Raw genomic sequence first — 230,686 nt, forward strand, 5'->3', positions numbered from 1 at the left:
CTTTCATCATCATTTTGTCTATCTTCTTTTGTACATCCATAATTTAAACTTCTATAAAGGGAAGAAGCTCCAATAAGTATCAGTAAAATAGAAAGAATAATACTTTTCCATAGGCTTATAGTATTCATTTGATAATAGTCTTTAATAATGGCAGTTATAATATACGTTACAGCTAATAGCAAGCTTATGATTCCACTAAAAAATCCTTTTTTATTATATATTTTTTTCTTCATTTTTTAAGTTCTCCTTCAAACAATATAAATCTTCGATAGTTGTATTAAAAATGCAGGCTATTTTATATGTATGGTAAGAAAGTGATTCTTATGTTAAGATGGAAAAGAAACTTAACAGTAAAAGCTTCTACAGTTAAAAGTTTTGAGTTAAGAGTTAAAAGTTAAGGTGAGTTTTCCTCCTTATGTCGCAAAACTAATTTATTTTTTAGGCTATGTTTTGCTGAAGCAAAACATAGCTAACTTATATAATTAAAGATTTTTCGCAGTGTAATGGAGAAAAATTATCCATAACTGTGAACTTTCCACTCACAACTTTCAACTGTAGTTAAAGGTGAGTTTTCCTCCTTACGTCGCAAAACTAATTTATTTTTTAGGCTCGTTTTGCTGAAGCAAAACATAGCTAACTTGTATAAATTAAAGATTTGACCCAGTGTAACGGAGAAGAATCATCCACAACTGTGAACTTTCAACTTGTAACTTTCAACTATAATAATGAGGAGTTTAATTATGAATTACTTAACTATTTTTGGACTTATAGCAGTGGAATTATCATTATGGATAGTAAGTAGTATTAGCCAGATGCGAAGTGATATAACACGAATAAATATAAATTTAGATAAGATTGCTAAGCAGGTTGGAGTACCTGATACAATAACGGATGAACTAAAAAGCCTTATTTTAGAAGGTAAAAAAATTGAAGCAATAAAAAAATATAGAATTGCTACTGGATTGGGATTGAAAGAAGCAAAGGAATATATTGATTCTTTAAGTAAATAAGGTAAGTTTTGCTTTAGCAAGACTTACCTTATTTATATAAATTAAAGATTTTTCGCAGTGTAACGGAGAAAATTCATCCACAACTGTGAACTTTCCACTCATAACTTTCAACTGTAGTTATTGGTTGCTTGCTTCTCTTAGCATTTTAATTTCCCCTGCATATCCAGGAAGTTCATTTGGAGTTTCCAGATAAAATGGCAGATTTCTTAGTTTTGGATGATTGATAATTCTAAATATGGCCTCTTTTCCAAGTGAACCTTGTCCTATTTTTTCATGTCTGTCTTTATGGCTTGAAAATGGATTTTTACTGTCGTTTAAATGAATTGCTTTAAGTCTTTTAAGACCAATAACCCTGTCAAACTCATCCAACACACCATCCAGATTATTAACTATATCATAGCCTGCATCATAAATATGGCAGGTATCAAGGCATACTCCCATTTTATCAGAAAGCTTGACCCCATCCAGAATCTGCTTTATTTCTTCAAAGCTTCTTCCTACTTCTGTTCCCTTGCCTGCCATTGTTTCAAGGAGAACTGTGGTACTTTGATCAGGCTTTAAAATGGCATTCAGCATTTTTACAATGTAGTCTATTCCAGCCTCTACCCCTTGCTTTACATGACTTCCAGGATGAAAGTTGTAAAGATTATTTGGGGTGTATTCCATTCTTCTCAAATCATCCTCCATAACCTGCATGGCAAATTCTCTTATACTCTCATCTGCTGAACATGCATTTAATGTATATGGAGCATGTGCCAGTATTGGAGCAAAATTATTATCCTTTGCTATTTCCATAAGAGCCTTTGCATCCTCAGGGTCCATTTCCTTTGCCTTGCTTCCTCTTGGATTTCTTGAAAAGAACTGAAATGTGTTTGCACCAATATTAAGCGCCGTAAGTCCCATGGCCTTATAACCTTTTGATGCTGATAAATGACAGCCTATATTTAACATAATATATCATCTTCCTTCTAAAAGTTGTAATTATAAATAAGATTATATCATTTTAATGTACAAAAAGTACTACTGAAAAGCCAGCAGTACTTAGAATATTAAAAATCAGCTATATTGCTTTGCATTCTTTTTTTTCAGAATATCTGCATTTATCACAGCTTTCAGTACAGGATTCCAGATGTATCATAACCTCCGTGTTTTTCATGGAATGCTCTATGTTCCCTTCTATTTCATCACATATATTATGTGCAGATTTTACAGACATATTTTCAGGAACAACCAGATGTAGATCAATATACTTTGTACTTCCTGATTTTCTTGTCCTTAAATTGTGAAAATTGCAGTATTCGGACTTATAATCACTTATTGAGTTTTCTATAAATATCTATTTCTTCTTCTGATAAGCTTACATCCAGCAAAGGCTCAAATGCAGATTTAAGCATTCCATAGGCCTCTTTTAATATAAACATTGCTATTAAAATAGCTACAATAGGATCCAGAAAATTAAGCTTTGTAATCCATATCAGCAAAAGTCCGGTGCCAACCCCTAAAGCAGTATATACATCGGTTTTTAAGTGCAGTGCATCTGCCTTAAGGGCCACAGAATCCTCCTCTTTAGCTGTTTTATATATTTTATTTGAAACCACAAAGTTAATACCTGCTGAAATAAACATAACAATGAATCCCATTGCAAAGAAATTGTTTGATGCTGCAGGGTGCATTATTTTTTTAATTGACTGCGTTATTATTATAAAGGATGCTATAAAAATTAAGATGGATTCTATAACACCTGATATATTTTCAAATTTTCCATGACCGTAAGGATGCTTTTCATCAGCAGGTTTATCTGATACCTTTACAGAGAAAAAAGCTATTACAGATGCTATCAAATCCATAATGGAATGTATGGCCTCTGATATTATGCTTACTGAGCCTGTTAATGCTCCTATAAACAATTTAATGGTTATAAGAATTGAATTAGAAATTATTGAAAGTCTTGCAACTTTTGTTTTGCTGTTCATGCTAATTGCCCCCATTAAAATTAACCAAATACAGGTTAACTTAAAAATATATTTTTAAGAGCTCTAAAACACCTCTATATTTCAAAATGAGCATAAAAATACCTGTGGAAAATACGTACTGTCCCACAGGTATTGTTTTACAATTCTATTGCTTCTATCAGCCCGGCCCCATAAACTAAATAATTAGTTCATCGCCTGCTCAGTTTGTACTGTAGTTTTATATGCAGTGCAAAGAGTTATTAAATACTCATATATTAATATATCTTTGTTCAATTGTCAATAAGAATTTTACTTTTTATGTTATTTTAAAGCTGTTATAATAGGCTCAAGGGTTAATATAACCGTTAAAAGTATTAAAACTACAATTGTTGCCCATCCAATTATATTTTTAATACTTCCATTTACGTACCTGCCCATTATATCCTTATTATTCACCATAAGCATCATACAAATTAAAACCACAGGCAGCAATATACCATTTATAATCTGGGACCATAATGTTATCTGAATTAAAGGTGCTCCGGGAATCAATATGACTGAGATACCAATAATGATTATTATAGTAAACAGTGTGAAAAACTCAGGTGCTTCCTTTAGCGTTTTATCTATACCAGCTTCAAAACCAAAAGCTTCACAAATGTAAAATGCTGTGGCCAATGGCAGTATTGCAGCTGAAAAAATAGAAGCTATAAAAAGTCCAAAAGCAAAGATTTGAGAAGCAAAAGCTCCTGCAAGCGGTTTAAGTGCTACAGCAGCATCCTTAGCCTGTTCTATTTTAATTCCGCTTTTATTTAGTGTTGCACCGCAGGCTACAATTATAAAGAAAGCAACTACTACTGTAATAACGCTGCCCACAGCTACATCCCAGAATTCATATTTATAATCTTTAATCTTAAGACCTTTTTCTATAACTGCAGACTGCATATAAAACTGCATCCAGGGAGCGATAGTAGTTCCCACCATACCAATAACCATGCTTATGTAATCAAAGCTGGTTTCAATGGCAGGATGGATTAAGGAATTACCTATTTCATGCCAGTCCGGTTTAGTAAGAAATGCAGAACCAATATATGATAACAAAAACATGCTGAATATTAAAAATATCTTTTCAGTAGATTTATATGTGCCCTTCACAACCAGAATCCATACTGCAATGGCTGCCAATGGCACAGATATATATTTGCTTATTCCAAAAACCTGCATACTCCCTGCAACACCTGCAAACTCAGTAGCTGTATTTCCTATATCAGCAATAATCAAACCTATGAATATAAAAAATGTTACTTTTACTCCAAAATTCTCCCTAATTAAATCTGCCAGGCCTTTTCCAGTTACAATACCCATTCTCGCATTCATTTCCTGAACTACAAGAAGTACTATAAAGCATGGAATTAATGACCAAAGCAGTTTATAGCCATAGGTGGCACCTGCTATAGAATATGTTGTTATGCCTCCTGCATCATTATCTACACTGCCTGTTATAATTCCAGGGCCTACAACGCTAAAAAATATTAATAAATCTTCCCTCCAGTTTTTTCTTTTTGCATTCACCCTTTTCACCCCCTGCTATCTGTATCAGGTTCATATTATTATAGGTTTTTGACAGTAAGATATCCTTTGATGTAAAAGCTGTTTCAACGTTATCCCACAGCATTAATTTACTTGATACCTTAAAGCCTAACTTTTTTAATGGCTTGGCAATTCCAATTCTCCTTAATAAGCCATCCATACCAATATCAACAGCTGCTATGAACATGCCTGTTGATGAAACAGTCAGCCTTATATCATTAGCCCTGTCTACTTTTCTGCCATTAACATCTATAATTTGTTTGTCCAAAATATACTTTTTAAGCAGCATGTTACTGCCTAAGTTTCTTTCCTGAACTTTACTGCATATTAAAACATATTGACCCTTTTCTTTAGAAACAGTAATATTGTTAAAATCTATAAATTTCAATCCCTGTTTTGTTTTAACAGCAGCAATAGCAATTTTGGGGTTTTTATAATTTATATCCACTGCCAGATCTTTTAAAGTTCCAATTACTTTTCCATGAGAAGTATAAATTTTATTTCCTAATATTCTACTGAAATAAAAGCTTTTAAGCTGCATTGCACTCACTTCCTTACACAAATATAATATGCCCTGGCTGCAATATTGCTAATGCTATTTAAATATGAGTTATATTTATGCAAAAAAATCCCAGTGAAAATTTTATTTTACTGGAATTTAAATAGTTGTACTAATTATTTAATTTATCATTTATAAGCTTACACAGATCCATCATTATCTGGTTATCCTTTATGGAACTTTTAATAACCTTTGTCATATTTTCTGCTTTGAACATTTCATTTTCAAGGGCTTTTTCTAATTTATGAAAGTCCTCCAGCTTAATTGAGTCTGTGTAGATTTTACAGTTTTTGATTATTCCATCTGAAACTACTGCATAAATCTCAATAAGACCCCAGCTGAATTTTTCCTCCAGGGTTACATTAAAATCAGGACTTTCTGAATAGTTCCATTCCCATGAGCTGTACTTTTTAATATAATCCGTTACATCTATGGTTCCTTCATTTATATTAATGATTTCAGCATTGGTTTTATAGAAATCATTAAAGCTTTTTATCAAAGCATGTTTTAAACTATTAATAGTTATTTCTTTTGAAATATCCTTAAGGTTAACTACCCTGGATGCAACTGAATCAATGCCCTTTGACTGAAGCTTTAAAGGTGATACATTTAAATATTTTGACATCTTATGAAAATCCACATTTACAAGTAAAGTTCCATGATGACAGTTCATGCCACTTTCGCTAAAAAAGGCATTACCGGAAAATTTACGCTGCTGTATCACTAAATCATTTCTTCCATTAAAGCATCCATGAATACCAAACATGGAAAGTCCCTTTAAAATCACATTCATATTATTTTCTACATTGTAATTTGCATCAGCTGCTATAAAAGTAAAATTCAAATTGCCTTTATCATGAAATACAGCTCCTCCGCCGGATAATCTTCTTACTAACTGCACACCATCATCCCTAATCTTTTTGATGCTGCATTCTTTATATGGGTTCTGATTTCTTCCTATAACAATAGTATTTGCATTCTGCCAGAGAAACATAACAACATCATTTGGCTGGCTGTGTTTCATAAGCCATTCTTCCACAGATAAATTGAATTTTGGATCAAATGACTCTGATAGATATATCTTAAATTGATTATGCAAAATGAATACCCTCTCCGTTTAGCATTAATAGTGCTTCATGTATGGATTCAGATATAGTTGGATGAGCATAAATTACATCTGCAGCTTTATCTATAGTTAATCCAGAAGCCATAATATTACTTATAGTGCTGATCATATCTGTGGCATGAACTCCAACAATTGTTCCACCAATTATTTTTCTAGTTGCTTTATCAGCAATAAGCTTAACAAATCCATCAGTTTCTCCCATAGCCAGTGCTTTACCATTTGCCATTAAAGGAAACTTTGAAGTTATAAAGTCAAGCTTTCTTGAAACAGCCTCTTTTTCAGTTAGTCCAACCTGTCCTATTTCCGGCATAGTAAATATTGCGCTTGGAACTAAATCGTAACACATCTTATTTTCCCTGCCATTAATGTGATCTGCAGCTACTATGCCCTGCTGAGAAGCCACATGAGCCAGTTGAACTTTGTTAGTTACATCACCTATTGCATATACATTAGGATTGCTTGTCCTCATATACTCGTCCACCATGATGCCATTATGTCTTTCATTGAGCTTAACCTGAAGCTTTTCTAAATCAAGAGATCCCAGATTAGCTTTTCTTCCAACAGCCATAACCACTTTTTCACTGGTTAAATATTTTGTTTCATTGTCTTTATTAATTTCAACAATTTTATTTCCATCCAATGATGTTTTAATTGACATGGCTTTGGCACCCTCATAAAGGTTAATACCCATTTTAGAAGCACTATCTTTTATTACATCAGCTGCATCCTCATCCACATTGTTTAAAATCTGCGGTAAGAATTCTACTACATTTACCTTTGAGCCTAAAGCACTGTAAATAAATGCAAATTCCATGCCTATAACGCCGCCGCCAATGATTGTAATAGAATATGGCACTTCCTTTAATTCCAGTAATTCCTGGCTTGTAAGAATGTCATCACTGTCAGCTCCTTCTATAGGAATACTGGCTGTTTTAGATCCTACAGCAATAATTAATTTACTAAAGCAAATGGTTGCATCAATTAATTTATTTTGCACAGTTACTGTTTGTGAATCCTTAATCTGCGCTTTACCATTTATATATTCTATTTTATTAGCCTTCATCAGATGTTCAATTCCTGACACCAATGTATCAACTACTTCATTTTTCCTTTTCATTATTTTTTTAAGAGAAAACTTATAGTCCTGAACTTCTAACCCAAAGCTTTTTGCATTCTTTATTTTCTCAAGAACATCTACGCTGCTGACTAAGGCCTTTGTTGGAATACATCCATGATTAAGGCATGTTCCTCCAAGCCTGCTTTCTTCAATAATGATGACCTTTTTGCCCCCCTGAGCTGCCCTGATGGCAGAAACATAACCTCCTGGGCCTCCTCCAATAACAACTACATCTGCTTCATAGTTTTTAGGCAGTGGCTTGGCTAATCCAAAGCTGTAAGTTGACTTTTTAGCATATTTGGGGGATTTATCCTCCTCAATTAATTCTCCTTCAACTTTACCTATAATCTGGTTCTTTTTTATTGTGTCTCCTTCTGAAATAGATAATTCTTCCACTACACCTTTATATTTTGACACATACTTGGTGGTGCCTTTGCCTGACTCAATAGTAAATATTGTATCTCCGGGATTTATTGTATCCCCTGACCTTTTCTTTATCTTTCCAACCTTTCCCGTAGCAGCATTTCCAGAAAGTTTTTCTATAATCAAATCATATTTCATTTCTAATACCTCCAAAATTATAATGAAAAAAGGGCAAAGCCCTTTTTATTTAAAATCTCCTTCAAATTCGGAAATACATTCTTTAAGTAATGTTACTGAATATGCCATTGATGGTCCTCCGCCAAAGGCTACTGAAACCATAGCAGCTTCCATTATTTCCTCTTTTGTTGCTCCTGCTTCAAAGGCTTTGTATGAGTGATATACAATACAGTATTCACATCTGGTAAAGCATCCAATTGCTACACTTATTAATTCTTTTGTTTTTACGTCAAGTGCATTTGGTTCATATGCTGCGCCAAGTAATCCCATGAAGGCGTTTACTTGATCTGGATTTGTCTTTCCTACTTCATCAAGTCCTCCCACAAATGAATTGAGTAATTCTCTAACATTATAAGCCATTTTTTATTCCTCCTTAAATTACTTGCATATGCAATGTTAAGTATAGCAAGTTTTGATATTATTATATCAAAGTACTTGTTAAATTTCAAACGTTTTCGTTATAAAAATAACATTTTTTATGACAAAAATAAAAAATACCTGCTTTCCAGCGCATTTGGCTGTACAAGCAGGTGAATTCTTTTGTATAATTATTTTGTAACGTTTGAAATCATTTTCTTTAATACCCTGTCATAAATTATAAGATCCTGTTCATCAATACCTTCTACCAAATCCGCATTAAATTCAGTGCCATAATGAATTAATTCCGAAATGAGCTTATCACCTTTATCAGTAAGCTTTATGTATATAACTCTTCTATCATTATTATTTCTTTCTCTTTTAATTAATCCGTCTCTCTCCAAACGATCAATTAGTCTTCCAGCACTTGAATCTTTAACGTTCATTAAATTTGATAAATCCCTTTGAGAAATTGCACCATGAGTTTTTACATAGTAAAGTGCAATCCATTGTATACGTGTTACACCTGTATTTTCAAGCCTTCGACTGAAGGCCTCTGAGACTTGCTTAACGCCATTCTCAGTTATATATCCAACTCAGTTATCAAGATTAAAAGACATGACTACATCCCCTTATACTTTCCTAAGGAAATAAACCCTTGTTCAAAAAATTTTACCATTAAATAATGTTAAGTGCAACACTATTTAACAGTTAAGAGTTAAAAGTTAAGAGTTAAAAGTTAAGAGTTAAAAGTTAAGAGTTAAGAGTTTAAGGTGAGTTTTATTCCCTGCGTCATAAAACTAATTTATTTTCTGGGCTTGTTTTGCTAAAGCAAAACCTCGCTGACTTATATAAATAAAATTACTACAGGAGTTTGTCTCCCATAGTAATTTCTAATTTTAATTATTTAATCCATGCCCCATCTCTGCCTAACTTATATCCGCCTATTGTTGTGTTGGCAGCCATTTCTCCATTAGTCTTTAAAAAATACCATTTCTCTCCGTCTAACTGCCAGCCTATTTTCATCGCCCCACTGTTTTGGAGATAATACCATTTGCCGCCATCCAGCTGCCAGCCTGTTTTCATTGCTCCACTGCCTTGTAGATAATACCAGTCATTTCCATCTAACTGCCATCCTATCTTCATTGCTCCACTGCCTTGAAGATAATACCACTTTTCTCCATCTAACTGCCATCCTGTCTTCATTGCTCCACTGCCTTGCAGATAGTACCAGCTGTCTCCATCTAACTGCCAGCCAGTCTTCATTACTCCATTGCTTTGAAGATAGTACCATTTGCCTCCGTCTCGCTGCCAGCCTATTTTGCTGTTCCATCATCTTTTCCGTAGTACCATTTTCCATTAATACTATTCCAGCCTGGTTTTAAATTTGAAGGAGCAGAAAGTGTTTCAATTAAATCTGCATAGCTAAATGAACTTGATGCATCTAGTTTTAGCATATTAATTGTAATGGGCTGATTAATTTTATCTATTTTAGTATTTGTTGATAAATCTACGGTATATATTCCTGTTAATGTTTGTGTACTTGAATCTGATCCATCTGCCAGCTTGCTTAAAGCAGGTATGTCTATAACAAATTCACAATTTGCATTTTCATTGATTATATATCCTTCATTATTAAGTGTATATTTAATGTCTATACCTTTAGGCCCTATTAAAGTTACATTCTGCAGCTTATCTATTACAACACTTGCATTTTTAAGAACTGCTGGAAGCTCGTCCAAAATCTTATTAAGCTCAGTAGTATCTGCAGCTCCTCCTACTTGAGCAACTGCTTTTATATAATCCTTTATTAAATTAACTGCATCTGCATTTGATGAAAAATTATCCACTGTATACTTTAATAATTGTTTAAATGAGGAATCAGTTAATTTTATTTCATAATTCTGAGAATCTAATTTTGTTACAAGATTTAAGTTTGGATCGTACTGCTTTGCATATTGATCAATAAACGCAATGAGATTACTCTGAAAATCCTTGCTGAAATCCATCTGTGGTTCCCCTGAAGTATTGTTTAAGCTGTTAATATCCATTACCATATATGGCTTTCCCTTATATGGATCAGGTAAACTGCTTGTTGCAATTTCGGGAAGTTTTACAACCTCTGTTATGAGAGGCTTGTCCCCTGTTATATTAGTATCTGCCCAAAAGCTCATGTCCATATCCATAGGTATTCCGCTTATTTTAATATCCCCTTGGGCCCTTCCAATTGTCTTGTCTGCATTCTGGCTTGTTCTAGTTGTCATAGTAATGCCTGAACCATTTATAATATCAATGGTGGGCTGAAATTGTTTTTCCTGATTAGAAAGATTTGTACCTGTTATGTTGAGATTAACAGTTGTTGTTGATTCCATGGAATTTACTGTCTGTGACTTATTAAATGCATTGTAAAGTGCATTTTCTTCAGTGGAACATCCGCTTAAAACCATGGTACTAACAAGTACACCAGAAATCAGTGCCGAAAGTTTTTTTAGCTTCATAATTAATACATACCTCCATTACTATATAATATATACTTTGCATTAAAAGCATTACATTGTGCCTGTGTAGATACTTACTTTCTGTGGAGCAAAATATATATGTTAATATAATTATATAGTATATTTCAGCTTGTGAATAGATTAAAATTGAATATATCGAAGATTTATGATGCAGATTTTCGAATTTTGCGTCTTGCATAAAAGAATATGCCTACTTGTCCAAGTCCAGCCAGTGCCCAGGTAACAGGGTAACAGGCAAATAGCACAATCTCTGTAGGATGCCATTTAAAAATTGTAGCCAGCCAGACTATTCTCATAAGGCATGCACCTACCAGGGTGGAAATCATAGGTGAAATAGAATATCCCATGGCTCGAGTGAGACCAGGATATACATTCATGATTCCGCAGGTGAAGAATGCAGCCATCATAACATTCAGTCGAAGCACTCCAAGCTTAATTACCTCAGGGTCAGAAGTGAATATTCCAAGCAGAGGTCTTTCAAAAAGTACTGTGGCACCGCCAAGAATAATCCATGTGATAAAGACTAATGCTGTACACACCTTTGCAATACTATCAATCCTGTCATACTTCTTTGCCCCCATGTTCTGTCCTGTAAAGGCCAGAGCTGCATTATAATAAGCAATCATTGATGTGCCCACATAGTTTTCAATATTACCTGCTGCTGCACTGGCAGCCACCATGTTGGATCCAAATGAATTGACAGCTGACTGAATCAGTACATTGGAAATAGAAAAAAGCATTCCCTGCATTCCAGCAGGCAGACCTATCTTTACAATATCCTTCAGCTTATCCCTGTCAATATGCATCTTGCTTGGTACAAAGCGTATTGCTCCGTCACATCTTGACAGGCACATCATAATAAGCACCACAGATAAATATTCGGAAATCACCGTTGCAAATGCTACTCCTGCTACGCTCATATGCAGCACTATAACGAAAAATAAGTTGAATATCACATGTATAGTACCTGTTATGATAAGGTAATACATTGGCCTTTTGCTGTCACCTGCCGCACGAAGGATAGCTGCTGCAAATGTGAATACCATATTGGCAGGAGTGCTTATGAAGTAAATTTTCATGTACAATACAGAAAGATCTATAATGTTCTCAGGAGTTCCCATAATTATAAGCAAAGGCTTACAAAGGACTATGCCTAAAACCATAACAATGAGTCCACCTATGATGCTGATGGCTATGGAAGTATGCACGGATTTGCTTACCCCATCAGGACGATTAGCACCAAAATCCCGTGCTACCACTACTGTGGTACCTACTGATAAGCCCATGAACAATGTAATGATAAGATTAATCAGTGAACCTGTTGCACCTACTGCTGCCAGCGCGTTGCTGCCTGAAAAATGCCCCACTACTACCATATCAGCTGTATTGAACATGAGCTGAAGTACATACATTGCCATAATTGGCAGTGAAAATATAAGGATCTTATTTAGCAGAGGACCATTGCACATATCTATATTACGATTTTGAGAACTCATAAGTCACTCACTTCCTTTCCTTCTATAGTCTTTAGTATGGGTAAAATTTACAAAGGTTAGGTACCTAATCACTTCCTGCCCCCTAATTTATAATTATATGCGTCTCACAATGCTATTACAATACATTCCAAAAGCAATTAAAAACAAAAATTGTCAGCCTTGTTTCCAAGTTTTACAAGGGACCATGTACTTTACAAAAACTGGTGAAAACAAATACCTTAACTTTAATACTTTTTCTTAATTGTAAGTTGCTGCTATTTATTATATAATGTAAAGGTATTAAAGAAGCAGGATAAACCTGCTTTACTAACATGTTTTATTTAGTTGTTTCTGTTTTTATGGTTCTCCTGTGTTGTTTAATGTGGGTAGAGGCGTTGTGTCTTTGGTTACACAGGAGGAAGATAAAAGTAAATGAATGACATAAGTATAATTGCATTAGCGGGAGTTATTGGGTTTGTTATAATAGCACTCTGTATTATATGGGGTACTATAATATATAAACAGGAGAACTTTCGTTTAAAATCAGATACAAATATAAAAACAGATTTGCAGGACGGAAAAGTAGACTTCGATTCATCAATTGATATTGAGGGAAATAAAAAAGCAAAAGAAAATAGTGGTTTAGTTTCAGAGGCTCAACCACTATCTTCAAACAACAAATAAAATAAACTAAAAAGACACAACGTCTTTATCTATCCTTATTATATCACAAAACTAAAAAAAATATAGCTTGAAAGATAAATTTCAAATTAAAATAAAAACTAGGTTCAAGGATTAGGAGTTGAGGCTCTTAGTTTCTAAACCTCTTTAATTTTATTAACATTTAATAGTTTGTCTTATAATTCAATCCAATATCTTTGAATTATATTTCCATCTTCCTCAATTAACTCATTTTCAAGAATTCCATTATTAGAAATAATGGTTTTTGCCGAAGCAATATTATTTTTATCACATGTTATTAAAACTTGTTTCATCCCCATATCTTTACACTTTTCAAGAGCCAATTTCAACATTGCAGTTGCATAACCCTTTCTTCTTTCAGTTGGTCTTATTCCATAGCCTATATGTCCACTTAATCGAAGAAGTTGTTCACTTAAATAATGCCTTATGCTAATTGCTCCCAGTAACTTCTTATTCTCATTTATCAAAAAGAAAGTATCAGAAGGTACAAGGTGAGATGGACATGTCTCCCTTTTCCTATATGTTTCTAACAGCTTCAGCCATTTACTATAATCAGTTTCTCCTCGTCTTATTGCTCCTGGATATATGTGTTCTTTTGTTTCTTCCCATTCTGCCATCATGTCCATATATGCATATTTATGTTCCAGTGAAGGAACTGCTAGGTAAATCTTTTCCAACTTAAAACTACACCCCCTCAAAATTTCTTATTAGCATATCTTCATTCAATTATATAAAATTTGTAGATAGATTACAAATATATGTATATTTATATGAAGGCTGCCTTTTCCGATTCAAAATCATTCAATTTTGTATCAATGCTACTTGGGGACAGTTAACAACTTTTAACTTTTGTACAAGTATTAAAGATAATTGTTGTTAACCGTCCCTACTAATTATAATTATGAAAATTCCAGCAGAGTAGAATTAGTTGAACAAGCGTTATTTCAGCTTGGAGCATTATATCCAGCAATAGGAGAAGAAGATAAGGCTATAGAGGCTATAAAAAAGATTCATAAAAGTCAGCTTGATCCTAATGTTTTACTAGCAGGCATATATATAGATAAGAATGAATTAAAAAAGGCAAGAGAGCTACTGCAAAGCAGTTTATATAAAAGCATTAACCATATAAACTTTGCATGTTTAGGATTAGCTAATTCATATATGAAGGATGAAAAAGCTATAGATATGTTAAATAAAATGATAGAGGATATAAGGAGAAATGATATAAATAAACCAGAAAAGTTTAGATCTATATGGTGTTTTAATGAAATTCCAGAGGGAAAACGTACTATAACAATGAATTTATATAAAAATATATTCAAGGTTTTTGAGGCACCAGAATTTGATTTGGTTAGAGAAAGAGAAGAATTTATCCATATAATTAATGAATTAAAAAAATTAGAGAAAAAATCATTGAATATGAAATAAACAGAGTTTAGACTCTGTTTTTATGTTTAAATACTATTATTTATGGGAATATATATGTTAAAGAAAATAAATTAAGAAATAATAAGAATTATCAACTGCAAATTTTAGAAAAGAGGAGAATTAAGCAATGAATAAAATTTTTCAGCCAATCAAAATAGGAAAGCTAGAGATAAAGAATAGAATTGCCATGGTTCCTATGGCTAATTTAGGTCTTATTGAAGAAGATGGGTGTTTTTCTAAAAGGGCTATAGACTATTATGTGGAGAGAGCAAAAGGCGGCACTGGTCTTATTATTACGGGGGCTGTAAAGGTAGAAAATGAAATCGAAAAACTTAAGATGCCGAGCTTTCCATGTATTACATTGAATCCAGTGCATTTCGTACAAACAGCTTCAGAGCTTACAGAAAAGGTTCATTCATATGGAGCAAAAATATTTATTCAAATAACATTAGGACTTGGACGTAGTGCTGCAGGCGCATTTTTAGATTGTCAGCCAGTAGCGCCATCAGCAATACCGAATTATTGGGATCCTACTGCTACCTGCAGGGAACTTAAAACTGAAGAAGTTGAAACTATGGTTAAAAGATTTGGTGAAGCTGCACATATAGCAAAGGCAGCAGGCTTTGACGGAATGGAGATACATGCAGTACATGAAGGGTATCTTCTTGATCAATTTACCCTTGCATTATTTAATAAAAGAACAGATAAATATGGTGGAGATTTAAGGGGAAGGTTAACTCTGCCAATAGAAATAGTTCAGGAGATTAAGAAAACTGTAGGGAAGGACTTCCCTGTGGGATTAAGATATAGTATAAAAAGTTATATAAAGGATTGGAGACAAGGCGGACTTCCAGGAGAAGATTTTAAAGAATTAGGACGTGATGTAGAAGAAGGATTAGAAGCAGCTAAGATATTAGAAAAGGCAGGATATGACGCTTTTGATGCTGACTGTGGAACCTATGATGCCTGGTATTGGGCTCACCCGCCAATTTATTTAGAACATGGATGTTATCTTCCGTTTGCTGAAAAATTAAAACAGGTAGTTAAAGTTCCTGTAATAGTAGCAGGAAGAATGGAAATACCTTCATTGGCAGAACAGGCTTTAAATGATGGCAAGTTAGATATGGTAGGTATAGGAAGAGGATTATTAACTGACCCATACTGGCCGGAAAAAGTAATGAAGGGGCAGGGAAAAAGGATTCGTCCATGTATAGCATGTCATGATGGATGTATGGGTAGAATGTTTATAGGAAGACCTCTTTCCTGTGCTGTAAATCCTGCTACAGGACGTGAAAAGGAATATGCCATAATACCTTCAAACAACAAGAGGAAGGTGTTGGTAGTAGGCGGTGGAATTGCAGGAATGGAGGCAGCAAGAACATCTGCACTTAGAGGACATGAAGTTACATTGTATGAAAAAACAGATAAATTAGGTGGTCATGTTATCCCTGGATCAGTTCCAGACTTTAAAGAAGAAGATAGAAAATTAATGGCATGGTACGAAAATGAATTAAATGAGTTAAAAGTAAAAGTATTAAAAAATAAAGAAGCAGATAAAAAGTTAATCCAAAGTAAAAAGCCAGATGTAGTATTTATTGCAACTGGTTCAAATGCCATTAAGCCTAATATTGAAGGAATAGATAAGAATACAGTAGTTTCAGCAGAAGATGTTCTTTTAGATGTGAATAAAGCTGGAGAGAAAGTTGTAATTATAGGTGGAGGATTAGTAGGCTGCGAAACCGCTTTATGGCTTGCACAAAAAGGAAAGAATGTAACCATAGTGGAGGCCCTGCCTGATATACTTATTTCCGGTGAGACACCTATACCACATATGAATAGAATAATGCTTATAGATCTCTTAAAGTTCAATAATGTAAATATGATTACCCACAGCAGTGCTTTAAAGATTACGGATAATGGAGTGCAGATAATAAATAAAGCATTTAAAAAGGAAAAATTACAAGCAGACACTGCAATTGTTGCAATAGGTTACAAAAATGAAAATAAACTATATGATGAAATTAAAAATGAATCTTATGAAACCTATGTAATAGGTGATGCCAGACATGCTAGTAACATAATGAACGCTATATGGGATGCCTATGAAGTAGCAAAGGATATTTAAATAGAAAAAGGTTCAGGAATTAGGAGCTTAAGCCCTTAGTTCTGAACCTTTTTAATTTTTAGAAACAAAAGTTGTCAACCTTGCTTCCAGTTTATCCCAAGTCACAGTTACCTTACAAAAATAGCCTCAATTGCATACTCTAAAGCCTTTGCGGTAATTTCTACTGGCAGGCTGGCAGTACCATCTGGGCGATCAACAACCTGCTCTGGTGCAAATGGCACATGAATAAAGCCGCCCTTTATTTCAGGATACTTCTTGTTAATCATATACAGCAGATCATACATTACGGAATTGCACACAAATGTCCCTGCAGTATATGATATATTGGCTGGTATTCCATGCTTTCTAATATTATTTACCATTGCTTTTACAGGAATTGTTGCAAAATATGCATTTTCTCCATCTTTCTCTAATGGCTTATCAATTGGCTGATTTCCTTCATTATCCTCTATCCTTGCTTCTGCCAGATTAATTGCAACCCTTTCCACTGTTATAGTTGAGCGTCCACCTGCCTGCCCAATACAAAGGACCACGTCAGGTCTATATTTTTTTATGCCTTCTTCCACTGCCTCACCGCTTTTGCCATAAACTGTTGGAATTTCAATTTTAATAACCTCTGCCCCTGCAATAGTGCCTGGCAGAAGCTTTACTGCTTCAAATGCCGGGTTAACCTTATCACCGCCAAAAGGATCAAAACCTGTAACTAATATTTTCATAAAATTGCCACCTTTCTATATACATATTTACTTTCTAATACACCTCTGGCTCGGGAATAATAATTTTCCCCTTTGCCATAATCTGACGATTATCTGCATAAATATCCTGTTCCATAATTGTATCAGCTCACTTTTATTTGAATACTATCATATAGCCAATTTGGAATACAAGCAAAATTAGTGCTACAACTACCTGGTTTTTGATAACTCCAAAACGATCCTTCATGTCCAGCATAGCTACTGGAACAACGTTGAAGTTTGCAGCCATTGGTGTGCATAGTGTTCCGCAATACCCGCAGGTAAGCGCAACCATGCCTATTATTACTGGATTTGCACCATAAGCTAATACAAATGGTGCTCCAACGCCCACTGTCATTACTGTAATAGCAGCAAATGCATTACCCATAATCATGGTAAACAGCATCATACCAACAGCATAAACTATAATGCCTACATTTACATTTCCCTTAGGGATTATATTTCCTACTAATTTTGCAATTACATTGCCTACTCCTGCTGCTGTAAATATAGCACCTAAGCTTGCAAGAAGCATTGGAAGCATGCTAAGAGGACCAACCATTGAAATTAAACGCTCTGAATCCTTGAGAAATACATTTGGAGTGTTGTCTTTTGAGAAAATCATTAAAATTATTATTGATACAAAAACACCAACTCCCACTCCTACCAGTGCTCCCAATTTTGGAGCCCATATTGCAAAAATAATTGCAAAAATACCCATTGATAATGCTGGGATAAAGATTTTCATACCTATTTTTTCAAATTTCTTCTTTGTATATGAAGGGTCAGGATTTTCCACCTTTCCAATTTTCACTTTTTTGAATATGGCTGGGATGGTCATTATAATAATCAGTATACCATCTGCCCTAACTGGTATCCATCTGCCAAAAGCAAGCACAACACCCAGTGTACACCAAAATAATGCTGTACCAAATCTTGATGGATTTTCCTTATCCATGGTATTTTTAACACCTGTATAAATAGTAATTAGTCCTATAATAATATATATAATCTCTAATAATTTTGCACCCAGTAACACCTTAGGATCCATAAAAAATGACATATGCTGCGCCTCCTTCTATTTTTTATTTGGTGAATTATCATAGTAATATTTTTTAACAAGCTTCTTATCTTTTAAGAAGTAATAGATAATTGCTACTATTACTGCAAAAACACCTACAGGAATTTCTACTTTTGACAGGTCGATTAATTCAACCTTGTAACCTAATGAATTTAATGTTGATTGTACAAGCAGTGCTCCAGGTCCGCCTACAAACAATACCTGACAGAAAAACCAGGCAATGTTTTCCATACCAGATGCCATACCTTTAATCTCATCCTCATACTGCTCATTTAGAACTTTGCCAGAGGCTTTAATTACTCCTGTTGCCATTGGCATAATAATTGGTTTAACGAAGCCTGCTACACCGCCAAAGCTTACATTAAATGCTGCAAAGATACCACGCATAACTCCATAGGCACCTATAACAGCTCCTGCTGTAGCACCTTTAACCTTGCCAATTAATTTTGCGGCTGCCTCCTTTAATCCATTTCTCTCCAATGTACCAGTAGCCAGCATAATCAATATGAAAATTGCCATACTTCTGTTAGCCACAAAACTCTTTCCTAAAGTATCCAGCAATCCATTTACTCCCATCCCTCCAACAAAAGCTGTTACAATGGAAGCACATAAAACAATGAGAATTGGATCCAGCTTAAATGCGAATCCCACTATTACAATTAAGATACCTAATAATTTAATAAGTTCCATAATTCGGCCCCCTTTTTTTATTTTTTTATGAAAGCTGCATTACACAATAATTGGTCTTTGTCTAATGCAGCTAGCGATAACATGTCCTTCATTTGAACTATAGGATTGTTTATACACACATTTGCAGTGCATAAGCATCTTTATTATTGCCAAATCGTGCTGCACATGTGCTCTGGCACAAAGGTTCAAATATTCACCCTGTGCTGTTTCATCAGCAACTTCACTTGTATATGCCACAGTTGTTATCCATGGGAATCGTACAGAAGGATAACGATGTGAAGCATTGTAGGAAAATGGTACCCAATAGTTAATCATATCTTTATAATAATCTGCAGGAAACAATTTAGGCATCCATCCATGTGCAAATTTTTCGAATCTCTCTGCCCATTCCTTATTCCATGATGTGATTTCTTTATTTTTCCCAATTGCTTCGGCAACCACTTCTTCTATTTTTTTATTTACTGCATAATTACTCTTGTAAGCTTCATCTGTAACAGTCCAGTAATATCCATATAGTAATGATCTTGGCAGCCAGAATCCTTTAAATGATGGTGATGTATATCCTGAAAACTGCTGTTCCCATTCATGACTTGGAACTCCATGATTGTCTACGGAAACATCCGGTAAGAATGCTTTCCACAGCCATTTTTGTGCTTTTGCTTCTGAATGTATAGTGTCATTTTTGAACACCTCATGGGAGAATTCCTTACCTATGGCATTAAACCTGGCAACATGAAGTTTCCAGTGAGGATTGTCCTTCTGTAATTCATAATGTATTGCCGCTCCGTCGACATTTTCCATTGGCACAATTACCAAATTTAGTTTATTAGGCAGCTCCTTATATTCATCTGAACTTAAAAGTTTCTTAATCAGCATAAATGCAGCATTGGTGCTGGATACTTCATTTGCATGATGCCTGCAGTTAATAATTTCCGATGGACAATAGGTTATTCTCTTTGTTCTGGACACATATCCGCTTTCCTTAGGTAAAAGTTCAATTGCATATATTTCTTTTCCCATATAGGAATCTGCTGCTTTATAAACAGCAATACCAGGCACTCTTTTAAGCATGCATATAATTTTCATATATTCATCATATCCAATTAATTTATGCTCATATAAATCAATACTATTAATATCCAGATCCTTTATCTGCTCTTTCTGGCTTATTATGTTTGCAGTGTACATGCCATCTTTTGTATCAAATATAATTTTATTGATTCCCTTAAACATTTTGCTGCTGCATAAAACCTTTCTGTTTAATAAATCAGCATAAGCCCTTACTATTTTAGGATCAGCCCCATGTGCTTTTATTTGAACATTAAGCTGCTTATTTTCATAATTTATTTTATTAATGTATATATTCTGCTGCTCTCTTGAAACCATGCTGTGTATTTTTCTTCCATGAGAGCATATGCATGGTTCATTGGCCATTTGATCATATAAGGTTACCTTAAATGTGGGTTTTCCCTGGGCCTTTTTTATTATTGGAAGAATTAACCCTGGCGCATCCAGTATAGCTCCAGTTTCCCTAACTCCATAATTCTTAAAATAGTCTGAACCTACAAAATACATATCCTCGTGAAGTGCATCTAAGGAGGATATCATATCTTCTCTTGAATTAAGCCTGTAATTAGGTTCACTTGCAGTAACCTGCAGCTGCAGCCTGGAGAAGAATGGCTGCTTTTCAATAGTTGGTTTTCCCTTCACCTTGATGTTTATGAATTCTCTGCATTCCGGAAGTACATTACCTTCATAAATATCCCATATATTTTCTAAATCCGTTGCTATTCTCCTTTTAAAAAAGCTTGTTCCATTTCTCACCACATATAAATATCCTGTAGAAGGATGTACTTTTCCCATTTGCGGGTATTCATCCAGATATTGCCTTTCTGTATATGCAGCCTTGTATTCTTCTTCAATAATGCAGTGCTGTGCTTTGTCATATGCCTGAAATAAATAAGTAATATCTTTGTCTCCCTTATATTCCATGAACTCAATGTTCTTCCTATGAATACCTAATTTTTCACTAATAATGTCCTCTATAGGGTATAATTCCTGCAGAAACCTTATTGGCAAGTCATACCAGTAATCAGGATTATCCTGTTTTATGTTGTTATAGGAAGGTACTGCACCATCTTCATCAATCCATTTTCTTTCACCTTTAGGTAAAAATGCTTTAAAGGCAATAATAACTTTTGACACATCCGTGTTTTTAAGCTCCATGAGCCTTGGCAGCACTACTTCTTCTATCCAGGATATTCCCTGTTTATATGCACATATAAGCTGCAGCCTTTCACATACTGCCCCTGTCATAAGAAGTTTATTATTGATTTTTTCTGCTACTGCGGCTCTTACAGCTTTTTCCTCGCTTAATGCACCATATATTTCTACCTTGTCTCCTGATTTTAAATATGGATATATTTCTTTTTCAAGCAATTCTTCAAATACATCCACCTCCCATGGAATGTCATAAGTTCTTTCATATACAGGCTTCATTTCTTTGTAACTATGGAATTCAACTTTAGGAAATTCTTTCTCTATAACTGAAAGCTCCTTCTGAATATCTGGTGCAAAAAATGCTTTTATTTTCCCCTTTAATTCAGGCTCAAAGGCTTTTAAATATGCCAGTTGTCCATCTAGATTTTTCATAGCAAAACTGTCTGTAAAATACTGCAGCTGGTCTATCCATGTTTTTCTATCTGCTAATAAAGGAAAGTTTTCACACAAGAAACTGGAGAAGTCTTCTAATTCCTGTCCTTCACCGGTTACATGTACTACTGTGCATTGCTGCTTTTCTTCTAAATTAATACTGCATTCATTGCCTTTTTCAAATAAAAGTAAATTTCCAATATAGCCTTCTGGAGCCACAATGGGCCCTTCATAGGCAGTTGTCTCCATGCCAAATCTAAAGGCAAAATTGCAGGCCGCAATGATAACAGAAGTGCTGCTTTCCTTTGGAAACGCAATTTTGAATAATAATTTGTCGGGCAATAAATCCAAATCAGTATCCTGTAGAAAACTTCCTTCACTAAATAGTGTTTCCAACCCTTTTTTCTTTCTCCAATCAAAATCCTGTATTGGTTTTGCATTATCTGTGGCTGACACATAATTTTCTGGAATTTCTTCTTTACTTTCATAGCTGTGCTGCAGCTCATCCATTGTCCTTGGCACAATATGCTCCTTTTTTAAAGCTGCAATTGGAAAATGTGCTGAAACAGTATGAAACCCAATAAACAAAGCTGTTTCTACAGTTTTACACTTTTCTTCCCATGTCATATTTTCAGTGATATATATGCTTTTTTCATCAGCTTCCATATTCATCCTCCATTCCGTATTAAATTCTATACTCCGTTCTACTTTTATATCCCTAATTGTATTGAATTATTGTAAAATTGTCAATATTGATTTTCCAGTCATAGTAGCCTGCATTTATACCCATAATGATTATTTTAATGAATTTTATTCTAATTCCGCAGTTTTACATCAGCTTTTAATTTAAATAGCTGCCTGCTGCATTTGGACATGATTCAGTAATATGCTATAATATTGGCATTACTATACAAAGGAAGTTTCAATAATGAATGTGAAAAAAATTAAAACAAAAGATAAAATTATTAAAGCAGCTTGGAAACTTTTCGTTAAACAAGGCTATGAGAAAACTACTATTTCTGAAATAATAGAAGTTTCTCAAACCTCACGTGGTACCTTTTACCATCATTTCCGAGGAAAGGAAGATTTGCTTTTTAGCCTGGCTTATTTTTTTGATAATGACTATACAATATGGGAGAAGACAATTGATCCATATATGAATTCTTTGGACATATTATTATCATTTGATGCCTATGTATTAAAGAATTTAGAGAATTCACCATATAGACCATTCTTGTCTTCACTATATGGTCTTCAGGTCATGACTTCAGGTACAAGGCATATTTTAGATCCCAGTAGAGAGTATTATAAAATAATTGCCGGATTAATGAAAGAAGGAATAGAAAAGAATGAAATTAAAAGCAGTCTTTCATATATGGAATTAACTGAGGCTTTTGCAATTATTGAACGTGGGCTTACTTATGACTGGTGCCTAAATAAAGGGCGTTATTCTCTATTACAGTACGGTCAGCGAATGATGAAAATATTTCTCAATTCTATAAAAGCTTAAAAGGGATATATAAAAAGACACTTCCCAATGAAAAGTTGGTAAGTGTCTTTTTATATGGGGTCAGATGCCTTACAAAAATTATTTATATTTGTCTAAATATCTAAAAAACACATACTCCATTATAGCATTAGCTGTCACTCTGGATCTGAATTTAATATTATTTATTTCATATTCACTTGAGAATATAAACAGGCATTTGTCAGATAAGTTAGCTAACGTATTATACCCTACATTAGTAACACATATGATTTTACAGCCTCGTGTTTTTGCTATATTCACAGCCTTAATTACCTGAGGGGTTTCTCCAGACATTGATATGGCAATAATTAAAGTTTTATTATCAAGATCACTTGCTGTAGAATACATTATGCTTGTATCGTTAAAATATCTGCAATTTTTTCTACAAGATGAAATTTTCTTGAGATATCTATGCACACATCTTTAGATGAACCTTCTCCATAAAAATCTATTTTTTCAGCATTGTAGATTAGATCTATTACTTCGTTAATCACAGAATCATTAATTAAATCTTTAGTTTTAGCAATATCATCAAATAAAAATGTATTGCTTGGTACTATCTTTTGGTTATTTTCTCTGTCTATTGAACTTTTTAAATTTGCTTTAAATTCTGCATATCCTGAGTAAGATAATTTATTACAGAACCTGACTATGGTTGCAGTAGAAATAAAAGTTTCTTTAGATAGGTCTTGAATTCGCATGTTTGACACTTTTTCAGTATTCTCCAATATATACTTAAGTAAATAATTTTCATTTTTATTTAATAATTTACGATTTTTTTCAATAGCATCAAATACTGTCATATATTACCTCCTTAAATGATATCATCGAGGGTAAAAGTGTGGTAAAGCTTAATAGAGTTTTAGTAAATAAAATATGTACTAATGACCTTCTAAATCATTATATCACACAAAATGAAAATATTTTCACAAATGTAAATTGTACTACATGTGAAAATGTTTTCTAAATCCTCTCAAAGCCTTTTATTATTGAAAATATGACACTATACTAAAAATATCATGAATGGTACCACATGTAGGATTATTAAAATTTTATGCCAAGAGATACATTATATAAGGAGATGTTGTTAGATGAAAAAATTCAACGTATCATTAGTTGGTGGAGGTAGTACATGGACTCCTGGACTTCTTTCAAGTTTATGTAAGTTAAAGGATAGATTCCCCATAAATAGATTAGTTATGTTCGATATAGATGAAAAACGACAAGAAGTAATTGGCAATTATGCAAAAGTATTGTTCAAGGAAAAATATCCTGAATTGGATTTTAGATATACTACAAAGGTTGAAGAAGCCTATATAGATGTTGACTTTGTAATTATGCAAATGAGAACCGGCGGTTATAAGATGAGAGAAAAGGATGAAAAAATTCCTTTAAGTTTAGGCGTAATAGGACAGGAAACTTGTGGCGCTGGTGGATTTGCTTATGGTCTTAGATCAATAAGAGACATGATTAAAACAATAAAAGATATAAGAAAGTATTCTAAAGATGCTTGGGTATTAAATTATACAAATCCAGCTGCTATAGTGGCAGAGGCATTAAGAAGAGAGTTCCCAGAAGATAAGAGAATTTTAAATATATGCGATCAGCCAGTTAATTTATTACGTTCTTATGGCAGAGTTTTGGGAAGAGATTCAAAAAACTTTGAACCAGTTTATTTTGGTTTAAATCATTTTGGATGGTTTACTAATTTATATGATGAGAATGGAAATGATTTAGTTCCAGAACTTAGAAAAGTAATAAAAGAAAAGGGATTTATTCCTGTAGATGCAGAGCAAAGAGATAAATCATGGTTAGCCACTTATGCAATGGTACAGGATATGGTTAATGATTTCCCAGAATATCTTCCAAATACTTATTTACAATATTATTATTATCCTGATTATAAAGTTAGTCATTTAAATCCAAATTATACAAGAGCAAATGAAGTCATTGATGGGAGAGAAAAAAGAGTTTTTGAAGAATGCAGAAGAGTGGCTAAAGCCGGTACTGCAGAAGGTTCTGTGATGGTTCATAATGATGCACACAGTGAATTTATGATAGAAGTGGCTGAATCCATTGCTTTTAATCTTAAAAAAATATATATAGTAATTGTAAAAAATAATGGAATAATTTCAAATTTAGATGATGATGTAATGGTTGAAGTTGCTTCTGTAATGACAGCAAATGGGCCAAGACCTCTTGCTGTAGGTAAAATTCCTACATTTTATAAAGGTCTAATTGAATCACAATCAGCTTATGAAAAATTAACAGTAGATGCTTATTTTGAAGGTTCATATGAAAAAGCACTGCAGGCATTAACTCTTAACAGAACTATTGTATCTGCTAAAAAAGCAAGACAGGTTCTTGATAAATTAATAGAAGCTAACAAGGAATATTGGCCTGAACTTAAATAACAAGATTTAAATAGAATATTGGTATATTAAAAAGCAGTGCCAATATTCTATATTTAAACATGAAATAATTATTATTTTAGGAGGAAGAATAAATGACGAAAACAAGCTATTTCGCTAAATTCCAGCAATTAGGAAAAGTATTAATGACCCCCATACTTATATTGCCAATGGCTGGTATATTAATGGGTATTGGGTCTGCGTTTTTAAGTCCGTCTGTAATGAAAACGATGCCCTTCCTGCAAATGCCATTTTTTAAGTTGTTTTTTAGTTTGCTTAAATCATCAGGATCAATTGTATTTAATAATTTGCCGGCAATCTTTGCAATATCCATAGCTATAGGTTATGCAAAAAAGGAGAAAGGTATTGCAGCACTATCTGCCTTTTTAGGATATATGGTTATGAATGTTACAATGAGTACCTTACTTATTAATCTTGGCAAAATAAACCCAGATAAACTGCTTGTAGGACAAGCAAATATATTAGGAGTTCCCACAGTTGATACAGGAGTTTTTGGTGGAATATTAGTAGGATTTCTAATCGTTCATCTGCATAATAAATATTATAATATATCCTTGCCGCCTGTTTTATCAATATTTAGCGGTACAAAATTTGTCCCAATGGTTTCTATTATAGGATCATTAATTTTAGGATTAGCCTTGTCTGCAGTATGGCCTTTTTTTCAAGGCATCTTAAATCAATTAAGTATATTAATTAAAAGCACTGGTGCTTTTGGATCTATGATATACGGTTTAGCTGAAAGAGCCCTTCTTCCTTTTGGACTTCATCATTTTGTATATCTTCCATTTTTCTTTACGAGTCTTGGCGGCAGTATGGAAATAGGTGGTAAAGTAGTTCAAGGTGCTGTTAACATTTATCAGGCTCAGTTAGCTACTCCAGGACAAATGTTTAATATTGATGTCACTAGATTTGCTATGAATGGTAAAGTTATAGAATCTATGTTTGGATTGCCAGGAGCAGCTTTGGCTATGTATATGTGTGCAAAGCCTGAAAGAAAAAAAGCTATAGGGGGATTTTTTCTTGCAGCAGTAATTCCAGCTTTCTTTTCCGGAATTACAGAACCAATTGAATTTTCATTTTTATTTGTGGCACCAGTATTATATGTAATTCATTCTATATTTGCAGGAACTGCCTATCTTGTAACTTATTTGCTGCAAATTAATATACCTGGCAGTGCAGCTTTTGGTGGACCTTTCTTAAGCTTTATATTTAATGGAATTATGCAATCAGATAAAGGTTCTAACTGGGTATTTGTTCCTATAGTAGGAGTAATATATTTCTGCTTATACTATTTCAGCTTTAAGTTTGCAATTACAAAATGGGATTTAAAAACTCCAGGAAGAGAAATTGAAGAAGATTCAAAAGAAAATTCAATGGTTTCATCAGGTAATACAATAATTAATGATATAGTGGAGGCACTTGGCGGAAAAGATAATATTAAAAGTGTTGATGCCTGCTTTACAAGATTGAGGGTTTCTGTCAATGATATGTCTATAGTTAAAGATGATAATACATGGAAGAAACTTGGTGCTAATGGAATTGTTAAGGTTAAAGATGGTGTTCAGGTCATCTATGGAGCTAAAGCTGATGTTTATAAAACTCAAGTAAGAGATTTGCTTGGAATGGAATAGGTGGTTCTATATGTTTAGTAAATTATTTAAGAAAAAAAATGATGTTGAAATATATTCTCCTATAAAGGGAAAGATTGTTGATATTACTAAAGTCCCAGATCCAGTGTTTTCTAATAAAATGATGGGTGAAGGTATTGCAATAATTCCTGAAGATAATATTATATGCTCACCTGTAAATGGGTATGTAGCTCAAATCTTTAAAACCAAGCATGCAATTTTGCTAAAGAGTAATGATGGTTTAGAAATAATAATTCACATTGGATTAGAAACAGTTAGTTTAAATGGCGAAGGTTTTGAGGCTCTAATAAATGAAGGAGAAAACGTAACTATAGGTAAAGAACTTATAAAAGCAGATTTTGAATTCATGAGGAATAAAGGGCTTAATACAATAACTCCAGTTGTCATAATTAATTATGAAGATAAAAATATTATAAAATATTTGGGATATAAGGAAGCTGGCGCTTCTATAATGAAGATTTCTTAATAGTAATCATTTCCGGTTTTTGCAAGAGGCTAGGTGCCTTACAGGAACTATGGCTATTTAAATAGAAATAATAAAAAATAGGTTCAAGGATTAGGAGCTTAGGAGCTTAGGCTCTTAGTCCTTGAACCTTTTTAATTTTTAAAAGCAAAAGTTGTCAACTCTGTTTCCAATCCCTCCCAAGTCACAGGTACCTTAGTTTTTGTTGCTATTTGTATTAATTTGTATTAAAATATTTAAAGTGTTAAATAAAACATTGAACGCCTTATCTTGGAAGGAATGGTATTGTGAAAAAGGATATTCTAATGTATGAATCTGATGAAAGGATACAAAATTTAAATAATAAAATCAATTCAGAATTACTATTTTTATTTAATTTATTTATGGGCATATATTATCTTTACAAACTTTTTGTATTTAATGAGGATTCTTTTGTTATTGTTATTTTTATAGCATCAGAGATATATACGGATTTAAGGCTTGCTTTGCAAGGTGCATACTTACCTAGCAAGTTTTCAAATATAAGTAGTATTGCTTTTAGTTTATGCGGTATGGATTACGTAGTCTCTGTTTTGAATCTTCATACCAATTTTATAATAATAGTAATTTGTTCAATTATTATATCCGTTTTATACTATGTTTTATTAAAATATCTTAATAGATTATTTTATAATAAACTCAACTTTACTGATAAATAAAGTTTTGAGGTTATTCCTTTAATTAAATATAAGTAATATTAAGTAAATTTAAACAGATTGCCAACAACTAAAATATACAAAATGAATAAAGATAAGCACAGGGTAATAACAGTAGTTAAAATGCTCCTTAATAATAAAATCCAGCTGGTTGACGCAGAAAACCCAATTAATCCAAATATAAAAGTAATAAAAGATATACATAATACAATATTTAGCGGATGTACATGCAATAAATTAATTATATCAGGCGATGACACTGATATAAAGAATAATGCCACACAGATAAACGAGAATATAAAAGCCCACAGGTTAATTTTTATTTTCATAAGCCTCACCTAAGTTCTTACCTGTAATTATCTTAAACAACTCTTTGGACTTTTCCTTGTCTAATTGAACATACTTAATTTTGCTATCTATCACAAGTTCTATTTTATCTTTATTAGGACTTATCCATAATGCATAAACTTCCCCACTTGTTTTACTTTTAGTATCCTCAAAATGGAATTTATATTCTGCAGGATGCACCATGTTTACTTGTGCATTTTCCCATTTTATTCTATTAAGAATATTCTTTGCATTTTGAACATCTTTGCTATCCTTGATTTCATTATAAAATTCATATTTGTTTTCCCCATTAATTTGCTTTTCAACTACTATTTTATCTCCCACATTTTTTATACCGTTTGAGCATCCAATTATTAGTGAAATTAAAAGCATTGATATAAAGACAATAAATATTTTATTGAGTTTCAAAGCTAATTACCTCCGTAATTTTTCATTAATATATATCGGTACTGTGAACACCCTTATGGCTCATTTAAACAACTGTGTTGATGAAGTTTGAAAGGTTGTTAGTTTTTACCAAGTACCAGGTACCTTACAAAAATTAAAAAATAAAACGAATTACTTTATAGTCATTCTACTACTATAATTAGCTTTTTTATAATTCTTAAACAATATTAATACTAAAATAGCATCAGATAATAATATAATTCCATTTAGGTAGAATGGAATCACATGTCCAAAAGAATCGTATAACCATCCCCCCACCAATGGTCCAATAACTGCACCCAGACTGGATACAAATAAATACAAACCATATGCTGAACCACGAATATCTCTTCCTGCTATATCTGAAACCAATGCTTCTTCTGCTGGTGAAGCCATAACTATTCCTATGGACTCCAAAACCCAAAGTATAACTAATACTTGAATACTATACATATGTGTAAACCCCAAGGAAACTATACCTGAACCTATTAACCCTATAACCATAGGCATTTTCCTGCCAAATTTATCGCTGATTCCACCCAGTCTTGATGGTAAAAAAGCATATACAAGGGCAGCTGGAATAAATGCAGTTGCTAATGTTCCAATATTAGTGGTAAATCTATCTTGAAGATAAATCATTAAAATAGGACTTAACATTGATGTTGATATAGAACTTATAAAAACTATTAATAATAATTTTGTAAAATTACTATTCAATTTATTATTGTCAGATTTGGTTTGTTCACCACTTACTGCCTTTGTTTCAGGAATATATTTATATGCAATATAACCTGCTGCTATTGATAAAATGGCATAACCCTTAAATAAGATACTCCAGCCCCTCATAAGAGTAAAGTTACTTAATAAAACAAAACCTATTAAAGCACCATATAATGCACCCTTGTTATGTGCACCATCTACCTGTCCAATAGCAATGCCTCTCTTTTCATCATCTGCAATATCTATTGCAATAGAATAAGCCGAAATCCACATAAATGAAGCACCTATTGCCTGAATAAATCTGCTTATATATAAAGAGATCACATTGGTTGAACATGAAAACAAAAACATGGAAATTCCATAAAAGATGAATGCGCTGACAAAAAACATCTTTCTTCCATATTTGTCTATAGCTTTTCCGATAAATGGCCTTAAAATTAAAGTTACAATGCTGAATATTGAAAACAGCCCTCCGATAGTTAATGCATTCCCGCCAATTCTTTTGCTGTAAATAGGTAATATAAACGACATGATTCCAAAGGCAAATGACCCCAGCATTATAGATGTCTTTAAATGAGATCTGATTTTAGATGTATTTTCCACAATATACCTCCCATTAATTATTAAGTTCACATTTTTCCACCACTGTGGCACAGTAGCATAAAATTGCGATGCAAAACTCTTACAGTTAAAAGTTATGAGTGGAAAGTTTATAGTTATTGATGATTTTACTCCGTTACACTACGTAAAATCTTTAATTTATACAAGTTAGCAATGTTTTGCTTCAGCAAAACGAGCCTAAATAATAAATTAGTTTTATGACGCAAGGAAGAAAACTCACCTTAACTATTGACTCTTAACTTTTAACTCTTAACTTTTAACTTTTAACTGTAAAATTGTATCACCATTGATTGCTTAACCGTCATATATTAAAGAGTATTATTCATAAAATTCATCTTTAGTCAGATTATAAAATAATACCCCCAAAAATTAATTATTTTACTTTGCTATTACTACAAATCGCTTCATATAAATATAATACCATATCTTACATAATATTACATAGCTATTTATATTCTAAATAGAAAGTAAATATCTAATCACCTTTAGCAGTCCCAAAAATCCTTGAGGATTGGATATTTTGTGACAGCTACGGTGAAGATATTTATTACTTTCTATATAATTGTAAGCAAAATAAAAAAAGGAGAACCTCCATCACATCTGGAGACTCTCCTTCTTTTTTAGTTTCTTTAGGCTAGTTGTTATTAATTATAGAAATACCATAAATCCTATGTTATAATCTTCTAAATAGATTTCAAAGTAAATCAGCTATTTGAGCTTCTCAAAAAACTGTAGAAGCATCAGTATTTTTGCTTGCTTAAATAGCGATTTACTAAATGAAATTATATAGTATGATTCAATATAGTTGAATGTGGGCTACTGGTATCATCCATCCCTTCTGAAGGGAGGTGATACATATGAGTAACGACGTTTTAATGTTGCTATTTCAAGGTGGTTTGTTCTTAATTGTACTGTTAACATTAATAGTGTTACTTATAGAAAAAACCTCCAAAAAATAGTAGCTCCTTCGCAAATGGATAGCTACTATTTTTAATAAAAATTTAGTGATACCAGTTGCCTAAGCAACTAGAATTGTATACTATAGGGTGTTGGTAGCACCCTATTTTTATTTTCTGTATGTTTATTTATATTATATCAAAATTTATATAAAAATAAACATTTATTTTTATGATTTATTTAACATATAAGAGAATTTCGCATCGCAAAACTCTTACAGTTGAGAGTTATAAGTGAAAAGTTCACAGTTATGGATGATTTTACTCTGTTACACTACGTAAAATCTTTAATTTATACAAGTTAGCAATGTTTTGCTTCAGCAAAACGAGCCTAAATAATAAATTAGTTTTATGACGCAAGGAAGAAAACTCACCTTAACTATTCACTCTAAACTCTTAACTATTCACTCTAAACTCTAAACTTTCAACTCTTAACTTCTAACTGGTTTGAACCATTTCTTAGCAAGTGTATTTCCAAAGATGCCGCCTATAACCATGAAGGCAAGGAATATCCAGCCTGATAAAGAGAAGTTTGCAATAGGTGTATATAATGCACCAACGTTACATCCATTTGCAAGTCTTGTACCAAATCCCATTGTAAGTCCGCCCAGTGCAAATAGCAGAGCTTCTCTAAATGTAAGGTGCATGGCTGAAGTGAATGTCTTAACGAATTCCCCAGCTGTTAAAAAGTATATTAATGTTCCAAGAATAATGCCAATGTTCTGTACGGATACAGCATTCTGGAAGAATGGCTGATTAAAAGCATCTGGAGACATTTTTGCAAAGGAAGCCAGTGACCCAGCTGGGACTCCAAATAACATCAAAACTTTGCCAAACCATATTCCATAAGGAGTTGATGCTCCCCATCCTGCTTTTGTGATACCCATTAACAAGGTGAACAATATGGCAATGATAACAGCGCCCTGCTTTAATGTCCATGGTTTAACAAATAGTCTGTCATAAGTTGTATCGCTTACTAATTTGTAATTCTTATCATCGAAAGGTTCAATCTGGTCCTGATAATTTTCCATAGGCATACCTGTATATGTTTTGTTAGCTTTACGTTTGCTTTCATAAACATGTGATAAAGCTATAACAATTCCGCAGAAAACTGCAGTTAAAAGCAGTGCTCCAAGATAGCCCTGAAGTCCATCCCATTTAAATAAATCTGGAAGGAATACACCTCCTGCCTGTTTTGAACCTACAGGTGTTGTAAACCATGATTTCTTAATCCATGCTGCTGTATTCTGCACTGGATATCCAATAAACACACCTATACCAAAGAATATCAATGTAGTGAAAGCACGTGGAAAACCTGTAACCAAATCAGTCATAGTTCCAGTAGCACAGCAGGATGAAAAGGCCATACCAAATCCAAACAACATTGCACCTAGAAGAAGTCCCAGATTAATTGGATTAACCCAGAGTTTATAGCTGTTAACATCCCCCTTGAAAAGGAAAGCACTTGTCAGCATACATGTTATAAAGAACATAAACATAAGATTCCTCATCAGTTTTGTAGACCCTGTATTGTATGCACGATTAACACTTCCTGCAAATCCTGTATAGGCTCTTGACAAGGCATAGCCAAAGCCCAGACCAACTACTAATCTAAAAAATATATCTGTTTTTAAAAATGAATTGCCTAGAATAAGTATTAAAATAATTGCTGCAAACCCTAAGACTTCCTGAATAGTTTTTAAGCTTTTACCAGTACTTACTTTGGTAGTTACTTCTACTGTTGTATTATTCATATAAAAAACTCCCCCTTAGGTTATATTTATAGAAAGTAATAAATATCTTCACCACAGCTGTCACAAAATATCCAATGATACGGATTCTTGAAACTGCTGCGGCATTAGATATTTACTTTCTATATTTTAATTTTTATATTATAAGAAATTATAATCTGTAACTATCTTTTTTCTTCCAGTTGTTACATCGTCGAAATATTCATAGAAAGATATTCCCATAAATCCTCCTGAAATATTGTAAACATTCTGGAATCCTAATTGCTGAAGTGCCATAACTGCATTATAGCTTCTCTGCGCACTTCTGCAGTGCAGATATACCGGCTGATCTTTAGGTATTTCATTTGTTCTTTGTCTTAACTGGCTAAGTGGAATGTTTTTGGCTCCAATTATATGGCTTAAGTCATACTCATTTTTTTCTCTTACGTCTACTATGAATGCTCCGCTTTCAACTAAACCTCTTACATCTTTTTCACGTACCTGTTTAAAGGAGCCATTTAACAGATTAGTACCAACATATCCTGCAAAATTAACTACATCCTTAGCAGTTCCAAATGGTGGTGCATAGCATAATTCTAAGTCTCTTAAGTCATCCACAGTTGCTCCAAATTTAATAGCTGTTGCAATTACATCCATTCTCTTGTCTACATTTCCTTTGCCGATTGCCTGAGCACCTAATACTTTTCCTGTTGGTATTTCAAATAGCAGCTTAAAATGAAGTGGTTCACATCCTGGCATTAAGCCAACCTTATCACCTGGAATTACTTTAGCTACTTCATAGTTGATATCTAACTTAAGTGCTTCTATCATTTCTTCGTTTAATCCTACTGAAGCTGCATTGTAATCAAAGCATTTTACTACTGATGATCCTATAAAGCCTGTATTTCTTACAACTTTTCCATGAATATGGTCTGCAGCCTGTCTTGCTTGTTTTTGAGCAGGTCCTGCTAATGATATTTTTGTCTTCTTTCCTGATAATGCATTATATACTTCAATGGCATCTCCAACTGCATATATATCTTTATCGCTGGTCATGTAGTTCTGGTCAACCTTTATAGCTCCCGTTTCTCCTATTTCAAGGCCTGCTTTAACTGCAAGTTCAGTATCTGGACGAACACCAATAGCCATAACTACTGCTTCTGCTTCTATCTTTTTACCTGATCCTAAAACAACAGTGTCTTTTTCAAATGACTCTACTTTATCTCCTACAATTAAATTCACACCGTGATCATACATTTCTTTATGAAGGATCTGAGCCATATCATAATCAAATGGTTTCATAATATGAGGCAGAGCTTCAACCAGGGATACATTATTTCCTGCTTCTCTTAAATTTTCAGCAACTTCAACTCCTATAAAGCCTCCTCCTATTACTGATACATTTTTTATTTTATTTTCTTTTACATATCTGTTTAACTTGTCTATATCCACAACATTTCTAACTGTAAATACTTTTACATTCTCAATTCCTTTAATTTTTGGAACTATTGCTTTTGCGCCTGGAGATAATATTAATTTGTCATAGTTTTCAGTGTACTCTTCTCCAGTAATAACATTTTTAACTGTTACTTGTTTTTTCTCTCTGTTAATAGCTGTAACTTCATTATGAACTCTGGCATCTATATTATATTGTGCCTTAAACTTATCAGGGCTCATAAGTACCAGACTGCCAGCATCTTTTACTGTGCCGCTTAAGTGATATGGAAGACAGCAGTTTGAAAATGATACATATGGATCCTTTTCAAACATTATTATTTCATCTTCTTCACCTAATCGTCGAAGTCTTGCTGCTGTGGATGCACCACCTGCAACACCGCCTACAATTAAATATTTTTTGCTCATTTTATGACCCCCCATTTTTATATTAATATTTGTGTTGTTTGTTAATTTTATCTCAAGCACTATGTTAATTATAGTACAATTTCAAAGGTTTTCATAATAACCTTATTTTATGCACTATAACAAATACTTATATCCAATTTGTTATATAACAACACTCATAAGCAAAAATAAAAAGAGTGAATTAGATATATACACTCTTTTATAATTAATTATATTCACAAAAAACTTCCATTATTCATTTTGGCAGTTAATAATTTTTAATATTTCTTCTCTCATACCCATATATTCAGGAGTATATCTTTCATTTTTTTGATTTATATCTGAAATATGATATGTGAATTCTGAATTAAATTCCTTAAGTATTCTGCCAGGCCTGCTTGACATTACAATAATCCTTGTAGCCAGGCCTAATGCTTCATCAACATCATGAGTAATAAGTAAAACTGTATTTTTTGTATTCTTCCAGATATTTCTTATTAAACTCTGCATGTTTTGTCTTGTTAAAGCATCCAGAGCTCCAAAAGGTTCATCCATTAAAATCATTCTGGGGTTATTTATTAAAACCCTTGCCAGAGAAACTCTTTGCTTCATGCCCCCTGAAAGCTCGTATGGTTTTTGCTTTTCAAAACCCTGCAAGCCAACAAGATCTATATATTTATCAGTTAATTTTTTAATATCATCTTTAGGGAACTTCCTCATTTTAGGGCCGAAAGCAACATTATCCTTAACATTTAACCATGGATATAATGTTGGACTTTGGAAAACAACACCTCTGTGCCAGTCAGGCCCATTTATAATTTCATTGTCCATTTTAGCTTCACCTTCTGTGGGTTTTAAAAAGCCTGCAATAATTTTAAGCAATGTGCTTTTACCACAGCCTGATGGGCCAAGTACACATATAAACTCTCCTTCAGTTATATTTAAATTTATGTGCTTTAGGGCATCAACTTCACCTTTTTCACCGGAATATGTTAAATTCACATCATTTAATGTTACAACATAATCTTTTTCATTCTTTATTACCTCGTTCATTACAATTCTCCATTACAATTATTTTAAAGCTTTTTCTATATAAGATGGATTTACAGCCTTTTCAAAGGTTGACAATTTGGGTTCATTTATAACACTTTTTTGTTTATACAGGAAATCAGCAGTATCCTTTAATGAATTTACTAAATTACCCTTTTTTGCACTTGTTCCAAAATAAGCTGGACCCAATTGCTGCTCAGCTGTAAGCCATGTAGAGCCTTTTGTTTCCTTTAGTGCTTCTTCCTGTGATATTTTTAAAGAATCTGCAAGTGTTTTAACTGCCTCAGCCTGATTATCATTATAAAGTTTTACAGCTTTATTCAAAGCTTTAATATACTTTGTTACAATGTCTGGATATTTTTCAGCAAATTCTCTTCTAACAACTTCTACATTTGATGTAGTAACGCCCTTTGCAGCCATATCCTTGCTGGAAATTATAGTTCTGCCATCCTTTGAAAGGTTAGAAAGCGTAGGCTCCCAGGCATAAGCTGCATCAATATCACCTCTTTGCCATGCTGCATATATATCAGGCATTTGCATATCAAGGAGTTTTACGTCTTTTTCATGAACACCATTTAACTCTAAAGCCTTTAATAAACTATAATGTGTTGTAGTTGTAAATGGAGTAGCTATCTTTTTTCCCTTAAGATCCTTTACAGAATTAATGTTGGAATTCTTTTTAACTACCAGCTGCTCTGCATCACCAAGAACTTCATGTATCCAAATGGTTTCTACATCAATGCCGCTTGCAATGCCCTGAGCTGCAGAAGCTGAACCAAGTAATGCAAAATCAATATTTTTTGAAACAAGGGCATTTCTTATATCCCCTGCCTGAAATTCAATAATATTAACCTTAACTCCCATTTCTTTTTCAAAAAAACCTTTTGCTATAGCAATCCTCTCATCATTTGGCATTTGCTGAGTACCTATATTCACTACCTTAGGCATATTTGAGGAGCTTGTACTATTACCTGATTTGCTCTTTGAGCTTCCACAGCCTGAAAGTAATACTCCTGCCATAGTTATTATTAAAACATCTGCTATTATTTTTTTTAGTTTCATGACCTTCACCCCTAAACATATTTTACTCTTTGCCTTCCCATGGAACAACTTTGTGTTCAATAAACAATATACCTCTATCTAATAATATACCAGTTATGCCCATTATGATAATTCCTAAAAATATAATGTCACTTCTTAAATATCGGCTTGCATCTAATACCATCCACCCTATGCCTGAATTGGCTGCAACCATTTCAGCTGATACCAATGTAGTATAGGCAACCCCCAGAGCCGTTCTCAGCCCTATAAATATATCAGGTAGACATGCTGGAAATATTACATGAAAAAATATCTGCATTTTACTGGCACCTATTGTGTAAGCACTATTTATATAATCTTCCTTTATCTTCATAACTGCTGAAACGCAGGAAATATAAATTGGAGCAAAGCTTGCTAAAAATAAAAGTGCAATCTTGGATCCATTTTCAATTCCAAGCCATAGAACTAAAAGTGTGTAATAAGCAAGTGGAGGCAACGGCCTGTAAAAATCTATAATGGGCTCAAAAACTGCTCTTATCTTGGAATTATAACCACTGGCTAGTCCTAATGGAATTGCAGTTACAACAGCCCAAAAAAAGGCAATACCAAGCCTTTCCATACTTGCTCCCAAATGCTGAAGCAATGTGTAATTTTTGTATCCATTTTTCATAATATCAATAAAAGCAGCCCATACTGACTGTGGAGATGGTACTAATTTAAAATCCACCCAGCCTAAGGCTGTTGATACAAACCATAATACTAAAATAATAAGTATTGTTCCAATTGTTAACATTTTTTCACATGTGGTTTTTTTCTTTATCATAGCCATTCTTCCTTAATAAATTTTATGTTAATTATAGTACAATGTCAGGGGTTTTCACAATAAGTAAATATTATGCACTATAAAAAATTCTTATATCTATGGGTACTTCAGATTTTATATAAATACTGAAAACGCCGTTTATATTCACTTTTACCCTCTGTAGTGATACAATAAAATTAAATATTCTTTTACTGAAAGGATGTGAAAATGTGAATTTTGAATATCTCCAATCATTTTATGTAACAGTAAACTGCAATAGTATATCAAAAGCAGCAGCCACTCTTCATCTTACCCAGCCAGGGCTTAGTATGCAGCTTAAAAATCTTGAGCAGGAATTTGGAGCCAGCCTTTTAATACGAAGCAATAAGGGTGTTGAGCTAACAGAAGAAGGTAAAGTTGTATTTAACTACGCAGATACTATTTTGTCAATTAAACAAAATATAAAAAGAGATCTCAAAAGCCTACAACAGGACAACCCAAAATTAATTATCGGGTCCTGCAAAAGTGTAGGAGAATATGCACTTCCTTGCAGTATTTATAATTACAAAAAGCTTTACAGCGAAGTAGCCATTAATATGCAGGTTACAACTTCTTCTGATGTCATTGAAAAATTACGTGATCATAGTATTAATATTGGAATTATTCAAGGTGCCCCGGAAGATAATGATATATCTACCTTGAAAATAATTTCAGATGAACTGATTTTAGTTGGAAATACTTCTAGTAATAAAAAAGTAATTTCTTTAGATGAACTAAGGAAACTTCCTTTAATCTTACGTGAAAAAGGTTCCAGTACAAGATCACTTCTTAAAAAAGCTTTAGAAAAAAAAGGACTTAATTCACAAAATTTAAATATTATATATGATTTAAATTCACCGGAAGCAATTAAATCTTCTATTTCTGCCGGCAAAGGATTTTCATTTTTACCCAGACTAATTGTTAGAAAAGAACTAAAAGAAGGTACTCTTCAAAAACTTCAGGTAAATGATTTTAAAGTCAGATTTAATTATTATATTGCCTATAGAAAAAACTATAAGTTTACTAATTATGAACAGAAATTTGTAGACTTTATCATTTCCAGTAAAAGAGGGTTTTGCTAAAAATGTGGAGGACACGCTCCTCCTACAGCAAAAATTTCATTAAAATCTTAGTTCCTGCCATGGCCCCTAAAACAACAAAAATCCAGAAAACCCATGCATGCAGTGAGAAGGATGGAATCCCATCAAAAAAACTTCCGACAGTACAGCCATTGGTAAGTCTTGATCCATACCCCATCATGATTCCGCCTATAAGTGCAAACACAGCATGTTTTGTACCCTTTATTTTTTTAAATTTAAATTCTGATGCCAGTAGTGTTGCTATTAAAGCCCCTACAATGACACCTATATTTAAAATGCTGAATTGATTAATAAATACATTATGATTTGCAATTATGCTTTTATACTCAGGCATAATGTAATTAAAATAATCCCATTTAAATGGCTGTAAGCCAAACTTCTCCAGGATTCCCCCTGCCCATAATAAAAAACTGCTGGTTATCTGCCATGCTGTGCCTGTTACAGCCAGGAGTATTACATTAAGTATTCCAAGCAGTACTCCTCCAACCCAGTAAGGCCAAGGCTTTCTTAAATATTCAGTTATAGACTTCATACATCCACCCCCTATTTATTATGGCTTTTGAATAAAAATCTGCCATTCCCCATTTTCCATTTCAGTTACTTTTACTTCATAATCGTTTTCCTCGCCCCATTCTTTAACAATAACTCCCACACAACTTTGATCTGAATGTAAAACCAAAATATCTTCTGAATTCATTGTTCTTAATTCCTTAATAGCTTTAATCATAGGAATAGGACAAGCTTCATATAAACAATCAAGATCTCTCACTTCCATAAAAATTCCTCCATATTTTGTTTTAACGTTTTTCTTCATACCAAACTGCCAGTTTATATAAACACATCAATATAATCAGCTGTATTATAACCACAACTTTTAAATCCAGATACTCTGGAAAATAAATTGTGCTTGCTTTTTTAATGATTTTGTCATACCAGAATGGGTAATTTTTAGCGCCAAGTGTAGTTCCAATTAAAAAACCTAAAAGGGCAAACAATGGCAAGGCATGTCCCTCTCCCATTCTCATTAACACTCCTGATGCGCATCCTCCTGCAATAGTCATACCAACTCCAAATATAAAAGCTCCAATCATTGTATGAATGCCCACTGAAGTTACACACCCTGGAATACGGGTATAATCTATAGTATTATTCTTAAGATATCCATGCTGGATTACAGCAAATCCAACAGTGCTTATCATCAAAGCAATCAATAATCCCCTTAATAACCTGGTATTTCCTAAAAGAAAAGGATCTCTAAAAGCTCCTGCAAAACAAAATCTGGAATATCTTAAAGCAATTCCAATTGCAATACCTATAACCCAATATACCGCATAAATATGATTACTTTTCCAAAGAAATAAACATAGTATTGCAGCAGCTATAAGTGCCGCAGCTGCATAAGGTATCTGGCTCCTTTTTTTCTTCTCATCTTTTTGCTGACGCTGCTGTATAAGTGCCTCCATTTCGTTAGATATCATAATTATCATCCTTCTATTTTATGTACATAGCATTTCATCGCTCAATTTCATTATAATCGCACTTTTCATATTGAACAAGTGCATTTTCATTGTACTCTGTAATTTACCCTGGGTGATAAATTAAGCTTTTAGCTTCAACTAATATACAATTATTCAACTTAGTGGTATAATATTCAAAGATATAACATATATAATAAAGATATTATAAACTAATTACAATTATTTATATACTTAAAATTGAAAGTTTTAAATATATAACAAAATAATATTAGGAGATAGTTATTTATGAAAATAAAGAGCTTAGTTTTAGTAATAATTCTATTTGTCGGTACACTTGCCTTTTCAGGCTGCAAAAACAAAAATATATCAAGTATTAATTTAAATCAACCAGATAAAATTAATATGTATGTAAGTGGTAAACAAAAACAACTAACAAGGAATGGTAGTGATCATGATAAAGCCATTTTTGACAGAATAAATGTCTTAGTTAATATCAGAATTCCAGAAGAACTTTCTGCAATGAAAGGAGAAATATCAGACAACGATATTAAAGAATTTAAAGGATATGCAGTTGAATTTGTTTATAAAAATGTGCAAACAGTTGTTATTGATAATAAGAAAGTTCAATTTACAGAAGTGGTTTTCCCATTAAGTGAAAAGTGGCAAAACACAGCATTCATTAAAGCCAAAGATAACTTTTATACGGGCGTAGGATTAAAGGAGAATTTAGATTCCCTTGTGAAGGCATCAGTTAAATAAATTTCAGTTAAAAAGCCAAGTGCACAATCTGCACCAAGGTTAACAGACATATCTAATAAATTTCCAATTGTTAATGCGTTTTTTTATTTTAATTACATAATATCTTTTCTAAAGCTTTCTTTTGCGAAGTTTCCTTTGTAATTCGTGCATATATAATTCCCTATAAAAAACATTTTTTTACACCTTCATTAATCAAAAATTAGCTATATACTTTTAAAAAGGCATACTACATAAAAAGTATAATGATATTATTAACGATCAGCTGGAATATGTAGATTGGATGACTATTATTAGAAATTCATGGCTGAAAATATAGACTTAATCAAAAGTAAAGTATAAAATGTAAATAATACCAAGTCTTAATATAAAGGGGGGTTTTATCATGGGAAAGGTTTTAAAAGAAAGAAAAGATGTGGATCAATCACTTACCTGGGACTTATCTGCTATTTATGCTGATGAACAGCAGTATAATTCAGCTGTAAAGGAGCTTCAGCAGCTTTCATTGGACATAGAAAGAGATTATAAAGGTAAGCTTGTCACATCAGGTAATATTAATGCATGCCTTGATAAAATGAGAAAAGTATATGAATTAATGAACCTTACAGAGTCTTATGCAGGTCTTTCAGTTGAAGTGGATTATACCAATGATGAAAATCAGGACAGAGCTTCCAGATACGAGAATATATCATCTGATATTGAAAGCAGACTAAGCTTTGTAAAAAGCGAAATTATGCAGGCAGATGAAAAAGCAGTTGACACTGCAATAAGTGAATCAAAGGAAAACAGCAATTATTTAAAGGATATAAAAAGAGATAAGGTACATGCACTTCATCCTAAAGTAGAGAAATCACTTGCTGCTTTATCAGGAGTTTTTGATGCACCTTACAATATTTATAACCAGGCTAAGCTTGCTGATATGAATTTCGAGAATTTTACAGTAGATGGAGTAGAATATCCTCTTGGTTATGCACTTTTTGAAAATGAATATGAATATGAAAATAATACAAAGGTCCGCAGAGCTGCATTTAAAGCATTCTCTGATAAATTAAGGCAGTATCAGTACACTACAGCTGCAGCTTATCAGACTCAGGTGAAGACAGAAAAGGCAATGGCAACGCTTAGAGGATTTGATTCCGTTACTGATTATTTGTTATTTCCTCAAAAGGTAGATAGAGATTTATATAACAGACAGATAGATTTAATTACTGAAAAATTGGCTCCACACATGAGAAAATACGCAAGACTGCTTAAGAAAATACATAAGTTAGATGAAATGACTTTTGCAGATTTAAAAATAGCAGTTGACCCTGATTATGATCCTAACGTAACTATAGAGGATTCTAAAAAATACATTGAAGGTGCATTATCTGTTTTAGGTGATGATTACCTGAGCATGGTTAAAGAAGCTTACAATAACAGATGGATTGACTTTGCACAAAATAAAGGAAAATGCACAGGAGGCTTCTGCTCAAGCCCTTATGGAAGTCATTCCTTCATTTTATTGTCATGGAGCGAAAAAATGGCAGAAGTGTTTACATTAGCCCATGAACTTGGACATGCAGGACACTTTAGATTATGTAATGAAAGTCAAAATGTATTTGATGTAGATGTCTCTACATATTTTGTAGAAGCACCATCTACAATGAATGAGCTTCTCATGGCTAATTATCTTTTAAAGACTAATAAGGATAAAAGATTCAGAAGATGGGTTTTATCTTCAATGATAAGCCATACTTATTATCATAATTTTGTAACTCACCTTTTAGAGGCAGCTTATCAAAGAGAAGTATATAAAATAATTGACCAGGGTGGAAGTGTGCAGGCTTCGACTCTTAATAAAATAAAGAAAGACGTACTTACAAAGTTCTGGGGAGATGATGTAAAGATAATTGATGGAGCAGAGCTTACCTGGATGAGGCAGCCTCATTATTACATGGGACTTTACTCCTATACTTACAGTGCAGGACTTACCATAGGCACAGAAGTAAGCAAAAGAATCTTAAAAGAAGGACAGCCAGCTGTAGATGACTGGAGAGCTGTACTTAAAGCAGGTTCAACCAAAACCCCAGTAGAGCTTGCCAAAATGGCTGGTGTAGACATCACTACAGAAAAACCGCTGCTTGACACCATAGATTATATTGGCGGAATAATTGATGAAATTGTTAGGTTGACTGAGGAAATAAATGTTAACTAAGAACTAAGAAGTAAGAAGTAAGAGGTAGAATTTAGCAGTTAAGAGTTTAGAGTGAATAGTTAAGGTGAGTTTTCTTCCTTGCGTCATAAAACTAATTTATTATTTAGGCTCGTTTTGCTGAAGCAAAACATTGCTAATATGTATAAATTAAAGATTTTACGTAGTGTAACGGAGAAAAATCATCCATAACTGTGAACTTTCCACTTATAACTCTCAACTGTAAGAGTTTTGCATGGCAAAATTCTTATTGTTTTATCATATATTAAATAAATTATAAAAATAAATGTTTATTTTTATAAAAATTTTGATATAATATAAATAAGAAATGCTTAGTGTTGATATCACTAAGCATCCTTAGAACATTTATTTTGTTTTAGGGCTATTGGATTTTAACTAAATATACTAGTAAGAAAAAGTGCTAATCTTTCATGGATGGAGCACTTTTTTCTTTGCTTCTAACTTCTATATCAAGACCAAGGAACTTAATCTTAATTTTCAAGTGATTTATGAAAAGATTATGTTTTAAAACTAAATTAATTACATAAACAATTGATATACACTTTATAAAAGTATCAAACATATCCAATACCACCCCCTTAGCTATGATGATATAAATCACCAATAGTCCAAGGAGGATAAAATGTTCAAAACCTCCGCAGCCATCCACACTACGGATAACAATTATACTTGGATATTGTACCATAATTATGAAGATATATATAGGGGTATATATTGGAAATGGTAATGAAACAAAAATTGTTAACTCCGTTTCCAACTTTTTCAGGGTAACAGGTACCTTAAAGGAGGAAAAACGTGATGATAATTAGAAAAATGAACCAGGCAGAAGCCGAGGATATAGCTAATAATTGGAAATATGAAGGTGAATATTCATTTTACGACATGACAGAGGATGTGGAAGATTATGAAGAAATAATATCGCCTGCACTTAGAGGTGATATATATTTTTCAGTTATTGAAGACGAAAATTTAATTGGTTTCTTTTGTGTAGAACAAGATAACAATGACATAGAAATCGGATTGGGGCTAAAACCAGAACTTACTAATAAAGGAAGTGGGCTTGAATTCGTAAAAACTATACTTGAGTTCGTATCCCGTAATTATGAATTTGAATCTGTTATTTTAGATGTTGCGGATTTTAACAAACGTGCAATTATTGTGTATGAACGCGCAGGATTTGCAGCAGTAAAAAAGATAAAAGTTAATACGAACGGTGGAGTTTATGATTTTGTTATAATGGAATTAAAGAAAAGCCACATGAACGATGATTAGAAAACATATTTAACTAATAACTTTTTCCCAAAGAGCTGGGGCAGAGCTGGGAGCCTAAGAAAAATTTCAGCAAAGCTGAATTTTTTCTTACCTCTTAGTTCTTACCTCTTAGTTCTTACCTCTTACCTCTTACCTATAATGTAGTAGATATCCTACAGGTCAATAATAGAATATTCATAACCTAATGTTGTTATAAATTTGTACATATCCTCTGTAGAAATAAAAATAGTTTTAGTGTTGTCATTAGCATGAAAACTCATATATTTTTCTAAAAGCATTTCTTTATCAAGACATACCTTTATGTCATGTTCTGTGTTATTAAGCAATCCAAATAATGATACAACACCAGGAGCCAATGACATTTTTTCCATTAACTTTTCAGGTGAGGCAAGGCTCATACTCTTTTCATTGATAATTTCGCCAAGTTTTTTCATATCCAATCGCTTTTTATCATCCATGATGACTAAATAATATGCAGTCTTTTTTCTATTGCATAAAAAAAGAGTCTTTGTACGGACACCCTCTTTACCTGCAATATAACTGTCTGCTTCTTCTGTTGTTAATGCTGGCGGGTGTTCAACAAGGTCATAAGTAATACCCATTTTTTTCAAAGCTTCATATACAATTTCACATTGTTCCATGATTTTTACTTCCTTTGCAAGATATTATAATACTTATGCTTATTATATAATTTCATTGCTTAAAGTCAACTTTGTTTTCAATTTCCTCAAGGTAACAGGTACCTAACAAATGTTTGCCAATGTGAATTCAAACTTTTGCCAGGGTTCTATATAGTCTAATAAAAATTGTTCCTCTGGAATAACATTACCTATAACATTTGTTCTTCCTGAATTCTCCATATCCTTTAGAGCTATTTGTAATTCTCCTGCATAGTGTTCATATAATGAATTATCCATAAGTATATCTCCCCTTTTTATGGGTTGAGTATTAAATGGTAAAAATTTATGTCCTTTATACTTTACCCTGCTTTGAGTAGATCTTATCATATATTCAGAAACATCACCTCTGTTGAAATGCATCTCCTCCAATACAATTTTTCTTTCTGTATCAGGAATGGAATCTGCAAGTTCAACATTCAAAGCAATTTTATCTCTGTTAATTTCACTAACTGCCTTAAGCTCTTTATCTGAAGCAAAGGCATTGGCTATAATAACATCATCTATAAGACCTGTAGCAAACATATGCTTTACCTGCAGAACTATATTCATATCTCTATGCATTTCCAGTGTGCATAATCCTTCACTTACTGCCCAAGGTCCAAAAGTGGCATCTTTTGAAGATACAAAGGCTGCAGTTCTTATACCTAAATCTTTAAACTGTTTAGTGCATTTTATAAAATGATCATATTTTAATCCAGTATATCTGTGCGGATAAAAGTTATGGCATCCTATAAGCTTATTTAGGTTGGGTTTATAACTCATTATGTTATCTATATATTTTGTACCACTGCTCATGTTAAGTTCTATAAATAATCCTTGTGGATTATATGTCATCATAGCTTCTTCATTGCCTGTAAAGCCTATATCCAGCCTTATTCCAGCTGAACCTAAATCTTTGAAAAAAGAAAGATCATTATAACTAATGCCTAGCTCCTTAAAAACTCCTGGATTTACATCAGCTATAACCTTCATGCCCTTGCTATCTGCAAATTTAATTGTATTCTTAAAATCACTTACAATCTTTTCTTTATCCCCCTTTACAGACAAAAGGCAGGTAAATATCCTGGTAAATCCATACTTACCTGCAAGTTCAATATATCTTAAATTTTCATCTAAAGAAGCATGTCCCGGATAAACTGAAATCCCTAAATTTCTCATTTTAACTTTCTCCTTCTACCGTTGTAATGTTTTACGTATAACCTTTCCTTTTTCACCAGTTTTTAAGCGCTATATAATATCCCCCTTTTGTTGAAGAAATATCATCATCTATAATTTCAGCATCACTAATTGCATTTGCAATATAGAAATCAAAGGACTTTCTTATACATGGTATTTTTGTAATTACACTTCCTTTTAAAGCTATATTTACTTTTTTAGGTTTACCTAGCTTTTTCCATACCCTTTCAGTTATTTTTCCTATTTCTGTACCTGCATCTTTAAGTATCTCTATAGCATTTTCTTCTCCATGTTCTGCTGCCTTTGCAACTACTTTAGCAATAGAAGCAATTTCATCCTTGGTTGAAGAATAAATGAAACCTTTTATACTTTCTATATCTTTCAGTTTCAATTTCTTCAATATCTCATTTGTGAGTACACTATTTTCTAAACCTTCTTCTTCCTCATAAACCATGTTCTTAAATGCTCTTAATGCTATGTAATAGCCGCTGCCTTCATCACCTAAAATATGTCCCCATCCACCTGATCTTTTCTTTATACCATTACTTATTCCGAAACTTATAGAACCTGTCCCTGCTATGGTAAGAATTCCATCATTTCCTTTAAGTAGTGCATACATAGCTATTTCAGCATCATTGTAAATATAAGGAGTTATTTTAAATTTCTTTTCTACTGCTTCTTTGAGAATTTTTCTATTTTCACCTGCTTCTATACCTGCAATTCCAAGATAAATCTTAGTAAGTTTTTCATTATTTTTTACTAGTTTGCATTTTTCTATGGAATCTAAAATATTAGAAACAGCTATTTCCTTATTTAAAGTCATATTTCCATAGCCAGTGTATGCCCTGCTTAATTCTTTTCCATCATGATCATATGCTGCCGATTCAGTCTTAGTTCCGCCGCCATCAACACATATTATATACTCCACAGTATTCACCTCAATTTTACATTTAAATATTAACCAATATTTCTATAATACTTCCAAGACCATCATCTGGTATAATAATACCTAATGATTTTTCTATATCTGATACCCCTTCCTTTAGCATATTAAATAAGTCGCTATATCTGGATAAAATTATCTCCATGTTCTTACACTTGCATATATCTTCTTTATCCTTTAATTTCTCTAAAAGACACCCAAAATGCATAAGTAATCCATTTAATTTTTCTCTATCCAAATATAATCCATAGGAATCTTTCATCTTATTAATAATATCCACAAATTTGTCTACAATAAAATCATAGTCATTTAAATTTAACCAATCCCTATAAACATCTTTCATATCATTTATCATTTGTTCGTCACTTGTGCTGTCTTTTATATCTTCTTCACTAAACTCCTTGAAAAATACATCCATTGGTATATACTTTATGCCATCAACATGTGGATCAAATGCACTTATTATATACTCAACATCATATTCATTTTTCATTTTTAAAACAGTATTTTTAAACTCATCTTTGTCCTTCATACTTAAATTAAATACTTCATACTCATTCTTATTAAACTTGCTGTATATAAGCTGTTTAAGCTTTAGTGCTGTGCCTTCACCAGTAAAACATGCTGTAATTATAACTTTTCTGCTTTTGTTAATACTTTTCTCTAATGAATTTCCTACATATCTGCTTTCTTTAACTACAGACTTTAATATTTCATCCAAACTATCATTTAACATGGCTTTTCTTGCTGCTTCAATTACTACAGCAGTACTTACCATATCAATAGTTTGAACTTCTATACCGGTATTTTCTTTTATTATTTTGCCAAAATACTTTAAAGACCCCATATCTGTAAGTATTAATGTGCCTTTTCCTTCATCTCTTTCTTTTACAAGTTCCTCTATGCTTGAAAGAGCTTCTTCTGGTTTCATATGAAGAGGCATATCAAATGCAGCTACATGATTTGTGTTTAGAAGACTATTAGATACTTCAGCCATAGAGGTTGCTGTGGAATTTCCATGCATAGCTACTATTACTGCAACTTTACTGTTAACCTTTTTTCCGTCTACAGCAAAAAACATAGTTATAAAACCTATTTCCCCTATTGGTACAGTTATGTTGTATTTCTCTTCCAATTTATATGCCAATAATAATGCAATCTTAAATTCTTCAGGGTATTTTTTCTTTATTTCATCTGTTTTAGGATTCTCAATTACCCTGTTTTCTTTAATTCGAGCTAAAAAAGCATCTATATGCATAAGTAATCCAATAAAAATATTTTTAGGTATACTTCTATTCAACTTATGTTCTGCTAATTTCATAAAACTTTTAAGTAAATTATATAATTCATCATCTACTATTACTTTTATATCTTCAGTATCATCTTCATGTATATTATGAATATAATCATTTATAAATTTTTCCACATCATTTATTAATCTATTTTTTATTTCTTCCTGATCTATACCCTTCCTTTTAAGATGTTCATTTCTTTTTTCTATAAATTCATATATATTCCGGGATATACTATACTTGTCTTCTAAATCCTCATTATCATTTGAACTCTGTTCATGAATGTTTAATCTTAATTCTGCAGGATCTATTTTCTTGGAAATAAGAAGTCCATTCCTTACCTCACTTGAAAAATCTTCAAGTTTGATTTTAATATCTTTGTTATCGAACATACTTCTTAAAAATGCTTTAGCTGAGGCTATTTGTATATCACTTTTAAGTTGTCCAATGTTATTGGGGCACCTGTAATTTACAATTGCTGTTATAGCATCCTCATCCATTTTTATTTCTTTAGATACTCGTTTTGATTCTGCATTCAAGAAACTTTCAATAAGTTCTATTCTTTCATTTACAGACCATTCTCTAAGAGGCGGCAGTGATATTGTCACAGGAATTCTTCTGGTAAATGTTTTCAGAAGCACTGAATTAATATTTTCAGTTGTAGCACTTATTATCATTACATCTATGTTTATTTCTTTTGTTCCTCCAAATGGTACATATTTACCTTCATCTATAAGAGTAAATAACATTTCCTGACCCTCAGGAGGAAGCCTGTGAACTTCATCTAAGAAAAGTATCCCATTCCTGCTTTTTTCGATAATTCCTTCTCTATCCTCTGTTGCTCCTGTATAAGTTCCTTTTTTTACACCAAATAAATGAGAAATAAGAAGCTGAGGATTGTTTGCATAGTCAGCACAATTAAATACTGCAAATTTCCCTTTGTCTCTTATTTTTCCAACTTGTAAAGCATAATTAAATATACACTTTGCAAAATATGATTTTCCTACACCAGTTTCACCTAGTATAAGGGTATGCAATCCATGAGGAGGGTAAACAACTGCAGCTTTTGCCAGAGCTATCTGATTCTTTAAACTTCCATCTTTACCTATGCAGACATCAAAAGCAGATAATTTTTCCTCAGCTTCTTTACTAAATTCCACATGGTCTTTATTAATAAAGTAAAGCACAGGCCGCACTGCATTCTTGCTAACCTTGCCAGCTCGAACCAATTTGCTGAGTTCTCTAGCCACATTTGTTCTCTGCATATTCAAACCTCTGCAAAGGTCCTCAGTAGTTACTCCATTTACTTTTCCATTATCTTTAAATTGCTGAATGCATATTCTTTTTAAAGATTCATAAACTGCAGTTTCATTGTTCATATTTTTATTCCACCTCATTATTGTGATTAAATACTTTAATTAGGTTTTGTAAATTATGCAATTTCCCTATATTAGTATCTTTTTTTAAGCTTACTGAATTTTTTCTCTTTTTCATTCATTACTTTCCTTGTTATTTCAAAAAACATTATACTCTCAATGGAGAATATTACAATTAATATGTTCATAACCCATGGACTTATATTCTTGAATAATATAGTTGGTATAAGTATAACCATGGGTGCAGTAAATGCTAATATCCATCTATTTACTTTAAATTTCTGCAGCACCAGATTAGAGATTTTAATTCCTACAAGCAGAAGTGCCACAAGTGAAATAACATTAAACATTCCCACCATAATTTTCATAACCTCACCCTAAACAACTATTTTTTAAAATCCTGATACATTTTAATCATTTGTTCAATTAAACACTTTTCAGATATAGCAGTCATAAGTTGATCTTGAGCATGTACCATTAACAGGGACATCTTTAAAGGCTCTCCATTTACTTCCTGCTGTATAAGTTTTGTTTGTGTATTGTGAGCTAAATCTAACTCATCTTGAGATGTTTTTAACTTTTCTTCTGCCTTTACCATATCTCCAGTTCGTGCTGCCTCTAATGCCTCATAAGCATATGCTCTGGCATCTCCTCCATGAGATATCATTTTAAATATTTCTTCTTCAAGCATTTAAGCTCACCCCTATTTGTCTTTAAATTGTGGTAAGTAGTCTTTGTTTAATTCCAGTAAATCGTGAAGTAAGTGTTTTGCAACATCTACTGATGGAATAAGAGGATGATTTACAAGTGCTAAAAGTGCTTTGTTTTTATCTCCTGTAACTCCAGCCTCTACAGCTAATACTTCATAACTCTTAACTGCCTGTATAAGTCCTAAAATCTCAATAGGCAGGTCCCCATTAAGACTCAATGGTGTTGCTCCTCTGCTTCCAACAAGGCAATTTGTTTCTATAACTGAATTATCTGGAATGCCTTTTATAATTCCATTATTTAATGTATTTACAGTATGAATATCATTTTTATCATTATATATTGCACTTATTAATGATACTGCTGCATCAGAGTAATATGCTCCTCCTCTTTTTTCAAGTTCCTTAGGTTTAGTGTTAAGTTCTGGAGATTTATATAATTCAAATAAACTTTTTTCTATAGCCTGAACCTGTTCAGCTCTTGTTCCTTTTTTAGGATCAGCTGCACTTTCCTGTTCTTCCTGAAGCATCCTGTCTGTCATATAATAATATTTATGATATGGACATGGAAGCATTCCTAATGCTCTTATAAAATCTGGATCCCATTTCAGATCATAAATATTTTTCATATTTAAAACATTGCCATCAAGAAGCTTTTCAAGTACTTCTTTAGTTACATCTTTGTTCTTAACCCATACTTTTTTGCCCCATACAAGATGATTCAAACCTGCAAATTCTATAAATACATCTTTAAATGGAACATCCATCATACTTGCAACATCCATCTGCATATGAATAGGTACATTACAAAGTCCTATACATTTTACATCAGTGTACTTTAATACAGCTTCTGTTACTAATCCTGATGGATTTGTGAAATTAATAAGCCATGCATCTGGACATAATTCCTTTATATCCTTACATATATCAAGAATTACAGGTATTGTCCTCATAGCTTTAGTAAATCCACCTGGGCCTGTAGTTTCTTGTCCTAATACACCATACTTTAATGGAAATCTTTCATCTCTTGCCCTGGCATTAAGTCCTCCTACTCTAAACTGTGTAACTACAAAATCTGCATTCTTTAAAGCTTCTCTTCTATCAAGTGTTAGAACTAATTTGATATTGAGTCCTGCTCTTTCAATCATTCTTTTTGCAAGACTGCCTATTATATCTAATTTTTTCTGGCCTTCCTTAATGTCTACCATATATATTTCACTTACAGGTAATTCTTCTTTTCTTTTAAGGAAACCGTCTATTATCTCTGGAGAGTAACTACTTCCTCCGCCAATAATTGCAATTTTTAATCCTTTCATTTCAATAAATCCCTCCATTATAAATTATATTTAGACTAATTGGAGATTATCTTTTATTAAATAATCCCCAATTAAGCTATTAGCTATTTTGAAACACTAACTGCTTCTGCCTGCATATTTTTTTCTTCGTCTTTAAGCAGATTCTTTTCATATGCTTTAAAGAACGGATAATATATTATTGTGGCAATAGCAAAATTTATACAAACAAGTACTATTGCTTTCCAGTCTCCACCAGTTGCAATATATGCGCCTATTGGTGCTGGAAGTGTCCATGGTGCCAATATACATGGTCTTGCTACAATATTAAAATACATTGCACCGTAAGCTATCAGGCATTCAACAACTGGCCCCAATATAAACGGTATCATAAATAATGGATTCAGCATAATTGGCGCACCGAATATAACTGGCTCATTAATATTACATATACCTGGAAGTAAAGATGCTCTTCCTATATCTTTAAGATATTTTGATTTTGAAAATACCATAAGTATAACAAGTCCTACAGTTGCCCCTGATCCTCCTATCCATATAAACCATTGGAAAAATGGTTCTGGAGCTATATTAGGAAGAACTGCTGCACCTGATGCATAAGCTTTTGTATTAGCATCCAGCAGTGTAAGCCATATTGGTCTTGCAACTGTTCCTACAATAGAATCTCCATGAATACCACAAGACCACAACAATGTTATAAGTATTGTAGGTACTAAAACTCCACCTAAAGTATTTCCAGCATAAACAAGTGGTTTAAATAAATTCATTATAAACTGCTGTATATCAAAATTAGCAACGACTCTTACTAAAAACACAGTGGTTATAATAATTGCTGCAGGTATTAGTGCTGCAAAGGAGCTGGAAACGCATTCAGGTACTCCTTCCGGCATTTTTATCGTAAGATTTTTTTCTTTGGCAAATCTTAAAACCTCTACGGCAAATATTGACATTATAATTGCAACAAACATACCAGATCCACCCAGATTAGCAAGTGGTAAAACATATCCCAAATCCGGTTTACTTACTGCTACTGGTAGGTTGGTTAAAAGAAATGCTACTACTGCCAAGCTTCCTCCAGATAACTCATTGAGCTTATAGGATTTCGCCAAACTATATCCTATTCCAAAGGCAGCATACAATGCCATAATTCCCATTGTAAGTCTATATGGCAATAATATCTTACCTACGTAAGGCTTCATTGCCGCTGCCCAGGAAGGTACTGGTGGAAAAGCAATAATCATAAAGAAACTACCTACAATAATCATAGGAATAGTAGAAATAATACCGTCACGAATAGCCCTTAAATGTCTTTGTTCTGATAATTTAGTCATTGGTGGTAAAAGATACTTCTCTAACCACTCGAAGAATGAATTCATTTGTTTATCCCCCCTATTTACTACTTTTGATATTTTTTAATTTGTTCAAGCGCTTTTGGTGCACCTACTGGTGTATAACCCATAGGGATTATTACTTCAATTGGTACATTTAAACCTTCCGCTTGTTTTTTAAATACATTTAGTCTATGTCTTATCTGTGGTGCTACAAGTACTAAATCATAGCCTAATTTAACTTCATCTTCAAATTCAGATGTTCCTACTGCTTTAATATCTATAGGAAATCCTTGTTTCTCAGCCTCAACCCTTATTGCCTTAACTACAATAGTACTTGACATTCCTCCTGAACATACCATTAAAACCTTCATTATTATTACCTCCTATTTTTATATCTTACACAAATATATTATAAGCAAGTTGCGTGCCAAAATTATAAAATGTAGAGTTTACAAACGTTTTCGGACTTTGTGTATCATGCATTATTATTTGATACACAAATAATGATACATGCAATTAAGAGTAAAAAAGGTCTGCGGCACCAAAATAATTAGTGCCGCAGACCCCTGGGGCAAGGTATTAAGTAAGAACTAAGAAGTAAGAGGTTTTTTGGGGGACGTAAATAGATTTGTTTAAAGTCAAATTATTTACGTTCCTTTTGTAGCAAGCGATAGAGCAATTCTGTTTCCAATTTTTTCAAGGTAACAGGTACCTTAGTTATTGTTTGTAAAAAATAAAAATTTTTCTTCACCTTTATCAGTTTTAGCTATATAAGATATACCTTCTTCTTTCTTTGTTTTTGATATGTCCGATATTTTGTATTCTGTTTTCTTCCTATCCTCTTTACTGCTAAATTTATCTCTTGTGGTATCTTCTATAAGTTTAATGCCTTCACCATCGATAATTAAGTCACATATAATAGCATCGCCCTCGTTAGTATACTTTGTTATTCTTACCATATTTCCTGAACTTGCTTTTTTGTTTTCATAATCTTCAATAAACTTATCAAGTTTTTCTATATTGGAACTTCTTCCCTTTATGTTTACAACATCACCATTTTTTTCAGCTAGTTCATGGCTGTATTTCTGCGGTAATTTATCCAACGCTTCATATGAATTTGTTACAGATTTTTCAGTATTTAGAGTTGGAGTCACTGTTTTTTCTTCTGTTTTATAAGATGTTTTTGAGGAACATGCAGACATTGTAATTAGCACAGCCAAAAGTGAAAGCATAACTATAATTCTTTTCATTCCCATCACTCCTATAAAATATATATTTCATTATCATAGTTGTTCTGTGCAGAAACCTAATTGAAATTTTTATTATTATGAAATTTTTAGCTGCTTTTTGCCTTTTAATATAATGTCTGCCAAAGTATTTGCATTTTTATAATAATAATTAAAACCTTCATCTCTCTCAATGGATTCATCATTTAATTCCCGCTCTATAAATTCAATGCATTCATTTAGGCATGAAAGTATTATATCCCATATAAATTGTTTATAATCAGGTTTATGCTGCAATTTATCATACAGTGTTTTAACAAAAATCTTTCTGTATTCATCAGTCATATAAAATGGAAATGGGAAAAACTTTTCCGAACCATGGGCTATTAATCGCGCTGCATCCAGTGAGTATGGCATAATGCCTGCAAAAGCCCAGTCTATTAAAACAATGCTATGGTTGCTTTTTATTGCATTACACTGAAGAAAATCTCCATTACATAAAGTTCTTGGTCAAACTAACTGTCTGTCCATAAAAATACCATAAGCTGAAGCCAGCTTTGATTCATTTTTAAGGCATTCAGCCCTTTTATTTATTCTTTTCCAATATCTTTCAAAACGGTTATCCAGCTTATTTTCCTCGAAATGATCTTCCTGCCAGTACATGTTAAAAATCCTGGAAAGGCTTTCAGCACATCCATAAGCCATGTGTTTATCAAATATTCGTAAATCCTCTCCAGAAATATATTCAATTAATATCCATTTTGCTTTATCAAAGGAAGTCCAGCCTTCCAGCTTTGGCACAGGCAGGTTTTTGTCTGTAAGAAATTTTTCATAAACCTCTATCTCATAATCATCTGACTTTTTCAGTATGTATGTCTTCTTATCAGATATTACCTTATAAACATTATAAGCCCTGTCCACGCCTTCGCCATTATCATGAAAACGTTTAAAATATATTTGTCCTGCTAAATCCGGTTTCATTACTTCCAGGACAGATCTTAACTTATTTATTTCATCAGAATCATTTATATTTTTCGTATATATACCTTTCATTGAATATCTCCTTATCTATAACTTTATTCTTCAATTAATTTATATAAAAGCTATTAAAGGTTTTTTAATCCTTGAAAAAGCTCATTGTATGATTTCTGCTTTTTACACCTGCCATATGAAAGCTCTTTATTATCACCAAATTCAAGAAGAAAACATTTTGCTAATTCTTCTACAGTTTGTTCCAAGGAAATAAAAAACTGATTATATGCAAAATCATAGGCAGTAGTTCCTTCTTCAAAATTTGCGGTAATTAGAGACTCAGTAACCTGGTCCAAAGGGTACATTTTCAGGTGGAATAACTCATGAACAATAACTTCTTCAAGGTTTTCTTGTTTTGGATTAACCCTATTGATAAGAATAACTGCCTTCCTGTCGTCACAGTCAATTTTTAAATCTCCCGTTTTCCTCCAATTAATATCATCAACAAACTCAAGCCTAGCATCCCAATATGGATATACTCGCAATTTTTTACACCAGAATTCAAATGATTGAAATATTTTATTCTCATCCACTTTCATTTTCCTACCTCACAAATATAAAAATTCTTTAAATAGATTTCAAAGTAAATCATCTATTTAAGCTTCTCAAAAAACTGTAGAAGCATCAGTATTTTTGCTCGCTTAAATAGCGATTTACTAAATGAAATTATATAGTTCACTATAACTGCAAATGTGCAATAGCTTATACTACATTATACCATATATTCCACTTATTTATATGGAAATGTAATTATATGCAGGGGCAAGCCTGTCCTATTAACCATGGTACTTCATCCACATTATTGTTTAACAGAGCCATAGGACTGATAGAGATGGGACTACATTATACAAGGTAAAAAGTAAGAGCTTTTTCTTAACACGTTTCATTCCTAAGGCATTCCTGAGCCTAGTCAGACTTGTCTTGGTGAAGGAATGAGAATCAAAAATGTCAACTCTGATTCCAGTTCTCACCAGGTAACAGGTACCTTATCCTTGAAGTCCATTTGCTTGGCGTTCCATGTTTTCTATAACCACATCATAAATTTCTCCCAAAGAAGCACAATATTCCAATACCTCCCATGGTGTGTTGGTATGAAAATGGATTTTAATCAGCTCATCATCACCAACAGCAAGCAGGCAGTCACCTTTAAAGTTGTTTTTAAAATATTCGTTAATTGCATCCTCTGAAAGATTATGTCCTTCTATTAATAATTGGGTATCAAATTTGTATTCAATCATAATACATCCTCCTTCTGCATTTTTTTATTCTTATACTATCTTTTCATTATACACCCACAGCCTATATTATGGATAATTTTTCTCTGTTACATAACCCCTTCCAGGTAACAGGTACCTTAAATAAGCGGTATGTACTTGTTTTTTTGCTTTGGTACAATACCTTTATACGCAAGAATGGGAAGAAATATCTGCAGCAGTGTGACAAGCATGAAGACTTCTATGGGCAGCATAATTGCGTTTTTTACCAGACTTTTTATGAAAAAATAATAATACCCCTTATTGAATAAAATTTTACTCCAAAGTGCTCCAAGTCCAACATGAATGCCAAAATTGATTATAAATTTTGAAAGAAAAATGCGTAAAACGGATACTTGACACTTGTAAAGGAATATTCCATAAATAAAGAATTCAAGCATGGATGATAACGTATACCCTGGGAAAAAGACAGTAGATGGAACCATTAAGTAACCAATCAGATCATATGCGAATCCAGCAGATAGACCAACAACTGGGCCAAAAACCATGGAACCAAAAGCTATCACTAAAAAAGAGAATGAGATTCGAAGGTTTAACCCCACAGGAATGTAAATCGAACTTAAAACGGCACTAAGCGCAATGGTGAGACCGGCAAAAATAAGTGATTTCAAATTGTGAAATTCTGAAGAAGCTGTAATCCAATATTGGGATGTAAAAATTGGAGAGATGCTGTTTTTAGTCATAAAAAAACCTCCTTTAATATGGCAAAATTCAATGCCACATAGAGGAAGAACAGCTCCAGTATGCAGCAGCGGGATGCGATAATTGTATGGCAACTTAATATAGCCTTACACAGTATTAAAAGTTCCCGTTCCGAAATCAACTCCCCGTTTTTCGGACACATAACCCACAATTATCTACTCTGCCATTTTTTAAAATATAACCTTTGTTTATATAGAAAGTAATAAATATCTTCATCGGAGCTGTCACAAAATATCCAATCCTTAAGGATTTATGGGGCTGCTGCGGTGATTAGATATTTACTTTCTATACATTACATTATATCCAGAGTAAGTTTTTGTCAATACAGGTACCTTATATTAAATCACAGAAGTTAAACCTCTCATCCCTCAGAACCCTTTTGCCAACGGAAAAATTAATTCTCTCTTTAAAAATAGGCCCATCGAATGCAAAGGAATGGAACTCACCATTTTCCCCACAGGAATTAATATTTTCAGGAAGATTAGCTAAGAAATTCTTATCATATAGCCTGCCTGAAAAATCTCCATTCAGTACTTTTGTATCTACACAAGTAATAATTGATTTAAAACCTAGGTTTATGAATGTATCGGCAATTTCTTTAGTATCCCTTCCCCATAATGGGAAAATTGCTTCCATTCCAGCCCTCCTTAAATTTTCCTCCCGATATTTCCTTATATCCTCCAGAAATATGTCCCCAAATGCCACCTTTGCAGCTCCAAGCTTCTTATATCTGTTCATAGTCTCTTCCATCTTTTTTTCATATTCTTCATTTGTGCTTTCGGGAGTTATGTACACCTTTTCAAGATAACATCCTATAGATTTAGCCTGCTTTTCAAGTAAAGCTTTCCTGACTCCATGCATGCTTATCCTCTCATATTTATCTGTAATGGTTGTTAATAGAGTGATATCTGTATAGCCCTGCCTCATTAATTCATAAAGTGCCAAAGCGCTATCCTTACCACCACTCCATGAAAGTATTATTTTCTCATTCATTTTCTTCATCTCCTATTAAAGCCATAATATAATACCGTTCCCCACATTGTTGATTATTGCTCAATGTCAATGCGCATCATAATAAAACTAGTTGTGAATTCCAGGTAACAGGTACCTTAGATTCCAGATTTGATGCATAGAATTTTGATTTGGTCATCAATTCTCAATGTCATCACCAACTAATTCAAAGTTTAAATATATATGTTTAAACTGTCAACTTCATTGTTTACTAAAATCACTGGAAAGTGAGGTTATATATTACAAATAAAATGAACCTACACCTTTACGTTAAGATAGAACATTTATATAACCTATAATTCGCTTTTTCTAACTGATGCAACGCTTTATAAAAATTTAATGAACTAAAGTATACATTTATAACATTTATATTTATCTTTAATCTCAAAGCCTGCATTCAAAGCAGAATTTAATTCACCAGTACAATTTTCCTCAATAAAATATACAATTTCCTCTATTGCACCAAATTCATTATATAATTGCATCAATAATTCATTAATTAAAATACTTTCAATACCCTTATTTTTATATTCTTCATCAACAAATAAGCCAAAAACCTCTGATATGTCTTTGTATGCCTTAGCAAAAATGCTTGCATGAATCGCTTCATCTTGTCTAAAAACAAATATTCGAAAATGTTCTATATCCTTTTGCAAGTTTTTGCTATTATAATACATTTCTAAGGGAATAGCATATTTGTCATGAAACGTAGCATATTCTTCAAAAGAACTTCTATTAACCTTTTCTACCAAATCATGTTTTTGATTTATATTCGATTCTAAATTATATAATCTGGTATCAATACTAGATTCGATACATTTAAAATTTTTTTTCTTAAAATATTGATTTGCATTTTTATTAGTAATAGGAACGCCTATAAGTAGTTCATATCCAGCTAATTTCTTACTTATATAGCCAATCAATTCCTCTGCAATTTGATTATAATCTCCTTCTATTAAAAATTCTGTTGTTTGTGCATATTTTTCATCACAATCCCACTGATAAACACAAACTCCACATAATATATTCTGCCGATAGCAAGCTATTATATTTTTATTATCTAAACTGATAGCTTTTTCAATTTCTTCTTTGATCTCTTTCATTGATTTTTTTCTTGGATAACTAGCATGCAAATTATTCTGACTTAATTTCCATACAAAATCAATTACTTCCTCTAATCTATAAATTGTTTTTATCATTGTTTATACCCCACTTATCATTAATATTTTAAATTCCTATTTAGCTTAAAGTTAGTAACTATTCATATAAAACATAATTTATTTAACATCAAATGTCATACTCATAATATGTATAACAACTCACTTAAGTTTGCAATTTCTTTATCAGGAATGTATTCAATTGTCTTGGGTTTCTGCATTGCACCAAAACCTTGCTTAATCCATATTGTTTTCATTCCAATGGTTTTTGCTGGGAATATATCATTGTCTAAACGATCCCCAACCATTATTGTTTCAGAAGCATTATATCCTGATTGCTTAACAGCTATTTGAAAGAGTTTGGTATCGGGTTTCATAATTTGATAATCCCATGATGAAATTATAAATGAAAAATACTTTAAAATTCCCCATGAGCTTAATCTGGTCGTAAGCCCATCCGTTTGATTGGCAATGATGCCAAGTTTATGCTTGAATAATTTCCTCATATATTTGCTCTGGAGAAAGTCCAAGCATTTTAGCTTCCTCAATTTCTGCCTGCTCCATACATCTTTGTTTCCATACATCATCCTCATTTATCAATGTATATCCAATATCGAAGAATATACATTTTATATTTTTCATTTCTTCACCTCTATTTTTTGTACACTTCAACCCATTTGCCATACTTGAAAATGTAGAAGCAAAAATTGTAACCCCCCCCTATTTCCTTCTCCTGATGTAATCATCATAAGTAATCCTAAATGCTAATTGTGTAGTTCTTTCACCAGTAAAAATGTTTTTTTCCAAAGAATCATCCTTTTCATTTCTAATAAAACATAATTTATTTAACATTTTAAAAGATTTTATATTATCTTCATAGCATCCTGCTGCTATTTCATTTAGATGATAATTTGTAAAGCAAAATTCCATGGCCAAGCTAAATGCTTTAGTACCATAGCCTTTACATCTATATGGCTTATATATCCATATGGCCAAGTCTGGATTTGCCACATCAGAACATAAGCGGACAGTACCTACAGAGCATCTTTTTTCTTTTGAAATAATGCTTGCCCAAAAACGGTATTTATCAATATTAAAATTGCAGAATTCCTCAAAATTTTTATCAAAAATACTATTAAAGCCTTTTTGGGTTTCTATGTCATTCCAGCAGTCATACATATCCTTATCATCTTCATGTCTATACCTTACTAAACTAATTTTATCATCTTTTATATATATCATTTTTACCTCCAAATAAGAAGCAATACTTACTTCTCACTCCTTTGCTGCTGCGGCACAATAGTAAGAATACTCAGTCTTAAAATTCTTTGAAAAGATTGTTAAAGAGAACTTCTATTTGCGAATCGACTTTAAATTCTTTGCAAAATTTATTAAAAATACTCTTAATATCATCTTCAAAGTTATTATTAAAACTTAAATCAGTAATATTCAATGAAATAAGATTCTCTTTAATTTCTTCTAACAAATCATATGCACTGTCAGTTTTATTAGATAGATACTTTATAGTTCCTCTATGCAGTAACCTTAATACCTTATACCATTCTGGTCTATTAGGTATGTAATTAGATTCTACTTGGTTTCTTATAATTTCTTTATTATCAATGATAAAGTTTGCATCATATTTCAAAAGAACTGTACTGTTTATCAAATCTTCTTGTGAAATCGTTTCTCTTATATCTAAATCTACAGCAGTGGTATCTTGATAAACCAAGATTATAATACCTTTGGGATTTTCAGTAAAGTTCGTCATTACTGGAGTACCATAAAGTGCAATTATTTCATCAACTTTAGTGCAATCTAAATCACCTAAAATTATTAAATCAATATCTGAGAATCTTGTTGCTGTACCTTTCGCTAAGGAACCTTTCAAAATCATTGAAAATCCATTATCTTTACAAAATTCATAGATACATTCAATATAAGCTTTATAATTTGGTGAAGGATAATTTATATCAAAATCAAACATAATACTTTCCTTTCTAAAAGTAGTAAATGTTTCGTCATACCTTACCGCTGTGACAGATAACATGAAGATTATGAAATAAATTATTCCTTTGCTTTTATATATTTATCTGCTAAAAAATCTCCAATAAGTAGTAATGGTGCAACTATAACTAAAAACATTGCTAAACCAATATCATATCTAATTCTAACGTAGTTAGCAATGAAAAATGATAAGCAAGTCCACAGAATTTTAAATATCCAAAATACATACTTTATCATATCTTTCCCACCTCTTCTATGATTCGTACTAATTTACCGCTGTGGCACATAAGATAAATTTTGCGATACAAAACTCTTACAGTTAAAAGTTATAAGTGGGAAGTTTATAGTTATTGATGATTTTCCTCCGTTACACTACGTAAAATCTTTAATTTATACAAGTTAGCAAAACAAGCCTAAAAAATGAATTAGTTTTGTGACGTAAGGAGGAAAACTCACCTTCACTCTTAACTCTTAACCTTTAACTTTTAACTGTAAAATTGTATCACCATTGATTGCCACTGCGATACAGTAATTTAAAGGAGATACACATCGTCATTTCATAAATCTATTTTTTTAAGTAAGAACTAAGAAGTAAGAGTTTATACAAAATTCAGCAAAGCTGAATTTTTACCGTAACTATTACCTCTTACCTCTTAGTTATTAGTTATTAATTACACATCCTTACATATTTACTATTATATAATATAATAGTAATATATTCATTAATTTATTGAAACTTTCTATGCAGGTTTTGAATCTTATTGTTGTTGAAAGGAAGTGTGGAGATGGAAGACAAGATGGATGCCTTTATGATACCTAAGAGTATCAAGGAAGGAAACATTCAGGTTCTTTTAGTATGGATAGATATAAATAAACAAAAGTTCTATAGAATGAGCTGGGCATATCTCAAGAATAATACAGATGTTGAAGATGCATTTCATAATACCATAATTAAGGTGTTTGAAAATATTAACAAACTTAAAAATGAGCAAGCCTTTGAAGGATGGTTTATTTCAATACTGTTAAACGAGTGTAGGAAAATATTGAGAGATAAACGGAGGGTTCAGCCATCACAGTATATTGAGTTTGGCAATACAGTTTGCGGCTTAGAAGATTCCGCTGAAAGTCTGGATCTTATGGATGGACTTAATAACATTCATGAGGAATATAGAGAACTTATAATTCTAAAGTATTACAGCGGGTATTCACAAAAGGAGATTGCAGAAATTTTAAACATGCCTCTCGGAACTGTTAAGACAAAGATATATAGAGGATTAAAGATGCTTAGAGATATATTGGGAAGGGAGGATTAGTCATGGAGTGTGATGACATTAGACTAAAATTTATAGATTATTTGGACAACAATTTGACTGCTGAAGATGAAAAAAAGCTTGTTGATCATATTGAAGGCTGTGAGGAATGCAGAAAAGAATTAGAAAGCCTTAAAAAATTAGTAAATGAGATTAATGAAAATGCAGAAAATATAAGTGTACCTGAAGATTTTATGGATAATATCGGGCAAAGGGCTTTAAAAATAGGTCCTCCAGTTATAAAGAAGAAAAAAGCACCTTTTAAAATACTTCTTATTGCTGCAGCTATTTTAATTATGTCTATGGCTACTGTATTTGCAACTAAAAATCCAATGGCTGAACTTATAAAGCTCATGAATCCTGAACCACGAATCACTAATACAGTTAATAATGGAGTAGGCAAAAGACTTAATATATCAAAAACTGATAAGAATATTAAAATTACCATAACTGATGTGGTGGCAGATGATATTCAAACCCTGATATCTTATAAGATAGAGGATTTAAATAATGGGAAAGAATACAACATAAGGTTTGACGACGGAATAATAATTAAGGAAAGATGGGGAAATCAAATTAAGGATACCAATATAGAAATGTATACCTCCTTATTCAACAATGAAGGTAAAGGTATTCTCACCTTATTTCCTATTGATACTGATAATAAAACCATAAACCTTTCTTTTACCAAGCTTGAAGCCAAAACAGGTGACACTACGGAAATAATAGATGGAAACTGGAATTTTCAGATTCCCATTAAAAAGTATCAAGGCAAAAGCTACAATATTAATGCGACCATAAAAGCTGATGACTATGTAATTAATTTCACTAAGATAACTATATCTCCTACTCTTACTAAAATTAACTTTAACTGCAGTAATGGAGGCAAGAAAAATGAAAGAATAAATGATTTGGAAGATATAAGAATAGTTGCTGATGGTAAAGAATATAAGCCCTACAACTTTGGACATGAAAGCTGGATCCCATATTCAACTGTGGGTTATGGGGATAAAGAAATGACCTTTGACTCCATGTACTTTGACAATCCCAAGAATGTAGAAATAAAGGTTAACAGGATAAGCACACAGATTACTGAAGATAAGCCAAAGGAATTTATGGTTAAGCTGGATGAAACCAGCCCACAGGAATTTGAATATCTTGGCACAAAGTTAGTTATAAATGATTTAAAGGTTTCGGACAATATTACCTTTAATCTAAAACAGCCTATTAATAGTAGTAAATTTGAAACCCTTAATATTGTATTTTGGCCTTTCAATGGGCATAGTCAGGAAAAGCACTTCACTGGAGCAGGAAACTATAATGAAGCTTATTATATAGATAAGGATAATAATAAATATGGATATTATGATGCATTGCTTATATGGGATAAAATAAGAACGAAAAATCCTGTACTATATATAGCTAATACCAGCTATAAGCTTCACCCATCAGATGGATTGGATATAAAGCATGAAAAGTTTATTAGAATGATAATTGATGGATATAACAAAACAGTATTTGTTAATGGAAGTGCAAAGGTAAAGCTAAGATAACTTAATTAAGTCTCAATTAATAATGCCCTGGTGCCAATGGTAACAGGGTATTCTATCCCCCTAAATTCAAAATTTCTGTTGAGGAATATCTATATCTTTTTTAGGCTTGATCTTTATGACAAAGGGTAAAAGACACAAAGCACAGGACACAATAGCAACAAGTTCGAGAGAAATCAGATACCATGGCCATGGTCCAAGATAACTCATAATGGAAGTATTCTTAGTTTTCTCGCAAAGGTACATGAAATTGGTCCCAGTAAGCTTGTCATATATTCCTATGAAACCTGCGTAAATGTTAAGAGCTACAACACTTTTTATCAATGATTTAAAGCTTGGCCTGTAGCCATAAACAAATGTCATAAAAAGGCATAGAATAATTATGCTGCCATGGGACAGAAAAAACTGAAAAAATATAAAATGAGGAAAAGTATATACACCTATATCAGGAGTTACGAGAGCTTCTATTGAACCTGCCATGCCCCAAAAATATACTATTTCATACAGGGGGTAGCTCTTAGCTGCGAACATTACGGCGCACATTATCAAAGATATATCGCATAGTTCCAGAGGAAGGGATTCCTTTAATGGAAGTCCTCCATATGTAATGTACCATAGGATTAAGGAAAACTGCTGAACTATAAGAAAAACTGCAATATAAATACGAGTAGACTTTTTTATTGACAAAAGCCTGCGCCTGAATTTATATGTAAGCACTATAATCAATAAAATTATAGCCAGCACAATAATATGAGGAAATGAAAATAATACAAATGGTCCACCTGTAAAATCCGAAGTAAGGTATTTGCTCACATTCTCTTAAGCCCCTTAATTGATTTGGACAATCTACGAACCTTTAGCTAAAATAATATTAGAAGCTTAAGGAGGAAGAATTAATGAAAGGTAGCTGTTATTCAAAAGAGATTAAGGAGCAGGTGTTAAAAGAAGTAGGCGAAACGGGTAACATGACGTTGGTTGCAAGAAATCATAATATACCATCTACAACCATTAATACATGGGTAAAAAAGAAAAAGGATGCTGCTAAAGCTGGCTTTGCCAGGGGCCCAAAATCAAGTAACTTTAATTCAATTAATTCTAATAAAGAAATAGAAAAAGAAAATGATTTATTGAAAAAAACGCTTGGTGAAAAAGACCTTGAAATAGCAATTTTAAAGGACTTATTAAAAAAAAAGAGCTTTCTATAGATGATAGATTTCAGGTAGCCAGGCATTATATAAGGCAAGGTTATAAAATAACGTTAGTGCTGAAATACGCTGGTTTAAGCCGATCTACATATTACTATCATGTCTCAAGTGAAAATAAAGTTAAGGTGAAGCCAGAGAATGTTGGAAGACCTATTGTAGGATATTCTATTACAACAAGTGGTAAAAAGATATGTGATGAAGAGATTAAAGACAACATTATGGAGCTAATCCAGGGTGATGCTTTCTTCTATGGCTATCATAAAATTACCCACGATTTGATGAAAGAATACAACCTGATTATTAATCATAAGAAGGTGTACAGGCTGTGTAAAGAACTCAATATACTCAAGAAACAAAGAGTTATCAAGCCTCATGTTAAAAGCTCAATATCAGTCAATAGGATAGTTAAAAAGTCAAACGAACTCTGGGAGGCAGACATCAAATATGGTTATATTATTGGTGAAGATAAGTTTTTCTTTGTATTGTCAGTAATAGATGTTTTTGATAGATCCATAATCGATTATTACATGGGCTATAGATGTACAGGCTCAGATGCAGCAAGCTTAATAAGACGCTGCCTGATTAGGAGAGATCTGCTTGACAGTGAAGGCAAGCCAGTCATTAGGACTGATAATGGCCCACAGTTTATCAGTAATATATTTGAAGGAAGCTGTAAAGATATAAACATTTATCATGAAAGGATTCCAAGCAGAACTCCCAATAAAAATGCTCATATTGAGTCTTTCCACAGGATCTTTGAAGATGAATGCATAGGTATATATGAATTTGATAGTTACAAGGATGCATATGCAGAAGTAGCAAGGTTTATGAAAAGATACAACACTAGGAGGCTTCACTCAAGCCTTAAATACAAAACTCCAAATGAGTTTTATATACAGAATATGGGGAAAGAAATTGAAAGTATGGCAATTCATTTATAGTTGGATGGGAGTTTTGATAAATAATTTTAAAATATTAAGATATTCGTAGCTTTGGTAAGATTTTGTCCAAAATAAAGGGGCCAATCCGGTATTTGCTCACATTTATCCCCTCCTCATATAATATATAGTTTCCCTTATCAGTGGAAATATTCCAAAGAACTTTTTTAACTAAGAACTAAGAAGTAAGAGGTAAGAACTTTTTCGTAACTATTACCTCTTAGTTCTTACTTATTACTTTTTACTTTAATATGCATTTCAGCAAGTGAACCATCATCAATCTTAAATATTTTGCTTGATACGAATCCATTATTATGAAGTATTTTCTTTGATATCAAATTATTAGGGTCTGTTATTGCTATAACTTTATGTATGCTATTTGTTTCTTCTGCCTTTTTTAGCAAATTTCTTACAATTTCGCTCCCATATCCTTTTCTCCAATAGTCAGGCATCAGCATATATTCAATTTCTGCCTCAGCAGAATCATTGTTTAATGTTATTGCGCCTAATCCTATGAAAACATTTGTATCCTTTTCGAAAACCTTAAAGTACCCAAAGGCTTCATAATTCTTATTATTTTTCAGCATACCTTTATAAGTTAGTTTTGATTCTTCCAATGTAAATACTCTTCCATAATTCATTAACATTACTTCTTCATTTGAAACTAGATCTAAATAATATTGAAAGTCATCTTCAGAAAGAAATTTTTCAAAGTGTATTCTGTTTTGCATTGTCCCACCCCTTAAATATGCATCAGAAAATTCAACGTTTATTTTTCCTTTTTTACTCTTGAACCAATTGCCAATCCCAAACACATTCCAATACTCATACCAAGACCAATATTTTTAAAAAGCAGCTGACCTACAACCATTCCAATACCCAGCCCATAACACATTCCTATTGCCATATAATTATCTTCTTCGTTCTCTTCAGGACTTTCATTGTTTACATCATCAATCTCTGTATTTTTAATTTCCTTATCCTTTTTATCCATGATTTCAATTTCCTCGTCTTTCTATTAATTAATAACTAAACGTAAGAGGTAAGAACTTTTTTTAACTATTAACTATTAACCCTTAACTCTTACCTCTTACTTATAACTATTACCTCTTAACTTTTAACTGTTAGTTATTACCTATTCACTATATCCAGATAATATTCTATCCAAAATAAATACTGCTCCTACAATAACGGCAGCTAATATTAGGGGAATATTTACTACAGTATAATCCAAATAATGCGAACATATAAGCATTATTCCAAAAAGTAAAATGCATACAATCCATGTTTTTATAAAAGAAAATACTTTATTTTTAAAAGCTGTTTTACAAATATAGTTAACAACTATATTAGCTGCAAGAATTATCATTAACATATTAATGATATCGCCTACCGATAGAATAAAGCCCTGGCTTCCATTTCCTGCTATAATGTCATATCTGTGAGTATTTTTTCATTATTCTTGTAAATTTCTTTTTCCCTCTTATTGTTACTTTTAAGCAATTCCTTACAATATTTTTTCATTATCATTATCCCCCTTCAATAATTTATTTACTGCATCATCCAATGCTATCCAATTGCTTTTGAATTGTATTAATGATTCTATACCACCTGAAGTAAGCTTATAATATTTTCTTTTTGGACCACTATTAGAATCTTTTAAAGTAGCACTTATCATTTCATTTTTTTGTAATCTCAATATTATAGGATATATTGTACCTTCTGATATTTCACCAAATCCATACTTACTAAGTTTCTCCGATATCTCATATGCATAGGTTTCCTGTCTACTGATAATCTCCAAAATACAACCTTCCAGCATACCTTTAAGCATTTGTGATGGAATCATTCAATCACCTTCTTCTGTATCTTGTAATACAATATAGCATATATTGTAATGCAAGATACTGTGTTTGTCAATATTAGATTTATCCTTAATATATAGTGTGATACACTTATGGCTCTGTTATATTATAATGTGGATGATACTATAAATGGTGGTGTAAATGTTTACAACAGAATATATGCTAATTCACTTTTATTTTTAAATTTTTTATACAAGTGTACAAGCTATTTCATTCATGTTAAAACATCCACATTATTCGCTAACAGGGCCATATATGCAAACGAGGCTGCCTATTAAGCTAACTCCGTATAATCTATATTGAAATATCCTGTTTTAAATTAAGCTTTAAAACAAATGAAAAAAGCACTCCATCTAACCAAGAATAATAGTGCTTTTTCATGTAATTTTATTTTGTTATAAATGTTATCTCTTAGCTTTTACCTCTTACTTATTACCTATTCACTCTTACTTAATTTATTTTCTTTCTACCCAACCCTTGTACCATTGGGAATAGGTCTTTCAGGCTGAGCCAGAACAGGTATAATGCCATCGGCATATCCAATGTCAAAAAGCATTCCTTCTGAAACTTCACCTGCCATTTTCTTTGGAGCTAAATTAACCACAAACAATGCCTGCTGTCCCTCAATTTCCTTTTGGTTTTTCCTTTCCCCCTTCATACCTACTAATATTGTTCGTGTGAAATCTCCAAAGTCAACTGTAAGTTTGACTAACTTATTGGATTTTTCTATGTCTTCAACAACCTTTATGGTTCCAACCCTGATGTCAACTTTATCAAGAATATCAAGAGTTATGTTTGGTTTAATAGGAGCTGTCATGTTTCTCTCCCCTTTCTTAAAAATATTTGTGGCGGGTTGCACGCCTTTTTTATTATATTTTACATATTATTCACTGAAAAATCCATTACCAAATTTCCTGACAATTCTAAAATTCATTAAAATTACTTCTTCATTTGAATTAAATCTTCACGTACCAGCTCCTGATTTATTTTTAATATATATGCTGTGATGTACTTATGGCTCTGTTATATTATAATGTGGTTGATACTATAAATGGTTATGCAAATGGTTATGCAAATGTTTACAGTAAAATATATGCTGGCTCACTTTTAATTTTAAATTTTTTATATAAGTGTACAAGCTATCCCATTCATATTAAAACATCCACATTATTCGCTAACAGAGCCATATATGCAAACGGGGCTGCCTATTAAGCTAAATCCGTATAATCTATGTTGAAGCATCTTCTTTTGATGTTATTAGGTCTTACATATTTTATTTCTAAGTTAGTTATCGAGATTAAATTTCTTGGTATTCACGTAGAACTTAATAGCAACGAGAAAAAGCACCCATCCCGAAAAGAATAGTGCTTCACTCTTAATTAAATCTTTATTTAATTCATCCAATAGCCCTAAAACAAAACAAACGTTCTGAGGATTGCTTAGTGTTACTAGCACTAAGCTTGTTTATTTATATTATATCAAATTTTTATAAAAAATAAACCTATATGGTTTTTTTTTATTTTTAAAATATTTTGAAAGTGCTTGAGGGATTTTCTTATTTATTGTCTTATCCTCATCTGATGTAACAAGTAAAACTTCTGCCTTGACGTTAGATGCATAGGTTTTGGTATCAATATTGACATTATCATTACCTCTTAGCTTTTACCTCTTACTTATTGCCTATTCACTCTTACTTAATTTACCTCGGTAGCAAATTACACTATATACTTTGTTTATTTTTTTTCTGATTTATTCCACAATATATAGGAGTTTGCAAGAGTAGCTAAAATCATTAAAATATATGGAATAGCAACTAAAAATGCATCACTTGCTGAAGCACTGGAATTTTCATATTTTATATTATTACAATACACAATAGCTACATGCGCACTCATTAGATCAGACATTATAACTGCTAGTATAGTAGAAAATATTGATAATTTTTTATACTTATCCAAAACAAACCTCCATTTTATAATAATAATTTAGTTTCACATGGTCCAATAATCATTATACGTTTTCCAAGTTTAACGCCGCTCATATGATTTCTAACCTTTCTATGGTTAATATTATAAAAGTAATATATTACCAATATGGAATAAAAAAATTATATCATATTTACAGGTACAATAAAGCATAATTATATAAGTAAGAACTTTTTTAACTAAGAACTAAACGTAAGAGGTAAGAACTTTTTAGGTAATAAGTAAAAGCCTATATTAGAAATATTCAGAGCTGAAGCAGATAATTACAGGAAAGTGAAAAAAGATATTCTTAAAAAGTGATAATGAAAAATAGTAGCCCCGTACGCAAATGGATAGCTACTATTTTTTATTTAAACATTAAATAGTGATACCAGTTGCCTAAGCAACTAGAATTGTATACTATAGGATGTTAGCGCACCCTATTTTTATTTTCTGCATTTCTATTTATATTATATCAAACTTTTTATAAAAATGAACATATTTTTTTGCAATTCACCTATGAAAATAAATTTCAACTACCTGTTTTTTACCTCTGTGGTAAATTAAATTTCATTGGTCTTTAAAATTTTCATCTTCAATTAATTTATGATATTTTTCCTCACTATTTTTCCATGAATCTCTTGATATAAGAAATGCAAGTGTAAATGATAGAATGGAGAGCTTAATAGAAGTAGAAACACTATTATTAATAATGTTTCCATCCAAAAAAAAACTAGTAAGAGAAAATGATATCATAAATACTGAAAAAGCAATGATTATTCTTGTTATCATATAATAAAGATGTCCTTTTTCTCTAATACTTCGCCATTTTTTTAAAAAGTTTTTTTCTTTATCTTTCATTTATATAACCACCTGTTTTTTACCCCTGTGGTGAATTTTTCATCTTAACTTTTAGTTCTTACCTCTTAGTTCTTACCTGAGTAATTGATTACCCATAACATAATTACTCCATATTTATCTCATTAATTTTGTTTGTCTTTCAAATAAATGTTTGAATATACTATCCCTTGAGCTCTCATTAATATTTATGAATTTAAATTCATGGTAAACTTTGCATCCAATTTCATAAGATTTTATTATTTTACCTGAAGCTGCTATAGAAGTTTCATCCTCAAAATTGAATTTTATGAAATACACCACATTTTTATTTAATTTTGAAGAATTCTCCTTATCAATATTAAATTTAATGCAGTCTCCTCCAATTTCAGTTATAGCAACATCATAATTATTAGAACTATTAATACCAATCTTTCCAGGTATATTCCACAATAGGCTGAAATATTTATTTAAAGGTTTATGAGTCAAACTGGATATAAATATATGATTTCTTTTAAAAGTTTGTAATTTGGGTATATACTCAAATATCTTTCCTTCTCTTTCAAAATATAAGGTTGAGCTAACAATCTTATTTATGTTAAAATTTCTTAATTTATTTTCATCCCTGCGAAATTGAAATTCATATCCTGATTCCCTTTTTATAAGACTGCCTTGAAAAGCATAATCTTTTGATTTAGTGCTGAATAATAAAGTACTCCATGTAATAGGTCCCATTATATTATTATTATCAGTTACTAAATTGCCTCTTAAAATACCTGCCATTATATCAGCTATTTCAGGGTCGAACTGCTTCCCTTTGTTCTCCAGCAGCTCATTTATTACCTCATCAATTGGCCTTGTTTTTTTATAACTTCTTTCAGACAGCATTGCATCAACAGCATCTGCCACTGCAATTATCCTGCTCATTAAAGGTATTTCTTCACCTTTTAGTCCATCTGGATAGCCTGTACCATCATATCTCTCATGGTGATGCTTCACTATATCAGGCACATTATTCAAATAAACAACTCCATTAATAATTTCTTTAACAATATTGTAACTGTAAGTTGGATGATTTTTCATGATTTCGTACTCTTCAGCAGTTAATCTTCCTTCTTTATTAACAATGGATTGTTTTATGTATATTTTGCCAACGTCATGAAGCACTGAAGCCATGTAAAGATTATGCCTTTCTACCAGATTTAATCCTAATTTCTTTGCAATAGAATCACACCAATATGCTACATTGTATGGATGATTAACCATAAATGGCTCCCTATCTCTTATAATTACAAAAAATATGTGTATAATATTTAACATAGTGGTTCTTTCTCTGTATTTCTCATAAATTGCATTAAAATTATATTGGATACGCTTAATTTTAGCCCTTATTTCGTATTGATTTAACTTTTCAATAATTTCTATTTGATTATTAAACATTCCCAAATACAAACAGCCAATTATTTCATCATGAATTATGGTTTGAGAAAAAATAGGTATGTATACTTCTTGTTCAATATCTTCAATGTAAGGATAGTATCGTTCATTATTATAGGAGTTTTCTCCTTTGCTATAAATGATAATCTGGTGTTCCTTTAAAAGTAAATGAAATAAATTATTTGCTGTGGAATTTTTTAAGTAAACACTATCCCTAAAGTTGTCCATTAATTCATTATTTTTTATATATGAACTTTTTACTTTTGCAAATTGTTCATCATCATCAAACAAAAATATCCTGCATATATCACAATTGAACATGGCAGCTAATTCTGTTATTTGTTTAGTTAAACTTTCATCGAATTTATTTGTTTTATTTATTGCATCGCATAGTGTTATCATTATATAAATCTCCTAACTCTTAACTTTTAACTCTTAACTTTTAACTGTAATCTGTGACACCAGTATCCCTGCAAGTATAAATATGCAGCCAATATATCCCCTGGTGTTCATGGTTTCTCCAAGTATAACTGCTCCGCCGATAGCTCCAAACACCGATTCCATACTTAATATAATAGCTGCTGTGGAAGGCTTGGCATACTTTTGTGCAACCACCTGAAGGGTATAAGCTACTCCAACGGACAATAAGCCTCCGTAAAGTATTGGAATACCAGCGCTGACAATTCCGCTAATGGTGATTTTTTCAAATATAAGTGCGCATATAAGGCTTAATATTGAACAGGTAGCAAATTGAACAAATGATAATTTAAGAGAATCCACCTTTTTTGTAAAATAATCTATGGTTAAAATGTGAAAGGCCCAAAAGAAAGCACCTATAATCTGAAGCATGTCCCCAAAGGCTATAGTAAAATTTTCATTAATACTAAGTAAATAAAGTCCTATAACAGCCAGAAAAACTCCTGCCCAGGCGCTTTTCCCAATTTTATGCTTCATGAAAATGCCTATAACAGGCACCAGCACAATATAGAGTCCTGTAAGGAAGCTTGCCTTTCCTGCAGTGGTATAAATAAGTCCTATCTGCTGAAGTGTGGAGCCTGAAAAAAGAAGTGCCCCCACCAGTATTCCAGGCAGTATGGTATTCTTTGCAGACTGTTTTGTATTATTGCTTTTATTTTTCTTATTAAAATAAATTATTAAAGGAATAAGAGAAATGCTTCCCAGGGCAAATCTTATTCCATTAAAGGTAAATGCCCCTACATATTGGGAGCCAACTCTCTGGGCTGTAAAGGCAAAGCCCCATATTGCAGCTGTCAGCAGAAGTAAAAAATTGGCCCGCAGTCTTTTATTATTCATTTATAGTTCTCCTTTTAATTTATACAGTTACGCATCAGCAGTGCTGTTTCGGCTTTTTTTTGCTTCATAAAGAGCATTGTCCGCAGCTTTTATAAACTTTTGAATTGATGAGTCTTCTGATGGAATCTCAGTATGGACACCGAGACTTATGGTAATGCACTTGGCAACAGATGAATACATATGCGTTATGGCCATTTGTTCCACCTTTTTTCTAAGCTGCTCTGCATATTCCACTACCTTTTCCTTTTCCATATAAGTAATTATAACTGCAAATTCCTCTCCTCCATATCTGGCCAGCATGTCCGAAGAGCGCCTTAAGCATGAAGACAGCGCTGAAGCCACCTTTCTCAGGCACTCATCACCCTGCTGATGTCCATAGTTATCATTAAATGCCTTAAAGAAATCAATATCTATCATAATTAATGACAAAGGTATGTGCTGCCTCTTGCAGATGTTCCACTGTGTTTTTATGGCTTTGTCAAAGGCCATACGGTTGGATATATGTGTCAGGCTGTCCGTTAAGGAAATCTTCTCCAGCATTTGGTTTGCCCTGTTAAGCTTCCTGTTTAACTTGTTAAGCTCAGCATTTTTCTTCTGCAGCAGTTTTCTTATGTTAAAAACATCCACCTGCTTTTTATAATGCATACAGGCTATGACCCAGGCCACTAATAAAAATATAGTGCTGTTCATATAATTCTCCAAAAGAATATCATAGTATCTCTGAAAATGTGGAAGAAGCATAATAAATATTACATGGTTAATTAAATATATAATTAATAAATTTATTGGTTTATAAAATGGAGTTACTGCAATGGCTATTATTGCCAAAGTGTACACAGTAATCTGCCCTGATGATAATTGGTCCAGTAGCGATATTCCCCCGCACCATAATAAAATAGATATTATAAAGCATGTGACTGTTCTGTTAATGGTTGTCTCATACTTTGATATATCATTACCAGCATGGAAGAACATAACAGCATATACGATCATGGCAGTAAGTAAAATTATATGCATAACTCCATAATATATCTGTGGTTTAGCAAAGAGCATGACCCTGTTTATCATGAACCACAGTATGAACTGAAAAGCCTCCAGAACAATTAGTGTTATTGCTGCAAATTTTCCTCTGGTTACATTCAATTCATTTATATCATCTGTAAATTCTTTTCTGTACTTTTGTTCCACAGATGCAAATAAAAAACTCTTTATTAACTTAATTATGTTAACAAGCATTTTTCTACACCTTATTTCTAAAAATTATTAATTATTATAAATTATAACACATTTTTACATAATTTTTTCGTATATCTTTCTTCAAATCTTCCAACCCAGGCTAAAAATAAGCTTGCACAAATTCCAAGGATAAAGCATATGACCCAAAGCGTGGTATTTCCGTATTTTGTCATAAGCATTCCAAATACAGTAGGTGAAATGGCAGAGCCTATGCTCATAATAAGAGGCCATGCAGCATTAAACCTTCCCCTTTGATTTATTGGAGAATGGTTTGCAATGTATACCCCTGAGTTTGTGGCTTCCAATATTTCTCCCAGAGTATATATAACTGCTGCCAATATATAAAATGGAAAGCTTTTTACAAAACCAAGAAGCCCCAGTCCCACTGCAAAAAACAAAGATGCCATGGAAACATTCATAATAGGTTTGATCTTAATTGTAAGTTTTATAATAAATGTAGTTAAAATAATGATTACTATTCCATTGGTGGACATCATATATCCATAATATTTAGAACCTAAATCTGATCCAAACACCTTTGTCATCTGAAGTGGCAGAACAAATTTAATACTTGAATAAATAAAGGAATTTACCATGGCTCCTGCAAAGAAAAGCAAAAGATATGGCCTTTTTAAAAGTGCCTTTATTACATTGGCGTCCTCTGCAGATTCATTGTCATGTCTTGCTTTGCTGCTTTGAATTTCCTCTCTGCTTGGTGTTGTGTCCTCAATGCCGAAGTATAAAAGAATTAATGTAAGTGTTATTGCTATGAAATTTCCAAGGAAAATAAGCCAGGTATAATTTTTATAAAGAAAGGCTGCAATTAATGGTCCAATGGAAAACCCTACATTTATTCCAAGATATAAAAGAGAGTATGCCTGCTTTCTATTATCCTTATTGGTTAAATCCGCCACCATGGCTGAATTGGCAGGCTGTGCAGCATTACCAAGGAACCCTGCAATTATTAAAAGCCATGCAATTACTATGGAATCCCCCAAAAATGCACAGGGCAGATAACATAAAGCTGTAAGCCCCTGAAAGGTTAAATAAAGTTTTTTACGTCCGAATTTATCAGTAAGCTTCCCCCCTGCTACTGATCCAAGAACCTGAGCCACCGCACTTATAGAAAAATATGTACCAGCTCTTACTGTGCTGAATCCAAGATGTTCAGTTAAAAAAAGTGTTAAGAAAGGATAAACAAAATTGCCCATGGCATTAACTACCCTGGCAGAAGCCAACACATACACAGATCTTGGCAGCCCTGAATAAATGTTAAATCCTTTAAAAGTTCTTTTTATAAAATTCAACTTTTCACCCCCCCGAAATCTAAGCATTAATATTAATTGTAGATGATAAGCCAAAAATAAACAATATATTTTTTATTTAAATTTTAAAAGTTTATATACTTTTTGAAATTAAAGGTGTATAATATTAATATTATAAGAAAGAAGGTGATAAATTGAAAAAAGATTCAGTATTATTTACTCCTGATGTTATAGAAGAATGCTTAAGTGAAGCTTTGGATGTTGCTGAAAAAAGCACAAAGTATACAGGAAGAAAAGTTTCTTCAAACAGCAGAATAAAAAAATCATTGAAATAGCCTCCTGGACAAGGGCTTTTTTTATTTTTTGATAAAAAAGGGGCTGTCGCATTAGCATAAAAAAATATGCTAACGCGGCAGCATTTTTTTTGTGTTTTATAGAAAATTTAATGATATTTTAGTCCCCAATGAGCTTGATAATTAAAAAAAGACGCACTTTAATAAGCCTTTCATATTAAGGCTTTTTTTGATTTGCAGAGTTTTTAAAATTTTAAAGTTTGATAATTATGCACCTTTTTTAAGTGGAAAAAGATGCGTTTCAGTTCTATCTAACTGAATTTTATTATGTAGCTTATTTATATTATGTGCCATTGCTAACAAAATACTTTCTGCCAAAACATTCTTTTTACCTTTGCATAGATATCTACGAAATCCCATATCCTGTTTTATCTCTCCAAAAGAGCCTTCGGCTTGAATACTTCGATTCATTCTCAACTCGCAACCATCATCACTTATAATTCTTTCAAGATCCTCTTTGCGAAGCATGTTGAATAGTTTTGAAGTCTCAAGATTTTTAACCCTTTCTTCTAATGGCGTTTTACAGTTATGTCCTCTTATGCATTTACTCTTGTAAACACAGTTACTGCAGTCCTCACAAGTATAGATTGTTTTTTCACTTATATAGCCAGTCTTACTTTTCCTTTTTACTATTTTATTTACTGTTAGTTTCTTATTATTTTTGCAAGTATAATAATCGCCCAATTCAGTATAATCCATGTTTTCTATTCTGCTTATATCATGTTTATATTTTCTTGTTTTTGATATTTCATAATTTGCTGGTTTAATATATGATAGCTGTCCATTTTCTTTGATATAAAGATAATTTTCTTCACTCTCGTAACCTGAATCCGCATCAATTTTAAAATACTTAAAGTACAAGGAATTCTCCATGCTTTTTATAAATGGAATCAATGTTGTTGTGTCCCCAGGCTTATCGCAAACAGTAACCCATACTATATATTGGGAATCTACTCCATTCTGAACATTGTAACCTGGTTTTAACTGACCATTTTTCATAGCATCCTCTTTCATCCTCATAAAGGTTGCATCTTTATCTGTCTTGGAATAGCTATTACGTTTACCGCAGGTATGGATTTTCTGTGTATATTCTTTTAACTTTCTAAGGTATTCCTCAAGTTTTTCAATAGAACGTTGAATAGGAGTTTTCCTTTTACCACATCCATGTACAAATTCAATATTTTCTTCCTTTTTCAAGGCGTAAAGCTTTTTGCGTAGCTTTTTTACATGTTTCATTTTTACTTTGTTTTCGTATACAAGCTTTATTCCATACAATTCCTCACATTCGGCTACAAAATCAGCTAATTTAGAAAGTAATCTCTCCAGGTTTTTTGAAACTGCTTTTTTCCAGACGAAAGTATACTTGTTAGCACATGCCTCTATCTTTGTACCATCAATAAATATAGTATCTCCTGATATTTCTCCAATCTCATAAAGAAAATTTGACATTTCAGCCATTATTGTTTCTGAGCACGGGGCAAAATGAATACTACGAAATCTTGCAAAAGTAGAATGATCTGGTGCTGGTGAACCTTCTAAAAGGTACATGAAATTTACATCTCTTTTGCAGGATAGCTCCATTGCTCTTGATGAATAATTATGATTCATATAGGAGTAAAGTACAATCTTCAGCATCTGACGTGGCGTAGCCTGATTTTCCCTTATTCGGGAATAAGTCGAATATAAATCTGTTAAATCCATCTCCTCTACAAATTGACTTAGCAAACGCACTGAATCATTATTGGGAATCATGTACTCAATATTTAATGGAAGTTTTAATTGATAATTTCCACGATATAAAGTATAATTTTTGTGTGAATTAATGTATTTTCTCATATGTTAATTTTACTATAAATCTTTCACTCTTTCGAGTGGAAGATTTATTTTTATGTAAAAAAGCTGCCGCACCAATTATTTTAGTGCAACAGCCCCTTTTAATTATTTATTTGATCAATTAGTAAACTTTGAATTTTTTCAGCACTATTAACATTCTTGAACTCAGGTATTATATTTTTGTCAAGAATAGCTTTGCCATTTTGAATTTTTATTTGACCTTGATATGGGCTTATTGGCAGGAATTTTTCTGTTTTATAATCTTTAATTTCTTGAGCTGTACTTGGTTTAAAATCTCTCAGGAAAAAAATATAGTTATCCCCTGCAGCATATATCTTAACATCTGGAATATCCACTTCATTATTTTTACCTGAACCGCTTTCCTGCATAACTTCAATAGTATCCCCAGCTTTTAAATCTCCTTTTAATGCCTTATGAACTTTTACTTCTGAAACAGTGTTTACTATGAATACATCTGGAAGTTTTGCTTTTGCATTTTCATTCATATAGTTCTTTTTGTTTACCCTTATAGGCTCATAAACTTTATCTACACTTCCAATTATAATAATATCACTAGCTTTTACAAGGGAACTTATATCATGGTAAGTTCCAAATGATGGATTAGCAGACGGCAATTCTGCTTTATTAGAATTTAATTTTAAAATATTATATAAGCATATTGAAGCAATTATTGCTAATATTACCAGCAGACTTGGCTTTAACAAATTTTTAGATTTTATCATTATATTCACCTATTTTTATATTATTGTTATATAATTATATATTCTTCCAATGATTTTAAATTCCTTTTTATTATATATAAATATTATTTTCTTTTTTTATTTGTGTTTCGCCCATGTCGCTATGCCTTAATTGAGATGCCGCATGTGATGCGACATTTTTATTAAAACAAACAACAAAGAATAAAGATTAAAGATCAAATAAGGATAATTTTTGCTGGCAGCAAAAATTTATAATCAAACCAAATAATTTAGGGAAGCACAAAAAGCACTTCCGTGAAAGTGCTGAAAAATTATAGGATTTTAGATGCTTTACTTCTGCTTTCTCAAAAACCACTGCGGATTCCACATTTACTCGGCCAAAGTATTAATTATGTTTCTTTATTTTCCTGAAATACTCCTTTTCCTCTTCACAGTAAAAGCAGTCTTTAAATTCATCCTCTTCTTCAGTTTCAATAGGATCAGGTGTTACTTTATTTTTTGATTTTGGATTTTTATTTGGAGATTTTCCAAATAAAGAGGCAGCAGTTTGTTTTGCTTTTTTTGCTGCCTTTGTTAAAAGCTGATATAAATTGCTTACAGAACCTCTTCTCTTTATTATAATTATTCCATTTTCTATAAGCTCCTTTAAATACCTTTGAATTGTTCTTATACACTTATTCATCCTCTGTGCCAGTGTGTTTTGTGATGGAAAGCATGTATCCTTGCTGCCATAGCAATAGCTGTTTAAAATGCAGTACAATTTAAATGCCCCATGGCTGATGTTTTTATTAGACATAATTTCATTTGGTATCATTGTAAAATTGTTCATTTTTATACCCCTCTATTCAAATATTTTTTGTGTTGCCTTGTGCCATTTCATCTTTTTGATTCCCACACTGCCATTTCTGTTTTTGCTCACAATGCATTCCATAATGTCCTTATCATCTGTGTCCCTGTTGTAGTATTCATCTCTATACAAAAATAAAACTGCATCTGCATCCTGCTCAATGCTGCCTGAATCCCTTAAATCAGATAACACAGGTCTGTGGTTAAGTCTTGCTTCTGGAGCTCTTGAGAGCTGTGATAAAGCTATAATTGTAATGTCAAGCTCTTTGGCTAAAAGCTTTAGATCCCTGCTTATTTTTGAAATATCCTGATTCCTGTTTTCTGTTCTTGTGGTATTTAAGATAAGTTGAAGATAATCAATAAAAACCACCCTCAGGTTATTTTGTATTTTTAATTTTTTACACTGAGCTCTAATTCCCTGAAGGGTATAAATTTTATCATAAAGAAACAATGCACTATTTGCCAGTGTGCTGGAAAATTGTACAGCTTCCACCCATTGCCTATCATCGAACTGTGCCTTTTTCACAGCTTTAGCAGGTATGTTAGAGCATATGCTTAAAGCTCTTTCTACAATCTGAATCTTTCCCATTTCCAGATTAAAAAATGCCACTGAAGCCTTTCCATTTAGGGCTGCATTTAATGCCAGATTTAAAGCCATGGAGGTTTTTCCCATGGAGGGCCTGGCTGCAAGTATTATAAAATCCTGCTTTAGAAATCCTTCCAGCATATTATCCAGGAATTTATAGCCTGTACTTATTCCCTGCAGGCTGCCCTGATCTTTCCATCTTAATTCCAGTAAATCTATGAATTCTTCCATGATTAATTTAATCTCACCTGATTCAGCACTGCTTTTCTTTTCAATGGCTGAAATTTCACTTTGAATATTATTTATAATATCCATGCTATGTGGAATTTCCTTATACATGTAATTCTGAACTGCCTTAAGCATTTTATCCAGCATTCTTAACCTGGATTTTTCCTTTACTATGTCAGCATAGGATACAATATTATGAGTATTTATAACACTGTTAATTAAAACTGAAATATATGTTAATCCTCCCGCCTCAGGCAAATTATTTCCAAGGTGATTACTGAGATTTATTAAATCTATGGGACTGCTTTTTGAAAAAAGCTGCTGCATGGATTTGTAAATAAGCTTATGCTTGTCAAAATAAAAATCCTCAGGTGAAAGTATATTTACTACCTCCAGATAATTATTGTTGTCAAGTAGTATAAGTCCCAGTATATTTCTTTCCGCCTCCAGGTTATAAAATACATTATTCATATTGTATCCTCACTCGTATAATAAGTTTATAGTCAGTTAAATGACTGCTATAAACTTATTTATTTTTATATTTTAGTATAGATAAGAAAGTATCTATGTTTTTCTGTGGGGATTCCCCCAATTCATTATTGCTATCTATTTTACATTCCTATCTATACAACTTACATTAACTATTTATAAAGGAATTTCCTAATGCTAAAATAGTCCTAACGGACTTTAGCGAAGGTTACTGCTGTATTCTCCTGCAAAACATATTGTTATTGCCTAGAAAGCTTGCAGCCTGACCAGAGTATCAAATTCTGCTTACACAAATGTTGCATCTCCATTCGTAGCCACCAGCAAGGTATTTCGCTTGGTTGAATGCTGATTACGCGAGGTTGCAGTCAGTACTCTGGATTAGGATAATTCCTTTTCTAATTTCCTCATTACTTTCGAAAGGTGGTGATTTCATGAAGAAAGTAGATTACTTATCAACTCTATTTGTTGGTATCGATATTGGTGCGAGACAAAATGTTGTCTCTGCAATTAACTTTGAACAGGAATTTTTTATTAAAATGAAACCTGTTCCTAATACACAATCTGGTGCAGAACAACTAGAATCCATGCTCGTCAAGATACTAGAAAATAATATATTTAAGGTTACTATTATTGGTCTTGAGTCTACTTCATTTTATGGCGTGCATATAGCTAATTTTTTATCTGCAAGTGAAAAACTTGTGCCATATAAACCCTACGTCTACTGTTTGAATCCTAAGGAAGTTGCTAACTACAAAGATTCCTTTAATGCTCTTAACAAAAATGATGGCATTGACTCTTTTGTTATTGCTGATTTTGCAAGAGTCGGCAGGATTCATACTGAGCCTTGGCGTGGTTCTCAATACCTTGCCCTACAAAGGCTTACAAGACACAGGCTTCATATAGTTGAATGCTTAACCAGGGAGAAGACATATATGCTATCAAATGTATTTCTCAAGTTTAGCGAATTTGCTTTGTTAGATGGTGAAGAACATCCTTTTTCTAATAAATATGGTGCCACTGCTTCCTCTATCCTGACGGATTTTTTATCTTCTGAAGACATTGCAAATGCTTCCATAGAAGAACTTGTTGAATTCATCAATACAAAGAGTCGAAAGAGAATTTCTGATCCACAGATGACTGCTAAAATTCTTCAACAAGCTGCTCGTAATTCATATCGCCTTGATAAATGTTTGTATGAGCCATTAACGACTTCAATTGCATGCTCTTTTAACTGTATTCAGGCTTTTGAAAAAGAACTGAGTACTATTAATAAAGCCATTGAGAAAGCGGTTATGGGAATGAATCCTGTGGAATATCAAATTCTCATGTCAATCCCTGGTTTTGGCCCTGTTTATTCCAGTGGTATTCTTGCCGAATTAGGCAGTGTGCATGCATTCCCTAATAATGATGCTATTGCTAAATATGCTGGCATCGTATGGAAAGAAAATCAATCTGGTGATTTCAAGGCTGAAAATACGCCAATGAACAAAGCAGGTAACCGTTATTTACGTTATTATCTGATAGAAGCCGCTGGTAGTGTCATAAGACACGTTCCTGAATATCAAGCTTTCTACCAGAAGAAATTTGCTGAAGTGACTACACATCAGCATAAACGAGCACTCGCGCTAACTTCTCGTAAATTAATCCGTTTGATTTTTGGATTGCTGGCTAAAAATCAACTCTACTCTTCAAATAGAGTAGATTAATTATATAAGACACACGAACATACATTCTGATTTGACTGTATGTTTATTAGGGTTACCCTTTTTTTGAAGAATCATTTCATTTTCTTTTTATTTTGTTCTTGACATATTACCAAATTGCTTTCTATTTCTTTATATTGGTTATTACATTGGACAAATTGTTAATGCTGACAGCCAAAGTGTCCATCTTCCCTTCTATCCTTACCAGCAGATAAACTGATATGGCTATGGGAAATCCCACATTTCCTATAAGATTAACTAAATTTATATCCATAATACTCCCCCATTTCTACAGTTAAAAGTTTTGAGTTAAGAGTTGAAAGTTAATTAAGGTAGAAACTTTTAACTTTCAACTTATAACTTATAACTGGATTAAAAGCCTTAGCCTGAATAATCAAGCTAAAGCTTTCACTTAATAGTTTTATTTTACTGTTAATTCAGTGGTGTTTTTATCCACTACGGAAGCAGAGTCCTTCATTTTTAAATCTCCGCCTGTGGATTCAAATATGTTTTTTGCAATTATCACATCCATGGCAGCCATAACCTCTGCATCTGTTAATGAATCTTTTACATTATTTACCCTTACAGCAGTTTTTCTGCCCTGCTCATTGAGAAAATTCATAACAAGTGTTTTAGACATATAAAATACCTCCTTTCATATTAAATTATGAATAGCTTGTCTACTATTCACTGACAATTGAGCTGTCGTCTGATCTTAGGATTTCATTAACTGGATAAGGTAAAAGTTTTCCTAAAGACTGGGCCACTGCATATATATTGTCATTAGCTGAGTCCACCTTTACATTGGCGAAGCTCTGCTTTTTAATTATGTCCTTTCCCTTCACATCTGTGCCAGCCTTATACCTAAGTGTCATTGAGCTTTGCAGCTTTGCTGCTGTTGTTGCCATAATATCATCTCCCTTCACTTATTATATATGCAATTGGAGTAAAAACAGGGCATGGTAAATTGCAGACATATTTCGGGTGCTGCCTGGTAGCATACGACACATCTCGGGTGCTGCCTGGTAGCATTCGGTAGCATTCGCCTTTTTTCGGGTAGTATTTAGCTTTCATTTGGTTTTTAATGTTGACATTTGTTGTAACTTATTGGTAACATTTTCAAATAACTGCCTCACAAAACTTAATTTTTTACGGATGTATATATTGTGGGAGAAATTATAATTAAGGGGGATAAAAATGGAGAACTTTAAGGAAAATCAAACATTTATGCTAAACAGAGACTTCAGTCATATAAAAAAGCTTATAGAAAGGGTTAACAATAATGATCTTTCAGCATTGCCGTATCTTAATTTATATTTTGATGGTGTAATTAAGAGATACATTAAATTATGGAGTAAACTGCTGGGAAAACATCACAATGAAGATATGGAATCCGTGGCACACTGGGCTGTATATGAGGCCACCCTCCAGTTCCATGGGGACAGCTCCAAGCTATACTTTAACTATGTTAATAAAAGAATTAAAAGCGAAATAATAGATTATAAAAGAATTGAAGAAAAACATCTAAATAAATTTGTAGAGTTTCATAACAATGATGAATACAATAACTGCTTTAATAACATTTTAGACAATTTAAACTATGAGGCTTACTGCATTGTTAAAATCCTGATTGGTCATATATATGATAGCTTAAATACAGATGAAAAAAAGTTATTTCTTCTTTTGCGTGCTGAAGAGTTAAGCTATAAAGAAATGGCAGAGGAATTAGGCATTACCTATGACTGCCTTAGGCAGAGGAAAAAAGCTCTAAAAGATAAAGCAAGAAAACTTATTGAACATTCCAGTTTTTAAGGGGTGTATCATGGATATAAACCAATTAGTAATATCAGCTAAAAATGGGGACAAGCAAGCTTTAAATAAGATAATAGAAATACTCTTCCCTGCTATTTATAAAATATGCTGCAGATATTATATTAAAAATTATGAATTAGATGATTTAATTCAGATAAGCAGAATGTCAGTAATGAAAGCTGTGGAAAAATACAATTTCAATTCAAAAGCAGGATTTAAGACATACGCTTCATCAGCCATAATTAACAACCTGAAGTGTGTTTTAAGAAGCGAATGTAAACATAATTATGATATGAGTTCAAATATTCCTGTGAATGAGGAAACGACTCTTGAAGATACCTTTCTGGATGAATTTAATATAGAAGAGGATTACTGCAAAAATGAATATTATACAGCTCTTTATGACAGCCTTAATCTGCTGAAGCCAATGTACAGAGATGTTTTGTACTGGATTTATTTTCAAAATGGCAAATTAAAGGATTATGCCATTAAGGAGAATATATCCATAGAATGCTGCACAAGAAGAAAAGCAAAGGCTTTAAAGAAGCTTAGAGAAATGATGGAAAATGAGAATCGTTAATTTAGCGATTCTCCCTTATTTCTTTATTGCTTTTCGTTTCCACTTCCTCCCAGGGGTCTGACCCTTGCTAAAAAAGCTCCTTAACTGCAGGATACAAACGATTATACTTATCATATGCTTTAGAATAAGCAGAGTAATTTAAGGGATTGGGGGTTATTTTGTCTTGGCAGTGAAGAATTAAATCACATGCATCTTCAATTGATTTATAAATTCCAGCACCAATGCTTGCTAAAATTGCAGCTCCAAGTGCAGGGCCCTCTGTTGTCCTTAAAGTAAATAAAGGATACTCAAAAATATCAGACAATATCTGCTTCCAAATTATACTTTCAGCGCCGCCGCCGCAAACACGGATTTCCTCTAGCTTAATGTTCATATTTAGCATAATATCCAAACAATTTTTCAGGCTGAAAGAAACTCCCTCTAAAACACTTCGTATAAAATCATCTTTAGTGTTTGCATATGTAAATCCAAAAAACATGCCTTTAGCTTTTGGATTTAAATGAGGTGACCTTTCACCCATAAGATAAGGCAGATATGTGATATCATTTGACCCTGGTTTTGAATGAGAAGCCATATCTGATAATAAATCATATACATTTATATTAGTTTTAGCAGCCTTATAAGCCACATCACTGCAGAAGTTTTCCTTAAACCACTTTAGCGATAATCCTGCACTTTGAGTAACACCCATAACATTCCACATTCCCGGAACAGCATGGCATAACGTATGGACACGCCCTAATTTATCTAAAACAGGTTTGCCCGTGGCAGCAAAAACAACTCCGGATGTTCCAATACTAGTAGAAATCATGCCTTCTTTATAGATACCATTTCCAATGGCTGCTGCAGCCTGATCACCTGCGCCGCCAACTACACTGGTGTCTATATTTAGTCCAATTTCTTTAGCTACATTAGGTTTAAGCGTTCCAGTAACATAAGTTGATTCATACACTGGTGGTAAAATATCCTTTGATATCATAATTTAAACGATTTAACATAGGGCGTACATGCAATAAAAGACTCTTCATAATTATTTCATCATTAGAAATATCTATATGCATAATTTTTTCAATACAATTTGTTACTTTTTCAGTAAAAATCTCTGCTTTAAAATTTAATTTATCTAATACTTCATCGGCATTTGGGGTTGTATTTTTTACCAGCCCAAAAGAAACAAAATATTGATATAAATAATAAACTTCGGATTCACCTAATTTAATATTAAAATCTTCATTCATTTTATTAACCATATTTACAGCTTCTACATAAGCTCTTTCGGATTTCAAATAACTATGATTTTCTTCCAAGGTTTTCTCTTTTATCTGTTTTCCGCTTAATGCTCTGGTCAATGAAATAAGAATATGAGTCAGAAGGTTAATATAATATGTATCATTTAATCTGCAATTATACTTTTTCTCTAATCCAACAAGGTATTGATTGATATAAGAAATCTTATCTTTATCAAAAGTTTCAGACAGTGAATTTAATGTATCTTCATCTATACGGGCTGCTATATCATATAATCCTTCATTCTTATAGTCTTTTTTATGATATTTAACAATAAGAGAATCTAAGGCTTTTCTTATATCCACTTCATTTCCTTTTATTCTAGTTCCTTCTACACTTTTTTCCATTATTAAATTAAAATTTGCTGCCCATTTCTCAATACAGCTTAAATCAACAGATATACTTGTCTTGCTCACATAATACATATCAGAAAGTTTTTGTATTGAAGTTGCAGTGCCTGAATTAATAAGCATATTTCGGGCAATCTCAATTCTGCGTTCATTAACTGAAACCTTTTTGCATTCTTTTTCCTGCCACTTAATGTTGTTATACAAAAGCCATTTGGCATCCTTAACGTTTACAATCTTTATGCCTGTTCCACGCTTTCGTGCAAGGACAATGTTGAATTTGTTTAAATACTTTTCTATTACTCTAAGATCTTTTTGTAATGTTTTACATGAAGTTTTTAAAAAAGTAGAAAAATATTTAATTGTTCTATACTCATTTTCTTCTAACAATAATTTTACAAATTCTATCTGTCGATTATTTAGATTACTCAATTTTTATCTCCTTTCTTTATGTATTAGCTTATTTATAGATTACCATGTTATCTTATTTACTAAAATAACAAAACAGTTCCTTTAATTAGGGAACTTATGTGTTACCTAAAAGTTAGTATGACTCCCGGGGACAATATCATACTGGGCGTACAAAAAAGAACCGCCATTTCTGACGATTCTTCATTTATTTATTTATTGATTTTTAATTAATCTTCGTTTTCATCTTCTATTTCTATTAATCTTAAATCAATCAATGAAATACACAACAAACTTAATAGTTTATAATTTTTATTTATTAAGTAATGTTCCTCCTGATACTCATATATTTTCATATTAGTTTGGCTGAAATCATCTAAATTATAATCCTCTGTACTTATGTTTGTAATAGCTTCAAGCATTTCTTTTACAGCTTTTTCAATTGTACTTTTGTTTATTCTTTGATTAGTACAATTAGAAATACTGTTCAAATATGATTTTAAATTTCTACCAGTATCCATCTTAATGTTAAATGTATCATCTATATAATTTGACGCTGTAAAGCTTTCTATAGATGGATAGCCCAGTAATAATAGTCCTTGTGTATAAGTTACATTATTAGGTTCTCTAGAGTTTTTAAGATTATTTATAAGTTCCCTAAAAATTTTAGAATCTGTATTTGATTTATTATCTCTATCAAAAATATAAAATATTGCAGCTTTATTAACCGGAAATTCATATTCATTTATCAGTACTGTAAACAGATCATCTAAATAACCATCAGCATCTTTTATATCTTTTATATTGGATTCCTTAGTATTAATTACAAAAATTGACGATAAAGGATTCTCCTTTTTGTTATAAGGTCTATATTCATCTAGCCTATTTCTCGTTTCATATTGATAATCAAATACCTTAGTAAATATTTTATGAAGTATATACATTTCATCTCTTGTACCTTCAACAACAAATAAGACTTTACCAATTCGTATATTCTTATTAAAAATAATTTTATTCATGTTTATATGCCGGCTTCCCCCCAAATACACCACTGTTATACATCTTTTCTATATTCTGAGCCTCACGTGGTTTATCATTGGAGAATCTGTTAACTTTACTTCCATCAAAATTCTTAAATTCTACAGAAAATTCCTGATCAGGCCTGAATATAGTATTAGAAAGTAAATTAGTTGAATGTGAAACTAAAAAGATTTGTGATTTATGTGACTTTTCCATAAAATATCTAATTAGCAATTCTTCAAGTTCATTATGAAATGCACTACTAAATTCATCTATAATTAGCATTCCTCCATTTTCTACAACTTGAAAAAATGCTGGCAGCATATTTATAAGGTTTCTATTACCCAATGACTCCCAAAAATATGGTATGGGCTCCCCGATACCCTTTCTTTTAAAAAATACACTTTTTTCCTCAGTGGTGTCAATTGTGTATAAGTTTCCCTTACTTTCATTAGAATATTCAATTGATTGTTCAAAATTATATTCCTTAAAAAAGTTATTTATATCATTTACTCCTTTATCATCTAAATATTCCTTTAATGAAAAATGACTATTCCCATAGTTTTCCCCATGCTTAACAGAAGCATCGAGAAAGAATGAATTTGATAAGTAATCAAACCACTTTCTTAATAAAAGAAATTTATTAAACTTAGTATTAAAATAAATTGTTCTAAGCAATAATGTTTGGCTATCTAAATTTTCATGTAACATATTTTCTGTAAGTTTTGATCTTCCAGTTTGGCCAATCCTATCTATAACAATTTCATCATCTATGAACAATTTTTCCATTAAAACTTTTTTTTGTACATTAAATTCAATTTCATATTTTATAGTAGTTCTTTCTACATCAAATTCATAGTTTAACTTAATATCTGGATTTTCACTAAATAAGCACTTATATATACCAATATTTATTGTTTTCTCCTTAAATAATAAATCCAGCAAAAGCTTTATGGCTAAAATTACATTAGTCTTACCAGCCGCATTGCCTCCAACGAAAATGGCTCCTTTTAATATTCTATCATCATAAACATTCGTTTTTTGTAATATCTTATAGTTCGTACTATGAAAATCTATTGTTGTGCTCTCTTTAAACGATTTGAAATTTTCAATTGTTATTTTCGTTAACATTATAATTACTCTCCTTTCTAATTATATTATATCCAATTTTTAAAGGATTGTATACTTTTTTCATTAAAGTAATTATTAAATGTAGTTTTTTTACCTGATGTGTGCCCTTTTTATAAGATCAGAAATGTTCCTGTCTTTTGTTTGGATTACTCTATATGGACATTGTTAGTCATAAGCACATATGCAATTATTATAAAGATTATCTGGGTCTAAATCTAAGCACTGGCTTACTTCATGATTACCACTAATATCCCATCCTAACGTTCCATTTATAACAGTGCAGGATTCTGTAAATATATCTATATCTTTTAATTTTCTAAATGCACCTTTTTCGACAAGACTTGAAGCATCATATAACTTGATTTTTCCATTAGCAAAATACACGTAAACCTTGTAGTCTTTTGTTGGCAGTACTTGAATCACTTGATTAAACATGTAAAATACCTCCTATCTTATTAATTTTCTCATATATTATTCCATCTAACTGAAGTTTTCACTTTATTTAAATTTATCATATTGTTAATTTTTTAAATAATTTTTTTACAGCTGTATCTTTCTTATCTAGTAACTGTCTTGCAACAGAATTTGTTATAAATTCATTTAATTTAAGATATTCTATAATTTTTATTTCATCAGCAGATAAATTGTTATAATCTATCGGCGTTCTATCAGCATCTATCGGCACTCTATCGGCGTCTATCGTCACTCCATCGGCGTCTATCGGCACTTTTACATTTTTAGTATCTTCTATACTAAAGATTGTTACTTTGAAAAATAAACCTGTTTCTTCGAAAAGAGGTTCTTTCAAACCTTGCTTTTTACATTCATTTATTATTCTTTTTATTCCTGTTCCCCATTGTTCTATATAATTTATATCCTATATATATTATATCCAATTTAAATATAAACTTCACTATACAGAGCTCTGTTTATAAAAACTATGAATTTATTTCTAATCTTGGGGAAACTCTAAATTCTTACCTAGTCACCTTGGTTAAATTGCATGTAGTGATTTTAACAAGCATATTTCCCACTTGTAACTCGAGCTGTTGACATGGCCACATTTGAATGTTATATTTTAAGCTCAGATAGAGAACTATCTCAAATGTTTGTTGCTACTCGATATGCAACTAAAACAAGGTCGAGTTCAAATGTTTAAGAGGGGCTGTCGCATTAACAGTTAAAACTGCTGATGCAAAGCTACCTTTTTATTGAAGGCTGAAACTAAAGAATAAAGAACAAATAACAAATAATGGCTATGGGTAATACTAAAAAGAATTTCTAATTTGATGTACAATGTGATTTTGAATAGTTGCTTCTGGAAAAGAAACCTTCAATGTTCCGAGCAATCCATTTACGTTCTTTATGCTAATTGGCTGCCTACCGGCTCAGCAAACATGCTGGATGTACAAAAAAGAACCGCCATTCCTGACGATTCCCCCTTATTTCTTTGTCGCTTGCTTCCAACTTACTCCAAGTCACAGTTACCCTTTATATTTTTGGTATTTGAGTTATAATCTATTAAAGGGGTGGTGGTTATATGGATGAAAAGCAAAAAAACTTTAACATTGAAGATATAATAAAAAAGCAGCGCGATTTTTTTAAAACGGGAAAAACAAAAGATCCTGACTTTAGGGTAATGCAGCTTCAAAAGCTTAGAAATTCAATTAACAGCAATGAAGCATTGCTGCTTGATGCATTAAAAAAAGATCTTAATAAATCAACCTTTGAAGCTTATACATCAGAAGTTGGTTTTGCACTTAATGATATAGATTTCATGATAAAAAATTTGAAAAACTTTGCAAAACCTTTAAAGGTTAAAACCCCCTCTGCATATTTTGGAGGCAAAAGCTTTATTGTACCTGAACCCTATGGGGAAGCATTGATTATTGGGCCTTGGAACTATCCGTTTCAGCTGATAATAGGCCCTCTTACAGGCTCTATTGCTGGTGGAAACTGCTCTATTTTAAAGCCCTCAAGGTTTGCTCCTGAAACATATAAGGCTATTGAGAAGGTCATAAGTGATGCCTTCGATGAAAATTATATTTATGTTGTAAAAAGTGGTTCAATTGCATCATCAGAACTTTTAAAGCATAGATATGATTTTATTTTCTTTACAGGGGGTTCAACCGTTGGAAAGCTTGTAATGGAATCTGCCAGCAGATTTTTAACTCCTGTAGCTTTAGAGCTTGGGGGAAAAAGCCCCTGCATTGTAGATAAGGATGCTAAAATTGAATATGCTGCAAAGAGAATTGTATGGGGAAAATATTTAAATTCAGGTCAGACCTGTGTGGCTCCGGACTACCTTATGGTTCACAAGGATATTAAGAAAGAGCTGTTAAGCAAAATGAAAGAAGCCATAAAAGAATTCTACGGCAGCAATCCAAAAGAAAGTAACTGCTATGGAAGAATAATAAATAAAAAGCACTTTGACAGGCTTGAAAACCTGCTAAAGCAGGGCAAAATTGTAACTGGCGGAAATACTGATGCAGACAGCTTATATATTGATCCTACTATAATTGAAGATGTATCCCTTGAAGATGAAATAATGACTGAAGAGATATTTGGGCCAATATTTCCTGTTATTGAATTTGAAAATATTGATGAGGTAATAGAATTTGTAAATCATAGAGAAAAACCTCTTGCTCTTTACTTCTTCTCAAATTCAAAAAACAACATTAAAAAGATTGTTACAGAAACTTCTTCTGGTGGAGTTTCAATAAATGATACCATAAGCCATATGACTACATCCTATCTGCCTTTTGGCGGTGTAGGACAAAGCGGCATGGGAAATTATCATGGCAAAGCTTCCTTTGATACATTTTCGCACAAAAAAAGTGTGCTTAAAAACCAAATGAATTTTGATCTTAAACAAAAATATCCTCCATATAATATGGGTCTTAAAAAAATAAGAAAGCTTATGAAATTTGTATAAGTGAGCAGGTAAACTCGGAATAGCTGATTCCGAGTTTTTCCTTTATTAAAACCCTATATGAGGATCTGGCATACTACACTTTTCTCCAGGGGTCTGACCCTTTTCGCTAACTATTTTTCCCAGGGGTCTGACCCCTCTATGGGTGTATTCAATGATCCCTTCAATTTCCATCATTGAGATTGCTTCTATAATGGACCCTTTATCTTCTCTTATGGCAAATATAATTTCTTCAGTAGTCATTATTTTTTCTCTTATTAATGTGAATATTTTATACTGTAATGGTGTCATTTTGCTGTGATCTATATCATTATAAGTATTATCTTTATTATTATTTTTCAGGGATTCTTCCTTCCCTAATAGCTGGCTAGGGCACAAATATATTTTTGCATAACTTTTAATTAAATTATTTGTTCCTATACTTTCTTTAGAATAAATATTATTAGGCGCTGCATATACCTCAGTGCCGTTTTCATTGGCAAATCTGGCAGTTGTGAGTGCTCCGCTTTTTTCAGCTGCTTCAACAACTAATAATTTATCACACCAGGTGCTTAATAAGTAGTTTCTTTTCACAAAATTGCTTTTTGCTATGCCTGTGCCTGGTAAAAATTCTGATATTACTGCACCATTTTCTATTATCTTATTCATTAAATTAGAATGTTCTGGAGGATAGCATGTGTCTACACCATGTCCAAGAAACGCTATGGTATATCCATTATTTTTTAGGCAGGCTGTATGAGCATAACCATCTATTCCTTTAGCCATACCACTCACTATTGTTACATTATTTTCTGTCAGATAATTTACTGTATCAACAGTAACAGACTTTCCATAATCAGTACATCTTCTTGCTCCCACTATTCCAATGCTTAAACTTTCAGGTAAAATAGTGCCTTTGTAAAAAAGCAAAATTGGAGCTTTTGTACATTTTTTAGCCTTTTCTTTGTATAAATCATCATTATAATTAATAATTTTTATATCTTTTCTTCTAAAATAGGCAATTATTTTTTCTGCAGTTTTTAATGATTTCTCTGTAGTTATTTCATTAAGCTGTTTCTTATTTAATATTGCAGCAGATTCAATGTCATCTTTATTTGCCATGTAAATATTGTAAGGATTCTCAAAATGCTTCAATAGTTTTTTTGATGTAACTGGCCCTATTCCGTTTATTTGGCTGAGCCATAACCAATATATTTCCATAAATCCTCCATTTATAATTAAATTAGCCTATGGTAATCATCTTTGAGTGCTCCTTGTCTAAATCTCTGCACATCAAAGCCTTTGCTACATGGGGTATTCTTATGTCCTTTGAATTATCCATATCGGCGAAAGTGCGTGATAGTTTTAAAAATTTATGATAACTCCTTGCACTGAAATTAAATCTGTCAAATGCCTTTTTTAAAAGAGCAATGGCTTCATTATCAAGTGCACAGAATTCTTTAATATGAGAAGTTGTCATTTGTGAATTGCAATTTATCCCATCAATATTTTGAAATCTTTGGTTTTGGATTTTTCGTGCGCTTTCTACTTTTTCCTTCAATTCTTTTGAAGAAACACCATGACAATTATTTGATATATCAATAAAATCCACAGGCTGAATATATTTTTGAATATCTATTCTATCCAATATGGGGCCGGAAATCTTTTCTCTGTATTTAAGCACTTCATAATCAGTACAGCGGCATTTATTTGTTCCCCTATAGCCGCATGGACACGAATTCATTGCAGATATGAGCATAAAATTAGATGGATATGTATGTGTATATCTTACCCTTGAGATTGTTACCTTTCCATCTTCCAAAGGCTGTCTCAGGGAATCAAGGTTTCTCTTGTTAAATTCAGCTATTTCATCTAGAAAAAGTACTCCATTATGTGCTAGGGAAATTTCACCAGGCAAAGCATTATTACCACCGCCTATAAGTGAGTTCATGGATGCATTATGGTGAGGTGCTCTAAATGGTCTTTCTTTTATCAATGCACCTTTGTCTTTTAAAAGACCTGCAACACTATATATTTTTGTTACCTCCAGGGCCTCTTCTTCACTCATACTAGGAAGTATAGTTGGAATCCTCTTTGCAATCATTGATTTCCCGCAGCCTGGTGTACCAGTCATCAGTGTATTATAGTACATAAACAAGGTATTATTTAACCCCAGCTGAATTATTGTCCACTGGGGTTAATTTTATTCACCTAATAACTTATTAAAGTAATTTTCAAGGTCATGCTTTTTAACTAACTGCCTAATATTTGCCGCTACCTTGTAATAAACTTTAACTTTATCATCATTAATTATAATCTTTTCAATACCTGCAATTATTTCATCTCTTGTATATTGCTCTTTTATTTCAAGGCTATCAATATCATTAATAGTATTTTGTATATATGCAATATCGTTCATTATTTCATTGTTTGGCTTTGTTAGTTCCTTAATTTTATATTCAGTTTCTGTAATCTTGTTCTTAAGCTCTGCCGCCGCTTGCTTAAAAATGCTTTCATCTATAATACTTTCTAAATAACTGTTTAAAAGTTTGCTTTGCTGTGCCTTGTACTTGTTTAATTCCTGCCCTAACTGTTGAGCCTGTAAATTACTATCGGTATTTATCCTCTGTTGTAGTTGTAACACCATGTCCTCTAATACAGATTTATACATTACCTTATATTTATAAAGTGCTCGTCTATAATTTTCACTGGTTATATAGGTATTTAATTTATTTTCACTAATATTTTTATTATTACAAGCCCCAGTTCCTTTCAACTTTTTAGTCTTACAATTATAGAATCGCCTTCCCCTGTCGATATTGCTTATATAGGGGTTTCCACACTTACCACATAGTATAATTCCTGCATAATCGGTAATCCCTTTATATATTCCAATTTGGTTTCTATGATTGATTTTACTTTGTAACATTGTTTGAACTGAATAAAATAATTCCTTACTTATAATAGAAGGTATTTTATCACTCTCTTGAATTATCCATTGGTCTTTTGGCTTAACTTGTGGGTAACTATATTTATTAAATACCTTGCCAGTATCATATTTTAGTCGAGCATTAATACCTGCATATTTTTCATTAGTTAAAATTCGCTTTATAGTGCTTTTACAAAATGGTTTCTTCTCTCGTGTCATAATAGTATTGTCATTTAGGTAATTTATAATTCTCCTTATGCCTTGTCCTTGGCTATATAGTTTATATATGGTTTTAATTACAGACGCTTCGCTGGGTATTATTTCAAGTCTGTTTTCTGCCTGTATATAGTTATAACCGTATAGGCGGCTATTTGCATTTATTGTTCCTTTCCTTGCTCCTTCCCTTATCCCGAAACTTACCTTTGAAGACTTATCTCGGCTTTCTTGTTCATCAAATAATTGAAATAATTTTAGTAGAAAATCACTTGATATATCCTTTGTATTAATGTTTTGCTCTATAAATTTAATATGCACACCCTTATTTCTTAAAAGGTTGATAATTTCAAAGGATAAAGTATTTCTTGCAAATCTCGAAGTATTTTTAATCCATATTTCAGTGAATAGGGGAGGTCGCTCTGTAATTTCATAAAGTATGTGTTTTTTCTTAAGTCTTCGGTCTTTGCTTGTAAATTGTTCTATAATATCAATTCCAGCATCTTTGAGCATTTTATTAAATTCTGGTCTATTGCTTAACTTTGTACCTGTTAATCCTTGGTCAGCATATATATTAATTAGTTTACAATCTTTACTATGTTCCAGCACATTTAGAAAATATGTTTGCTGGTTCTCGAATGAATTGGCTTGGTCTTTGCTATCTGTTGAAACTCTACAATAACAAGCTACTTTTATAAGTGTCATAAGTTTTTCACCCCTTTAAAATTTTCCTACCTAATATATAGTAAAAATTATTGAATATTAAAGTTGAGCTTTTTATCCTAAATAAAGTAAAGAGGAAGGCATTATCTACCTTCCTTTTTAGGGCATTCTTTTTCATTTTTCATGTATGCCAGCGGCTTTTCTTTAAACCTGTGGCATGAATTATAATTTATATTATATTTGCACTTTGTGCACTGGGGAACAAATGTTATTTTTATTTCATCTTTTGTTTGCATAAATCTTTTTTTAGTTTTATCCATTTATATCAATTCCTTTATTTCTAAATACAAATCCCTGTTCTAATATTTCAATCGCTTTATCATAGGTTTGCTGGTCGGTTACTTTGTAAATACAATCAAGTGTCCAGCCATAAGTATCGGGTACAACCTTGCATAAATCTATATTTTCAGCGGATAGGCTTTGGCTGTTTACATGAAGCCTTATGCCTTTTTTCTGTAAATATATTTCGGCGATATTATGTCTGCCGCACTTAAGCCCTGTATAAGCTGGAGTTTCTTTTGTACTACAACCCTTGTCCACCATGTAAGCAATCATTTTATCAAACATCTTTTGTATAGATGGTTCAATTTGCTTTTTCTTATTAGTTTCTGGCTTTTTAGTTTCAACTATTTTGCCGCCTGCCGCATTTTCTGGAGCTTGCTCTTGTAATTGTACCTTCTTATTATCTTCCGTTTGCTGTGGGGTTGTCTGTATAATTGCTGGGGTTGTTTCTTGGGTTTGCTCCTGTGTTTGTTGGTTTATAATGTTTAATATTTGCTCCTGTGCCTGTTGCTCTGTTAATGCCTTATTATTCTTTTTTCTCATAATAAAAATCACTCCTTTAAAGTTTTATAAGTTTTATAAATAAAAGTTTTCAATGGTCTTGTCTTTGATGTCATCTGTAATGCCTATATAACGGAGGGTAATACTTGGGGAGCTGTGGTTAAAAATATCCTGCAATATTGCAACATCTTTATATTGCTTGTAATGCCAATATCCGAAGGTCTTTCGCATTGTGTGAGTTCCTATTTCTTGCAGTCCGCATTTTTTAGCCACATTGTTCAGTATGTTATAAGCCTGCACCCTTGTTAATGGTTTATTTATACCTTTCTGACTTGCGAATAAGTAATCATCATCAGCTAATGCCATATCTGAAATATAAGTATTAATTGCAACTCTTAAACTGCTATTAATTAAAAATCGCTTTGCCTTACCTGTTTTCTTTTCCCTTATTAATATATGGGGCTTGTTCTTAACATCTGAAACCTTAAGCCTTAATAGGTCGCTCACCCTTAAGCCTGTATTAATACCTATAACAAACATCATGTAATTTCTAACCCCTGTTTTTAAGAGTTCGTCTTTTACCTGTTGTATTTTTGCTTTATCCCTTATTGGTTGAACTGTATTCAATACATCACCGCCTTTCGTCATGATATTACATATATTCCATTTTATGGATATATTATATAATAATAAAGTTTACAGAGCAAGTGATTATGTTAAATTTTTCTATATTCTTGTCATATATTGTCGGCTTATAAAATGCAGAGATGCCCTCATGCCACTTTCATACTGGTTTATCGCTAAAATGCTAAATTTAACACTATGGGGCTTGTGTTAAATTTATTAATTGTATGGCAAAACTTGACATGGTTCATTTTACCTGATATTTTTATAGTATCAGATAAAGTGAAGGAGAGGATAATGTGCCGATTGATTTAATTAATAATTTTAATACAAAGATTTCTCAAAGGAACATAAACTGGGAGGTGAAGGGGCTTGTTTCTGCCAATGGCAATATTTTTACACTCGGGAGTGATTCTAAATTAATTGGAAGAATATTTGAATTAATTGTAACCCCAGTATTAAATGAAATTGCCGCTGATAACGGATATAACCTTGTTGCTTCTGACCAGCAAACGGTTTACCCAGATTTTACTATGTTAAGAAATGAAAATGATACAGATAAAATTGCTATTGACATAAAAACAACCTATAGAAGATTTAAAAGAAACGGTGAACTTAAAAAATTTGGTTATACACTGGGTTCCTTTGCTTCATTTATGAGGAATAATACTAAAAATATAATGTACCCTTATGATACTTATTCAAAACATTATGTAATAGGTTTCTTATATAGCAGAAATGATTATGCTATTGAAGGACAGATGGTAAATAGTGCCGCCCTTAATACTATTCCGACTCCTTATAGTGATGTGGAATTTTTTGTTCAAGAAAAATATAAAATTGCTGGGGACAAGCCTGGAAGTGGCAATACTGAAAACATGGGCTCTTTTGGTACAACTGATATAAATGAATTAAGGCTTGGAAATGGACCTTTCAGTGTACTTGGTAATGATATTTATGAAGATTATTGGAGAAATTATCCTAAATATAGGGAGAACAATAATTCTTATAATAGTTTGAATACATACTTTAATTGGTTGGCTGAACAGGGTAGGGAAAACGAGCAAGCAAGAACATTATATAACCAATGGTTAAATAGATAAAAAAAGGGCTCTGATTTAATATCAGAACCCTTTTGCTTAGTCATCTTCATCTACTGAAACTTCTTCTGCCTGCACTGGCTGTTCAGTATAATAACCATCTTTAATAATTAATGCCTCAATCATTGCATTTCTTAAATCTTCACTTGAACCTACATGGTAAAAATGATTAAATTCTCTCATTTCTAATCCGCCCCATGCTTCTTCAATATGTGTGTTTACCCTGTATTTATTTTGTTTCCACATTGAAAGAGCGAACCCTGCTGGGGAAGTTCTTGCATATTGTGCTAATTCATTCGCTTCGTCCTGTTCCCAGTCACCTATATAACCAGTACTTCGCCCTATGTATGGGGGGTCTATATAGATAAAATCACCTTCAGCCGCTTGCTGTATTGTTTCTCTCCAATCACAGGCTTGAAATACCCAGTCCCGACCTAACATTGCTCTTGATACTTTATCAATTTGATTAACAATTTTTGTAACATAGGCTGGTCTAAATCTATCAGGTTTTTTGCAAAATGGTACATTAAATTTCCCCTTTTTACTAAACCTCATAACACCATTAAAACAGGCTCGACTTAGAAATAAAAAATGTAACGGATCTTTTGCTTCATTAAATTCATCTCGCATTTGATAATAATAATCCTCACCAATACTGTTAAGCCTTTCGCCATGGTATTCTAAAAATTCTCTGGCTGATATTGGATTTATGTATCCAGACTGTATGCCTTTATAAAAATTAATTATGTGTTCGTTCTTATCACTAATAAGAGCCCTTTCTGGCTGTATGTTAAATAGCACAACTCCAGAGCCTAAAAATGGTTCAATCCAACGACCCTCGCCATCCCATACAACATTATTTGCAATAAAATTAACCAGTTTTGTTTTTATACCTTGACATTTAATTGGTGGAACTATAACATTTTCAATATGTTTTGGTAACAATTTCAATTCACCTCCATTTTTAAGCACAATTAATATAATATCAGATAAATCATATGAATGCCAGCTATACATAAAATATATTGTGCTTGCTAATGGACTATTATAAGGGGTATAACATAATATTGCAATGCTTCAATTTAAATACATTATTAATTTAACACAATACCACATATGTATAATAAATTTATCAGATAAAAAATATGCCCCATTGCTGGGGCTTTTTTAATATAAGGGGTTCTTTGACCTGTATAAAAAAAGGAAACGAAAAATTGAAATAAAATGTTGCTGTATAGGGTTTATTTACCTACATTAGATATATATTTCTTTTTGCCAGATATTAAAGTGTTTTCCGCAACTTTTTTAAATGCTTTTATATTATATCAATTATTTTGGTTTATAAGCCCTTTAAATTGTGGGGAAAGTATAATTACACCTTCTAAATATTATCTTTGGGCTTGGTTGCCGCTGGTTTTGTTCTCTTATGCTATATATGCTCCAGTGCTTACTCCTGTATAAACTTTATTACTTTACTTGGGTTAGTGATTAAGCGATATTTTATAGTCTATTTCTTTACGTCTACAAAATCAAGACTTTAACTTTTAAAGGGACGGTCATAAATTTGTACCAGCTTGGTCATAAATTTGTACCAGCTAAGTCATAAATCTGTACCAGCTTGGTCATAAATTTGTACCAGCTTGCAACCGCTGAAGCCTTGACGTCACTTGTGTTCCCGCCCTGTAAGAGTATATTAAAAGTATTAATAAAAGTATATATAAAAGTAGTCGGGTTTACACCCGACCATATCTTTTAAAATCAATTCATTTTAGCTTTTACTACTAAATAAAGGTTCAGCATTATATAACTTTTTTAGTCCATTACATAATATATTTACTTGGGTTACTTTATTACCCTTTTTTATTTTAGTCATTTTTATAGTAACTCCGAGCTGTTTTTCTAAATCATTAATGCCCCTTTGTATTAGTTTATTTTGGTTTGTTGTTTCAACACTAACAAAATCAAAGTATTTATCGAAATCATTTTTTGTCATTAGTACATTGTAATTATGCCCTTCGTGAACTCTTAAAAGGGTATAAAGTTTTCGTCCTATGCCCGTTTTTAGTTTATTTATTTCATCAAGTTCAAGCAATGTAAAGCACATTTCAACATTTCCAATATTTTGATATATTGCTTCACTAATACATATCTGAACTAAATCATCTTCCTCACAATAGTAAATACCATTAAACAGGTTGCCAACATAAATATAATTTTTAAAGTTCTCTTGAGTTTCATCTAAACCTAAATAATTTACTTGTAAGGTTATTGATTGTAATTTATGCAAATAGTCAATTATTTGATTCTTAGTTACATTTGAGGTGAAGTATTCTTTAAACACTCTTAATTCCATATTGAGGAAATATGATTGTTCAGGATTATATATCATGTTTAAATTGCCTGTACTTTTAAAGCCGTCAACCCCTAATTTAATTTCATAAGTTAAATTATACAATATTTTATACAATAATCGGCTTTCCTGTGTACTTAATTGAGGAATACGAAGTGCCAATTCATTTGATAATTTTATTACTTTATTTTTCATTTCAATGAACCTCCTTTATATTTGCGGGTTGTTGCTCCGCCTATAAAATATATAGTAAGAACCGCCAGTGATTAAAGTTTTCAACTAATAAACACCATGATTTCGCCTGCTGGTTTGCTCATTATCTTTTATAAACTGTTTTACTTCAGCAATTCTTGCCTGTGCTTTTTGGTAATTGCTCAATCTTACAACTGGCTTTCTTGCTTGTTTGACTTTCGAAGATTTTTTCCTGTTTGACTTTCTAATAATAAAGAATACATAATGATTTAATAGCCTAAATTTAATTTGCATTGCTTGCACCGCCTTTTAAAATTAATAATTTGCATATTGTCCGCCGCTGTCGTGCCCCTGTTTACATTTTCTTTAATAGGGTAGGGCAATTATACCTTCTTATAAAAATAGGGGCTTTAAATTAAAGATTTATTGATACAAAATTCTATCAAATTGAAAAGAGCCAGCTATAAATTAGCTGGTTCATTGATAACTAAATAATACTTAATAGGTGTTTTGTAAATTTTATTTATCTTTTACAGTTTGATATAAATGTCATTTACAAGTTACAGTTTTTTTATAATATTGCCTGTAATGAAATTGTAAAAAACTAAATATTTTCATCTTCCCATATATCACCCAGCGATTTAACTGGTAGAATATCAAGCCCATAGCCTGCTTTTTTACATAGCTTTTGAAGTTCCCCCAGTGTTGCCGCATTTTTTAATTCTTTAGGAAGTTCATCTGGTATAAATGGCTCATATTCTAAATTAGCCCATTCTTTAGGTAACTCTTGCTCAACTGGCTTGTCCTCTTGTGTCACAGCAAATACTATTATTGATATACCGTCAACTGGGTCAAGTAAATTAATTAACCTATTTGCCCGCCTTAATAAACTATACATATATTAATACCTCCCTTTAATCTTGGTTTCTAATTCCTCAATTTTCTTTTCAAGTTCAGCCTTTTCTATGCCTTGAAGCTGTACTGAACATAGATACCCCAGTGCCCTTGCTTTGTTGGGGTCGATTTTCCCTTGATTTAATTGATTTATAACATTTGCCATAAACTTTGTTACTTTGCTTGCGGTGTTCAATCTAACTGTATTTATCTTTTTAGGTACTTGTTCATTGCTTGTATTCTCTATATTGCTCATATTCAGCCCCCCTCCCTCTGTATTAGATTTATTGATATTACTTGATTTATCACGATATTTTAATAACATTTTCTATATGATTACATACCTGTATTAGTACATTTACTGTATAGTTTTATAATACTTTCTTATATAAATGGGCTGGGGTTTTTATTTATTTTCCGCCCAGCCCTATATAAATTGAGGTACAAGCTATTTAAAAAATTGTGCTCTCTGTAATTCTATATTATTTCCTGCTTCATTAAATTTCTTAATATCTTCTTCGGTTACTTGAACGGGTTCATAATCAATTCTGTTAGCACTAAAATATTTATCCCTTGCAATCTTCATTTTTAGGTTATTATCTGATATTTCTTGTAGTTGCTTATTTTCCATTATTCGGTCGCCCCCTTTGCTTGCTCAAATAAACCACTTACTAAAATATTTACAGCACTTATATAAATATCAAAATCGGCTGTCTGTGGAAGTTTGCTGGCTATTAATTGAGCGGAACTTGTTGCACTCCGCTTCAATTCTACTAATTTTCTTTTATAATCTTTATCTGCTGGGTTTAATTTATTAGTAGCACTTTTAAAATCTTCAACTACTGTTTGAAACATTGCTAAATACCTTTGTGATACCGCCCTTATTGCCGCTTCCTTATATGCCTCTTGCATTTCGCCACTAACTTCTTGGTTCTTTATTGCTATATCTTGAACCCTGTCAATAAATTGGTCGATTCTACTTATATTTTCATAACTCATATTATTTATCCTCCCCTATAAAAAGCACTGGAGTTTCATTGCCTATAACCCCTATACCTATAACATTCTCGCCATTTGCTTCAATGTCTTTTATTTGTGCATTTATAGCACCTTTAAATTTATCAAGTGCATTACCATATAAAGCCCCAGATATTCCGTATTCTTCAGAACTAAAATTATCTTTATCGGCTTGTATTTCAGTATAAAGTTTTTCCATGTCTACATACTTTTTATTTATAGGTTCAACCCTTGTAATTTGTAACATATTTTATCCCTCCTTTAATTAAACAGTTGTTCCAATTACTATAAATGCACCTATTGCTGGGGCAGTGCCGCCTATAGATACACTTACTATTGTCTTGCCTTGTGCTTTAAGTTCTGTAATCTTTGCATTAACCCTGTTCATTAGTTCATTGTCTGTAATACATGAGCCATCAATAAAATAAATTCCGTTTACACTATTAATTGACATTTAAAATCCCTCCTAAAATAATTTTTTTATTTGTCATAGCTGAAGTAATACCCAGCTAACTCAAACATTGAAATATCGTCTTTTAATTGCCTTTGTACTTGCAACCTTAAATTATGTTCCTTTTCTTTAGCTTTCTTTTCCCAATAGTTATCATTAGTTTTATTCTTCTTACGGTATTCCCTCATATACTCCCGTATATATTTCCTTCTCACTTCTAAAGCTTCGGGCGATAATGCCATTTTTAATCACTTCCTTTATTTACATTTACTTACACTTTTATTATAAAGGAGAATGAAGATTATTTACTTTAACAATTTCGGAACTCTAAAAATGGGTGAAAAAAATCCCCAGCAATGTATGGCAATATACATTACTGGGGATTATTAAGGCTTGACAACAATATTATAAGCCACCCTAAATAATATTTTAGAGTATTTTATAAGAAACGGAAAAACGGTTGTGAGAGTTTATAAGGGTTGCTCCCGCCCTTAACATATGGTTTATAAACCACAGTAAACCCCTACTTTTTAGATGTTAGAAGTTAAGGCAATATGCGAAGTGTAGAATTTAAAGAACCACAACAAAATTCTTGGGTTTTTAAGTTTAGCCCTAACTTTATTATGTGGGTTTTCCCCACGATTTAATTATATAACAGAATCCATATTATGTAAAATGAATCTCAATTTTTTAATATGCCATTTTGTTTATATTGATAGTATTTTTTGTAATAATCATTTATCAGCTTGTCCAGTTCAATGCTTATATTTAAAACTTTACTTGATGATATTCCATTTTGTTCAATTAATTTATACATTATTTTTCTTAATTCCTCCATAATATTTCTCCATTACCTAAATAATAATTATTATTCAACTTCTTTATCCCATGAATCATTTTTATATACATAATCTACTACACCTCCGCCATTGCTTACACCAATTTGTAAATGAATTGTATTCTCTTTATATTTACCGCTTAAATGCTCAACTACTAAATTCCTAATAGCTGTTACAGTACCAACCCTATAGATATCTTTTGACTTAAACATCAAATATACATCTAATGTAGTTTCCTTACTCTTTGTTATTAGCTTGTACTCACCATAGTCATATAAATTACTGTTCTTTGTCATTAGTTCATCAAATGCTTTTGTAGTATCATCATTAATTGTGGTTTCTTTACTGCCACCACCACAACCAACCAGTGTAATAATAAAAATACAACTGATTAATAATAGAAGGATTTTCTTTTTGTTTTTCATTTTACCACCTCAAATCTAAAATTTTACAATATATTATAACACAAATTGTAATATATATTAACTACAAATTGCAATATTTTTTTTATACTATTACATACCATATACTTAATATATGAGGTGAGCACAATGGATAATGATTTTATAATTACCCCTAAAGAAGATAAGTCAGTTACAATATCAATAAGAATAGATAAAGTTATTCAAGATAAATTTGATGAACTGGCTAAACAAAGTAATCGTTCAAGGAATGAACTTATTAATATGGCTTTAAAATATGCCTTAAAAAATGTAAAATTTATTGAAAGTGAAAAGGAGGATTAGTTTGCAATAACTAACCCTCCTTAATTTATATCATGTTTAGAATGATTATACTTGGCAATAATTTTAAACATGAGGTAATTTATAAAATTATAAAAAATAAAAGTTATGTAAGTATAAACATACTAATAAAGCTAACTGCTGCATTTTTAGCTGGCGGTCATAAAATATGTTGTTACTGGCTTTATTATATTATTTAAAAGCCTTGATTTTGCTTGGTTTGTACCTACTTGGTAATGTACTATAAAATAAGCATATTATGCCCCCCTGCTGCAGCAACAAGTATAAATTCTATTATTCCATCTTGTCCTTTAACATCTTCAAAGTCTAATAGATTTGTTCTTCTTATTTTTTCATTTTCATTATTACTTAATTTTGCTGTATACGGATCTACATCTTCCAAAAAATTTATCACTTCTTTTAATGTTTCAAATCCAAATATATTAATATCTTTAACAAGTGACGCTTCTTCAATATTCTGCAGTGGCAGCACTATATTATGTATACCACTGTTTTTTGCTGCAACAACCATAGGTAAAATTCCGCTGCATGGCCTAAGATCTGCATTTAATGAAAGTTCCCCAATAAATCCAAAGCTCTCAATATCATTTACTGTTATCTGATTAGATCTTATTAGTAATCCTATTGCCATACCCAGATCAAAATGAGATCCTCTTTTCTTCATATCACTTGGTGACAAATTTATTACTATCTTCATTTTTGGAAAATCATATTTTGCATTATTTATTGCAGCTTCCAGCCTTTCCTTTGCTTCCTTTACCGCAGTATCTCCAAGCCCTACAATATTTATACTTGGCTGACCATATATGGTATCCGTTTCTATTTTAACCTGGTATGCATCTATACCCGCTAGTGAAAAACTGTTTACTACTGATGCCACATTAACACTCCCTTTTTATTGCACTTTCTACAAATAGTTTATACAAATTTCTTGAATTATCTTTTTTGAAGTAACGTAAAATTATTTTACTATCTATTAGTTTTTCTTTTACAGTTCCAATTATCATACTGTAGCTGCTCCATGAGTATTCTTCAGGCATTTCAACCATATTTGCCCTTATCGGATTTAGATGAACATATCTGCTGGACTCCAGCAGATATTTATCATTTTCAATTAATTCTGACCTGTATCTATCCTGAAATAAATGTCCTATGTATTTATATTTTTTATTGAAATTCCATGCATACCTGCTGTGTACCCTTTTTATAAGATCAGAAATGTCCCTGTCTTTTGTTTGAATTACTATATGAACATGGTTAGTCATAAGCACATATGCAATTATTATATATTTATTGTCATAGTATTCTATTGCTTCTTGTAAATAACTTAAATACAGCTCATAGTCGGAATTATCTTTAAATATATCATTCCTGTGATTTCCTCTGGCTATTACATGTAGTTTTGCACCGGGATACCATTCATGTTTTTTTCTTGGCATTTGTCATCACCTATTTTGAGTATTGACATATATTTTGTTTTTAAACAATAATTTTTGATAAAAAAAGAACCGCCATTTCTGACGATTCTCTCTTACATTTCCTCCCAAGGGTCTGACCCTTGCTGTTGGACATGGGTCTGACCCCTTTGCGAGGAAAGTATGACCGAGTTTGCTAATTAAGGGGCTTAAGAGAAATCTAAATATATAACAATATTATACGCTAAAATAAAGACTAGTTTTTTACACTTCCAATTGCCAGAGCATTACATGCAAACCGCTTACCATAGTTTTGAGCAGTTATTGCTAATATTATATACTCCCCTATAAGAGCAATAGCATATATTAGAACACTGGTAACCTTAATTCCTGAAACGACTAACCCAATTGGGAAAATTATTAGAATCAAGAAACTAATTGTTGTTAAATCCCTAGCTAAAAGAAAATTACGTTGTGAATCAAATATCATTGGATCAAACTCATTAGGCTTATAAATCTTGTACCATAATTTGCTTTGCTCATTTGGCTCAGTCGGTAGAGTTCCATACCTTTTAATAATTACAGATTTATCTATCCTGTTATCTTTATCAATAAATTTCGAAAAAACTCTGTAGCTTGGCAATGGATTTTTTAGCCTCCAAAATACTAATATATACTTTAGAGTCGATGGAAAGATTCCATTCAAAACAAAAGTAATAATGGTTGAAGCAGCAACAACAACTCCATCCTTTAGTGTCAAACCTTTATAAAATATATTGATATTATCAATACTTACAGCCTTACCCACCAAGATGCAAATATATATACTGAAGTTAATAATAAAAAATATCCGTAGGTATTGATTATAATTCTTAATATTTTTCTTTTCATTAAAATTTTTATTAGAATCCAATAAATCCCCCCCGATTCCTTTTATTAATTAATGCACTGCATTTATATTACAATTTAAGTGTTCCAATATAATATTCAAACCTGCTCATACCTTCATCATCCAAATAATCCACTTCATAATTTTCGTTGGAAACATAAATATGTACTTTGCTATCAACGCAATCAAATGTAATGGCACCAGCAGAGTTTTGAGTAATTGTATTATATCCACTATAATAATTCAAATTTTTAGACGGCGCCTCTCCTATAACTATTATTTGGGGGTCAATTATATTTAATATATCTAATGGTATCTTGCCACTATCTCTTCCATGATGAGGTGCAAATAGTATATCTGCTTTAGGTAAGCCCTTTAAGCTCTCCTTAACATTATCCATAAAATCTGTTTCTAAGTCTCCCATCCACATAAAGGTTGCGCCATCTTGTATCCCATATGTTACTATTGGAGAGATGTTATTTGGACTTTCTCCATTTTTCGCTTTTTCTATTGCTTCTTTAAAATATTCATTATTAGTAATCGGCCATTGAATATTAATACCTGCACATCCTCTTACCTCATCACTTCTATTCATCCACTTTCTACTACAGCCTTGATATATATAAAAAGCCTTATCAGAATCCCTCAATTCACAATATTTATCGAAATCCTCTGATTTATCTTTCTTAGTTGCTTCATTTGCTACGCAGTAAAAATTATAAATTCCTATTTTCTCCTGAAAATATTTCAAACCACCTATATGATCTTCATCTGGGTGAGTTGATATAAACCTTGTAATCCCTTTATTTTTCGACTTACCTAAAATCTCACTTATTACACTTTCCTTATCTTCTTCAGAAAGACTTGATAAGTAACAATCAATAACTGTAAAGTTATCTGTATTATGGTCTATATAAAACATATCCCCGTCACCAACAGAAAACGACTTAACTATACTCATTATTAAACATCTCCACCCATATATATTCTTGCTCGTAATAAATCTACTATATAAATTAATAATACTACAAATATTGTGAATATTCTAGCGTCTAACCAAAATAGGATAAAGTCTAATTAAGAATAAATTTATTAATATTCATTTAATTACCTTCCTCAAAAAAACAAAAGGCAGTCTCCTGCCTATTTCTTCTCTAAATATGTTTCTTTTAATACACCTACAAGATCATTATCAATAATGTCCATAAGTAGCTGAGCTATTTCAGAATCCTGAATTTTTGTTCCCAGGGGTCTGACCCTTTGCGAGGAAAGCATGATCGAGCTTGTTTATGTGCTTAGTAAGAAAGCATAATAACAAAAGAACCGCCATTTCTGACGATTCCTTCTTATTTCTTTATTGCTTTTTACTTACATTTCCTCCCAGGGGTCTGACCCCTTTGCGAGGGAAATATGACCGAGCTTAAAAAGCAACTGATTTTTCTTCTTTAGGCAAATCTGGAAGGATGGATTCACAAGCTTGCTTTCGTATCTTACGCAACCAGTAATAATAAGCATGACGGCTTACATTGTTTTGTTCACACCATTTATCCACCTTGAGTCCACTATTTTGGTAGTCAGTAATTAGTTTTTCCCATTGATCTCTGCGAAATTTTGTTTTAACATAAGTAATTTTATCCATGACTTGATAACCCCTTACTCAAGTTTTCCAAGTTGAAAAACTTGAAAAACTTTAAACTCAATATCTATAGTAATTATCTCATGGATGTTCTAATTGGATAAGGCACTCTTTCGTAGAGCGCTTACTTTCCACTTACAGAGCTCTCTTAATATATTCCCTATCTCCAATCTCTTCTCTCCATAAAATACCTTCCTTCGGTATTTTGGTGCAAATACTATATGATACTTACAATTCCATTTTGTATGTGATAAACTGTGTATGTCGTTCACTTTTAACGACCTCCTTTTGATGTTTTCTTGCAGTTGCCAGACCGCAAGTTTATTTTACATCAAAAGGAGTTTTTATGTCATGCCCCACCGCTTAAGCTTTACCGAACCCTACGTCTAACGTGGGGTTTTCTTAAAACAAAAAAGAACCGCCATTTCTGACGATTCTCTCTTATTTCTTTATTGCTTTTTACTTCCACTTACTCCCAGGGGTCTGACCCCTTTGCAAAGATCAGAAATGTCCCTGTCTTTTGTTTGAATTACTATATGAACATGGTTAGTCATAAGCACATATGCAATTATTATATATTTATTATCATAATATTCTATCGCTTCTTGTAAATAACTTAAATACAGCTCATAGTCGGAATTATCTTTAAATATATCATTCCTGTGATTTCCTCTGGCTATTACATGTAGTTTTGCATCAGGATACCATTCATGTTTTTTTCTTGGCATTTGTCATCACCTATTTTAAGTGTTGACATGTATTTTGTTTTTAGACAATAATTTTTGATAAAAAAAGAACCGCCATTTCTGACGATTCTCTTTATTTCTTTATTGTATCTTACTTCCACTTCCTCCCAGGGGTCTGACCCCTTTGCGAGGGAAGTATGACCGAGCTTGCTAATTGCCTCTTGTAAATAGTTTAAATACAGCTCATAGTCAGATTCATCTTTAAATATATCATTTCTGTGATTTCCCCTGGCTATTACATGTAGTTTTGCACCGGGATACCATTCATGTTTTTTTCTTGGCATTTGTCATCACCTATTTTAAGTGTTGACATATATTTTATTTTTAAACAAAAACTTTGATGAAAAAAGAACCGCCATTTCTGACGATTCTTCCTTATTTCTTTATTGCTTTTTACTTACATTTCCTCCCAGGGGTCTGACCCCTTTGCGAGGGAAGTATGACCGAGCTTGCTAATCATAATATTCTATCGCTTCTTGTAAATAACTTAAATACAGCTCATAGTCGGAATTATCTTTAAATATATCATTCCTGTGATTTCCTCTGGCTATTACATGTAGTTTTGCATCAGGATACCATTCATGTTTTTTTCTTGGCATTTGTCATCACCTATTTTAAGTGTTGACATGTATTTTGTTTTTAGACAATAATTTTTGATAAAAAAAGAACCGCCATTTCTGACGATTCTCTTTATTTCTTTATTGTATCTTACTTCCACTTCCTCCCAGGGGTCTGACCCCTTTGCGAGGGAAGTATGACCGAGCTTGCTAATTTATAATCTTTCAATACTTCAGCTTTAATTATATCTGGACTTTGCATTATATCCCTCCTATAATTAATTTCTTCCATATAATTGAATTTTCACTTTATTTAAGTTTATCATATTAGTATTTTTTTATCTATATATTCTTGCCTGGTTACCTTCATTAAATACAAATTTAACGAAAAAAAGAACCGCCATTTCTGACGATTCTCTTTATTTCTTTATTGTATCTTACTTCCACTTCCTCCCAGGGGTCTGACCCCTTTGCGAGGGAAGTATGACCGAGCTTGTTTTCAGATTCCACCTCACGGTGGACACCCTTGTCTTAGGCTAACGGTTAGCACTATCAGCTCCCGTATCAGACTTTCACTGACAAGTAAACGCCCATGCTGGGCGCACAAAAAGAACCGCCATTTCTGACGATTCTCTCTATTTACCCCCGGGGGTCCTTGCGAATGACCTTGGAAGTGAGCATGCTATTGAACTGTTACAAATTGACCAGTTATAGCTAAATTTCCATTAACATCTGCTGTCTTAACATTTACAAGTTTAACTTGTATAGCTTTGCTTAAATCTGTTATTGGATCTTCCAAAGTAATTGTAGCTGTATTAGTTGGAATTGCTGATTCTGATGTACTAACTTTAGCTGCATCTACTTTAACTCCTCCAATGTAAACTTCGAAATCTTCAGCAGTAGTAGCAGCTACATTCTCACTAAATGTTACTGCTATATGTGTAGCATCTACTAATTTAGCTGAAGCAACAGTTGGTGCTACATTTTCATTAAAGTTTAAAATATCGCTGTATGCTGTATTAACATTTCCTGCTTTATCTTTTGCTCCTGTTACAGAAATTAATCTGTCACCTGAATAAGTGATTGTTCCTGGTAATACTGTTAATGTAACTGTGCTGTCATTTCCGTCAAATATTGCATTTGTGAATATTGATTGACCACTCACTTTATAGTTAGCAACATTTAACGCTGTTGCATAATCCATTGATTCAGAGAATTTTACTGTTACAGTTTTATTATCTTTAGAAACAGTTGGTTTTGCATTTACAGTTGGTGCTGTTGTATCATTAACTGTTACAGTACCTTTTGTAAATCTTATAGTTGCTGCATCATTATTATTTAGAGTTGAAGCTTTATCTTGTACAAAACCTGCTGGTACTGAAACTGTGTATGTTCCAACTGGGAATGTTGTATCATCTGATATATCTAACATTACTGATTTAGTATCATCTGCATCTGCTCCATTAGCTTTGGTATATGCTACTGGTGTTACAGCTGAAGTTGTAGTAAATGAATTACTTACATAATCTTTTACTCTTGTTCCTGTAAGTACACCACCTACTGAAGTAACATCTTCTGAATAATGAAGTACTAAATAAGGTTTATTGTTAAATACTTTTACTTCTGAGCTGCTTAATACAGGCTTAGTTGTATCAGCAGTTACCTGCTTAACAAATGTAATAGCATCACCATCATTTGCACTCATATCTGTAAATGCTGATATAGCTACTGGTTGAACATCTTTTATAGAAACAAATGTTCCTGTCCAAGTAATATTGTCAGTTGTAGCATCTGCTGCAAATGTAACGGCCTCTGTACCTACTTTAACTGTTGGCGCTGCTTTTAATTTTTCGCTAAATGTAATTGACACTCTAGTATCAGATAAAACATTTACAGCACTAACTGTTGGTTTTGCTGTATCAGTTTTGCTCTTTGTAAAAGTTAAAGATATTGGATTTGGGTTAATTAAGTTATCACCTGTATCTTTAGCTCCGACAATAACTACTGTAATTGGCTTATCTGCTGCTGCATTTGTTAAATCAAAAGTAACAGCCTTAGCAGGAGTGCCAGATACAAAATCATTAGTTACGCCACTTACTATTGGTGCACCATCTTGAGTAATTGTTACATTTCCAAGAGCACTAATTGGCTCTGAGAAATTAACAGTTGCCTTATCATAAGTTGGGTAAGTAACATTTGATACTACAGGTGCTACAGTATCTGTGTAAGTTTCAACAAAAGTAAATATAGGAGTTTTTACTGTTGCATCAGTAGCAGATTTTATTGGGTTAACTATATAAAGATTTGTTCCACTTATTTTACTATTAGTTGTAAGTATAACAGATTTCTTATCTGCTTGTAATACTGGAGTTACTGCTAAACTTCCAATTTTGTAGTTGGCAGAGTTTTCTGCATCTGTTTTATCAACTTCCTTGTTAAAAGTTACTAGTAACTGAGTAGCATTAATAGCATTTACTGAACTTACTTGAAGGTTAGCATTGATTGCACTTAATCTCTTTGTGAAAGCATCTTTCTCTTTAACATCTGGAAGAGCATCAACTAAAGCTTTTGCTGCATCAACATCAGCCTGTAATTTGCTTACTTCTGCTTTAGCAACTGCAGTTTCTATAGCAGCTAAATCATATTTAGCTTTTCCATCCCAAGCTCCATTAGCATCTACAAAATAATTGTCAGGTGTTAATGTATTAGCTAACATTGCACCGCTAGCTCCTAAGTAGTAATTTCCTACCCATTGGTTAGCAACCATGTCGCCATTTGGATTTGAAAAATACCAAGCTGGTCCAACTTGGTACCAGCCTTTTTGCATTGCTCCATTTGAAGCCATGAAGTACCATTTTCCGCCAATTGATTTCCAGCCAGTTGCCATTGCGCCATTATCATCCATGAAGTACCATACTCCGCCAACTGATCTCCAGCCAGTTGCCATTATGCCATTAGCATCAATGTAATACCATGTGCCATTGTCTTTAACCCAGCCATTTGAAACTTTCTTTCCTGCTTGATAGTATGTCCATCCTGCTGATGTATTAACCCAGCTGTTTGTTGCTGGTGCTGCTATAACTGGTACGGCTGGAATAACCACACCTAGTCCCATAGCCGCAGCCATAGTTGTTGTTAATCCTTTTTTTAACTTATTATTCAAGTTTATTCCCTCCTAGTGATAGTTTATTTTATATTATGTTGTATCTTAAATATTGCAAAGTAATACAACAATAAATAACTACTTTAATACATATGATGTATATGACGTGAATTAGAATAAAATTATCAATAATTTTAAAATTAATTTCATTATACATAAATTTACTGGGCTTGTCCATAAATTATTGAAAATAAAATAACATTTTCCGTCATTGGTAGCCTGTTTACTATATAGTAATATAATACTCCTATTGGTAAGTTATATCAAGAAAATCTTTACAATGCATCATTAGTAAATCCTTCCTATAACTTAAGAATTTTAACATGGATAATTTGTGTACCATTTCCATCTTTATTTATATTCTATATAAATTCCAATATTCCTTCATAAATATGAAAGAACACTAAAAATTTAACAAAAATATTGAATTCTTGTTAAACTTTTAGTGAATACTTTCTAAATTATTATTTAATTGTTTATTTTTACATGGAATATATATTTAACCACTTCTTTTTTTAAATCATAAACCATATCATCAAAAACCTGACTTCCCTCTATTCCATAGGCCACAGCAGGATCTGTCTGCCTGTAAGACTGGAATGTTATATATTTTTTAAGGTTATCCATGGTTTCAATGTGCTCTACCCATTTTCTGTCCACTGACCTTAAAAGTATGGCTTTTTCCGCCATGTTCATTTCTTCTCCAAGTTCTGCTTTTTTATTGTGATATATATTTAAATAAACATCATATAAGCTGTTTTTTATTTCAGTTAAATCAAAACAGGAATATTTGTCAAAGGGTTCTTCATGGCCAAATATATCCTTTAAATATACCAAAAGCCCTGCCACATCCTGCTGATACTTTTCATCCTGGCTGGTGACATGTTTAGTCACCTCTGTATCCAATATACCCTTAATCATGATTTCAATAACATCACTTATGTCCTCTTTGTCAACTACTTCATTTCTCTGCTTGTATATAAGCTCTCTTTGTATGCTTAATACCTTGTCATATTTAACAAGATTTTTTCTTGTTTCAAGATTTGTGGACTCCACATTGTGCTGTGCAATCTCCACAATTTCTCTTAATTTTTTATTTTCTATAGGACCCTTTTCATTAATTTCAACTGATTTCTCCAGGTTTTCCAGCCTGTCCTCTGCAAATCTTTTTACAATGTCATCCTCAAGAGATACATAGAATACTGATTCTCCAGGGTCTCCCTGTCTTCCTGAACGTCCTCTAAGCTGATTGTCTATTCTTCTAGCCTCATGTCTCTCTGTGCCTATTATCTTTAGGCCTCCAAGCTCTTTAACTCCTTCACCAAGCTTTATATCAGTACCTCTTCCTGCCATATTGGTGGCAATGGTTACTGTACCCTTTTGTCCTGCCTTAGCCACAATCTGTGCTTCCTTTGCATGCTGCTTGGCATTTAAAACCTGATGGTGTATTCCCTTTTTCTTTAGCATAAATGATAATATTTCCGACTTTTCCACTGAAGCTGTTCCAGCCAGAACAGGCTGTCCCTTTTTATGAGTGCTTTCTATTTCATCCACTACAGCTTTAAATTTATCATATTCAGTTTTATAAAGCACATCATCTCTGTCATTTCTTATAACAGGTTTATTTGTAGGTATAACCACAACGTCCATGTCATATATGTCCCTGAATTCCTCTTCCTCTGTTTCAGCAGTACCGGACATACCAGAAACCTTATTATAAAGCCTGAAAAAGTTCTGATATGTAATAGTAGCCAGAGTATCATTTTCCTCCTGTACCTTTACACCTTCCTTTGCCTCTAGTGCCTGGTGAAGTCCTTCATTGAACCTTCTTCCATCCATGACTCTTCCAGTAAATTTATCTACAATCATTACCTCTCCATCACGAACAATGTAATCCACTCCATTGTCCATGGTATAATTTGCTCTAAGGGCAATTATGGTGTGATGCTGCAGCTCCATGTTGGAGGCATCTGCAAAGTTCTTCATTCCAAAGCATTTTTCTGCCTTGTCCATACCCTCATCAGTAATCATTATTGCCTTTGTCTTTTCATCTATATTAAAGTCCACTTCCTCTTTCATGGACTTTGCCAGCCTGTCTGCAATTCTGTAGATTTCTGTAGATTTTCCTCCCTGCTGTGCAATTATAAGAGGTGTCCTTGCTTCATCTATAAATATGGAATCCACCTCATCTACAATGGCAAAATTAAGTCCTCTCTGCACTCTTTCTGCAGGAGTTATAACCATATTGTCACGAAGGTAATCAAAGCCGTACTCACTGTTTGTCCCATATGTTATATCACAGTTATAGGCTTTTCTCCTTTCATTAGGATCCATGCTATTTAATATAACCCCTGTGGTAAGTCCCAGAAAGTCATATACCTTTCCCATTTCAGTTTTATCTCTTTCAGCCAGATAATCATTAACTGTTATTATATGTACTCCTTTTCCTGCAAGGGCATTTAAATACGCAGGGCATGTGGCCACAAGCGTCTTACCTTCACCTGTCTTCATCTCTGCCACTCTTCCCTGGTGCAGCACAACACCGCCAATTAGCTGTACCTTAAAGGGTTTCATTTTAAGCACCCTCCATGAAGCCTCTCTCACCACTGCAAAGGCCTCCACTAAAATATCATCCAGTGTTTCTCCCTTTGCAAGTCTTTCCTTAAATTCATATGTTTTATTTTTAAGCTGTTCATCTGAAAGCTTTGTGATTTCATCATCTAAATCCATTATCTTATTTACCATAGGTAAAATTCTTTTTACTTCTCTTTTACTGTAACTGCCAAGTATATTAGAAATGTTCAATTAAATCCCTCCAAAATATGTATTGTAAAATAGCCGTTAGATTTAATTATACAATAAATACTTTATAAACTAAAGATTAAATCTTCAATCTTTTGAAATACTCTTTGTTATGATATACTATAATATGTTTGTATTTTAATGACAATAAAAAATATAATTACACTTAAAATTCAAATTTATGATAAGGAAGGTATGCTTATGTCAAAGATCGCGGTACTCATTCCATGCTATAATGAGGAAAAAACAGTTAAAAAGGTTATAGAGGACTATAGAAAATTTATTCCTGAGTCAGATATTTACGTTTACAATAACAATTCAAAAGATAAAACTGCTGAAATAGTGGAAAACATGGCAAAGAGCGACAAAAAGATATTTCTTAAAAATGAATACAGGCAAGGCAAAGGAAATGTAATAAGAAGCATGTTCAGGGATATCGATGCTGACTGCTACTTAATGATTGATGGTGATGATACATACCCTGCAGAATTTGCACCTGAAATGGTTGAATATGTTTTAAAAGGGCAGGCTGATATGGTTATCGGAGACAGACTGTCATCAACTTACTTTACTGAAAATAAACGCAGATTTCACAACTTTGGAAATGTACTTGTAAGGAAACTCATAAACCTTTTATTTGGTTCAAATATAAATGATATTATGACGGGGTACAGGGCTTTCAGTAAACCATTTGTAAAGGGGTTCCCTGTATTGTCAAAGGGGTTTGAAATCGAAACGGAAATGACTATACATGCAGTTGATAAAAACTTTTTATTAAAAGAAATACCTGTTACTTACAGAGACAGGCCACAAGGATCTGAGTCAAAACTAAACACTTATTCCGACGGTTTTAAGGTACTTAGAACTATTTTCAGATTATTTGAGGATTATAAACCTTTTGCTTTTTTTGGAACTATCTCGCTGATATTTTTAATTATAGCTATTTGTCTCTTTATACCTGTATTATCAGGTTATATGCAAACGGGATTAGTAATGAAATTTCCTACATTAATAGTATGCGGAGTTTTTGGTGTAAGTTCATTATTAACATTTTTAGTAGGTGTAATCCTGAATGTTGAAGTAAAGAAAAGTAAACAGCTATATGAATTGCTAATGAACAATCTTCTGTATAAAACGATTAAATAAAAGTTGAAGAGAGTGATACTTAATGAGTTTTATTTTACCTTTATTATTTATAGTCTGTAGTTCCGGCACAATGATATTTGTAACTAAACGACGCTTTGAAGAAGTGCTGCCTGTTTCGTTAATGCTTAGCGCTCTCATAGTATTTATTTTTGCATTTATGGGGCATATGAGAATTGGATATTATATTATATATTTAATTGCAGTTATCTTTCCTATAATAGCAGCTGTTCTGACAATGAGGCATAAAGGCAGTGATGATTTATATAATAATTTATTTACTCCGTCTTTTTTTATTTTCATAATTATTTACGTTTTTATTTTCATTTTAAATTTTAACAGGGGATTTATGGAATGGGACGAAATATCACACTGGGGACCTATGGTGAAGGAAACCTTTCGTTTAGACAAATTGTACAGTGTACGTGAATCTATGCTTACAGTTCATAAAGATTATCCTCCTATAATTACTATTTTTGAAACTATATGGTGCAAATTATGTGGAGGTTATAAAGAAGCCTATTTATACAGAAGTCTGCAGACATTATCATTATCATTATTTTTACCTGCTCTTTCTAAGATTAATTGGAAGAAAGGTTTTAACTTCCTTATTAAATTAATATTAATTACATTTGCAATTCTTTCTGTTAATGTTGTAATCAGAGTAGGAGAAGCAAGCTTTTATCAGACAATTGATACTGACTGCATACTTGGTTTAACCTTAGCTTATAGTATATTTATTGTGATTTGTGAGAAAAAAACAACAAAATTTAATTTGTTTAGGATATCTGTTGCATTGTCCTTTCTTCTTTTAATAAAACAAATGGGACTTCCATTTTTTTTATTAGTGCTTGGTATATATGCAGTGAATTATATTATTTTGAATAAAACCGAAAAAACTGGTGAATTTAAAGAAAAAAATCTTAAGAAAACATTGATTTCAGTTTTACTTATATTCTTTATTATTGCCATTATCCCATACATGTTCACATTTTCATGGGATAAATATGTAATATCCAATGGTATACCAAGGCAGTTTAGTATATCCAGTATAAAAGCTTCCAGTTTAATAGGTATAGCAAAGGGAACAAGCGGGGAAGCCTGGCAGCATCAGGCTTTAGTGAATTTTGTAAGGTATGTTGGAAACAGTCCGCTGTTTGACAGACCTGTTTCTTTATCATATTGGCAGCTTATGCTTTTAGCAGTGGCAGTATTTTGGATTATTCAGAAATATGGTAAAAAGTATTTTGCGGAGAAACAGATAACAGCATTAAACATAATGTTGTTTTTAGGTGCTATTGGCTATGCTTTTGCCATGCTCCTATTGTATGTATTTAACTTTGGACCATATGAAGGGCCAAAATTAGCTTCTGTTTACAGATATCTTAATACTTACTGGTTTGCTGTTTTTGACCTGGCAATGATGTTGTTTTTATTTATTGAAGGAAAAAAAGAATCTGAAAAACATGAAACTTCATTCACTAAAGTAGGAGCAGTTATTTTATTTATGTGGATAATATTGTTTAATTCCAGTACTATTAAAAACTTTATTCCCGCAATTCATTATAAATCTGCTACAAGTATCTGCAGTGGGGATGCTAATATTATAAATAGCAGAACTAAGGATAGTGATGAGATATTCATTATTGCTCAACATGATAATTGCTACAAAAACTTTATAATTTCTTATTTAACTCTGCCAAGATATTGCAATAGATTTTACTATAGTCTTGGTGAACCATATGATAAAAATGATGTATTCACCAAAAATATAACTCCACAGCAGTTGCAGACTGAACTTGCTAATTGGGATTACTTATATTTACAAAATGTGGATGAACAGTTTATATCTAAATATTCAGCTGCTTTTAAACCACAAGCCAAAATAGAAAATAAGCAATTATATAAAATTGTTAAGAAAAGCGATAATACAATAACTCTTGATTTGGTCAAATAATAAATTAATAACAGAGGTTAATTATGTTAGAATCATTTAGAAAAAACAAATATGGAATTCTTTTAATGTGTATATCCTCCATATGTGTATGTGTAGGACAAATGTTCTGGAAGTTGTCTACGGATAAGGGAATCTTATTTTTGCTGCTTGGCTTCGGTTTTTATGGCATTGGTGCTGTAATAATGCTGGTGGCATATAAATTCGGCAGCCTGTCAGTTCTGCAGCCAATGTTAAGCTTAAATTATATTTTAAGCATTATTCTTGCAAAAACCATATTAAACGAAAATATAACGTTAATGAAGGTTATTGGAGTTTTAATAATTATACTTGGTGTAGTTTTGATTGGAGGCGGCGACGATTAAAATATTATGTTATTTAATATTAATCACTATGACTTTTATTGGAGCTGTTGCTGCTATCTTTTTAAAAAAGGCATCAGCATTCAAGAACTTAAAACAGCTTATTTTCAACAAAAATCTATATATAGGCGGGGGATTGTACCTTTTATCAGCCCTGCTTAATATATTTGTTCTTCATTATCTGGATTATTCAATTGTATTGCCATTAACTTCTATAACATACATTTGGACAATGATTTTTTCTTATTATGTATTTCATGAAAAAATAACCAATAAAAAGATAATGGGATTGTGCTGCATCATTACGGGAGTTTCCTTTATAGCGATTTTTTAGGATTGTTTGTCGAATGCTACCAGGTAGCACCCGGTTTTCGTCGAATGTAACCAGGCAGCACCCGACTTTTGTCAAAGACTAAATAAAGAACAGCTTTGGGTTTTTCCAAAGCTGTTCTTTGTTTTAATTAAGAAAATTGTTTATTACCTCTGCCATCTTTGCTGCAAATCTATCCTGCTCATAAGCATCGGCATTTCTTGCTGCTTCTGTTGGATTGGTTATAAATCCGCATTCCAAAAGAAGTGAAGTCATATTTGTATTTTTTGTTACAAATAAATTGTGATCAAGTGCTCCTCTGTTTACATAGCCTAATGTGGCTAGTGAATCCAGAAGCTGCTGTGCTAAATTTGCACTGTCAATGGCAGCCTTAGAAGGAGTAGCATCATAATAAACACCATCACTATAATATACTCCATTTGGATCTATATTTGGCCTATAGGTGCTGTAATGTGCACTTATGCCATTTGGAGCTGCACTGCCTGCAACATCATGATGTATGCTTATAAACAGTACTGCATCTGAGTTATTTGCAACATTCACCCTGTTTTGAAGGCTGGTGTTCAAATCAACTGTTGGTCTGTCTGATGATTCTCTGGTCATGATTACATTATAGCCTAAGTTCAGAAGCTTGGTTTTTAATTTATCTGCCAGCTGCATATTCAAATCTCTTTCCACATATGTAACTCCATTAATTGTACTATATGCGCCATCATCTCCGCCAAAATTATGGCCTGGATCTATTACGATAGTCTGTCCTATTCCCTTGTAGAAATAAAGTGGCTGCTCTTGAACTGAATCGTCATTTCCCTGTACCCTTATTGCAAGGCTGTGTCTTCCATTCTGGATATTAGCCATGCTTAAAATATAGGAAAATCCGCTCTCAGCTCCTCCTGGATAGCCTGGATGTGCCCTATCTACATCAGGTCTGGATAGTCCTGTTACTGAACTGCCTGAGTACTGTCCATCCACCAGCATATCTATTTTTTTAACTCCTGATGGGTTCAATACCCAGCCAACAACGTTTATGTCATCTTTAAGCACTTGTCCATTTCCTAAATTGTCTACATATATATATGCTTTTGGTTTTTGAACTGTTATAGATACATCTCCTGTGGTAAAAGAGTCATCACTGCCTATGGCTTTCACCGTAACTTTATGAGTTCCTCCAAGGATACCGCTTGTACTTAAAGTGTAGGTATATCCGCTTTGGCTTCCATTAAAATATTCGGGATAGGCTGCTGCTACATCAGGTCTTGATAGTCCAATAGCTGCTGTTCCCATATTCTTTCCATCTACTAATATGTCTACTTCTTTTACTCCTGATGGGTTCAGTGCCCATCCTCTTACTGTTGCACTTGATGTAATAGATTGTCCATAAGCTGGCTCGTCTATGCTCATCAGTGGTACAGGCTTTTGAACTGATATAGACATATCTCTGCTGGTAAATGTGCCATCATTGCCAAATGCCTTAACTACCAGTGAGTGGCTTCCAGCCTGTAAATTAGCTGTGCTCAGTGTATAGATATATCCGCTTTGGCTTCCATTTGTATACCCTGGGTAAGCTGCTGCTACATCAGGCCTTGACAGCCCAATAGCTGCTGTTCCCATATTCTGTCCATCTACTAATATGTCTACTTTTTTTACTCCTGATGGGTTCAGTGCCCATCCTCTTACTGTTGCACTTGATGTAATAGATTGTCCATAAGCTGGTTCATCCATGCTCATAAGCGGCACAGGCTTTTGAACTGATATGGACATATCTTTGCTGATAAAAGAGCCATCATTGCCCATAGCTTTCACCGTAACTTTATGAGTTCCTCCAAGGATACCGCTTGTACTTAAAGTGTAGGTATATCCGCTTTGACTTCCATTAGTATATCCGGGATAAGCTGCTGCCACATCTGGTCTTGATAGTCCAATAGCTGCTGTTCCCATATTCTTTCCATCTACTAATATGTCTACTTCTTTTACTCCTGATGGGTTCAGTGCCCATCCTCTTACTGTTGCACTTGATGTAATAGATTGTCCATAAGCTGGCTCGTCTATGCTCATCAGTGGTACAGGCTTTTGAACTGTTATAGACATACTTCTGCTGGTAAATGTATCATCATTGCCAACTGCCTTAACTACCAGTGAATGGCTGCCAGCCTGTAAATTGGCTGTGCTCAGTGTATAGGTATATCCGCTTTGGCTTCCATTGGTATATCCTGGATAAGCTATTGCTACATCCGGTCTTGATAGTCCAATGGATGCTGTTCCCATATTCTGTCCATCTACTAATATGTCTACTTCTTTTACTCCTGATGGGTTAAGTGCCCATCCCCTTACCGTTGTACTTGATGTAATAGGTTGTCCATAAGCTGGTTCATCTATACACATAAGTGGACTGCTGTAGGCAGAAACCCTGGTCCCGCCTAAAATTAACATTATGAGAAATATAAAACTCATAATATACTTTATTGGTATTTTTTCTTTAGTCTGCACTGGTCCTTCCTGCTACTCAAAATATGGTCAAATGTATCCATACTGAGATAATTCCTGTTTCATTGTACCCTGCCTTGCCTAAGCTACTACAGTTTGTATAGCACTCCACAGGCGTAAATTCCCGAAATAGCCTTCGGTACACATATAAGTGCTTGTTTAATTAAGCTATCTTATATTCTTTAGCATTAGCTAAATTGATTGAAGCATTTAAATCTCTATCAATAGAAGTATTGCAATTATCACATTTATACACCCTATCTGATAGTTTTAAATCCTTTTTAATATTTCCGCAACAACTGCAAGTTTTACTACTTGGATAAAATCTATCAACTACTCTTATTTCTATATTATTTTGTTTTGCTTTTGAAATAAGTTTAATTCTAAATTCATAAAACTTTTGTTGTGCAACTGCCTTTGCTAAATGACGGTTCTTCATCATTCCTTTTATATTTAAATCTTCTATTGTTATAAAGCTTGGTTTTTGCTTTATTAACTCACTTACTGTTTTATTAATATAATCAGTTCTAATATTTGTAAGTTTTTGATGAAGTTTTTGTACCTTGATTATTTGTTTTTGGATATTTTGACGAGCAGCTTCCCCTTTCTCTTTTTTATTTCTTAATTTTAAACTTTCATATTTCCTTGAAAGCTTTCTTTGCTCACGTTTTAGTTTCTTTTCCAATTTTTTAACTCTTGAAGTTTTGTTTATATTTTTTTTAATTATTCCATTACTGCAAATTGCAAAATCTTTGAGTCCCAAATCCACCCCTATTCCTTCAGAACAACGTTTACTGTTTACTTGAATATCTTCTTCAACTAATACAGAAACATAATATCTGTCAGCTTTCTGACTTACTGTTCCACTTATTATTATGCCATTAGCTGGTATATAACCATATTCCTTGAGTCTAACCCAGCCTAAAGTTGGTATCTTAATTCTATGTCTTTCAATAGTCCAATCAGTTTCATTGTTTTTGGGAAAGTAGGCTTTAACGTCTTGATTTTTCTTTTTCTTGAATTTTGGGAAACCAGTTTCACCTTTGAAGAACTTCTTAAAAGCTTTTTCCCCATTCATAATAGCTTGTTTAGTAGCTTTGGAAGATACTTCTTTTATCCAAAGTTTATCTACATTGTTAGGAATATACTCATTGTTAAGCCATTTAGAAAAATCCATGCCGCTAACAAATCTTTTTTCTTTTTCATAAACTTCCTTATTATGTGAAACATAAAAGTTATATATGAACCTGCTTACACCAATTGTTCGATGAATTTTTATTATCTGTTCTTCTGTTGGTTTAATCTCTGTTTTGTATGCTTTTTTCAACTTCTTTATCTTCCTTTATCTTTTTTTATACTTTCTTAAACTATAAATTCTGCAGCTAAAAACATGAAGCATTGAGATTACAGATGTCATTCACTCATCAATAAGTTTATCCCATTTTTGCGATTATAATTCAATCCACTCCCATAATCTTCAATCACTTCATCTACAATAATTCCTTTTACATTAGCATATTGTTTAAGAAATATAACTTGATTTTTTAAATCATCTTTTTGATTAGAAGTTGAAACTCTTGTATATATAACTACTTTTTTCCCAGAAGATGTTATACCCATAAACTCTTTATACTGTTCATAAGTATAAAACCGCCTATTTGTTGGTGTTCCGAATGCTTTTAATTTTCCTGCGTTATCCCATCATTATAGTGTTAAAACTGATACAGCAAATTCTTTAGGCTTATAGTTCTTACTCAAATATAATCACTCCATTTTTGGTGGTTATGTTATATCATGTCTGAATATATTTGCATATAAACTTATAAACTATTATATCTCTCCTCTTAATGTTAATAATACTATTCTAACATATATACGTTTTTAATGGGATATTTAATTCAATTATATTTTAGCAATTGCTGCCAAATCAAAATAAAAAGCAGTATTAATAGCCTTTAGGCTGCATACTGCTTTTTACAATATCTTTACATGTTTTTTAAATATTCCTCTACTGCTTCTTCCCAAGGTCTTGTTATGTCCCCTGTAGTAAGCTCCAGCATATAATTTTCAAGTACAGAATATTTCGGCCTTTTTGCAGGTCTTGGGAATTCATCTGTGGTACATGGTACTACATTAATATCTATATTCTTCAGTTCGAATATTTTCTTTGCAAAATCATACCATGAGCATTTTCCCTTGCAAGTGCAGTGGAATAATCCGTAATTTTTTTCCCGAACAAGCTTTATAATTACTGCTGCAAGATCCACTGTGCTGGTAGGTGTACCAAACTGATCATTTACCACCTTTATGGTGTCATGTGTCTTGCTTAAATTTATCATGGTTTTAACAAAATTATTTCCATCGCCGTACAGCCATGCTGTTCTTACTATATAATGCTTTGGATTAAGAGTTTTAACCAGCTCTTCCCCCTGAAGCTTTGATGCTCCGTAAACTGTCTGAGGATTTGGTGTATCAAACTCTGTTAATGGCTTATTAACCTGTCCATCAAAAACATAATCTGTGGAAATCTGAACAATTTCAGCCCCAATGGAGTAAGCTGCTTCAGCCAGATTCTTTGGTCCTATGGTATTAATTCTATATGCATTATGTACATCTGTCTCGCACTTGTCCACTGCAGTATGAGCTGCACAGTTAATTATAATATCCGGTCTTTTTTCTGATACCATTTTCTGCACACTGTCATAGTCCGTAATATCCAGATTATTTACATCTGTCAGTATAAGTTCTACAGATTTATCACTGCTGTATTGCCTTGTTAATTCTCTTCCCAATTGTCCATTTGATCCTGTTATAAGTATTTTCATTTCATTTACATCTCCTTAATAAATTAAGTAGGAATAATCCTTATTATATCACATACTACATAAAGTATAAATTAATACTTTGTTCACAACTTTGCCATAATAATGTCATTGTATAAATGTATTATTAATATGAATACTAAATGCGAGGATGGCAGGGATGAATAAAACTATTAAAATACTTAAGCAGTCAGGTTATCTAATAATTGCTCTATTTTTACGTTTATTTCCTAAAAAAAGAAACAGGTGGGTATTTGGAGCCTGGTTTGGCACCTCCTTTTCTGACAACAGCAAATATCTTTATTTAAAAGTCATAAAGGATTACAAAGATATTGAAGCTGTGTGGATAACAAAAGATAAGGATGAAATTAAATACATAAACAGCCATGGAGGCAAAGCTCTTTTATATGGTTCATTTACTGCCGATTATTATGCTGCCACTGCTGATGTGGTTTTCATGACCCATAACTATGTGGATTTATCCCCCATGTATTTAATAAAGAAGGCATACAAGGTTCAGCTTTGGCATGGAGTTGCCTTTAAAAAAATAGGCAGAGATGCCATTAAAAATAATGACCAAAATATATTCCAAAGCTTAAAAAGCAAAATAATAAATGTATGGGAGGACTGCGACCTTTACATTGCCCCCTCTGATGAATATAGCAATAAGGTAAAGAGTGCTTTCAATACAACAGATGACAAAATATTAAAAGTTGGACAACCCAGAAATGATATTTTTTTTAATGAAAACACAGCAAGGCATAAATTCCCTGATAAAAAAATAATTACATATATGCCAACCTTCAGGGACAACAAGGATTTTTCCTTTGATTTTAGTAAGTTAAATGATTCTCAGGAGGAAGCACTAAATTCCCTTTTAAATAAATATAATGCAGTTATCATACAAAAGAAGCACTTTGTAAATGCCAGCTATAGCAAATTCAAAAATTCCACTGAGGAGAATGTTATAAATTTAAATAAGGTGGATACACAGGAACTTCTCCATTCATCAGATATACTGATTACGGACTATTCAAGCTGCTATTTTGATTTTTTATTACTAGACAGACCAATTATACACTTTGTATATGATTATAAATACTACAGTGAAAAAGACAGAGGAGTATACTATGACATCAAGGATGTATGCGGAGGAAAAATATGCTTTGACTTTGGTTCTCTTCTTAAAAGCATGGAAGCATATTTAAAAGATCCTTCTCTGGATTCAGACCAGAGGAGTAAGGTCAGGCGGCAATTTGTTACCTATGATGATGGCAACAGTTCAGATAAAATAATAAAATACATTTTGGGGAGGTTTTAATTTGAAAAAGGTAATAACCTATGGCACATTTGATTTATTCCACTATGGCCATGTAAATTTACTCAAGCGTGCAAAAGCTTTAGGTGATTATTTAATTGTAGGACTGTCAACGGATGGGTTTAATCAGATTAAGAACAAAACTGCTCATTTCCCCTATGAGGAGAGGAAAGAAATATTAGAAGCTATAAAATATGTAGATCAGGTAATACCTGAAGAAAACTGGGAACAGAAGATATCAGACATAAAAAAATATGATGTAGACGTATTTGTCATGGGTGATGACTGGAGAGGAAAGTTCGACTTCCTTAAAGAATACTGCCAAGTGGTTTATTTACCAAGAACCAAAGGAATTTCCACAACAAAAATCAAATACGATTTACTACACGCTCGATAAAGCTAAGAACTAAGAAGTAAGAACTTTTTTAGCTAAGAGGTAAGAGTTTTTTATATATTAAATAAATTATAACTTTTGATATGTATTTTTTTTAATAAATGTGATAGAATAAGGTAAAGAGTGAGTTACGAATTTTGTAATCAGCTTAATTGTATATGTGTTTAGGAAATTTTCTTATAACCAGTTGCTCTCGCAAAGCTACTGGTTAGTTTCTTTTTTGTCTTTCTTATTTTTGTTATCTATATCTAAGGCTAATTCAGATGAAACACCTTTCTTATTAGCCTTTGCTTTACCTTTAAGTGAAACGCCCTTATCCTGTTTATAGCAAAATCCAAGCACCATAGCCACAAGAGCCAGAGCGGTTACACATAAAGCAATTAGAGCAAAAAAGGAGTTATTCATTTCTACCACCTCCTTTCCTGCTTTTTACTAGCTCCGTAACCCACCCATGTTGTTGTGGTACTTGGAAAGAAGGTGTCAACACAAATACTTTTGCCCACATAAATCATGTAAAAATATTTTGCTTTTTTAGTATAACATATTTTTAATAGTAATAACATCTGTTTTGCTATTATTTTTCAATTAGAGTAAGTAAAATATTTTTGGGCAAAAAATAAGGAAAGGCCACCAGCAAATACCATGCCGGTAGGCCTTTTATTCATATTAAAGACCTTATATAATTTATTTACCACAACAAATATAGAAGGGAGTTTTAATATGAATGATATAATTTTAGACGAATTGAAGTTGAATTTCAATGATATAGAGAAAGAAATTTTTGGGATAGTCTGCGAAGCAGGTTTAGCAGCTATTAAAAGTATGTTGGAAAAATTAGACGAAGTGTTATCTGAAAGTAGAGATAAGAAAAGATATAGGTATAAATTTAAAACAGAAAAAACAATTCAAACAACAATGGGAGATTTAACTTTTAGTAGAAGATATTATATTGATAGGTATGCTCAAAAGGGAGTTTTTCTTTTGGACAAAGTCTTAGATTTAAATTTAGTAGGAAGGACTAGTGAAAATCTTATTGAAAGAATGATTGATAGTGCAGTTGATAGTTCTTATAGAAAAAGTGCAGCTAAGATTGAGAAATCAACTTTAAGTAAAATAAGCCATCAAACTATTAAGAATAAAGTGGATTATTTAGGTGATTTAATACGTAAGATTGAGAATGAAAGAGTTGCAAAGTATATAAAAGGAAAACTTAAAGGTAAAAAAGAAGTAGATATACTCTTTGAAGAAAAAGACGGAGCCTACTTGAGAATACAGGGAAAGAAGCACAAACAGGAGATTAAAGTAGCTAAGGTTTATGAAGGTTGGGTTAAAGATAGCGGTAGCTATCGAACAACAGGAACTATATACTTTTCAGGATATGAAGAAGGAGAGATCTTCGATAACATAGTTAATAGCGGTATCGCTGAAATCTATAACGAAGATAAAATTCAATACACTATTCTTAACGGTGACGGAGCCTCTTGGATTAGTGCAGAAACGGAAAATAATATACAAAAGATATATCAGCTAGATTTATTTCATATATTTCAGAAGGCAAGTCGCAAGATAAAAAGTGATGAATCTAGAAAAATAATAAAAAAGCTTCTAAGGAAAAAAAGATATGATAAAGTTTTAGAAAAACTTAAAGAATTTATAGCTTCAGAAGAGGATGAAAAGAGGAAAAAAGAATTAGAAGAAGTATATAGTTACTACAATAATAATTTTGATGCACTCACAAGATATGAGGATAGAAAAGAAATTGTTTTGCCAGCGCCCCCTGACGGAGTCGAATATAAAGGATTAGGCACCATGGAAAGCAGCATAAGAAATGTTATAGCTTCAAGGATGAAAGATAATGGAACAGCATGGTCTATACAAGGAGCTAATAATATGAGTAAGATACTTTGTCTAAAGCATTCTGGCGATTTAAGAGCAAAACTTAAAGATATATTGAGAAATAGCAAAGTCGTAGACTTCATAAATATAAATAAAGTTATCAAAGAGCAGTTAAACGAGTCAAAAATAACTATAAATAATGAGGTTAAAGCTCTTCTAAAAGAACAGAAAAAAGCTAGAAAGTATAATGAAAGTATGCAAAGCAGTATAATATATGGACAAGGGAAAAAGACTAGAACAAGTTATATATTAAATGGTCTATCGACCTTTGATTTTTTTGCCGAAATACTGTAGTTATGTAATTATGGAAAATGAATCCAAAAAGTAACGGGCAAGTTTACCCAAAACAAGAAAGGTATAATATTACTAAATAACCAATGGCTGCGCCATATAAATTTTTACTGTGACTTTCAATTAATACTAATTTATATATTATATAAATTTTGATATAATATAAGTAAACATATAGAAATAAAAATAGGGTGCTTCAACACCCTATAGTATACAATACTAGTTGCTTAGGCAACTGGTATCACTATTTAGTATTTAACTAAAAAATAGTAGCTATCCAATTGTGGCTGGGGCTATTATTTTTTTTGACATTTTTTCTATAATTAATATCAATTATAATTGCATAGATGGATGGACTGAAGACATTGAAAACTGCCTTTCCAGAAGCAAATATTCCATATTTAGTAATAGCAAAAAAATAAAAATTACTACAGGAGTTTGCCTCCCATAGTAATTTCCAATTTTAATTAATCATATCTAATTTACGCGACTCTTACTTCTTACTTCTTACTTAAAAAACCTCTTACCTCTTACCTCTTAGTTAAATCTTTCCCTTTTCCCTCAAGTAATCTATCTGTATCTTCACTCCCTGCTCAAATGTCATTGGTGAATATCCAAAGTCCCTTTTAGCAGTTTCATAGTCAAAGGTAAAACTCTTATTTACTCTGTTAATCATGGACATATTAATAATTGTTTTAGGTTTTATAAGTTTATACCCAAGGAAGCCCAATCTTGCCATGGCTACAGGTATATGCATTATAAGTATGGGTCTATTTAAATTTTTCTTTATTTCATATATCATTTTGCTGTATTCTATAGGATCTGCTCCAGGAATATTGTATTCATTTTTATTCAGCTTTTCATTAAACATAGAAGTAATTACTGCATCTGCCACATCATAAACATGAACAGGCTGCTTTAAGCCATTACCCTTTCCTATTATAGGAAAGAATTTATACTTATTCATAAAGTTTATGAGAGTTAAAATATTTTTGTCCTTATCAATGCCGTACAACATGGTAGGTCTTATAATTACTGTGTTCTGTCTGCTGCTGTTAATAATGGCCTCAGCACTTTTCATTCTTTCAACCAGGTTAATTTCCTTTGGATCCTTGCTGTTTATCTTTTGAAATCTGCTGGTAGAGCCTACAAATACAGCTTTCTTAATTAACCTGTTTTGACTGTCAAGAGCATTGAGAAAATACTTTGCATGCCAGATGCCTCCTATATGTATTATATAGTCAACCCCTTCAACTGCATTGTATATAGAGTCTTCATCAGTGAAATCTCCAAAAGCAAACTCCACTCCTGTATCTTTAAGTATGTCAATTTTACTGCTTTTTCTAACAAAGCATCTTACATTTTCATTTCTTTTTACAAGCTTTTTAACTATTACCTCTCCAAGCTGTGATGTAGCTCCTGTAACTAATATCATATGGAATTACCCCTTTAAATGTGTTTTAATTTGTTATATCCTTCTTAAGTAACACATTGACAAATGTATTTATTATAATTTTAAAATCCAGTGCTAAACTTTTATTCCGCACATAGTATTCATCCAGTGCAGTCTTTTCTTCATCTGTTACATTATCTCTTCCGTTTACCTGTGCATATCCTGTTAACCCTGGCACACATTTGTTTACACCTTTTTTGTCTCTCATTTCTATAAGTTCATATTGGTTGTACAGTGCGGGCCTTGGACCTACAAAGCTCATTTCACCCTTAATTATATTTAATATCTGAGGCAGCTCATCCAAGCTGGTTTTTCTTAAAAATGAACCTATCTTTGTTATGTAGCTTGCTGCATTGGTAAACTTATCTGTTGCCAGATTAGGTGTATTAACATACATGGTCCTGAACTTATATATAAGAAACTCCTCTTTGTCTTTTCCAATTCTTCTCTGCCTAAAAAAAACAGGGCCCTTTGAATCCATTTTAATTATTATACTTATTATTATTAAAATAGGACTGAATATTATTAAAAACAAAAGAGAAAAAAGCAAATCTAATATTCTTTTCATAACAGCCCTCCGTTAGTTCTTCTTCCTTTTGTATGTGGGCACCAGATCTTCCATTGCAGCAAATATATGATCATCATTAGTATCTCTGCTCACATCTTCAAGCTTTTTAATTTCATCCTTCAGCTCACGGAAATCAAAATACTGTGGGTTTTCAACAAATATCTTATTGTGTGCAGTTTTGGTGAGAGTATCCTTATTTATAAGAATTTCTTCATATAATTTTTCTCCAGGTCTAAGTCCTGTAAATTTAATTTTAATATCCTTGTCTGGTTCAAGTCCTGAAAGTTTAATTAAATCCCTTGCAAGATCCACAATTTTTACAGGCTTACCCATATCCAGCACAAATATCTCTCCGCCCTTTGCCATAGCTCCTGCCTGGATAACCAGCTGAGAAGCTTCAGGAATGGTCATAAAGAATCTGTTTATATCAGGATGAGTAACAGTTACAGGGCCTCCATTTTCAATCTGCTTTTTAAATAAAGGTATAACTGAACCGCTGCTTCCAAGAACATTTCCAAATCTAACTGCTACAAACTCAGTTTTGCTCACGTTATTAATAGACTGTATTATCATTTCACATACACGTTTGCTGGCACCCATTATACTTGTAGGGTTTACAGCTTTGTCTGTGGAAATTATTACAAACTTCTTAACTCCTGTTTCACTGGCACATTCAGCCACATTAAGTGTACCTACAATATTATTCTTAATTACTTCTGAAGGGTTATCCTCCATGAGAGGCACATGTTTATGTGCTGCAGCATGGAAAACCACATCAGGTTTAAATTTATTAAAAACAGCTTCAATTTTATTTCTGTCTCTTACTGATGCAATGGCTACAAACTTATCCAGCTCTGGGTGGGTGTAATTTAACTCCATCTGAAGATCATAGGCATTGTTTTCATAAATATCTAAAATTATAAGCTTCTTTGGAGAAAATTTAGCTACCTGTCTGCAGATCTCTGATCCTATGGAGCCTCCGCCGCCTGTAACAAGTACAACTTTGCCCTTTATGAATTCATCAATACCTGCTGTATCAAGCTTTACAGATTCCCTTCCAAGTAAGTCCTCAATGTTTACATTCCTTATTTTGCTTATATTAACAGTTCCTTCAACTATTTCGTAAATGCCTGGTATTGTTTTAAGCTTTACATTAAATTCCTTGCATATATCAAATATCTGCTTTTTATTGTCTGTATCTATAGTTGGTATTGCCATTATAACTTCTTCAATATCAAAGTTTTCAATGGCTTCTTTTATCTTTGTCCTGTCTCCTACTATAGGCACACCGTTAATTTTTTTCCCTGCCTTAGACAAGTCATCATCTATAACTGCAACAGGGTATTCCTCTACTTCCTTATGTTTCTTTAATTCCTTAATAAGAAGGCTGCCTGCATCCCCTGCACCTATAATAAGGGTGTTCTTGCTGCTTTTGGGATTGCATTTTTCGTACTTGCCGTTATTGTCCACCATTCTTAAGAAGAATCTGGAGCCTCCAATCATAACTACATTAAGCATCCATGAAATTATTATTATGGAATATGGAAATCTGTATAACGCATATCCAAATAATTTATGTAAAAGGAAATAGCCTACTATGGAATATTCTATAGTAAACAGAGTAACGGATTTTAAAGTTGCAAAGAGTTCATCTATGCTGGCGTATTTCCACAATATTGTGTACAGGTCAAAAGTCCTGTTATTAATATATATAAGGATACACATAGGTATGATCATGCTGTAATAGAATTCCATTTGTATCTGTGGTATGTTCCAGTCGAACCTTAAATATAATGCAAATAAAGTAGTAAAATTTATTATTATCATGTCCAGAATAACAAGCTTAGTATTCCTTACCATCTTATGCACGTTGTTGTTACCTCCTAAACCTTAGTATTTATTAATATCACTTTCCAAATGCCATTTTAATGGTGTTTTTATATGCCTTTAAATTGCTGTGACAGATTTCATTTCTGGTTATTTTATATTTAAAAAAGTCTCTTATGAGTCTGTATGTTAATCCTATTATCAAAATAAATTTAACTGCTAATTTCTGGCCTTTTCCGTGATTTTTTTCAAAATAGTGCAGCATGCTTTCATATCTTGCCATAAATGTTATTAAACTTACCTTTTTGCTTGACTGTCCAATTAAGTGTATTATCTCAGAATAAGGATAAAATACGCAGGGCCATCCATGCTTTGCTGAATTCAGGCAGTAGTCTATTTCCTCATAATACATGAAGTATGACTCATCCAGCCCTCCTATGGCATTTATAACGTCACGTCTTATGAACATGGCTGCTCCCACAAGAACCTCCACCTGCTCAATACTTTTGCTTTCCTTAAAATTCTTCATATACTGATTAACATCGTTTGGCAGTGCCTTATCTGAGAATTTTAATAAAACTTTTCTTATGTATTTATTCTTTAAAAGCTTTTTCATTTCAAATATAGATGCAAATTCCTTAAACACAGTGGGATATGCAAACACAGATGTCTGCTCACTTAAATCAGCATTTAAAAGCTTAGGTCCTAGTATGCCTATGTAAGTGTTTTCTTCCATGTAATTATACATGTTAAGTATGGAATTTTCCAGTACAATAGTATCACTATTAAGCAAAAAAATATACTTTCCCTTTGCAATTTTTATTCCCTTATTATTTGCATATGCAAATCCGCCATTTCTCTCATTTTCCAAAAGGATAACATCTTTAAATTCTTCCTTAAGCATTTCAGAAGATCCATCCGAGGATTTATTATCTGAAACAATGATTTCATATTCCAGATCCTTTGTGGTTTCCTTAATTGACTTAATGCAGTCCCTCAGTAAATCCTTTGTATTGTAATTTACTATTATAATTGAAACGTCCATAGTTACCCTCTCTTCTTAATGGCTTTTCCAAGCTGTATTACATAGCTTAGAAGTATAGAAACAGGGAATAATAATTTTAGTATAATAGTATCAGATTTTTTTCCATTCTTTTGAAAATACCTCAGCAGGCTTTTATTAAATACCTTCTGCTGCTGCACCTTAAGCAGCTGATTAAAGCTTTGAGCCTTATAATGTATAATTTCAGCATCAGGTATATAAACAACTTTATATCCCTTCTTTTTAACATTGTAACAGAAGTCCACCTCTTCAAACCATATCCAGTAATCTTCATCCAGATAGCTTTTTTCTCCAAGTACATTGGTTCTGTACATTAAAGCTGCCCCCATAACCTGATCCACTTCATTAATAGTATTATAGTTCATTTCCTTCATAAAATACCTTCTTAAGCACCTCTTATTAGGAAACACTGTGTGCAGCTTTAAAAGTATGGTGCTGTATGTGCTTAAATCAGGAAATCTTCTGCATGATTCCTGCAGCGAACCGTCAGGATTTAAAAGCTTACAGCCTACTATTCCCACATCCTCATGCTGCTGTAAATAGTGCACCATGTTATCCAGTGCATTTTCGTGAACTATGGTGTCAGGGTTCAAAAGAATTATATATCTGCTGTCTGAAATTTTAATTGCCTGATTATTAGCCTTTGCAAAACCATTATTTGTTTTATTGGCAATAAGTGTCACATCCTTGAATTCATGCTTAACCATTTGAACTGTGCCATCTGATGAATTGTTATCCACCAGGAAAACCTTATAGGATATGCTATGGGTGCATTTTTTTATACTGTTTAAACAATCTCTTACCAGGTCCTTAGTATTCCAGCTTACTATTATTATGGATAAATCACACATTACAGATTTTCCTCTCTATAAACTTTAATTGCAGAAACGCACATAATTAAATAGGTTATTCCAATTGGGTTATTTAAAAATGGATTTATACCACTTGTTATTATTAGTCCTACAAGAGATACCATAAATGCATCAATAATGTAAAGATTACTCTTGTCATAGCAGTGCTTTCTTATGTCCAGCCACTGCTTTAGCATCACAATGAATAAGCCCATATAAAGAGCTAATCCTATAACTCCCTGTTCCATTAATATATCCAGATACATGTATTCACTTCTTGACTGTTCTTGTCCAATTTGCCTTAGGACAACCCCAAATCCATTTCCAGTAACTGGATCATCCTCAATTTCTTTCATCATGGTTGAAGACAGCTTCTGTCTGTAATCTGCGGACAAGTCCTCACCCTCAGTATCAGCTCCAGGAGCTGATACCTTCTTTTCCTGAACAGCTGATGGTACTTTTACATTAATGCCAACTCTTGAAGCTAAGCAGTATGCCACATCGAAGTTGCCATAAACTGCTGCGCTTAATCCCATCATTACAACTATTCCACAGAGTAAAACAGCTATGGTTTTTAAAACATGCTTAACATGTCTGCACATTAGATACATCACTGCAGCTACAGCAGCACCAAGCCAGAATCCTCTTGTGAAGGATATTATTATGGCATAGCTCACCAGTATGAGCCCTATGTATAAAAGTGTTCTCTTTTTTTTGTCACGTTCATGTGAAAGCATTGCTGCAAGGAAAACAAAACCTATCTGTAAATAAACTGAACTCTTGAAAAATATTCTTATTGCTCCGGGATAAACATATGCCAGATGACCTATATAAAGTTCCTGGAGAATGCTGTTCATTGTATCAAAGTAAAGTACACCAAAGCCTAACAAGTAATGAATAGTCAGAATGACTATTGCCTGTATTACAACGGAAACAGCAGTTAATTTCATAATGAAATCAATCTGAAATTTATGGTCAAAGGTATAGCTGAAAAGTATGAGAAGAGCCAGACTTACATAGCCTGTTACATCTCCCACAACCTGAGACAAGCTGTTTTTAGTTATAAAGTAACCATGAGCTGCTGTTAAAATAATCCACAAACCAAACATGATTATTAGTATGGAATTAATATCAGGCTTTTTCAGCCTGGAAAATACATCTCTTCTATCCATTATTAATATTAAACCAAAAACTGCAAATGCAGCTATATATAAAATCATTCTGAAGCTTAATGATTTAACTGCAATTATTCTTCCTGCCCCGCCTAAAATTGCTTCTACAATAATAAAATAAATTAAATATCTTAAAATTTTCTTTAGATTGACTACCATTAGGTTCACTCCCCGTTAAAATTACTTTGATGTATTTTTCATATTATAAACAGCAAGGCACAATATCTTCCTTGCCCATATTGCCAGATAAACCAGCCAATTTGTTAAGAAAAATTTTTCCTTTGAATAATTCTTCTTATAATAATACTTTAAGGAATCATTGAAATCCTCAATTACTTTTTTACTTCTAAGTTTACTGCTCTGGCCTTTTAGATGTATTATTTCAGAATCATGTACATAAAATAATTTATATCCAAGCTTACCAATTCTTAAACAAAAATCCACATCTTCAAAATGCATAAAGAAGTTTTCATCAAGGCCTCCTATTTTTTCAGCAACGCTCTTCCTCACAACCATGGCTGCTCCGGATAAGCATTGAACCTCATGGGATATCTTATCTGAAATATAAGTCATTGCATAACCGCCAAGAGCTTTATTATTGGGGAATACCTTGTATAATTTCGAAAAATATCCAAAGGAATTAACTGCATTAGGAAGCCCTCTCCTGCATGATAACTGCAGCGTTTTATCCTTATTTAATATTCTAGGTCCCACTGCTGCTGCTTCTGGGTTTTTATCTAAAAATTGTACAAGTTTATCTAATGCTTTATCAAGTACCACAGTATCGTTATTTAAAAGCATTATGTATTCACCTTTAGCAATGTTCATGGCCTGATTATTAGCCTTTGCAAATCCAACATTATCTTTATTTTGAACCCATTGAACCTGCGGATATTCACTGGTGATTAAATTTCTGCTGTTATCCTTTGAGTCATTGTCCACAATAATTACTTCAAGGGCAGTGCTGTTATTACTATTATATATAGATTTCACACAATCCAGCAGCAGCTTTTCAGCATTATAATTTACAATTATTATAGAAAGCTTTATAGGATTGACTTCATCACTATTTTGCATAATTATTTGTCCTTTCATAAAACATCTTGTCTATTTTATCATTTTTTATTTCTATATTCAATTTCTACTTGCTTAAGCTGTCATATTCCCTGTCTATGGCACCTTGTGTTATATGCTTTGTTAGTCTTAGGATTACATATATGGGCAGTAAGATACCATATGCAATTATTACATATTTTGTTATGTTACAATTGCTTTGAAAGCCTGCTGCTCTCCCAATATAATCTAAAACCACAGACAATGTGAATACATTCATTATGCCTGGGAAGTGAAGTTTCAAGGCTATAAAGTTCTTTGCATTTTTATGAGGTTTTTTAACAAAAGGTATTTTATTATCAAGTAAATTTTTAAATAAAACCATCATATAAGTATCTGATGCTGATACATCCACAATATGTGCATAGGCTGCTGTTAGTCCAAATATTAGTATATATGTTAAATGTGTCTGCCTATACAGCCCTGCTGCAATTGATACAAAAAATATGGGATGATTTATTAAATGTATTATATGATCATAATACCAGCCTGTTTTGCTGCATTGATTTTTTAATCTGGCTATGGCTCCATCTATCCAGTCAAAAAGGTACCATAGCTGCATTAATATTACTCCAAGCAGCATTTTATCAAAGTAAAATGCCACACCAGATGCAAGACCTATAAGAAGCATTATAAATGTAGCCATATTTGCACTTAGATTTGTCTTTGCAAGCACATATGTACAATATACCGCTAATTTGGTCATTATCCTTGAGTACCAGTCATTTTCATATTCATCAGTTTTTATCATTTCCAGAAATTCAACTAGTGTAACTTTATTTTTCTTATTCTGTTGTTCCATTGAACCACCCAACTCCTCAAATTGTTAGTTTGATTTAATACTTTTCATAAAGCCTTTAAAATCAGGCTTAGCAATAAGTAAATATGCTCCCATTACTATAACATAATTTATTAGTACAAACACTATCATTTTAACTAAAATATTAATGTTTATCATTGGATAAAGTAGTTTATCCACCAGGTAAGCTATTGCTCCCATAAAAATTATTAATAAATTATTTTTGTCGTATGGAAACACCTTTAGTAAAATTCTATTTTGTATTATATTAATAATGTTAATGCTTACCAGCGAAACAGCAGTTGCAATAGCAGCCCCAATTGCTCCCATTCTTGGAACAAGTACTAGATTAAGAGAAATATCAACAACAGCCAGTATAATTGTATCCATTAAATTATATTTAGCATAATCTGTCATGTTAAGCAGTGCCCCCACCGGTCCCGTAAGTGAGTCGCAGCCATAACCTATCAGCAGTATACACAATATAAAAGTTCCCTGGGCAAAGTCCTTTCCAAAGAGCCTTAACAGATCATTTGAGAAAATAATTATAAATACCATTACAGGTACTGCAAGCAGTGAAATCAGTTTCACAGCATAATTAAATATCTTATCCAGCACATCCATCTGTTTTTTCTTGTAAAGTTCAGACATTACCGGCCAAAATACAACAAATGGACTTGCAAAAATTCCAACTAAAGCCATATAATTTTCTGCTACTTTGTAAACTCCAACCTCAGTTGAGCCCATATAAGCATTTATTATGATTTTATCAACACTGCTGACCATTGTTCCAAGACTTAAAATAGCAAATAGTGAAAGAGAGTATTTCATAAATTTTGTATTTTCTTTTTTTGTAAACGTGCTTTCACAGGTTTTTACAATATTACCTTGTTCATTCTTAACATAAAATATTCTTATAATCAGCAGTATTCCTTCACTTACTATAACAGAAATGACTGCTGCTTCTAAATTTCTATTTATCAAAAATGCTGCAATAAAAAACACAGTTAACTTTATCACTGTAAGAAGCAGTGGATTAAAGAATGTGGTGAGAGATGTCTTCTTTTCTCCCTGTAAAAATCCATCAAGAACTTTTGATATGGACATTATCAATAGTATTGCTGGCAGCACTAAATATATTTTTTCGCTTTTTATGTTGAAAAATGCCATAATGGGCCATCTGAATATATACATAAATAAAACTACAATGATAGTCACAGTAAGTACTTTGAAGAGAGATTTTTTAAGCAGTGTCACTCTGAGCCTGTCATCCTGTTTTATCCTTGGTATATATCTTATAAGCGTACTGTCTATTCCAAATACCGTAACTAACAGAAAAATGTTCAGTAAGGTGGTATATATAGTAAACTGTCCATAATAATTAGCTCCCAGTCTATTACCTAAAATAACCTGAAATATAAATAACAGACCTGTTCCTATTATCTTCAGAATAAAAACTGCAGATACATTTTTCATTACAAATTTAATGTTTGATTCAAATTCCTTAAGCATAGTACCTCAACTTTGTTATTGCAACTTAAATTAAAATGAAATTTCATTAATTAATGAAATTTCATTTTTTGCAAAGTTCATGTCTTATTATAAATTATCAAATAATAATTTGCAATATTGACAACCACATTCAAAAAATGGTCTTATTTCGCCTAAAAGCTTATTGCTGTTTCTTTTAAGCTTTTATGAGCCTTATCCTTTTCAGACAGCAGAATATTGTCTATACCCTCAAGAGGCCACTTTATTCCAACTTCAGGGTCATTCCACATAATTCCTCCTTCATCTTCCGGATGATAGAAATCAGTGCATTTGTAACAAAATTCTGCTTCATCTGACAAAACAAGGAACCCATGTGCAAATCCTTCAGGAATATAAAACTGTTTTTTATTTTCCTCTGTTAGTGCTACCCCTACCCATTTTCCATAGGTGCTTGAATTCTTTCTAAGGTCTACAGCCACATCAAAAACTTCTCCACGTACAACTCTAACTAATTTGCCCTGAGGATGGTTTTTCTGAAAATGAAGTCCTCTGAGTACTCCTTTTTTTGACTTTGACTGGTTATCCTGCACAAAATTCATTCCAAGTCCAGCTGCTTTGAATTCTTTCTGATTATATGTTTCCATGAAATATCCCCTGTTATCTCCGAATATTCCTGTTTCAATTATGTATACACCTTGTATTTCAGTATTTGAAAAAATAAATTTTCCCATTTAAATTCATCTCCATTATTTAATAATAACACAGCCTTTTACGGGCTGTGTTTACATTATTCATACATTTTTTTGTAATAACTCTGGTATTGTCCTGAAGTAACATTCTTCATCCAGTCCTCATTGTCCAGATACCACTTTATTGTCTTCTTTATTCCATTTTCAAAAGCAGTTTCGGGCTCCCATCCCAGTTCCTTCTTTATTTTAGCAGGATCTATTCCATATCTTCTGTCATGGCCTTTTCTGTCCTCAACATACTTTATAAGATTTTCAGTAACTGTATTGTCCACATTGCTGCCTATGTAATCAATTATAGTTTTAACTATATGGATATTTGTTCTTTCATTATGACCGCCAATGTTGTACACCTCTCCAAGTCTTCCATTATTAACAACCATATCAATAGCTTTGCAGTGATCTTCCACATAAAGCCAGTCCCTTATGTTCATTCCGTCTCCATAAACAGGAAGGCTTCTCTTATTAAGGCAGTTATTTATTATTAATGGTATCAGCTTTTCAGGAAACTGATATGGGCCATAGTTATTTGAACATCTTGTTATATTAACAGGCATTTTGTATGTATCAAAATATGCCTTTACCATTAAATCTGCACCAGTCTTGCTTGAAGAATAAGGGCTGTGAGGATCTAATGGCGTAGATTCCATAAAGTATCCCGTTTTTCCTAAGGAGCCATAAACTTCATCTGTTGATACCTGAAGATATTTTACTCCTTCTTTAAATCCATCCTCTGTTTCCCATGCATTCTTTGCAGCATTTAATAAAGTTACAGTACCCAGTACATTTGTCTTAACAAATATCTCTGGTTCCTTTATGCTTCTGTCAACATGTGATTCTGCAGCAAAGTTAACCACATAATCAATGCTGTTTTGGTTAAATATCTTTTCCATAAATTCTTTATCGCAGATATCAGCCTGTATGAACTTATAATTTGGATTTTTTTCAACTGATTTTAGATTTTCCAAGTTTCCTGCATAAGTTAATTTGTCTACATTGATAATTTTAATATCATTATATTTGTTCAACATGTAATGTATAAAGTTTGAACCTATAAACCCTGCTCCACCAGTAACCAAATAAGTTTTCATAGTTTTTCTCCTTTAAAATAATTATATTATTCTAATAAACTCAGCAGATACTTTCCATAGTCAGTTTTATTTAATGTCTCTGCTAAATTTCTTAGCTGGTCTGCATTTATGTATCCATTCCTATATGCGATTTCTTCTATACATGCCACATACAATCCCTGTCTTGTCTGAATTGCCTCAACAAAGTTTGCAGCATCCAAAAGTCCTCTGTGAGTTCCTGTATCAAGCCATGCCATACCACGGCCAAACAGCTCAACCTTAAGCTTCTTATTTCTTAAATATTCATTATTGACTGCAGTAATTTCAATTTCTCCTCTTGCAGAAGGCTTTACATTCTTGGCAATCTCAACAACCTCATTATCATAGAAATACAAGCCTGGTACTGCGTAATTTGACTTTGGTTTTACAGGTTTCTCCTCTATGGATACTACGTTGTCGTTTTCATCAAACTCAACAACACCAAAATCCCTTGGATTGCTAACATGATAACCAAAAATTGTAGCACCTGTTTTTCTGTTTGCAGCTCTTTTTAATCTTTCAGTGAATCCATAGCCATAAAATATATTATCCCCTAAAACCAGGGCTACCTTATCATTGCCTATGAACTTTTCACCTACTATAAATGCATCTGCAAGTCCTCTTGGCTGATCCTGAACTGCATACTTTATATTTAATCCTAATTGACTTCCATCTCCAAGCAGCTCTTCAAATGTGCTTATATCTCTTGGTGTGGAAATTATTAATATATCTCTGATTTCAGCTAACATTAAAACGGAAAGCGGATAGTAAATCATGGGTTTATCATAAATTGGTAATATTTGTTTAGATACCGCTTTTGTTATTGGATATAATCTTGTTCCAGAACCCCCAGCTAAAATAATACCTTTCATTATTTAACCCTCCTTTGTAGTAGATGCCAATATTAAAATTAAACATCTAGTTCATTTTATAATAATACTGACCTTTAGTCAATAAACTATGTGGTGTTGTTAGGACAAAGTATATTACAATTACTTTACAATTTAATTACAAAACCCTTTGACCTTTATCCTAAGTATTAAGCTAAGCTCTCTGAATAGTGATTCAATATCAAGGAGCGTCTATTTCTTTAATCAACTTCCTAACCCTTATGGCTCTGTTAGCAAATAATGTGGATGTTTATATAAAGAGATGGCTTGTCCCAAATAAGATAGCTGTAAAGCTTTTCAAGCCGGAGGCTGCAATTTAATCCACATTATAATATAACAGAGCCATATGGCTTCAATACATAATAAATAAAGGAACTGCCTAAATCTAGACAGTTCCTTTATTTAAAGTGATTTCAAAAATGATAAAATTCCTTTGGCAATTGCATCAGCTGCTCTTGCCTGATAAGATGAATTATTTAAATTGCTTTCTTCCGTAGGATTGGTTAAGAATCCCACCTCTGTTAATACTGTAGGCATATTGTTATGATGCGATATGTAAAGCCAATCTCCATCCTTAATTCCCCTATCGCTAGAACTAAGTTCGCCAACTAAAGCATCCTGTATTGCCTGAGCAAGTTTTTTGCTGGCAGAGCTTGAAGTTTGATATAGTGTCTCAGTACCATATGCATTTGGGCTGGTGAATGAATTATTGTGAATGCACACAAAATAATCAGCCTTGGCATTATTAGCTATATCGCTCCTGTGTTTCAAATCCGATGAAGTTCCATTGGACCATGGCACATTATCATCTGTCCTTGTATAAACAACATTGATATTATTTTGTGAAAGCAGCTCACCAACCTTTAAAGCAATTGATAAATTTACATCCTTCTCATTAACTCCAGTGACTCCTATTGCTCCAGGATCAGGACCTCCATGACCTGCATCAATTGCAATGGTATGTCCGGATTTTTTTGATTTTAACGCATTTAAAACTCCATTTGAAATACCTAAAGCAATGGCATCCTGATTATTTAAAAGATAACTTTCATCACTTGGATTGCTTAAAAACGCCATTGGAATTTTAATACATGGAATATTAATACCATTGAGTTCATTAACACTATCTGAAGGTTTTACTCCTCTGTTAATCAGTCCTGTTGCACTTGCCACAGCATTTTGAACATTATTGGCTAAATTAACATCACTGCTGTTGCCATTTAGATAATATGTTTCAACTCCTGTAGAAGTATATCCTGCAGTATTACACTGTATGCTTATATAAGCATTGGCATTAGAACTATTTGCTATATTTCTTCTTGTATTTAAGTCCACATAGCTGTCATCACTTCTTGTATAAATAACCTTTATTCCTTTACCTGTAAGATAATTCCCCACCTTTTTAGCCACTGATAAATTAATGTCCTTTTCCTTGGTTCCCTCTGGGGATACTACCCCAAAATCACTGCCTCCATTGCCAGCATCAATAACTATGGTGCAGTCAGCTGAAGCAGATGAATTAGATGCAGTAGTAAATTTCATAGTTACAGGACTTATGATAGCTCCACCATTTTGTGCTTTTACATTATTATTTATTTCAAGAGAATATGTCTGTCCTGCAGCATAAGGTCTAAGTGGTGAAACTGTAACACTTTTATTGTCCTGCTGCAGCTGAACATTAAAATCATTAAATATGTTTCCATAGCTGTCTTTTATGTATATATTGCTTCTATTTATAGTATTTTTGTCTACAGCCTGATTAAATTTTATTGTCCATACTTTTGTAGTTTCCACATTAGTTTTGTCTGGCACGGAATTTATAGATAATCCTGCAGCCATGCACTTGGGGGTGGAAAACATTAAAATACCGATAAAGGAAGCTACTACCAAAAGTAATTTGTAAAAAAATTTCATTACTCCACCTCTCTTCCTTACTCATTTAAAACTTTTTTTAATTCTTTAACCACCTCATCTTCCGGATCTAATTTTTCTGCTATATCAAGATGTGCCTTAGCCTGTTTTAAATCTCCTGAGTTCAAATAGCACATAACAAGATTTGTACAAATTTCAACTGATCTGGTAGCTTCAAAAGCCTTTCTGAAATATGCTATTGCCTTAGGGAAATCGCCTAAAGAGGCAAAATTAACCCCCAGCTCATTTATTACTTCAACAATGTTATTGTCAATGGCAACAGATTCATTCAAATAATAAATAGCCTTTTCATAGTTTTCCAGATTTCTGTAGGCAACTGCAATATAATAATATAAATTTGCATTATTTCCGTAGTTATCAATTAAAGGCAGAAGCAGCTTCAAGGCTTCTGTAGGATTTTCATCTACACTTTCACTGCCATTTTTAAAATCAAGAGCATCTTTAATAGAATGCTTTAATTCTGAAACCTCGGCAGTTTCTTTGCCGCCTTTGGAAATATATTCATTTATACTTATAAATGCCTTGGTTAAATCTCTCTTTTCATTATAAATAACAGCTTCATAAAGATATGGAAGAGTACATCCATTTATTTTTTTTGACTTGTCTATTTCTTCTAATTCCTCATCTGCAAAAGAACTTTCAATTCCTCTTAAATGTTCTGCAAGTAATAGTAATTTATCGTAATTCCCCTTGTTTTCTTCAACGGCACATAACCCTTTAAGAAGTATATATGCATCTTCATAATTTTTTTTATTAACTTCCTTTGCAATAACTCCTTTTATAAAGGTCTTGCTTTCAGAAATATGGTCAATCATTTTCACATAAATTTTATTGAACTTAAACTTTTCATCTAATCCAAGGACAAAAAAAATGCCTTCAAAAAAATACGATAGTGGAATTGCATCAAGATTTTCCCCTGATTTTATTTTTTCAACTAAAACACTTGACTTTATTGGTAAAGATACATTTTCTTCCACCTTAATATTAAATAATTGCTGTATCTTACTTTTATCTATTTCCAAAAATAGCAGACTAGATAACTTTGATGAAAATTGTGATTTAATATCCATAAATTCTCCCCTTAACTAAATACTTATATATTATTATAATTTATACTTTAATTAAATTCAACATTGCATTTGCAATAAAATATAAAAGAGTGAAATAAAATCCCACTCTTTTTGATAAGTTATTTAAATTTCCAAAGCTTCATTAATAATCTTCATTACTTTTTCTTTAAAGCTTTGAAGTTTCACTTCTGAGTCTTTAATACTGCTGCCTATTACAGAAATATATATTTTTATTTTAGGCTCAGTTCCCGAAGGTCTTACAACAAACCATGAACCATCCTCAAGTACAAACTTTAATACATTTGACTTAGGAAGATCAATAATAGTTTCATCTATTTTGTCTAAATCCTTTTCAATACTTGATTTATAATCCATTTTTTTAACAATTCTCACATTGTCTAAAACATTATTCATGGAATGCCTTAAATACTGAAGGGCATTCTCAATTTTTATCTGTCCTTCTTTTCCCTTAAGTTCAATGGATACTAACCCTTCTTTGAAATATCCATATTGTTCATATAATTTTATAAGTGCATCATATAATGTCATGCCCTTCTGCTTATAGTACAATGCTGCTTCACATACCAGCATGGAGGCAATAATTGCATCCTTATCCCGTACAAAGTCTCCTGCCAGATATCCATAGCTTTCCTCGAATCCAAATAAGAATGTTCCATTTTTATTTTCTTCAAAGCCCTTTATTTTTTCTCCAATATATTTGAAGCCTGTGAGTACATCAATTAATTCCACATTATACTGCTCTGCTATTTTTCTTACCATTTCAGTAGTAACTATGGTCTTAATCACCTTTCCATCTGAAGGCAGTTCATTTAATTCCTTCTTTGATGAAACAATGTAATGTGTAAGAATTACACCCATCTGGTTTCCGGTAAGTACCTGGTACTTTCCAGTGTTGTCCTTAACTACCACACCTAATCTGTCACAGTCCGGATCCGTACCAAAAATTATATCAGGCTTTAATTCCTTTGCCATTTCCAAGGCTATACTGAATACATTTGGATTTTCAGGATTAGGATATGGTGCAGTTTTAAAAGTTCCGTCAGGCAGTTCCTGTTCCTTTACCACATGAAGATTTTTATACCCAAGCTCGCCTAAAACTCTCCTTACAGGAATATTTCCAGATCCATGTATTGGTGTATAAATAATTTTTAAGCTTTCTGCATGATTTTTTACTAAGTCTTTTCTTATGGTGAGAGATTTTACCTTGTCCATATAGACTTTGTCTACATCTTCACCTATTATTTTTAACAAACCTGATTCTTTAGCCTGATTTAACGCCATAGTTTTAATTGTTGAAAAATCTTCAATAGCTTCTATATATGAAAGAATTTCCTTTGCTGCCTCATCTGTTACCTGACCGCCGTCCTCTCCATAAACCTTATAACCATTATACTGCTTTGGATTATGAGAAGCTGTTATTACTATTCCAGCCTTGCTTTTTAAATATCGTACAGTAAATGAAAGCATTGGAGTAGGCCTTAAACTTTCAAATAAATTTACCTTTATGCCATTCCCGCATAATACAGATGCTGAGTATTCAGCAAATTCCTTTGACATTATTCTGGAATCGTATGCTATACTAACGGATTTTTCATCATTGTAGTGGTTTACAAGATACATTGCTAATCCCTGTGTTGCCTTTCCTACAGTATATATGTTCATTCTGTTGCTTCCTGCGCCTATAATCCCCCTGAGTCCGCCGGTTCCAAATTCAAGATCTTTATAAAATCTGTCTTCTATTTCTTTTTCATTTGTAATGTTTCTTAATTCCCTTTTAGTATCTTCATCAATAAATTTACAGTTCAACCAATATTGGTACTTATCTCTATATATCACTGTTGTAATCCTCCCTATTTACAAAATTATAACAATAATATTATACTATAAATTTATTAATATATTAACATGGGAGCATTAAAAAAACATAAACATTATTTTTGTTCTACATTAACGTTTTCAGAAGTTTCTGTTATATTATCTTTTAATATGGAAACTAAAACAGTATTTATGTCATCTACAATACTAATTTCCTTTGACATTTCAATATCTGAAATCCTAAAGGTATCCCCAGCATTGAGATTTGACAAATCCACATTAACTGTTTTTGGAATATCTTCTCCTCTGCACTGTACTTTAACACTGTTTTTTTCCCTTTGAATAATTCCGCCTTTGCTTTTTATAATTCCTTCCCCCATTAGCATTACAGGAATATCAGTAGTAAAATATTTATCACCAGTAAGTTCCTCAAGGTCTATATGTATTATATTGTGGCTTACAGGATCTCTTTGCAGTTCTTTTATTAATGTTTTATGATTGCTTCCATTTATATTAATGTCCAGTTCACCATGCTCACCATTTCTGTTTATTGCACTGTTTAAATCCATGTATGCCAATTCAAATAGTACATTTTTAATATTCTTTCCATACAATATACCAGGTACTTTGCCTTCTCTTCTTTCCTTATTGGCAGAGTGCCTGCAGTTTTTTTCTCTTACATCACATTTTAAAAATTCCATTTTTATCCCTCCTACAATTTTATTATTGACCTAGGCGGGAAAAAATATTCATAGTAATTTTCACAAATGGATAAAATAACATTGCATTTAATAAACATATAACTTATAATAATATTGTTTTGAAAAGAAATCCACGGGAACCTTTGTACTATCACAGTTTCACGGGAATATTATATGAAAGAAGGTGCTATATCAAGGTGTATAAATTAGATCAAAATGAAACACCACTATTTGATGCTTTAATGGAATATGTAAATAGGGGAACCATACCATTTCATGTTCCTGGTCATAAAAAAGGCGTAGGAGCAGACGAAGAATTTAAAAAGTTTATGGGCGAAAATCCCTTTAAAATTGATGTAACAGTTTTTAAACTGGTAGACAGCCTTCATCATCCAACAGGACCCATTAAAAAGGCCCAAGAGCTTGCTGCAGATGCTTATGGTTCTGATGCCGCATTTTTTTCCATTCATGGAACATCAGGTGCCATTCAGGCTATGGTTATGACTGTAGTTAACTCTGGTGAGAAAATAATAATCCCTAGAAACGTGCATAAATCAATTACTGCTGGAATTATATTAAGCGGCGCCATACCAGTATATATGCAGCCTGAGCTGGATAAAAAGGTTGGCATTGCTCATGGTGTAACTCCGGAAACAGTAAGAGCAACTTTAGAGGCAAATCCAGATGCTAAAGCAGTTCTTATAATAAATCCTACTTATTATGGGGTAGCAACTGATATAAGAAAAATAGCAGACATTGTCCATGAGTACAATTTACCACTTATTGTGGATGAAGCTCATGGTCCTCATTTAGGATTTAATAGTAAGCTGCCTGTATCTGCAATGGAAGCAGGCGCTGATATGTGTGCACAAAGCACCCATAAGATAATTGGTGCCTTAACACAAAGTTCCCTTTTACAAGTTCGGTCAGAACGTATAGATATACCTAGAGTTCAGCAGATTTTAAATATTCTTCAGACTACATCACCATCGTATATACTCATGGCTTCACTGGATTGTGCAAGAAGGCAGATTGCTATTCATGGAGAAGAACTTCTTGATAAAGCCATTGCACTTGCAAACCATGCCAGGGAAGAAATAAATAAAATACCCGGATTTTACTGCTTTGGTGAAGAAATACTCGGTCAGCCTGGGGTTTATGCTCTGGATCCAACTAAAATGACAATTACATGCAGAGAATTGGGAATAACAGGATATGACCTTGATATGATTCTTTCAAACAGATATCATATTCAAATGGAACTGTCAGATTTATATAACGTATTAGCCGTGGGCTCATTTGGAGACACAAAGGAAAGCATTGATGCTTTAATTAATGCATTAAAGGAAATAAGCAGTGAATACTATGGAAAAGGCAACAAAAAGGCTGACTTTATTGATATCCCTGCTATTCCAGAACAGGTTCAGATACCAAGGGAAGCATTTAACAGCGCTAAAACACCTGTATTACTTAAAAACAGCGTTGGAGCCATAAGCGGGGAATTTTTAATGGCATACCCGCCTGGAATTCCAATTTTATGCCCTGGTGAGAAGATTACACAGGAAATCATAGATTATATACAAAAGCTGAAAGATACAGGTTTATATGTTCAGGGTACAGAAGATCCTGAAGTTGAATATATAAAAGTTGTAAAAGAAGAAGATGCAGTTTATATAAATGTAGAATAATAATAAAACCAGCAAAGATTTTGCTGGTTTTTTTGACTAAAATTCTAAAAAGTATTGAAAAATAATAAATGTATGCTATAATAATAATTAATGAATAACAATTATTAAATGATTATAAATCTTATACATATTGATTTTTATTTTAATATTGGAGGGATTATTTATGAAAAGCGAAAAAGAATTGAAATTAGGAGAAAGAATTTATGAAGATGTAATTAATAAACAGGAGATATTTGCAACAAATGAAGATGATGTAGTATTAAACTGCGATGGAGAACCATGTAATTTCTGCTACAGCAAAAATAAAGGAAATATATAAAATTAATTATTAACATCAATGAATGGAGTATGGTAAATATGCTGAGTAATAAGCAGTTTATCATACTCCTATATATTTTTTTGTTTGATATGGATGCTGTTTAATACGCATCTATACTGACCCCTATGGCTCTGTTAAATAATAATGTGGATGTTTTTACGTATATGAGTAAGGAAAATGTACAAGCATTGTGCTTTAGGCTGTGTTAAACAATAATGTGGATGATTTGCATTAACTAAGTACTTTACAATGTTAGCGTATATTGTTGATGGAGTTTCGAATATTTAATAAAAAAATACAACTTTATATGAATAATATGGAAACATGTTGGAAACAATATGGATATAAATATTATTTGAATATAAAGGATACAAATATTATGCTTAAATATAAATGTTGTAATATCAGTATAATTTCATATTTTCAATCTAAAAGATTTCATAAAGGCAGATCATGCCCTTACTGCGGCTGCAGCCATACTGTTAAATATGGACTAAACAACGGAAAGCAGAGATATAAATGCCATGACTGCAAAAGAACCTTTAGTGATTTAACCAATACGCCTATTTATAGAACTCACCACCCTGAAAAATGGGATGCCTTTATCAAGTGTACAATTAATGGTTTATCTCTTAGAGCTGCAGCCAGGGAAATTAAGGTTTCCTATGTAACGCTTTTTTATTGGAGGCATAAACTTCTTTCAGCAACAAAAAAAATTGAACAAAACAGAATGAAAGGTTACTTTGAGGTGGAGAACTTCTTTTTAAAATTCTCAAACAAGGGTAAAAAGAACATTGAAGATAATAAAGAAAGGGTCCATGGAAGAAGTTTAAAGTCTTTTCAGCTTGATAAAGATAGTGTTTGTGTAGTAAATGTTATGGATTATCATAAAAATATTTATTCTATGGCAATTGGTACAGGACGCATGAATCCCATGGATATCAATGATTTATTCAGTAAACTTCTTAATGGAAATAGATTTGCATGTTCAAAACCAAAATCCTTTTTCGCATTGTTTTTCAAAAGAGCAAATATTATTGAAGCTAAAAGATTATTGGATGGAAATTCTAAAATCATAAAATATAGGACTGAATGCCTGGACTGGCTAAGTCAATTTAGGGGAGTCGCAACAAAATATCTAAATAATTATTTAAGTTTATTTAAATTTATCAAATCAGTAAACTTCAGCAGAATGGCATGGTATATAAAAAAACTTTATGCCTCTATACTATATGTTAATATTAAGCAGACAAATTTGTCTATAAGAGTCAGTGATAATTGTTTTGACTAAAGATAAACAATATATAAACTATATAATGTATTTAGTAAATCACCATTTAAGTGAGCAAAAATACTGACGCTTTTACAGTTTTTGGGGAAGCTGCATAGATGATTTACTTTACATCTATTTGGTATGTCCCTGTCGGGAATTGTTTTTATAATGATGTTGGACAACCTACCGGTTTTAAGAGCTTTCAGCTCTTTTTTAATTTCAAGAATCAATTTTAAATGAAGTTATTTTTATAAAGTCCCTGATTTGCTGAAATGCCTGGTAAATTATCAACATTATTGAATAACAAACCTATTTTTGACTTAAGTGCAAAATTTCAACTTGATAAATTATCAACATTATTGGATAACAGAGCCATAGGGGCAGGATATAATACAAATAACAAAGATTAAAGAGCAGATAACAAATTATTTAATCTTTGTTCTTTAATCTTTAGTTTTATGGGTTTCTTATGAGATTTAAATTTTTTTCTATTTTATTTTTTTCACTGTTTTCTATAAACTTTTTATATTCAGAGGTGCTCATATTTAGTATGGGTCTGTATGTATTCATAAGCTTGTTAAAATAGCCTATTATATAATCAAGTTTATATAATGGTTCTGAAATATTTTTATTTAAAAGCACTGAAAGGCTCTTCTTCTTTTTGTTAAGGTGTTTTTTTAATTCGCCATAGTAATTCTCACCTGTGCTGATTGCTTTTACATTTTGAAAATTGGTGTCAAGCACTTCCATGTAAATTGGATATAATTCTTTAAATAAATCATCGCTGAATTCTCCGTGCTGTTTTTCAAAATCATCAACCTTGTTTTTTAAGCTGATGAGCTTATTATTATTTCTTTCTCTTAGTTCAGGTATATTCTTCATTATTAATCTTACATTTTCAACATACTGTACTTTGTCCTTTACTAAACTATTCAGACCTTTGTCAGCTATGTTAAAATCCCTTTTTTCTCTTTCAATTATGCCATTATCTCTTATAGCCCTGAATATGCTCTGTTTCTTATCCACTGGGAAAAAAATATTAAAGTAATAAGCAAGCTGCCCTATGTCTTTTTGAATACTTTTATCTGTAACTACTCCTCCCTCATCTGTGATGTATAGTAATGCCTGGGCTTGTTTTTTTACACCGCCAATTGTTTTTTTATTTATCATTACTTCTCTGTATCTTTTTCCTTTTATCTTAATTGCCTCAGATACCAGAGGAACTTCCCCTTTTTTTATATATGGAGCCAGCTTTCCCATAATTTCATTAGATGCTAAAGTATAATCAAACAATGCATAACACCTCGATTATAAATAAATTAAAATTCTAGTACAATAATATTATTATACTAGAATTTTAATTATTTTGCACATTTATATAGATTTATGCTTCCATGCCTTTTACTAATGCCTTTTTGTTTAATTCAATAGCCTTTGCAGGTACTGTCTGCTCTATTATTTTATTCCAGTTTATACTGCTAAGCCCAAGAACTTTTATGAGAGCACCTAAGAGTACAACATTTTGTGCTTTAATATTACCAAGCTTTTTTGCCTCTTCAGCTGCATCTATTATTACAGTATTGCTTACAGTAGCTTTAAGTTTTGCATTTACATCTTCTGGATACTTTTCTGCTCCTATTAGAACTGGAACAGGATATATTTCATAATCATTTATTACTAAATAACCATCCTTTTTTAAATATGGAAGCCATCTGGCAGCTTCACTTTTTTCAAAAGCCACAATTACATCTGCTGTTCCCTTTTCTATGAGAGGTGAATATACCTTCTGTCCAAATCGAACCTGTGTTGATACGCTGCCTCCCCTTTGAGCCATTCCATGAATTTCTGACATTTTAACATCATAGCCGTTATTTAATAATCCCAGTGTAAGTATCTTTGATGCTAATATGGTCCCCTGTCCTCCAACGCCTACAAAAAGTACACTTTTAACCTTATCCATATTATTCACCCACCTTCTCTATAGCATTGAATCTGCAGACCTGCTTACATAATTCGCATCCATTGCACATGTTTTCATCTATACTTACAATGCCGTTTTTATATTGTAATGCCGGGCATCCTGTTTTCAGGCATGCCTTACACTTTTTACAAAGCTCAGGATCTATCTTACACTTTAGGCCTGCCCTTTGCTTTAATACGTCCTTTTTAAGAGCACAGGCCCTCTTTACTATTAATACAAAAGGATCAGTACTTTCATAGGCCTCTTTAACAGCCTCCTCAGTTTCAGATAGATTGTATGGATCTACAACTCTAATATTTTCTTCTTTAATTCCAAGTGCCAGGACAACCTTTTCTATATCTATAATTACAGTAGGTTTTCCCTGCAGTGTTCTGCCTGTTCCTGGGTTTTCCTGATGTCCTGTCATTGCTGTTATTCTGTTATCCAGTATGCAGGTTACTATTGGAATATTATTATAAATTGAATCCATTAACCCTGTTATTCCTGAGTGGAAGAATGTGGAGTCACCAATAAAGGAAAATACCTTCTTTTTTCTTCCAGCAAGTGAATTTGCTTTTTCTATGCCAAGGCCTGCGGTTATTGAAGCTCCCATACATATAACTGTATCTGTAACGTTTAATGGAGCCACCATTCCAAGTGTATAGCACCCTATATCACCTGTGGCAATAATGTCCTTATATTTTGAAACAGCATAAAAAATTCCTCTATGAGGACAGCCGGGGCATAAAACGGGAGGTCTTGATGGTGCTTTAATATCCGTACTATAATTTGCTTCAGCCTGTTTTCCAAAAACAGCTTTTCTTATAACTTCAGGACTGAGTTCATCACAAATTGGAATTATATCCTTTCCTATACATGAAATCCCCATAATCTTAATTGCATTTTCTAAATATGGCTCATTTTCCTCTATAACATATAATTTTTCTACTTTCTTGGAAAATTCCCTAATCATTTTATCCGGCAATGGATAAGACATTCCTATTTTCAAATATGATGCAGTATCACCAAATACTTCTTTAGCGTACTGATAGCTTATCCCGCTTGTAACAATGCCTATTTTGGTGTCACCCATTTCAATTCTGTTAAGATCACTGCTGTTTGAATAATCCTGAAGCTTTTTAAGTCTTTCCTCTACTTCATAATGCTTCTGTTTTGAATGAGCTGGTATCATTATATATTTCTTAATGTTCTTCTCATAATCCTTAATTCCAACATCCTGCTTTTCTCCAAGTTCAACTATGCTTTTTGAATGAGATATTCTTGTGCTGCTCCTGAAAAGTACAACTGTATCAAACATTTCGCTTATTTTATATGCTTCTTTTATGAAATCCTTACATTCCTGTGAATCTGAGGGTTCCACCATGGCAATTTTAGCATGAGGCGCATATAATCTGTTATCCTGCTCATTTTGTGATGAATGCATTCCTGGATCATCTGCAGTTACTACAACAAATCCTCCGTTAACTCCCTCATATCCCATGGTAAACATTGGATCAGCAGCTACATTAAGCCCAACGTGCTTCATAGTGGTTAAGCTTCGTGCTCCTCCAATAGATGCCCCTGATGCTACCTCAAAGGCTACCTTCTCATTTGGGGCCCATTCTGCATAAACCCCATCATATACAGCCAGATTCTCAAGTATTTCTGTACTTGGAGTGCCTGGATAAGCTGATGCAACCTTACATCCAGCCTCATAGGCACCTCTGGCAATAGCTTCGTTACCTGACATAATGACTTTCATAAACAACCCCCGCCTTCTTTAAAATTTAATCACACATTACAGAACCTAAAGCTATAGAATATAATTTTGACTTTGCACTATCTGCTCTTGAAACCAAAACCACAGGACATTTGGCACCAACAATAACACCTGCACTTTCAGCCTTTGCAAAATAAGTCAATGACTTACCAAGAAAATTCCCGGATTCTATATTAGGCACAAGTAAAACATCAGCATCTCCGGCAACTTCACTTACAATGCCCTTATGCTTTGCTGCTTCTTTAGAAACAGCATTGTCCAATGCCAACGGCCCATCGATAATGCAGTCTTTAATCTGTCCTCTTTTGTTCATTTCTGATAATGCAGCAGCATCTACAGTGGCCTGCATGGCTGGATTTACAACCTCTACTGCACATATTGGAGCCACCTTAGGATTGTGGATTTCAAGGCTGTTGCATACGGTTACAGCATTATTAATTATGCCTATTTTATCTTCAAGAGTTGGGTATGTAACCATGCCTCCATCTGTTAAAAAAATTAATTTATGATAAGTGGATACATCATATATCATGACATGGGAAAGAAGCCCGCCTCCCTTAAGTCCTGCTTCCTTATTTAAAACAGCCTTAAGTAAAGCTGCTGTTCCAAGCATTCCCTTCATAATATAATCTGCCTGTCCCTGTGATACAATTTCCACAGCCCTGGCAGCAGCTTTTATTTTGTCCTTTTCATCAATGATCTTCATATTGGATATATTAATGTGATCATTGCCGGCTATGGAATTTATCTCTTTAGAATCGCCAACTAATATTGCATCAATTAATCCCATATCTACAGCTGAAGCCACGGCCTTTAATACCTGATCATCCTGTGCCACAGCAACAGACATGGTCTTTTTTCTTTTCTTTTTAGCAAGTTCCAAAAGCTCATCTAAATTTGTAACCATACACCCATCTCCTCGATTTTTTAAATATCATAATATAATTGATACTCAATTGGCGCTGGTACCGGCAGCACCTTAACTATCTCACTTTCATATTTATATTTGATCCAGTTATTAATAAAGTGTTCATCGAAAACACCATCTCTTAATAAAAAGTCATGATCCTTTTTCAGTTCCTCAAGAGCCTCTGTTAAAGACTTTGGAAGAGATCCTATTTTATTTCTTTCCTCATCTGGAAGGTCGAAAACATTTACATCATATGGTCCAAAACCTTCCTTTGTAGGATCTATTTTATTTATTATTCCATCTAAGCCTGCCATCAACAGTGCTGAATATGCTATATAAGGATTACATGTTGCATCTGAAGGCCTGAATTCGAACCTTCTCTTTGCGGGATCCTTTACATATCCAGGTATTCTTATTACAGAACTTCTGTTACCTGTAGCAAAGCATATTGACACAGGAGCTTCAAAACCTGGTACAAGCCTTTTATATGAATTAGTGGATGGATTTGTAAATGCAAGTAATGATCTTGAATGTTTTAAAATACCCCCGATAAAATAATGTGCTTCTTTACTTAGTTTGGAATAGCCTTTTTCATCATAAAATAAATTTTTATTATCTTTTCTTAAAAGCATATGCACATGCATACCGCTGCCTGCCTCACCATAAAGTGGCTTTGGCATAAATGTGGCCGTCTTTCCATGAGTAACTGCTTCATTTTTAATTACATACTTTGCCATCATTGTTTCATCGGCCATTTTCTTCATATTATCTAATTCTACCTCCAGCTCCAGCTGGCCTGCTGCTCCAACCTCATGATGATGATATTTTACATCTACTCCCATTTCCTGAAGCTTTAATGTCATTTCAGATCTGAGATCATTATTCAAATCATATGGTAATCCCATGTGATATCCATCCTGGAAGGGTACCTTGTATCCGAAGTTTTCTTCTTTATCATTGGTACTCCAGGGTGCCTGCTTTGATCTTATAGTTACTTCCTGATGCTCATGTTTTATTTCAAAGCTTATGTGGTCAAAAATATAAAATTCAAATTCTGGCGCTATTAAAAATTCGTCAGCAATTTTAGATGATCTCATGAATTTTTCTGCCTTTTCTGAGATATATCTGGGGTCTCCACTGAATCTCCCTTCATTATTTCCTATTGTGTAAATGTTTGCAATGATGCTTAAAGTTGGAACTTTGCAGTATGGATCAACAAATGCTGTTGATATATCAGGGATAAAGCACATATCTGAATTCTCTATGGATGAATATCCATAACTTGAACCATCAAATCCAATCCCCTCCTGGAAAAGCTTTTCACTAAGTCTTTCCACAGGAATGGCAAGATGATTCCATCTTCCTCGAAGGGTGATAATTTTAAAATCGATAATTTTAATATTATTTTTTTCTGTAAACGTTTTTAACTCTTGGTAATTTTTAAACATATTATTAACCCCCACGTATAACTAGTTTGTAAATATTATATATTTTCTATAATTTTAGTATAATACATGAATTATTTTTGTCAACAATATGTGAGGGTTTTGCAATATTAAATTCATTAATAATTAAAAATGAAAGATTAATATAATATCCTGCTGGTTACATCCTTAATTGAATTACATCCTGTTAATACCATGGCAGACTTTAGTTCTCCTTTAATGTTTTCTATATATGTTTTTACACCTTCCCTTTGTCCTCCAAAGGATGCTGTTACAAAAGGTCTTCCAATTAAAACTGCATCTGCTCCCAATGCTATCATCTTAAGAACATCCACACCATTTCTAACTCCGCCATCTGCAAGTATTGTAACTTTTCCCTTAACAGCCTCAGCTATTTCAGGAAGGACATCTGCAACTCCTGGAGTCTGGTCAAGCACTCTGCCTCCGTGATTTGATACTACAATTGCATTAACTCCTGCTTCAACTGCTAATTCAGCTTCGTCTGCAGTCATGATTCCCTTTAATATAAATGGCAGCTTTGTGCTATTAACAATTTCTTTAATTTCATCTACAGTTTTTGGTCCTACAGGTTTTCCATGAAGAGCCAATGTTATAAGTCCTGCTGCATCTATGTCCATTCCTACAGCAAAAGCACCTGCCTCTTCAGCAAGCTTTATCTTTTTAATTACATTGCTGTTTTCCCAAGGTTTAATAATAGCAATGCCTTCTCCATTAAACTTCTTAAGCTGCTGAAGATTTGTAATAAGAAATGAATCAACTGCTGTGTCGCCTACCATAGGATAAATACCTGCATCAACACATCCTCCTATTACCCAGGAAATATATTCTTCTTCTGTGAACTTTCCTCCCATATTTAGCGTAGTGCCTGATACCGGCGCTGCAAATACTGGTATTTCAAGCTTTTTGCCAAACAGCTCAGTTGAAGTATCTGGATTCTTTGCATTGTGGATAACTCTCATATTTAATTTATATGCTTCCAATGCTTCAATATTTATAGTAAAAGCCTGGCCAGTTCCTTTTCCCCCCATACCTGGTACTTCACCAGCACATGCTTTTCCATTGCATACAGGGCATACTCTGCAGCTTCCATTTAAATTTTCCCTTGCATTTTTTAAAACATCTTTGTAATTCATTTTTAACCTCCCTATATTTGCTTTATTATTTGTATTTTTCAGGAATGTTTTCTTCAGTATAAATCTTAATGCCATTTTCCAGCAGAAGTTCAGCTGTTACCCCGTTTCCTTCTCTTTTATTTCCAGTGAAAGTACCGTCATATATTACAGAAAGGCCGCAGGAAGGACTTCTTGCCTTTAAAATGGCTTCTGTGGCTCCGCAGTTTTTTGCAATTCTTAATGTTTCTTCTGCTCCCCTTATGAATTCAGAAGTAACATGGTCACCTTCAGGGCCCATTACTTCTGCCTTTCCATTAAGCACATGAAAGCCTGTGCCATTTATTATTTCATGAGCACCTCTTGGTGTGCTCTGACCCCCTAGCTGTTCAGGGCATACAGGAATGGCCTTCCCGCTTTTTAGTAACTCTAAAACATCCTTATTTAAATTATTGCCGCCGTTGTATTTACAGTTGATACCGCATAAGCATGCACTTACTATAATCATTTATGTTACCTCCTTCTGAAACTATTTATTTCAGTTCAGCTATGGTTACGCCGCTGCCTCCTTCTCCATACTCTCCCAATCTATAGTTTTTAACATGGCTGTTGTGCTTCAGCATATCAGTAATGGCTTTTCTCAAAACACCAGTACCTTTACCGTGAATTATGGTAACTTCATTTAATCCAGCTAAATATGCTTCATCCAGATATTTATCCACATCATAAATGGCTTCCTCTGAATCCATTCCTCTTAAATCTATTGATGAAGAAACTGATTTAAGATTTAAATTCATTTTTTTGCTTGGTTTTCTTTTTTCTGTTCCAGCTGAACCATTTAAAGTTCTGAGATCCTTTATATTTGCAGATATTTTCATTATACCTGCCTGAACCAGAACCTCTCCCTTACTATCAGGTTTGGAAAGAACTACAACTTTTTGATTTAAAGATGACAGCAGTACTTCTTCTCCTTCTTTTACAGTTTTAAGAGATTCACCTTTGCTTCTTTCAATGGTAACCTCAGCTTTATCTGCTTTTTCAAGCCTTGTCTTGATCTTCTTTCTCTGCTCCTCTAAAGCCTGCCTTGCTTCTGAGGAATATCCCATTCTCTCAAGCTCTCTCATATTTTTCAATATGCTGTCTGCATCCTCTTTTGCTTCCTTTATAACTCTTTTTGCTTCTCTCTGAGCATCAATTAATGCTTTTTCTCTTGCATTCTGAAGTGTATTAAGCTTTTCTTCATATTTTTTCTTTATATTTTCGGCTTCGGATTTTAATACAGCCGCCTGTCTTGCATCGCTTTCAGCCTTTATGCTCTTTTCCTGAAGGCTTTGAATTAAGTCTTCAAATTGAAGAGTCTCATTGGCTATACTGTCTCTGGCATCATCAATAATGTAATCAGGAAGTCCAAGTCTTTTGGATATTTCAAAGGCATTAGACTTACCAGGTATACCTATGAGCAGTTTATATGTTGGTCTCAATGTTTCCACATCAAATTCCACAGAAGCGTTTTCTACGGACTGGGTCTTTAATGCATATCCCTTCAGCTCGCTATAGTGCGTGGTTGCAATTACTTCAACATGTCTTTTCCTTAAATTCTCCAAAATAGATACAGCCAGTGCAGCTCCTTCTGTGGGGTCTGTGCCTGCACCAAGTTCATCAAATAAAACCAGTGAATCCTTGTCTGCACAATCAATAATATTAACTATATTAGTCATATGAGAAGAAAATGTGGATAAGCTTTGCTCAATGCTCTGCTCATCACCAATGTCTGCATATATTTCTTTAAAAAAGCTTATGGTTGAATTTTCTCTTACTGGAATAAGTATTCCGCTTAATGCCATTAAATGAAGAAGTCCCACGGTTTTTAAAGTTACAGTTTTGCCTCCTGTGTTTGGTCCTGTAATTATCAATGAAGTAAATTCCCTTCCCATATATACACTGCTTGGCACTACCTTTTTCCTGTCTATTAAAGGATGTTTTCCTTCAATTATATCTATTACTCCATTTTCGCTTACTATTGGGCAGCTGCAGTTTAATTCGCTGGCATATTTAGCCTTTGCAAAAATAAAATCCAGCTCCCAGATTATATTAGAATCATTTCTTACAGCAATAATATTGTCATATATTTTTCCTGAAAGTTCACTTAAAATTCTTTCAATCTCAGCTTTTTCTTTTAGCATTAATTCCTTAATTTCATTATTTAAGTTAACAAGGCCCATAGGCTCAATATATAAGGTTGCCCCGCTGGAGCTCTGGTCATGAACCAAGCCGGGAACAGCCCCTTTGCACTCTGCCTTTACAGGGAGAACATATCTTTCTCCTCTCATGGTATACAGGTTATCCTGCAGAAATTGAGAGTTGCTTCTTATTAAAGAGTTTACCTTATCTCTTACTGAGGCATTTTTGTCCTTTAAGGCACGCCTTACATTGTAAAGAGTTGTGCTGGCTTTATCTGATATTTCCTCTTCGCTTACAATAGCATTAAATATGTCATCTTCAATTTTCTTAAGAGGAACCAGGCCCGCGCAGATATCCTCAATTACTCTGAAGCTTTCTTCTTCCTCTCTGTGTGATACATATTCCTTAAATCTTCTTGCACTTCTAAGTAGTGCTGCTATTTTTAAAAGCTGTGAAGGCATTAATGAAGATCCCTTTTCAGCTCTGCTTATTCCATCCCTTACATCATAAACACCTTCAAAAGGTGCAGATCCCTTTTTAGTTAAAAGCTGAAAGGCTTCTTTTGTTTCTTCAAGATGCTCCCTTACCTCATAAACATTATCATAGGGCTTTAAATCATCTATTATATCCTTTGCAGCCTGTGTATTTGTATATTGTTTTATGATATTTTTTATTTTATCAAATTCCAAAACTCTTAAGGCTTTATCGTTCATTTGCTACTCTACTCCTCTTTTATAATGTCCCCTGGTATAACCCTGAAAGTCATAGCTCCAGGTTCCTTTTTTTAGTTGATGTAATACTTCTGTTGTTTTATTGTAATCTTCATCTGTAAAATCAAGTCTATAGGATTTAAAATTAAGCTTTTTTATATCATTTAAATTTCCAAGTAAATTTAATGGTGCTGAATTGTAAATATGCATTCTGCAGTATTTATCAGTAATTATAGGGAAATCCTGAAGCATTCTGTCCTGCAGAACAAAGCTGTCCCTTGTGCATGGGGCTTTGCAGCTTTGCGTCTGAGATTTCTCTCCTACTGTTCCCCCTATGGCACAGTATTCACTTACCATGTTTTCAATTCTGCCGTAAATAAGCATCTGTGCATTAAACTTTCCTGGGTCTATACGGATTATTTCTGATCTGTTAAGCTCCACACTTATGCAGTATCCATTTATGATTTTTTCAAAATACTCAGCAGAATATGAATTAAAAATATTTAATTTATAATCTCCAATTATGTTTAATTTTCCTTTAAATACATTAATAATACCTAAGTTTGAAGTTATAATGCCCTGAATTTTATCAGAGTACTTTTTAATTACGCTGCATATTGAGCTGAATTCTTCTTTTATTATATTAGGAATTACTAAATATATTTTATTGCTTTCATTAAGTATATCTTCAAGGTTTATATTATCCTTCTTATTAAATATATTCACAGCAATGTGGTGAAATCCTGTATCCACTGCAGCTTTAAACTGCTCACTGGTGTTTACTGTTATAATAAACTCAGGCATTTCATTATTTTTTATTGTATTATGCTTTTCTGAAACATTCCTGTTTACAATTTTTCTTTTATATGAACTTATAATATAATTTTCAATATCACTTATTAGATTTCTTCTAACTTCATTAAGTGATGAAACAGCAGTAAATCCTGGCTCATAATTTTCTAAAGAAACATTTAAAAATTCAAAGGGTGTACCTCCGCTTTTTTTCAGCTGATTTAATATCTTATCTTTAGTAATAGGGCTTTTTTCAGCCTTTTCTACAATATGCCCCTGAGATGTAAAAAGTTTATTTTTGTATTCTGTAGAAATGCTTAAAGGTTCTGATATTTTAAAATTAATCTTTAAATCAAGCTGTATTTTTTTGCCGTATACATCCTTGTATATTTCCTTTAATTCCTCAAAAAGTCTGGTGTCAGAGGTCTTATACAATACATCCCCTGACTTGAATTCACAGGGCTTTATTTCAACTCTGTCTCCCTTATTTGCCTCAGTGACCTGTTTCCCATTCTTAAATATCTTAGATACTATAAATCCATTTTCTGAAACCCTTACTCCATCTTTAATGCTTAAGGAATTATCTAAAAGCACCGTTAAGCCTTTTGAAACGGTTCCAAGCTTAACTCCAGTGTTCTTAGGGAAATTCATTGCCATCATGTCTTTTGACGTATTTCCATATAAATATGCCTTTGAAAATCCCTGTCTGTTAAACAGCTGTGCTAATTTTTCTTTTTCCCTATTTATATTGAAATTATTATTTATTTTGGAATAAACGCTGTCTATGGTCTTTCTGTATGCACTTACCACACCTGCCACATATTCCGGCCTTTTCATTCTTCCTTCAATTTTTAGTGATTTGGTACCGCTTAATATGATTTTTTCAATATCCTCAATAGTGCATATATCCTTTGGGCTCAGTAAATATCCCTTGGCTTTTGTATCTCCACTTTTGTTTAATAGTGTATATGGAAGTCTGCAGGGCTGTGCACATCTTCCTCTGTTTCCGCTTCTTCCTCCAATTAAACTGCTCATTAAGCACTGTCCTGAATAGCATATACAAAGTGCACCATGTATGAATATTTCCGTTTCAATGTTAAGTTCCTTGGATATGTACTTTATTTCATTAAGGGACAGCTCTCTTGATAATACTATTCTTTTGAAGCCGCTTTGTACCATAAGCTTTGCCCCTTCACCATTATGAACGGTGATCTGGGTGGAAGCATGTATTTCATAATCAGGAATTTCGCCTTTAAGCTTTGCTGCAAAACCCAAATCCTGAATTATCAAAGCATCTACCCCTTGTTCATAGAGAAACCTGGCATATTCTATGGCTTCATCTATTTCGTTTTCCTTCATTAATGTATTTATGGTTACAAATATCCTTACATTATATAAATGGCAGTAGTCTATTGCACGTATCATATTTTCATCATCAAAGTTAGAGGCATATGCCCTTGCGGAAAATTTACTTCCTCCTATGTAAACTGCATCTGCTCCTGCCTGTACTGCGGCATATAAGCTTTCCAGACTTCCTGCTGGAGCCAGTAATTCTATTTTGTTCATTTTCATCTCTCCCACTAATTTTCCTAAGGTTAATTATACATTTAAAAATCCTTCATCACAAGATGAAGGACTATTTGCTTTTCATTAATTCCATATAGCTGTCGTTTAATTCATCTGCATACTTCTTCCAGCTGTACTTGTTTATAATATAATCTTTAAGATTATTATCCTTTGGTTTTTTATAAGCACTTTCAATTACACTATACAGTGAATTTTCTTCGAATGGATTAAAGTAATATGCAAGATCATTAAAATATTCCCGGGCACTTCCATTGTCTGTTGTAACTATGTTGCACCCTGTAGCAGCCGCCTCCAGTGAGGAAATACCGCTGATTTCAACATAACTTGGCATCACATGTACTCTGGCAAATCTATAGGCATTATATATATTATAACTGTCCAGAAATCCTAAATACATAACATTATGGTATTCAAGGCATTTGTGAAAGTACATTTTGTTGCTTACATTTCCAATTAGAATAAGCTTATGCTTTAAATCCCTGCACACTCTGGCTAAGGTGAGCTGATTTTTAAGAGGCATTATTCTGCCTACGCACAAAATATAATCGTCTAAATTATATCTGTCCTTAAAATTATACAAAGGTGTTTCATCATTTAAAATATCCACTCCATTATAAATTACCTTACAGGGTATTGAATTTCCAAAATCATTTGTAATCTGATCCTTTTCCATATAGCTGTTTGGATATAGCATTTTACAGCCTGCCAGTATTTTCTTTGTGTAAGCCCTGCACTTATCCCACAGCCTGGCCCCTTCAGTATCATTTATAAAGTTATAATATTGTTTCAAGTTCCAGTAAAGAGGAGTCAGCACAATGGTTTTTTTATATGAATGAGCTATTTTAAAATACTTATAAGTATCCCAAATGGTTGTTAAGTTAAACAGGTGAATAATATCATACTTTGAATAATCAGTAATATTCCCACCATTTATATCAACTTCATTACCCTTTTTTCTTAAATACTTTGCAGTCATCAAAAGCTGAGTGCAATCCCCTCCAAAGTTTCTCGAGTAGTCATTCCTGATGCACAGCAGAACTTTCATTAAAGGAATCCCCCCTATTATAGATTTGATATCTTAAAATAAATCTATGCAGCACTTATGTGCAATATCACAGAATATTAAGTATTAGTTTTACATATATTTATATAAGCAAAATAGCTGTGGAGGCTGATATGGTTTTTAAATATGGCAGTACCTGCATTGCAGGTGATTTAAATAACAACTTTCATAAGTTTTATATTGAATCAAATACTTTAATTGTTCAAAATATCACCGAATCATTTAATAATAAGCTTTCATACAGAAAAAATGTTATAGATTTTTCTGTTGATATAGATATACATAATCACATCCACATTATTTATTTAACTAACAGCGGTATACTAATGCACAGCATTTTCTCCTCAGCCTCAATTGATGAAATTATCACAAAGATTGATATTAATACTCATTTTGTCAGATATATTAAATTAAAAATTATACTAGACAAGATTAATATATTTTATATGACCTGCAGTGCAAAAAATGTGCATACATGGAGTTTAAATCATATTTATTTTAAAAACTGCCTCTCTAGCAGTATTATTATTTCAGAAATAAATGTTACATACAGATTATTTTCATATATAGTGGATATTTTTAAAGAAAACCTTTATATATTCTATTCCTCAAATAGTGATTGCTATTTTAAAATACAGTATTTTAATAGCAATACTGATAAATGGACTACAATAGATTCAAATATTTATGTACAATGTGCTGAAAATGCAAACCTTTTCATAACCCCATCGGGTACAGGCTTTATAAATTATTTTAAAAACAACTCAAGTAACATAATTAGGTGTAAGAACCTTAATCTGCCATTTGAAAACTGGAGCGCTGAAAAATATATTGATGCTGATTCAATGAATTTTATGACCTTCTGATTTACTTTTGCCTTTTAGCTGTCTTTAATATATAGTATGATGTGCACTCCATATGGCTCTGTTATATTATAATGTGGATGATACTATAAATGGTTATGCAAATGTTTACAGCAAATTTTATACAAACGGACAAGCTATTCCCTCCATGTTAAAACATCCACATTATTCGCTAACAGAGCCATATACTTATACTAAAGCAGGAAAGATTAAAGAACAGGGAACAAAGATTGTTATTTTGCTTACAGTAAAACTTAAATTAAAAATTTTCTGCCGAGGCAGAAAATCTCAATTATTTAATCTTTGTTCTTTAATCTTTAATCTTTAGAAAGGGCCTTGCATCAGCAGTTTTAACTGCTAATGCGACAGCCCCAAAAAAGTTCTTACGTTTACTTCTTAGTTCTTAGTTAAAATAGTATTATTTTTGCGGCGGATTGAATATGTCAAATGGGAATTTCACATCATTTTCAAAGAAGTCACATACATCATCTGATGGGTCGACGCATTTTTCTGGTTTGCAGAATCCTGAAGATTTTACTATAAGGTTAACTGGTCTTACTGATTTTATAAGTGTAAACAATCCCAGTGTTACTAAAAAGTTTTTATCAACAGATCCTGCTATAGGTACTGATTCAAATTTCAAAAAGTTTACGCTGGCTTCTACAATAACATATGGCAGACTTTGTGACAGGGGTTCAAATGCTGATCCATTTTTAAAATCAGGAAGATTAGTTACAATAGCAACATCTGATGACTTTGATCCAAATAATGTAACAGTTTTAGGAAAAATACTTTTCTTAGGGCCTGCAGCTGCAGAATTGCCTTTTACATTATAGTTAAATGTATATTCTATATCTATGTCGAAATATCCCCTTTTGATGTTATTAGGCCTTACATCTTTTATTTCAGGGGTAACTGTTAGTGAATTATTAAAGGTAATTGGTACATGATCACAATATGGCGTACCATTTAAATTTAAAACAGGTAATATTAAGCAGTCCTGCTGCCTGCAGCTGTCATATATTTTATAGGCAAAAATGCATTCTTCCTTATTGCATGTTTTATCAAGGCTACTGATATCCATACTTTCCATTTACGGCCTCCTACTAAATTAAATAACATGTGTTTAAATATCATTCTCAATTTAAAAATACATGCAAATTTGCATGATAAGTCTTTAATATTATAATATGAGCTGCTTTTCCATATGTTACATATATTAAAAGAATTATTTTATTTTAATAAGCATAATTTATATAAATGGAATTATATAAGGAGTTCTTAATATGGAATACTGCAGTGCTTTTATTGTTAAAAAAAGCAGCGGAGAGCTTTGGTATTTCTTTTATGAAAAATCCAAAGGCATTGTTGGCATAAATTTTTGTAATAATAAAATAAAAAATAATTTAATTGCAGCAGAAAGCGCCATTGATAATTTTACTGTGTATATTAATAGCAAGGATGAAATAAACATTTTCTATGAAGATATAAATGGCAGCATTTCTGTAGCAGTACCTGAAAATAATACCTTTAAAAATTATACTTTGTTCAAAAGAAAATCAGAAAACCATGAAAAAGTGCAGTTTCAAGTTGCAATGGTAAGAAATAATATTTATTTATTTTACTCCATTTCCAATGAATATGAAAAAGATGGAATACTTGTGTACCAGACATTTAGTGAAAGCTTAGGATGGAGCAGGCCTAACTTTATTGACACCATATATATTGAAAAAAATAAAAGCTTTAGTGTACTAAAACAAGGTGAATATATATTTATATTTTATGTAAAACATGACAGCAGATTTACTTTAGTTTATAGGATTTTAAACACTTTGGACAAAAGATGCAGTGAACGCACCATTATGGATTATAGTGATTTCACATTTTTAGATTATGAAATGCTTTTAATTAATAATTCAATTCATGGACTTTATATTAAAAGTCAGGGCAGCTTTTCTTCATTAATATACACTAATGGCAGCAATACTGAAATCTCCAGGCAGCTTTATATTAATTCCTGTGCAGTTATGTACCTGGACAATGAAATATATTTATGCTGGAATCAGGGTAAAAAGCTTAATTACATTAATTCCTCAGAAGGCTCAGTAATTAAAACTGTAATAAGTCCTGGTGAAATTATAAAAGCCGGTTTTATATCTAATTATTCAGAGGATAAAAATAATACGGAAATTAACTCAATTTATATATATGTAAAAAATTATATACCCATTGTACTCTTTGCTGATTTGTACATATATATGGGTGGGGCTTCAGATGATAAATATACTATACTGCTTAAAAAGTTTCAGCAGAAGAAATATAAACTTATAAAGGCTGAAAGTGAAATCACCCTTAAATCATCGGAAATATATAATCTTCAGCAGATAATAAAGAAAAAAGATGCTGAAATAACACTGTTAAACAGTAAACTGCAGCAGCTTAGCACTGAAATAAACAGATTAAATATAATTATCAATGAATTAAAGGAAGAAAAAAAACCAGGCAGCGGTTTATTCGGCTTTTTTAAAGGCAGAACATAACATTATTAAAATATGTTACATTCTGCCTTTAACTTTACTTTATATTTTCATCTTTAAGAAGAGGATGATTCTGCTTTTTTTCTTTAACCAGACTTATCTGATTATCAACTAATTTTCTTTCTAAATCTATAAGTTTGTATTTTGATGACTGCAGGCGAAAGTTTAATTCCTTATTTTCTGTCTTTAATAAATTGTACTGTTCCATATATTTTTGGGTTGTCTGCTGCATAATTTCCAGTTCTTTTTTAGCTTTCTCCAGTTCAAGATCCTTTTCTTTTATAAGCTCAGAATTTTCGCTGTCTTTTACTTTTTCCTGAAGCTCAGCATTGTATTCCTCAAGATGTTTCATCTGCTTCTTAAAGGATTCTATCTGCTCTTTCAGGGCAGCATCATTATTTTCAGCCTTATTACATTCCTTAATGGCTTTATCATATTTATCCTGAACCTTGAACATATCATCCACCACATTAATGGCAGAAAGTACAGCAGCAGAAGCAGTACTTAATTTATTATTGCCTTCAATAATATTCTTTACTTTCTTATCTACATAACTGGCTACCTTATGTAAATATTCCTCTTTTTCTTCGCCCTTTAAATTATATTCAACGCCATTTATTTTCACTGTTACCACATTCATCCAAACACCCTCTTGAAAAGTTCTTATTTCTATTTTAGCACAAATTTACTTTATGTAAAACATGAATTGCCATACTTTATCTAAGTTGTGCCCCTAATTTCATTTCCAGTGTTCTAAGGATCTTGTCATGTACCTTATTTACTTCCGCATCTGTTAATGTTTTATTTTCCATTCTGTATGTTATAGAATAAGCAATGCTTTTTTTACCCTGAGGAATCTGCTTTCCTTTGTAAACATCAAAGAGCTTTATGCTCTCAACCATATTTCCGCCCTGTTTATGCATTATTTGTTCTATATCTGAAACAAGAGTTGATTCATCCACCAAAAGTGCCATATCTCTTGTAACAGCAGGGAACTTAGGAAGAGGCTTATACTTCTTTTCAGGGTTTGAGTGCTTAAATAATGTATCTAAATTTATCTCAGCCACGTAGCATCTTGTGTCAATTCCATAGTTAGCTGTAACATCTGGATGGATTTCTCCAAGCACCCCTGCATAATCCTTTTTAATATAAAGTGAAGCTGTTTTCCCAGGATGGAAAGTTGGATTTTCTGATTCTCTCTTAAAGGATACATTGCTTATATTTAAGGCTTCCAATACATTTTCAACTACACCCTTTAAATTAAGATAATCCACATTACCATACATTCCTATGGACAAAACATTTGTTTCATAAGGAAGCTTTTCAGCATCTTCATTGGCAGCATAAGTTTTTCCTATTTCAAACAGTGCTGCAGTTTCATTGCTTCTTGAATAATTTCTTGAAAGAGATTCCAGCATTGATGGTATAGTAGTGGTCCTCATTATGCTGAAGTCCTCACCAAGGGGATTTCTAATGGTTACCACTTTTCTAAGAGGGCTGTCCTTAGGAATTAAAATCTTATCAAAAACCTTAGGACTTACAAATGAATAGCTTATGGACTGATTTAATCCGCTGTTTATAAGTGCATTTAACACCTTGTCATCCAAATGCTGCTTTTCATTTTTTCCTCCACGTACAGATACAGATCTTATCATAGTTGTAGGAATATTATTATAACCATACATTCTTGCAATTTCCTCTGCCACATCTTCTCTTATATTTATATCTCCTCTGAAAGTTGGCACAACAGTTATCAGTGTATCACCATTAGCCTTAGTATTTAACTCTAATCTGTCCAGATATTCCTTCATTTCAAATGGTGCAATATCTGTTCCAAGGAATTCATTTACCCATTTGCTGCTGACTTCAACTGTATGTTTTTCTGTTTTTTCATTGTAAATATCTATAGTATCCTCTAATATATCGCCGCACTGAAGCTGATTTATCAGACTGCATACCCTGTCTAATGCAGTTTCGCACATATTAGGATCCAGATCCTTCTCGAATCTTCCGGAGGCTTCAGTTCTTATTCCTAATTTTTTAGATGAAACTCTTATATTTGTTCCATCAAAATCAGCACTTTCAAAAACTACAGCTGTGGTATCATCCTTGATTTCTGAATCAAGTCCTCCCATTATTCCTGCAATACCAATGGCTGTTTCATTATCTCTAATAGTAAGCATATCATGTGATAAATCTCTCTCTACTCCATCTAAAGTGGTAAACTTTTCTCCAGGCTCAGCTCTTTTTACAACTATTTTTCCTGATTTTATCTCTCTTAAATCATAGGCATGAAGCGGCTGTCCAAGCTCTATCATAACAAAGTTAGTGATATCTACTATATTGTTTATTGGTCTTACTCCTGCCTCTAAAAGTCTGTCCTGCATCCATCCTGGTGAAGGCTGGATTTTTACATTTTTAATCATTCTGCTCATATATCTTTTGCATAATTTATCATTGACTTCAACCTTTATATTGGAATTTATACTTTCCTTTGAAGTGCATTTATAATCAAGTGCAGGCATATTATATTTTGTATTTAATGTAGCAGCTGTTTCCCTTGCCATACCAACAATACTTAAGCAGTCTGGTCTGTTGGATGTAATTTCAAAATCAATAATGGCATTGTCAAGGCCAAGCACCTTCTTAATGTCCTCTCCAATTACTGTATCCTGTGGAAGTATCATAAGTCCGTGAACTGGTTTGTCTCCAGCTATTCCAAGCTCTTCCTCAGAACAGAACATTCCATTGGAAACTATTCCTCTAAGCTTGCCTTTCTTGATTTTAAGTCCTCCATGAAGGGTTGAACCGTGAAGAGCCACTGGAACTATATCATTTTCCTTCATATTTGTAGCAGCTGTAACTATTTGAATATTTTCATCTTTTCCAATATCCACCTGGCATACAACTAATTTATCTGCATCAGGATGCTTTTCTATTTTTAATATTTTTCCTGTAACTACATTTTGAATTTCTTCTCCTGTAGTTATAACCTCCTCCACCTGTGAGCCGGATAGTGTTAATCTGTCTCCTAATTCCTTTGCTGAAATATCTATATTAACATAATCTTGTAACCATTTAACTGGAACCTTCATTTTTTTACCTCCTCTAAAATTGATTTAAGAATCTCATATCACTTTCATAAAGCTGTCTTATATCATCAATGCCGTATTTAAGCATAACCATTCTGTCTACTCCAAATCCAAATGCAAATCCACTGTATACTTCAGGGTCAATGCCGCAGTTTCTAAGTACCTGTGGATGTACCATTCCGCAGCCAAGAAGCTCTATCCAGCCGCTGCCTTTGCAAACTCTGCAGCCTTTTCCTTCACATACAAAGCATGTGGCATCCATTTCTGCAGATGGTTCTGTGAATGGGAAGTGGTGAGGCCTGAACTTTGTGTTTACCTTTTCACCGAACATTTTCTTTGCAAACATCTCAAGTGTTCCCTTTAAGTCAGCAAAGGTTATGCCCTTATCAACTACCAATCCTTCCATTTGATAAAAAATAGGAGAATGAGTTGCATCTACTGCATCTGAACGATAAACCTTTCCTGGAGCTATCATCTTTATAGGCGGTTTATTATTTTCCATAGTTCTTATCTGAATTGGAGATGTCTGGGTTCTTAAAACTATATTGTCATTGATATAAAATGTATCCTGTTCTCCACGTGCAGGGTGGTTCTTAGGTATATTCAATGCTTCAAAGTTATAATAATCAAGCTCCACCTCAGGTCCTTCTTCAATGGTGAATCCCATGGATATAAATATCTCCTTCATGGCCTCAAGGGTTATGTCAAGAGGATGTCTTTTACCTATAATCTGCTTTTTACCAGGCATGGAAATATCTATGACTTCATTTTCAAGCCTATTCTTCTTTTCAATTTCTTTTATTTCATCTGAGGCCTTTGCTATAAAGTCTTCTATGTTTTCTCTTACCTCATTTGCTATTTTGCCTACAACTGGTCTTTCATCCTTGGTAAGTGATCCCATACCTCTAAGTATTTGTGTTAATTCACCCTTTTTGCCAAGATATTTAACTCTGATATTTTCAATTTCGCTTACATTTGCAGCTTCCTTTAATTCCTTTAAGGCACTGTCTTTTATGCTTTTTAGTTTTTCCTTCATTTTATTTCTCCTTTCCTTACTTTTGAAATTTACAATAAAAAAAACGCCCCTAAAAAGGGACGAATTATATCCGCGGTACCACCCAAGTTAGCATAAATGCTCACTTTATTTTATAACGGTAAAAGCCGCCAGCTGCTACTAATAGTCAGAAAAAATCCAGCTAAATTTACAGTTAGAACTCCGGAGTGAACTTCAATATCATTACATTTAAAAAAGCTCTCAGTCTAAGGCTTTTCATCCCTGAAAATTTTATGATATCTACTCTCTCCATCAAAATGTGTACATATATGTTTATCTTTTTTATATTTTACATATTAATTATCATAATGTCAAATTTTATTCAGCTTTTGTCTTACTGCTTCATACATCATAACAGAAACAGCCACAGCTGCATTTAGAGACTCTGCATTTCCAGGCATGGGAAGTTTGGCCTTAATATCCCCAATGTTCATAATCTCACTGCTGATACCACTGCCTTCATTTCCCACAGCAATGATATATCTTCCTTTTAAATCAATATCATAGAAGTTCATATCTGCATCTAGTGTACTTACTATTAATTTAAAGCCTTTTTCTCTTAAACTGTTAAGCAGCTCTAAGTTTTCATCCTCTATAACAGGCACATTGAAAATGGAACCCATAGTGGATCTTAATGTCTTATTATTATAGACATCCACTGTGCCCTTTGTTAATATAACTCCTAAGGCACCAGAAGCATGTGCTGTTCTTATAATGGTTCCAAGATTTCCGGGATCCTGAACCTTATCTGCCAGCACATAAAAGCCTTCTTCAAAGGAAATATTGTTTTCCTTCATGGCAACCACTGCCAGCACTCCCTGAGGTGTTTCAGTGTCACTTAAATACTTTATAACATGATCTGATGTCCAATATACATTGGTGCCTTTTTTAACTTTAGCTTCAAAACCGTAACTGTTCCATTTATCTCTGGAAGCTTCTGAAACAAATATAGTTTCCACATTAAAGCTGGATTTTAGAGCTTCTTCTGTGAATCTAAAGCCTTCAACTATGAATTTCCTGCTGAGTTTTCTGTATCTTTTTTCCAAAAGCTTCTTTGCATTTTTTATCAGTTTATTTTCTTTGCTTCTTATTATATCCATATATTTAATACCTGTTATTTTGTGAACATATCTTCAATTTTGCTTAATTCCTCTGTACCGCCTATGGCAACTATTATATCCCCCGGCTCTACTACATCCTCAGCGTTAGGTGAAGCATTAATATCGCCATCATGTTTTATTGCCACCACGTTGACACCATAGTTTGACCTCATGCTCAGCTCTTTTAAGGATCTGTTATGCCAGTCCTTAGGAGCCACTACTTCTGCAATGCTGTAATCAGGAGAAAGCTCTATATAATCAAGTATACTTGATGATACAAGATTATGTGCAACTCTCACACCCATGTCTCTTTCTGGAAGTACTACCCTGTCAGCACCTATTTTATAAAGCACCTTAGCCTGGAGCTCATTATTAGCCTTTGCAATAATGTATTTTACTCCAATTTCCTTTATAAGCAGTGTTGTCATTATGCTGGCCTGGATATCCTCTCCTATGGTAATTACAGCTACATCAAAATTGCTTATTCCAAGTGCTCTTAAGCTATTTTCATCAGTGGCATCAATCTGTACAGCATGTGTTACGCTTTCAGATATATTCTGAACTGTTTCTTCATCTATATCAACTGCCAATACATCATTTCCTAGTGCATATAAGGTCTTTGCCAAAGAACTCCCAAATCTTCCTATTCCAATAACCACAAATTGTTTCTTGCTCATTTTATACACCCCTATCCAACTAAAATTTTTTCTTCAGGATATTTAATCATATCTTTTCCTCTTCTATTAGCTATAGCTAACAATAATGTAAGCGGTCCTACTCTTCCTGCATACATTGTAAATGCTAAAAGAATCTTTCCTATAGAAGTCAGCTTTGGAGTCAGTCCCAAAGTAAGTCCAACAGTGCCGAAAGCTGAAGTAGTTTCATATAATAAATATTCAAATGAAAATCCCTTTTCAGTAACAGATAAAATCATAGTTACAGTAATTACCAGAAGCAAGCCTACTACTGATACAACAAGTGCCCTGTATACTACTTCTTTAGATACTCTTTTTCTAAATACTTCGGTATCATCCTTGCCCTTAATGCTTGATATCACTGTCATAACAAGAAGTGCTGCAGTGGTTGTTTTTATACCTCCTGCTGTAGATCCTGGTGATCCGCCTATGAACATTAAAATCATAGTTAAAAATCTTCCTGCAGGGCTCATATCTGCAGTTGAAATAGAGTTAAAGCCTGCTGTTCTTGGTGTAATTGATGCAAATAATGAGGACAATAACTTTCCTTTTAATGACATATCCTTCATAGTTCCAGGATTATTATATTCAAATAAAAACATCAATATTGCTCCTCCAAAGATCAATATTAATGTTGTAGTTATAGCAAGTTTTGAATGAAGCGATAATTTCTTAAGACCTTTATAATTATATATTTCCTGCCATACGAAAAATCCTAATCCGCCGCAGGCTATTAATCCACCTATGGTAAGGATAATTACACCATTGTCATAGTATGATGTTAAACTTTTAAAATTACCCATTAGATCAAAACCAGCATTACAAAATGCTGATATAGCATGAAATATGCTGTAATAAATGCCTTTTAAAATGCCAAATTCAGGTATAAACTGCGTTGATAAAAGTAATGCTCCTGCACCTTCTACTGAAAATGTAAAAATAAGAACATATTTAGCCATTTTTACTAAGCCCTGAAGTGTAAAAGAATTTAATGATTCCTGCATTACAAGTCTTTCTCTAAGTGTTATCCTTTTTCCTATAAGTAAAGCAAATAATGTGGCAAAAGACATAAATCCAAGGCCGCCTATTTGTATTAAGCACATAATAACTGTCTTTCCAAAGTATGTCCAGGTTGTTCCAGTATCTACAGTTATCAAACCAGTTACACAAGTAGCAGATGTAGATACAAATAAACAATCTATAAAGGGTACACTTTTTCCGCTTTGGGATGCTATAGGCAGGTTTAACAATATGGCACCTGTTAGTATAACCAAAGCAAACCCTATTGCCAGTATTTGAACAGGCTGGAGCTTTATTTTATCAGTCACTTTAATATTTACCACCACAAAGATTCCCCCTCTATTTTTATGCCAACTCCAACATAAACATATATATTATTATAGCATGGGCATTGGTTTTGTCAATTTATTCAAAAATAAAAAGTGCAGCACTTAATATGCCGCACTTATGTACAAATAAATGTTATGCAGTTAATTGCTTCTTTGCAATTTCTACCAGCTCAGTAAATGCTTTTGGATCATTTATAGCTATCTCTGAAAGCATTTTTCTGTTTATATCTATTCCTGAAAGCTTAATGCCATTCATGAATCTGGAATATGACATTCCATTCATTCTTGTAGCAGCATTAATTCTGGCTATCCATAGCTTTCTGAAATCTCTTTTCTTTAATCTTCTTCCAACATAAGCATTTCTTAATGCTCTTATAACTGATTCATTTGCTGTTTTAAACAGCTTGCTCTTTGCTCCGTAGTATCCTTTTGCAAGCTTTAATACTTTTTTATGATATTTACGAGCATTCATAGCTCTTTTTACTCTTGCCATTATGAGACCCTCCTTTTATAAATCCACGATTATAGGTATGGTAGTATCTTCTTCATTGTTTTTTCCTGTGTGCTTGAAACATAAGCAGTTTTTCTAAGATTTCTCTTAGTTTTTGTTGATTTCTTTGTTAATATATGACTTTTAAAAGCCTTAGCTCTTTTTAATTTACCTGTACCTGTAAGCTTGAATCTCTTAGCGGCACCTCTACTTGTTTTCATTTTTGGCATGATAAGTTCCTCCTCTCAATGTTTATGCTCTTTTGGGAGCTAAAATCATTATCATATTTTTTCCCTCAAGCTTTGCTGGTTTTTCAACCACACATACATCTTCAATTATAGAAACAAAGTTTTCAAGGATCTTATGTCCTATAAATGAATAATCTGCCTCTCTGCCTCTGAACCTTACTGTAACTTTTACTTTATCTTCAGCTAATAAGAATTTCTTAGCATTTGCAGCCTTGATTTCAATGTCATGTTCTTCTATCTTTGGACTTAGTCTGATTTCCTTTAAGCTGACAACCTTCTGCTTTTTCCTGGCATCTTTATCTTTTTTAGATTGTTCATAAATAAATTTACCAAAGTCCATTATTTTGCATACTGGTGGTTTCGCATTTGGCGAAATCATTACCAAATCTAATTCCTTGTCCTCAGCAATTTTAAGTGCATCCCTTGAAGCTACGATTCCCAATTGAGCACCATCTGCATCAATTAATCTAACTTCCTTTTCCCTAATCTGTTCGTTCATTAAGTAATCTTTATTAATAATTTTCACCTCCGGGTATATTTTTACATTAAAAAAAGGACGGTACAAGCCGTCCTAAATTACAATACAACACAAAGGATTAATTCACTTACCTTATTAGCAGTGCCATAAGGTGAGAAACGGCTCGTTTCTGCTTAACAAATAAAATTATACTATCTTATATTATTATTGTCAACAAATTTTTATTCTAATCCATTGATTTTATTATCTACCTCTGCTTTTATTTTTACTATGAAGTCATCAATGGCCATTGCTCCAAGATCCCCGCCTTTTCTGCTTCTTATAGCAATGTTTCCTTCGCTCATTTCCTTGTCTCCAAGTACTATCATGTAAGGTATCTTCTGAAGCTGTGCTTCTCTTATCTTATATCCTATTTTTTCATTTCTTAAGTCTGTTTCAACTCTAATGCCTGCGTCCTTTAATTTATTAGCTACAGATTCCACATATTCACTTTGATTTCCTGTGATATTCATAATCTTTGCCTGAACAGGAGCAAGCCATACAGGAAATGCACCTGCATATTGTTCAATAAGGATACCAATAAATCTTTCAATACTTCCAAATACAACTCTGTGAACCATAACTGGTCTGTGCTTTTCTCCATCAGCACCAATATAGCTTAAGTCAAATCTTTCAGGCATCTGGAAATCCAGCTGTATTGTTCCGCACTGCCATGTTCTTCCTATGCAGTCTTTAAGATGGAAGTCTATCTTTGGGCCATAGAATGCTCCATCTCCTTCATTTACCTTGTATTTAAGTCCAGCTTCTTTTAAGGCTTCTCTTAATCCATTTGTTGCTGCTTCCCAGTCTTCATCGCTTCCCATGGAATTTTCTGGTCTTGTTGATAATTCAACATAATATTCAAATCCAAATACCTTGTAGAAGGAATCAATTAATTTTATTACATTTAGTATTTCACCTGTAATCTGATCCTTTGTCATAAATATATGAGCATCATCCTGAGTAAAGCATCTTACCCTCATTAATCCATGAAGTGCACCGGATTTTTCATGTCTGTGAACTAATCCTAATTCAGCAAGTCTTATTGGCAGTTCCCTATAGGAATGCTTTGTATTCTTGTAAACTAAAATTGCGCCAGGGCAGTTCATAGGCTTTATAGCATAATCATTATCATCAATTTTTGTGAAATACATGTTTTCCTTGTAATGATCCCAGTGACCTGACTGATGCCAAAGTTCCTCATTTAATATTATTGGAGTTTTTATTTCATCATATCCAGCCTTTGTGTGAACCTCTCTCCAGTAATTCTCCAGTAGATTCCTTATAATCATTCCCTTTGGATGGAAGAATGGGAATCCTGGTCCTTCTTCATGTATGCTGAATAGGTCTAATTCTTTGCCTATCTTTCTGTGATCTCTCTTTTTTGCTTCTTCAAGCATTTTTAAGTAATCATCCAGATCGCTCTTTTTAACAAATGCTGTTCCATATATTCTTTGAAGCATTTTATTCTTTTCATTGCCTCTCCAGTATGCACCAGCTATGGACAAAAGCTTAACAGCCTTAACTTTTCCAGTTGATGGTACATGAGGTCCTGCACATAAATCTGTGAAATCTCCCTGCTTATAGAAAGAAATTATTTCATCCTCAGGTAAGTCTTTTATAAGTTCAACCTTATAGTTTTCTCCCTTTTCCTCCATAAATGCTATGGCTTCTTTTCTTGGCAGCTCAAATCTTTCTAATTTCAGGTTTTCTTTTATTATTTTGTTCATTTCCTTTTCAACTTTATCAAGCATTTCAGGAGTAAATGCAAAATCTGCATCAAAATCATAGTAGAATCCAGTATCAATAGCTGGTCCAATTGCTAATTTAACATTTGGGTATAATCTTTTCATTGCCTGAGCTAATATATGTGAAGCTGTATGTCTTAAAATCCATTTCCCCTGATCATCATCAAATGTAACAATTTCAAGAGAACAGTCCTTATCTAATACAGTCATAAGCTCAGCCTTTTTTCCATCAACTACTGCACCAAGTGCTTTTTTAGCTAATGCAGGGCTAATGCTGGCTGCTACTTCAGCAACCTTTACTCCACTTTCAAACTCCATTATCTTTCCATCTTTAAGAGTAACTTTTATCATAATAACCTCCTTACAATTACCATAATAGCTTTTTAAACAAAAAATAAAAAAACTCCTCCCGATTATGGGACGAGTATTAATCGTGGTTCCACCCAAATTAAAAGCAATGTGAATCACTTTTACTTTAGTGCCATGTAACGCTGGCATACGATAATACTTAATAGGTCAAAGCCTTTTGTATACAACTCAGAGGTGGTTTTTAAAGAAGCTTATCCAGGAAATCTTTCAGCCGCTGAATTTCCCTCTCTTAGAATAGTAATTCTTTTACTTTTCCTCATCATAGTCATTATCTTTATTTGATTTGAGTTAATTATATTATTCCTGAAAAGCAATGTCAATAGCTAAGCTCTGCTTTTATTGGTTTTTTCCTTAATTTTTTCCTTTTTACACATTTCACATTTACTGCATATTTCTACTCTGGTGGTAAAAACATTTCTTATTGTTTCAATTAATTCCTTATTAATTGAGTTTTCAATGCAGTGTATTATTATCTTACCAGGTGCATTAGTAATAAGGCCGCTTATAATAACATCTTCAATATTTGATGTCCCAATATTATCTACATCCTGAAGATCGCTTATAAAATCCTTAAAAATATCATTCCCCTGTTTATCCCTGACTTCATATTCTCCATTTTTCTTAATAATAATGTTTACTTCCTCAATTTTACTATCCTGTATTTCCACAAAATATTTTAAAAGCTTTACAAATTCATCGTACTCCCTTTCCACCATGTATTTCTCTACTACTTTATCTATTATACATTCCAAATCCTCTTTGAATTCCTTCATTCTGAAAGTTATAAAGCCATTTATATTTATCATTTTATTTTCTTCAATACAATTACATATTTTGTCTATAATTGTATTTTTCTTATTTAAGCAGTATATGCTGTCTTCGTCAATAATTCTGGAACTGCCCCTTAAGGCCTCTATGCTGAGCTGCCTTAATTTACTTATTTCATCTGATTTTAAAAAGAAATATGTGTCAGATAAGAAATTAAGAATATCCTTTTTCCCGAATTCATCTACAACAATATCATATAATATGTTTGATATATAAAGATTAAACTTATCTTTAAATTTGGAGCTGTAGCTATTGTCATCGCAGATAATTTTAATGAAATGCATTTTGTCTTCAATGCTTTCTGAAATGCCTATGCTCATGCCTAAGCATTTAAAGTGTTTAATCATCATATCCAGCTTGTAAATAAGTTGTTCTTTTTCTTCTTCATATGCAACTGTCAATAATAGCATTATTCTTATCACCTCTTTATGAAAATAGTATATGTTTAATGGCAATGTATATTCAAAATACTTATGCCAATTATCGACAATAATATTTAAGCAAAACTTTTTGTGCTATAATATTCCCAAGCGGGGTGATATGTATGAAATATTCTTTTGTAGACAGCAGAATTTCTCAGGAAGAACTTGCAAACCTTGAAAATGTGGGCATTAAGCCTATTAAGGTACCTCCTTCTGATCTGCTGTATGATGCAGTTTGCGGCCATCCTGATATTCTTATTACCATCATTGATAGTAACACTATAGTTGTACATAGGGACATGCCGTACGATTTTATAAATTTATTAAAAGGTGCTGGATTTGAAGTAATATTATCTGAAAACTCACTGAGTTCATCCTATCCCGGAGATGTTATCCTAAATGCAGTTAATACTGAACAGTTTTTTATGCATTCCCTTAAATACACTGATACAGCCTTATTAAATTTGGTAAAAAACAAGAAAAAATTAAATATAAACCAGGGATACTCAAAATGCTCCACTGCTTTAGTTGCTGATAATGCTGTAATCACCAGCGACAAAGGTATTGCTGATGAGCTTGGTAAAATAGGAATAGATGTTTTGCTGCTGCCTCCAGGAGATATCCTGCTTCCAGGACTTGATTATGGTTTTATAGGCGGCACCTGCGGCCTTATAACTAAAAATAAATTAGCCTTCTTTGGCGATCTGAATTTCTATGCTTATGGACAAAAGGTGGAAAACTTTTTAAGACTTCACGGAGTTGAACCTATATTTTTAAGATCAGGAAAGCTCATTGACAGGGGGAGCCTGTTTACAGTTGACAAGTAATAAAGATTAAAGATCAAGTGCCCATTTATTGCTGGCATATTAATTAGAAATAATGGTATAATATTTACGAGGTGATACCATGGAAGAAAACAAGTTAGTGCAGCTATTTAGAGATATGTTAAAAGATGAACTAAAGCCTATTAAAGACGATATAAATGACATGAAACAGAATATAAATGACATGAAGCAGGACATAGTAGGCATGAAACAGGACATAAAATCTTTACAAAGTCAAGTACAGGAAAACACAGGACTAATAAAAGCCTTAGTTCTTAGTTCATAGTTCAGAAGTACACAAGGCAGAACAAGACAATATACAAAATGATATAGCACATTTACAAGGTGATATTACCCATGTAAAAAGCACTACAGAAGAAATTAGAAAAGATTTGAATAATGTGGAAATAATCACAAGTAGTAATTGGAATGATATTGCAAAATTAAAGGCTGTTAAATAACAGTCTTTTTTTATTGTCATTTATTTAGCTTCCTTTTATCCCCAGGTCACAGTTACTTTACGGACTGCATTTTTATCACTTTTGAAATATATTCACTTTCATCATCAATAACTGTATATGGGGAATATTCTTTAAAACTTTCCAAATCATTAAGTGTTACTATCTGCACACCTTTTCCAAGGGTTGTTAATGTTAAGTATTTCGATAATGATGCCAGTCTCTGTCCTCGTTCTAATTCCAATACCAAACTACCCTCTTTATCAAATTTCTTTGCTACTAGATAACACACTTTTTAACATCTCCTTAAAATCAGATTCACTTTTAATTTCTCCGCTGTCATATTTTTTCCTTAATGCTTCACCTATAGCATTGTTCTTTTCATACTTATACAAATGTACATGAAGCCAATCGTTCATAATTCTATCACGCTTAGTATTTATTTGTATCTCTATAGGATAATGTTTATTCGTTTTCTGGTAATATAAATGAAGCCCTCTATATCCATCATCATTAGCTTTTCCATTTATCATATTGGCTACCTTAAAAATACTTAAATTCTGCTCTAAAACTTCATTATAATTGTTTATTATAACTCTAATCCCAAGTATATCATTAAAGCATTTATTAGCCTCTACATGGGGATAATATTTATCATATTTTAACAAACATGATTGTATGGATTTTACCCTATAAGCAAAATTCACACCTTTTAATAAATCAGTGCTTTCATAAAATTCTTTTAAATCAATTATTTCATTAAATAAATTATTTTTTTCAAATTTTCTTAGGGTATTCTTTAAACTTTTGCCAAGCTTGCTTTCAAAACTTAATTTATCAAGTAATTCTTCACTTATACCATAAAGACTAAACTTCAACTTAACACCCTCTTTCTTTATGGTGATTACCATTATTATAATTGTATTTGCTAATATTATCAAAACTTTTTTAAATATTTTTATCGCTAAATTTCCCCTAGCCCACTAAAAAAGGGCTATGATAAATCATAGTCCTTTTTTGGAGGCGCCACCCAGATTTGAACTGGGGATAAAGGCTTTGCAGGCCTCTGCCTTACCGCTTGGCTATAGCGCCATATGGAGCGGAAGACGGGATTCGAACCCGCGACGTTCACCTTGGCAAGGTGACGCTCTACCACTGAGCCACTCCCGCTAATTCAGTTAACAGTTTAAAGTTAACAGTTATAAGTCTAATACAGTCTAATACAGTTATAAGTTCAAAGTTAACTGTTTGTGGTTAACTGTTAATGATGTTTTGCCTTAAGGCAAAACTTAAATAATAAATTTCCGCTTTGCAGAAATTACATTAACTCTTCACTCTTAACTCATAACTCTTAACTGAAAATTGGTGGCCAGACCAGGAATCGAACCAGGGACACGAGGATTTTCAGTCCTCTGCTCTACCGACTGAGCTATCTGGCCATTAATGGCGACCTAGAAGGGACTCGAACCCTCGACCTTCGGCGTGACAGGCCGACACTCTAACCAACTGAGCCACTAGGCCAAAATGTGGTGGGCACAACAGGGCTCGAACCTGTGACCCTCTGCTTGTAAGGCAGATGCTCTCCCAGCTGAGCTATGCGCCCACATATGTCATAAGACAATAATAATTATATAGTCTAATCTTAAATTTGTCAATATTAAATTTGTAAACATTTTATCAAGAAAAAATAGAAAAAAATGGGGCTTTCATAAAATATCCAATCCTCAAAGATTTTTGGGACTGCTACGGTGATTAGATATTTATTTTCTAACAGACACTTATGGCTCTTTTAAATAATAATGTTGATGTGAATAGGACAATCCTCTAATGGTAATAATTAAGATACCTACATATTACTGAAGGGATTGGATTACTATGGAGAATAAAAAATGTACTGATATAAATATATTATCTTATTTTGCTTCATTAAGACATGATTCTGAAAGAAAATGCCCATACTGTGGCTGCACCCACACTGTGCTATACGGAAAATACAATGATAAACAAAGATATATATGCAAAAGCTGTAGAAGAACATTTAATGACTTTACAAACACGCCAATTGCTAGGACTCACTTCCCTGAAAAATGGGAATCATTCATTAGGTGTACCATTGAGGGCTTATCCCTTAAGGCGGCAGCCATGGAAATTGGCGTTTCTTATGTAACACTATTTTACTGGAGGCACAAGCTGCTCTCTGCACTAAAAATGGTTAAACAAAATAAAATGCAGGGAAAGTTTGAACTTGAAAATTTCTTCTTAAAATTTTCCCGGAAGGGACAGAAAAGCATTGAACATGATGAAAAGAGAGTTCATGATCAAAGCGTAAGTTACATTAATATCGGCAATAATAAAGTTTGCGTTATTACAGCACTGGATTCACATAAAAATATTTATTCCATGGCAGTGGGCACAGGACGTATGAATGCAATGGATATGGAAAATTATATTGGAAAAATATTAAATAAAAATAAGCAGGCAGTCTCAAGACCAAAAAGCTTTTTTGCCATGTTCTTTAAGAGAAAGAAAATAAGAGAGATCAATAAATATCTTGATAATAGCTCTAAAGCAGTAAAATATAGACGTGACTGCATGGAATGGATGTACCGTTTTAGAGGAGTAGCAACGAAGTATTTAAATAATTATTTAAGCTTATTCAAATTTTTAAAGAACGTTAATTTTAATAATATTTTATCTGCGGTAAATAAATTTATAAAAGAAATAAGTAAAATTAATATCCAAAATACATATATAAATATGAGAAATGCTGAAGTCAGTTTTAATTGACTTGTCCCTAACGGGAATCTGTTACTTTATCAACACTATTGAATAAAAGAGCCATATACCTAAATAACAAAGATTAAACAACAGAGAGCAAAGATTGTTGTTTTGCTTACAGCAAAACTTAAATTTCAGATTTTCTGCAAGAGCAGAAAATCTACATTATTTGTTCTTTAATCTTTAATCTTTAATCTTTGGTTTTAAAAGGAGCCTTGCATCAACAGTTTTAACTGCTAATGCGACAGCCCCAGAAAATTAATATTTTAAGATTTTCTGATTTCATTACAACTTTTACGGCAGTGGAAATGCTTCTTACAGCATACAAACAGCTTGGATAATAACCATGCTGAAATAGCAAGTACAATACCTACAATAATACTTAAAAATATATATTTTGAAGTAAATCTCAGGCATTGAAGATAGCCTTGAAACTCACAAAATGTGCAGATTCCCTTAAAATAACTGAGTCCTGCTAAATTAATGGCCAAAATTAATAAGTCATACATTAAAGCTGAACCAGCTGCCTTCCAGCATTCCATTCTACTGCGGCACAGAAGATTTTGTAATAATACTGCAAATAATCCTGGTACAAGAAAAATCAAGAAATATATAAAGTTCAGCACTGAATTCCCCTCCCCTGCATATTATATTTCTTATATATAATATGCAGAGAATCAGCAAAAGTACCTGAATAAAAGGGACAAACAGTAACTTTAATGTTTATTTACTTTCTATTCAGCAGTTCACCAATTTGTTCATGAGTGAATAAATATGATTTATTACAGAAATGACATTTCAGCTCTTCTGTCTTTCCTTCATCATATATGCTCTTTAAGTCCTTCTCTCCTATGCTTATTAAAGCCCTTTCCACTCTTTCTCTAGAGCAGTCACAGCTATATACGGGTTTCACACTATCCAGAATTTTTAAATCCATTCCTTCAAATATATATTCTGCAATTTCCTCCACAGTTTTTCCGCTGCTTATTAATGTAGTAATAGGAGGTATTTCCTGTAATCTGTATGTTATTAAATCTGCTGCTAAATCTTCGCAGTCAGGCATTAATTGAATTATAAAGCCTCCTGCTGCTTTAATGGAAAGATCGGTATCCACAAGCACTCCTACTCCTACAGCTGATGGTGTCTGCTCTGATGCAGTAAAATAATAAGCAAGATCATCGCCTATTTCTCCGGAAACAATGGGTACCTGTCCAACATATGGTTCTTTAAGTCCCATATCTTTAATTACTAAAAGATTGCCCTGCTTTCCTATTGCACCTCCCACATCCAGCTTGCCTTTACTGTTTAAAGGAAGATCTATGGATGGATTGGAAATATAACCTTTTACGTGAGTATCTGCATAGGCAATAACTACAATATTCCCCGCTTGTCCTCCGCCATTTATTTTCAATGTTAATTTATCTTCTTCATTTTTCAGCATTGCCCCCATTAAAGCACCTGCAGTAAGCATTCTTCCTAAAGCTGCAGAAGCTGTTGCTGCACAGCTGTGAATTTTTGTTCCCTTATTTACAAGTTCTGTAGTTATTGCTGCTATTATTCTTACCTTATCATCCTTAGCTGTAGCATGAATTAATTTATCTGCCATTAATATTCCTCTCTTTCAAAACATTAAATTGTGACAATCATTGTTCCTTCTTTAAAAAATATGCAATTCTTTCTGTGGTATCAGTAATTTTATTATGTGTATAGTTATCCAGCTTTTTGATTATAGTAAATCCTGTTTTGTCTAAAATGGCCTCAATCTGGTCATCCTTATATGCTCTTTCTCTATGCTGTTCATCAAATCTTTCATAAAGTTCTCCACTTTTTATGAAAAAAGTTATGAACATGTCCACAATTTCCTTGTTAAATTCATTATCCCATATATATACAACATCATCGTTATCAAAATGATATATATTATTTCCTAATATCTCCGATATTTTATAATATGAATTAATATCAAAAACAAATATTCCATTGCAATTTAAATGATTATATACTCCCTTAAAATACTCTTCAAGATTATTTTCATCTGTAATATAGTTTGTTGAATCCAGGCAGCATGTTATTAAATCAAATTTTTTATTTAAATTTAAGCTGCATATATCCTGCTGAATAAGTTTTGCTCTGATACCTGTATTCTTAAGTTTGTTTTCAGCTTCACTTAACATTTCAGAAGATAAATCCACTCCCCATACCTGCCTGAAACTCTTCCCTATGTACTTGGTTATATTGCCGGTACCACAGGCTAAATCAAGGTAAGCATCTTTATTTATGTTTTCTTCGCTGCAAAGCTGTATAATCTTATGAGCCCAGCATGAATAGTCTATATCACAGTTTATTAACTCATCATATATATGAGCAAATTTTTCATAGCACTCCATTAAACCACCCCATTAAAACAAATAACAAAGATTAAAGATTAAAGATTAAAGATTGTGGATTTTCAGCTGAAGCTGAAAATCTTTAATTTAAGTTTTGCCACCATGGCAAAACTGTGTTATTTGTTATTATTTACTTTATGTTAAATATTATATATAAAATTAATTATAGTCAATAATTATATTTGATTATATCTCTATTTTTAGGGAGGTTCTTATCCTTCTTTCTCTTGGTCATAATACCGCCTATTCTTCCTGTCTCTTCTGCAGTGAGGCCGCTCCAGCCAAGAGCATCAACCTTTTCCTTTAAGCCCAATTCCTCTGCGATTTCATATTTCATTTCTTCACGAAGCTTTTCAGCACTGGTGAGCTGTCTATGAGATTTAATTTTGGCTTTAATGACTTTTTTTAAAGGTGTATTCCCCATGATAACCCTCCTAATTTGTTTACATTTTAGTATTAGCAGTTATACTGGCTTTTATACTAAAATAGTGCAAAATAAAAAGGCAGGGAATATTCCCCGCCAATATTTAGAAGAGATGACAAGCTACAAAATGATCCTTTTCTATTTCTTTAAATTCAGGATCCTTTTCCAGACAAATTGGTTTTGCATATCTGCATCTGGCTGCAAATCTGCATCCAGGTTTAGGATTGATTGGGCTTGGTACTTCGCCCTCCAGCATAATCCTCTTTCTTTTTCTTTCTATCTCAGGATCTGGTATAGGTATAGCAGAAAGAAGCGCCTGCGTATACGGGTGCAGCGGTTTTTCATATAAATCATGACTGCTGGCCAGCTCCACCATAGTACCTAAATACATAACTCCAACTCTGTCTGATATATGTTTAACCATTGAAAGGTCATGTGCTATAAATAAATAGGTTAATCCTAATTCCCTTTGAAGTTTTATAAGTAAATTTACTATCTGGGCCTGAATTGATACATCAAGTGCTGATATAGGTTCATCGCACACAATAAATTCAGGTTCTATTGCAAGTGCTCTTGCAATACCAATTCTTTGTCTCTGTCCGCCTGAAAACTCATGAGGAAACCTGGAAGCATGCTCCTTATTCAGTCCTACAAGACTTAACAGTTCATAGATTTTATTAGTCCTTTCCTGTCCTGAATAAATATTATGAATATCAATTCCCTCGCCAATAATATCTCCAACGGTCATTCTTGGATTTAATGATGCATATGGATCCTGGAATATTATCTGAGCTTTTTTAGTAAATTCCTTCTTTTCTTTATTATCAAATTTATGAATATCAACTCCATCGTAAAGTACTTCTCCGCCTGTAGCTGAATATAGTCCTAAAACAGTTCTTCCACAGGTAGTCTTACCACATCCTGATTCACCAACGAGTCCAAATGTCTCGCCTTTTTTTATATCAAAGCTTACATTATCTACAGCTTTCAATGTGGCATTTTTACCAACTTTAAAGTATTTTTTCAGGTTTTTTACCTGCACTAAAACATCATTTGCCACTATAGCTCACCTCCTTCAGTTTCCTCTCTGTTAACTGCCGGAGCCAATGGATGCTTCAGCCAGCAGCTTACCTGATGAGTTTCACTTAGCTTTGTAACCTCAGGCATTGCTTCCTTACATATAGGCATGCAGTAAATACATCTTGAAGCAAATGGGCATCCTACTGGAGGCTTTAACAGATCCGGAGGTGTTCCATGTATGGAATACAGCGAATTCTTTTGTTTTGTATCCAGTCTTGGTACTGATTTTAATAGTGCCCATGTATATGGATGCTGAGCATTATAGAATATTTCATCAGTGGTGCCTCTTTCTATAATTTTACCTGCATACATTACCTGAATTCTATGGGCAATATCTGCCACTACTCCAAGATCATGAGTTATCATAATTACTGCTGTTCCAAGCTTATTCTGAAGATCCTTTATTAAATCAATTATCTGAGCCTGAATTGTAACATCCAGTGCAGTTGTAGGCTCATCTGCAATAAGAACCTTAGGATTGCATGCAATAGCAATGGCAATCATAGCTCTTTGTCTCATACCACCGGAAAATTCATGCGGGTACTGGTTTGCTCTCTTTTCTGCATTAGGGATATTAACCAGGTTAAGCATTTTTACAGCTTCATCAAATGCTTCCTTCTTACTCATTCCCCTATGGATAATAAGGCTTTCTGCAATTTGTTTGCCTACCTTCATAGTAGGATTTAGTGATGTCATTGGATCCTGGAATATCATGCTTATATCTGATCCTCTCAGCTGTCTTAACTCATTTTCCTTCATTGTAAGAACATCTTTACCGTCAAAGGTAATAACAGAGCCTTTTTTAATTTCTCCCGGAGGAGTTTGAATTAATCTCATCAGTGACTTGGCTGTAACAGTTTTACCGCAGCCTGACTCACCAACTATAGCCAGAGTTTCACCTTTATCAAGGTGGAAGTCAACGCCTCTTACAGACTGTACTTCACCTGCATAGGTATGATATGAAACCCTTAAATTTTTTACATCTAGTATTCTATCCATATTCTTTCCCTCCCCTTACTGACGTAGTCTTGGATCCAATGCATCTCTTAAACCATCACCAAGAAGGTTAAAAGATAACATGGTCAAGCTAATAAGTAGTGACGGGACGAATAACTGGTATGGGTAAAACATTAAATTCTGCTGAGCTCCTGAAGCCAATGCGCCCCAGCTTGTATTTGGAGATTGTACTCCTAGTCCAATGAAACTTAAGAAGGCTTCACCAAATATAAATGACGGTACATCCAATGTTATTGCAACAATCATAACACCCATTGTATTTGGAATTAAATGCTTTGCAATAATTCTTGAAGTATCTGCTCCTAAAGCCTGCGCAGCCAGCACATATTCCTGTTCTCTGATCTGTAATACCTGTCCTCTTATTAATCTTGCCATACCACACCACCCTGTAATGGTCATGGCAATAATTATGGAAAATACTCCGCCAGTTCCCATTATAAGTGAAATAAGTATAACAATAATTAAATATGGAACACTTATTAATATTTCAACAATTCTCATCATTATATCATCAACAAAGCCGCCGAAATATCCTGAAATACCTCCATATATAACACCAATTATAACTTCAATGAGGGTTCCCACAATACCAATTATAATTGAAACTCTGCCGCCATACCAGGATCTTGCAAATAAATCCCTGCCAAGCTGATCTGTTCCAAAAAGATGAGTTGCATTTGGTTTCACATTAATTGCTGCCTGGTCTATAGACTCCTGCTTAAAAGGAACCATATATGGTCCAAAAATGGTCATAAATATTATTATAATTAAAATAATTAATGAAGCAATTGCCACTTTATTCTGCTTTAGTCTACGCCATGCATCCTGGAAGTATGTTATATTAGGTCTTAATATTTCGTCAGCATTGGCATTTTCACAACCAATTATCTTAAACTTATCTTTATTTAAGTCCGCCATTGATTTCCCCCCTATCTCTTTTCGCCTGTTACTCTGATTCTTGGATCTATTACGCTGTAGAGAATATCAACGATAACTAATGAAACAATATACAAAAATGCCATGAATATTGTTAATCCCATTATCAATGTATAATCTCTATTGCTGACAGATGATACAAAGGAATCTCCAAGTCCAGGAATTGCAAATATACTCTCTATAACAAAGGAACCTGTCAATATTCCAGCTATTTGTGGTCCTAAAATTGTTATAGCAGGGAGAATAGCATTTCTTATTATATGTTTCCAAATCAATGATAATTTAGAAACGCCTTTTGCCTTTGCAGTTAAAATATAATCTTGTCCAATTACATCCAAACAGTTATTCCTCATATATCTTGCATATACAGCAACTGGGCTTAAACTTAAGGCAAAGGTAGGCAGTATTGTATGTGCCGTAGTCCCCCAGCCTGATGTTGGGAATATTGGGTACTTATATGTGAACAGCCACTGCAGCAGCGATGCAAAAACAAAGCTGGGTATTGATACACCTACCAGTGCAATGAACATAACCACATAATCCGGCCATTTGTTTCTGTTAAATGCAGCGATTATTCCTAAAACAACTCCTAGGATAAATCCTACAGCTATAGCTTGCACACCAATTCTTGCTGATTTTGGCAGGCCAAGCTTAATTATGTCTGATACTTGTCTTCCAGGGAAGTTCAGTGATTCACCTAAATCACCATGAAGCACAGCCCTGTCTAGAAAGTTAACATATTGAGTAGATACGGGTTTGTCTAATCCATACTTAGCATAAAAGTTGATTCTTACTTGTTCAGGTAGTTTTCTAGCAGCACTTGCCAGTGGATCACCTGGGATAGTATGTATTAACATAAATGTTATTGTAGCAACAATCCATAATGTTACAAGCATATACCCAAGTCTTTTTAATATAAACTTGATCATTGTCATCCCTCCATATATACATAAATATATATAAACCTGATACAGCAGAGTTGATAACTCTGCTGCATCTGATTTAAACTATACACAATGAATTTATATTATCTCTTCTAATTATTTTGTTCCTGCTGGTCTTCCTTGTGTATAAGCATATTTAAATTCTGAACCTGAACCAAATAATGGGCTCATTAAGTTTTTAACATATTTAGCTCTGTATGTGTTTCTCATTCTATAAACTGTTGGTGATATTACAGCGTCATCATATAATAATATTTTTTCTGCCTGTTTGAATAAGTCAGCTCTTTCATCGTTCTTATCAGCGCCTAATGAACCAGCCTTTTTAACTAATTCATCATATTTTGGATTGCTCCATCCTGTTGGGACTATTCCAGCATTTGATTCCCACATGTCAAACTCTGTCATTGGGTCGTTGTAGTCTCCGCTCCATGCCATTGAAGCCATCTCATACTGCATATCATCAGTTCTCTTCTGGAATACTGGCCATTCAACATATTCAACTTTAACAGTAACTCCTAAAGCTTTTTGGAACATCTGCTGCTGGAATTCAGCAAACTGTTTTGAAGTCTGATCTGTACCAGCTTCTAACATATTAAAGGTAATCTTTGATGGATCAGGATCCATTCCTAATTCCTTTAAGCCTTCAATAAATAAAGCTTTTGCATCTTTATTTTCTTCAGCTAATGTCTTTATAGGTTCATAGTTAACTGTCTTTCTGAAGTCTTTTCCACCTATTTGTAATGATGGAGGACACCATCCATATGCTGGATATGCTAAGCCATTATATAATGTCTTAACAATACCTTCTCTGTCTGTAGCCAGTGATATTGCTTTTCTAACTTTTACATTGCTGAATAACTTAACTTTTTCATTAGTAAAGATATAACTTGTTGATGGGTCATAGCCCTTAATTACATTAAATTTACCAGTCTGGTCAAACTTCTGAGTCCATTCTGGTTTACTTACTGCAAGTGAATCTAAGGAACCATTTAGAAGCTCAGTCATTCTTGTCTGCTCTTCTTTTACTATATTCATGGTAACTTTGTCTAATTTAACTGATTTTGCATCCCAGTATTCTTTGTTTTTAGCAAGTTCCACTTTGTTTCCATGTACCCAGTTTGTAATTGTAAATGGACCTGAGAATACCATGGTATTAGCTTCTGTACCAAATTTTCCGGCAGCTGCATCAACCTTATCTTTTCTTTGAGGCATCATAACTTTAAAGTATGTTATATTTAAGAAATATGCACATGGTCCTTCAAGTTTAATTTCAAGAGTCTTGTCATCAAGTGCTTTTACTCCTACTACATCAGGAGAAGCATTTTTCTTAGGATCATTGTATTCAGCAGCACCCTTTATAGGCATTAAAAGGAATGAATATTGTGATGCTGTTTTTGGATCTAATGTCCTCTTAATAGCATATTCATACTCTGATGCTTTAACTTTTTGTCCATCTGACCATTTAAAGTCTCTTAAATGGAAAGTCCAGGTTAAACCATCTGGAGAAACATCCCACTTTTCTGCCCCAGCAGGTTTAATAACGTCTTTCCCATTGGCATCCTGCTCTATTCTTGTCAAAGCTTCCTGTGTCTCACTCAGTACCTGAGATGAATAAAGATCTGTTGACTTTGATGGATCTAATGTCTTTGGTTCCTGAGCCAGAACCAGATTTAAATATTGATCCTTATCAGGCTGAGCACTCGTTTGACCAGTTTCTGATTTAGTTCCACCGCAGCCAACTAACGCAGTCGTTGCAGTCATAGCAAGTGTTAGTACTACAGCAACTAATTTTTTACTTTTCACTAAAATTCCCCCTTTTAAATGAAATATTATATGTTATAACAAGTATTTCTACTCGTTATTACCTACTTAATTAATATTAAAAATAATAAATAAAAATTACTATTTGCAGTATTCTCTTTGTATTATTCTCTAAATATATTATTAACTTATACAAATATATTCAACTAAAAATAAAAAAATCCTGCTAAGTTGTATAAATAATTTGAATATTTAGTACTTTTCTAACTATTCTAAATAAAAATTATTAGTTTATGAAAAGTTGCATATTATGAATGCTAATATTGCTATTAGTAACTGCTAGTTATTTATGTAAGCTTTATAATTTATTGGCATATTATACTGAAAAAATTATTTATCTTATTACTACATGTATTGCTGCACATCCAATTTTATACTATATTAGCATAGATTATTTTCAAAGTCAATTAGTATAATTGTAATATTTTACATGGTTTTTACATTTTTTTAATCACAAATATTCAGTTTATTGAATTATTGTATTCTATAATTTACAATATTGCTTTATTATGTATCACAATATATTTTAGATTCATATTATATTTTTAAAACATATGTATTTTTAAACCTCTTGGTTATATAATATAGTAAAGAAATTTTAGGAGGGATACACGTGTCATACAATGTAGCAATAGTTGGTGCTACTGGAATGGTTGGCAGAAAATTTACAGAAGTATTACAGCAGCATGATTTTCCGGTTAATAATCTTTACCTTTTTGCCTCTTCCAGATCAGCTGGCAGTACAATTAAATTTAAAAATAAAGATGTAACTGTTGAAGAATTAAAAGAGGATAATATTAAAGGTAAGAAAATTGATTTTGCATTATTTTCTGCCGGTGGAGATATTAGTAAAGCATTTGCAAAGATATTTGTCCACTATGGTGCCACAGTTATAGATAACAGCAGTGCATGGAGAATGAACCCAGAAGTACCTTTGGTAGTACCTGAAGTAAATCCAGAGGATATAAAATGGAATAAGGGCATAATAGCTAACCCAAACTGTTCTACTATACAAGCTGTTGTAGCTCTTAAGCCTTTATATGATAAATATGGAATAAAGAGAATTGTATACTCTACCTATCAGGCTGTTTCGGGAGCCGGCATGGGAGGATATACAGATCTTGTGGAAGGGAATAAAGGAGTTCCTCCAAAGAAGTTTCCATATGCTATTGCAGGCAATATTCTGCCCCACATTGATGTATTTACAGAAGGCGGCTATACAAAAGAAGAAATTAAAATGATAAATGAAACAAGAAAAATATTCCACAATGATAATTTGAGAATTACAGCTACTACTGCAAGAGTACCAGTTCTTTATGGACACAGTGAAAGCATAAATGCAGAACTTAACAGTTCATTTGAAATTGAAGATGTTTTTAATTTAATGAAAAATGCACCAGGAGTAATACTTAAAGATGATGTTAAAAATCTTGTTTACCCTATGCCTATTGATGCTGCAGGTACAGATGAAGTATATGTGGGAAGAATAAGAAGAGATTTTAGTGTGGATAATGGCTTGAATCTCTGGGTTGTTGCTGACAATATAAGAAAGGGAGCAGCAACAAATGCAATTCAGATTGCAGAATATATAATAAATGATAAATAAAAGTTTATATTCTAACTTTTAAAATTTTTCTGTATATTTAATTATTATTTAAGAGGTGATTTTGTGAGCATTTTTAAAGGAAGCGGAGTTGCCATAGTAACTCCCTTTAATGAAAATGGAGTAAATTTCGATAAACTAAAGGAGCTAATTGAATTCCAGATTAAAAATGGTACAGATGCAGTAATTATCTGCGGTACAACTGGAGAAGCTTCTACCATGACAGAGCAGGAGAGAAAAGATACAATAAAATTTACAATTGATACTGTAAATAAGAGAATTCCCGTAATTGCCGGTACTGGAAGCAATAGTACAGCTGCAGCTGTGAGCTTCAGCAAATGGGCAGAAAGTGCAGGAGCAGATGCTGTTTTAGTTATTACTCCATATTATAATAAAACCACACAGAAGGGACTTGTTCAGCACTTTAAAGCAGTAGCTGACAGTATATCACTTCCCATTATAATATACAATGTACCATCCAGAACTGGACTTAATATACTGCCTGAAACACTTTTAAAGCTTGTTAATACCTGCAAAAATATTGCAGCTGTAAAGGAAGCCAGCGGAAATATAAGCCAGATTGCACAAATTAAAGCTTTATGCGGAGATAAACTGGATATTTATTCTGGTAATGATGACCAGATAATACCTATTTTAGCTCTTGGAGGTATTGGTGTAATTTCTGTTCTGGCAAATATAATTCCATCTCAGGTCCATAATATTTGTGATTTGTATTTAAAGGGTCACACAAAAGAAGCTCTGCAGATTCAGCTGGACACTTTAGCCTTGACAAATGCATTATTTATTGAAACAAATCCTATTCCTGTTAAAACAGCAATGAATCTAATGGGCATGGAAGTTGGGAATTTAAGACTGCCTCTATGTGAAATGACAGAAAAAGGACTTACAGTTTTGAAAACAGAGCTTAAGAATTATAAACTTATATAGGAGGTTGTTATGGTAAGGATAATTTTAAATGGCTGCAATGGAAAAATGGGAAAGGTTGTTACAGGTCTCACTCATAATTATGACAATGTTACCATTGCCGCTGGAGTTGACAGGGATACAAATAATACTTCTTTCCCTGTATTTGATAACATCAGTAAATGCAATATAGAAGCAGATGTAATCCTTGACTTTTCAAGGCCTGATGCACTAAATGGCTTAATTGCATATGCTGAATCTAAAAAGATTCCTCTTATTTTATGTACTACTGGCTATACAGATGAGCAGCTTTCAATAATTAAAGCAGCTTCAGATAAAATTCCACTTTTCAGGTCAGCAAACATGTCTATTGGAATTAATGTAATAAATAATATTTTGAAAAATATAAGTGCAAAGTTATATAAAGATTTTGATATTGAAATAATAGAAAAACATCACAATCAAAAGGTTGATGCTCCCAGCGGAACTGCCTTAATGCTTGGTAACACAATAAGACATGCCATAGATGAGGAAACTACCTATGTTCATGGAAGAGATGGAATTTCCAAAAGAAAGCATAATGAAATTGGAATCCATGCCATAAGAGGCGGCTCCATTGTAGGTGAACATGAAGTAATCTTTGCAGGTCAGGGAGAAACCATAGAAATAAAGCACACTGCAATATCCAGGGAGGTTTTTGCTGTAGGTGCATTAAAGGCCTGCCAGTTTATGTGCGGCATGAAACCGGGATTTTATTCAATGGAAGACGTTATAAAACTGTAAGTTATTAGGGATAATGCAAACAATGTGCATTATCCCTATTTTACTGCTTATATTTAATATGTTTATAAAACTGTTTCTATTAAGCCTCCGCCAAGCAGCATGTCACCGTCATAGAATACAACAGACTGACCCTTTGTTATAGCCCTTTGCTTATCTTTAAATTCCACTTTCACCCTGCCATCGCCATTTGGATAAATCACTGCCTTTGATGGCTTTACTGAATATCTTATTTTTGCTTCTACCTGCATAGGTTCTTTTAGTGTATCAAATGGAATGAAATTCATATCCTTAGCAACTAAACTAGTTTTAAAAATATCCTCTTCGCTGCCAAGCACAACCTCATTTCTAAGTGGATTAATATCAGTTACGAACATTGGTGTACCTAAAGCTATTCCAAGTCCCTTTCTCTGCCCGATAGTATAATATACAATTCCTTTGTGTCTGCCCAGTACATTACCTTTTTTATCAACAAAATTTCCTTCTCTTATTTTGTCAGGTACCTGCTTCTTAATATAGGCTCCATGATCATTATCAGGAATGAAGCATATTTCCTCGCTATCTTTTTTATTGTAAACTCTTAAGCCAAGTTCCTTTGCAATTTCTCTTATCCTGTCCTTTTTGTATTCACCGCAGGGCATTAAAGTATGAGCTAATTGATATTGAGTAAAGTTATATAATACATATGTCTGATCTTTTTTATCATCTTCCGATTTCCTTATTATATATCTGTTATCAATATGTTCTATGGTTGCATAATGTCCTGTGGCAATGTAATCAGCCCCCATTGCAGAAGCTTTTTTTAAGAACTCATCAAATTTAATATATTTATTACATGCAATACATGGATTTGGAGTTCTTCCCTGAACATATTCATCTATAAAATAATCAATAACATTTGTTTTAAAAACGTCTTTAAAATTCATAACATAAAATGGAATATTAAGTTTATCTGCCACCCTTCTGGCATCTTCAACTGAGCTTAAGGAGCAGCATCCTCCCTCTCTTTCCTCATACTCCTCATCTTCAGGCCAAACCTGCATGGTTACCCCTATAACGTCATATCCCTGTTCTTTTAAAAGATAGGCAGCAACAGAACTATCAACGCCTCCGCTCATACCTACTACAACTTTCTTCTTCATAAATTTATCACCATATCCTTTTTATTAATTATTATGGTTACGCAGCCTGTTTACAATATTTTTAACATGCTCTATAACGTATTCCACTTCTTTTTCATTACTGCCTGCACCTAATGTAAATCTTACAGATCCCTTTAAATATTCCAAAGGCACACCAATTGCCTTAAGAACATGTGATGGCTCTAAAGACCCTGCAGAGCATGCACTGCCGCTGGATGCACATATTCCATCCCTATCCAGCATCATAAGCAGAAGCTGGCCTTCCACATTTTTAAAACAAACATTAACATTTCCGGGAAGTCTTGAGTTTCCCGCAGTTCCATTAAGTATTGTATCATCAATTTCTAATAATCCCTTAATAAGCTTATCTCGCAGCTTTTTTAATCTTTCTGTTTCCATATTCATATTGTTTACTGCCATTTCAATTGCTTTTCCCATGCCGACTATGCCCGAAATATTTTCAGTTCCTGATCTTTTTCCTCTTTCCTGAGCTCCCCCATGTATTAAATTGTGGATTTTAGTACCTTTTCTAATGTAAAGAGCTCCAACACCCTTTGGCCCGTAAAATTTATGTGCGGACATGGATAACATATCTACATTCATTGCATTAACATCAATTGGCAATGCACCAATAGCCTGCACTGCATCTGTGTGAAATATTATACCTTTATCTTTGCATATATCTCCAATTTCCTTTATAGGCTCTATGGTTCCAATTTCATTATTGGCAGTCATTACTGAAACCATAATGGTGTTTTTTTTAATTTTACTTTTTAAAAGATCAACATCTATTTTACCATCCCTGCCAACTGGCACATAGTCAACCTGAAAGCCGTTTTTCTCTAAGTATTTACATGTATTTATAACTGCATGATGTTCAATAGCTGAGGTAATAATATGATTGCCTTTTTCCTTATTTGCTAAAGCTGCTCCCTTAATTGCCCAGTTGTCGCTTTCAGAGCCTCCTGCTGTAAAAAACACTTCATCCATTCTGCAGTTAATTGCATTTGCTATTCTCTCTCTGGAAATATCAATTGCCCTCTTGGTTTTTCTTGATATAGAGTATATTGAGGATGGATTTCCAAAGTACTTTGTCAGGTATGGATACATCTCATCTAAAACCTCTTTTTTTAAATAGGTAGTAGCAGCATAATCCATATATATAATATCTTCCATTTCATTCTCCTCGATTTTATACAAAGTTTTGCAAATACTATTTTACCTTAAACTTAATTTTTAAGCAATTAGGTATCTGTTACTTGGTTAAAACTGGGAGCAGTGGTTTGCTTTTTTTTTTAAATAAAATATTATTTTTTTGTATTTATTCGCGGCTAACCCATGTCGCTAGGCTGATATAAAAATGTCGCTTTTGATGCGACATTTTTATATCAGCAAAGATTAAATATTAAAGAACAAAGATTAAATAAGGTGAATTTTTGCCTGCTGCAAAAATTTTCAATGGAATAATGCTTTTTATGTAAGCACAAAAAGCACTTCTGTGAAGTGCTGAAAATTTATAGAATTTTAGATATGATTATTATTTCCTTCTTGCCTTCCTGAAATATTCCTTTTCCTCTTCGCTGTAGAAGCAGTCTTTAAATTCATCATCATCATCTTCTTCTATTTCGAAATAGGCAGGTGCTGTTTTATTTTTTGATTTTGTATTTTTATTTGGAGACTTTCCAAATAGAGAAGCAGCATTTTGTTTTGCTTTTTCTGCTGTCTTTGTTAAAATCTGATATAAGTTGCTTACGGAACCTCTTCTCTTTATTATAATTATTCCATTTCCTGTTAACTCTTTTATATACCTTTGAATAGTTCTTATGCACTTTTTCATTTGATCAGCTAAGGTTTTCTGAGATGGAAAGCAGGTATCCTTATTTCCATAACAATAGCTGTTTAAAATACAATACAATTTAAATGCCCCATGGCTGAGATTTTCATTAGATATAATTTCATTTGGAATCATTGTAAAATTGGTCATTTTATACACACCCCCAAATTCAGTTGAAAGTTAAAAGTTAAAAGTTCAAAGCTTCTCCAGTTATGAGTTAAAAGTTCAGAGTTAAAAGTTGTTACTTCTTACCTCTTACTTCTTACTTCTTACTTATTACCTCTTAGTTCTTAGTTCTTACCTCTTACTTATCTTATATGCAGTAATGGGGAAAATAGGGCAGCCTTCTTCAAAATAACAAAGATTAAAGAACAAAGATTAAATAAGGTAGTTTTTCTTTGCAGAAAAACCAAAAACTCAATTGATTAAGTGAATCATAGGTTTTAATAACTAAAAGATGTGACTGCATGGAATGGATGTACCGTTTTAGAGGAGTAGCAACAAAGTATTTAAATAATTATTTGAGCTTATTCAAATTCTTAAAGAACGTTAATTTTAATAATATTTTATCTGCGATAAATATATTTATAGAAGAAATAAGTAAAATTAATATGGAAAATACATATATAAATATGAGAAATGCTGAAATCAGTTTTAATTGACTTGTCCCTAACGGGAATTTGTTACTTTATCAACACTATTAAATAAAAGAGCCATATACCTAAAGCAGGAAAGATTAAAGAACAAATAACAAATATTGTTGTTTTGTCTCCAGGCAAAACTTAAATTAAGGATTTTCTGCCAAGGCAGAAAATCCTTATTCTTTAATCTTTGATCTTTAATCTTTGTTTTTAAAGGGCAGCCTACCGGCTTTGGATTTTTCAAATCCTTTTTTAACTCTATTAGTTAAACCGTAATTAGAGCCATCCTTGGTTCTTAAAATGTATGATTCACTCAATCAATTGGATTTAAAGATTTTCTGCCAAAGCAGAAAATCTACATTATTTGTTCTTTGTTCTTTAATCTTTAATCTTTAAATCAGTATGTCCTTTTTATTGAATACAAAATGAGAAATTAAATAGCATGCCACTGACCATATTATTAATACAGTAATACCAAATGTATAGGTTATAGATGGGTTTTGAAAGGCCCCCGCTGCAGTTCCGTCTATTAATGGGGTTATCTCACCATAGCTTGTAAACATAAATGGAGCAACTTTTAATAGTCCTGGAATCCCCTGTACCAATACAGTTAAAGCTATTACTGCTACAATGCTAAGTCCCATTGAAACCATGGAACTTTTAAATAAAGATGATATGAGAAAAGCAAATGATGTACATGCAATAATATATAAAATCTGTAATAAAAACATTCTTATTAAGTATTGTGAAATAGTGATAATATGTGTGCTGCCTGCAACTTGAATTAATGGGTGCACACCGCTGCCTTCTACCTTGCTTAAATCAAATTGATACAAAGTATCCACGAACATGGGATAATTTGCATTGCCAAACCCTTTCCAAAGCCCCACAATTACCATAAATAATAATTCTACTGATATAATTAATACTATTGCAGATATTACTACTGATATAAACTTCGAAAGAAGTACTTTGGTTCTGGAAACCGGCTGAATCAACAAAAATTTGAGTGTAGGGGGAGTGCATTCTCCGCTGACGATATCAGTTGAAAATACAATTACTCCAACTGCTAAAAAAATTGATCCTAACTGTCTGATTAAAGTTATTACAAAATTAAAGCCGTTAAATTCTTCATCAGCAGGCTTTATATCATTATTTAATAAATAATTCTTCTTGCTTAGTTCAAGCTTTTGCTGAGCTTTATATCTATCGGGTATATTGCTGTTTTTTAATTGCTCCTCACCTGCAGAAATTTCATTTTTTAATTGGGTTCTCCAGTCTATTTCCTTGCTTCCGGAAGCTATGGCATCCTTTAAAGCATTTATTTCATTTTCTGTTCTTTCAATGTTTGCATCAATATTTTTATTATATTGTTCCAGTGCATTAGCATCATCTTTTATGGACTGAGGCACATTTTCCTTATCCCTTTTCATATAATTCAAAGATTCCTGAAGATTTTTTATTTTAAATTCAGGGTTATTATACTTTTTTCTATTTTCATCCATTTTAAAAGAGCCATAACATATTGCAGCTGTTAAAAGTATAAATGCTATAAGAACTATATAAGTTTTCTTCCTTCTAAACAGTTTTATCATTTCATTTTTAATAAGAATCATCATTGTCTCTTACCTCCTTCTACCAATTCCATATATCTGTCTTCCAACTTTTCATGCTTAATATAGGCTTCTTTAATTTCAATATCATGTTTTACAAGACTTGTTATAATATTTGGTGAGGAGTCTTTTTTTATATTAATTACAATATCCCCATTTTGATTTTCTACATTATATACTATATCCAGGGATTTTAATAATTCTATAGAATCTTTTATTTCATTAAGTTTTAAAACCAATATATCCTTTTTGTGTGTATCATTGTCTCCTGAAATGCTCTCAATGGATTTTATAACACCATTATCAATAAATGCTACTGTATCACATAACTGCTGAACTTCACTTAACATATGAGAAGATATAAATATAGAGGTTTTTCTCTTAGATGCAGCATTTCTGATTATTTGTCTAAAATCCATAATACCAGAAGGATCCAGACCATTAGTGGGTTCATCTAATATCAAAAGCTTTGGATTTGATATTAAAGCTGCTCCCAGCCCAAGCCTCTGTTTCATTCCAAGAGAGTATTTTTTTAACTTATCATCTATCCTGTCTTCCAGTCCAACAAGTTTTATAATTTCATTTATTTCATTTTTAGGTACTTTTCTTATTGCAGCAATTTGATTGAGATTTTCTCTTCCTGATAAATATGAATATAATTCAGGATTTTCTACCACTGCTCCTACTTCATTAAGTGCTGCTTCTCTTTCCTTTGATATTTCTTTTCCCATAATTGATATTGTTCCTTTATTTGGGGCTATAAGCCCAACAAGCATTCTAATAGTTGTAGTTTTCCCTGCTCCGTTTGGTCCAAGAAATCCAAAAATCTCTCCTTCTTTTACAGAAAAACTGATTCCCTTTATAATATCTCTTTTTCCTAACCGCTTATATACATTTTCAACCTTAAGCACATCCATATCTTTTACCTCCCCTAGTTATTCTTACACATAATTCCATTTTACTGTAAATAATTATTAAATCAACCTTTTACACCAAATTGTAATTATTTCGTACAGATTTAAACATAAAAACAGGTTATCACAAAATGCAATCTTGTGATAACCTGTTAATTATATAAATTAAAGTATTTTGCTCAGAAAGTCCCTGGTTCTTGAATTTTTAGGATTATTAAATAACTCCTCGGGAGTGCCTTCCTCTATTATTTTTCCATCATCCATAAAAAGAACTCTGTCCCCAACTTCTTTTGCAAAACCCATCTCATGGGTTACAACAACCATTGTCATTCCTTCTGATGCCAATTCCTTCATTACATTCAGAACCTCTCCAACCATTTCAGGATCCAAAGCTGAGGTTGGCTCATCAAACAGCATCACATCCGGTTCCATAGCCAGTGCTCTTGCTATTGCAATTCTCTGTTTTTGTCCGCCGGATAACTGAGCTGGAAAAGAATCAGCCTTTTCTTCAAGGCCTATTTTTTTTAATAATTTAAATGCAATTGATTTCGCCTCATCAGAGGACATTTTTTTTACATTTATAGGAGCAATGGTTATATTCTCTAATACAGTTTTGTGAGGGAAAAGATTAAACTGCTGAAATACCATGCCCATCTTTTCTCTAAGCTTGTTTATGTCATTTTTCTTATCTGTAATTTTTGTACCTTCAAAGGTTACTGACCCGCTGTCAGGAGTTTCAAGTAAATTTAAGCATCTTAAAAAGGTACTTTTTCCAGATCCGCTTGGACCTATAATAACAATAACCTGTCCCTTTTGTATTTCCATATCAATTCCTTTTAATATGTGATTTTTACCAAAGCTTTTATTCAAATTACTAACTTCTATCACTTGCTCTCATTCCCCTTTCAACTGTACCAAGTAGTTTTGATAATGAAAATGTCATAATAAAATATATAAATGCTGCTACCAAAAGAGGCTCAAATGGCTTAAAAATATTACCTCTGACAGTATCTGCATTATACATCAATTCATGTATTCCAATAACAGATACAATTGAAGACTCCTTAATAACAGTGATAAATTCATTTCCTAAAGCAGGAAGTATATTTTTAAATGCCTGAGGTATAATAATTTTTTTCATAGCCTGTCCCTCAGTCATTCCCAAACTTCTGGCTGCTTCCATCTGCCCTTTATCTACAGCCTGGATACCTGCTCTTATAATTTCTGCCACATATGCAGAGCTGTTAATTGAAAGTGCTAAAATACCTGCAACTAAATCAGGAAAGTCATTCCCCAGGGCCGGAACAGAAGGAAAAGTAACACCTAAGGATGGTAATCCATAATAAATTATATATAATTGCACCAAAACCGGTGTACCTCTTATAAATTCTATATAGGACACTGCAATATACTTCAATATTTTATTCTTTGATAATTTCATTAAAGATAACAGCAATCCTAATATTGCACCTGCCAGCACTGTAAAAAATGCCAACAAAAGTGTGTATTTTGCTCCATTTATAAAAAAAGATGAATATTTACCTAAAAATGAAAAATCCAATGCTATACCTCCATTATTAAATAGTTCTAAAAAAGTCATAAAAGATAATGAAAATTCATTACCTTTTATATATAAGATTTATTCTACCTGGTTATTTGCATCTATAATGAATTTATTAATACTGTTTGATTTAGTTAGTCTGTCCAGTGTACTATTTACTGCTTTAACAAAGTCATCATTTCCCTTTTTGAATGCTATAGCTGATCCTTGTTCCTCATTTTCAACTTTTACGCCTGAAACAGATATATTACTGTTCTTATTTGCATATGAAGCTGCTACTGGTGCTTCAACAATAATGGCATCAACCTTCTTATTTTGTAACTGCAATACCAAGTCTGTAACTTTACTTAAAGACTTAGCTTCAGAACCTGGCATTTTATCTTTAGCAATCTGTTCCTGTGTAGTTCCCTTTTGAACACCAACCTTTTTACCCTTTAAATCAGCAATTGTTTTTATTTTGTCTTTGTCTTCTGTTCTTACCATTACACTATTAATAGATTTATAATATACATTTGAGAAATCAATACTCTTTTTTCTCTCATCTGTTGGGCTCATACCAGCAACTACCAAGTCCACATTGCCTGTCTGCAAGGCAGGTAAAAGTCCGTCAAAACTCATATCTTTAATTTCCAGCTTAACACCTAAGTTCTTTGCAATTTCATTTGCTATGGTAATATCAAATCCTATTATTTTATCATTTCCATTTACTGATTTATGGAATTCATATGGAGGGTAATCAGCGCTTGTCCCAACTACCAGTTTTCCGCTTTTCTTTATCTGATCTAACTTTGTGTCCTTTGTAGTCTGTGCTGCATTAACTGTTGATTTGCTCTTTCCACATCCAGTTATGGAAATCACCATAGATAATGAAACTACTGCTGCTAATATTTTCCCAACAAATTTTTTATTCATATTTATTCACTCCTCATTTATTAACTATGTATAACTATACATTATCATTCATATTTATGCAATACTTATTTTATATTTTTTGTTGGTAATATATTACTATAACTTAGAATAATGTAATATAATGTGGTTATCTTCATTTTTAATAGGACTTGTAGCTTTTTAGCATATTTAATTAATTTCTCATTATAGGATTTATAAATTGCATAATGTATATTTATACACCCTAATGTGTTTTTTCCATGAAAACCATAACAATTTACAAAAAAAATAACCTCAAAACAGAAATGATTTTCTATTTTGAGGTTATAAAAATTTTATAGTAATGATTTATCAGGTGTTACAATAATTTTAACCTGCTTTTTCTTCTCTGGACCTGTTAAAGTTCCAAAGCCCTGCTCAACAATATCATCCAAAGCTATTCTCTTAGTAATATACCCTTCTGCTTTTATTCTTTTATCTGCCATTAATGCTATAGTTGATGGAAACTCGTGTCTATATGCTAATGTGCCCACGATTTTCTTCTCCTGAAAAACTAATACATTTGGATTAATTTTTACAGGGCCTTCCCAAATGCTGGTTACTACCATGGTGCCTTCAAATTTTATGCTTTCAAGTCCAACATCCAGACCTATCTGTGAACCTGTGGTTTCAAAGCATACGTCAACTCCAACTCCTGATGTTAGTTTTTTAACCTCTTCAGGAATATTTACTTCATTTGGATCTAAAACCACATCTGCTCCTGATCTTTTTGCATATTCCTGTCTTATGGATTTTCTCTGTAAAACTACAATTAATCTTGCACCTGCTGCTTTTAAGCATTCTATGGTTGCAAGTCCTATTGGTCCTGCTCCAAGAACTAATGCAGTGTCACCAGCCCTAAACTTTCCAACCCTTACTGAATGCAGTGCAACAGCAATAGGCTCAATTAGAGCAGCCTGTTCATAAGACATATTATCTGGAATTTTATGCACGAATTCTGATGGGAATACAGTATATTCTGCAAGTCCACCGCCGCTTCCGCATAAGCCATGGAATCCCAATGACGAGCATAAATTATATTTACCTTCTCTGCAAGCTGGACATTCTCCGCAAGCCACAATAGGTTCTACAACTACTCTGTCTCCAGCCTTTATATTTTTAACTCCTTCTCCTACTTCAACAACTTCCCCTGAAAATTCATGTCCTAAAACAACAGGAGCTGTGGTTCCGCTTAATGGATGTGGCTGCCCTACTGGAATAAAGATAGGTCCTCCTAAATATTCATGTAAATCTGAACCACATATCCCACACCATTTAACTTTAATTTTTACTGAACCAGAAGTTACTTTTGGCTCATCAATTTCCTCAACCCTTACATCTTTTTTATCATACCATAATGCTGCTTTCATAAAAAAATCCTCCTTATACTATTAGTGATGCAAAATATAAAAGCAATTTTCATGCCAGCTCAAATGCTGGATGTTTGTTTGTTTTTTAACTATCAATTCTCATGAATGAGAATATATTTGTATCATTTATGAGAATTGATTTATTTTGTATATATGGTGAATTACTATAACAGATTATATTTTTTTATTTTTCTATATATTGTAGCCCGGCTTATTCCAAGAAGCTTTGCTGCATTTGCAATATTATAATTAGTTTTATTAAGAGCTGTTTTTATATTTTCTCTTTCAATAGTATTCATATTAATAAAATTATCATCAGGCTGGTATTTATTCTGATTTAATATGCCATTATCAATTAATTCCTGTGCTGTAATAACATTTCCTTCGCTTAAGTAATATGATCTTTCTACTATATTTTCAAGTTCACGCACATTGCCAGGCCAATTATATTCTGTTAAAGTTTTCATAAACTTTGAGTCAATAACCTTGTTTTTACCATTATGAATATTTAATCTGTTAATAAAATACTGTGAAAGCAATTCTATATCCCCTTTTCTTTCATTGAGGGGAATAATTTTAATATTCATCACATTAATTCTATAAAACAGGTCCTCTCTGAAATTTTTATTAATAACTTCCTTTTTTAAATTTCTGTTTGTGGCAGCTATAATTCTAATATTAAGTTTCCTTTCATAGTTTCCCCCTACCCTTATTACAGTTTTATTATCCAGAACTCTTAATAATTTTGACTGCATATCTAAAGGCAGTTCACCTATTTCATCAAGAAAAATTGTGCCTTCATCTGCTAATTCAAATTTACCTGCATGGCCTTCACTGGCTGCACCGGTAAAAGCACCCTTTTCATATCCGTACAGTTCACTTTCCATTAATTCCTTTGGTATGGAAGCACAGTTTACTGCAACAAATGGGCCATCTTTATTACTATAATTATGGATGGCCTGAGCAAATAATTCCTTTCCTGTGCCGCTGTTTCCCTCAATAATAACATTACAATTACTTAAAGCTGCCTTTTTAGAATAATCAATAATTTTTATCATTTCTTTATCTTTGGTAATTATGTCACTGAAGCTGTAAGCTGCATTAAAACCTACTACTTTATTTACGAATTTATTAATATTTTTTATAGTTTTAAATGTTATCACTGTACCGATATTTATATTATTATTTACTATTGGTACAGCATTCATACTACATTTTATTCTTTTATTCTTTTTTTTATAAAAATCACAGTACATATTATAATATGGTTTTTCTCCATGCTCTAAACTATTTATAAAATCTACATCTTTTATTACCTGATTTATATTAATATCTATTATTTCATCTCTTGTATATTCTAAAATACTGCAGGCATTTTCATTGACCTTTATTATTTTTAGTTCATGATCCAATATTAACATTCCATCTGATATTGATTGAAAAGTAGCATTTAATAAATTATTTGATACAGAAAATGCTAATTGTTTTTCAATTGAAAATGCACCTGTAAGTACCATACCCAATGTATGGCTGTGTGCGCCATTGTAATTACCAGACATATCTAAGCATCCAATAATATTTCTGTTTTCATCGTGTATTGTGGCAGCGGAGCATGACCATTTATGGTGTTTCTTACAATAGTGCTCTGCTGCAATAGTCTGAATTGGCTCATCCATATACAATGCAGTACCTATAGCATTTGTTCCAACTTCCCTTTCCGTCCAAAGAGCACCTTTTATAAAATTTAATTCATTTGCCATTTCCATAACATTTTCATCACCTAATACTTCAAGAAGGCATCCCGTATTATCAGTTAATATTATAGAAAATCCAGAGCCAGCTACAGTTTTATACATTTCCTCCATTATGGGTTTAGCTACCAACAACAGCTGCTGATTTTGTACAGTTTTTTTAGATAATACATCAGGTGGTACTTTTCTTCCTATTCCCCCATTGTAATCAACATTGTATTTTTTGCATCTTATCCATGAATCTGCAATGCTTTTTCTAACATTTTTATTAATTACTCCTGTGTTTATAAATTCTTCTAAATATTTTTTAGTATTAAACATATAATTATTTGTTATCCTCCGTATATAGTACATATATTATATCATTTATGCCTGTGGATCTAAGATGGAACATCTTTACAACATTGTAATAACTGATCATTATTTAATAATGTGAGAAAATAAAATTGCCGACAGTTATTTTCCGTCAGCAATTTTATATTAATAACAATAGTTATTAACCAACTATTAAATTTTTCATATCAGATTTAAATATTAACCAAAGTATCTTTCCAGCAGACCTTTAAATGCTCTTCCGTGTCTAGCTTCATCTTTGCACATTTCATGAACTGTATCGTGAATTGCATCGTAATTTAATTTCTTAGCTAATGTTGCTAAGTCTTTCTTGCCCTGGCATGCTCCATGCTCAGCATTAACTCTCATTTCAAGATTCTTCTTTGTGCTGTCTGTTACTACTTCTCCAAGCATTTCTGCAAATTTTGATGCATGCTCTGCTTCTTCAAAAGCTATTCTCTTATAAGCTTCTGCTACTTCTGGATATCCTTCTCTGTCTGCCTGTCTACTCATAGCTAAATACATTCCAACCTCTGAACATTCACCTGTGAAGTTTGCTCTTAATCCTTCTAAAACTTCTTTGTCAACACCTTTTGCAACTCCTACTTTGTGCTCATCTGCAAAGGTCATTTCATCATCTTTTTTCTCAACAAATTTATCACTTGGAGCTCCGCATACAGGGCATTTCTCTGGTGCTTTCTCTCCTTCATAAACATAACCACATACTGAACATACAAATTTTTTCATTTTTAATTCCTCCTAAAAACTATTTTCTTTACAATTCTTATTATATAATAATAATTATTAAATATCAATACCTTTTTTATAATTTATAAAAAAATCTTCAATTATTGATTATTGATCTTTCCTTATTACATTGGTATCTTTTATCATTACCCATCCTTTATAATAATCACAAATTTTCATTTTATCAGGGACCTTTGCAGATTGTTCAAGTGCATTTTTTGCCGTTAACTTGTTTATAGGAGAATCATTACCGCTAAAATTAAAAAACACTACTGCTTCTTTACTCTGAGAATATTTATCCATAAGAAAATACATGTTACTTAAATCTATATCCCCCTTAAATACATACTTAATAGGATATACCTTATTCTTTAAATATGTATTTGAATTATTTATAGCAGTGGCAAAATTATCAAAAATTAATTTATTTGTGCACACATGTGCAGAACCCCACTGTCCATAATATTTCCCCTTAGGGACAATGCTATTTATATACATGAAATTTTTAATTATCTGCTTTTCCCGTACTTCGTAAAATTTTATATCTTTTGAATTTTGACCTGACTCAATGTAAGCATTGAACCCAACAACCAGTCCATCACATATCATTTTAAAGTCTGAAAAGTCTTCACCTAAAAATTCTCTATAGTCCTTTTCATTTTTCTCCATATCTGTCTTTAATTCTATGCTGAATTGATAAATAGGATTATCCTTATTAGTATCGAAACTATTAAATTTGTTATTATTTACATTTTCCCTAAGTTCCTTCAATAAGGGCAGTGTGGCAGGTATGGACTTATCTGTCATCATAATATTCATACACTTTACGGCAGATGGAGGTATAGTTTCAACATCTAAACCTATAACTTTGAAACGCTTATCTTTATCGAGGCTTAAATAAAAATTCCTTATTTCCTTCCATGCAGCATCATATTTTGTATACTTTAAACTGTTATTATCCCATCCGTCAGCTAATTGCCTTAGCAAACTATCATCACCAGTGGTCAAATACTTGTTATACAGCCATCCTTCACTATGGGTTATCTCAGGTATGAAATACTTTATTCCTGCATTTTGTACAAAATATTTTAAAAACTTTACTTCTAAAGGCATATCAACAGTATATCCATGTTCCTCTCCAGTTAAAAAGACTTCATAATTGTCTAAGTATTTATTTAAAAATTCTAACTTAGGAGCATCAAGGTTGTTTGTATATATTGGTTCCTGATTACTTTTTATAAAATTCTGTGACGCTTTATCTTTAGATAAGTTGTCCATAAATGAATCAAAATTATTCACATTTTCTTTTGATTTAGCATTATTTACAGATGCACATCCACTTAATAATTGGGTTGTAATTATTAAGGTCATGGCTAAAGCCATATATTTACGTTTCATATACCATCATCCCCCGCAGTATATTTAATATCATTATTCTAGAAAAGAGAGTGCCCAGTACACTCTCCTTTTCTTTTATGCATAAATCATTCAATCAAATTTTACTTCATATACTAATGAACAAAAAGTTATTTACCTTTATATTCATTATCTTTATATTTGATAATTGAATTTAGCAAAATTGTATCATAAAATTCTCTACCATCTCCATTAATAGTATACTTAATGCTAACTTTCATTTTAGAATCTTTAGATATTTTAATATTAGGAATTACATTAAAATTATCTACAATACGCTCATTTGACTTCTCAAAGTTCTTACCACCAGCAAAGTCAGCAATTTTTGTTCCATCTATATATACATTAAAATTTATTGAATCTACTTTAGCTTGCTTTTTTAACTTAAATATATATCCATCTTGAACGTATAACTTAGTTCCTATACTTACTAAAGAGAAATTATCTATATCTATATCATCAGTTAAAATATCTGTTTTGTATATGGTGATTGACCGCTCTTTAAAGAGTAAATACCCCCAAAGTATATTTGAAAATATCAATATAACAACTAATACAATTAAAATAACTTTTCTTTTCATAAGGCTTGTCCCCTATTCGTTTTTATTTAATTTAGTTATATATATTTGATGGTAATACACTATCAACATAATAGCTATGATTAACTAATGCCAAATAGAGCGACATCGTTGTTCCGACTGGAATAGTTGCTCCTAAAGTTATTCCTTTAGTTGGCCATGCAACGTTCAAATTTGCATTAGCTTGCCAATAAATCTTTCTCATGGCGGCTCTATTATAAGGAGCTGCAATTTCTTCTACATCCCTAATATTTTGAATTGATGGTGCTCCATTACAACCTAATCCACTAGCAAATTGATCCCAGCTAGGACCACCATTAAATCTACTTGTATCGTACCTAGATATATAAAAAGTTGATCTAAAACCAGCAACTATATTGGTGCCTATTGTTTTAGTAACCATATGATCTGTATACTGAGCTCCAAACGAATCAGATATAACAGATAAAGGTCTTATTTCTCCTGAGAAGGAATATTTCTGCTTTTGGTTTTCTTGATTTTTTCGCAATTCTTTAGTTTTTTCTGAAGCTTTAGTCTCTATCTTTATAAATGATCCATCTTCAAACCTGTAATATCTAATATTATCCAATGGGTCATCTATATCAAAGGTATTAAAGCTTGCAGGTATTTCCTTTACTTTATCTGGATTATACGCATCCCATAAAATATTCTTGTCCAATTTATCTAATAGTACTTTTTGTTTTTCTTTTGGGACATTATTCTGATCAAAAAACTGTATATATTGTTCTTTAGTTTCAAATGTTTTAATATTTTTAATGTTATCTTCTGCTTTAACTATTGATGTACTAAATGGTGTTGCTAAAAAAATACTAGCTATTAATATTGAGCTTACCAAATTTCTAACTTTTTTCATTATTCTAATCCCCCTATATTTATTTTTGTAACTTGGCTTTACCACGTTTCTACTCCATGGTAAGTATATTGCCCATCTTCCTCGCCCCCCTTTCAAAACTGGACATAGCTTGTGATGGTACATGTATGCTTACTCAGGTTTCGCATTATGGAATCAAACCTGTTATTAATTTATGTTCTCGTTCATCAAAAATTTCATCTAATAGTGAATTTGTTAAACTTGATGAAAATAGTATTTTCCACGTTTAATTCATGTATCAAAATCAAAATACCTAAGATAGTAAAACCAATAACTATGGATGTGATTAATATTAAACTGATGTTCCTAATTTTTTAGTAATATTAATCTAGCTTTTCTTTTAAATTAAAAACGATTCCGATAAATTTTAATGCCACTTATAACAGCTATAGGCTCCTTATCTTCAATACAATATTTTTTTATTATTTGATTATTATTTTTAGCCATTGAGCCAAGTAACAAGCTAAAAATTGCTATTGTAACAATAGAAAAAACAATGAATTTACGCTTCATATATCACCCTCCTCTCTTCTGTATATTTAATATCATTATTCTACAATATTTACATATGATAGTAAAACATCTATAATTTACATTGAAGTGTAATATTTAATTTGCATTAGAATTAAAACCATTTAGGACAAACATGCTTATGTTTTAACCATGGTTTTATATAAAAATTAGAAATGTTATTTTAAATTACATTTTTGCAAGGAGGATACTAACTTGGTTAACTCTATAGGATATAAAATTAAGGAGTTACGTAAAGAGAAAAAGATATGTCAAGAAGATTTATGCTGCAGTATTTTAAGCAGAACTATTTTAAGTAAAATAGAAAATGGTAAAATGTTACCATCAATTATACAACTTGAACATATTTCTAATGTTTTAAATGTATCTATTGTGTACTTTTTTCAAGATTCCGTAGAAAAAGGATATCTTACTTATTCAAACTCAAGCATAATTAATCCTTCCACATTAGAAACTTTATATAAGGAAAAAAAGTACATTGAAATAATAAAAATTGCAGATTCAAGTAACAATTCCGATATTAATAAAAACTTTTATATTGGAATGTCCTATTTCAATATGCAATTATATAATGACTCAGTAAAAAATTTAAAAGAATATATAAAGGCATATGCCAAGTTTTCTCATACAGAAAAGCATAATTATGCTGAAAATTGTACCTTTGCTTTCAATTCACTGTTTTACATTATGATGAAAAATTCCAATTATAATAAAGCTCTTAGTTATTTATACCGTGCACAGCAGGTTATAATAGAAAATAAATTGATACATAGTAGAATATATTATATTATCGTAAACAACATAGGGGTCACCTATTGCTTAATGAAAGAGTATAAAAAAGCAATTGACATTCTGGAAAAGTTCATTAACGATATAGATGATTTAGCATATATATCAATATTAGCAACCATTCATTTATCCTTAAATATTGCATATTACAAAACAAATAACTTTGAAAAAGCTATTCATCACATTAAATTAGCTATTACTTTTTTTGATTATAGTGGAGAACATTTCGATGCAGGTGAATGTTATCTAAATTATATTAACTGCTTAAGACTATCCTCAAAATTTGAAGAAGCTTTATATCTAATTTCTAATCTAAAAGCCAAATATTACTGTGATAAATCTCTTATTAATCTTTTTCTGATCCAGCAAATGATTGTTTTTTTTAATATGGAAGACTACATTGATTTATCTAGAACCTTACAGGAAATAAGGTTTACCAAGCTTAGAAAGAAAAGTAAAATGGACTATTACCTTGTGGTAGGACATATGAAATTTTTGGAGAAGGATTTTAATTGTGCTTTTGATTATCTTAGCAGGTGTAAAACCTATTTATTAGACAATAAATATTATTTAGACCTTAGTGTGATATGTAATGATTTATACAAAATCAATAATGATATAAGCTATTTAAATAAAAGTTCCTATTATAGGGATTTATATAGGACCTGTCCATTTCCTAATATATTCATAGGATAATATATTCTTCAGCCAGAGTATAAAATTGCGTATAAAAAAATGCTGTCAGAATAATTCATCTGGCAGCATACCCTTATATACCATTATTTATAGAAAGCAACTTTCTATATAGTTGAAAGTTATTTGAAATATCTATTTAATAAACCCTTAAATGCTCTTCCGTGTCTAGCTTCATCTTTGCACATTTCATGAACTGTATCATGAATTGCATCGTAATTTAATTTCTTAGCTAATGTTGCTAAATCCTTCTTACCCTGACATGCACCATGCTCAGCATTTACTCTCATTTCAAGGTTCTTCTTTGTGCTGTCTGTTAATACTTCTCCAAGCATTTCTGCAAATTTTGATGCATGCTCTGCTTCTTCAAAGGCTATTCTCTTATAAGCTTCTGCCACTTCTGGATATCCTTCCCTGTCTGCCTGTCTGCTCATTGCTAAATACATTCCCACCTCTGAGCATTCGCCAGTGAAGTTTGATCTCAATCCTTCTAAAACTTCTTTGTCAACACCTTTTGCAACTCCTACTTTGTGCTCATCTGCAAAGGTCATTTCATCATCTTTCTTTTCTACAAATTTATCACTTGGAGCTCCGCACACAGGGCACTTCTCTGGTGCTTTCTCTCCTTCATAAACATAACCACATACTGAACATACAAATTTTTTCATTTTTAATTCCTCCTAATTAATAAGTTTATCAACAATTATTATTATATAACACTTATTATGATTTATCAATAGTAATTATAAAATATTTTTATTTTAGCTGCTTTCTGTCATTAAAAAATCTGCTATAGGATAAATAGCAGGCTAAAAATGATGCTATAGATGTAGTGGAAAGCATCATAAATGTTACCATTATTTGAAATCTAATTGCCTGCAGAGGGGGTGTGCCTGCTATAATAAGACCTGACATCATTCCAGGAATAGCAACTATGCCCAGTGTTTTGGTAGAATCTATGGTTGGAAGCATTCCTGTTTTTATTGAATCCTTTATTATCTCTTTAGATGAAACCATAATATCTGCACCAAGTGCCAGCTTTGTTTCAACTTCTTCTCTTTTGTTTTTAAACAGTGATATCATCTGCCTATAGCATAGTCCCAGTGCTACCATGGCATTACTAATTATCATACCTGATATTGGTATAACCTGGTTTGGAACATATTTAACGGCACCTGCAGATATTAATACTCCTAATGTTATAATAGTTCCTACTGTAATTGAGATAAAGGATATTAAAAATCCTTTTTCTATGCCCTTTCCTCTTTTTGCAGCATTGTATGCAGCATTAATGGTCATAAATAAAAGTAAAAATGTTGTAAATAATGGGTTTTTAAGTCCAAATATAAAGTCTAATACATAACCCAATATAACTAATTGGATAATTGCTCTAATTACTCCAATTACAATTTCTTTTTCAAGTTTAAGCTTTTGTGAATATGAAAATATCAGAGAAACTGCAACCAGTGAAGATGCAATTAAAAGGGACAATACACTTATATTTGCCGTATTAGCCATTATCTATCACCTCCAAAGATTTTATTTCTCCAGCTTCTATGGTAAGAAGCTTATTTGCATTTTTTTTACTTTGCTCCAAGTTATGTGTTACCCATAAAATAGTAATACCATCCTTATTTAATTTTTTAACTACTTCTTCTACTATTTGTGTATTTTCAGCATCCAATGCAGATGTAACTTCATCTAGGAGCAATATTTCGGGTTTGCACAGCAATGTCCTTATCAGTGATATTCTCTGCTTTTCCCCTCCTGATAAATTTTTATTTTCCTTATTTAAAATTTCTTCATCTAAATTGAACATTTCCAGATATTTTGAAATAAGCTTCTTATCAGGCACTATGTTTCTTATATTGAACGGAAATGTAAGGTTATTTATTACCTTATCTCCAAACAGGTATGGAGTCTGAAAACAATATGCTACCTGCTTTCTATATTCCATTGGACTGTAATCCGTAATATTTTTATCTTTGTAAATTATATCCCCACTGCTGCTGCTTATAAGGTTGCTGCATAGCTTTAGCAAAGTACTTTTGCCGCTGCCCGATGGTCCTATTATTGAAAAATAATCACCATTATTAATATCTAAATTAATATTCTTTAGTATATCTTTATAATAAATTGAATTAAGCTTAAGTAAAGTCATGTTATCCTCCATTTCAGTTACTGCCTGCCTAAAGTCTTATTAACTTCCTTCAGCAGACTTCTTATAGGCAAATGCTGAGGACATGCCTTTTCGCATTTACCGCACTCTATACATGCTGATGCCCTAAGGCCTTTATCCAGAGAATTATATTGTTTTGAATAGGTCTCTAAGTCATCATACATACTTGAAAAATTATATAAAGAAAAGTTTTTAGGTATATTTACACCTGCTGTACATGGCATGCAGTATTCGCAGGCTGTGCATCCTACTTTCATTTTCTTTTTTAACATTTGTTTAGCATTTTCAATAGTTTTAAGTTCCTTATCACTTAAAGAACCAGCTTCTACAGTATCTGCTGTATCAATATTTTCTTTTATCTGATTAATATCATTCATACCGCTTAGTATTACAGAAACCTCAGGCTGATTTAATATCCAGCTTAATGCCCACTGAGCAGGTGATTTTGTATCATCACAGCTTTTAAACACATCCATGATTTCCTTTGCAGGGGTTTTTGCTAAAAGCCCTCCTCTTAGAGGTTCCATTATAACCACGCCAAGCCCTTTTGAAGCTGCATATTTTAATCCTTCTTTTCCTGCCTGATAATTCTCATCTAATATATTGTACTGTATCTGACAAAAATCCCATGGATATAAATCCACAATATCTTTAAATACACTTAATTTATCATGAAAAGAAAAACCTACATATTTAATTTTACCCTGTTGTACCTTTTCATTTAAAAAATCTAGTACACCTAATTTTACTACCTTATTAATTCTTTCCTTACTTAATGCATGTAACAAATATAAATCTACATATTCCGTATCAAGTTTTTTAAGCTGCTCATTAAAATATTTATCAAAATCCTCATACTTTTCCATAAGCCATACCGGCATTTTAGTGGCTAACCTGACTTTTCCCCTATAACCATCCTTAAGTGCCTTTCCTACAAGCACTTCACTCATACCATTATGATAAGGATAAGCTGTGTCAATGTAATTAATACCATTATCAATTCCATATCTTATAAGCTTTATGGAATTTTCCTCATCTATTTTTCCATGGTCACCATCTATAACAGGCAGTCTCATGCATCCAAATCCAAGAGCTGATGTGACAAAATCAGTTTTCCCAAACTTTCTATACTTCACTTTTTTTATTCCCCTTTCGCATTTTTTTATAATAATATTATTACACATAAAAGAATAGTTGTTTATAGTTTATATTATATTGTATAATTTAATTAAGTTCAAAATACTGGTAATTACCTTAATCCATTTAGCAAAGGTCTTAATATAACCTTAATAGGATGGTGATTTTTTGATAAATAATGATATAATTTTTGAGCTTCTTGAACAAATGTCAATAATAGCAGTTGCTGCTTATATTTTCAGCCAGACGAGAATATTTAATAACCTTCTTAAAGAAAAAACTAACATAAGTGACAGACTAATTATGATATCATATTTTAGTATTCTTTCTATAGTTGGCACCTATATGGGTATCAAAGTTGAGCCTAAGGCATTTGCAAATATAAGACCTATAGGCGTAATAATGGCAGGCTATATGGGCGGCCCAATTGTAGGAACAATTGTGGGCCTCATAGCCGGGATCAATAGATATTCCCTAGAGGGTATTACTGCATTCTCCTGCAGTTTTGCTGCCATAATTGAAGGTTTAGTAGGAGCATTAGGTAGAAAATATACTAAAAATAATATCTTTAATATAAAGATTGGCATAATTATTGGGTTAATAGCTGAAATATGCCATATGATTATCATATTAATTTTTTCCAGACCTTTCAGTGATGCAGTAACCATTGTAAAATTAGTTTCTATCCCTATGATAATTGCAAATACTCTTGGAGTAGTGCTATTTTTAAATATTATAGAAAACACCACTGAGAATTTTAACAAACAGGAATCACTAAATTTTGAAAAAGCATTAAATATAGCTAACAATACAATTTATAATATGAGAAAAGGATTAAACAAAAATACCGCAAATAAGGTTTTAAAGTCAATTTATAAAAACATAGATATAAATACAATTTTTTTATTTGATGAAAATAGATTACTTTCTTATTTCGGTCATAAATATAATTATAACATGCTCCTTGAAAAAATATCAGTTTATTCCAAATCTATTAATAATTTTAACATATTATTAAATGAAAATAATAAAACTATAACTTTTTATTGTACTACCATTTCAGGTGCAGATAATAAAGCAGTACTTGGAGTTCAGTTGTCTGGCACAACTTATATTGACAAATACACTGTGAGGCTTATGAATAAAATAAGTGATCTTCTTTCCAGTCAGCTTGATGTTTACAGATTAAATGAATTAGCAAAAAAAGTTTCTTCAGCTCAGTACAGTGCATTAAAGTCGCAGATTCATCCGCATTTCCTATTTAATGCATTAAATACCATTGCTTCATTTTGCAGGATAAACCCTGTCACAGCCAGGGACTTAATTATAAGCTTATCAAATTATTTCAGAAAAACATTGTATCAAACAGAGGATTTCACATCCATAGGAGATGACTTGGAATTAATACATTCATACTTTTCCATAGAAAAAGCAAGGTATGGAGATAAATTAAATATGCATATTGATATACCAAAGGAATTATATAATTTAAGAATTCCGGTTTTTATTCTTCAGCCAATTATTGAAAACTCAGTAAAACATGGTATTTCACAAAAACCTGATGGAGGAAGTATTTATTTATGGGCTAAATGTATAAAAGATGACCTTATATTTATTATTAAGGACTCAGGAGTTGGTATGAATGTTGATGAAGTATTTAAAAGAGATTCCAATTCAATTGGTTTAAGGAACATTCAGGAAAGATTAAAAATGTTGTATGGTGCAAAATACAGCTTTAATATTAAAAGCTTTATTAATGAAGGTACTTCTATAGTTATCAAAATCCCAAAGGAGGCATATAATTATGAACAGCTTAACTGCAGTAATAATAGAAGATGAAATTATTTCCGCCAGTGAGCTTGAATACATATTACACAAATTTCCATCAATTATAGTAAAGGGCTTGGCTTATAATTGTACAGATGGATATAAACTTATAAATAAGATAAGGCCTGATGTTGTATTTACAGACATTAATATGCCGAAATGTTCAGGCATAGAATTAGCAGAAAAAATAAAATTTTATTATAAAAATACTTATATTGTATTTGTAACTGCTTATAATGAATATGCAGTAAAGGCCTTTGAAATTGGAGCTGCAGATTATATTTTAAAGCCTTATGATGAAAAAAGAATTCAGATTACAATTGAAAGATTACTTTCAGGTGCGGTTAGAGAAAAAAAGTGCGATAAATTATGTGCATTAAGCCATGGCAAAACAATGCTTATCAATATAAATGAAGTTTATTACTGCTTTGCTGAAAATGAAAAAAACTATATAAAAACAAAAAATAAAAAATATATCACAAACAATACACTTAGTGAAATTGAAGCTAAAACTAATTTTTTCAGATGTCATAAAAGCTTTCTGGTGAACATAGATAATGTGAAAGAGCTGTTTCCATGGTTTAATGGAACATATAAGTTAATAATGAAAGATGATGAATCCTCAGAAATTACTGTAAGCAGAAATAATGTAAAAAAGTTGAAAGAATTATTAGAATTATAACTCAATTCTAACAATTGGTAACTTTCACCTATTGAATAATGCACTTCACCCTCTGAATATGTTATTGTAACCCTATTCAATTGAGCAGTAACAACCTTTTTGTTAATATTTAATTATAAAGAACATAGGGGGTATACTAATGTATTCATTTTTAGGTGGTATTATTGTACTTTTACTTGGTTACTTTGTTTATTCAAAAGTCATTGAAAAATTAATGGATGTCAGGGGCGATAGGGAAACACCTGCATACAAACTGCAGGACGGGGTGGATTATGTTCCAATGCCAACCTGGAAGGTGTTTCTTATACAATTATTAAACATTGCAGGTCTTGGTCCTATATTTGGAGCACTGCAGGGTGCATTATTCGGGCCTGTGGCTTTTCTTTGGGTTGCCTTTGGCAGCGTTTTTGCAGGAGGAGTACACGATTTTACTTCTGGAGTTATATCAATAAAACATAACGGTGCTAGTTTATCAGAAATACAAGGCATATACTTAGGCAAAAAGATACAAGCTGTCATGCGTATTTTTACCATTGTATTATTAATCTTAGTAGGTGTAGTTTTTGTAACGGGGCCTGCAAAGCTTTTGGCAGCGTTGACTCCTGATAAATTTAACACAGCCTTTTGGGTAGCAGTTGTATTTGTTTATTACTTCTTAGCCACAATTCTTCCTATAGATGTTTTAATAGGCAATTTATATCCTGTATTTGGTGTTTGTCTTGTTATTATGGCATTAGGAGTTGGGGGAGGAATAATCTTTGAAGGATACCGCATACCTGAAATCACACTTACAAATCTGCATCCTTCACATATTGCTGTATGGCCAATGATGTTTATAACCATAGCCTGCGGTGCTATCTCAGGTTTTCATGCTACTCAGTCTCCTTTAATGGCAAGATGTATAAAAAATGAAATGTATTCAAGAAAAGTTTTTTATGGTGCTATGATTGCAGAGGGATTAATTGCACTTGTATGGGTTGCAGCTGGTATATCTTTCTACAATGGAGTTCCTCAATTAGGAGCAGTATTAACAAAGAGCGGTCCTGGAGGAGCAGTTCTGGAAATTACTAAGACTCTTTTAGGTCCTATTGGCGGAGTCCTTGCAATGTTAGGAGTTATTGCATGTCCTATTACTTCCGGGGATACGGCTTTTAGAGGTGCCAGAATAATGATTGCAGACATAATTCATTATAAACAGGATAAAGTTAAAAAGAGATTACTTCTTGCACTTCCAATGTTTGCAGTAGGAATTGCACTTACATTTATTAACTTCGATATTATCTGGAGATACTTTGCATGGGCAAACCAGACACTTGCAATGGTAACTTTGTGGGCAGTTTCTGTTTATCTTGTTAAATATAAAAAGAATCACTGGTTTACTACAGCTCCTGCAGTATTTATGTCAGCTGTATGCACAAGTTATATTTTCCAGGCTAAGGAGGGCTTTGGACTTCCTGCTGTGTTCTCAAATTCAGTTGGTATATTAGTAGCTATAGGTTTACTTGGAATATTCCTGGCAAAGGCTAAATCATTTTCTGAAACGATTCCAAGTATAGATAATTCAATGAATGTATAAAAATTAAATGCAGGCTGGCCAGATTTTAAAAAGGTCAGCCTTTTATATTGTATTATTTTATAGCATCCCAGAACTCCTGGTCACTAATATCTTTTATGAATCTATAACAGTTTCCTTTCATTGTAGTGTCAAATTGGCAGATTGCGGAGTAAAGACAATATTCACAAGGAGTTTTTTTGTTATTTTTATAAGGATTTATACTTATATTGCCTTCTAGTATTTCTTCGCAGATATTTACTATTGTCCCCCTGACAAATTCTCTTAAATCTTGAAACTGCTCAAGAGTAGCCACTGAGGATTTTGATTTTGATATACTTCCATCCTTCTTCACCATTACAGGCACTATAAGTGAGCTTCCTTGAATATCTCTGTCCATTTCCTTTATTATTTCAACGTCCTCCAGCAATAGTCCCTTCATCTTTAAGCTTGCTGCAATCTTCTTTTCTATTTCCTCATCAGATAAATATCCCTTTGCTTTTATAATAGGATCCTGCAATTTAAAGTATAAAATAGCTCCAGGCTCTGCTTCTTCTTCATGCTTTCCTGATATCTGAGTCAATATGGCATCAAGATATATCAATAGCTGAAGTTCCATACCATTATATATATCAGATAATTTAAATTCTTTATTTCCGGATTTGTAGTCTACTATTCTTAAATAAAGCTTATTATTTTTATGTAAAAAATCCAATCTGTCAACCCTTCCAATGAGCTCCACATCTTCTCCTGAGTGCAGCTGAATCTTTATAGGCTCATAGTCTCCTCCTCTGGAAAAAGATATTTCATATCCTGAAGGTCTGAATCCTCCCATTTTCATATGCTCAGTAATGAGCCAAACTGATTTTGTAAGTACCCTTTCAATATTATTGGCAACATGTTTATATCTTGGTGAACTGCTGAATATGCTGCCTGGTATTTTTACAATAGTATCTTCTACTATTTCACCAACCGTTTTCTCGCACCATTCCTTGGTAATATCATTCCAGTCAATATTTTTTTCATTAACTATATTTGAAAAATGCTGAATTACATTGTGCATAAATGTCCCAAGATCAGGAGATGTCAAGGAATATATTTTTCTTTCCTTAGCTCTAAGCCCATACTGAACAAAGTAAGAGAAAGGGCATTCTGAAAATTTCTCCAGTCTTGACACACTTATATTTAATTTATCCCCGTAAAGTTTTCTAATTTTTAGTGTGTTATTGACTTCCAGTGAATTTGTATAATCAAATCCTTTTACAATATTATTTATTTTTTTATTCCATAAATCATTTTCCTTGTACCATCTATATGTTTCTATCCATACAGGATTAATATCCACATTACCTGAATCCTTCTTAACTGATGAAACCAATTGATTTAAAGTGGCTTTTGGATTCACTATTTTATTAATGCTTTCCTTAGCATCTGCATCCTCTGCAATTTCACTGCGTTCCTCAAGGTTTTTAAAAATCTTTTTAAGCCTTGATATAATTATAGATGGCCTCATGCTTTTTCCTTCAATATCAGATATTGAATAGCTAAGAGTAACACAGTCACTTACACTGGTTAAAATACTGTATACCTGAAAATTTTCTTCAAAGGCATCTTCCTTTGTGTTATTTCCAAGCTCTATACCATTTTCTCTAAGCATGATTCTGTCGCTGTCGTTTAATATTCCCTCTTCATCCTTACCTTTTGGAAATATTCCATCATTTACCCCCAGCAGAAAGAGAGCTTTAATTTCATGGCTCTTTAATCTATATACCGAGCTTACCAGTATTTGATCCAATGCAGGAGGAATTAATCCAATTTCATACTGCTGGAAACCAGCAAGCAAAACCTTAGAAAACTCATCTGTATTTATTTTATCATCACCAAATATTTCTGCCACCTGATCTAAAACTTCCATTACAACGTTCCAAATCTGACCATAAGCATTGGCTTTATCCAGCTCATCCTGACTTTTAAACTGTTCTATCCAATTTTGAAGCTTATCTCCTGTATTATTATGGATTAAAAAATTATATACAGCTTCACACTTCTTTTTGGCTGTTCTGCACTTTTTTAATTCTGAATGAAAAAGCTTTACAGGCTCTGCTGCTTTTTTTCTTATATCATTAATTTTATCTAAATTTATTTCTTCCTGAGCCTTTTCTTCATCTGTAAAATCATAATTTAAACCATATTCCCATTTTTCATCCTTAGTCCACATTGAACCCTTAATTCCATTTTTCAAAACATAATTTTCAAGTAAATCTATTTCATCCATAGTAACATTTGACAGCCCTGTTTTAAGATATCTAAATACGCTTTCATAGGACCAGTGTTTTGTAAATATTTCTAAAGCTGAAATTATATAAATTATAAGCTGGTTATTTTCAATGCTTCTTTTAGCATCTATGAAATATGGAATATCATACTCTGTGAAAATAGCTTTAACTATACTTTCATACTGCTCCAGGTCACCGCTTACCACAGCTATATCCTTATATCTGTATCCTTTATCTCTGCAAAGGTTTATTATTTCTCTGGCAGTAATTTCAACCTCATTGTACCTGTTTAAAGCTTTAATTATAGAAAGATTTTTAACATCCTTTTCATAAACCTTAAAAGGATATTCAAAAATATATTTTTCAAGATGCTGAAGCTCCTCATTATCTTTAAATCTGTAACATGGACTGCAGTTTAAAATTACCGGCTTGTCATATTTTATATTGTTATTTTTTATTATTTCAAGCAGTTTCTTTTCAGTTCTCTTCACAGGGCTGAATAAATCTGTATTTTGAGTTTCACTGTCTGAAACATCCTGACACAGCGATATGTTCACCCTATAGGCCTTCTTTAGAAGCTTCTCTATTATAAGATATTCCTGTGGGGTAAAATCATAAAATTCATCTATCCAGATTTCAGCATTATTAAATAACGATGATTCATCAAGCTTTTCTATTAATATTGTTAAATCATCATCGCTGTCTATATATTTTTCATGGAGCCTTTTTTCAAATTCTTCAAAAATTAATTTTATATCACTGACTTTATTTTTAAGATTTTCATCTTCGATCTTATCAATGCCTGAGTTTAGCTCAGTGACATCAATGCTGTATTTCTTTAATTCTGTAATTATTTCTCCAATTGTATTTGTGAATCCCTGCCTGTCTGCTACCCTGTTAAATACTTTCAGCTTATCTTTTACGCTGCTTATAACATTATAAATCAGCATGTTTCTTCCAGCCTCATTCATATGCTGTGCAGTGATTCCCCCTACTTCATTAAATACTGTATAAGCCATTCTCTTAAAACTTAATACCTGAGCTTTATTAATACTTTTTTCACCTATCATATTTATCATATTCTTTTCTGCCTGAAAGGAAAACTGCTCTGGTACAAGTATTATTAATGAATGCTTTGTTTCGTTATTAATTATTTTATTTTTTATATCATTAATGCAAAAATAACTTTTGCCGCTGCCTGCTCTTCCAAATATAAATCTTAAGCTCATATAATCACTCTCCAATTACATATAGTTTACCAAAAAAACATAAATAATGCTTATATCTTTTGTAAATTATAAAAAAACATAATTATAGTAATATTTCATTTATATATGTCATATCTTATATATGTACTATATTATTTATTATTTATTTTAAATTATATATACAAAATTAAATAAATTTATGTTAAAATATACATTGTGAATTTTACAATAAAGGCATTAGTATAGTATAAATAAAAAGCAATTTGGTAATATGTCAAGAACAAAATAAAAAGAAAATGAAATGATTCTTCAAAAAAAGGGTAACCCTAATAAACATACAGTCAAATCAGAATGTATGTTCGTGTGTCTTATATAATTAATCTACTCTATTTGAAGAGTAGAGTTGATTTTTAGCCAGCAATCCAAAAATCAAACGGATTAATTTACGAGAAGTTAGCGCGAGTGCTCGTTTATGCTGATGTGTAGTCACTTCAGCAAATTTCTTCTGGTAGAAAGCTTGATATTCAGGAACGTGTCTTATGACACTACCAGCGGCTTCTATCAGATAATAACGTAAATAACGGTTACCTGCTTTGTTCATTGGCGTATTTTCAGCCTTGAAATCACCAGATTGATTTTCTTTCCATACGATGCCAGCATATTTAGCAATAGCATCATTATTAGGGAATGCATGCACACTGCCTAATTCGGCAAGAATACCACTGGAATAAACAGGGCCAAAACCAGGGATTGACATGAGAATTTGATATTCCACAGGATTCATTCCCATAACCGCTTTCTCAATGGCTTTATTAATAGTACTCAGTTCTTTTTCAAAAGCCTGAATACAGTTAAAAGAGCATGCAATTGAAGTCGTTAATGGCTCATACAAACATTTATCAAGGCGATATGAATTACGAGCAGCTTGTTGAAGAATTTTAGCAGTCATCTGTGGATCAGAAATTCTCTTTCGACTCTTTGTATTGATGAATTCAACAAGTTCTTCTATGGAAGCATTTGCAATGTCTTCAGAAGATAAAAAATCCGTCAGGATAGAGGAAGCAGTGGCACCATATTTATTAGAAAAAGGATGTTCTTCACCATCTAACAAAGCAAATTCGCTAAACTTGAGAAATACATTTGATAGCATATATGTCTTCTCCCTGGTTAAGCATTCAACTATATGAAGCCTGTGTCTTGTAAGCCTTTGTAGGGCAAGGTATTGAGAACCACGCCAAGGCTCAGTATGAATCCTGCCGACTCTTGCAAAATCAGCAATAACAAAAGAGTCAATGCCATCATTTTTGTTAAGAGCATTAAAGGAATCTTTGTAGTTAGCAACTTCCTTAGGATTCAAACAGTAGACGTAGGGTTTATATGGCACAAGTTTTTCACTTGCAGATAAAAAATTAGCTATATGCACGCCATAAAATGAAGTAGACTCAAGACCAATAATAGTAACCTTAAATATATTATTTTCTAGTATCTTGACGAGCATGGATTCTAGTTGTTCTGCACCAGATTGTGTATTAGGAACAGGTTTCATTTTAATAAAAAATTCCTGTTCAAAGTTAATTGCAGAGACAACATTTTGTCTCGCACCAATATCGATACCAACAAATAGAGTTGATAAGTAATCTACTTTCTTCATGAAATCACCACCTTTCGAAAGTAATGAGGAAATTAGAAAAGGAATTATCCTAATCCAGAGTACTGACTGCAACCTCGCGTAATCAGCATTCAACCAAGCGAAATACCTTGCTGGTGGCTACGAATGGAGATGCAACATTTGTGTAAGCAGAATTTGATACTCTGGTCAGGCTGCAAGCTTTCTAGGCAATAACAATATGTTTTGCAGGAGAATACAGCAGTAACCTTCGCTAAAGTCCGTTAGGACTATTTTAGCATTAGGAAATTCCTTTATAAATAGTTAATGTAAGTTGTATAGATAGGAATGTAAAATAGATAGCAATAATGAATTGGGGGAATCCCCACAGAAAAACATAGATACTTTCTTATCTATACTAAAATATAAAAATAAATAAGTTTATAGCAGTCATTTAACTGACTATAAACTTATTATACGAGGAGAGTAAATTATGGGAAATTGTCTTGTTGCACAATCAGGGGGACCTACAGCAGTTATTAATTCAAGTGTTATAGGTGTATTACAGGGTGCAATTGAAAGTAAATACTACCAGAATGTTTTTGCAGGAATAAATGGAATAGAAGGAATTCTTAATGGAAAAATAATAAACTTAGGTGATACTTTAAAAGACAAAGATAAACATTTCAAGTATACTCCTTCCTCAGGACTGGGATCCTGCAGATATAAAATGAAAGATTTTCATGATGATGATAGTGAATACATTCAATTTTTCAATATTCTAAAAGAATATGATATTCAAACCTTTTTTTATATTGGAGGCAATGACTCCATGGATACTGTTTCTAAACTAAGTAAATATGCAAAGCTGAATTCTCTTAACTATCAAATAATCGGTATACCTAAAACTATAGATAATGATTTAACCTGTACAGATCATACCCCTGGATTTGGAAGCTCTGCAAAATTAATATCTACTATAGTTCTTGAAACATATCTGGATTCAAGTGTATATAAAAATAACGGCATATTTATTATTGAAACAATGGGCCGTGATACAGGATGGCTGGCAGCCAGCGCCTGTTTAGCAAAAATAGATGGAAAAGCAGCTGCTGACTTTATTTATATCCCGGAAGCAGCTTTTGATAAAGATAAATTTTTAATTGATGTGGAGCAAAGATTTAAAGATCAGAATCAGGTTTATATTGTGGTTTCAGAAGGAATTAAATATGAAGATGGTACTTTTGTATCTGAAACAGATTCAAGTGCATGTCACGATAACTTTGGACATGCCCAATTAGGCGGAGTTAAAAATGTATTGAGACAAATGATAATAAATAAAGGCATTACTTCAAGGGTTAAAACTTTGGAATTAGGTGTAATTCAAAGATGTGCAATGCACTGCTGTTCAGATGTTGATATTGAAGAAGCTTACAGATGCGGAAAAGACGCAGTAAAATTCTCCATAGAAGGTGTCACAGGGAAAATGGTATCCATTGAAAGGTTATGTAATAACCCTTATAAATCAAGGGATATTTTAGTTAATGTTTCTGATGTGGCAAATAATATAAAGTATTTCCCAAAGGAATGGGTTAAAGATAACAATAATATAAGTGACAAAGCTTTAGAATACTTTAGTCCTTTAGTTGAAGGCTGTCCATCTTTTACAGTAGAAAATAATACAAAAAATTATACTATAATAAAAAAATGTTGATTTCTATATTTTAGAAATCAACATCCCTATTTTATGGTTTTTCGGATTCCTTCTTTGCTTTACTTACAGGTTTTCTTTTAGGCTTTTTTTCTAATTTAGCTTCCTCACTTTTATTTTTCTCTGTTTCTGATTTTACTAATTTGGTTTCACCTGCTTTTTTTGATACTGCTTTTTTTGATACTGCTTTCTTTTTCACTATGCTTTCAGTTGTATTTTTCTTCTTAGCAGGGCTTTTCTTCTTAGCAGGAATCTTCTTCTCTTCAGTATTATCCTTTGTAATTTTTTTATCTTCCTTTGTTTCCCATTCAGTTCCCTTAGATTCCTCTTTCACCATATTATACATTTCCATTGTAAGCTCTGCTACTTTGTGCCATTCATATTTTTCCTTAACTGAATTTAAACCATTTTCCTTAAATTGCTCTGCTAATTTATCATTAGAAAGAATTTCTAATATGCTGTCCCTTAAATTATCACATGAGCCTGGGGTAACCTTTAATCCGTTTAATTTATGCTGAACTATTTCACTTAGTCCACCTGTATTTGACACTACTACAGGGCATCCTGCTGCCATAGCTTCTAAAGCCACTATTCCAAAAGGTTCATAAAGAGATGGAAATACAGCTGCATTTGATACCTTGTACAGCTTGTCTCTTTCCTCATCATTCATATAACCTGAAAACAATACTTTTTCCTTGAGCCCCATTTTGCATACCCTGTCTTCCAATTCTTCTGTCATTGGTCCTTTACCCGCAATTACAAATTTTGCATTGGGATATGATTTTAATATGCCTGGAACAGTATCAATTAATATTTGAATTCCCTTTTCAAAAACATGTCTTCCAATAAACAAAACTATCTTTTCATTGTCTAATGCATACTTTTTTCTAAATTCACTTAAATCCTCTTCAATATTAACAGCATTTACTCCATTAGGTATTATCCAAACCTTGTCTTCCTGAACAGAGAATAATTCACATACCTGTTTTTTCATAAAACTGCTGCATGTTACAATTTTCCATGATTCATTTGCAAGCATCCATTCTGCAGAGGAAATGTACTTCTGCAGCTCAGTTCTAATACCGCCGTTTCTTCCATATTCAGTGGCATGTATTGTAGATACCATTGGTATTTTATATATCCACTTTAAACATTTTGCACTGTATGTAGTTAACCAGTCATGGGCATGTATTAAATCAAACCCTCCATAGGTGTTAATTAGCTTTGAAGCCTCTTCTATTATTGCAAAGTTAAGATGCATTACCCATTTTGTAAAGTCCTCAGTATCCAGCTTGTATGGAATTACTCTGTGAACAAAAACCCCCTTGTCAACCTGCTCCAGCACTGCATTTTCTTCTTCGCATGTAACTACATGTACTTCATTTCCCTCATCCTTAAGGCTTTGACATAAATTATATACATGTGTTGAAAGCCCCCCAACAGTCTTAGGTGGATATTCCCATGATAACATTAATATTTTCATATTATTCCTCCTAATATTTTAATATGCAATATTATATTTTATAAATTTCATTTTACCTGAAGTAAAATATTCATTATTAGAATAGTCAAAATTAAACTATTAATTCAATTATAATTATTTTATTTATTTTTTCAACCCATTTAAGCAATATATTTATATTTATACACACAAATCATTGAA

Annotated in this window: 230 protein-coding genes, 5 tRNA genes, 4 pseudogenes, 2 riboswitches and 3 other annotated features (1 of these 244 running past the window's edge); of the genes and pseudogenes, 51 read left to right on the forward strand and 188 right to left on the reverse strand. The window is 32.6% G+C overall.

Features of this window, described 5'->3' with window-relative positions:
- On the reverse strand, positions 1 to 233 hold the 5' portion of the coding sequence (locus tag EQM05_RS11945) for a hypothetical protein (RefSeq protein ID WP_128750247.1). 208 nt of this gene lie to the left of the window's left edge; the window shows 233 of its 441 coding nt (coding positions 1-233); it begins with the start codon at positions 231 to 233; the stop codon falls past the left edge of the window.
- A gap of 507 nt (positions 234 to 740) precedes the next feature.
- On the opposite strand from EQM05_RS11945, the gene EQM05_RS11955 reads away from it, so the two are divergent.
- A complete protein-coding gene (locus EQM05_RS11955) occupies positions 741 to 1,010 on the forward strand; it encodes a ribosomal protein L7/L12 (protein WP_128750248.1) in 270 nt (89 codons plus the stop codon).
- A 117-nt stretch (positions 1,011 to 1,127) separates the two neighbouring features.
- Here the strand turns inward: EQM05_RS11955 and EQM05_RS11960 are convergent, their stop codons facing one another.
- The 11 genes and pseudogenes from EQM05_RS11960 to EQM05_RS12010 all read right to left on the reverse strand — a co-directional run bounded on the left by EQM05_RS11960 (position 1,128) and on the right by EQM05_RS12010 (position 12,326).
- Complete coding sequence (locus tag EQM05_RS11960) at positions 1,128 to 1,961, reverse strand: deoxyribonuclease IV (RefSeq protein ID WP_128750249.1); 834 nt, start codon at positions 1,959 to 1,961, stop codon at positions 1,128 to 1,130.
- Positions 1,962 to 2,070: 109 nt separating this feature from the next.
- Positions 2,071 to 2,983 (reverse strand): annotated as a pseudogene (locus EQM05_RS11965) (cation diffusion facilitator family transporter).
- A gap of 116 nt (positions 2,984 to 3,099) precedes the next feature.
- Positions 3,100 to 3,196: riboswitch (NiCo riboswitch) on the reverse strand.
- Between the two features lie 87 nt (positions 3,197 to 3,283).
- Positions 3,284 to 4,534 (reverse strand): Nramp family divalent metal transporter, encoded by a 1,251-nt coding sequence (locus EQM05_RS11970; protein WP_128750250.1) that lies wholly within the window; start codon positions 4,532 to 4,534, stop codon positions 3,284 to 3,286.
- The gene (locus EQM05_RS11975) at positions 4,485 to 5,093 is read right to left on the reverse strand and encodes a PRC-barrel domain-containing protein (protein WP_128750251.1); all 609 of its coding nucleotides are present in this window, start codon (positions 5,091 to 5,093) and stop codon (positions 4,485 to 4,487) included. The genes EQM05_RS11970 and EQM05_RS11975 overlap by 50 nt, the downstream gene beginning before the upstream one ends.
- A gap of 130 nt (positions 5,094 to 5,223) precedes the next feature.
- Positions 5,224 to 6,210 carry a lipoate--protein ligase gene (locus EQM05_RS11980; protein WP_164917282.1) on the reverse strand — a complete coding sequence of 329 codons (987 nt, stop codon included), beginning with the start codon at positions 6,208 to 6,210 and terminating at the stop codon, positions 5,224 to 5,226.
- Positions 6,203 to 7,915 (reverse strand): dihydrolipoyl dehydrogenase, encoded by a 1,713-nt coding sequence (gene lpdA, locus EQM05_RS11985; protein WP_128750253.1) that lies wholly within the window; start codon positions 7,913 to 7,915, stop codon positions 6,203 to 6,205. The genes EQM05_RS11980 and lpdA overlap by 8 nt, the downstream gene beginning before the upstream one ends.
- Positions 7,916 to 7,960: 45 nt before the next feature.
- Positions 7,961 to 8,314 carry a carboxymuconolactone decarboxylase family protein gene (locus tag EQM05_RS11990; RefSeq protein WP_128750254.1) on the reverse strand — a complete coding sequence of 118 codons (354 nt, stop codon included), beginning with the start codon at positions 8,312 to 8,314 and terminating at the stop codon, positions 7,961 to 7,963.
- A 188-nt stretch (positions 8,315 to 8,502) separates the two neighbouring features.
- Positions 8,503 to 8,898, reverse strand: coding sequence for a MarR family transcriptional regulator (locus EQM05_RS11995; protein WP_347560234.1), 396 nt, complete (start codon positions 8,896 to 8,898; stop codon positions 8,503 to 8,505).
- 316 nt (positions 8,899 to 9,214) lie between these two features.
- The gene (locus EQM05_RS12000) at positions 9,215 to 9,631 is read right to left on the reverse strand and encodes a hypothetical protein (protein ID WP_279222141.1); all 417 of its coding nucleotides are present in this window, start codon (positions 9,629 to 9,631) and stop codon (positions 9,215 to 9,217) included.
- On the reverse strand, positions 9,628 to 10,809 hold the full coding sequence (locus tag EQM05_RS12005; RefSeq protein WP_128750255.1) for a hypothetical protein: 1,182 nt from the start codon (positions 10,807 to 10,809) through the stop codon (positions 9,628 to 9,630). The genes EQM05_RS12000 and EQM05_RS12005 overlap by 4 nt, the downstream gene beginning before the upstream one ends.
- Before the next feature lie 164 nt (positions 10,810 to 10,973).
- Positions 10,974 to 12,326, reverse strand: coding sequence for an MATE family efflux transporter (locus EQM05_RS12010; RefSeq protein WP_128750256.1), 1,353 nt, complete (start codon positions 12,324 to 12,326; stop codon positions 10,974 to 10,976).
- Positions 12,327 to 12,737: 411 nt separating this feature from the next.
- Here EQM05_RS12010 and EQM05_RS12015 point away from each other — a divergent pair, with 411 nt between their 5' ends.
- Positions 12,738 to 12,989 carry a hypothetical protein gene (locus tag EQM05_RS12015; RefSeq protein WP_128750257.1) on the forward strand — a complete coding sequence of 84 codons (252 nt, stop codon included), beginning with the start codon at positions 12,738 to 12,740 and terminating at the stop codon, positions 12,987 to 12,989.
- Between the two features lie 173 nt (positions 12,990 to 13,162).
- On the opposite strand, the gene EQM05_RS12020 is transcribed toward EQM05_RS12015, so the two are convergent.
- The gene (locus EQM05_RS12020) at positions 13,163 to 13,684 is read right to left on the reverse strand and encodes a GNAT family N-acetyltransferase (protein WP_243108064.1); all 522 of its coding nucleotides are present in this window, start codon (positions 13,682 to 13,684) and stop codon (positions 13,163 to 13,165) included.
- A 226-nt stretch (positions 13,685 to 13,910) separates the two neighbouring features.
- On the opposite strand from EQM05_RS12020, the pseudogene EQM05_RS12025 reads away from it, so the two are divergent.
- Together EQM05_RS12025 and EQM05_RS12030 are read left to right on the forward strand one after the other, a co-directional pair.
- A pseudogene (locus tag EQM05_RS12025) lies at positions 13,911 to 14,435 on the forward strand (transcriptional regulator); the annotation flags it as partial.
- Between the two features lie 127 nt (positions 14,436 to 14,562).
- Positions 14,563 to 16,560 (forward strand): FAD-dependent oxidoreductase, encoded by a 1,998-nt coding sequence (locus EQM05_RS12030; protein ID WP_128750258.1) that lies wholly within the window; start codon positions 14,563 to 14,565, stop codon positions 16,558 to 16,560.
- 107 nt (positions 16,561 to 16,667) lie between these two features.
- On the opposite strand, the gene pcp is transcribed toward EQM05_RS12030, so the two are convergent.
- The 4 genes from pcp to EQM05_RS12050 form a co-directional block, all read right to left on the reverse strand.
- On the reverse strand, positions 16,668 to 17,276 hold the full coding sequence (pcp, locus tag EQM05_RS12035) for a pyroglutamyl-peptidase I (RefSeq protein WP_128750259.1): 609 nt from the start codon (positions 17,274 to 17,276) through the stop codon (positions 16,668 to 16,670).
- Between the two features lie 133 nt (positions 17,277 to 17,409).
- Positions 17,410 to 18,357, reverse strand: coding sequence for a DUF979 domain-containing protein (locus tag EQM05_RS12040; protein ID WP_128750260.1), 948 nt, complete (start codon positions 18,355 to 18,357; stop codon positions 17,410 to 17,412).
- A gap of 15 nt (positions 18,358 to 18,372) precedes the next feature.
- Positions 18,373 to 19,065, reverse strand: a complete 693-nt coding sequence (locus EQM05_RS12045; RefSeq protein ID WP_128750261.1) for a DUF969 domain-containing protein — start codon at positions 19,063 to 19,065, stop codon at positions 18,373 to 18,375.
- Positions 19,066 to 19,104: 39 nt separating this feature from the next.
- Positions 19,105 to 22,383: a M14 family metallopeptidase gene (locus tag EQM05_RS12050; RefSeq protein ID WP_243108065.1), complete on the reverse strand. Its 3,279-nt coding sequence runs from the start codon at positions 22,381 to 22,383 to the stop codon at positions 19,105 to 19,107.
- Positions 22,384 to 22,645: 262 nt separating this feature from the next.
- Here EQM05_RS12050 and EQM05_RS12055 point away from each other — a divergent pair, with 262 nt between their 5' ends.
- A complete protein-coding gene (locus EQM05_RS12055; protein WP_128750262.1) occupies positions 22,646 to 23,227 on the forward strand; it encodes a TetR/AcrR family transcriptional regulator in 582 nt (193 codons plus the stop codon).
- Between the two features lie 78 nt (positions 23,228 to 23,305).
- Here the strand turns inward: EQM05_RS12055 and EQM05_RS12060 are convergent, their stop codons facing one another.
- Positions 23,306 to 23,593: an SIS domain-containing protein gene (locus EQM05_RS12060; RefSeq protein ID WP_243108066.1), complete on the reverse strand. Its 288-nt coding sequence runs from the start codon at positions 23,591 to 23,593 to the stop codon at positions 23,306 to 23,308.
- Entirely contained in the window at positions 23,593 to 24,048 is a 456-nt protein-coding gene (locus EQM05_RS12065) for a MurR/RpiR family transcriptional regulator (protein ID WP_128750264.1), read from the reverse strand. The genes EQM05_RS12060 and EQM05_RS12065 overlap by 1 nt, the downstream gene beginning before the upstream one ends.
- A gap of 288 nt (positions 24,049 to 24,336) precedes the next feature.
- Here EQM05_RS12065 and EQM05_RS12070 point away from each other — a divergent pair, with 288 nt between their 5' ends.
- From EQM05_RS12070 to EQM05_RS15855, 5 genes are all read left to right on the forward strand, one after another.
- Positions 24,337 to 25,659 (forward strand): 6-phospho-alpha-glucosidase, encoded by a 1,323-nt coding sequence (locus EQM05_RS12070; protein WP_128750265.1) that lies wholly within the window; start codon positions 24,337 to 24,339, stop codon positions 25,657 to 25,659.
- A 92-nt stretch (positions 25,660 to 25,751) separates the two neighbouring features.
- Positions 25,752 to 27,308 (forward strand): PTS transporter subunit EIIC, encoded by a 1,557-nt coding sequence (locus tag EQM05_RS12075; RefSeq protein WP_128750266.1) that lies wholly within the window; start codon positions 25,752 to 25,754, stop codon positions 27,306 to 27,308.
- Positions 27,309 to 27,318: 10 nt separating this feature from the next.
- Positions 27,319 to 27,792 carry a PTS glucose transporter subunit IIA gene (locus EQM05_RS12080; RefSeq protein ID WP_128750267.1) on the forward strand — a complete coding sequence of 158 codons (474 nt, stop codon included), beginning with the start codon at positions 27,319 to 27,321 and terminating at the stop codon, positions 27,790 to 27,792.
- Positions 27,793 to 28,076: 284 nt separating this feature from the next.
- Positions 28,077 to 28,487 carry a DUF6773 family protein gene (locus tag EQM05_RS12085; protein WP_128750268.1) on the forward strand — a complete coding sequence of 137 codons (411 nt, stop codon included), beginning with the start codon at positions 28,077 to 28,079 and terminating at the stop codon, positions 28,485 to 28,487.
- A gap of 81 nt (positions 28,488 to 28,568) precedes the next feature.
- On the forward strand, positions 28,569 to 28,826 hold the full coding sequence (locus tag EQM05_RS15855; protein ID WP_164917283.1) for a hypothetical protein: 258 nt from the start codon (positions 28,569 to 28,571) through the stop codon (positions 28,824 to 28,826).
- On the opposite strand, the gene EQM05_RS12095 is transcribed toward EQM05_RS15855, so the two are convergent.
- Positions 28,797 to 29,240, reverse strand: coding sequence for a hypothetical protein (locus EQM05_RS12095; RefSeq protein WP_243108067.1), 444 nt, complete (start codon positions 29,238 to 29,240; stop codon positions 28,797 to 28,799). The two genes, EQM05_RS15855 and EQM05_RS12095, sit on opposite strands and share 30 nt — an antisense overlap.
- Positions 29,241 to 29,390: 150 nt before the next feature.
- Positions 29,391 to 30,581, reverse strand: coding sequence for an MFS transporter (locus tag EQM05_RS12100; protein ID WP_128750270.1), 1,191 nt, complete (start codon positions 30,579 to 30,581; stop codon positions 29,391 to 29,393).
- An 875-nt stretch (positions 30,582 to 31,456) separates the two neighbouring features.
- Between EQM05_RS12100 and EQM05_RS12105 the strand changes: the two genes are divergently transcribed.
- A complete protein-coding gene (locus EQM05_RS12105; RefSeq protein WP_128750271.1) occupies positions 31,457 to 31,558 on the forward strand; it encodes a putative holin-like toxin in 102 nt (33 codons plus the stop codon).
- 428 nt (positions 31,559 to 31,986) lie between these two features.
- On the opposite strand, the gene EQM05_RS12110 is transcribed toward EQM05_RS12105, so the two are convergent.
- The 5 genes from EQM05_RS12110 to EQM05_RS12130 form a co-directional block, all read right to left on the reverse strand.
- The gene (locus EQM05_RS12110; protein WP_128750272.1) at positions 31,987 to 33,309 is read right to left on the reverse strand and encodes a YeeE/YedE family protein; all 1,323 of its coding nucleotides are present in this window, start codon (positions 33,307 to 33,309) and stop codon (positions 31,987 to 31,989) included.
- 138 nt (positions 33,310 to 33,447) lie between these two features.
- The gene (locus EQM05_RS12115) at positions 33,448 to 35,148 is read right to left on the reverse strand and encodes an FAD-dependent oxidoreductase (RefSeq protein ID WP_128750273.1); all 1,701 of its coding nucleotides are present in this window, start codon (positions 35,146 to 35,148) and stop codon (positions 33,448 to 33,450) included.
- 231 nt (positions 35,149 to 35,379) lie between these two features.
- Positions 35,380 to 36,180 carry an ABC transporter ATP-binding protein gene (locus EQM05_RS12120; protein WP_128750274.1) on the reverse strand — a complete coding sequence of 267 codons (801 nt, stop codon included), beginning with the start codon at positions 36,178 to 36,180 and terminating at the stop codon, positions 35,380 to 35,382.
- Positions 36,181 to 36,198: 18 nt separating this feature from the next.
- Positions 36,199 to 37,239, reverse strand: a complete 1,041-nt coding sequence (locus EQM05_RS12125) for an aliphatic sulfonate ABC transporter substrate-binding protein (RefSeq protein ID WP_128750275.1) — start codon at positions 37,237 to 37,239, stop codon at positions 36,199 to 36,201.
- A 22-nt stretch (positions 37,240 to 37,261) separates the two neighbouring features.
- On the reverse strand, positions 37,262 to 38,047 hold the full coding sequence (locus tag EQM05_RS12130) for an ABC transporter permease subunit (protein ID WP_128750276.1): 786 nt from the start codon (positions 38,045 to 38,047) through the stop codon (positions 37,262 to 37,264).
- A 203-nt stretch (positions 38,048 to 38,250) separates the two neighbouring features.
- On the opposite strand from EQM05_RS12130, the gene EQM05_RS12135 reads away from it, so the two are divergent.
- Positions 38,251 to 39,141 carry a LysR family transcriptional regulator gene (locus EQM05_RS12135; protein ID WP_128750277.1) on the forward strand — a complete coding sequence of 297 codons (891 nt, stop codon included), beginning with the start codon at positions 38,251 to 38,253 and terminating at the stop codon, positions 39,139 to 39,141.
- A 22-nt stretch (positions 39,142 to 39,163) separates the two neighbouring features.
- Here EQM05_RS12135 and EQM05_RS12140 read toward each other — a convergent pair whose 3' ends face one another.
- From EQM05_RS12140 to EQM05_RS12150, 3 genes are read right to left on the reverse strand one after another with little or no spacing between them, the layout of a single operon-like run.
- Entirely contained in the window at positions 39,164 to 39,691 is a 528-nt protein-coding gene (locus EQM05_RS12140) for a YeeE/YedE thiosulfate transporter family protein (RefSeq protein WP_128750278.1), read from the reverse strand.
- An 18-nt stretch (positions 39,692 to 39,709) separates the two neighbouring features.
- Complete coding sequence (locus EQM05_RS12145; RefSeq protein WP_128750279.1) at positions 39,710 to 39,934, reverse strand: sulfurtransferase TusA family protein; 225 nt, start codon at positions 39,932 to 39,934, stop codon at positions 39,710 to 39,712.
- A 22-nt stretch (positions 39,935 to 39,956) separates the two neighbouring features.
- Positions 39,957 to 40,634: a YeeE/YedE thiosulfate transporter family protein gene (locus tag EQM05_RS12150; protein ID WP_128751115.1), complete on the reverse strand. Its 678-nt coding sequence runs from the start codon at positions 40,632 to 40,634 to the stop codon at positions 39,957 to 39,959.
- Positions 40,635 to 40,922: 288 nt separating this feature from the next.
- Between EQM05_RS12150 and EQM05_RS12155 the strand changes: the two genes are divergently transcribed.
- Both EQM05_RS12155 and pepF read left to right on the forward strand, forming a co-directional pair.
- Positions 40,923 to 41,396, forward strand: coding sequence for a hypothetical protein (locus tag EQM05_RS12155; protein WP_128750280.1), 474 nt, complete (start codon positions 40,923 to 40,925; stop codon positions 41,394 to 41,396).
- 382 nt (positions 41,397 to 41,778) lie between these two features.
- Positions 41,779 to 43,590, forward strand: a complete 1,812-nt coding sequence (gene pepF / locus EQM05_RS12160) for an oligoendopeptidase F (RefSeq protein WP_128750281.1) — start codon at positions 41,779 to 41,781, stop codon at positions 43,588 to 43,590.
- 418 nt (positions 43,591 to 44,008) lie between these two features.
- Here pepF and EQM05_RS15860 read toward each other — a convergent pair whose 3' ends face one another.
- A complete protein-coding gene (locus EQM05_RS15860) occupies positions 44,009 to 44,170 on the reverse strand; it encodes a hypothetical protein (RefSeq protein ID WP_164917143.1) in 162 nt (53 codons plus the stop codon).
- Between the two features lie 236 nt (positions 44,171 to 44,406).
- On the opposite strand from EQM05_RS15860, the gene EQM05_RS12165 reads away from it, so the two are divergent.
- Positions 44,407 to 44,880 (forward strand): GNAT family N-acetyltransferase, encoded by a 474-nt coding sequence (locus tag EQM05_RS12165; protein ID WP_128750282.1) that lies wholly within the window; start codon positions 44,407 to 44,409, stop codon positions 44,878 to 44,880.
- Between the two features lie 152 nt (positions 44,881 to 45,032).
- Here EQM05_RS12165 and EQM05_RS12170 read toward each other — a convergent pair whose 3' ends face one another.
- The 22 genes from EQM05_RS12170 to EQM05_RS15870 form a co-directional block, all read right to left on the reverse strand.
- Positions 45,033 to 45,521, reverse strand: a complete 489-nt coding sequence (locus EQM05_RS12170) for a prolyl-tRNA synthetase associated domain-containing protein (RefSeq protein ID WP_128750283.1) — start codon at positions 45,519 to 45,521, stop codon at positions 45,033 to 45,035.
- 102 nt (positions 45,522 to 45,623) lie between these two features.
- Entirely contained in the window at positions 45,624 to 46,718 is a 1,095-nt protein-coding gene (locus EQM05_RS12175; protein ID WP_128750284.1) for a MupG family TIM beta-alpha barrel fold protein, read from the reverse strand.
- Between the two features lie 52 nt (positions 46,719 to 46,770).
- A complete protein-coding gene (locus tag EQM05_RS12180) occupies positions 46,771 to 47,664 on the reverse strand; it encodes a BadF/BadG/BcrA/BcrD ATPase family protein (protein ID WP_128750285.1) in 894 nt (297 codons plus the stop codon).
- Positions 47,665 to 47,686: 22 nt separating this feature from the next.
- Entirely contained in the window at positions 47,687 to 50,350 is a 2,664-nt protein-coding gene (locus tag EQM05_RS12185) for a sigma-54-dependent transcriptional regulator (protein WP_164917284.1), read from the reverse strand.
- A 71-nt stretch (positions 50,351 to 50,421) separates the two neighbouring features.
- Positions 50,422 to 50,715: a hypothetical protein gene (locus EQM05_RS12190; protein WP_128750287.1), complete on the reverse strand. Its 294-nt coding sequence runs from the start codon at positions 50,713 to 50,715 to the stop codon at positions 50,422 to 50,424.
- A gap of 17 nt (positions 50,716 to 50,732) precedes the next feature.
- Positions 50,733 to 51,038: a PTS lactose/cellobiose transporter subunit IIA gene (locus EQM05_RS12195; RefSeq protein ID WP_128750288.1), complete on the reverse strand. Its 306-nt coding sequence runs from the start codon at positions 51,036 to 51,038 to the stop codon at positions 50,733 to 50,735.
- A gap of 12 nt (positions 51,039 to 51,050) precedes the next feature.
- The gene (locus EQM05_RS12200; protein ID WP_128750289.1) at positions 51,051 to 52,370 is read right to left on the reverse strand and encodes a 6-phospho-beta-glucosidase; all 1,320 of its coding nucleotides are present in this window, start codon (positions 52,368 to 52,370) and stop codon (positions 51,051 to 51,053) included.
- An 83-nt stretch (positions 52,371 to 52,453) separates the two neighbouring features.
- Entirely contained in the window at positions 52,454 to 53,740 is a 1,287-nt protein-coding gene (locus tag EQM05_RS12205) for a PTS sugar transporter subunit IIC (RefSeq protein WP_128750290.1), read from the reverse strand.
- A gap of 20 nt (positions 53,741 to 53,760) precedes the next feature.
- Positions 53,761 to 54,066, reverse strand: a complete 306-nt coding sequence (locus tag EQM05_RS12210; RefSeq protein ID WP_128750291.1) for a PTS sugar transporter subunit IIB — start codon at positions 54,064 to 54,066, stop codon at positions 53,761 to 53,763.
- A 342-nt stretch (positions 54,067 to 54,408) separates the two neighbouring features.
- Positions 54,409 to 54,945: a DUF4362 domain-containing protein gene (locus EQM05_RS12215; protein ID WP_164917285.1), complete on the reverse strand. Its 537-nt coding sequence runs from the start codon at positions 54,943 to 54,945 to the stop codon at positions 54,409 to 54,411.
- A gap of 75 nt (positions 54,946 to 55,020) precedes the next feature.
- A complete protein-coding gene (locus EQM05_RS12220; protein WP_128750293.1) occupies positions 55,021 to 55,338 on the reverse strand; it encodes a hypothetical protein in 318 nt (105 codons plus the stop codon).
- A 93-nt stretch (positions 55,339 to 55,431) separates the two neighbouring features.
- A complete protein-coding gene (locus EQM05_RS12225; RefSeq protein WP_128750294.1) occupies positions 55,432 to 55,974 on the reverse strand; it encodes a hypothetical protein in 543 nt (180 codons plus the stop codon).
- A gap of 53 nt (positions 55,975 to 56,027) precedes the next feature.
- The gene (locus tag EQM05_RS12230; protein WP_128750295.1) at positions 56,028 to 56,492 is read right to left on the reverse strand and encodes a hypothetical protein; all 465 of its coding nucleotides are present in this window, start codon (positions 56,490 to 56,492) and stop codon (positions 56,028 to 56,030) included.
- A gap of 447 nt (positions 56,493 to 56,939) precedes the next feature.
- Positions 56,940 to 57,191, reverse strand: coding sequence for a kinase to dihydroxyacetone kinase (locus EQM05_RS12235; protein ID WP_128750296.1), 252 nt, complete (start codon positions 57,189 to 57,191; stop codon positions 56,940 to 56,942).
- Between the two features lie 116 nt (positions 57,192 to 57,307).
- A complete protein-coding gene (locus EQM05_RS12240; RefSeq protein WP_128750297.1) occupies positions 57,308 to 57,910 on the reverse strand; it encodes a folate family ECF transporter S component in 603 nt (200 codons plus the stop codon).
- Between the two features lie 64 nt (positions 57,911 to 57,974).
- Positions 57,975 to 58,094: riboswitch (THF riboswitch) on the reverse strand.
- Between the two features lie 168 nt (positions 58,095 to 58,262).
- Positions 58,263 to 58,922 (reverse strand): diphthine--ammonia ligase, encoded by a 660-nt coding sequence (locus EQM05_RS12245; RefSeq protein ID WP_164917286.1) that lies wholly within the window; start codon positions 58,920 to 58,922, stop codon positions 58,263 to 58,265.
- A gap of 362 nt (positions 58,923 to 59,284) precedes the next feature.
- The gene (locus EQM05_RS12250) at positions 59,285 to 60,139 is read right to left on the reverse strand and encodes a hypothetical protein (RefSeq protein WP_128750299.1); all 855 of its coding nucleotides are present in this window, start codon (positions 60,137 to 60,139) and stop codon (positions 59,285 to 59,287) included.
- A gap of 101 nt (positions 60,140 to 60,240) precedes the next feature.
- Entirely contained in the window at positions 60,241 to 60,603 is a 363-nt protein-coding gene (locus EQM05_RS12255; RefSeq protein ID WP_164917287.1) for an HAD family hydrolase, read from the reverse strand.
- Entirely contained in the window at positions 60,581 to 60,781 is a 201-nt protein-coding gene (locus EQM05_RS15865) for a hypothetical protein (RefSeq protein WP_164917288.1), read from the reverse strand. The genes EQM05_RS12255 and EQM05_RS15865 overlap by 23 nt, the downstream gene beginning before the upstream one ends.
- 36 nt (positions 60,782 to 60,817) lie before the next feature.
- The gene (locus EQM05_RS12260) at positions 60,818 to 61,339 is read right to left on the reverse strand and encodes a GNAT family N-acetyltransferase (protein WP_128750301.1); all 522 of its coding nucleotides are present in this window, start codon (positions 61,337 to 61,339) and stop codon (positions 60,818 to 60,820) included.
- Between the two features lie 76 nt (positions 61,340 to 61,415).
- The gene (locus tag EQM05_RS12265) at positions 61,416 to 62,084 is read right to left on the reverse strand and encodes a nucleotidyltransferase domain-containing protein (RefSeq protein ID WP_128750302.1); all 669 of its coding nucleotides are present in this window, start codon (positions 62,082 to 62,084) and stop codon (positions 61,416 to 61,418) included.
- An 80-nt stretch (positions 62,085 to 62,164) separates the two neighbouring features.
- Positions 62,165 to 62,341, reverse strand: a complete 177-nt coding sequence (locus EQM05_RS15870; RefSeq protein WP_164917289.1) for a hypothetical protein — start codon at positions 62,339 to 62,341, stop codon at positions 62,165 to 62,167.
- Positions 62,342 to 62,889: 548 nt separating this feature from the next.
- Between EQM05_RS15870 and EQM05_RS12270 the strand changes: the two genes are divergently transcribed.
- Entirely contained in the window at positions 62,890 to 63,417 is a 528-nt protein-coding gene (locus tag EQM05_RS12270) for an RNA polymerase sigma factor (RefSeq protein WP_128750303.1), read from the forward strand.
- Positions 63,418 to 63,419: 2 nt separating this feature from the next.
- Positions 63,420 to 64,967 carry a DUF5643 domain-containing protein gene (locus tag EQM05_RS12275; RefSeq protein WP_128751116.1) on the forward strand — a complete coding sequence of 516 codons (1,548 nt, stop codon included), beginning with the start codon at positions 63,420 to 63,422 and terminating at the stop codon, positions 64,965 to 64,967.
- Between the two features lie 66 nt (positions 64,968 to 65,033).
- Here EQM05_RS12275 and EQM05_RS12280 read toward each other — a convergent pair whose 3' ends face one another.
- The gene (locus EQM05_RS12280) at positions 65,034 to 65,777 is read right to left on the reverse strand and encodes a TIGR02206 family membrane protein (RefSeq protein WP_128750304.1); all 744 of its coding nucleotides are present in this window, start codon (positions 65,775 to 65,777) and stop codon (positions 65,034 to 65,036) included.
- A gap of 83 nt (positions 65,778 to 65,860) precedes the next feature.
- Here EQM05_RS12280 and EQM05_RS12285 point away from each other — a divergent pair, with 83 nt between their 5' ends.
- Positions 65,861 to 66,169, forward strand: coding sequence for a transposase (locus EQM05_RS12285; protein WP_128748678.1), 309 nt, complete (start codon positions 65,861 to 65,863; stop codon positions 66,167 to 66,169).
- A gap of 47 nt (positions 66,170 to 66,216) precedes the next feature.
- On the forward strand, positions 66,217 to 67,110 hold the full coding sequence (locus EQM05_RS12290) for an IS3 family transposase (protein ID WP_243108159.1): 894 nt from the start codon (positions 66,217 to 66,219) through the stop codon (positions 67,108 to 67,110).
- Positions 67,111 to 67,334: 224 nt separating this feature from the next.
- Here the strand turns inward: EQM05_RS12290 and EQM05_RS12295 are convergent, their stop codons facing one another.
- The 11 genes from EQM05_RS12295 to EQM05_RS12345 form a co-directional block, all read right to left on the reverse strand.
- Positions 67,335 to 67,838: a GNAT family N-acetyltransferase gene (locus EQM05_RS12295; RefSeq protein WP_128750305.1), complete on the reverse strand. Its 504-nt coding sequence runs from the start codon at positions 67,836 to 67,838 to the stop codon at positions 67,335 to 67,337.
- Positions 67,839 to 67,876: 38 nt separating this feature from the next.
- Positions 67,877 to 68,101: a DUF2700 domain-containing protein gene (locus tag EQM05_RS12300; protein ID WP_128750306.1), complete on the reverse strand. Its 225-nt coding sequence runs from the start codon at positions 68,099 to 68,101 to the stop codon at positions 67,877 to 67,879.
- A 141-nt stretch (positions 68,102 to 68,242) separates the two neighbouring features.
- Complete coding sequence (locus tag EQM05_RS12305; protein WP_128750307.1) at positions 68,243 to 68,482, reverse strand: hypothetical protein; 240 nt, start codon at positions 68,480 to 68,482, stop codon at positions 68,243 to 68,245.
- Between the two features lie 132 nt (positions 68,483 to 68,614).
- The gene (locus EQM05_RS12310; RefSeq protein ID WP_128750308.1) at positions 68,615 to 68,956 is read right to left on the reverse strand and encodes a PadR family transcriptional regulator; all 342 of its coding nucleotides are present in this window, start codon (positions 68,954 to 68,956) and stop codon (positions 68,615 to 68,617) included.
- Between the two features lie 482 nt (positions 68,957 to 69,438).
- On the reverse strand, positions 69,439 to 69,789 hold the full coding sequence (locus EQM05_RS12315) for a tRNA-binding protein (RefSeq protein WP_128750309.1): 351 nt from the start codon (positions 69,787 to 69,789) through the stop codon (positions 69,439 to 69,441).
- 916 nt (positions 69,790 to 70,705) lie between these two features.
- Positions 70,706 to 70,930: a hypothetical protein gene (locus tag EQM05_RS12320; protein ID WP_128750310.1), complete on the reverse strand. Its 225-nt coding sequence runs from the start codon at positions 70,928 to 70,930 to the stop codon at positions 70,706 to 70,708.
- A gap of 576 nt (positions 70,931 to 71,506) precedes the next feature.
- Complete coding sequence (locus EQM05_RS12325) at positions 71,507 to 71,797, reverse strand: hypothetical protein (protein ID WP_128750311.1); 291 nt, start codon at positions 71,795 to 71,797, stop codon at positions 71,507 to 71,509.
- A 114-nt stretch (positions 71,798 to 71,911) separates the two neighbouring features.
- Positions 71,912 to 73,612: an HD-GYP domain-containing protein gene (locus EQM05_RS12330; RefSeq protein WP_128750312.1), complete on the reverse strand. Its 1,701-nt coding sequence runs from the start codon at positions 73,610 to 73,612 to the stop codon at positions 71,912 to 71,914.
- A 33-nt stretch (positions 73,613 to 73,645) separates the two neighbouring features.
- Positions 73,646 to 74,524, reverse strand: coding sequence for a DMT family transporter (locus tag EQM05_RS12335; protein ID WP_128750313.1), 879 nt, complete (start codon positions 74,522 to 74,524; stop codon positions 73,646 to 73,648).
- Positions 74,525 to 74,551: 27 nt separating this feature from the next.
- The gene (locus EQM05_RS12340) at positions 74,552 to 75,760 is read right to left on the reverse strand and encodes a GGDEF domain-containing protein (protein ID WP_128750314.1); all 1,209 of its coding nucleotides are present in this window, start codon (positions 75,758 to 75,760) and stop codon (positions 74,552 to 74,554) included.
- A 41-nt stretch (positions 75,761 to 75,801) separates the two neighbouring features.
- Entirely contained in the window at positions 75,802 to 77,067 is a 1,266-nt protein-coding gene (locus EQM05_RS12345; protein WP_128750315.1) for an MFS transporter, read from the reverse strand.
- 152 nt (positions 77,068 to 77,219) lie between these two features.
- On the opposite strand from EQM05_RS12345, the gene EQM05_RS15875 reads away from it, so the two are divergent.
- Complete coding sequence (locus EQM05_RS15875; RefSeq protein WP_164917290.1) at positions 77,220 to 77,360, forward strand: hypothetical protein; 141 nt, start codon at positions 77,220 to 77,222, stop codon at positions 77,358 to 77,360.
- A gap of 225 nt (positions 77,361 to 77,585) precedes the next feature.
- On the opposite strand, the gene EQM05_RS12350 is transcribed toward EQM05_RS15875, so the two are convergent.
- From EQM05_RS12350 to dnaB, 4 genes are all read right to left on the reverse strand, one after another.
- Positions 77,586 to 79,214 (reverse strand): IS1182 family transposase, encoded by a 1,629-nt coding sequence (locus EQM05_RS12350; RefSeq protein ID WP_128748411.1) that lies wholly within the window; start codon positions 79,212 to 79,214, stop codon positions 77,586 to 77,588.
- A 98-nt stretch (positions 79,215 to 79,312) separates the two neighbouring features.
- Positions 79,313 to 79,954 (reverse strand): hypothetical protein, encoded by a 642-nt coding sequence (locus EQM05_RS12355; protein WP_128750316.1) that lies wholly within the window; start codon positions 79,952 to 79,954, stop codon positions 79,313 to 79,315.
- A 364-nt stretch (positions 79,955 to 80,318) separates the two neighbouring features.
- Positions 80,319 to 80,762 (reverse strand): helix-turn-helix domain-containing protein, encoded by a 444-nt coding sequence (locus tag EQM05_RS12360; RefSeq protein WP_128750317.1) that lies wholly within the window; start codon positions 80,760 to 80,762, stop codon positions 80,319 to 80,321.
- A gap of 12 nt (positions 80,763 to 80,774) precedes the next feature.
- A complete protein-coding gene (gene dnaB / locus EQM05_RS12365; RefSeq protein WP_128750318.1) occupies positions 80,775 to 82,064 on the reverse strand; it encodes a replicative DNA helicase in 1,290 nt (429 codons plus the stop codon).
- Positions 82,065 to 82,513: 449 nt separating this feature from the next.
- On the opposite strand from dnaB, the gene EQM05_RS12370 reads away from it, so the two are divergent.
- On the forward strand, positions 82,514 to 83,788 hold the full coding sequence (locus EQM05_RS12370) for an IS110 family transposase (protein WP_128748367.1): 1,275 nt from the start codon (positions 82,514 to 82,516) through the stop codon (positions 83,786 to 83,788).
- Positions 83,789 to 83,909: 121 nt separating this feature from the next.
- Here EQM05_RS12370 and EQM05_RS12375 read toward each other — a convergent pair whose 3' ends face one another.
- From EQM05_RS12375 to EQM05_RS12385, 3 genes are all read right to left on the reverse strand, one after another.
- The gene (locus EQM05_RS12375; RefSeq protein ID WP_128750319.1) at positions 83,910 to 84,059 is read right to left on the reverse strand and encodes a YvrJ family protein; all 150 of its coding nucleotides are present in this window, start codon (positions 84,057 to 84,059) and stop codon (positions 83,910 to 83,912) included.
- Positions 84,060 to 84,206: 147 nt separating this feature from the next.
- Positions 84,207 to 84,425: a DUF2922 domain-containing protein gene (locus EQM05_RS12380; RefSeq protein ID WP_128750320.1), complete on the reverse strand. Its 219-nt coding sequence runs from the start codon at positions 84,423 to 84,425 to the stop codon at positions 84,207 to 84,209.
- Between the two features lie 43 nt (positions 84,426 to 84,468).
- Positions 84,469 to 84,693, reverse strand: coding sequence for a DUF1659 domain-containing protein (locus tag EQM05_RS12385; RefSeq protein ID WP_128750321.1), 225 nt, complete (start codon positions 84,691 to 84,693; stop codon positions 84,469 to 84,471).
- Positions 84,694 to 84,982: 289 nt separating this feature from the next.
- On the opposite strand from EQM05_RS12385, the gene EQM05_RS12390 reads away from it, so the two are divergent.
- Positions 84,983 to 85,597: a sigma factor-like helix-turn-helix DNA-binding protein gene (locus EQM05_RS12390; RefSeq protein ID WP_128750322.1), complete on the forward strand. Its 615-nt coding sequence runs from the start codon at positions 84,983 to 84,985 to the stop codon at positions 85,595 to 85,597.
- 10 nt (positions 85,598 to 85,607) lie between these two features.
- Complete coding sequence (locus EQM05_RS12395) at positions 85,608 to 86,177, forward strand: sigma-70 family RNA polymerase sigma factor (RefSeq protein ID WP_128750323.1); 570 nt, start codon at positions 85,608 to 85,610, stop codon at positions 86,175 to 86,177.
- Positions 86,178 to 86,244: 67 nt separating this feature from the next.
- Here the strand turns inward: EQM05_RS12395 and EQM05_RS12400 are convergent, their stop codons facing one another.
- From EQM05_RS12400 to EQM05_RS16285, 6 genes are all read right to left on the reverse strand, one after another.
- Positions 86,245 to 87,156 (reverse strand): FGGY-family carbohydrate kinase, encoded by a 912-nt coding sequence (locus EQM05_RS12400; RefSeq protein WP_128750324.1) that lies wholly within the window; start codon positions 87,154 to 87,156, stop codon positions 86,245 to 86,247.
- Complete coding sequence (locus tag EQM05_RS12405) at positions 87,122 to 88,243, reverse strand: PRD domain-containing protein (RefSeq protein ID WP_128750325.1); 1,122 nt, start codon at positions 88,241 to 88,243, stop codon at positions 87,122 to 87,124. The genes EQM05_RS12400 and EQM05_RS12405 overlap by 35 nt, the downstream gene beginning before the upstream one ends.
- A gap of 206 nt (positions 88,244 to 88,449) precedes the next feature.
- A complete protein-coding gene (locus EQM05_RS12410) occupies positions 88,450 to 89,238 on the reverse strand; it encodes a hypothetical protein (protein WP_128750326.1) in 789 nt (262 codons plus the stop codon).
- The gene (locus EQM05_RS12415) at positions 89,231 to 90,370 is read right to left on the reverse strand and encodes an ATP-binding protein (RefSeq protein ID WP_128750327.1); all 1,140 of its coding nucleotides are present in this window, start codon (positions 90,368 to 90,370) and stop codon (positions 89,231 to 89,233) included. Before EQM05_RS12415 ends, EQM05_RS12410 begins: the two co-directional genes overlap by 8 nt.
- Positions 90,371 to 90,535: 165 nt before the next feature.
- Complete coding sequence (locus tag EQM05_RS12420; RefSeq protein ID WP_128750328.1) at positions 90,536 to 90,805, reverse strand: DUF2442 domain-containing protein; 270 nt, start codon at positions 90,803 to 90,805, stop codon at positions 90,536 to 90,538.
- A gap of 76 nt (positions 90,806 to 90,881) precedes the next feature.
- On the reverse strand, positions 90,882 to 91,076 hold the full coding sequence (locus EQM05_RS16285) for a hypothetical protein (protein WP_243108068.1): 195 nt from the start codon (positions 91,074 to 91,076) through the stop codon (positions 90,882 to 90,884).
- Positions 91,077 to 91,910: 834 nt separating this feature from the next.
- Between EQM05_RS16285 and EQM05_RS12430 the strand changes: the two genes are divergently transcribed.
- Positions 91,911 to 93,305, forward strand: a complete 1,395-nt coding sequence (locus EQM05_RS12430) for an aldehyde dehydrogenase (protein ID WP_128750329.1) — start codon at positions 91,911 to 91,913, stop codon at positions 93,303 to 93,305.
- Positions 93,306 to 93,350: 45 nt separating this feature from the next.
- Here EQM05_RS12430 and dprA read toward each other — a convergent pair whose 3' ends face one another.
- The 6 genes from dprA to EQM05_RS12455 all read right to left on the reverse strand — a co-directional run bounded on the left by dprA (position 93,351) and on the right by EQM05_RS12455 (position 98,556).
- A complete protein-coding gene (gene dprA / locus EQM05_RS12435; protein ID WP_128750330.1) occupies positions 93,351 to 94,502 on the reverse strand; it encodes a DNA-processing protein DprA in 1,152 nt (383 codons plus the stop codon).
- A 22-nt stretch (positions 94,503 to 94,524) separates the two neighbouring features.
- Positions 94,525 to 95,433: an ATP-binding protein gene (locus EQM05_RS12440; protein WP_128750331.1), complete on the reverse strand. Its 909-nt coding sequence runs from the start codon at positions 95,431 to 95,433 to the stop codon at positions 94,525 to 94,527.
- 51 nt (positions 95,434 to 95,484) lie between these two features.
- Positions 95,485 to 97,128, reverse strand: a complete 1,644-nt coding sequence (locus EQM05_RS12445; protein ID WP_128750332.1) for a recombinase family protein — start codon at positions 97,126 to 97,128, stop codon at positions 95,485 to 95,487.
- A gap of 101 nt (positions 97,129 to 97,229) precedes the next feature.
- The gene (locus tag EQM05_RS15880) at positions 97,230 to 97,406 is read right to left on the reverse strand and encodes a hypothetical protein (RefSeq protein ID WP_164917291.1); all 177 of its coding nucleotides are present in this window, start codon (positions 97,404 to 97,406) and stop codon (positions 97,230 to 97,232) included.
- Positions 97,399 to 97,971, reverse strand: a complete 573-nt coding sequence (locus EQM05_RS12450; RefSeq protein ID WP_128750333.1) for a hypothetical protein — start codon at positions 97,969 to 97,971, stop codon at positions 97,399 to 97,401. Before EQM05_RS12450 ends, EQM05_RS15880 begins: the two co-directional genes overlap by 8 nt.
- 33 nt (positions 97,972 to 98,004) lie before the next feature.
- Positions 98,005 to 98,556 (reverse strand): site-specific integrase, encoded by a 552-nt coding sequence (locus tag EQM05_RS12455; RefSeq protein ID WP_128750334.1) that lies wholly within the window; start codon positions 98,554 to 98,556, stop codon positions 98,005 to 98,007.
- Between the two features lie 296 nt (positions 98,557 to 98,852).
- Here EQM05_RS12455 and EQM05_RS12460 point away from each other — a divergent pair, with 296 nt between their 5' ends.
- On the forward strand, positions 98,853 to 99,656 hold the full coding sequence (locus EQM05_RS12460; RefSeq protein WP_128750335.1) for a type II restriction endonuclease: 804 nt from the start codon (positions 98,853 to 98,855) through the stop codon (positions 99,654 to 99,656).
- A gap of 36 nt (positions 99,657 to 99,692) precedes the next feature.
- Here the strand turns inward: EQM05_RS12460 and EQM05_RS12465 are convergent, their stop codons facing one another.
- From EQM05_RS12465 to EQM05_RS12515, 12 genes are all read right to left on the reverse strand, one after another.
- Positions 99,693 to 100,598, reverse strand: coding sequence for a Dam family site-specific DNA-(adenine-N6)-methyltransferase (locus tag EQM05_RS12465; RefSeq protein WP_243108069.1), 906 nt, complete (start codon positions 100,596 to 100,598; stop codon positions 99,693 to 99,695).
- Between the two features lie 823 nt (positions 100,599 to 101,421).
- Positions 101,422 to 102,198 (reverse strand): RepB family plasmid replication initiator protein, encoded by a 777-nt coding sequence (locus tag EQM05_RS12470; protein ID WP_128750337.1) that lies wholly within the window; start codon positions 102,196 to 102,198, stop codon positions 101,422 to 101,424.
- An 84-nt stretch (positions 102,199 to 102,282) separates the two neighbouring features.
- Complete coding sequence (locus EQM05_RS12475; RefSeq protein ID WP_128750338.1) at positions 102,283 to 102,489, reverse strand: hypothetical protein; 207 nt, start codon at positions 102,487 to 102,489, stop codon at positions 102,283 to 102,285.
- A gap of 310 nt (positions 102,490 to 102,799) precedes the next feature.
- On the reverse strand, positions 102,800 to 103,093 hold the full coding sequence (locus tag EQM05_RS12480; RefSeq protein ID WP_052220738.1) for a hypothetical protein: 294 nt from the start codon (positions 103,091 to 103,093) through the stop codon (positions 102,800 to 102,802).
- A gap of 3 nt (positions 103,094 to 103,096) precedes the next feature.
- Complete coding sequence (locus EQM05_RS12485; protein WP_052220737.1) at positions 103,097 to 103,345, reverse strand: hypothetical protein; 249 nt, start codon at positions 103,343 to 103,345, stop codon at positions 103,097 to 103,099.
- Positions 103,346 to 103,537: 192 nt separating this feature from the next.
- On the reverse strand, positions 103,538 to 103,720 hold the full coding sequence (locus EQM05_RS12490) for a hypothetical protein (RefSeq protein WP_128750339.1): 183 nt from the start codon (positions 103,718 to 103,720) through the stop codon (positions 103,538 to 103,540).
- Complete coding sequence (locus EQM05_RS12495; protein WP_128750340.1) at positions 103,720 to 104,088, reverse strand: hypothetical protein; 369 nt, start codon at positions 104,086 to 104,088, stop codon at positions 103,720 to 103,722. The genes EQM05_RS12490 and EQM05_RS12495 overlap by 1 nt, the downstream gene beginning before the upstream one ends.
- 1 nt (position 104,089) lies before the next feature.
- Complete coding sequence (locus EQM05_RS12500; RefSeq protein WP_052220734.1) at positions 104,090 to 104,353, reverse strand: hypothetical protein; 264 nt, start codon at positions 104,351 to 104,353, stop codon at positions 104,090 to 104,092.
- Positions 104,354 to 104,371: 18 nt separating this feature from the next.
- On the reverse strand, positions 104,372 to 104,560 hold the full coding sequence (locus tag EQM05_RS12505; protein ID WP_128750341.1) for a hypothetical protein: 189 nt from the start codon (positions 104,558 to 104,560) through the stop codon (positions 104,372 to 104,374).
- A gap of 26 nt (positions 104,561 to 104,586) precedes the next feature.
- Positions 104,587 to 104,745 carry a hypothetical protein gene (locus EQM05_RS15885; RefSeq protein ID WP_205694140.1) on the reverse strand — a complete coding sequence of 53 codons (159 nt, stop codon included), beginning with the start codon at positions 104,743 to 104,745 and terminating at the stop codon, positions 104,587 to 104,589.
- A 494-nt stretch (positions 104,746 to 105,239) separates the two neighbouring features.
- A complete protein-coding gene (locus tag EQM05_RS12510) occupies positions 105,240 to 105,395 on the reverse strand; it encodes an aspartyl-phosphate phosphatase Spo0E family protein (RefSeq protein ID WP_082204362.1) in 156 nt (51 codons plus the stop codon).
- A 30-nt stretch (positions 105,396 to 105,425) separates the two neighbouring features.
- The gene (locus tag EQM05_RS12515) at positions 105,426 to 105,821 is read right to left on the reverse strand and encodes a hypothetical protein (protein ID WP_052220731.1); all 396 of its coding nucleotides are present in this window, start codon (positions 105,819 to 105,821) and stop codon (positions 105,426 to 105,428) included.
- A gap of 126 nt (positions 105,822 to 105,947) precedes the next feature.
- Here EQM05_RS12515 and EQM05_RS12520 point away from each other — a divergent pair, with 126 nt between their 5' ends.
- The gene (locus EQM05_RS12520) at positions 105,948 to 106,142 is read left to right on the forward strand and encodes a ribbon-helix-helix protein, CopG family (protein WP_052220730.1); all 195 of its coding nucleotides are present in this window, start codon (positions 105,948 to 105,950) and stop codon (positions 106,140 to 106,142) included.
- A 238-nt stretch (positions 106,143 to 106,380) separates the two neighbouring features.
- On the opposite strand, the gene EQM05_RS12525 is transcribed toward EQM05_RS12520, so the two are convergent.
- From EQM05_RS12525 to secA, 12 genes and pseudogenes are all read right to left on the reverse strand, one after another.
- Complete coding sequence (locus EQM05_RS12525) at positions 106,381 to 107,040, reverse strand: magnesium chelatase domain-containing protein (RefSeq protein ID WP_128750342.1); 660 nt, start codon at positions 107,038 to 107,040, stop codon at positions 106,381 to 106,383.
- 1 nt (position 107,041) lies between these two features.
- Positions 107,042 to 107,599, reverse strand: coding sequence for a transposase (locus EQM05_RS12530; protein WP_128750343.1), 558 nt, complete (start codon positions 107,597 to 107,599; stop codon positions 107,042 to 107,044).
- Between the two features lie 232 nt (positions 107,600 to 107,831).
- Positions 107,832 to 108,488: a hypothetical protein gene (locus EQM05_RS12535; RefSeq protein ID WP_128750344.1), complete on the reverse strand. Its 657-nt coding sequence runs from the start codon at positions 108,486 to 108,488 to the stop codon at positions 107,832 to 107,834.
- A 46-nt stretch (positions 108,489 to 108,534) separates the two neighbouring features.
- Positions 108,535 to 109,425 (reverse strand): MBL fold metallo-hydrolase, encoded by an 891-nt coding sequence (locus EQM05_RS12540; protein ID WP_128750345.1) that lies wholly within the window; start codon positions 109,423 to 109,425, stop codon positions 108,535 to 108,537.
- 459 nt (positions 109,426 to 109,884) lie between these two features.
- Positions 109,885 to 110,103 carry a hypothetical protein gene (locus EQM05_RS12545; RefSeq protein WP_128750346.1) on the reverse strand — a complete coding sequence of 73 codons (219 nt, stop codon included), beginning with the start codon at positions 110,101 to 110,103 and terminating at the stop codon, positions 109,885 to 109,887.
- Between the two features lie 125 nt (positions 110,104 to 110,228).
- Positions 110,229 to 110,372: pseudogene (locus EQM05_RS12550) on the reverse strand (transposase); the annotation flags it as partial.
- Positions 110,373 to 110,549: 177 nt separating this feature from the next.
- A complete protein-coding gene (locus EQM05_RS12555; RefSeq protein WP_128750347.1) occupies positions 110,550 to 110,828 on the reverse strand; it encodes a transposase in 279 nt (92 codons plus the stop codon).
- The gene (locus tag EQM05_RS12560; RefSeq protein ID WP_128750348.1) at positions 110,780 to 111,130 is read right to left on the reverse strand and encodes a hypothetical protein; all 351 of its coding nucleotides are present in this window, start codon (positions 111,128 to 111,130) and stop codon (positions 110,780 to 110,782) included. The genes EQM05_RS12555 and EQM05_RS12560 overlap by 49 nt, the downstream gene beginning before the upstream one ends.
- 168 nt (positions 111,131 to 111,298) lie before the next feature.
- Complete coding sequence (locus tag EQM05_RS15890; protein WP_164917292.1) at positions 111,299 to 111,445, reverse strand: hypothetical protein; 147 nt, start codon at positions 111,443 to 111,445, stop codon at positions 111,299 to 111,301.
- 109 nt (positions 111,446 to 111,554) lie between these two features.
- Complete coding sequence (locus EQM05_RS15895; protein ID WP_164917293.1) at positions 111,555 to 111,695, reverse strand: hypothetical protein; 141 nt, start codon at positions 111,693 to 111,695, stop codon at positions 111,555 to 111,557.
- Between the two features lie 390 nt (positions 111,696 to 112,085).
- Entirely contained in the window at positions 112,086 to 114,566 is a 2,481-nt protein-coding gene (locus tag EQM05_RS12565) for an N-acetylmuramoyl-L-alanine amidase family protein (protein ID WP_128750349.1), read from the reverse strand.
- Between the two features lie 468 nt (positions 114,567 to 115,034).
- Positions 115,035 to 117,371, reverse strand: coding sequence for a preprotein translocase subunit SecA (gene secA / locus EQM05_RS12570; RefSeq protein ID WP_128750350.1), 2,337 nt, complete (start codon positions 117,369 to 117,371; stop codon positions 115,035 to 115,037).
- Between the two features lie 198 nt (positions 117,372 to 117,569).
- Here secA and EQM05_RS12575 point away from each other — a divergent pair, with 198 nt between their 5' ends.
- Genes EQM05_RS12575 through EQM05_RS12590 form a run of 4 tightly spaced genes read left to right on the forward strand, consistent with a single transcriptional unit; the run spans position 117,570 to position 121,161 of the window.
- Positions 117,570 to 118,514: a glycosyltransferase family 2 protein gene (locus tag EQM05_RS12575; protein WP_128750351.1), complete on the forward strand. Its 945-nt coding sequence runs from the start codon at positions 117,570 to 117,572 to the stop codon at positions 118,512 to 118,514.
- A gap of 22 nt (positions 118,515 to 118,536) precedes the next feature.
- Complete coding sequence (locus EQM05_RS12580) at positions 118,537 to 120,468, forward strand: hypothetical protein (RefSeq protein ID WP_128750352.1); 1,932 nt, start codon at positions 118,537 to 118,539, stop codon at positions 120,466 to 120,468.
- A 23-nt stretch (positions 120,469 to 120,491) separates the two neighbouring features.
- Positions 120,492 to 120,830, forward strand: coding sequence for an EamA family transporter (locus EQM05_RS12585; protein ID WP_128750353.1), 339 nt, complete (start codon positions 120,492 to 120,494; stop codon positions 120,828 to 120,830).
- A gap of 28 nt (positions 120,831 to 120,858) precedes the next feature.
- Positions 120,859 to 121,161 (forward strand): EamA family transporter, encoded by a 303-nt coding sequence (locus EQM05_RS12590; RefSeq protein ID WP_243108070.1) that lies wholly within the window; start codon positions 120,859 to 120,861, stop codon positions 121,159 to 121,161.
- 123 nt (positions 121,162 to 121,284) lie between these two features.
- Here the strand turns inward: EQM05_RS12590 and EQM05_RS12595 are convergent, their stop codons facing one another.
- The 4 genes and pseudogenes from EQM05_RS12595 to rfbD all read right to left on the reverse strand — a co-directional run bounded on the left by EQM05_RS12595 (position 121,285) and on the right by rfbD (position 126,467).
- Complete coding sequence (locus EQM05_RS12595) at positions 121,285 to 123,645, reverse strand: Ig-like domain-containing protein (RefSeq protein WP_128750354.1); 2,361 nt, start codon at positions 123,643 to 123,645, stop codon at positions 121,285 to 121,287.
- 160 nt (positions 123,646 to 123,805) lie between these two features.
- Positions 123,806 to 124,969: an RNA-guided endonuclease TnpB family protein gene (locus tag EQM05_RS12600; protein ID WP_128750355.1), complete on the reverse strand. Its 1,164-nt coding sequence runs from the start codon at positions 124,967 to 124,969 to the stop codon at positions 123,806 to 123,808.
- Positions 124,941 to 125,400, reverse strand: a pseudogene (locus EQM05_RS12605) (recombinase family protein). The gene EQM05_RS12600 and the pseudogene EQM05_RS12605 overlap by 29 nt, the downstream one beginning before the upstream one ends.
- Positions 125,401 to 125,627: 227 nt before the next feature.
- Positions 125,628 to 126,467: a dTDP-4-dehydrorhamnose reductase gene (gene rfbD, locus EQM05_RS12610; RefSeq protein ID WP_128750356.1), complete on the reverse strand. Its 840-nt coding sequence runs from the start codon at positions 126,465 to 126,467 to the stop codon at positions 125,628 to 125,630.
- Positions 126,468 to 126,624: 157 nt separating this feature from the next.
- Here rfbD and EQM05_RS12615 point away from each other — a divergent pair, with 157 nt between their 5' ends.
- Positions 126,625 to 127,785 carry a CDP-glycerol glycerophosphotransferase family protein gene (locus tag EQM05_RS12615; protein WP_164917294.1) on the forward strand — a complete coding sequence of 387 codons (1,161 nt, stop codon included), beginning with the start codon at positions 126,625 to 126,627 and terminating at the stop codon, positions 127,783 to 127,785.
- A gap of 1 nt (position 127,786) precedes the next feature.
- Positions 127,787 to 128,179, forward strand: a complete 393-nt coding sequence (gene tagD, locus EQM05_RS12620; protein WP_128750358.1) for a glycerol-3-phosphate cytidylyltransferase — start codon at positions 127,787 to 127,789, stop codon at positions 128,177 to 128,179.
- Between the two features lie 198 nt (positions 128,180 to 128,377).
- Here tagD and EQM05_RS12625 read toward each other — a convergent pair whose 3' ends face one another.
- Positions 128,378 to 128,581, reverse strand: a complete 204-nt coding sequence (locus EQM05_RS12625; RefSeq protein ID WP_128750359.1) for a hypothetical protein — start codon at positions 128,579 to 128,581, stop codon at positions 128,378 to 128,380.
- Between the two features lie 315 nt (positions 128,582 to 128,896).
- Between EQM05_RS12625 and EQM05_RS12630 the strand changes: the two genes are divergently transcribed.
- On the forward strand, positions 128,897 to 130,366 hold the full coding sequence (locus EQM05_RS12630; protein ID WP_164917295.1) for an ISLre2 family transposase: 1,470 nt from the start codon (positions 128,897 to 128,899) through the stop codon (positions 130,364 to 130,366).
- A gap of 538 nt (positions 130,367 to 130,904) precedes the next feature.
- Here the strand turns inward: EQM05_RS12630 and EQM05_RS12635 are convergent.
- The 16 genes from EQM05_RS12635 to EQM05_RS12710 all read right to left on the reverse strand — a co-directional run bounded on the left by EQM05_RS12635 (position 130,905) and on the right by EQM05_RS12710 (position 148,984).
- Positions 130,905 to 131,798 (reverse strand): NAD-dependent epimerase/dehydratase family protein, encoded by an 894-nt coding sequence (locus tag EQM05_RS12635; protein WP_128750361.1) that lies wholly within the window; start codon positions 131,796 to 131,798, stop codon positions 130,905 to 130,907.
- Between the two features lie 25 nt (positions 131,799 to 131,823).
- The gene (locus EQM05_RS12640; RefSeq protein ID WP_128750362.1) at positions 131,824 to 132,384 is read right to left on the reverse strand and encodes a sugar transferase; all 561 of its coding nucleotides are present in this window, start codon (positions 132,382 to 132,384) and stop codon (positions 131,824 to 131,826) included.
- Positions 132,385 to 132,396: 12 nt separating this feature from the next.
- On the reverse strand, positions 132,397 to 134,244 hold the full coding sequence (locus tag EQM05_RS12645) for a nucleoside-diphosphate sugar epimerase/dehydratase (RefSeq protein ID WP_128751119.1): 1,848 nt from the start codon (positions 134,242 to 134,244) through the stop codon (positions 132,397 to 132,399).
- Between the two features lie 46 nt (positions 134,245 to 134,290).
- Positions 134,291 to 135,256, reverse strand: a complete 966-nt coding sequence (locus tag EQM05_RS12650; protein ID WP_128750363.1) for a glycosyltransferase family 2 protein — start codon at positions 135,254 to 135,256, stop codon at positions 134,291 to 134,293.
- 2 nt (positions 135,257 to 135,258) lie between these two features.
- Entirely contained in the window at positions 135,259 to 136,125 is an 867-nt protein-coding gene (locus EQM05_RS12655) for a glycosyltransferase family 2 protein (RefSeq protein WP_128750364.1), read from the reverse strand.
- Positions 136,125 to 137,456, reverse strand: a complete 1,332-nt coding sequence (locus EQM05_RS12660) for an O-antigen ligase family protein (protein WP_128750365.1) — start codon at positions 137,454 to 137,456, stop codon at positions 136,125 to 136,127. Before EQM05_RS12660 ends, EQM05_RS12655 begins: the two co-directional genes overlap by 1 nt.
- A gap of 21 nt (positions 137,457 to 137,477) precedes the next feature.
- On the reverse strand, positions 137,478 to 138,392 hold the full coding sequence (locus EQM05_RS12665) for a glycosyltransferase family 2 protein (RefSeq protein ID WP_128750366.1): 915 nt from the start codon (positions 138,390 to 138,392) through the stop codon (positions 137,478 to 137,480).
- Between the two features lie 46 nt (positions 138,393 to 138,438).
- The gene (locus EQM05_RS12670) at positions 138,439 to 139,212 is read right to left on the reverse strand and encodes a CDP-alcohol phosphatidyltransferase family protein (RefSeq protein ID WP_128750367.1); all 774 of its coding nucleotides are present in this window, start codon (positions 139,210 to 139,212) and stop codon (positions 138,439 to 138,441) included.
- 24 nt (positions 139,213 to 139,236) lie between these two features.
- On the reverse strand, positions 139,237 to 140,721 hold the full coding sequence (locus EQM05_RS12675) for an oligosaccharide flippase family protein (RefSeq protein ID WP_128750368.1): 1,485 nt from the start codon (positions 140,719 to 140,721) through the stop codon (positions 139,237 to 139,239).
- A 152-nt stretch (positions 140,722 to 140,873) separates the two neighbouring features.
- Positions 140,874 to 141,431 carry a dTDP-4-dehydrorhamnose 3,5-epimerase gene (gene rfbC / locus EQM05_RS12680; RefSeq protein WP_128750369.1) on the reverse strand — a complete coding sequence of 186 codons (558 nt, stop codon included), beginning with the start codon at positions 141,429 to 141,431 and terminating at the stop codon, positions 140,874 to 140,876.
- Positions 141,432 to 141,487: 56 nt separating this feature from the next.
- On the reverse strand, positions 141,488 to 142,537 hold the full coding sequence (rfbB, locus tag EQM05_RS12685) for a dTDP-glucose 4,6-dehydratase (protein ID WP_128750370.1): 1,050 nt from the start codon (positions 142,535 to 142,537) through the stop codon (positions 141,488 to 141,490).
- 26 nt (positions 142,538 to 142,563) lie between these two features.
- Positions 142,564 to 143,427 (reverse strand): glucose-1-phosphate thymidylyltransferase RfbA, encoded by an 864-nt coding sequence (gene rfbA / locus EQM05_RS12690; RefSeq protein ID WP_128750371.1) that lies wholly within the window; start codon positions 143,425 to 143,427, stop codon positions 142,564 to 142,566.
- 420 nt (positions 143,428 to 143,847) lie between these two features.
- Complete coding sequence (locus EQM05_RS12695; RefSeq protein ID WP_128750372.1) at positions 143,848 to 145,359, reverse strand: N-acetylmuramoyl-L-alanine amidase; 1,512 nt, start codon at positions 145,357 to 145,359, stop codon at positions 143,848 to 143,850.
- A 17-nt stretch (positions 145,360 to 145,376) separates the two neighbouring features.
- The gene (locus EQM05_RS12700) at positions 145,377 to 146,447 is read right to left on the reverse strand and encodes a tetratricopeptide repeat protein (protein WP_128750373.1); all 1,071 of its coding nucleotides are present in this window, start codon (positions 146,445 to 146,447) and stop codon (positions 145,377 to 145,379) included.
- Between the two features lie 123 nt (positions 146,448 to 146,570).
- On the reverse strand, positions 146,571 to 148,304 hold the full coding sequence (locus tag EQM05_RS12705) for a phospho-sugar mutase (RefSeq protein WP_128750374.1): 1,734 nt from the start codon (positions 148,302 to 148,304) through the stop codon (positions 146,571 to 146,573).
- A 95-nt stretch (positions 148,305 to 148,399) separates the two neighbouring features.
- Positions 148,400 to 148,984: a 50S ribosomal protein L25 gene (locus tag EQM05_RS12710; RefSeq protein WP_128750375.1), complete on the reverse strand. Its 585-nt coding sequence runs from the start codon at positions 148,982 to 148,984 to the stop codon at positions 148,400 to 148,402.
- A gap of 197 nt (positions 148,985 to 149,181) precedes the next feature.
- On the opposite strand from EQM05_RS12710, the gene EQM05_RS12715 reads away from it, so the two are divergent.
- From EQM05_RS12715 to EQM05_RS12720, 3 genes are all read left to right on the forward strand, one after another.
- Positions 149,182 to 150,672, forward strand: coding sequence for an aminotransferase class I/II-fold pyridoxal phosphate-dependent enzyme (locus tag EQM05_RS12715; RefSeq protein WP_128750376.1), 1,491 nt, complete (start codon positions 149,182 to 149,184; stop codon positions 150,670 to 150,672).
- Between the two features lie 163 nt (positions 150,673 to 150,835).
- Complete coding sequence (locus EQM05_RS15900; RefSeq protein ID WP_164917296.1) at positions 150,836 to 150,991, forward strand: hypothetical protein; 156 nt, start codon at positions 150,836 to 150,838, stop codon at positions 150,989 to 150,991.
- A gap of 307 nt (positions 150,992 to 151,298) precedes the next feature.
- Positions 151,299 to 152,282 (forward strand): transposase, encoded by a 984-nt coding sequence (locus EQM05_RS12720; RefSeq protein ID WP_164917297.1) that lies wholly within the window; start codon positions 151,299 to 151,301, stop codon positions 152,280 to 152,282.
- A gap of 438 nt (positions 152,283 to 152,720) precedes the next feature.
- Here the strand turns inward: EQM05_RS12720 and EQM05_RS12725 are convergent, their stop codons facing one another.
- The 10 genes from EQM05_RS12725 to EQM05_RS12770 form a co-directional block, all read right to left on the reverse strand.
- A complete protein-coding gene (locus EQM05_RS12725) occupies positions 152,721 to 153,557 on the reverse strand; it encodes a hypothetical protein (RefSeq protein WP_128750378.1) in 837 nt (278 codons plus the stop codon).
- Positions 153,558 to 153,648: 91 nt separating this feature from the next.
- Positions 153,649 to 154,224, reverse strand: a complete 576-nt coding sequence (locus EQM05_RS12730; RefSeq protein ID WP_128750379.1) for an indolepyruvate oxidoreductase subunit beta — start codon at positions 154,222 to 154,224, stop codon at positions 153,649 to 153,651.
- A gap of 1 nt (position 154,225) precedes the next feature.
- On the reverse strand, positions 154,226 to 155,986 hold the full coding sequence (gene iorA, locus EQM05_RS12735; protein ID WP_128750380.1) for an indolepyruvate ferredoxin oxidoreductase subunit alpha: 1,761 nt from the start codon (positions 155,984 to 155,986) through the stop codon (positions 154,226 to 154,228).
- A gap of 25 nt (positions 155,987 to 156,011) precedes the next feature.
- A complete protein-coding gene (locus tag EQM05_RS12740) occupies positions 156,012 to 156,911 on the reverse strand; it encodes a phosphate butyryltransferase (protein WP_128750381.1) in 900 nt (299 codons plus the stop codon).
- A 20-nt stretch (positions 156,912 to 156,931) separates the two neighbouring features.
- Complete coding sequence (gene glnA, locus EQM05_RS12745) at positions 156,932 to 158,362, reverse strand: type I glutamate--ammonia ligase (protein WP_128750382.1); 1,431 nt, start codon at positions 158,360 to 158,362, stop codon at positions 156,932 to 156,934.
- Positions 158,363 to 158,499: 137 nt separating this feature from the next.
- Positions 158,500 to 159,513 (reverse strand): alpha-hydroxy-acid oxidizing protein, encoded by a 1,014-nt coding sequence (locus tag EQM05_RS12750; RefSeq protein ID WP_128750383.1) that lies wholly within the window; start codon positions 159,511 to 159,513, stop codon positions 158,500 to 158,502.
- A 25-nt stretch (positions 159,514 to 159,538) separates the two neighbouring features.
- Positions 159,539 to 159,997, reverse strand: a complete 459-nt coding sequence (locus tag EQM05_RS12755; RefSeq protein ID WP_128750384.1) for a DUF523 domain-containing protein — start codon at positions 159,995 to 159,997, stop codon at positions 159,539 to 159,541.
- Between the two features lie 25 nt (positions 159,998 to 160,022).
- Positions 160,023 to 162,383, reverse strand: a complete 2,361-nt coding sequence (locus EQM05_RS12760) for an endonuclease MutS2 (RefSeq protein ID WP_128750385.1) — start codon at positions 162,381 to 162,383, stop codon at positions 160,023 to 160,025.
- 3 nt (positions 162,384 to 162,386) lie between these two features.
- Positions 162,387 to 164,738 carry a U32 family peptidase gene (locus EQM05_RS12765; RefSeq protein WP_128750386.1) on the reverse strand — a complete coding sequence of 784 codons (2,352 nt, stop codon included), beginning with the start codon at positions 164,736 to 164,738 and terminating at the stop codon, positions 162,387 to 162,389.
- Between the two features lie 70 nt (positions 164,739 to 164,808).
- Positions 164,809 to 165,804 (reverse strand): glycosyltransferase, encoded by a 996-nt coding sequence (locus EQM05_RS12770; RefSeq protein WP_128750387.1) that lies wholly within the window; start codon positions 165,802 to 165,804, stop codon positions 164,809 to 164,811.
- A 131-nt stretch (positions 165,805 to 165,935) separates the two neighbouring features.
- Here EQM05_RS12770 and EQM05_RS12775 point away from each other — a divergent pair, with 131 nt between their 5' ends.
- Positions 165,936 to 166,688: a hypothetical protein gene (locus EQM05_RS12775; RefSeq protein WP_128750388.1), complete on the forward strand. Its 753-nt coding sequence runs from the start codon at positions 165,936 to 165,938 to the stop codon at positions 166,686 to 166,688.
- A gap of 52 nt (positions 166,689 to 166,740) precedes the next feature.
- Positions 166,741 to 167,013 carry a hypothetical protein gene (locus tag EQM05_RS12780; RefSeq protein WP_128750389.1) on the forward strand — a complete coding sequence of 91 codons (273 nt, stop codon included), beginning with the start codon at positions 166,741 to 166,743 and terminating at the stop codon, positions 167,011 to 167,013.
- Positions 167,014 to 167,103: 90 nt separating this feature from the next.
- Here EQM05_RS12780 and EQM05_RS12785 read toward each other — a convergent pair whose 3' ends face one another.
- Positions 167,104 to 167,778 (reverse strand): hypothetical protein, encoded by a 675-nt coding sequence (locus tag EQM05_RS12785; RefSeq protein ID WP_128750390.1) that lies wholly within the window; start codon positions 167,776 to 167,778, stop codon positions 167,104 to 167,106.
- A 193-nt stretch (positions 167,779 to 167,971) separates the two neighbouring features.
- Here EQM05_RS12785 and EQM05_RS12790 point away from each other — a divergent pair, with 193 nt between their 5' ends.
- On the forward strand, positions 167,972 to 169,225 hold the full coding sequence (locus EQM05_RS12790; protein WP_128750391.1) for a hypothetical protein: 1,254 nt from the start codon (positions 167,972 to 167,974) through the stop codon (positions 169,223 to 169,225).
- A gap of 34 nt (positions 169,226 to 169,259) precedes the next feature.
- Here EQM05_RS12790 and zapA read toward each other — a convergent pair whose 3' ends face one another.
- The 11 genes from zapA to ytxC form a co-directional block, all read right to left on the reverse strand.
- Positions 169,260 to 169,862, reverse strand: a complete 603-nt coding sequence (gene zapA, locus EQM05_RS12795) for a cell division protein ZapA (protein ID WP_128750392.1) — start codon at positions 169,860 to 169,862, stop codon at positions 169,260 to 169,262.
- A gap of 76 nt (positions 169,863 to 169,938) precedes the next feature.
- Entirely contained in the window at positions 169,939 to 172,317 is a 2,379-nt protein-coding gene (gene pheT, locus EQM05_RS12800) for a phenylalanine--tRNA ligase subunit beta (RefSeq protein WP_128750393.1), read from the reverse strand.
- Between the two features lie 13 nt (positions 172,318 to 172,330).
- Positions 172,331 to 173,350: a phenylalanine--tRNA ligase subunit alpha gene (gene pheS / locus EQM05_RS12805; RefSeq protein ID WP_128750394.1), complete on the reverse strand. Its 1,020-nt coding sequence runs from the start codon at positions 173,348 to 173,350 to the stop codon at positions 172,331 to 172,333.
- A 52-nt stretch (positions 173,351 to 173,402) separates the two neighbouring features.
- Positions 173,403 to 173,633, reverse strand: a binding site (T-box leader).
- A gap of 46 nt (positions 173,634 to 173,679) precedes the next feature.
- The gene (locus EQM05_RS12810; RefSeq protein WP_128750395.1) at positions 173,680 to 174,468 is read right to left on the reverse strand and encodes an RNA methyltransferase; all 789 of its coding nucleotides are present in this window, start codon (positions 174,466 to 174,468) and stop codon (positions 173,680 to 173,682) included.
- Positions 174,469 to 174,482: 14 nt separating this feature from the next.
- Complete coding sequence (locus EQM05_RS12815) at positions 174,483 to 175,145, reverse strand: TrkA family potassium uptake protein (RefSeq protein WP_128750396.1); 663 nt, start codon at positions 175,143 to 175,145, stop codon at positions 174,483 to 174,485.
- Positions 175,146 to 175,156: 11 nt separating this feature from the next.
- On the reverse strand, positions 175,157 to 176,509 hold the full coding sequence (locus EQM05_RS12820; protein ID WP_243108071.1) for a TrkH family potassium uptake protein: 1,353 nt from the start codon (positions 176,507 to 176,509) through the stop codon (positions 175,157 to 175,159).
- A 136-nt stretch (positions 176,510 to 176,645) separates the two neighbouring features.
- Positions 176,646 to 177,005 (reverse strand): 50S ribosomal protein L20, encoded by a 360-nt coding sequence (gene rplT / locus EQM05_RS12825; RefSeq protein WP_128750397.1) that lies wholly within the window; start codon positions 177,003 to 177,005, stop codon positions 176,646 to 176,648.
- Positions 177,006 to 177,034: 29 nt separating this feature from the next.
- Complete coding sequence (rpmI, locus tag EQM05_RS12830) at positions 177,035 to 177,232, reverse strand: 50S ribosomal protein L35 (protein ID WP_128750398.1); 198 nt, start codon at positions 177,230 to 177,232, stop codon at positions 177,035 to 177,037.
- A 22-nt stretch (positions 177,233 to 177,254) separates the two neighbouring features.
- On the reverse strand, positions 177,255 to 177,749 hold the full coding sequence (gene infC, locus EQM05_RS12835) for a translation initiation factor IF-3 (RefSeq protein ID WP_243108072.1): 495 nt from the start codon (positions 177,747 to 177,749) through the stop codon (positions 177,255 to 177,257).
- A 43-nt stretch (positions 177,750 to 177,792) separates the two neighbouring features.
- Positions 177,793 to 177,909, reverse strand: a sequence feature (ribosomal protein L20 leader region).
- 40 nt (positions 177,910 to 177,949) lie between these two features.
- Complete coding sequence (gene thrS / locus EQM05_RS12840) at positions 177,950 to 179,866, reverse strand: threonine--tRNA ligase (protein WP_128750400.1); 1,917 nt, start codon at positions 179,864 to 179,866, stop codon at positions 177,950 to 177,952.
- Positions 179,867 to 179,928: 62 nt separating this feature from the next.
- Positions 179,929 to 180,156, reverse strand: a binding site (T-box leader).
- Positions 180,157 to 180,207: 51 nt separating this feature from the next.
- The gene (gene ytxC / locus EQM05_RS12845; protein WP_128750401.1) at positions 180,208 to 181,122 is read right to left on the reverse strand and encodes a putative sporulation protein YtxC; all 915 of its coding nucleotides are present in this window, start codon (positions 181,120 to 181,122) and stop codon (positions 180,208 to 180,210) included.
- Between the two features lie 134 nt (positions 181,123 to 181,256).
- Here ytxC and EQM05_RS12850 point away from each other — a divergent pair, with 134 nt between their 5' ends.
- Together EQM05_RS12850 and EQM05_RS16290 are read left to right on the forward strand one after the other, a co-directional pair.
- Positions 181,257 to 181,961 carry a DUF6873 family GME fold protein gene (locus tag EQM05_RS12850; RefSeq protein WP_128750402.1) on the forward strand — a complete coding sequence of 235 codons (705 nt, stop codon included), beginning with the start codon at positions 181,257 to 181,259 and terminating at the stop codon, positions 181,959 to 181,961.
- Between the two features lie 79 nt (positions 181,962 to 182,040).
- Entirely contained in the window at positions 182,041 to 182,244 is a 204-nt protein-coding gene (locus EQM05_RS16290; protein ID WP_243108073.1) for a hypothetical protein, read from the forward strand.
- A gap of 227 nt (positions 182,245 to 182,471) precedes the next feature.
- Here EQM05_RS16290 and EQM05_RS12860 read toward each other — a convergent pair whose 3' ends face one another.
- The 7 genes from EQM05_RS12860 to EQM05_RS12890 all read right to left on the reverse strand — a co-directional run bounded on the left by EQM05_RS12860 (position 182,472) and on the right by EQM05_RS12890 (position 184,019).
- A complete protein-coding gene (locus EQM05_RS12860) occupies positions 182,472 to 182,660 on the reverse strand; it encodes a DUF6718 family protein (protein WP_128750403.1) in 189 nt (62 codons plus the stop codon).
- A 19-nt stretch (positions 182,661 to 182,679) separates the two neighbouring features.
- On the reverse strand, positions 182,680 to 183,294 hold the full coding sequence (locus EQM05_RS12865; protein WP_243108074.1) for a hypothetical protein: 615 nt from the start codon (positions 183,292 to 183,294) through the stop codon (positions 182,680 to 182,682).
- A 140-nt stretch (positions 183,295 to 183,434) separates the two neighbouring features.
- Positions 183,435 to 183,508: transfer RNA gene (locus EQM05_RS12870), tRNA-Cys, on the reverse strand.
- A 3-nt stretch (positions 183,509 to 183,511) separates the two neighbouring features.
- Positions 183,512 to 183,586, reverse strand: a tRNA-Gly gene (locus EQM05_RS12875).
- Between the two features lie 193 nt (positions 183,587 to 183,779).
- Positions 183,780 to 183,855, reverse strand: a tRNA-Phe gene (locus EQM05_RS12880).
- Between the two features lie 5 nt (positions 183,856 to 183,860).
- Positions 183,861 to 183,937 (reverse strand) — tRNA-Asp (locus EQM05_RS12885).
- Between the two features lie 6 nt (positions 183,938 to 183,943).
- Positions 183,944 to 184,019 (reverse strand) — tRNA-Val (locus EQM05_RS12890).
- 272 nt (positions 184,020 to 184,291) lie between these two features.
- On the opposite strand from EQM05_RS12890, the gene EQM05_RS12895 reads away from it, so the two are divergent.
- Positions 184,292 to 185,203 carry a transposase gene (locus EQM05_RS12895; RefSeq protein ID WP_128750404.1) on the forward strand — a complete coding sequence of 304 codons (912 nt, stop codon included), beginning with the start codon at positions 184,292 to 184,294 and terminating at the stop codon, positions 185,201 to 185,203.
- Between the two features lie 257 nt (positions 185,204 to 185,460).
- Here EQM05_RS12895 and EQM05_RS12900 read toward each other — a convergent pair whose 3' ends face one another.
- The 9 genes from EQM05_RS12900 to EQM05_RS12940 all read right to left on the reverse strand — a co-directional run bounded on the left by EQM05_RS12900 (position 185,461) and on the right by EQM05_RS12940 (position 193,785).
- The gene (locus tag EQM05_RS12900) at positions 185,461 to 185,820 is read right to left on the reverse strand and encodes a hypothetical protein (protein ID WP_128750405.1); all 360 of its coding nucleotides are present in this window, start codon (positions 185,818 to 185,820) and stop codon (positions 185,461 to 185,463) included.
- Between the two features lie 101 nt (positions 185,821 to 185,921).
- Positions 185,922 to 186,800 (reverse strand): Hsp33 family molecular chaperone HslO, encoded by an 879-nt coding sequence (hslO, locus tag EQM05_RS12905; protein ID WP_128750406.1) that lies wholly within the window; start codon positions 186,798 to 186,800, stop codon positions 185,922 to 185,924.
- 37 nt (positions 186,801 to 186,837) lie between these two features.
- The gene (locus tag EQM05_RS12910; RefSeq protein WP_128750407.1) at positions 186,838 to 187,581 is read right to left on the reverse strand and encodes a class I SAM-dependent methyltransferase; all 744 of its coding nucleotides are present in this window, start codon (positions 187,579 to 187,581) and stop codon (positions 186,838 to 186,840) included.
- Positions 187,582 to 187,750: 169 nt separating this feature from the next.
- Positions 187,751 to 188,005, reverse strand: a complete 255-nt coding sequence (locus EQM05_RS12915) for a small, acid-soluble spore protein, alpha/beta type (protein WP_128750408.1) — start codon at positions 188,003 to 188,005, stop codon at positions 187,751 to 187,753.
- Between the two features lie 103 nt (positions 188,006 to 188,108).
- The gene (locus tag EQM05_RS12920) at positions 188,109 to 189,065 is read right to left on the reverse strand and encodes an oligopeptide/dipeptide ABC transporter ATP-binding protein (RefSeq protein ID WP_128750409.1); all 957 of its coding nucleotides are present in this window, start codon (positions 189,063 to 189,065) and stop codon (positions 188,109 to 188,111) included.
- Positions 189,065 to 190,084, reverse strand: coding sequence for an ABC transporter ATP-binding protein (locus tag EQM05_RS12925; RefSeq protein WP_128750410.1), 1,020 nt, complete (start codon positions 190,082 to 190,084; stop codon positions 189,065 to 189,067). The genes EQM05_RS12920 and EQM05_RS12925 overlap by 1 nt, the downstream gene beginning before the upstream one ends.
- A 15-nt stretch (positions 190,085 to 190,099) precedes the next feature.
- A complete protein-coding gene (locus EQM05_RS12930) occupies positions 190,100 to 191,020 on the reverse strand; it encodes an ABC transporter permease (protein WP_128750411.1) in 921 nt (306 codons plus the stop codon).
- 11 nt (positions 191,021 to 191,031) lie between these two features.
- On the reverse strand, positions 191,032 to 191,967 hold the full coding sequence (locus EQM05_RS12935; RefSeq protein WP_128750412.1) for an ABC transporter permease: 936 nt from the start codon (positions 191,965 to 191,967) through the stop codon (positions 191,032 to 191,034).
- A 111-nt stretch (positions 191,968 to 192,078) separates the two neighbouring features.
- Complete coding sequence (locus EQM05_RS12940; protein WP_128750413.1) at positions 192,079 to 193,785, reverse strand: peptide ABC transporter substrate-binding protein; 1,707 nt, start codon at positions 193,783 to 193,785, stop codon at positions 192,079 to 192,081.
- 631 nt (positions 193,786 to 194,416) lie between these two features.
- On the opposite strand from EQM05_RS12940, the gene EQM05_RS12945 reads away from it, so the two are divergent.
- The 3 genes from EQM05_RS12945 (at position 194,417) to dapB (ending at position 197,113) form a co-directional block, all read left to right on the forward strand.
- Positions 194,417 to 195,409, forward strand: a complete 993-nt coding sequence (locus EQM05_RS12945) for an aspartate-semialdehyde dehydrogenase (protein ID WP_128750414.1) — start codon at positions 194,417 to 194,419, stop codon at positions 195,407 to 195,409.
- Between the two features lie 63 nt (positions 195,410 to 195,472).
- Positions 195,473 to 196,354: a 4-hydroxy-tetrahydrodipicolinate synthase gene (gene dapA, locus EQM05_RS12950; protein WP_128750415.1), complete on the forward strand. Its 882-nt coding sequence runs from the start codon at positions 195,473 to 195,475 to the stop codon at positions 196,352 to 196,354.
- A gap of 9 nt (positions 196,355 to 196,363) precedes the next feature.
- The gene (gene dapB / locus EQM05_RS12955) at positions 196,364 to 197,113 is read left to right on the forward strand and encodes a 4-hydroxy-tetrahydrodipicolinate reductase (protein WP_128750416.1); all 750 of its coding nucleotides are present in this window, start codon (positions 196,364 to 196,366) and stop codon (positions 197,111 to 197,113) included.
- A gap of 62 nt (positions 197,114 to 197,175) precedes the next feature.
- Here dapB and mnmA read toward each other — a convergent pair whose 3' ends face one another.
- The 3 genes from mnmA to EQM05_RS12970 form a co-directional block, all read right to left on the reverse strand.
- Positions 197,176 to 198,252: a tRNA 2-thiouridine(34) synthase MnmA gene (gene mnmA / locus EQM05_RS12960; RefSeq protein ID WP_128750417.1), complete on the reverse strand. Its 1,077-nt coding sequence runs from the start codon at positions 198,250 to 198,252 to the stop codon at positions 197,176 to 197,178.
- A 24-nt stretch (positions 198,253 to 198,276) separates the two neighbouring features.
- The gene (gene nifS / locus EQM05_RS12965; RefSeq protein WP_128750418.1) at positions 198,277 to 199,428 is read right to left on the reverse strand and encodes a cysteine desulfurase NifS; all 1,152 of its coding nucleotides are present in this window, start codon (positions 199,426 to 199,428) and stop codon (positions 198,277 to 198,279) included.
- A gap of 361 nt (positions 199,429 to 199,789) precedes the next feature.
- Entirely contained in the window at positions 199,790 to 200,236 is a 447-nt protein-coding gene (locus tag EQM05_RS12970) for a helix-turn-helix domain-containing protein (protein WP_128750419.1), read from the reverse strand.
- Between the two features lie 371 nt (positions 200,237 to 200,607).
- On the opposite strand from EQM05_RS12970, the gene EQM05_RS12975 reads away from it, so the two are divergent.
- On the forward strand, positions 200,608 to 200,748 hold the full coding sequence (locus tag EQM05_RS12975; protein WP_164917299.1) for a hypothetical protein: 141 nt from the start codon (positions 200,608 to 200,610) through the stop codon (positions 200,746 to 200,748).
- 371 nt (positions 200,749 to 201,119) lie between these two features.
- On the opposite strand, the gene EQM05_RS12980 is transcribed toward EQM05_RS12975, so the two are convergent.
- The 12 genes from EQM05_RS12980 to EQM05_RS15910 form a co-directional block, all read right to left on the reverse strand.
- Positions 201,120 to 202,346, reverse strand: a complete 1,227-nt coding sequence (locus EQM05_RS12980; RefSeq protein ID WP_128750421.1) for an ABC transporter permease subunit — start codon at positions 202,344 to 202,346, stop codon at positions 201,120 to 201,122.
- On the reverse strand, positions 202,343 to 203,257 hold the full coding sequence (locus EQM05_RS12985; RefSeq protein ID WP_128750422.1) for an ABC transporter ATP-binding protein: 915 nt from the start codon (positions 203,255 to 203,257) through the stop codon (positions 202,343 to 202,345). The genes EQM05_RS12980 and EQM05_RS12985 overlap by 4 nt, the downstream gene beginning before the upstream one ends.
- A 162-nt stretch (positions 203,258 to 203,419) precedes the next feature.
- Positions 203,420 to 204,142: an amino acid ABC transporter ATP-binding protein gene (locus EQM05_RS12990; RefSeq protein ID WP_128750423.1), complete on the reverse strand. Its 723-nt coding sequence runs from the start codon at positions 204,140 to 204,142 to the stop codon at positions 203,420 to 203,422.
- The gene (locus EQM05_RS12995; RefSeq protein ID WP_128750424.1) at positions 204,129 to 204,815 is read right to left on the reverse strand and encodes an amino acid ABC transporter permease; all 687 of its coding nucleotides are present in this window, start codon (positions 204,813 to 204,815) and stop codon (positions 204,129 to 204,131) included. Before EQM05_RS12995 ends, EQM05_RS12990 begins: the two co-directional genes overlap by 14 nt.
- A gap of 78 nt (positions 204,816 to 204,893) precedes the next feature.
- The gene (locus EQM05_RS13000) at positions 204,894 to 205,727 is read right to left on the reverse strand and encodes an ABC transporter substrate-binding protein (protein WP_128750425.1); all 834 of its coding nucleotides are present in this window, start codon (positions 205,725 to 205,727) and stop codon (positions 204,894 to 204,896) included.
- Positions 205,728 to 206,041: 314 nt separating this feature from the next.
- A complete protein-coding gene (locus EQM05_RS13005) occupies positions 206,042 to 207,115 on the reverse strand; it encodes a 2,3-butanediol dehydrogenase (protein WP_128750426.1) in 1,074 nt (357 codons plus the stop codon).
- 164 nt (positions 207,116 to 207,279) lie between these two features.
- Entirely contained in the window at positions 207,280 to 209,187 is a 1,908-nt protein-coding gene (locus EQM05_RS13010; protein WP_128750427.1) for a sigma 54-interacting transcriptional regulator, read from the reverse strand.
- Between the two features lie 213 nt (positions 209,188 to 209,400).
- Positions 209,401 to 209,946 carry an NADH peroxidase gene (locus tag EQM05_RS13015; protein ID WP_128750428.1) on the reverse strand — a complete coding sequence of 182 codons (546 nt, stop codon included), beginning with the start codon at positions 209,944 to 209,946 and terminating at the stop codon, positions 209,401 to 209,403.
- Between the two features lie 108 nt (positions 209,947 to 210,054).
- A complete protein-coding gene (locus EQM05_RS13020) occupies positions 210,055 to 211,344 on the reverse strand; it encodes a hypothetical protein (protein WP_128750429.1) in 1,290 nt (429 codons plus the stop codon).
- A gap of 128 nt (positions 211,345 to 211,472) precedes the next feature.
- The gene (locus EQM05_RS13025; RefSeq protein WP_128750430.1) at positions 211,473 to 211,943 is read right to left on the reverse strand and encodes a hypothetical protein; all 471 of its coding nucleotides are present in this window, start codon (positions 211,941 to 211,943) and stop codon (positions 211,473 to 211,475) included.
- Positions 211,944 to 211,974: 31 nt separating this feature from the next.
- Positions 211,975 to 212,814: a hypothetical protein gene (locus tag EQM05_RS13030; RefSeq protein ID WP_128750431.1), complete on the reverse strand. Its 840-nt coding sequence runs from the start codon at positions 212,812 to 212,814 to the stop codon at positions 211,975 to 211,977.
- A 363-nt stretch (positions 212,815 to 213,177) separates the two neighbouring features.
- Positions 213,178 to 213,345, reverse strand: coding sequence for a hypothetical protein (locus tag EQM05_RS15910; RefSeq protein WP_164917300.1), 168 nt, complete (start codon positions 213,343 to 213,345; stop codon positions 213,178 to 213,180).
- 213 nt (positions 213,346 to 213,558) lie between these two features.
- Here EQM05_RS15910 and EQM05_RS13035 point away from each other — a divergent pair, with 213 nt between their 5' ends.
- Complete coding sequence (locus EQM05_RS13035) at positions 213,559 to 214,848, forward strand: helix-turn-helix transcriptional regulator (RefSeq protein WP_128750432.1); 1,290 nt, start codon at positions 213,559 to 213,561, stop codon at positions 214,846 to 214,848.
- Between the two features lie 119 nt (positions 214,849 to 214,967).
- On the opposite strand, the gene EQM05_RS13040 is transcribed toward EQM05_RS13035, so the two are convergent.
- The 4 genes from EQM05_RS13040 to EQM05_RS13055 form a co-directional block, all read right to left on the reverse strand.
- Positions 214,968 to 215,513 carry an NADH peroxidase gene (locus tag EQM05_RS13040; RefSeq protein WP_128750433.1) on the reverse strand — a complete coding sequence of 182 codons (546 nt, stop codon included), beginning with the start codon at positions 215,511 to 215,513 and terminating at the stop codon, positions 214,968 to 214,970.
- Positions 215,514 to 215,601: 88 nt separating this feature from the next.
- A complete protein-coding gene (fetB, locus tag EQM05_RS13045) occupies positions 215,602 to 216,363 on the reverse strand; it encodes an iron export ABC transporter permease subunit FetB (protein WP_128750434.1) in 762 nt (253 codons plus the stop codon).
- Positions 216,356 to 217,006 (reverse strand): ATP-binding cassette domain-containing protein, encoded by a 651-nt coding sequence (locus EQM05_RS13050; RefSeq protein ID WP_128751122.1) that lies wholly within the window; start codon positions 217,004 to 217,006, stop codon positions 216,356 to 216,358. The genes fetB and EQM05_RS13050 overlap by 8 nt, the downstream gene beginning before the upstream one ends.
- 17 nt (positions 217,007 to 217,023) lie before the next feature.
- Positions 217,024 to 218,160, reverse strand: a complete 1,137-nt coding sequence (locus EQM05_RS13055) for an aldo/keto reductase (protein WP_128750435.1) — start codon at positions 218,158 to 218,160, stop codon at positions 217,024 to 217,026.
- Between the two features lie 169 nt (positions 218,161 to 218,329).
- Between EQM05_RS13055 and EQM05_RS13060 the strand changes: the two genes are divergently transcribed.
- The 3 genes from EQM05_RS13060 (at position 218,330) to EQM05_RS13070 (ending at position 222,246) form a co-directional block, all read left to right on the forward strand.
- Positions 218,330 to 220,000, forward strand: coding sequence for a LytS/YhcK type 5TM receptor domain-containing protein (locus EQM05_RS13060; protein WP_128750436.1), 1,671 nt, complete (start codon positions 218,330 to 218,332; stop codon positions 219,998 to 220,000).
- Positions 219,966 to 220,670, forward strand: coding sequence for a LytTR family DNA-binding domain-containing protein (locus tag EQM05_RS13065; protein ID WP_128750437.1), 705 nt, complete (start codon positions 219,966 to 219,968; stop codon positions 220,668 to 220,670). Before EQM05_RS13060 ends, EQM05_RS13065 begins: the two co-directional genes overlap by 35 nt.
- 139 nt (positions 220,671 to 220,809) lie before the next feature.
- Complete coding sequence (locus EQM05_RS13070) at positions 220,810 to 222,246, forward strand: carbon starvation CstA family protein (RefSeq protein WP_128750438.1); 1,437 nt, start codon at positions 220,810 to 220,812, stop codon at positions 222,244 to 222,246.
- A 52-nt stretch (positions 222,247 to 222,298) separates the two neighbouring features.
- Here EQM05_RS13070 and addB read toward each other — a convergent pair whose 3' ends face one another.
- Positions 222,299 to 225,727, reverse strand: coding sequence for a helicase-exonuclease AddAB subunit AddB (gene addB / locus EQM05_RS13075; protein ID WP_128750439.1), 3,429 nt, complete (start codon positions 225,725 to 225,727; stop codon positions 222,299 to 222,301).
- Between the two features lie 355 nt (positions 225,728 to 226,082).
- Positions 226,083 to 227,357: an IS110 family transposase gene (locus tag EQM05_RS13080; RefSeq protein WP_128748367.1), complete on the reverse strand. Its 1,275-nt coding sequence runs from the start codon at positions 227,355 to 227,357 to the stop codon at positions 226,083 to 226,085.
- Positions 227,358 to 227,805: 448 nt separating this feature from the next.
- Here EQM05_RS13080 and EQM05_RS13085 point away from each other — a divergent pair, with 448 nt between their 5' ends.
- A complete protein-coding gene (locus EQM05_RS13085) occupies positions 227,806 to 229,026 on the forward strand; it encodes a 6-phosphofructokinase (protein WP_128750440.1) in 1,221 nt (406 codons plus the stop codon).
- Positions 229,027 to 229,057: 31 nt separating this feature from the next.
- On the opposite strand, the gene EQM05_RS13090 is transcribed toward EQM05_RS13085, so the two are convergent.
- Positions 229,058 to 230,506 carry a glycosyltransferase family 4 protein gene (locus EQM05_RS13090; RefSeq protein WP_128750441.1) on the reverse strand — a complete coding sequence of 483 codons (1,449 nt, stop codon included), beginning with the start codon at positions 230,504 to 230,506 and terminating at the stop codon, positions 229,058 to 229,060.
- Positions 230,507 to 230,686: the final 180 nt, after the last annotated feature.

It is taken from the genome of Clostridium sp. JN-9 (assembly GCF_004103695.1).
Taxonomy (GTDB): domain Bacteria; phylum Bacillota; class Clostridia; order Clostridiales; family Clostridiaceae; genus JN-9.

What these genes read in the sequence shown, in the direction of transcription:
- EQM05_RS15870 (WP_164917289.1), bottom strand. Translation starts at nt 62,341, where the DNA reads ATGATAAAGTATGTATTTTGGATATTTAAAATTCTGTGGACTTGCTTA.
- EQM05_RS12515 (WP_052220731.1), bottom strand. Translation starts at nt 105,821, where the DNA reads ATGAAAAACAAAAAGAAAATCCTTCTATTATTAATCAGTTGTATTTTT.
- EQM05_RS13050 (WP_128751122.1), bottom strand. Translation starts at nt 217,006, where the DNA reads ATGACTTTACTTAAGCTTAATTCAATTTATTATAAAGATATACTAAAG.
- EQM05_RS12350 (WP_128748411.1), bottom strand. Translation starts at nt 79,214, where the DNA reads ATGAGAAAATACATTAATTCACACAAAAATTATACTTTATATCGTGGA.
- EQM05_RS12115 (WP_128750273.1), bottom strand. Translation starts at nt 35,148, where the DNA reads ATGAGCAAAAAATATTTAATTGTAGGCGGTGTTGCAGGTGGTGCATCC.
- EQM05_RS12055 (WP_128750262.1), top strand. Translation starts at nt 22,646, where the DNA reads ATGAATGTGAAAAAAATTAAAACAAAAGATAAAATTATTAAAGCAGCT.
- EQM05_RS12240 (WP_128750297.1), bottom strand. Translation starts at nt 57,910, where the DNA reads ATGACTAAAAACAGCATCTCTCCAATTTTTACATCCCAATATTGGATT.
- EQM05_RS12650 (WP_128750363.1), bottom strand. Translation starts at nt 135,256, where the DNA reads ATGGACGTTTCAATTATAATAGTAAATTACAATACAAAGGATTTACTG.
- lpdA (WP_128750253.1), bottom strand. Translation starts at nt 7,915, where the DNA reads ATGAAATATGATTTGATTATAGAAAAACTTTCTGGAAATGCTGCTACG.
- EQM05_RS12050 (WP_243108065.1), bottom strand. Translation starts at nt 22,383, where the DNA reads ATGGAAGCTGATGAAAAAAGCATATATATCACTGAAAATATGACATGG.
- EQM05_RS12310 (WP_128750308.1), bottom strand. Translation starts at nt 68,956, where the DNA reads ATGATTCCATCACAAATGCTTAAAGGTATGCTGGAAGGTTGTATTTTG.
- EQM05_RS13030 (WP_128750431.1), bottom strand. Translation starts at nt 212,814, where the DNA reads ATGAAAAAAGTTAGAAATTTGGTAAGCTCAATATTAATAGCTAGTATT.
- EQM05_RS12325 (WP_128750311.1), bottom strand. Translation starts at nt 71,797, where the DNA reads ATGAAAGATAAAGAAAAAAACTTTTTAAAAAAATGGCGAAGTATTAGA.
- EQM05_RS12415 (WP_128750327.1), bottom strand. Translation starts at nt 90,370, where the DNA reads ATGTTAACGAAAATAACAATTGAAAATTTCAAATCGTTTAAAGAGAGC.
- EQM05_RS15900 (WP_164917296.1), top strand. Translation starts at nt 150,836, where the DNA reads ATGAAAAGCGAAAAAGAATTGAAATTAGGAGAAAGAATTTATGAAGAT.
- infC (WP_243108072.1), bottom strand. Translation starts at nt 177,749, where the DNA reads ATGAACGAACAGATTAGGGAAAAGGAAGTTAGATTAATTGATGCAGAT.
- EQM05_RS12985 (WP_128750422.1), bottom strand. Translation starts at nt 203,257, where the DNA reads ATGGATGTGCTTAAGGTTGAAAATGTATATAAGCGGTTAGGAAAAAGA.
- EQM05_RS12385 (WP_128750321.1), bottom strand. Translation starts at nt 84,693, where the DNA reads ATGGCAACAACAGCAGCAAAGCTGCAAAGCTCAATGACACTTAGGTAT.
- pheT (WP_128750393.1), bottom strand. Translation starts at nt 172,317, where the DNA reads ATGAAGGTTCCAGTTAAATGGTTACAAGATTATGTTAATATAGATATT.
- EQM05_RS12815 (WP_128750396.1), bottom strand. Translation starts at nt 175,145, where the DNA reads ATGAGCAAGAAACAATTTGTGGTTATTGGAATAGGAAGATTTGGGAGT.
- EQM05_RS12195 (WP_128750288.1), bottom strand. Translation starts at nt 51,038, where the DNA reads ATGCTTGAAGAAGAAATATTTAAAATGATATCTCATGGAGGAGATGCC.
- EQM05_RS12810 (WP_128750395.1), bottom strand. Translation starts at nt 174,468, where the DNA reads ATGGATATAATAAGAAGCAAAGAAAATAAACTGATAAAAAATGCAAAG.
- EQM05_RS12380 (WP_128750320.1), bottom strand. Translation starts at nt 84,425, where the DNA reads ATGTCTAAAACACTTGTTATGAATTTTCTCAATGAGCAGGGCAGAAAA.
- EQM05_RS12970 (WP_128750419.1), bottom strand. Translation starts at nt 200,236, where the DNA reads ATGACCAATTTTACAATGATTCCAAATGAAATTATATCTAATGAAAAT.
- EQM05_RS12500 (WP_052220734.1), bottom strand. Translation starts at nt 104,353, where the DNA reads ATGTTACAAATTACAAGGGTTGAACCTATAAATAAAAAGTATGTAGAC.
- EQM05_RS12355 (WP_128750316.1), bottom strand. Translation starts at nt 79,954, where the DNA reads ATGATAAAATCTAAAAATTTGTTAAAGCCAAGTCTGCTGGTAATATTA.
- EQM05_RS12530 (WP_128750343.1), bottom strand. Translation starts at nt 107,599, where the DNA reads ATGCCAAGAAAAAAACATGAATGGTATCCCGGTGCAAAACTACATGTA.
- EQM05_RS12225 (WP_128750294.1), bottom strand. Translation starts at nt 55,974, where the DNA reads ATGAAAGGTATATATACGAAAAATATAAATGATTCTGATGAAATAAAT.
- EQM05_RS12780 (WP_128750389.1), top strand. Translation starts at nt 166,741, where the DNA reads ATGGCTCTGTTATATTATAATGTGGATGATACTATAAATGGTTATGCA.
- EQM05_RS12275 (WP_128751116.1), top strand. Translation starts at nt 63,420, where the DNA reads ATGGAGTGTGATGACATTAGACTAAAATTTATAGATTATTTGGACAAC.
- pcp (WP_128750259.1), bottom strand. Translation starts at nt 17,276, where the DNA reads ATGAAAATATTAGTTACAGGTTTTGATCCTTTTGGCGGTGATAAGGTT.
- EQM05_RS12255 (WP_164917287.1), bottom strand. Translation starts at nt 60,603, where the DNA reads ATGAGGAAATTATTCAAGCATAAACTTGGCATCATTGCCAATCAAACG.
- rplT (WP_128750397.1), bottom strand. Translation starts at nt 177,005, where the DNA reads ATGGCAAGAGTAAAAAGAGCTATGAATGCTCGTAAATATCATAAAAAA.
- EQM05_RS12245 (WP_164917286.1), bottom strand. Translation starts at nt 58,922, where the DNA reads ATGAATGAGAAAATAATACTTTCATGGAGTGGTGGTAAGGATAGCGCT.
- EQM05_RS12790 (WP_128750391.1), top strand. Translation starts at nt 167,972, where the DNA reads ATGGAATACTGCAGTGCTTTTATTGTTAAAAAAAGCAGCGGAGAGCTT.
- EQM05_RS12510 (WP_082204362.1), bottom strand. Translation starts at nt 105,395, where the DNA reads ATGGAGGAATTAAGAAAAATAATGTATAAATTAATTGAACAAAATGGA.
- EQM05_RS12915 (WP_128750408.1), bottom strand. Translation starts at nt 188,005, where the DNA reads ATGGGGAATACACCTTTAAAAAAAGTCATTAAAGCCAAAATTAAATCT.
- zapA (WP_128750392.1), bottom strand. Translation starts at nt 169,862, where the DNA reads ATGAATGTGGTAACAGTGAAAATAAATGGCGTTGAATATAATTTAAAG.
- EQM05_RS13025 (WP_128750430.1), bottom strand. Translation starts at nt 211,943, where the DNA reads ATGAAAAGAAAAGTTATTTTAATTGTATTAGTTGTTATATTGATATTT.
- EQM05_RS12335 (WP_128750313.1), bottom strand. Translation starts at nt 74,524, where the DNA reads ATGAATAATAAAAGACTGCGGGCCAATTTTTTACTTCTGCTGACAGCT.
- EQM05_RS12230 (WP_128750295.1), bottom strand. Translation starts at nt 56,492, where the DNA reads ATGAAAGTGGATGAGAATAAAATATTTCAATCATTTGAATTCTGGTGT.
- EQM05_RS12590 (WP_243108070.1), top strand. Translation starts at nt 120,859, where the DNA reads ATGACTTTTATTGGAGCTGTTGCTGCTATCTTTTTAAAAAAGGCATCA.
- EQM05_RS11955 (WP_128750248.1), top strand. Translation starts at nt 741, where the DNA reads ATGAATTACTTAACTATTTTTGGACTTATAGCAGTGGAATTATCATTA.
- thrS (WP_128750400.1), bottom strand. Translation starts at nt 179,866, where the DNA reads ATGATAAAAGTTACTCTTAAAGATGGAAAGATAATGGAGTTTGAAAGT.
- dnaB (WP_128750318.1), bottom strand. Translation starts at nt 82,064, where the DNA reads ATGAATAATGTATTTTATAACCTGGAGGCGGAAAGAAATATACTGGGA.
- EQM05_RS13090 (WP_128750441.1), bottom strand. Translation starts at nt 230,506, where the DNA reads ATGAAAATATTAATGTTATCATGGGAATATCCACCTAAGACTGTTGGG.
- EQM05_RS12450 (WP_128750333.1), bottom strand. Translation starts at nt 97,971, where the DNA reads ATGAGAAAAAAGAATAATAAGGCATTAACAGAGCAACAGGCACAGGAG.
- EQM05_RS12420 (WP_128750328.1), bottom strand. Translation starts at nt 90,805, where the DNA reads ATGTTTAATCAAGTGATTCAAGTACTGCCAACAAAAGACTACAAGGTT.
- EQM05_RS12330 (WP_128750312.1), bottom strand. Translation starts at nt 73,612, where the DNA reads ATGATAACACTATGCGATGCAATAAATAAAACAAATAAATTCGATGAA.
- EQM05_RS12315 (WP_128750309.1), bottom strand. Translation starts at nt 69,789, where the DNA reads ATGACAGCTCCTATTAAACCAAACATAACTCTTGATATTCTTGATAAA.
- EQM05_RS15860 (WP_164917143.1), bottom strand. Translation starts at nt 44,170, where the DNA reads ATGTTTGATACTTTTATAAAGTGTATATCAATTGTTTATGTAATTAAT.
- EQM05_RS12110 (WP_128750272.1), bottom strand. Translation starts at nt 33,309, where the DNA reads ATGAATAATACAACAGTAGAAGTAACTACCAAAGTAAGTACTGGTAAA.
- rfbD (WP_128750356.1), bottom strand. Translation starts at nt 126,467, where the DNA reads ATGAAAATACTTATAACAGGATCAAATGGACAATTGGGAAGAGAATTA.
- EQM05_RS12130 (WP_128750276.1), bottom strand. Translation starts at nt 38,047, where the DNA reads ATGGCTATGATAAAGAAAAAAACCACATGTGAAAAAATGTTAACAATT.
- rpmI (WP_128750398.1), bottom strand. Translation starts at nt 177,232, where the DNA reads ATGCCAAAAATGAAAACAAGTAGAGGTGCCGCTAAGAGATTCAAGCTT.
- EQM05_RS12250 (WP_128750299.1), bottom strand. Translation starts at nt 60,139, where the DNA reads ATGATAAAAACAATTTATAGATTAGAGGAAGTAATTGATTTTGTATGG.
- EQM05_RS13070 (WP_128750438.1), top strand. Translation starts at nt 220,810, where the DNA reads ATGTATTCATTTTTAGGTGGTATTATTGTACTTTTACTTGGTTACTTT.
- EQM05_RS12710 (WP_128750375.1), bottom strand. Translation starts at nt 148,984, where the DNA reads ATGGAATTTTTAAAATGTGATGTAAGAGAAAAAAACTGCAGGCACTCT.
- EQM05_RS12155 (WP_128750280.1), top strand. Translation starts at nt 40,923, where the DNA reads ATGAAAATAAAGAGCTTAGTTTTAGTAATAATTCTATTTGTCGGTACA.
- EQM05_RS12215 (WP_164917285.1), bottom strand. Translation starts at nt 54,945, where the DNA reads ATGAAAAGAATTATAGTTATGCTTTCACTTTTGGCTGTGCTAATTACA.
- EQM05_RS15880 (WP_164917291.1), bottom strand. Translation starts at nt 97,406, where the DNA reads ATGGATAAAACTAAAAAAAGATTTATGCAAACAAAAGATGAAATAAAA.
- EQM05_RS12850 (WP_128750402.1), top strand. Translation starts at nt 181,257, where the DNA reads ATGAAATATTCTTTTGTAGACAGCAGAATTTCTCAGGAAGAACTTGCA.
- EQM05_RS12740 (WP_128750381.1), bottom strand. Translation starts at nt 156,911, where the DNA reads ATGGTTACAAATTTAGATGAGCTTTTGGAACTTGCTAAAAAGAAAAGA.
- EQM05_RS12060 (WP_243108066.1), bottom strand. Translation starts at nt 23,593, where the DNA reads ATGTATTCTACAGCAAGTGATCTTGATAATAAAACTTTAATTATTGCC.
- EQM05_RS12370 (WP_128748367.1), top strand. Translation starts at nt 82,514, where the DNA reads ATGAAGAAAGTAGATTACTTATCAACTCTATTTGTTGGTATCGATATT.
- EQM05_RS12925 (WP_128750410.1), bottom strand. Translation starts at nt 190,084, where the DNA reads ATGGATAGAATACTAGATGTAAAAAATTTAAGGGTTTCATATCATACC.
- EQM05_RS12440 (WP_128750331.1), bottom strand. Translation starts at nt 95,433, where the DNA reads ATGTACTATAATACACTGATGACTGGTACACCAGGCTGCGGGAAATCA.
- EQM05_RS12270 (WP_128750303.1), top strand. Translation starts at nt 62,890, where the DNA reads ATGGAAGACAAGATGGATGCCTTTATGATACCTAAGAGTATCAAGGAA.
- rfbA (WP_128750371.1), bottom strand. Translation starts at nt 143,427, where the DNA reads ATGAAAGGTATTATTTTAGCTGGGGGTTCTGGAACAAGATTATATCCA.
- EQM05_RS13015 (WP_128750428.1), bottom strand. Translation starts at nt 209,946, where the DNA reads ATGAAAAAATTTGTATGTTCAGTATGTGGTTATGTTTATGAAGGAGAG.
- EQM05_RS12065 (WP_128750264.1), bottom strand. Translation starts at nt 24,048, where the DNA reads ATGACAGTATTTGATGCTATTGAAAAAAATCGTAAATTATTAAATAAA.
- EQM05_RS12045 (WP_128750261.1), bottom strand. Translation starts at nt 19,065, where the DNA reads ATGGAACTTATTAAATTATTAGGTATCTTAATTGTAATAGTGGGATTC.
- EQM05_RS12265 (WP_128750302.1), bottom strand. Translation starts at nt 62,084, where the DNA reads ATGTTTGATTTTGATATAAATTATCCTTCACCAAATTATAAAGCTTAT.
- EQM05_RS12140 (WP_128750278.1), bottom strand. Translation starts at nt 39,691, where the DNA reads ATGAAGTCTATAACTGAATATTTAAGAAAGCCTTGGCCTTACTGGGTT.
- EQM05_RS12935 (WP_128750412.1), bottom strand. Translation starts at nt 191,967, where the DNA reads ATGATCAAGTTTATATTAAAAAGACTTGGGTATATGCTTGTAACATTA.
- EQM05_RS12760 (WP_128750385.1), bottom strand. Translation starts at nt 162,383, where the DNA reads ATGAACGATAAAGCCTTAAGAGTTTTGGAATTTGATAAAATAAAAAAT.
- EQM05_RS11960 (WP_128750249.1), bottom strand. Translation starts at nt 1,961, where the DNA reads ATGTTAAATATAGGCTGTCATTTATCAGCATCAAAAGGTTATAAGGCC.
- pheS (WP_128750394.1), bottom strand. Translation starts at nt 173,350, where the DNA reads ATGAAGGAAAAACTAAAAAGCATAAAAGACAGTGCCTTAAAGGAATTA.
- EQM05_RS13020 (WP_128750429.1), bottom strand. Translation starts at nt 211,344, where the DNA reads ATGAAACGTAAATATATGGCTTTAGCCATGACCTTAATAATTACAACC.
- EQM05_RS15865 (WP_164917288.1), bottom strand. Translation starts at nt 60,781, where the DNA reads ATGGCAAATGGGTTGAAGTGTACAAAAAATAGAGGTGAAGAAATGAAA.
- EQM05_RS12205 (WP_128750290.1), bottom strand. Translation starts at nt 53,740, where the DNA reads ATGAATTCATTCTTCGAGTGGTTAGAGAAGTATCTTTTACCACCAATG.
- EQM05_RS12485 (WP_052220737.1), bottom strand. Translation starts at nt 103,345, where the DNA reads ATGAGCAATATAGAGAATACAAGCAATGAACAAGTACCTAAAAAGATA.
- EQM05_RS12675 (WP_128750368.1), bottom strand. Translation starts at nt 140,721, where the DNA reads ATGCTTAAGGAATTTGAATCAAACATTAAATTTGTAATGAAAAATGTA.
- EQM05_RS12755 (WP_128750384.1), bottom strand. Translation starts at nt 159,997, where the DNA reads ATGATTATAGTAAGTGCATGCTTATGCGGTATCAACTGTAAATACAAC.
- EQM05_RS12395 (WP_128750323.1), top strand. Translation starts at nt 85,608, where the DNA reads ATGGATATAAACCAATTAGTAATATCAGCTAAAAATGGGGACAAGCAA.
- EQM05_RS13000 (WP_128750425.1), bottom strand. Translation starts at nt 205,727, where the DNA reads ATGAATAAAAAATTTGTTGGGAAAATATTAGCAGCAGTAGTTTCATTA.
- EQM05_RS15895 (WP_164917293.1), bottom strand. Translation starts at nt 111,695, where the DNA reads ATGGAAGAAATTAATTATAGGAGGGATATAATGCAAAGTCCAGATATA.
- EQM05_RS12765 (WP_128750386.1), bottom strand. Translation starts at nt 164,738, where the DNA reads ATGAACAAAATAGAATTACTGGCTCCAGCAGGAAGTCTGGAAAGCTTA.
- EQM05_RS13040 (WP_128750433.1), bottom strand. Translation starts at nt 215,513, where the DNA reads ATGAAAAAATTTGTATGTTCAGTATGTGGTTATGTTTATGAAGGAGAG.
- EQM05_RS12775 (WP_128750388.1), top strand. Translation starts at nt 165,936, where the DNA reads ATGGTTTTTAAATATGGCAGTACCTGCATTGCAGGTGATTTAAATAAC.
- EQM05_RS12555 (WP_128750347.1), bottom strand. Translation starts at nt 110,828, where the DNA reads ATGCCAAGAAAAAAACATGAATGGTATCCTGATGCAAAACTACATGTA.
- EQM05_RS16290 (WP_243108073.1), top strand. Translation starts at nt 182,041, where the DNA reads ATGGAAGAAAACAAGTTAGTGCAGCTATTTAGAGATATGTTAAAAGAT.
- EQM05_RS12770 (WP_128750387.1), bottom strand. Translation starts at nt 165,804, where the DNA reads ATGAAAGTTCTGCTGTGCATCAGGAATGACTACTCGAGAAACTTTGGA.
- EQM05_RS12575 (WP_128750351.1), top strand. Translation starts at nt 117,570, where the DNA reads ATGTCAAAGATCGCGGTACTCATTCCATGCTATAATGAGGAAAAAACA.
- EQM05_RS13010 (WP_128750427.1), bottom strand. Translation starts at nt 209,187, where the DNA reads ATGTTTAATACTAAAAAATATTTAGAAGAATTTATAAACACAGGAGTA.
- EQM05_RS12495 (WP_128750340.1), bottom strand. Translation starts at nt 104,088, where the DNA reads ATGAGTTATGAAAATATAAGTAGAATCGACCAATTTATTGACAGGGTT.
- EQM05_RS12475 (WP_128750338.1), bottom strand. Translation starts at nt 102,489, where the DNA reads ATGCAAATTAAATTTAGGCTATTAAATCATTATGTATTCTTTATTATT.
- rfbC (WP_128750369.1), bottom strand. Translation starts at nt 141,431, where the DNA reads ATGGGAAAATTTATTTTTTCAAATACTGAAATACAAGGTGTATACATA.
- EQM05_RS12665 (WP_128750366.1), bottom strand. Translation starts at nt 138,392, where the DNA reads ATGAAAGGACAAATAATTATGCAAAATAGTGATGAAGTCAATCCTATA.
- EQM05_RS12165 (WP_128750282.1), top strand. Translation starts at nt 44,407, where the DNA reads ATGATAATTAGAAAAATGAACCAGGCAGAAGCCGAGGATATAGCTAAT.
- EQM05_RS11975 (WP_128750251.1), bottom strand. Translation starts at nt 5,093, where the DNA reads ATGCAGCTTAAAAGCTTTTATTTCAGTAGAATATTAGGAAATAAAATT.
- iorA (WP_128750380.1), bottom strand. Translation starts at nt 155,986, where the DNA reads ATGAAAGTCATTATGTCAGGTAACGAAGCTATTGCCAGAGGTGCCTAT.
- EQM05_RS15855 (WP_164917283.1), top strand. Translation starts at nt 28,569, where the DNA reads ATGAATAAAGATAAGCACAGGGTAATAACAGTAGTTAAAATGCTCCTT.
- EQM05_RS12480 (WP_052220738.1), bottom strand. Translation starts at nt 103,093, where the DNA reads ATGTATAGTTTATTAAGGCGGGCAAATAGGTTAATTAATTTACTTGAC.
- EQM05_RS12695 (WP_128750372.1), bottom strand. Translation starts at nt 145,359, where the DNA reads ATGAAATTTTTTTACAAATTACTTTTGGTAGTAGCTTCCTTTATCGGT.
- rfbB (WP_128750370.1), bottom strand. Translation starts at nt 142,537, where the DNA reads ATGAAAACTTATTTGGTTACTGGTGGAGCAGGGTTTATAGGTTCAAAC.
- EQM05_RS12340 (WP_128750314.1), bottom strand. Translation starts at nt 75,760, where the DNA reads ATGCTTGTTAACATAATTAAGTTAATAAAGAGTTTTTTATTTGCATCT.
- EQM05_RS11990 (WP_128750254.1), bottom strand. Translation starts at nt 8,314, where the DNA reads ATGGCTTATAATGTTAGAGAATTACTCAATTCATTTGTGGGAGGACTT.
- EQM05_RS12670 (WP_128750367.1), bottom strand. Translation starts at nt 139,212, where the DNA reads ATGGAACAACAGAATAAGAAAAATAAAGTTACACTAGTTGAATTTCTG.
- EQM05_RS12030 (WP_128750258.1), top strand. Translation starts at nt 14,563, where the DNA reads ATGAATAAAATTTTTCAGCCAATCAAAATAGGAAAGCTAGAGATAAAG.
- EQM05_RS15910 (WP_164917300.1), bottom strand. Translation starts at nt 213,345, where the DNA reads ATGAAGCGTAAATTCATTGTTTTTTCTATTGTTACAATAGCAATTTTT.
- EQM05_RS12895 (WP_128750404.1), top strand. Translation starts at nt 184,292, where the DNA reads ATGGAGAATAAAAAATGTACTGATATAAATATATTATCTTATTTTGCT.
- mnmA (WP_128750417.1), bottom strand. Translation starts at nt 198,252, where the DNA reads ATGAAGAAGAAAGTTGTAGTAGGTATGAGCGGAGGCGTTGATAGTTCT.
- ytxC (WP_128750401.1), bottom strand. Translation starts at nt 181,122, where the DNA reads ATGCTATTATTGACAGTTGCATATGAAGAAGAAAAAGAACAACTTATT.
- dapB (WP_128750416.1), top strand. Translation starts at nt 196,364, where the DNA reads ATGGTAAGGATAATTTTAAATGGCTGCAATGGAAAAATGGGAAAGGTT.
- EQM05_RS12630 (WP_164917295.1), top strand. Translation starts at nt 128,897, where the DNA reads ATGAATGATATAATTTTAGACGAATTGAAGTTGAATTTCAATGATATA.
- EQM05_RS12730 (WP_128750379.1), bottom strand. Translation starts at nt 154,224, where the DNA reads ATGGATAAGGTTAAAAGTGTACTTTTTGTAGGCGTTGGAGGACAGGGG.
- EQM05_RS12615 (WP_164917294.1), top strand. Translation starts at nt 126,625, where the DNA reads ATGAATAAAACTATTAAAATACTTAAGCAGTCAGGTTATCTAATAATT.
- addB (WP_128750439.1), bottom strand. Translation starts at nt 225,727, where the DNA reads ATGAGCTTAAGATTTATATTTGGAAGAGCAGGCAGCGGCAAAAGTTAT.
- EQM05_RS12645 (WP_128751119.1), bottom strand. Translation starts at nt 134,244, where the DNA reads ATGGTAAGGAATACTAAGCTTGTTATTCTGGACATGATAATAATAAAT.
- EQM05_RS12660 (WP_128750365.1), bottom strand. Translation starts at nt 137,456, where the DNA reads ATGGTAGTCAATCTAAAGAAAATTTTAAGATATTTAATTTATTTTATT.
- EQM05_RS12430 (WP_128750329.1), top strand. Translation starts at nt 91,911, where the DNA reads ATGGATGAAAAGCAAAAAAACTTTAACATTGAAGATATAATAAAAAAG.
- EQM05_RS12470 (WP_128750337.1), bottom strand. Translation starts at nt 102,198, where the DNA reads ATGAAAAATAAAGTAATAAAATTATCAAATGAATTGGCACTTCGTATT.
- EQM05_RS13065 (WP_128750437.1), top strand. Translation starts at nt 219,966, where the DNA reads ATGAACAGCTTAACTGCAGTAATAATAGAAGATGAAATTATTTCCGCC.
- EQM05_RS12120 (WP_128750274.1), bottom strand. Translation starts at nt 36,180, where the DNA reads ATGAACGAGGTAATAAAGAATGAAAAAGATTATGTTGTAACATTAAAT.
- fetB (WP_128750434.1), bottom strand. Translation starts at nt 216,363, where the DNA reads ATGGCTAATACGGCAAATATAAGTGTATTGTCCCTTTTAATTGCATCT.
- EQM05_RS12520 (WP_052220730.1), top strand. Translation starts at nt 105,948, where the DNA reads ATGGATAATGATTTTATAATTACCCCTAAAGAAGATAAGTCAGTTACA.
- EQM05_RS12260 (WP_128750301.1), bottom strand. Translation starts at nt 61,339, where the DNA reads ATGATATATATAAAAGATGATAAAATTAGTTTAGTAAGGTATAGACAT.
- EQM05_RS12185 (WP_164917284.1), bottom strand. Translation starts at nt 50,350, where the DNA reads ATGAACAATGAAACTGCAGTTTATGAATCTTTAAAAAGAATATGCATT.
- EQM05_RS12080 (WP_128750267.1), top strand. Translation starts at nt 27,319, where the DNA reads ATGTTTAGTAAATTATTTAAGAAAAAAAATGATGTTGAAATATATTCT.
- EQM05_RS12200 (WP_128750289.1), bottom strand. Translation starts at nt 52,370, where the DNA reads ATGAAAGGATTAAAAATTGCAATTATTGGCGGAGGAAGTAGTTACTCT.
- EQM05_RS15885 (WP_205694140.1), bottom strand. Translation starts at nt 104,745, where the DNA reads ATGAGGGAATACCGTAAGAAGAATAAAACTAATGATAACTATTGGGAA.
- glnA (WP_128750382.1), bottom strand. Translation starts at nt 158,362, where the DNA reads ATGTTTAAAAATTACCAAGAGTTAAAAACGTTTACAGAAAAAAATAAT.
- EQM05_RS12360 (WP_128750317.1), bottom strand. Translation starts at nt 80,762, where the DNA reads ATGAACAATTTTACAATGATACCAAATGAAATTATGTCTAATAAAAAC.
- EQM05_RS12295 (WP_128750305.1), bottom strand. Translation starts at nt 67,838, where the DNA reads ATGCAAAACAGAATACACTTTGAAAAATTTCTTTCTGAAGATGACTTT.
- EQM05_RS12300 (WP_128750306.1), bottom strand. Translation starts at nt 68,101, where the DNA reads ATGGATAAAAAGGATAAGGAAATTAAAAATACAGAGATTGATGATGTA.
- EQM05_RS12445 (WP_128750332.1), bottom strand. Translation starts at nt 97,128, where the DNA reads ATGACACTTATAAAAGTAGCTTGTTATTGTAGAGTTTCAACAGATAGC.
- EQM05_RS12700 (WP_128750373.1), bottom strand. Translation starts at nt 146,447, where the DNA reads ATGGATATTAAATCACAATTTTCATCAAAGTTATCTAGTCTGCTATTT.
- EQM05_RS12390 (WP_128750322.1), top strand. Translation starts at nt 84,983, where the DNA reads ATGGAGAACTTTAAGGAAAATCAAACATTTATGCTAAACAGAGACTTC.
- EQM05_RS12410 (WP_128750326.1), bottom strand. Translation starts at nt 89,238, where the DNA reads ATGAATAAAATTATTTTTAATAAGAATATACGAATTGGTAAAGTCTTA.
- EQM05_RS12400 (WP_128750324.1), bottom strand. Translation starts at nt 87,156, where the DNA reads ATGATATCAAAGGATATTTTACCACCAGTGTATGAATCAACTTATGTT.
- EQM05_RS13080 (WP_128748367.1), bottom strand. Translation starts at nt 227,357, where the DNA reads ATGAAGAAAGTAGATTACTTATCAACTCTATTTGTTGGTATCGATATT.
- EQM05_RS12285 (WP_128748678.1), top strand. Translation starts at nt 65,861, where the DNA reads ATGAAAGGTAGCTGTTATTCAAAAGAGATTAAGGAGCAGGTGTTAAAA.
- EQM05_RS12490 (WP_128750339.1), bottom strand. Translation starts at nt 103,720, where the DNA reads ATGGAAAATAAGCAACTACAAGAAATATCAGATAATAACCTAAAAATG.
- EQM05_RS12635 (WP_128750361.1), bottom strand. Translation starts at nt 131,798, where the DNA reads ATGATATTAGTTACAGGAGCTACATCACAGCTTGGAGAGGTAATAGTT.
- EQM05_RS12125 (WP_128750275.1), bottom strand. Translation starts at nt 37,239, where the DNA reads ATGAAACTAAAAAAAATAATAGCAGATGTTTTAATAATAACTATGGCA.
- EQM05_RS12075 (WP_128750266.1), top strand. Translation starts at nt 25,752, where the DNA reads ATGACGAAAACAAGCTATTTCGCTAAATTCCAGCAATTAGGAAAAGTA.
- EQM05_RS12070 (WP_128750265.1), top strand. Translation starts at nt 24,337, where the DNA reads ATGAAAAAATTCAACGTATCATTAGTTGGTGGAGGTAGTACATGGACT.
- EQM05_RS12545 (WP_128750346.1), bottom strand. Translation starts at nt 110,103, where the DNA reads ATGGATAAAATTACTTATGTTAAAACAAAATTTCGCAGAGATCAATGG.
- EQM05_RS12015 (WP_128750257.1), top strand. Translation starts at nt 12,738, where the DNA reads ATGAATGACATAAGTATAATTGCATTAGCGGGAGTTATTGGGTTTGTT.
- EQM05_RS12235 (WP_128750296.1), bottom strand. Translation starts at nt 57,191, where the DNA reads ATGATTGAATACAAATTTGATACCCAATTATTAATAGAAGGACATAAT.
- nifS (WP_128750418.1), bottom strand. Translation starts at nt 199,428, where the DNA reads ATGGAAGATATTATATATATGGATTATGCTGCTACTACCTATTTAAAA.
- EQM05_RS12750 (WP_128750383.1), bottom strand. Translation starts at nt 159,513, where the DNA reads ATGAATTACAAAGATGTTTTAAAAAATGCAAGGGAAAATTTAAATGGA.
- pepF (WP_128750281.1), top strand. Translation starts at nt 41,779, where the DNA reads ATGGGAAAGGTTTTAAAAGAAAGAAAAGATGTGGATCAATCACTTACC.
- EQM05_RS12980 (WP_128750421.1), bottom strand. Translation starts at nt 202,346, where the DNA reads ATGATGATTCTTATTAAAAATGAAATGATAAAACTGTTTAGAAGGAAG.
- EQM05_RS12040 (WP_128750260.1), bottom strand. Translation starts at nt 18,357, where the DNA reads ATGTCATTTTTTATGGATCCTAAGGTGTTACTGGGTGCAAAATTATTA.
- EQM05_RS12170 (WP_128750283.1), bottom strand. Translation starts at nt 45,521, where the DNA reads ATGGAACAATGTGAAATTGTATATGAAGCTTTGAAAAAAATGGGTATT.
- EQM05_RS12930 (WP_128750411.1), bottom strand. Translation starts at nt 191,020, where the DNA reads ATGGCGGACTTAAATAAAGATAAGTTTAAGATAATTGGTTGTGAAAAT.
- EQM05_RS12175 (WP_128750284.1), bottom strand. Translation starts at nt 46,718, where the DNA reads ATGAGAAATTTAGGGATTTCAGTTTATCCGGGACATGCTTCTTTAGAT.
- EQM05_RS12010 (WP_128750256.1), bottom strand. Translation starts at nt 12,326, where the DNA reads ATGAGTTCTCAAAATCGTAATATAGATATGTGCAATGGTCCTCTGCTA.
- EQM05_RS15890 (WP_164917292.1), bottom strand. Translation starts at nt 111,445, where the DNA reads ATGCCAAGAAAAAAACATGAATGGTATCCTGATGCAAAACTACATGTA.
- EQM05_RS12785 (WP_128750390.1), bottom strand. Translation starts at nt 167,778, where the DNA reads ATGGAAAGTATGGATATCAGTAGCCTTGATAAAACATGCAATAAGGAA.
- EQM05_RS12375 (WP_128750319.1), bottom strand. Translation starts at nt 84,059, where the DNA reads ATGGATATAAATTTAGTTAATCTTATAGGAAATGTGGGATTTCCCATA.
- EQM05_RS12585 (WP_128750353.1), top strand. Translation starts at nt 120,492, where the DNA reads ATGTTAGAATCATTTAGAAAAAACAAATATGGAATTCTTTTAATGTGT.
- EQM05_RS12505 (WP_128750341.1), bottom strand. Translation starts at nt 104,560, where the DNA reads ATGTCAATTAATAGTGTAAACGGAATTTATTTTATTGATGGCTCATGT.
- EQM05_RS12305 (WP_128750307.1), bottom strand. Translation starts at nt 68,482, where the DNA reads ATGTTAATGATAATTCTTGCAGCTAATATAGTTGTTAACTATATTTGT.
- EQM05_RS12145 (WP_128750279.1), bottom strand. Translation starts at nt 39,934, where the DNA reads ATGGAAGTGAGAGATCTTGATTGTTTATATGAAGCTTGTCCTATTCCT.
- EQM05_RS12005 (WP_128750255.1), bottom strand. Translation starts at nt 10,809, where the DNA reads ATGAAGCTAAAAAAACTTTCGGCACTGATTTCTGGTGTACTTGTTAGT.
- EQM05_RS13085 (WP_128750440.1), top strand. Translation starts at nt 227,806, where the DNA reads ATGGGAAATTGTCTTGTTGCACAATCAGGGGGACCTACAGCAGTTATT.
- EQM05_RS12625 (WP_128750359.1), bottom strand. Translation starts at nt 128,581, where the DNA reads ATGAATAACTCCTTTTTTGCTCTAATTGCTTTATGTGTAACCGCTCTG.
- EQM05_RS12190 (WP_128750287.1), bottom strand. Translation starts at nt 50,715, where the DNA reads ATGAAAATTATGGTGGGAATGTTTAATGTTATTTCACTTGTGGCACTT.
- EQM05_RS12720 (WP_164917297.1), top strand. Translation starts at nt 151,299, where the DNA reads ATGAATAATATGGAAACATGTTGGAAACAATATGGATATAAATATTAT.
- hslO (WP_128750406.1), bottom strand. Translation starts at nt 186,800, where the DNA reads ATGGCAGATAAATTAATTCATGCTACAGCTAAGGATGATAAGGTAAGA.
- EQM05_RS12910 (WP_128750407.1), bottom strand. Translation starts at nt 187,581, where the DNA reads ATGGAGTGCTATGAAAAATTTGCTCATATATATGATGAGTTAATAAAC.
- EQM05_RS12105 (WP_128750271.1), top strand. Translation starts at nt 31,457, where the DNA reads ATGAGTAACGACGTTTTAATGTTGCTATTTCAAGGTGGTTTGTTCTTA.
- EQM05_RS12210 (WP_128750291.1), bottom strand. Translation starts at nt 54,066, where the DNA reads ATGAAGGTTTTAATGGTATGTTCAGGAGGAATGTCAAGTACTATTGTA.
- EQM05_RS12540 (WP_128750345.1), bottom strand. Translation starts at nt 109,425, where the DNA reads ATGAGTATAGTTAAGTCGTTTTCTGTTGGTGACGGGGATATGTTTTAT.
- EQM05_RS12220 (WP_128750293.1), bottom strand. Translation starts at nt 55,338, where the DNA reads ATGCCATACTCACTGGATGCAGCGCGATTAATAGCCCATGGTTCGGAA.
- EQM05_RS13005 (WP_128750426.1), bottom strand. Translation starts at nt 207,115, where the DNA reads ATGAAAGCAGCATTATGGTATGATAAAAAAGATGTAAGGGTTGAGGAA.
- EQM05_RS12580 (WP_128750352.1), top strand. Translation starts at nt 118,537, where the DNA reads ATGAGTTTTATTTTACCTTTATTATTTATAGTCTGTAGTTCCGGCACA.
- dprA (WP_128750330.1), bottom strand. Translation starts at nt 94,502, where the DNA reads ATGGAAATATATTGGTTATGGCTCAGCCAAATAAACGGAATAGGGCCA.
- EQM05_RS12640 (WP_128750362.1), bottom strand. Translation starts at nt 132,384, where the DNA reads ATGAAAAGAATATTAGATTTGCTTTTTTCTCTTTTGTTTTTAATAATA.
- EQM05_RS12560 (WP_128750348.1), bottom strand. Translation starts at nt 111,130, where the DNA reads ATGCCAAGAAAAAAACATGAATGGTATCCCGGTGCAAAACTACATGTA.
- EQM05_RS12655 (WP_128750364.1), bottom strand. Translation starts at nt 136,125, where the DNA reads ATGTGTGATTTATCCATAATAATAGTAAGCTGGAATACTAAGGACCTG.